This is a genomic window from Achromobacter piechaudii NBRC 102461 (assembly GCF_001571245.1).
GTDB classification, from domain to species: Bacteria; Pseudomonadota; Gammaproteobacteria; order Burkholderiales; family Burkholderiaceae_B; genus Achromobacter; species Achromobacter piechaudii.
In genome coordinates this window covers 56,820-277,241 of sequence record NZ_BCTK01000015.1, presented here as the reverse complement: position 1 = coordinate 277,241, position 220,422 = coordinate 56,820, and the positions used below count along the sequence as shown (strand labels likewise).

Annotated in this window: 215 protein-coding genes and 2 tRNA genes (1 of these 217 cut by a window edge); 103 read left to right on the top strand and 114 right to left on the bottom strand. The window is 65.3% G+C overall.

Annotation, left to right across the window (positions count from 1 at the left end; all coding sequences use genetic code 11):
• The 6 genes from API01S_RS27605 to API01S_RS27580 form a co-directional block, all read right to left on the bottom strand.
• A partial coding sequence (locus tag API01S_RS27605; RefSeq protein WP_084802513.1) for a retention module-containing protein occupies window positions 1-3,320 on the bottom strand: 3,320 nt, incomplete at its 3' end.
• 84 nt (window positions 3,321-3,404) lie between these two features.
• Window positions 3,405-4,061: a helix-turn-helix transcriptional regulator gene (locus API01S_RS27600; protein WP_006218692.1), complete on the bottom strand. Its 657-nt coding sequence runs from the start codon at window positions 4,059-4,061 to the stop codon at window positions 3,405-3,407.
• 19 nt (window positions 4,062-4,080) lie between these two features.
• A complete protein-coding gene (locus API01S_RS27595; protein WP_006218693.1) occupies window positions 4,081-5,502 on the bottom strand; it encodes an HlyD family type I secretion periplasmic adaptor subunit in 1,422 nt (473 codons plus the stop codon).
• A 7-nt stretch (window positions 5,503-5,509) separates the two neighbouring features.
• Complete coding sequence (locus API01S_RS27590; RefSeq protein WP_006218694.1) at window positions 5,510-7,675, bottom strand: type I secretion system permease/ATPase; 2,166 nt, start codon at window positions 7,673-7,675, stop codon at window positions 5,510-5,512.
• Window positions 7,659-7,871 carry a hypothetical protein gene (locus tag API01S_RS27585; protein ID WP_006218695.1) on the bottom strand — a complete coding sequence of 71 codons (213 nt, stop codon included), beginning with the start codon at window positions 7,869-7,871 and terminating at the stop codon, window positions 7,659-7,661. Before API01S_RS27585 ends, API01S_RS27590 begins: the two co-directional genes overlap by 17 nt.
• A 23-nt stretch (window positions 7,872-7,894) precedes the next feature.
• Window positions 7,895-9,397 (bottom strand): TolC family outer membrane protein, encoded by a 1,503-nt coding sequence (locus API01S_RS27580; RefSeq protein ID WP_061306637.1) that lies wholly within the window; start codon window positions 9,395-9,397, stop codon window positions 7,895-7,897.
• Between the two features lie 518 nt (window positions 9,398-9,915).
• On the opposite strand from API01S_RS27580, the gene leuC reads away from it, so the two are divergent.
• The 9 genes from leuC to API01S_RS27535 all read left to right on the top strand — a co-directional run bounded on the left by leuC (window position 9,916) and on the right by API01S_RS27535 (window position 19,692).
• On the top strand, window positions 9,916-11,319 hold the full coding sequence (gene leuC, locus API01S_RS27575) for a 3-isopropylmalate dehydratase large subunit (protein WP_061306636.1): 1,404 nt from the start codon (window positions 9,916-9,918) through the stop codon (window positions 11,317-11,319).
• A 26-nt stretch (window positions 11,320-11,345) separates the two neighbouring features.
• Complete coding sequence (gene leuD / locus API01S_RS27570; RefSeq protein WP_006218698.1) at window positions 11,346-11,996, top strand: 3-isopropylmalate dehydratase small subunit; 651 nt, start codon at window positions 11,346-11,348, stop codon at window positions 11,994-11,996.
• 29 nt (window positions 11,997-12,025) lie between these two features.
• On the top strand, window positions 12,026-13,102 hold the full coding sequence (gene leuB, locus API01S_RS27565; protein ID WP_006218699.1) for a 3-isopropylmalate dehydrogenase: 1,077 nt from the start codon (window positions 12,026-12,028) through the stop codon (window positions 13,100-13,102).
• Between the two features lie 233 nt (window positions 13,103-13,335).
• Window positions 13,336-14,466 carry an aspartate-semialdehyde dehydrogenase gene (gene asd / locus API01S_RS27560; protein ID WP_061306635.1) on the top strand — a complete coding sequence of 377 codons (1,131 nt, stop codon included), beginning with the start codon at window positions 13,336-13,338 and terminating at the stop codon, window positions 14,464-14,466.
• Between the two features lie 260 nt (window positions 14,467-14,726).
• Window positions 14,727-16,697, top strand: coding sequence for a FimV/HubP family polar landmark protein (locus API01S_RS27555; RefSeq protein ID WP_061306634.1), 1,971 nt, complete (start codon window positions 14,727-14,729; stop codon window positions 16,695-16,697).
• A gap of 3 nt (window positions 16,698-16,700) precedes the next feature.
• Window positions 16,701-17,510, top strand: a complete 810-nt coding sequence (gene truA, locus API01S_RS27550; RefSeq protein ID WP_039883109.1) for a tRNA pseudouridine(38-40) synthase TruA — start codon at window positions 16,701-16,703, stop codon at window positions 17,508-17,510.
• A gap of 76 nt (window positions 17,511-17,586) precedes the next feature.
• Window positions 17,587-18,681 carry a TRAP transporter substrate-binding protein gene (locus tag API01S_RS27545; RefSeq protein ID WP_050729245.1) on the top strand — a complete coding sequence of 365 codons (1,095 nt, stop codon included), beginning with the start codon at window positions 17,587-17,589 and terminating at the stop codon, window positions 18,679-18,681.
• Window positions 18,682-18,748: 67 nt separating this feature from the next.
• Window positions 18,749-19,414, top strand: a complete 666-nt coding sequence (locus API01S_RS27540; protein ID WP_061306633.1) for a phosphoribosylanthranilate isomerase — start codon at window positions 18,749-18,751, stop codon at window positions 19,412-19,414.
• A gap of 201 nt (window positions 19,415-19,615) precedes the next feature.
• A tRNA-Val gene (locus tag API01S_RS27535) sits at window positions 19,616-19,692 on the top strand.
• A gap of 185 nt (window positions 19,693-19,877) precedes the next feature.
• On the opposite strand, the gene API01S_RS29275 is transcribed toward API01S_RS27535, so the two are convergent.
• From API01S_RS29275 to API01S_RS27520, 4 genes are all read right to left on the bottom strand, one after another.
• The gene (locus tag API01S_RS29275) at window positions 19,878-20,051 is read right to left on the bottom strand and encodes a hypothetical protein (RefSeq protein WP_156487196.1); all 174 of its coding nucleotides are present in this window, start codon (window positions 20,049-20,051) and stop codon (window positions 19,878-19,880) included.
• Between the two features lie 204 nt (window positions 20,052-20,255).
• A complete protein-coding gene (locus API01S_RS29270) occupies window positions 20,256-20,654 on the bottom strand; it encodes a hypothetical protein (RefSeq protein ID WP_156487195.1) in 399 nt (132 codons plus the stop codon).
• On the bottom strand, window positions 20,651-20,905 hold the full coding sequence (locus tag API01S_RS27525) for a hypothetical protein (RefSeq protein WP_254598586.1): 255 nt from the start codon (window positions 20,903-20,905) through the stop codon (window positions 20,651-20,653). The genes API01S_RS29270 and API01S_RS27525 overlap by 4 nt, the downstream gene beginning before the upstream one ends.
• A 22-nt stretch (window positions 20,906-20,927) precedes the next feature.
• Window positions 20,928-21,521: a hypothetical protein gene (locus API01S_RS27520; protein WP_061306631.1), complete on the bottom strand. Its 594-nt coding sequence runs from the start codon at window positions 21,519-21,521 to the stop codon at window positions 20,928-20,930.
• A gap of 226 nt (window positions 21,522-21,747) precedes the next feature.
• On the opposite strand from API01S_RS27520, the gene API01S_RS27515 reads away from it, so the two are divergent.
• Window positions 21,748-22,191, top strand: coding sequence for a hypothetical protein (locus tag API01S_RS27515; protein WP_061306630.1), 444 nt, complete (start codon window positions 21,748-21,750; stop codon window positions 22,189-22,191).
• Here API01S_RS27515 and API01S_RS29030 read toward each other — a convergent pair.
• Complete coding sequence (locus tag API01S_RS29030) at window positions 22,159-22,971, bottom strand: methyltransferase domain-containing protein (RefSeq protein WP_167351747.1); 813 nt, start codon at window positions 22,969-22,971, stop codon at window positions 22,159-22,161. The two genes, API01S_RS27515 and API01S_RS29030, sit on opposite strands and share 33 nt — an antisense overlap.
• Before the next feature lie 276 nt (window positions 22,972-23,247).
• Between API01S_RS29030 and API01S_RS27510 the strand changes: the two genes are divergently transcribed.
• From API01S_RS27510 to API01S_RS27500, 3 genes are all read left to right on the top strand, one after another.
• The gene (locus tag API01S_RS27510; RefSeq protein ID WP_061306629.1) at window positions 23,248-23,658 is read left to right on the top strand and encodes a M15 family metallopeptidase; all 411 of its coding nucleotides are present in this window, start codon (window positions 23,248-23,250) and stop codon (window positions 23,656-23,658) included.
• Window positions 23,659-23,713: 55 nt separating this feature from the next.
• Complete coding sequence (locus API01S_RS29020; protein ID WP_254598585.1) at window positions 23,714-24,136, top strand: hypothetical protein; 423 nt, start codon at window positions 23,714-23,716, stop codon at window positions 24,134-24,136.
• Between the two features lie 406 nt (window positions 24,137-24,542).
• Entirely contained in the window at window positions 24,543-25,115 is a 573-nt protein-coding gene (locus API01S_RS27500; protein ID WP_156487193.1) for a hypothetical protein, read from the top strand.
• Between the two features lie 109 nt (window positions 25,116-25,224).
• Here the strand turns inward: API01S_RS27500 and API01S_RS27495 are convergent, their stop codons facing one another.
• Window positions 25,225-25,485 (bottom strand): hypothetical protein, encoded by a 261-nt coding sequence (locus tag API01S_RS27495; RefSeq protein ID WP_061306626.1) that lies wholly within the window; start codon window positions 25,483-25,485, stop codon window positions 25,225-25,227.
• 35 nt (window positions 25,486-25,520) lie between these two features.
• Window positions 25,521-25,799: a hypothetical protein gene (locus API01S_RS27490; RefSeq protein ID WP_061306625.1), complete on the bottom strand. Its 279-nt coding sequence runs from the start codon at window positions 25,797-25,799 to the stop codon at window positions 25,521-25,523.
• A 131-nt stretch (window positions 25,800-25,930) separates the two neighbouring features.
• Here API01S_RS27490 and API01S_RS27485 point away from each other — a divergent pair, with 131 nt between their 5' ends.
• Window positions 25,931-26,647 carry a tetratricopeptide repeat protein gene (locus API01S_RS27485; RefSeq protein WP_061306624.1) on the top strand — a complete coding sequence of 239 codons (717 nt, stop codon included), beginning with the start codon at window positions 25,931-25,933 and terminating at the stop codon, window positions 26,645-26,647.
• Window positions 26,648-26,710: 63 nt separating this feature from the next.
• A complete protein-coding gene (locus API01S_RS27480) occupies window positions 26,711-27,106 on the top strand; it encodes a YbaN family protein (protein ID WP_006218708.1) in 396 nt (131 codons plus the stop codon).
• Between the two features lie 28 nt (window positions 27,107-27,134).
• Here API01S_RS27480 and API01S_RS27475 read toward each other — a convergent pair whose 3' ends face one another.
• The 4 genes from API01S_RS27475 to API01S_RS27460 are packed head-to-tail and all read right to left on the bottom strand — an operon-like array spanning window position 27,135 to window position 31,882.
• Window positions 27,135-28,916, bottom strand: coding sequence for an IlvD/Edd family dehydratase (locus API01S_RS27475; RefSeq protein ID WP_050729233.1), 1,782 nt, complete (start codon window positions 28,914-28,916; stop codon window positions 27,135-27,137).
• Between the two features lie 43 nt (window positions 28,917-28,959).
• The gene (locus API01S_RS27470; protein WP_050729232.1) at window positions 28,960-29,976 is read right to left on the bottom strand and encodes a TRAP transporter substrate-binding protein; all 1,017 of its coding nucleotides are present in this window, start codon (window positions 29,974-29,976) and stop codon (window positions 28,960-28,962) included.
• A 27-nt stretch (window positions 29,977-30,003) separates the two neighbouring features.
• Complete coding sequence (locus API01S_RS27465; RefSeq protein WP_050729231.1) at window positions 30,004-31,284, bottom strand: TRAP transporter large permease; 1,281 nt, start codon at window positions 31,282-31,284, stop codon at window positions 30,004-30,006.
• 55 nt (window positions 31,285-31,339) lie between these two features.
• A complete protein-coding gene (locus tag API01S_RS27460; protein ID WP_006218712.1) occupies window positions 31,340-31,882 on the bottom strand; it encodes a TRAP transporter small permease in 543 nt (180 codons plus the stop codon).
• 133 nt (window positions 31,883-32,015) lie between these two features.
• On the opposite strand from API01S_RS27460, the gene gntR reads away from it, so the two are divergent.
• Entirely contained in the window at window positions 32,016-33,041 is a 1,026-nt protein-coding gene (gene gntR / locus API01S_RS27455) for an HTH-type transcriptional regulator GntR (RefSeq protein WP_061306623.1), read from the top strand.
• A gap of 9 nt (window positions 33,042-33,050) precedes the next feature.
• Here the strand turns inward: gntR and API01S_RS27450 are convergent, their stop codons facing one another.
• The 10 genes from API01S_RS27450 to API01S_RS27405 all read right to left on the bottom strand — a co-directional run bounded on the left by API01S_RS27450 (window position 33,051) and on the right by API01S_RS27405 (window position 43,251).
• A complete protein-coding gene (locus API01S_RS27450; RefSeq protein ID WP_061306622.1) occupies window positions 33,051-33,944 on the bottom strand; it encodes a DMT family transporter in 894 nt (297 codons plus the stop codon).
• Window positions 33,945-33,959: 15 nt separating this feature from the next.
• A complete protein-coding gene (locus tag API01S_RS27445) occupies window positions 33,960-35,024 on the bottom strand; it encodes a histone deacetylase family protein (RefSeq protein WP_006218715.1) in 1,065 nt (354 codons plus the stop codon).
• A gap of 19 nt (window positions 35,025-35,043) precedes the next feature.
• Window positions 35,044-35,334 carry a cupin domain-containing protein gene (locus tag API01S_RS27440; protein WP_039883112.1) on the bottom strand — a complete coding sequence of 97 codons (291 nt, stop codon included), beginning with the start codon at window positions 35,332-35,334 and terminating at the stop codon, window positions 35,044-35,046.
• A 45-nt stretch (window positions 35,335-35,379) separates the two neighbouring features.
• Window positions 35,380-37,011: an ABC transporter ATP-binding protein gene (locus API01S_RS27435; RefSeq protein WP_006218717.1), complete on the bottom strand. Its 1,632-nt coding sequence runs from the start codon at window positions 37,009-37,011 to the stop codon at window positions 35,380-35,382.
• Between the two features lie 9 nt (window positions 37,012-37,020).
• Window positions 37,021-37,860 (bottom strand): ABC transporter permease, encoded by an 840-nt coding sequence (locus API01S_RS27430; protein WP_006218718.1) that lies wholly within the window; start codon window positions 37,858-37,860, stop codon window positions 37,021-37,023.
• Window positions 37,857-38,864: an ABC transporter permease gene (locus API01S_RS27425; protein WP_006218719.1), complete on the bottom strand. Its 1,008-nt coding sequence runs from the start codon at window positions 38,862-38,864 to the stop codon at window positions 37,857-37,859. Before API01S_RS27425 ends, API01S_RS27430 begins: the two co-directional genes overlap by 4 nt.
• A gap of 102 nt (window positions 38,865-38,966) precedes the next feature.
• On the bottom strand, window positions 38,967-40,541 hold the full coding sequence (locus API01S_RS27420) for an ABC transporter substrate-binding protein (protein WP_006218720.1): 1,575 nt from the start codon (window positions 40,539-40,541) through the stop codon (window positions 38,967-38,969).
• Window positions 40,542-40,802: 261 nt separating this feature from the next.
• Complete coding sequence (locus API01S_RS27415) at window positions 40,803-42,047, bottom strand: Zn-dependent hydrolase (RefSeq protein WP_050729225.1); 1,245 nt, start codon at window positions 42,045-42,047, stop codon at window positions 40,803-40,805.
• On the bottom strand, window positions 42,044-42,787 hold the full coding sequence (locus API01S_RS27410; protein WP_006218722.1) for a FadR/GntR family transcriptional regulator: 744 nt from the start codon (window positions 42,785-42,787) through the stop codon (window positions 42,044-42,046). Before API01S_RS27410 ends, API01S_RS27415 begins: the two co-directional genes overlap by 4 nt.
• Before the next feature lie 218 nt (window positions 42,788-43,005).
• A complete protein-coding gene (locus API01S_RS27405) occupies window positions 43,006-43,251 on the bottom strand; it encodes a hypothetical protein (RefSeq protein WP_006218723.1) in 246 nt (81 codons plus the stop codon).
• Window positions 43,252-43,376: 125 nt separating this feature from the next.
• Here API01S_RS27405 and hemN point away from each other — a divergent pair, with 125 nt between their 5' ends.
• On the top strand, window positions 43,377-44,813 hold the full coding sequence (gene hemN / locus API01S_RS27400; protein WP_061306621.1) for an oxygen-independent coproporphyrinogen III oxidase: 1,437 nt from the start codon (window positions 43,377-43,379) through the stop codon (window positions 44,811-44,813).
• Between the two features lie 23 nt (window positions 44,814-44,836).
• On the opposite strand, the gene API01S_RS27395 is transcribed toward hemN, so the two are convergent.
• On the bottom strand, window positions 44,837-45,577 hold the full coding sequence (locus tag API01S_RS27395; protein WP_006218725.1) for a response regulator transcription factor: 741 nt from the start codon (window positions 45,575-45,577) through the stop codon (window positions 44,837-44,839).
• A gap of 556 nt (window positions 45,578-46,133) precedes the next feature.
• Here API01S_RS27395 and thrS point away from each other — a divergent pair.
• The 6 genes from thrS (at window position 46,134) to ptsP (ending at window position 52,409) form a co-directional block, all read left to right on the top strand.
• Window positions 46,134-48,086 (top strand): threonine--tRNA ligase, encoded by a 1,953-nt coding sequence (thrS, locus tag API01S_RS27390; protein WP_006218726.1) that lies wholly within the window; start codon window positions 46,134-46,136, stop codon window positions 48,084-48,086.
• A 20-nt stretch (window positions 48,087-48,106) separates the two neighbouring features.
• Window positions 48,107-48,661 carry a translation initiation factor IF-3 gene (infC, locus tag API01S_RS27385; protein WP_081451529.1) on the top strand — a complete coding sequence of 185 codons (555 nt, stop codon included), beginning with the start codon at window positions 48,107-48,109 and terminating at the stop codon, window positions 48,659-48,661.
• A 158-nt stretch (window positions 48,662-48,819) separates the two neighbouring features.
• Window positions 48,820-49,791, top strand: a complete 972-nt coding sequence (gene gshB, locus API01S_RS27380; protein ID WP_006218728.1) for a glutathione synthase — start codon at window positions 48,820-48,822, stop codon at window positions 49,789-49,791.
• Between the two features lie 17 nt (window positions 49,792-49,808).
• The gene (locus API01S_RS27375) at window positions 49,809-50,210 is read left to right on the top strand and encodes a PTS sugar transporter subunit IIA (RefSeq protein ID WP_006218729.1); all 402 of its coding nucleotides are present in this window, start codon (window positions 49,809-49,811) and stop codon (window positions 50,208-50,210) included.
• A 116-nt stretch (window positions 50,211-50,326) separates the two neighbouring features.
• Window positions 50,327-50,596, top strand: a complete 270-nt coding sequence (locus tag API01S_RS27370; protein WP_006218730.1) for an HPr family phosphocarrier protein — start codon at window positions 50,327-50,329, stop codon at window positions 50,594-50,596.
• Window positions 50,597-50,651: 55 nt separating this feature from the next.
• Window positions 50,652-52,409 carry a phosphoenolpyruvate--protein phosphotransferase gene (gene ptsP / locus API01S_RS27365; protein WP_081451601.1) on the top strand — a complete coding sequence of 586 codons (1,758 nt, stop codon included), beginning with the start codon at window positions 50,652-50,654 and terminating at the stop codon, window positions 52,407-52,409.
• A 169-nt stretch (window positions 52,410-52,578) separates the two neighbouring features.
• On the opposite strand, the gene amt is transcribed toward ptsP, so the two are convergent.
• A complete protein-coding gene (gene amt, locus API01S_RS27360; RefSeq protein ID WP_050729222.1) occupies window positions 52,579-53,817 on the bottom strand; it encodes an ammonium transporter in 1,239 nt (412 codons plus the stop codon).
• Between the two features lie 32 nt (window positions 53,818-53,849).
• Window positions 53,850-54,188, bottom strand: a complete 339-nt coding sequence (locus API01S_RS27355; RefSeq protein ID WP_006218735.1) for a P-II family nitrogen regulator — start codon at window positions 54,186-54,188, stop codon at window positions 53,850-53,852.
• A gap of 93 nt (window positions 54,189-54,281) precedes the next feature.
• Here API01S_RS27355 and API01S_RS29580 point away from each other — a divergent pair, with 93 nt between their 5' ends.
• From API01S_RS29580 to API01S_RS27305, 10 genes are all read left to right on the top strand, one after another.
• The gene (locus API01S_RS29580; protein WP_254598584.1) at window positions 54,282-55,115 is read left to right on the top strand and encodes a DUF5339 domain-containing protein; all 834 of its coding nucleotides are present in this window, start codon (window positions 54,282-54,284) and stop codon (window positions 55,113-55,115) included.
• A 169-nt stretch (window positions 55,116-55,284) separates the two neighbouring features.
• On the top strand, window positions 55,285-55,536 hold the full coding sequence (locus API01S_RS27345; RefSeq protein ID WP_006218738.1) for an accessory factor UbiK family protein: 252 nt from the start codon (window positions 55,285-55,287) through the stop codon (window positions 55,534-55,536).
• A gap of 163 nt (window positions 55,537-55,699) precedes the next feature.
• Window positions 55,700-57,232, top strand: a complete 1,533-nt coding sequence (locus API01S_RS27340; protein ID WP_061306620.1) for a YifB family Mg chelatase-like AAA ATPase — start codon at window positions 55,700-55,702, stop codon at window positions 57,230-57,232.
• A gap of 435 nt (window positions 57,233-57,667) precedes the next feature.
• Complete coding sequence (gene rpmI / locus API01S_RS27335) at window positions 57,668-57,865, top strand: 50S ribosomal protein L35 (protein WP_006218740.1); 198 nt, start codon at window positions 57,668-57,670, stop codon at window positions 57,863-57,865.
• 15 nt (window positions 57,866-57,880) lie between these two features.
• Window positions 57,881-58,240: a 50S ribosomal protein L20 gene (gene rplT, locus API01S_RS27330; RefSeq protein ID WP_006218741.1), complete on the top strand. Its 360-nt coding sequence runs from the start codon at window positions 57,881-57,883 to the stop codon at window positions 58,238-58,240.
• A 77-nt stretch (window positions 58,241-58,317) separates the two neighbouring features.
• Window positions 58,318-59,340, top strand: a complete 1,023-nt coding sequence (gene pheS / locus API01S_RS27325) for a phenylalanine--tRNA ligase subunit alpha (RefSeq protein WP_006218742.1) — start codon at window positions 58,318-58,320, stop codon at window positions 59,338-59,340.
• Window positions 59,341-59,353: 13 nt separating this feature from the next.
• Entirely contained in the window at window positions 59,354-61,771 is a 2,418-nt protein-coding gene (gene pheT / locus API01S_RS27320) for a phenylalanine--tRNA ligase subunit beta (RefSeq protein ID WP_050729220.1), read from the top strand.
• Between the two features lie 3 nt (window positions 61,772-61,774).
• The gene (locus tag API01S_RS27315) at window positions 61,775-62,116 is read left to right on the top strand and encodes an integration host factor subunit alpha (protein ID WP_006218744.1); all 342 of its coding nucleotides are present in this window, start codon (window positions 61,775-61,777) and stop codon (window positions 62,114-62,116) included.
• 58 nt (window positions 62,117-62,174) lie between these two features.
• On the top strand, window positions 62,175-62,612 hold the full coding sequence (locus tag API01S_RS27310; protein WP_006218745.1) for a MerR family transcriptional regulator: 438 nt from the start codon (window positions 62,175-62,177) through the stop codon (window positions 62,610-62,612).
• A gap of 231 nt (window positions 62,613-62,843) precedes the next feature.
• Window positions 62,844-62,920, top strand: a tRNA-Pro gene (locus tag API01S_RS27305).
• Window positions 62,921-62,965: 45 nt separating this feature from the next.
• On the opposite strand, the gene API01S_RS27300 is transcribed toward API01S_RS27305, so the two are convergent.
• Complete coding sequence (locus API01S_RS27300; RefSeq protein ID WP_050729219.1) at window positions 62,966-63,370, bottom strand: hypothetical protein; 405 nt, start codon at window positions 63,368-63,370, stop codon at window positions 62,966-62,968.
• A gap of 207 nt (window positions 63,371-63,577) precedes the next feature.
• Between API01S_RS27300 and API01S_RS27295 the strand changes: the two genes are divergently transcribed.
• A complete protein-coding gene (locus API01S_RS27295; protein ID WP_050729218.1) occupies window positions 63,578-64,324 on the top strand; it encodes a hypothetical protein in 747 nt (248 codons plus the stop codon).
• On the top strand, window positions 64,299-65,150 hold the full coding sequence (locus API01S_RS27290) for an alpha/beta fold hydrolase (protein ID WP_231689396.1): 852 nt from the start codon (window positions 64,299-64,301) through the stop codon (window positions 65,148-65,150). Before API01S_RS27295 ends, API01S_RS27290 begins: the two co-directional genes overlap by 26 nt.
• Window positions 65,151-65,184: 34 nt before the next feature.
• Here API01S_RS27290 and API01S_RS27285 read toward each other — a convergent pair whose 3' ends face one another.
• Entirely contained in the window at window positions 65,185-65,574 is a 390-nt protein-coding gene (locus tag API01S_RS27285) for a hypothetical protein (RefSeq protein ID WP_050729216.1), read from the bottom strand.
• Window positions 65,575-65,789: 215 nt separating this feature from the next.
• Here API01S_RS27285 and API01S_RS27280 point away from each other — a divergent pair, with 215 nt between their 5' ends.
• Together API01S_RS27280 and API01S_RS27275 are read left to right on the top strand one after the other, a co-directional pair.
• Window positions 65,790-66,704: a PhzF family phenazine biosynthesis protein gene (locus tag API01S_RS27280; RefSeq protein WP_050729215.1), complete on the top strand. Its 915-nt coding sequence runs from the start codon at window positions 65,790-65,792 to the stop codon at window positions 66,702-66,704.
• 269 nt (window positions 66,705-66,973) lie between these two features.
• The gene (locus tag API01S_RS27275; RefSeq protein ID WP_050729214.1) at window positions 66,974-67,408 is read left to right on the top strand and encodes a GNAT family acetyltransferase; all 435 of its coding nucleotides are present in this window, start codon (window positions 66,974-66,976) and stop codon (window positions 67,406-67,408) included.
• Between the two features lie 35 nt (window positions 67,409-67,443).
• Here the strand turns inward: API01S_RS27275 and API01S_RS27270 are convergent, their stop codons facing one another.
• Window positions 67,444-68,397 carry a M14 family metallopeptidase gene (locus API01S_RS27270; protein ID WP_050729213.1) on the bottom strand — a complete coding sequence of 318 codons (954 nt, stop codon included), beginning with the start codon at window positions 68,395-68,397 and terminating at the stop codon, window positions 67,444-67,446.
• Between the two features lie 254 nt (window positions 68,398-68,651).
• Between API01S_RS27270 and API01S_RS27265 the strand changes: the two genes are divergently transcribed.
• Together API01S_RS27265 and API01S_RS27260 are read left to right on the top strand one after the other, a co-directional pair.
• A complete protein-coding gene (locus API01S_RS27265; RefSeq protein WP_039883117.1) occupies window positions 68,652-68,909 on the top strand; it encodes a hypothetical protein in 258 nt (85 codons plus the stop codon).
• A gap of 227 nt (window positions 68,910-69,136) precedes the next feature.
• Window positions 69,137-69,727, top strand: a complete 591-nt coding sequence (locus API01S_RS27260; RefSeq protein ID WP_039883118.1) for a BPSL1445 family SYLF domain-containing lipoprotein — start codon at window positions 69,137-69,139, stop codon at window positions 69,725-69,727.
• 78 nt (window positions 69,728-69,805) lie between these two features.
• Here API01S_RS27260 and API01S_RS27255 read toward each other — a convergent pair whose 3' ends face one another.
• The gene (locus API01S_RS27255) at window positions 69,806-70,039 is read right to left on the bottom strand and encodes a hypothetical protein (RefSeq protein WP_006218754.1); all 234 of its coding nucleotides are present in this window, start codon (window positions 70,037-70,039) and stop codon (window positions 69,806-69,808) included.
• A gap of 115 nt (window positions 70,040-70,154) precedes the next feature.
• Entirely contained in the window at window positions 70,155-70,625 is a 471-nt protein-coding gene (locus API01S_RS27250) for an Lrp/AsnC family transcriptional regulator (protein ID WP_006218755.1), read from the bottom strand.
• A gap of 160 nt (window positions 70,626-70,785) precedes the next feature.
• Between API01S_RS27250 and API01S_RS27245 the strand changes: the two genes are divergently transcribed.
• From API01S_RS27245 to API01S_RS29620, 6 genes are all read left to right on the top strand, one after another.
• Window positions 70,786-71,697 carry a DMT family transporter gene (locus API01S_RS27245; protein WP_050729212.1) on the top strand — a complete coding sequence of 304 codons (912 nt, stop codon included), beginning with the start codon at window positions 70,786-70,788 and terminating at the stop codon, window positions 71,695-71,697.
• Between the two features lie 61 nt (window positions 71,698-71,758).
• Window positions 71,759-72,505: a sulfite exporter TauE/SafE family protein gene (locus tag API01S_RS27240; RefSeq protein ID WP_006218757.1), complete on the top strand. Its 747-nt coding sequence runs from the start codon at window positions 71,759-71,761 to the stop codon at window positions 72,503-72,505.
• Window positions 72,506-72,559: 54 nt separating this feature from the next.
• Entirely contained in the window at window positions 72,560-72,784 is a 225-nt protein-coding gene (locus API01S_RS27235) for a hypothetical protein (protein ID WP_006218758.1), read from the top strand.
• A 343-nt stretch (window positions 72,785-73,127) separates the two neighbouring features.
• Window positions 73,128-73,340 carry a hypothetical protein gene (locus API01S_RS27230; protein WP_006218759.1) on the top strand — a complete coding sequence of 71 codons (213 nt, stop codon included), beginning with the start codon at window positions 73,128-73,130 and terminating at the stop codon, window positions 73,338-73,340.
• 149 nt (window positions 73,341-73,489) lie between these two features.
• On the top strand, window positions 73,490-74,599 hold the full coding sequence (locus tag API01S_RS27225) for an AGE family epimerase/isomerase (protein ID WP_061306647.1): 1,110 nt from the start codon (window positions 73,490-73,492) through the stop codon (window positions 74,597-74,599).
• A gap of 102 nt (window positions 74,600-74,701) precedes the next feature.
• A complete protein-coding gene (locus API01S_RS29620; RefSeq protein ID WP_025135384.1) occupies window positions 74,702-74,917 on the top strand; it encodes a hypothetical protein in 216 nt (71 codons plus the stop codon).
• Between the two features lie 110 nt (window positions 74,918-75,027).
• On the opposite strand, the gene API01S_RS27220 is transcribed toward API01S_RS29620, so the two are convergent.
• The gene (locus tag API01S_RS27220) at window positions 75,028-75,963 is read right to left on the bottom strand and encodes a LysR substrate-binding domain-containing protein (protein WP_061306619.1); all 936 of its coding nucleotides are present in this window, start codon (window positions 75,961-75,963) and stop codon (window positions 75,028-75,030) included.
• A 115-nt stretch (window positions 75,964-76,078) separates the two neighbouring features.
• On the opposite strand from API01S_RS27220, the gene API01S_RS27215 reads away from it, so the two are divergent.
• The 3 genes from API01S_RS27215 to API01S_RS27205 all read left to right on the top strand — a co-directional run bounded on the left by API01S_RS27215 (window position 76,079) and on the right by API01S_RS27205 (window position 78,416).
• Window positions 76,079-77,071: a Bug family tripartite tricarboxylate transporter substrate binding protein gene (locus API01S_RS27215; RefSeq protein ID WP_050729209.1), complete on the top strand. Its 993-nt coding sequence runs from the start codon at window positions 76,079-76,081 to the stop codon at window positions 77,069-77,071.
• A 2-nt stretch (window positions 77,072-77,073) separates the two neighbouring features.
• Window positions 77,074-77,952 (top strand): N-formylglutamate amidohydrolase, encoded by an 879-nt coding sequence (locus API01S_RS27210; protein WP_050729208.1) that lies wholly within the window; start codon window positions 77,074-77,076, stop codon window positions 77,950-77,952.
• 149 nt (window positions 77,953-78,101) lie between these two features.
• Window positions 78,102-78,416, top strand: coding sequence for a hypothetical protein (locus API01S_RS27205; RefSeq protein ID WP_050729207.1), 315 nt, complete (start codon window positions 78,102-78,104; stop codon window positions 78,414-78,416).
• Between the two features lie 48 nt (window positions 78,417-78,464).
• On the opposite strand, the gene API01S_RS27200 is transcribed toward API01S_RS27205, so the two are convergent.
• Window positions 78,465-79,307 carry a LysR substrate-binding domain-containing protein gene (locus API01S_RS27200; RefSeq protein WP_006218767.1) on the bottom strand — a complete coding sequence of 281 codons (843 nt, stop codon included), beginning with the start codon at window positions 79,305-79,307 and terminating at the stop codon, window positions 78,465-78,467.
• Window positions 79,308-79,418: 111 nt separating this feature from the next.
• On the opposite strand from API01S_RS27200, the gene API01S_RS27195 reads away from it, so the two are divergent.
• Window positions 79,419-80,402, top strand: coding sequence for a bile acid:sodium symporter family protein (locus API01S_RS27195; RefSeq protein WP_061306618.1), 984 nt, complete (start codon window positions 79,419-79,421; stop codon window positions 80,400-80,402).
• Window positions 80,403-80,418: 16 nt separating this feature from the next.
• Here the strand turns inward: API01S_RS27195 and API01S_RS27190 are convergent, their stop codons facing one another.
• Both API01S_RS27190 and API01S_RS27185 read right to left on the bottom strand, forming a co-directional pair.
• Complete coding sequence (locus API01S_RS27190) at window positions 80,419-80,802, bottom strand: Rieske (2Fe-2S) protein (RefSeq protein ID WP_061306617.1); 384 nt, start codon at window positions 80,800-80,802, stop codon at window positions 80,419-80,421.
• 51 nt (window positions 80,803-80,853) lie between these two features.
• Window positions 80,854-82,677 carry an ABCB family ABC transporter ATP-binding protein/permease gene (locus API01S_RS27185; RefSeq protein WP_061306616.1) on the bottom strand — a complete coding sequence of 608 codons (1,824 nt, stop codon included), beginning with the start codon at window positions 82,675-82,677 and terminating at the stop codon, window positions 80,854-80,856.
• A 262-nt stretch (window positions 82,678-82,939) separates the two neighbouring features.
• On the opposite strand from API01S_RS27185, the gene API01S_RS27180 reads away from it, so the two are divergent.
• The gene (locus API01S_RS27180) at window positions 82,940-83,767 is read left to right on the top strand and encodes an aldo/keto reductase (protein WP_050729203.1); all 828 of its coding nucleotides are present in this window, start codon (window positions 82,940-82,942) and stop codon (window positions 83,765-83,767) included.
• 51 nt (window positions 83,768-83,818) lie between these two features.
• Here API01S_RS27180 and API01S_RS27175 read toward each other — a convergent pair whose 3' ends face one another.
• Together API01S_RS27175 and API01S_RS27170 are read right to left on the bottom strand one after the other, a co-directional pair.
• Window positions 83,819-84,022: a hypothetical protein gene (locus API01S_RS27175; protein WP_050729202.1), complete on the bottom strand. Its 204-nt coding sequence runs from the start codon at window positions 84,020-84,022 to the stop codon at window positions 83,819-83,821.
• Window positions 84,019-85,194: a PepSY-associated TM helix domain-containing protein gene (locus tag API01S_RS27170; RefSeq protein WP_006218773.1), complete on the bottom strand. Its 1,176-nt coding sequence runs from the start codon at window positions 85,192-85,194 to the stop codon at window positions 84,019-84,021. The genes API01S_RS27175 and API01S_RS27170 overlap by 4 nt, the downstream gene beginning before the upstream one ends.
• A 243-nt stretch (window positions 85,195-85,437) precedes the next feature.
• Here API01S_RS27170 and API01S_RS27165 point away from each other — a divergent pair, with 243 nt between their 5' ends.
• Window positions 85,438-86,151, top strand: coding sequence for a metallophosphoesterase (locus API01S_RS27165; protein ID WP_061306615.1), 714 nt, complete (start codon window positions 85,438-85,440; stop codon window positions 86,149-86,151).
• A 132-nt stretch (window positions 86,152-86,283) separates the two neighbouring features.
• Here API01S_RS27165 and API01S_RS27160 read toward each other — a convergent pair whose 3' ends face one another.
• Together API01S_RS27160 and API01S_RS27155 are read right to left on the bottom strand one after the other, a co-directional pair.
• Window positions 86,284-88,935 (bottom strand): penicillin-binding protein 1A, encoded by a 2,652-nt coding sequence (locus tag API01S_RS27160; protein WP_061306614.1) that lies wholly within the window; start codon window positions 88,933-88,935, stop codon window positions 86,284-86,286.
• A 226-nt stretch (window positions 88,936-89,161) separates the two neighbouring features.
• A complete protein-coding gene (locus tag API01S_RS27155; RefSeq protein ID WP_061306613.1) occupies window positions 89,162-89,980 on the bottom strand; it encodes an AraC family transcriptional regulator in 819 nt (272 codons plus the stop codon).
• 158 nt (window positions 89,981-90,138) lie between these two features.
• Here API01S_RS27155 and API01S_RS27150 point away from each other — a divergent pair, with 158 nt between their 5' ends.
• Entirely contained in the window at window positions 90,139-91,380 is a 1,242-nt protein-coding gene (locus API01S_RS27150) for an MFS transporter (protein ID WP_061306612.1), read from the top strand.
• A gap of 410 nt (window positions 91,381-91,790) precedes the next feature.
• Window positions 91,791-93,032 carry a GGDEF domain-containing protein gene (locus API01S_RS27145; protein WP_061306611.1) on the top strand — a complete coding sequence of 414 codons (1,242 nt, stop codon included), beginning with the start codon at window positions 91,791-91,793 and terminating at the stop codon, window positions 93,030-93,032.
• Here API01S_RS27145 and API01S_RS27140 read toward each other — a convergent pair.
• Complete coding sequence (locus API01S_RS27140) at window positions 93,029-94,936, bottom strand: S9 family peptidase (protein ID WP_409360621.1); 1,908 nt, start codon at window positions 94,934-94,936, stop codon at window positions 93,029-93,031. The genes API01S_RS27145 and API01S_RS27140 overlap by 4 nt on opposite strands.
• 137 nt (window positions 94,937-95,073) lie before the next feature.
• Here API01S_RS27140 and API01S_RS27135 point away from each other — a divergent pair, with 137 nt between their 5' ends.
• Window positions 95,074-95,529 (top strand): BPTD_2524 family lipoprotein, encoded by a 456-nt coding sequence (locus API01S_RS27135; RefSeq protein WP_050729195.1) that lies wholly within the window; start codon window positions 95,074-95,076, stop codon window positions 95,527-95,529.
• 14 nt (window positions 95,530-95,543) lie between these two features.
• On the opposite strand, the gene API01S_RS27130 is transcribed toward API01S_RS27135, so the two are convergent.
• Window positions 95,544-95,960 (bottom strand): PaaI family thioesterase, encoded by a 417-nt coding sequence (locus API01S_RS27130; RefSeq protein ID WP_006218781.1) that lies wholly within the window; start codon window positions 95,958-95,960, stop codon window positions 95,544-95,546.
• Window positions 95,961-96,062: 102 nt separating this feature from the next.
• Here API01S_RS27130 and dinB point away from each other — a divergent pair, with 102 nt between their 5' ends.
• A complete protein-coding gene (gene dinB, locus API01S_RS27125; protein ID WP_006218782.1) occupies window positions 96,063-97,145 on the top strand; it encodes a DNA polymerase IV in 1,083 nt (360 codons plus the stop codon).
• A gap of 14 nt (window positions 97,146-97,159) precedes the next feature.
• Here dinB and API01S_RS27120 read toward each other — a convergent pair whose 3' ends face one another.
• The 19 genes from API01S_RS27120 to API01S_RS27030 all read right to left on the bottom strand — a co-directional run bounded on the left by API01S_RS27120 (window position 97,160) and on the right by API01S_RS27030 (window position 113,056).
• The gene (locus API01S_RS27120) at window positions 97,160-97,621 is read right to left on the bottom strand and encodes a GatB/YqeY domain-containing protein (RefSeq protein WP_006218783.1); all 462 of its coding nucleotides are present in this window, start codon (window positions 97,619-97,621) and stop codon (window positions 97,160-97,162) included.
• Between the two features lie 50 nt (window positions 97,622-97,671).
• A complete protein-coding gene (locus tag API01S_RS27115) occupies window positions 97,672-98,112 on the bottom strand; it encodes a hypothetical protein (RefSeq protein WP_006218784.1) in 441 nt (146 codons plus the stop codon).
• A gap of 61 nt (window positions 98,113-98,173) precedes the next feature.
• Window positions 98,174-99,400 (bottom strand): beta-ketoacyl-ACP synthase, encoded by a 1,227-nt coding sequence (locus tag API01S_RS27110; RefSeq protein ID WP_061306610.1) that lies wholly within the window; start codon window positions 99,398-99,400, stop codon window positions 98,174-98,176.
• Window positions 99,400-100,131 (bottom strand): 3-oxoacyl-ACP reductase FabG, encoded by a 732-nt coding sequence (gene fabG, locus API01S_RS27105; protein WP_061306609.1) that lies wholly within the window; start codon window positions 100,129-100,131, stop codon window positions 99,400-99,402. The genes API01S_RS27110 and fabG overlap by 1 nt, the downstream gene beginning before the upstream one ends.
• Complete coding sequence (locus tag API01S_RS27100; RefSeq protein ID WP_061306608.1) at window positions 100,128-100,589, bottom strand: ApeP family dehydratase; 462 nt, start codon at window positions 100,587-100,589, stop codon at window positions 100,128-100,130. The genes fabG and API01S_RS27100 overlap by 4 nt, the downstream gene beginning before the upstream one ends.
• Complete coding sequence (locus API01S_RS27095) at window positions 100,586-101,785, bottom strand: beta-ketoacyl-ACP synthase (RefSeq protein WP_061306607.1); 1,200 nt, start codon at window positions 101,783-101,785, stop codon at window positions 100,586-100,588. Before API01S_RS27095 ends, API01S_RS27100 begins: the two co-directional genes overlap by 4 nt.
• Window positions 101,782-102,351 carry a DUF3261 domain-containing protein gene (locus tag API01S_RS27090; protein ID WP_061306606.1) on the bottom strand — a complete coding sequence of 190 codons (570 nt, stop codon included), beginning with the start codon at window positions 102,349-102,351 and terminating at the stop codon, window positions 101,782-101,784. Before API01S_RS27090 ends, API01S_RS27095 begins: the two co-directional genes overlap by 4 nt.
• A gap of 27 nt (window positions 102,352-102,378) precedes the next feature.
• Entirely contained in the window at window positions 102,379-103,626 is a 1,248-nt protein-coding gene (locus tag API01S_RS27085; RefSeq protein WP_156487192.1) for an NAD(P)/FAD-dependent oxidoreductase, read from the bottom strand.
• A 34-nt stretch (window positions 103,627-103,660) separates the two neighbouring features.
• A complete protein-coding gene (locus tag API01S_RS27080) occupies window positions 103,661-105,988 on the bottom strand; it encodes an MMPL family transporter (RefSeq protein ID WP_061306604.1) in 2,328 nt (775 codons plus the stop codon).
• Window positions 105,972-106,625, bottom strand: coding sequence for an outer membrane lipoprotein carrier protein LolA (locus API01S_RS27075; RefSeq protein ID WP_061306603.1), 654 nt, complete (start codon window positions 106,623-106,625; stop codon window positions 105,972-105,974). Before API01S_RS27075 ends, API01S_RS27080 begins: the two co-directional genes overlap by 17 nt.
• Window positions 106,622-107,065, bottom strand: a complete 444-nt coding sequence (locus API01S_RS27070) for an acyl-CoA thioesterase (RefSeq protein WP_006218794.1) — start codon at window positions 107,063-107,065, stop codon at window positions 106,622-106,624. The genes API01S_RS27075 and API01S_RS27070 overlap by 4 nt, the downstream gene beginning before the upstream one ends.
• Complete coding sequence (locus API01S_RS27065; protein WP_006218795.1) at window positions 107,058-107,972, bottom strand: LpxL/LpxP family acyltransferase; 915 nt, start codon at window positions 107,970-107,972, stop codon at window positions 107,058-107,060. The genes API01S_RS27070 and API01S_RS27065 overlap by 8 nt, the downstream gene beginning before the upstream one ends.
• Complete coding sequence (locus API01S_RS27060; protein WP_061306602.1) at window positions 107,969-108,721, bottom strand: glycosyltransferase family 2 protein; 753 nt, start codon at window positions 108,719-108,721, stop codon at window positions 107,969-107,971. The genes API01S_RS27065 and API01S_RS27060 overlap by 4 nt, the downstream gene beginning before the upstream one ends.
• A complete protein-coding gene (locus tag API01S_RS27055; protein ID WP_061306601.1) occupies window positions 108,708-110,405 on the bottom strand; it encodes an AMP-binding protein in 1,698 nt (565 codons plus the stop codon). Before API01S_RS27055 ends, API01S_RS27060 begins: the two co-directional genes overlap by 14 nt.
• 3 nt (window positions 110,406-110,408) lie before the next feature.
• Complete coding sequence (locus API01S_RS27050) at window positions 110,409-110,957, bottom strand: COG4648 family protein (RefSeq protein WP_061306600.1); 549 nt, start codon at window positions 110,955-110,957, stop codon at window positions 110,409-110,411.
• Window positions 110,954-111,208 carry an acyl carrier protein gene (locus API01S_RS27045; RefSeq protein ID WP_039883125.1) on the bottom strand — a complete coding sequence of 85 codons (255 nt, stop codon included), beginning with the start codon at window positions 111,206-111,208 and terminating at the stop codon, window positions 110,954-110,956. Before API01S_RS27045 ends, API01S_RS27050 begins: the two co-directional genes overlap by 4 nt.
• A gap of 17 nt (window positions 111,209-111,225) precedes the next feature.
• Window positions 111,226-111,486: a phosphopantetheine-binding protein gene (locus tag API01S_RS27040; RefSeq protein ID WP_050729184.1), complete on the bottom strand. Its 261-nt coding sequence runs from the start codon at window positions 111,484-111,486 to the stop codon at window positions 111,226-111,228.
• Between the two features lie 5 nt (window positions 111,487-111,491).
• A complete protein-coding gene (locus API01S_RS27035; protein WP_061306646.1) occupies window positions 111,492-112,331 on the bottom strand; it encodes a lysophospholipid acyltransferase family protein in 840 nt (279 codons plus the stop codon).
• Window positions 112,328-113,056, bottom strand: a complete 729-nt coding sequence (locus tag API01S_RS27030; RefSeq protein ID WP_061306599.1) for a beta-ketoacyl synthase chain length factor — start codon at window positions 113,054-113,056, stop codon at window positions 112,328-112,330. Before API01S_RS27030 ends, API01S_RS27035 begins: the two co-directional genes overlap by 4 nt.
• A gap of 135 nt (window positions 113,057-113,191) precedes the next feature.
• Between API01S_RS27030 and API01S_RS27025 the strand changes: the two genes are divergently transcribed.
• The 4 genes from API01S_RS27025 to API01S_RS27010 all read left to right on the top strand — a co-directional run bounded on the left by API01S_RS27025 (window position 113,192) and on the right by API01S_RS27010 (window position 116,987).
• Window positions 113,192-113,830 (top strand): 4'-phosphopantetheinyl transferase family protein, encoded by a 639-nt coding sequence (locus API01S_RS27025; RefSeq protein WP_254598583.1) that lies wholly within the window; start codon window positions 113,192-113,194, stop codon window positions 113,828-113,830.
• An 89-nt stretch (window positions 113,831-113,919) separates the two neighbouring features.
• Window positions 113,920-115,137 carry an NO-inducible flavohemoprotein gene (gene hmpA / locus API01S_RS27020; protein WP_061306597.1) on the top strand — a complete coding sequence of 406 codons (1,218 nt, stop codon included), beginning with the start codon at window positions 113,920-113,922 and terminating at the stop codon, window positions 115,135-115,137.
• A 58-nt stretch (window positions 115,138-115,195) separates the two neighbouring features.
• A complete protein-coding gene (locus API01S_RS27015) occupies window positions 115,196-115,633 on the top strand; it encodes an Rrf2 family transcriptional regulator (protein WP_061306596.1) in 438 nt (145 codons plus the stop codon).
• A 106-nt stretch (window positions 115,634-115,739) separates the two neighbouring features.
• On the top strand, window positions 115,740-116,987 hold the full coding sequence (locus tag API01S_RS27010; RefSeq protein ID WP_061306595.1) for a D-amino acid dehydrogenase: 1,248 nt from the start codon (window positions 115,740-115,742) through the stop codon (window positions 116,985-116,987).
• 37 nt (window positions 116,988-117,024) lie between these two features.
• Here the strand turns inward: API01S_RS27010 and API01S_RS27005 are convergent, their stop codons facing one another.
• Window positions 117,025-117,681 (bottom strand): flavodoxin family protein, encoded by a 657-nt coding sequence (locus API01S_RS27005; protein WP_061306594.1) that lies wholly within the window; start codon window positions 117,679-117,681, stop codon window positions 117,025-117,027.
• 108 nt (window positions 117,682-117,789) lie between these two features.
• Here API01S_RS27005 and API01S_RS27000 point away from each other — a divergent pair, with 108 nt between their 5' ends.
• Entirely contained in the window at window positions 117,790-118,686 is an 897-nt protein-coding gene (locus tag API01S_RS27000) for a LysR substrate-binding domain-containing protein (protein WP_061306593.1), read from the top strand.
• Here API01S_RS27000 and API01S_RS26995 read toward each other — a convergent pair.
• Entirely contained in the window at window positions 118,643-119,962 is a 1,320-nt protein-coding gene (locus API01S_RS26995) for an MFS transporter (RefSeq protein ID WP_061306592.1), read from the bottom strand. The two genes, API01S_RS27000 and API01S_RS26995, sit on opposite strands and share 44 nt — an antisense overlap.
• 110 nt (window positions 119,963-120,072) lie before the next feature.
• Here API01S_RS26995 and API01S_RS26990 point away from each other — a divergent pair, with 110 nt between their 5' ends.
• The 4 genes from API01S_RS26990 to API01S_RS26975 all read left to right on the top strand — a co-directional run bounded on the left by API01S_RS26990 (window position 120,073) and on the right by API01S_RS26975 (window position 123,644).
• Entirely contained in the window at window positions 120,073-120,996 is a 924-nt protein-coding gene (locus tag API01S_RS26990; RefSeq protein ID WP_061306591.1) for a LysR substrate-binding domain-containing protein, read from the top strand.
• A complete protein-coding gene (locus API01S_RS26985; protein WP_061306590.1) occupies window positions 120,993-121,898 on the top strand; it encodes a LysR family transcriptional regulator in 906 nt (301 codons plus the stop codon). Before API01S_RS26990 ends, API01S_RS26985 begins: the two co-directional genes overlap by 4 nt.
• Before the next feature lie 120 nt (window positions 121,899-122,018).
• A complete protein-coding gene (locus API01S_RS26980; protein ID WP_061306589.1) occupies window positions 122,019-122,648 on the top strand; it encodes a glutathione S-transferase family protein in 630 nt (209 codons plus the stop codon).
• A 33-nt stretch (window positions 122,649-122,681) separates the two neighbouring features.
• A complete protein-coding gene (locus tag API01S_RS26975) occupies window positions 122,682-123,644 on the top strand; it encodes a pyridoxamine 5'-phosphate oxidase family protein (protein WP_061306588.1) in 963 nt (320 codons plus the stop codon).
• On the opposite strand, the gene API01S_RS26970 is transcribed toward API01S_RS26975, so the two are convergent.
• Window positions 123,641-124,099 (bottom strand): winged helix-turn-helix transcriptional regulator, encoded by a 459-nt coding sequence (locus tag API01S_RS26970; RefSeq protein ID WP_050729172.1) that lies wholly within the window; start codon window positions 124,097-124,099, stop codon window positions 123,641-123,643. The two genes, API01S_RS26975 and API01S_RS26970, sit on opposite strands and share 4 nt — an antisense overlap.
• A 136-nt stretch (window positions 124,100-124,235) precedes the next feature.
• On the opposite strand from API01S_RS26970, the gene API01S_RS26965 reads away from it, so the two are divergent.
• Window positions 124,236-125,474 carry an MFS transporter gene (locus tag API01S_RS26965; protein ID WP_061306587.1) on the top strand — a complete coding sequence of 413 codons (1,239 nt, stop codon included), beginning with the start codon at window positions 124,236-124,238 and terminating at the stop codon, window positions 125,472-125,474.
• Here the strand turns inward: API01S_RS26965 and API01S_RS26960 are convergent.
• Both API01S_RS26960 and API01S_RS26955 read right to left on the bottom strand, forming a co-directional pair.
• Window positions 125,456-127,225 (bottom strand): acyl-CoA dehydrogenase, encoded by a 1,770-nt coding sequence (locus tag API01S_RS26960; RefSeq protein ID WP_061306586.1) that lies wholly within the window; start codon window positions 127,223-127,225, stop codon window positions 125,456-125,458. The genes API01S_RS26965 and API01S_RS26960 overlap by 19 nt on opposite strands.
• Window positions 127,226-127,267: 42 nt before the next feature.
• On the bottom strand, window positions 127,268-128,983 hold the full coding sequence (locus API01S_RS26955; protein WP_061306585.1) for an acyl-CoA synthetase: 1,716 nt from the start codon (window positions 128,981-128,983) through the stop codon (window positions 127,268-127,270).
• 179 nt (window positions 128,984-129,162) lie between these two features.
• On the opposite strand from API01S_RS26955, the gene API01S_RS26950 reads away from it, so the two are divergent.
• Complete coding sequence (locus API01S_RS26950) at window positions 129,163-129,873, top strand: Crp/Fnr family transcriptional regulator (RefSeq protein ID WP_061306584.1); 711 nt, start codon at window positions 129,163-129,165, stop codon at window positions 129,871-129,873.
• Between the two features lie 6 nt (window positions 129,874-129,879).
• On the opposite strand, the gene API01S_RS26945 is transcribed toward API01S_RS26950, so the two are convergent.
• Window positions 129,880-130,584 carry an aspartate/glutamate racemase family protein gene (locus API01S_RS26945; RefSeq protein WP_061306583.1) on the bottom strand — a complete coding sequence of 235 codons (705 nt, stop codon included), beginning with the start codon at window positions 130,582-130,584 and terminating at the stop codon, window positions 129,880-129,882.
• Window positions 130,585-130,704: 120 nt separating this feature from the next.
• Between API01S_RS26945 and gorA the strand changes: the two genes are divergently transcribed.
• Window positions 130,705-132,063, top strand: a complete 1,359-nt coding sequence (gorA, locus tag API01S_RS26940) for a glutathione-disulfide reductase (protein WP_061306582.1) — start codon at window positions 130,705-130,707, stop codon at window positions 132,061-132,063.
• 99 nt (window positions 132,064-132,162) lie between these two features.
• On the opposite strand, the gene API01S_RS26935 is transcribed toward gorA, so the two are convergent.
• Complete coding sequence (locus API01S_RS26935; protein ID WP_039884052.1) at window positions 132,163-132,987, bottom strand: DUF72 domain-containing protein; 825 nt, start codon at window positions 132,985-132,987, stop codon at window positions 132,163-132,165.
• Between the two features lie 227 nt (window positions 132,988-133,214).
• On the opposite strand from API01S_RS26935, the gene API01S_RS26930 reads away from it, so the two are divergent.
• On the top strand, window positions 133,215-133,847 hold the full coding sequence (locus API01S_RS26930) for a LysE family translocator (protein WP_006218825.1): 633 nt from the start codon (window positions 133,215-133,217) through the stop codon (window positions 133,845-133,847).
• Window positions 133,847-134,143, top strand: coding sequence for a hypothetical protein (locus API01S_RS26925; RefSeq protein ID WP_006218826.1), 297 nt, complete (start codon window positions 133,847-133,849; stop codon window positions 134,141-134,143). Before API01S_RS26930 ends, API01S_RS26925 begins: the two co-directional genes overlap by 1 nt.
• Here API01S_RS26925 and pdxR read toward each other — a convergent pair.
• The gene (gene pdxR / locus API01S_RS26920; RefSeq protein WP_084802514.1) at window positions 134,140-135,660 is read right to left on the bottom strand and encodes a MocR-like pyridoxine biosynthesis transcription factor PdxR; all 1,521 of its coding nucleotides are present in this window, start codon (window positions 135,658-135,660) and stop codon (window positions 134,140-134,142) included. The two genes, API01S_RS26925 and pdxR, sit on opposite strands and share 4 nt — an antisense overlap.
• A 138-nt stretch (window positions 135,661-135,798) precedes the next feature.
• On the opposite strand from pdxR, the gene API01S_RS26915 reads away from it, so the two are divergent.
• Window positions 135,799-136,527 (top strand): GNAT family N-acetyltransferase, encoded by a 729-nt coding sequence (locus API01S_RS26915; protein ID WP_061306581.1) that lies wholly within the window; start codon window positions 135,799-135,801, stop codon window positions 136,525-136,527.
• Window positions 136,518-137,402 carry a DMT family transporter gene (locus API01S_RS26910; protein WP_061306580.1) on the top strand — a complete coding sequence of 295 codons (885 nt, stop codon included), beginning with the start codon at window positions 136,518-136,520 and terminating at the stop codon, window positions 137,400-137,402. The genes API01S_RS26915 and API01S_RS26910 overlap by 10 nt, the downstream gene beginning before the upstream one ends.
• A gap of 13 nt (window positions 137,403-137,415) precedes the next feature.
• On the opposite strand, the gene API01S_RS26905 is transcribed toward API01S_RS26910, so the two are convergent.
• The 4 genes from API01S_RS26905 to API01S_RS26890 form a co-directional block, all read right to left on the bottom strand.
• Window positions 137,416-138,306 (bottom strand): DMT family transporter, encoded by an 891-nt coding sequence (locus API01S_RS26905; protein WP_061306644.1) that lies wholly within the window; start codon window positions 138,304-138,306, stop codon window positions 137,416-137,418.
• A gap of 56 nt (window positions 138,307-138,362) precedes the next feature.
• Entirely contained in the window at window positions 138,363-138,698 is a 336-nt protein-coding gene (locus API01S_RS26900; protein WP_039883134.1) for a thioredoxin family protein, read from the bottom strand.
• A gap of 87 nt (window positions 138,699-138,785) precedes the next feature.
• Window positions 138,786-140,069 (bottom strand): Zn-dependent hydrolase, encoded by a 1,284-nt coding sequence (locus tag API01S_RS26895; protein ID WP_050729161.1) that lies wholly within the window; start codon window positions 140,067-140,069, stop codon window positions 138,786-138,788.
• 55 nt (window positions 140,070-140,124) lie between these two features.
• Window positions 140,125-140,913: an enoyl-CoA hydratase/isomerase family protein gene (locus API01S_RS26890; RefSeq protein WP_061306643.1), complete on the bottom strand. Its 789-nt coding sequence runs from the start codon at window positions 140,911-140,913 to the stop codon at window positions 140,125-140,127.
• A 141-nt stretch (window positions 140,914-141,054) separates the two neighbouring features.
• Here API01S_RS26890 and API01S_RS26885 point away from each other — a divergent pair, with 141 nt between their 5' ends.
• Complete coding sequence (locus tag API01S_RS26885) at window positions 141,055-142,002, top strand: SDR family oxidoreductase (RefSeq protein ID WP_061306579.1); 948 nt, start codon at window positions 141,055-141,057, stop codon at window positions 142,000-142,002.
• Here API01S_RS26885 and API01S_RS26880 read toward each other — a convergent pair.
• A complete protein-coding gene (locus API01S_RS26880; protein WP_061306578.1) occupies window positions 141,930-142,691 on the bottom strand; it encodes a TetR/AcrR family transcriptional regulator in 762 nt (253 codons plus the stop codon). The genes API01S_RS26885 and API01S_RS26880 overlap by 73 nt on opposite strands.
• 101 nt (window positions 142,692-142,792) lie before the next feature.
• Here API01S_RS26880 and API01S_RS26875 point away from each other — a divergent pair, with 101 nt between their 5' ends.
• From API01S_RS26875 to API01S_RS26855, 5 genes are all read left to right on the top strand, one after another.
• A complete protein-coding gene (locus API01S_RS26875; protein ID WP_061306577.1) occupies window positions 142,793-144,415 on the top strand; it encodes an acyl-CoA synthetase in 1,623 nt (540 codons plus the stop codon).
• 142 nt (window positions 144,416-144,557) lie between these two features.
• Window positions 144,558-146,414 (top strand): phosphoenolpyruvate carboxykinase (GTP), encoded by a 1,857-nt coding sequence (locus tag API01S_RS26870; protein WP_039883136.1) that lies wholly within the window; start codon window positions 144,558-144,560, stop codon window positions 146,412-146,414.
• Window positions 146,415-146,512: 98 nt separating this feature from the next.
• Window positions 146,513-147,058 (top strand): PDDEXK nuclease domain-containing protein, encoded by a 546-nt coding sequence (locus tag API01S_RS26865; RefSeq protein WP_156487190.1) that lies wholly within the window; start codon window positions 146,513-146,515, stop codon window positions 147,056-147,058.
• Window positions 147,058-147,687 carry a class I SAM-dependent DNA methyltransferase gene (locus API01S_RS26860; protein WP_061306575.1) on the top strand — a complete coding sequence of 210 codons (630 nt, stop codon included), beginning with the start codon at window positions 147,058-147,060 and terminating at the stop codon, window positions 147,685-147,687. Before API01S_RS26865 ends, API01S_RS26860 begins: the two co-directional genes overlap by 1 nt.
• 238 nt (window positions 147,688-147,925) lie before the next feature.
• Window positions 147,926-148,525 carry a LysE family translocator gene (locus API01S_RS26855; protein ID WP_061306574.1) on the top strand — a complete coding sequence of 200 codons (600 nt, stop codon included), beginning with the start codon at window positions 147,926-147,928 and terminating at the stop codon, window positions 148,523-148,525.
• A gap of 249 nt (window positions 148,526-148,774) precedes the next feature.
• On the opposite strand, the gene API01S_RS26850 is transcribed toward API01S_RS26855, so the two are convergent.
• Window positions 148,775-149,638, bottom strand: coding sequence for a pirin family protein (locus tag API01S_RS26850; protein ID WP_050729154.1), 864 nt, complete (start codon window positions 149,636-149,638; stop codon window positions 148,775-148,777).
• A gap of 347 nt (window positions 149,639-149,985) precedes the next feature.
• Here API01S_RS26850 and API01S_RS29575 point away from each other — a divergent pair, with 347 nt between their 5' ends.
• The 5 genes from API01S_RS29575 (at window position 149,986) to API01S_RS26830 (ending at window position 156,052) form a co-directional block, all read left to right on the top strand.
• Window positions 149,986-150,114 carry a hypothetical protein gene (locus tag API01S_RS29575; protein WP_255221312.1) on the top strand — a complete coding sequence of 43 codons (129 nt, stop codon included), beginning with the start codon at window positions 149,986-149,988 and terminating at the stop codon, window positions 150,112-150,114.
• A 47-nt stretch (window positions 150,115-150,161) separates the two neighbouring features.
• Entirely contained in the window at window positions 150,162-150,683 is a 522-nt protein-coding gene (locus API01S_RS26845) for a DNA-deoxyinosine glycosylase (RefSeq protein ID WP_167351746.1), read from the top strand.
• Between the two features lie 320 nt (window positions 150,684-151,003).
• Entirely contained in the window at window positions 151,004-151,774 is a 771-nt protein-coding gene (gene dsrO / locus API01S_RS26840) for a sulfate reduction electron transfer complex DsrMKJOP subunit DsrO (RefSeq protein ID WP_050729153.1), read from the top strand.
• Window positions 151,775-151,793: 19 nt separating this feature from the next.
• Window positions 151,794-152,828: an NrfD/PsrC family molybdoenzyme membrane anchor subunit gene (gene nrfD / locus API01S_RS26835; protein WP_050729152.1), complete on the top strand. Its 1,035-nt coding sequence runs from the start codon at window positions 151,794-151,796 to the stop codon at window positions 152,826-152,828.
• Between the two features lie 20 nt (window positions 152,829-152,848).
• Complete coding sequence (locus API01S_RS26830) at window positions 152,849-156,052, top strand: tetrathionate reductase subunit A (protein ID WP_050729151.1); 3,204 nt, start codon at window positions 152,849-152,851, stop codon at window positions 156,050-156,052.
• Between the two features lie 72 nt (window positions 156,053-156,124).
• Here the strand turns inward: API01S_RS26830 and ccmI are convergent, their stop codons facing one another.
• The 16 genes from ccmI to API01S_RS26755 all read right to left on the bottom strand — a co-directional run bounded on the left by ccmI (window position 156,125) and on the right by API01S_RS26755 (window position 169,587).
• Window positions 156,125-157,558, bottom strand: coding sequence for a c-type cytochrome biogenesis protein CcmI (gene ccmI / locus API01S_RS26825; RefSeq protein ID WP_061306573.1), 1,434 nt, complete (start codon window positions 157,556-157,558; stop codon window positions 156,125-156,127).
• Entirely contained in the window at window positions 157,555-158,091 is a 537-nt protein-coding gene (locus tag API01S_RS26820) for a cytochrome c-type biogenesis protein (RefSeq protein WP_254598582.1), read from the bottom strand. Before API01S_RS26820 ends, ccmI begins: the two co-directional genes overlap by 4 nt.
• On the bottom strand, window positions 158,088-158,609 hold the full coding sequence (locus API01S_RS26815) for a DsbE family thiol:disulfide interchange protein (RefSeq protein ID WP_084802512.1): 522 nt from the start codon (window positions 158,607-158,609) through the stop codon (window positions 158,088-158,090). Before API01S_RS26815 ends, API01S_RS26820 begins: the two co-directional genes overlap by 4 nt.
• Window positions 158,606-160,630 (bottom strand): heme lyase CcmF/NrfE family subunit, encoded by a 2,025-nt coding sequence (locus API01S_RS26810; RefSeq protein ID WP_061306571.1) that lies wholly within the window; start codon window positions 160,628-160,630, stop codon window positions 158,606-158,608. Before API01S_RS26810 ends, API01S_RS26815 begins: the two co-directional genes overlap by 4 nt.
• The gene (gene ccmE / locus API01S_RS26805) at window positions 160,627-161,142 is read right to left on the bottom strand and encodes a cytochrome c maturation protein CcmE (RefSeq protein WP_061306570.1); all 516 of its coding nucleotides are present in this window, start codon (window positions 161,140-161,142) and stop codon (window positions 160,627-160,629) included. The genes API01S_RS26810 and ccmE overlap by 4 nt, the downstream gene beginning before the upstream one ends.
• The gene (ccmD, locus tag API01S_RS29010) at window positions 161,139-161,303 is read right to left on the bottom strand and encodes a heme exporter protein CcmD (RefSeq protein ID WP_084802511.1); all 165 of its coding nucleotides are present in this window, start codon (window positions 161,301-161,303) and stop codon (window positions 161,139-161,141) included. The genes ccmE and ccmD overlap by 4 nt, the downstream gene beginning before the upstream one ends.
• The gene (ccmC, locus tag API01S_RS26800; RefSeq protein ID WP_061306569.1) at window positions 161,300-162,085 is read right to left on the bottom strand and encodes a heme ABC transporter permease CcmC; all 786 of its coding nucleotides are present in this window, start codon (window positions 162,083-162,085) and stop codon (window positions 161,300-161,302) included. Before ccmC ends, ccmD begins: the two co-directional genes overlap by 4 nt.
• An 8-nt stretch (window positions 162,086-162,093) precedes the next feature.
• Window positions 162,094-162,759, bottom strand: a complete 666-nt coding sequence (gene ccmB / locus API01S_RS26795; RefSeq protein ID WP_006218854.1) for a heme exporter protein CcmB — start codon at window positions 162,757-162,759, stop codon at window positions 162,094-162,096.
• On the bottom strand, window positions 162,725-163,414 hold the full coding sequence (ccmA, locus tag API01S_RS26790; RefSeq protein WP_061306568.1) for a heme ABC exporter ATP-binding protein CcmA: 690 nt from the start codon (window positions 163,412-163,414) through the stop codon (window positions 162,725-162,727). The genes ccmB and ccmA overlap by 35 nt, the downstream gene beginning before the upstream one ends.
• Complete coding sequence (locus tag API01S_RS26785; RefSeq protein ID WP_061306567.1) at window positions 163,401-164,069, bottom strand: cytochrome c3 family protein; 669 nt, start codon at window positions 164,067-164,069, stop codon at window positions 163,401-163,403. The genes ccmA and API01S_RS26785 overlap by 14 nt, the downstream gene beginning before the upstream one ends.
• Window positions 164,070-164,082: 13 nt before the next feature.
• Complete coding sequence (locus API01S_RS26780) at window positions 164,083-164,568, bottom strand: nitrate reductase cytochrome c-type subunit (protein ID WP_050729142.1); 486 nt, start codon at window positions 164,566-164,568, stop codon at window positions 164,083-164,085.
• A gap of 19 nt (window positions 164,569-164,587) precedes the next feature.
• Window positions 164,588-167,083 (bottom strand): periplasmic nitrate reductase subunit alpha, encoded by a 2,496-nt coding sequence (gene napA / locus API01S_RS26775; protein WP_006218858.1) that lies wholly within the window; start codon window positions 167,081-167,083, stop codon window positions 164,588-164,590.
• Window positions 167,067-167,408, bottom strand: coding sequence for a chaperone NapD (locus API01S_RS26770; RefSeq protein ID WP_006218859.1), 342 nt, complete (start codon window positions 167,406-167,408; stop codon window positions 167,067-167,069). The genes napA and API01S_RS26770 overlap by 17 nt, the downstream gene beginning before the upstream one ends.
• Complete coding sequence (napE, locus tag API01S_RS26765) at window positions 167,408-167,566, bottom strand: periplasmic nitrate reductase, NapE protein (protein WP_006218860.1); 159 nt, start codon at window positions 167,564-167,566, stop codon at window positions 167,408-167,410. The genes API01S_RS26770 and napE overlap by 1 nt, the downstream gene beginning before the upstream one ends.
• 207 nt (window positions 167,567-167,773) lie before the next feature.
• Window positions 167,774-168,628, bottom strand: a complete 855-nt coding sequence (locus tag API01S_RS26760; protein ID WP_006218861.1) for a beta-keto acid cleavage family enzyme — start codon at window positions 168,626-168,628, stop codon at window positions 167,774-167,776.
• Window positions 168,625-169,587 carry a 3-hydroxyacyl-CoA dehydrogenase family protein gene (locus tag API01S_RS26755; protein WP_061306566.1) on the bottom strand — a complete coding sequence of 321 codons (963 nt, stop codon included), beginning with the start codon at window positions 169,585-169,587 and terminating at the stop codon, window positions 168,625-168,627. Before API01S_RS26755 ends, API01S_RS26760 begins: the two co-directional genes overlap by 4 nt.
• A gap of 121 nt (window positions 169,588-169,708) precedes the next feature.
• Between API01S_RS26755 and API01S_RS26750 the strand changes: the two genes are divergently transcribed.
• Window positions 169,709-170,617 carry a LysR family transcriptional regulator gene (locus API01S_RS26750; protein WP_061306642.1) on the top strand — a complete coding sequence of 303 codons (909 nt, stop codon included), beginning with the start codon at window positions 169,709-169,711 and terminating at the stop codon, window positions 170,615-170,617.
• Between the two features lie 139 nt (window positions 170,618-170,756).
• Complete coding sequence (locus API01S_RS26745; RefSeq protein ID WP_409360622.1) at window positions 170,757-171,224, top strand: MarR family winged helix-turn-helix transcriptional regulator; 468 nt, start codon at window positions 170,757-170,759, stop codon at window positions 171,222-171,224.
• A 31-nt stretch (window positions 171,225-171,255) separates the two neighbouring features.
• Here API01S_RS26745 and API01S_RS26740 read toward each other — a convergent pair whose 3' ends face one another.
• A complete protein-coding gene (locus API01S_RS26740; protein WP_061306565.1) occupies window positions 171,256-172,245 on the bottom strand; it encodes an XdhC family protein in 990 nt (329 codons plus the stop codon).
• A gap of 340 nt (window positions 172,246-172,585) precedes the next feature.
• On the opposite strand from API01S_RS26740, the gene API01S_RS26735 reads away from it, so the two are divergent.
• The 5 genes from API01S_RS26735 to API01S_RS26715 are packed head-to-tail and all read left to right on the top strand — an operon-like array spanning window position 172,586 to window position 176,875.
• Window positions 172,586-173,548 carry an amidohydrolase family protein gene (locus tag API01S_RS26735; RefSeq protein WP_061306564.1) on the top strand — a complete coding sequence of 321 codons (963 nt, stop codon included), beginning with the start codon at window positions 172,586-172,588 and terminating at the stop codon, window positions 173,546-173,548.
• Window positions 173,549-173,571: 23 nt separating this feature from the next.
• Window positions 173,572-174,324: a maleate cis-trans isomerase family protein gene (locus API01S_RS26730; protein ID WP_006218867.1), complete on the top strand. Its 753-nt coding sequence runs from the start codon at window positions 173,572-173,574 to the stop codon at window positions 174,322-174,324.
• 11 nt (window positions 174,325-174,335) lie between these two features.
• On the top strand, window positions 174,336-175,160 hold the full coding sequence (locus API01S_RS26725; RefSeq protein WP_061306563.1) for an alpha/beta fold hydrolase: 825 nt from the start codon (window positions 174,336-174,338) through the stop codon (window positions 175,158-175,160).
• Between the two features lie 31 nt (window positions 175,161-175,191).
• Window positions 175,192-176,262 (top strand): M29 family metallopeptidase, encoded by a 1,071-nt coding sequence (locus API01S_RS26720; protein WP_061306562.1) that lies wholly within the window; start codon window positions 175,192-175,194, stop codon window positions 176,260-176,262.
• On the top strand, window positions 176,255-176,875 hold the full coding sequence (locus API01S_RS26715; protein ID WP_061306561.1) for an N-carbamoylsarcosine amidohydrolase: 621 nt from the start codon (window positions 176,255-176,257) through the stop codon (window positions 176,873-176,875). Before API01S_RS26720 ends, API01S_RS26715 begins: the two co-directional genes overlap by 8 nt.
• A gap of 76 nt (window positions 176,876-176,951) precedes the next feature.
• Here API01S_RS26715 and API01S_RS26710 read toward each other — a convergent pair whose 3' ends face one another.
• The 4 genes from API01S_RS26710 to API01S_RS26695 are packed head-to-tail and all read right to left on the bottom strand — an operon-like array spanning window position 176,952 to window position 180,430.
• On the bottom strand, window positions 176,952-177,470 hold the full coding sequence (locus API01S_RS26710; protein WP_006218871.1) for an aromatic-ring-hydroxylating dioxygenase subunit beta: 519 nt from the start codon (window positions 177,468-177,470) through the stop codon (window positions 176,952-176,954).
• A 17-nt stretch (window positions 177,471-177,487) separates the two neighbouring features.
• Window positions 177,488-178,777, bottom strand: a complete 1,290-nt coding sequence (locus API01S_RS26705) for an aromatic ring-hydroxylating dioxygenase subunit alpha (protein ID WP_006218872.1) — start codon at window positions 178,775-178,777, stop codon at window positions 177,488-177,490.
• Between the two features lie 34 nt (window positions 178,778-178,811).
• Window positions 178,812-180,113 carry an NAD(P)/FAD-dependent oxidoreductase gene (locus tag API01S_RS26700; RefSeq protein WP_061306560.1) on the bottom strand — a complete coding sequence of 434 codons (1,302 nt, stop codon included), beginning with the start codon at window positions 180,111-180,113 and terminating at the stop codon, window positions 178,812-178,814.
• Between the two features lie 2 nt (window positions 180,114-180,115).
• Window positions 180,116-180,430 carry a non-heme iron oxygenase ferredoxin subunit gene (locus API01S_RS26695; RefSeq protein ID WP_006218874.1) on the bottom strand — a complete coding sequence of 105 codons (315 nt, stop codon included), beginning with the start codon at window positions 180,428-180,430 and terminating at the stop codon, window positions 180,116-180,118.
• 397 nt (window positions 180,431-180,827) lie between these two features.
• Here API01S_RS26695 and API01S_RS26690 point away from each other — a divergent pair, with 397 nt between their 5' ends.
• The 6 genes from API01S_RS26690 (at window position 180,828) to API01S_RS26665 (ending at window position 188,879) form a co-directional block, all read left to right on the top strand.
• Complete coding sequence (locus API01S_RS26690) at window positions 180,828-181,931, top strand: TRAP transporter substrate-binding protein (RefSeq protein WP_006218875.1); 1,104 nt, start codon at window positions 180,828-180,830, stop codon at window positions 181,929-181,931.
• 23 nt (window positions 181,932-181,954) lie between these two features.
• Window positions 181,955-184,372: a xanthine dehydrogenase family protein molybdopterin-binding subunit gene (locus API01S_RS26685; protein ID WP_061306559.1), complete on the top strand. Its 2,418-nt coding sequence runs from the start codon at window positions 181,955-181,957 to the stop codon at window positions 184,370-184,372.
• A complete protein-coding gene (locus API01S_RS26680; RefSeq protein WP_061306558.1) occupies window positions 184,369-185,196 on the top strand; it encodes an FAD binding domain-containing protein in 828 nt (275 codons plus the stop codon). The genes API01S_RS26685 and API01S_RS26680 overlap by 4 nt, the downstream gene beginning before the upstream one ends.
• Before the next feature lie 11 nt (window positions 185,197-185,207).
• Window positions 185,208-186,416 (top strand): xanthine dehydrogenase family Fe-S subunit, encoded by a 1,209-nt coding sequence (locus API01S_RS26675; RefSeq protein ID WP_061306557.1) that lies wholly within the window; start codon window positions 185,208-185,210, stop codon window positions 186,414-186,416.
• A gap of 184 nt (window positions 186,417-186,600) precedes the next feature.
• Entirely contained in the window at window positions 186,601-187,227 is a 627-nt protein-coding gene (locus tag API01S_RS26670) for a TRAP transporter small permease subunit (RefSeq protein ID WP_039883145.1), read from the top strand.
• A gap of 2 nt (window positions 187,228-187,229) precedes the next feature.
• The gene (locus API01S_RS26665) at window positions 187,230-188,879 is read left to right on the top strand and encodes a TRAP transporter large permease (protein ID WP_061306556.1); all 1,650 of its coding nucleotides are present in this window, start codon (window positions 187,230-187,232) and stop codon (window positions 188,877-188,879) included.
• A 24-nt stretch (window positions 188,880-188,903) separates the two neighbouring features.
• On the opposite strand, the gene API01S_RS26660 is transcribed toward API01S_RS26665, so the two are convergent.
• Both API01S_RS26660 and API01S_RS26655 read right to left on the bottom strand, forming a co-directional pair.
• Entirely contained in the window at window positions 188,904-189,587 is a 684-nt protein-coding gene (locus tag API01S_RS26660) for a GntR family transcriptional regulator (RefSeq protein WP_061306555.1), read from the bottom strand.
• Between the two features lie 39 nt (window positions 189,588-189,626).
• Window positions 189,627-191,402 carry an IlvD/Edd family dehydratase gene (locus API01S_RS26655; protein ID WP_061306554.1) on the bottom strand — a complete coding sequence of 592 codons (1,776 nt, stop codon included), beginning with the start codon at window positions 191,400-191,402 and terminating at the stop codon, window positions 189,627-189,629.
• Window positions 191,403-191,623: 221 nt separating this feature from the next.
• Between API01S_RS26655 and API01S_RS26650 the strand changes: the two genes are divergently transcribed.
• Window positions 191,624-192,619, top strand: coding sequence for a Bug family tripartite tricarboxylate transporter substrate binding protein (locus API01S_RS26650; RefSeq protein WP_006218883.1), 996 nt, complete (start codon window positions 191,624-191,626; stop codon window positions 192,617-192,619).
• Window positions 192,620-192,912: 293 nt separating this feature from the next.
• Window positions 192,913-194,910, top strand: a complete 1,998-nt coding sequence (pdeR, locus tag API01S_RS26645; RefSeq protein WP_050729129.1) for a cyclic di-GMP phosphodiesterase — start codon at window positions 192,913-192,915, stop codon at window positions 194,908-194,910.
• 27 nt (window positions 194,911-194,937) lie between these two features.
• Here pdeR and API01S_RS26640 read toward each other — a convergent pair whose 3' ends face one another.
• On the bottom strand, window positions 194,938-195,822 hold the full coding sequence (locus API01S_RS26640; RefSeq protein ID WP_061306553.1) for a crotonase/enoyl-CoA hydratase family protein: 885 nt from the start codon (window positions 195,820-195,822) through the stop codon (window positions 194,938-194,940).
• A 388-nt stretch (window positions 195,823-196,210) separates the two neighbouring features.
• On the opposite strand from API01S_RS26640, the gene API01S_RS26635 reads away from it, so the two are divergent.
• Window positions 196,211-198,310, top strand: coding sequence for a TonB-dependent receptor (locus tag API01S_RS26635; protein WP_061306641.1), 2,100 nt, complete (start codon window positions 196,211-196,213; stop codon window positions 198,308-198,310).
• A 40-nt stretch (window positions 198,311-198,350) separates the two neighbouring features.
• Here API01S_RS26635 and API01S_RS26630 read toward each other — a convergent pair whose 3' ends face one another.
• Window positions 198,351-199,109, bottom strand: a complete 759-nt coding sequence (locus tag API01S_RS26630; RefSeq protein ID WP_061306552.1) for an SDR family oxidoreductase — start codon at window positions 199,107-199,109, stop codon at window positions 198,351-198,353.
• A gap of 117 nt (window positions 199,110-199,226) precedes the next feature.
• Here API01S_RS26630 and API01S_RS26625 point away from each other — a divergent pair, with 117 nt between their 5' ends.
• Complete coding sequence (locus tag API01S_RS26625; protein WP_061306551.1) at window positions 199,227-200,138, top strand: LysR family transcriptional regulator; 912 nt, start codon at window positions 199,227-199,229, stop codon at window positions 200,136-200,138.
• Here API01S_RS26625 and API01S_RS26620 read toward each other — a convergent pair.
• From API01S_RS26620 to API01S_RS26595, 6 genes are all read right to left on the bottom strand, one after another.
• Window positions 200,117-201,511, bottom strand: a complete 1,395-nt coding sequence (locus API01S_RS26620; RefSeq protein WP_006218889.1) for a GntP family permease — start codon at window positions 201,509-201,511, stop codon at window positions 200,117-200,119. The two genes, API01S_RS26625 and API01S_RS26620, sit on opposite strands and share 22 nt — an antisense overlap.
• A gap of 112 nt (window positions 201,512-201,623) precedes the next feature.
• Window positions 201,624-202,055 (bottom strand): NUDIX hydrolase, encoded by a 432-nt coding sequence (locus tag API01S_RS26615; RefSeq protein ID WP_061306550.1) that lies wholly within the window; start codon window positions 202,053-202,055, stop codon window positions 201,624-201,626.
• A 10-nt stretch (window positions 202,056-202,065) separates the two neighbouring features.
• On the bottom strand, window positions 202,066-203,325 hold the full coding sequence (locus API01S_RS26610; protein WP_084802510.1) for an ABC transporter substrate-binding protein: 1,260 nt from the start codon (window positions 203,323-203,325) through the stop codon (window positions 202,066-202,068).
• Window positions 203,326-203,459: 134 nt separating this feature from the next.
• The gene (locus API01S_RS26605) at window positions 203,460-204,203 is read right to left on the bottom strand and encodes a GntR family transcriptional regulator (RefSeq protein WP_061306549.1); all 744 of its coding nucleotides are present in this window, start codon (window positions 204,201-204,203) and stop codon (window positions 203,460-203,462) included.
• A gap of 3 nt (window positions 204,204-204,206) precedes the next feature.
• Window positions 204,207-205,841 carry an AMP-binding protein gene (locus API01S_RS26600; protein ID WP_061306548.1) on the bottom strand — a complete coding sequence of 545 codons (1,635 nt, stop codon included), beginning with the start codon at window positions 205,839-205,841 and terminating at the stop codon, window positions 204,207-204,209.
• 3 nt (window positions 205,842-205,844) lie between these two features.
• Window positions 205,845-206,885: a cyclase family protein gene (locus tag API01S_RS26595; RefSeq protein WP_006218894.1), complete on the bottom strand. Its 1,041-nt coding sequence runs from the start codon at window positions 206,883-206,885 to the stop codon at window positions 205,845-205,847.
• A 118-nt stretch (window positions 206,886-207,003) separates the two neighbouring features.
• Here API01S_RS26595 and API01S_RS26590 point away from each other — a divergent pair, with 118 nt between their 5' ends.
• Entirely contained in the window at window positions 207,004-207,999 is a 996-nt protein-coding gene (locus API01S_RS26590) for a Bug family tripartite tricarboxylate transporter substrate binding protein (protein ID WP_061306547.1), read from the top strand.
• Entirely contained in the window at window positions 207,996-208,718 is a 723-nt protein-coding gene (locus API01S_RS26585) for an SDR family oxidoreductase (RefSeq protein ID WP_006218896.1), read from the top strand. Before API01S_RS26590 ends, API01S_RS26585 begins: the two co-directional genes overlap by 4 nt.
• Before the next feature lie 238 nt (window positions 208,719-208,956).
• Here the strand turns inward: API01S_RS26585 and API01S_RS26580 are convergent, their stop codons facing one another.
• Together API01S_RS26580 and API01S_RS26575 are read right to left on the bottom strand one after the other, a co-directional pair.
• Window positions 208,957-209,397: a hypothetical protein gene (locus API01S_RS26580; protein WP_061306546.1), complete on the bottom strand. Its 441-nt coding sequence runs from the start codon at window positions 209,395-209,397 to the stop codon at window positions 208,957-208,959.
• Window positions 209,394-210,281 (bottom strand): GlxA family transcriptional regulator, encoded by an 888-nt coding sequence (locus API01S_RS26575; protein ID WP_061306545.1) that lies wholly within the window; start codon window positions 210,279-210,281, stop codon window positions 209,394-209,396. Before API01S_RS26575 ends, API01S_RS26580 begins: the two co-directional genes overlap by 4 nt.
• A 90-nt stretch (window positions 210,282-210,371) precedes the next feature.
• Between API01S_RS26575 and API01S_RS26570 the strand changes: the two genes are divergently transcribed.
• Entirely contained in the window at window positions 210,372-211,046 is a 675-nt protein-coding gene (locus API01S_RS26570) for a DJ-1/PfpI family protein (protein ID WP_006218900.1), read from the top strand.
• Here API01S_RS26570 and API01S_RS26565 read toward each other — a convergent pair.
• Both API01S_RS26565 and API01S_RS26560 read right to left on the bottom strand, forming a co-directional pair.
• The gene (locus API01S_RS26565) at window positions 211,043-212,923 is read right to left on the bottom strand and encodes an ABC transporter ATP-binding protein (protein WP_061306544.1); all 1,881 of its coding nucleotides are present in this window, start codon (window positions 212,921-212,923) and stop codon (window positions 211,043-211,045) included. The genes API01S_RS26570 and API01S_RS26565 overlap by 4 nt on opposite strands.
• A 348-nt stretch (window positions 212,924-213,271) precedes the next feature.
• Window positions 213,272-214,204 (bottom strand): LysR family transcriptional regulator, encoded by a 933-nt coding sequence (locus tag API01S_RS26560; protein WP_061306543.1) that lies wholly within the window; start codon window positions 214,202-214,204, stop codon window positions 213,272-213,274.
• Window positions 214,205-214,356: 152 nt separating this feature from the next.
• On the opposite strand from API01S_RS26560, the gene API01S_RS26555 reads away from it, so the two are divergent.
• Window positions 214,357-216,942: a penicillin G acylase gene (locus API01S_RS26555; protein WP_061306542.1), complete on the top strand. Its 2,586-nt coding sequence runs from the start codon at window positions 214,357-214,359 to the stop codon at window positions 216,940-216,942.
• On the opposite strand, the gene API01S_RS26550 is transcribed toward API01S_RS26555, so the two are convergent.
• Window positions 216,914-220,422, bottom strand: the 3' portion of a protein-coding gene (locus tag API01S_RS26550) for an ABC transporter ATP-binding protein/permease (protein ID WP_061306541.1). 100 nt of this gene lie beyond the right edge of the window; the window shows 3,509 of its 3,609 coding nt (coding positions 101-3,609); its start codon lies beyond the right edge, outside the window; the stop codon is at window positions 216,914-216,916. The genes API01S_RS26555 and API01S_RS26550 overlap by 29 nt on opposite strands.

The following is a 220,422-nucleotide window of genomic DNA, read 5'->3' as shown; positions in this document are numbered from 1 at the left end:
CCGGTCTTCAAAGCTTGGGCAGCGTCATTGTCCAGCGTGTAAGTCCACTTGCCCGAAGCGTCCACGGCGAAGGAGCCGTAAGTGCCGGTGGCCGAGCCAATCACGGAGTAGGTGTGGGTGTCGGACGTGTCCACATCGGCGACTGTCAACTGACCGTTGGCCGTCTTGACGCCATCTTCCGTGACCGTACCGGTCAATTCACCGGACAACGTCGGATCGTCGTTGGTGCCATTGATCGTGACGACGATCTGGGCTTGCGTGCCATCCACCGTCGTGACAGTGAACGTCTCCGTCAACGTCTCGCCGACCGCCAAGGCTTGCACCTTGGGATCTTCGTTGTTCAGCGAGTACGTCCAGTTGCCGTTCGCATCGATAGAGAACGTGCCATGGTCGCCGCTCTTGTCGGTGACTTGATTAAACGAAGCTTCGCCCGCATCCGGATCGACCACATCCAGCTTGCCGCCGGTGGTGTAAGTCGTATCTTCCTTGACCGAGCCGGCATCGTCGCCCGGCTTGGACGGCGTAACAACCGCGCCATCATCCGTACCGTTGATCGTGACGGTGACATCCTTCGAGACCACGCCGCCGTTGCCGTCATCGACGGTGACGGTGAAGGTTTCGGTGATCGATTCACCGGACTTCAGGCCTTGGACATCCTTGTTGCCGTTGTCCAGGTTGTAGGTCCAGTTACCCGAACCGTCGACCGAGAACGAACCATACGTGCCCTTGCCGTCGTTGTTGACGGTCCAGGTGTGCGTGTCGGTGGTGTCGATGTCGGCGACGTTGAGCTTGCCGGTGGCGACCAGGCTGCCGTCTTCGGTGACCGCGCCGTCGGCCTTGCCGGTCAGCACGGGAACGTCGTTGGTGCCCACGATGGTGACGACGACCTGGCCGGTCGTGCCGTCAGCGGTGGTGACGGTAAACGTCTCCGTCAGCGTCTTGCCGGCGCCCAGGCCCTGAACGGCCGGGTCGCTGTTGGTCAGGTTGTAGGTCCAATTGCCATTGGCGTCGACCGAGAACGTGCCGTGCTGGCCGGCTGCGTTGGTCTGGGCCTGGAATACGGCTTGGCCGGCATCCGGGTCGGTGACGTCGAGCTTGCCGCCCACCGACAGCTTGCCGTCTTCGACGACTTCACCCTTGTCGCTTCCAGGCGTAGCCGGCGTGATGACCGCGCCATCATCCGTGCCGTTAATCGTGACCGTGACGTCCTTGGAGACCACGCCGCCGTTGCCGTCATCGACGGTGACGGTGAAGGTTTCGGTGATCGATTCACCGGACTTCAGGCCTTGGACATCCTTGTTGCCGTTGTCCAGGTTGAAGGTCCAGTTGCCCGAACCGTCGACCGAGAACGAACCATACGTGCCCTTGCCGTCATTGCTGACGGTCCAGGTGTGCGTGTCGGTGGTGTCGACGTCGGTGACGTCGAGCTTGCCGGTGGCGACCAGGCTGCCGTCTTCGGTGACCGCGCCGTCGGCCTTGCCGGTCAGCACGGGAACGTCGTTGGTGCCGACGATGGTGACCACGACCTGGCCGGTCGTGCCGTCAGCGGTGGTGACGGTGATGGTTTCCGTCAGGGTCTTGCCGGCGCCCAGGCCCTGGACGGCCGGGTCGTTGTTGGTCAGGTTGTAGGTCCAATTGCCATTGGCGTCGATCGAGAACGCGCCGTGGGCGGTGGGCGTGTTGGTCTGGACCTGGAACACGGCCTGGCCGGCGTCGGGGTCCGTGACTTCCAGCTTGCCGCCTACCGACAACTTGTCGTCTTCGACGACTTCGCCCTTGTCGCTGCCCGGTACGCCCGGGGTGATGACCGCGATGTCGTCGGTGCCGTTGATGGTGATCGTGACGGCTTGCGTCGTCACGCCGCCGTGGCCGTCATCGACCGTGACGGTGAACGTCTCGGTCAGCGACTGGCCCGTAGTCAGCGCTTGCACGGCGGGGTTGGCGTTGGCCAGGTTGTAGGTCCAGGTGCCGTCGGCGGCAATGGTCAGGGCGCCATATTGGCCGGCGCCATTGTTGTTGATCGACCAGGTGTGCGTGTCGGACGTGTCGACGTCGGCGACATCCAGCTTGCCGGTGGCGACCAGCGCCGTGTCTTCGGTTACCGCGCCAGCGGCCTGGCCGCTGAGGGTCGGGACGTCATTGGTGCCCTGGATGGTGACGGTGACCGTGCCGGTCGTGCCGTCCGCCGTGGTGACGGTGAACGTCTCGGTCAGGGTTTCGCCGACGGCCAGCGCTTGCACGCGGGCATCGTTGTTGTTCAGGTTGTAGACCCACGCGCCGCTGGCGTCGATCGAGAACGTGCCGTGTTGGCCGGCCTGGCCGGACTGCACGATGAAGCGGGCTTCGCCGTCGTCCACGTCCGTGACGTTCAACTTGCCATTGGCGGTGAAGGTGGTGTCTTCCTTGACCGTGCCGGCGTCATCGCCGGCGTTGGCCGGGGTGATCTGGGCGGGGTCGTTCACGCCGACGATCGTCACTTCGACGGTGGCGGTGGACGTGGCGCCGCTGGGATCCGTGACCGTGTAGGAAATCGTGCTGGTGGCGGTCTGGCCGGCCGGCAGGTTCTGGAAGCCGGTGCCGGGCGTGAAGACGTAGCTGCCGTCGGGCAGGACGGTGAATGTGCCGCCGTTCGAGCCGGTGACGGTGACGCCGCCCGCGGTCATGGGGCGGCCGCTGACCGAGACGATGGCCAGGGGATCGCCATCGGGATCGCTGTCGTTGGTCAGCAGGTTGCCGCGCTGGACGGCGTTCTGGTCGCCCGTGCTGGCGTCGTTCAGGGCGGACGGCGCGGTGTTGGTGGCGGCGGGGACGGCGGCGTCGGCATTGTCGCCGGTCGCGCCAGCGGCAGCTGCGCGGGGCAGGGTGTCGTCGCCACGGCCGGGGTTGGTGTAGGCCAGATCCAGCGGCGTGGTCGTTTCCAGGATGCGGGCCAGGCGCACGAAGCTGCTGCCGCCGGCATCGCCACCGCCCGCCACGATGGCGGCGGTGGGGTCCAATTCGTCAAACGGGTCGCGGCCGGCTTGCAGAGCGGCCAGCAGGCGGTCGGAGTCGGTGCCGGTGGGCGGCGCTACCGATGCTTCGCTGGGGTCGGCCAAGGGACCCGCGATGTCGCCATTGACGGCAACCTCGCGGCTTTCGCCGATGACGATCGGCATGCCGTTCTCAACCTGAAGCGAAACCGTGGCGCCCGAGGCAGTGACGATGTCGCTGCCTGCGGGGACTTTGCTGCCTTGATGCAGTTCGGTCAGTGAGCCGTCGCTGTTGCGTATCCAGGCGCGACCGGAGATTTCATTGACGACTGCAGGAGAGGTGTTGGCCATGTGGGTTCCGTTTCAGGGAGTTATCCAAGATGGCCAGATACTAAAGAGCGCCGCGCGGACGCGATATTGTCCTCAAGGACAGTATCAGGAAGTGATTTTGCTACGCGAGTCGGCCGGCGCCGAAATGCCGTGCACAAGCAGGGCGAGTTGGAGGCGGTCAGACACCCCGAGTTTCTCGAAAACGGCGGACAGGTGGGCCTTGACCGTGCGTTCGGTAATGCCAAGAGCCTCGGCAATCTGCGCGTTGGCCTGACCGCTGGCGGCGTACCGCGCGACGGTTATTTCCCGCTCGGTCAGTACCCCGTTGTCCCAGCTATGGGAATCCTGGGCGCGTTCGGTCACCAGCTTCAGTAGCCGCGCCACTAGCGAGCGGCCCATCCAGATCCCGCCGGAGAGAACCACTTCCAGGGCTTGCGACAAGGCGGCTGCAGGCGCGTAGCTGTGGCAGTAGCCGTGAGCCCCCGCGCCCAGGGCTTGCGTACCCTGTTCGTCATTGGGGCTGGGGCTGGCGACCACCAGGTGCAGGCCAGCCAAGGCCGGGCCCCACATGGGATCCTGCCAGGACGGCAAGCGAGGCAGATCCGTATCCAGCACAGCCAGGATACGGCCCTGCTCGCGCCAGCGTTGCAGGTCAGCCAGTCCGCGCCCGCGGGCAGCCAGCCAGCGCGTGGAATCCAGCGCGCGCCAGTGTTGCCAGAGCAGGTCGTCGTGCGTAATCAACAAGACGGGAACAGGTTTCATAAAGCCTTCCAGCTCTCCTTTAACGTTCGGTGAAGGCGTTCGCCTTGGCACGCAGAATCGGCTTGAGCAGGTACTGCAACACGGTGCGTTTACCCGTCAGGATATGAACCTCGGCCACCATCCCGGGGATGATGGGCAATAGCTTGTCGCCCACGGTGCTGCGGTCCGTGCGGACCCGCACCACGTAATAGGAATTGCCTTTCTCGTCGGTGACCGTGTCCGCGCCGATCTGCTCGACCTTGCCTTCCAGGCCGCCGTAGATGGAGAAGTCGTAGGCGGTGAACTTCACTTCCGCCTTCTGGTCCGCGTGCAGGAAGCCGATGTCGCGCGGCTGGATACGGACTTCCAGCAGCAGGGTGTCGTCCTTGGGCACGATCTCGATGATGTCTTTGCCCGGCTGCACCACGCCGCCGACGGTGTTGTTGAACAGCGTCTTGATGGTGCCGGCCAGCGGCGCGCGCACTTCGGCCAGCTTCACGCGGTCGGCCAGGGCCAGCTTGCCTTGGCGCAGGGTGGACAGCTTGGTGTTGGTTTCCGACAGTTCGCTGCGGGCCTGGTTGCGAATGTTGAGCTCGGATTCCTCAAGCTTGCTTTGCGCTTCCTTGATCGAGGCCTGGAAGCGGTCGATCTGCGCTTCCGCGCCTTTCTGTTCGCCGCAGTACCGCGCCACGTCGCGTTGCAGGCGCAACAAGTCCACTTCAGAGACCGCGCCGCTCTTGAGCAGCGGCCGGGTGACCTGCAATTCCCGCGAAGTCAGGCCGCAGCTGGCGGACGCCTGATCGCGCTTGGCGATGGTTTCGCGCAAATCTTCCTGGCGTTGCTTGAGCTGTTCGCGCGCCACGTTGATGGTGGCGTTCAGCTCGGTGTTGCGCGCCTGCCAGGCGTTGCGTTCCATTTCAACCAGGCCGGGCGCTTGTTTGAGCACTTCTTCCGGCGCCACGAAGGGCTCGCCGGTCGCCAATGCTTGCAGACGCGCGGACTTGGCCAGCAAGGACAGGTATTCCGCGTTGTTCTCGCCGAGCGAGGACGCGAAACGCGTGGAATCGATCTTGAGCAGGGTCTGGCCGGCCTCTACCTCCTGGCCGGGACGGACCAGGATTTCCTCGACGATGCCGCCATCCAGGCTCTGGATGATCTGCACCTGCCGAGAGGGCACGACCTTGCCTTCGCCGCGGACCACTTCGTCGATGCTGCCGGTGGCTGCCCAGATCAGCAGCAGGAAGGTCGCCAGCAATGCGACCCAAAGCAGCACGCGCGAGCTGCGGGCTTGCGACTCTTGGATCACCCATTCGGCATTGCCGACATAGTCCGAGCGCTTTTCCTGCTTGCCCTTTTCGGCGCCGTCCAGCAGCCGGTCAAAGAAGAATACGAAGACGTTGCGCAACTTGCGCCACAGGCCGCCGAACAAGCCGTTGCGGGTCTCTCCAGGATTTTTCTGCATGGCGCCCTTAACTCCCGCGTCCAACGCGTCCTTGACGCAGTGCTTCGACAACTTGCTCCTTGGGGCCGTCCGCGACGATATGACCGTTATCGATCACGATCAGGCGGTCCACCAGATCCAGCAGCGCGGTGCGGTGGGTGACCAGCAGGATCGTCTTGGTCGCGCTGGCCTCGCCCAGCCGCTTGCGCAATTGCGCTTCGCTCTGGTGGTCCATATTGCTGCTGGGTTCGTCCAGCAACAGGATGGGCGGGTCGTTGATCAGGGCGCGGGCCACCGCGACCGACTGGCGTTGGCCTCCGGACAGCGATTCACCGCGCTCGCCGATCACCATGTCGAAACCATTGGGATGCAGGTTGGCGAAGTCGGTGACGCCGGCCAGGTTGGCGGCGGCCAGGATGCTGGCGTCGTCGGCGTAGGGCGCGCCCATGGCCAGGTTGTGTTTCAGGCTGCCGTAGAACAGCGTCGGGTCTTGCGGCACATGGCCGATGGCGCGGCGCACGTCGGCGGGGTCGATCTGGCGCACGTCCACGCCATCGAGCAGCACGGCGCCTTCAGTGGGCTGGTACAGCGCCAACGCAAGTTTTTCCAGCGTGGTCTTGCCCGAACCGATGCGGCCGATGATGCCGACCTTTTCACCCGGCTTGAGCTTGAACGAGACCTTCTTGAGCACCGGCTGCGTGCTGCCGGGGTAGGCGAACGTGACGTCGCGGAATTCCAGGCCGCCGTGAAAGACCGGGCGATGCAGGAACTCGGCTTCGGCGGGGCGCTCGATCGGCAGCTTCATATAGTTGTCGATCGACCCTAGCGACGTGCGGGCGTTCTGGTATTGCATCAGCAGCCCGGCCACCTGGCCCAGCGGCGCAAGGCAGCGGCTGGCGATCATGGACGCCGCGATGATGCCGCCCATGGACATCGCCGATTCCTGGGCCTGATACACGCCGATGATGACGACGGCGATCGACACCAGTTGCTGGATGGCTTGCACGAAGCCGACGGTAGTCGACGAAATCAGTTTGAGCTTGCCACCGGTCTGCGCGATGAATTCGGTGGCGCGTTCCCAGTTGCGCTGGACCGAGCCTTGCGCGTTCAGCGTCTTGACGGCCTCCAGGCCGGTCAACGCTTCCACGAGAGTGGCGTTGCGTTGCGAGCTGGCCTGAAAGCTGGCCATCGTCAGGGCTTCCATGCGCGCCTGCGCAGCCAGCGACACCAGCAGGATCAGGACGATCGCGACCAGCGGCGGCAGGATCATCCAGGGCGAAATCCAGGCCAGCGCGGCCAGGAACAGCAGGATGAACGGCAGGTCGACCAGCGTCGTGATGGTGGCCGAGGCGATGAAATCCCGAATGGATTCGAACGAGCGCAGGTTGGCCGCGAACGAGCCCACCGACACCGGCCGCCCCTCCAGCCGCAGATCCAGCACGCGTTCCATGATCTGCGCGGACAGCCGCACGTCCACGCGCTTGCTTGCACTATCAACCACATGTGAACGGGCGGTCGATAGCACCATGTTGAAAATCACCACCAGGGTGATGCCGATAGCCAGCACCCACAGCGTTTCGACGGCGTTGTTGGGCACCACGCGGTCATACACGTTCATGGTGAACAGCGGCATCGCCATCGCGAAGATGTTGATCAGCAGCGCGGCGATCAGGGCGTCGCGGTACAGACGACGGTTTTCCATGATGGCGGCCCAGAACCAATGGCGCTCGCGCACCTTGGCCACTTCCGGGGAACGCGCATCAAAGCGGAATTGCGGCCGCACGAAGCACACCAGGCCGGTGTATTGCGCGGCCAGCGCTTCGGGCGTCATCTCGACAGAACTGCCGCCAAGCTCGGGATGGCTGACCACATACTTGCCGTCTTCTTTTTTCAGCAGCAGGCATGCGCGCTCGCCTTGCAGCAGCAGAATCGCGGGCAACAGGTCTTGGGAAATGCTGTCCAGCGTGCGTTTGACGACTCTTGCGGAAAGCTGCGCGCGCGCGGCGGCACGGGGAAGCAGGGCAGGGGTCAGGCGGTGCTCTTCCAGCGGCAGGCCGGCGGACAGCGCCTGCGCCGTGGCGGTCACGCCGTGCAGGCGGGTGATCTCGACCAGGCAGTCCAGCAGGGGATCGTCATGCGCGGCCCGGGCGTCGGCGCGCCATTCACGCGCCGCCTTTTCAGATAACTTGTCCATCTTCGTCATCCAAGAGGTCGAGGTGTTCCGAGAGGCGCGCGCGTTGCTGCTTGCGCTGGGAAAGCTTTTGCTGTGCCTGGATAGGCAGGTCCGTCATGCGCAAGGTGCCATTGGCGATCAAGGCGTCGATCAGGTCTTCCAGAACGCGGACAAAGTCCGCGTCCAGTTGCGAAAATTCGTTGCCCTGGGGGGTCATATGGCCTCCTTGCGCACACCGCCTCAAGGCTTGGCGTTGGGTGCGTTCATCGGCACGAGCGTGGGCGGCAGCGTGCCTTCGTTGTATTGAACGCGCACGGGAGCCAGGCGGGCAGAATCGGGGACCGTCGAATTACAAAGCTTGATCACTTCGTCGGTTACCTCCAGTTTGCCGTTTTCCTCGGGCATCTCGTTGCGCGCGGGTTGCAGCGACAGCGCCGGCAACAGTGCATGAGACAGCGCCAGCCAGCGATACTGCGCAAGCTTGAGGTCATACATGCCGTTGGTCAATGCGCGACGCGATTCAAAAAGTTCGTTTTCGGTGTCCAGCAAGTCAAGCAACGAGCGCTGGCCAATCTGGAACTGTTGGCGATAGGCATCACGTACCTTGGCGGTGGCCACTTCGTGGTCACGCAGGAAGGGCAGCTTCTGGCTCAGGCTGGTGATGTTGTTCCATGCCACGGCCAGGTCCTGCTGCACATTGCGGCAGGTGTAGTCGCGGATGTCGCGCGCGGCATAGGATTGCGCGGCCGTCTGGCGCACGCGCGCCGAGTCCGCGCCGCCGCGGTACAGGTTATAGCTCATCACGACCTGGACGCTGGAGCTCTGGATGTCGCGCGTTTGGGGCGTGGGGTCATTCTGGTCCCGGCCCGAGGACGCCACGAACTCAAACTTGGGCGAAAACGCGCCCTTGGACGAGGAGACTCCTGCCTGCGCGGCTTGCAGTCCGGCCTGCTTGGACAGGAAGCTGGGGTTGCGGCGCAGCGACTCATTGAAATCGCCCGGCTTGACCGGCAATTTGGCGGCGATGTCGGGCGGCGGCTGCATGGCTTCGGGCGGGAAAGCACCGGTCACGCGTTGAAAGCGTTGCTGCACGTCCAGCAGGTTTGCGGTTTCGGTCATCAGATTGGTCTGCGCCAGCGACAGACGGCCGCCGGCCTGTTCCAGGTCCACCCGGCGTCCCACGCCGGATTCCGTGCGTTCGCCGATCTGCTTGAGCGTTTCTTCGTGCAGCGAGTAATTCTGGCGGGCCAGCAATTCCATGTCGCGATAGCGTTGCAGGTCGATGTAAGCCTGTACCGCGGCGAATGCCGTGCTGTCGCTGGTGGCCAGCACGTCATAGAAGCGGGCCAGCTTGTCGAAGCCGGCCTGCTTGACGTCGTTGCTGGTGCGGAAGCCGTCAAAAATCAGCTGGCGCAATTCGAAGTTGTAGCCCGGGCGGTTCCAGCGCTGCGAACCCACGCCAGGGACGTTGTTGCGGTATTCCCGACCCACGTAGCCTTGGGCGTTCAGTTGCGGAAAGAACGCGGCGCGAGCCACGGCCTGGCCTTCCAGCGATGCCTGGAAGTCATGGTATTTGGCTTGGATTTCCGGGTTGCTCAGAAGGGTCTGCTCGACCACCTGATTCAGGGTCACCATCGACGCAACCGGGGCGGGCGCGGCGGGAGGGGTGGTCTGGGCGAACGCGGCGGGAACAAATGCCAATGCGAGAAGCGAAGTCGTGCGTTTGATCAAAAACGAAGCCATGGTGATTATTCGCGTGTCGGAGTGGGAATGAATGGCGGCCATATTGTATGTAAATGTCATATTTCCCTAGTCAAGATTTGTTAACTCTTTAAGGGGTGAATATGACCCGCCACAATGTTTCTTCGCGCAACATCACCTAATTGGACTGAATTTGCACGAACTTCACAGACTGAGAAAAATGTCGTCTTTATTAATACGGTTTATTTCGTATTATTTCGAAGGTGACGTGTCTGTAGTGAAACAGGATTATATCGTTCTGATAATTCTGTATCAGATTTATCCGAAGGAATTTTCGTTTTGTGATTAATTTTCCACAGTGCCTGATTACAAATTCCGAGGGACATCGGGGACAGATTCCGTAACCAACATGGTAGTGGTGGTACTAGTATCCATGGTGTGGTTGTACTAGGTTCAGAGCCTGGGCATAATTCCTCCATGCCGCAGTGGCCGGCGCGGGAGCGATTTGCTTTTCAACCGCGCGAGGCTCAAGCCGGATTGTCTATTTGCAGAGCGCATCCATGGCCCAAACCCTTTACGACAAACTCTGGGACGCCCACATCGTCCACCAGGAATCAGACGGCACCTGTCTGCTCTATATCGATCGCCACCTGGTGCATGAAGTCACCAGCCCGCAGGCGTTCGAAGGCCTGGCGATCGCCGGTCGCAAGCCGTGGCGCACTGGCGCCAACCTGGCGGTGGCCGACCACAACGTGCCGACGTTGAACCGCGCCCAGGGCATCGACGACCCGATTTCGCGGCTGCAAGTGGACACGCTGGACGCCAACTGCGAAAAATACGGCATCACCGAATTCCGCATGAACGACCTGCGCCAAGGCATCGTCCACGTGATCGGACCCGAGCAAGGCGCAACGCTGCCGGGCATGACGGTCGTCTGTGGCGACTCGCACACCAGCACGCACGGCGCGCTGGGCGCATTGGCCTTCGGCATCGGCACCTCTGAAGTCGAGCACGTCCTGGCGACACAGACGCTGCTGATGAAGAAAGCCAAAAGCATGCTGATCCAGGTCGAAGGCGACCTGCCTTTCGGCTGTACGGCCAAGGACGTCGTGCTGCACATCATCGGCATCATCGGCACGGCCGGCGGTACCGGCCACGCCATTGAATTTGCCGGCAGCACCATCCGCGCGCTGTCCGTCGAAGGTCGCATGACCGTGTGCAACATGGCCATCGAAGCCGGAGCCCGCTCCGGCATGGTCGCCGTCGACGACAAGACCATCGAATATTTCCGTGGCCGTCCGTTCGCGCCGTCGGGCGTGGTGTGGGACCAGGCGGTCAAGTACTGGCGCACGCTGCATACCGATGAAGGCGCCAAGTTCGACACCGTGGTGCAGGTCAGCGCCCGCGATATCAAGCCGCAGGTCACCTGGGGCACCTCGCCCGAAATGGTCTTGCCGGTGGATTCCCGCGTGCCGGACCCGGATCGTGAAAAAGACGATGTGCGCCGCAGCGGCATGGAGCGCGCGTTGCAATACATGGGCCTCAAGCCCAACACCCCTTTGACCGACATCCGCGTTGATCGCGTGTTCATCGGCTCTTGCACGAACTCGCGCATTGAAGACCTGCGCGCCGCCGCTGCCGTGGCGCGTGGCAAGCGCGTGGCTTCCAATGTGCGTCAGGCAATGATCGTGCCGGGTTCCGGCCTGGTCAAGCAGCAGGCCGAACGCGAAGGGCTGGACAAGATTTTCATCGAAGCGGGTTTTGAATGGCGTGAACCCGGCTGTTCGATGTGCCTGGCCATGAACGCCGACCGCCTCGAACCCGGCGAACGTTGCGCCTCGACGTCCAACCGCAATTTCGAAGGGCGCCAAGGGCAGGGCGGCCGCACGCACCTGGTCAGCCCCGCCATGGCGGCAGCCGCCGCCGTGGCCGGCCACTTCGTCGACGTCCGCACGTTCCGTTAAGCGATCACGCACCGAGTACCGACATCATGCAAGCATTTACCACTCACGAAGGCCTGGTGGCTCCGCTCGACCGTGAAAACGTCGACACGGACCTCATCATCCCCAAGCAGTTTCTCAAGTCGATCCAGCGCACCGGTTTCGGCCCCAACCTGTTCGACGAGCTGCGCTATCTGGACCACGGCGAACCCGGCATGGACAACAGCAAGCGTCCGCTGAACCCGGATTTCGTGCTGAACCAGCCGCGCTACCAAGGCGCGTCGATCCTGCTGGCGCGCAAGAATTTCGGCTGCGGCTCCAGCCGCGAGCACGCGCCCTGGGCCCTGACGCAATATGGCTTTCGCGCCATCATCGCGCCCTCGTACGCCGACATCTTCTTCAACAACAGCTTCAAGAACGGCCTGTTGCCGATCGTGCTGTCCGAGTTGGAAGTGGCGCGCCTGTTCGACGAAGTCAAAGCCTTCCCCAACTACAAGTTGCAGATCGACCTGGACCGCCAGGTGGTCATCGCCGCCGACGGCCGCGCGATGGGGTTCGATATCGAACCTTTCCGCAAGTACTGCCTGCTGAACGGCTTTGACGACATCGGCCTGACGTTGCGCCATTCCGACAAGATCCGCGCTTTCGAGGCCGAACGCCTGGCCCGCCATCCGTGGCTGGAAAGCCGCCCCATCGCCTGAACCCATTCTGATCACAGGATCGCTTTTAAATGACCCACAACATTGCAGTCTTGCCGGGTGACGGCATCGGACCGGAAATCGTCGAGCAGGCCGTGCGCGTGCTCAAGGCGCTGGACGTGTCTTTCGACATCAAGCAGGCTCCGGTGGGCGGCGCCGCGTTCGACCAGTTCGAACACCCGCTGCCTCCGGCCACGCTCAACCTGGCCAAGGAATCGGACGCCGTGCTGTTTGGCGCCGTCGGCGACTGGAAGTACGACAGCCTGCCGCGCGAATTCCGTCCCGAGCAGGCCATTCTGGGCCTGCGCAAGGCGCTGGGCCTGTTTGCCAACCTGCGTCCCGCCATCCTGTATCCCGAGCTGGCCAGCGCCTCGTCGCTCAAGCCCGAGATCGTGTCCGGACTGGACATCCTCATCATTCGTGAGCTGACCGGCGACATCTATTTCGGTACGCCGCGCGGCGTCCGTTCGTCGCCGGATGGCGTGTTCGCTGGCGAACGCGAAGGCTACGACACCATGCGCTATGCCGAATCCGAAGTGCGCCGCATTGCGCGCATCGGCTTTGAATCGGCGCAGAAGCGCAACAAGAAGCTGTGCAGCGTGGACAAGGCCAACGTGCTGGAAACCTCGCAGTTCTGGCGCGATATCGTCATCGAAGTGGCGCGCGAATATCCGGACGTCGAGCTGTCGCATATGTATGTCGACAATGCGGCGATGCAGCTGGTGCGCAACCCGCGCCAGTTCGACGTGATCGTCACGGGCAACCTGTTCGGCGACATTCTGTCGGACGAGGCGGCCATGCTCACGGGTTCCATCGGCATGCTGCCGTCGGCCTCGCTGAACGCGGGTGGTCAGGGCCTGTACGAACCCAGCCACGGTTCGGCTCCGGACATCGCGGGCAAGGGCATCGCCAACCCGTTGGCGACCATCCTGTCGGCCGCCATGCTGCTGCGCTACTCGCTGAACCTGGCCCCGCAGGCCGACCGTATCGAAGCCGCCGTGCGTCGTGTGCTGGCCGACGGCCTGCGCACTGCCGACATCTTCGAGCCGGGCACGACCAAGGTCAGCACGGCAGGCATGGGCGACGCGGTTCTCAAAGCCCTGGCCTGATCGCCATGCAGGGGCGCGCCCTTGCGGCGCTGCCCCGTGTTCGAAGGGGGCCGCCTTTGTAGCGGCCCTTTTTTTGCTCCTGTTGCGACGGCGCTGCGTCGGGCGGTGGACACGGTTCCGCCCCTAAATTTTTCTAGCTGCGCCGCAACATCCACCCGTGCATTCTGATAAATTGTTGAATTGCACGACTTTTTCTACCCGGACCTTGTCTCCACCTTTATAGAGCGATTGAAATGAATCAAGCAGTAGGCCTTGTCGGCTGGCGCGGAATGGTCGGCTCGGTGCTCATGCAACGCATGCGCGACGAGAACGACTTCGCACTGATCGAACCGGTGTTCTTTTCCACCAGCAATGCTGGCGGCGCCGCGCCCACGTGGGCCGAAGGCGCGGGCCCGTTGCAAAACGCCTACGATATTGATGCTCTGAAAAAACTGCCGATTATTGTGACGGCACAAGGCGGCGACTACACGTCCGAGGTCTATCCCAAGCTGCGCGGCGCGGGCTGGAACGGCATCTGGATCGATGCGGCCAGCACCTTGCGCATGGCCGACGACGCCATCATCGTCCTGGACCCGGTCAACCGCCCGGTCATCGACGCGGCGCTCAAGCGCGGTGTGCGCAACTTCATCGGCGGCAACTGCACGGTCAGCTGCATGCTGATGGGCCTGGCCGGCTTGTTCAACAATGACCTGGTCGAGTGGATGACGTCCATGACGTACCAGGCGGCCTCGGGCGGCGGCGCGCAGCACATGCGCGAACTGCTGACCCAGTTCGGCGAGATCAACCAGGCCGTCAAGCCGCTGCTGGATGACCCGGCCTCGGCCATCCTGGCCATCGACCGTGGCGTGCTGGCCAAGCAGAAAGATGATTCGCTGCCGCACGAACATTTCGGCGTGCCGCTGGGTGGCAACCTGATTCCCTGGATCGACAAGGATCTGGGCGATGGCATGTCCAAGGAAGAGTGGAAAGCCGAAGTCGAAACCAACAAGATCCTGGGTCGCGGCGCCGCATTTGGCACGGCCCCCACGCCGATCGACGGTCTGTGCGTGCGTATCGGCGCGATGCGCTGCCATAGCCAGGCCCTGACCATCAAGCTCAAGCGTGATGTGCCGCTCGATGAAATCGAAGCGCTGATCGCGCAGGGCACGCAGTGGGCCAAGGTTGTTCCCAATACCAAGGAAGCGACCGTTTCCGCGCTGACCCCGGTTGCCGTGACCGGCACGCTGGACATTCCGGTTGGCCGTCTGCGCAAGCTGTCGATGGGCTCGCAGTACCTGGGCGCGTTCACCGTGGGCGACCAACTGCTGTGGGGCGCCGCCGAACCGCTGCGCCGCATGCTGCGCATTGCGCTGGCCGAAGCCTGAAGCAGGGGTTGATGGGCCGATAAGAAACGTCTGATCGGCCTTGAAGACAATCAGGGGCACCTTCGGGTGCCCTTGACGTTTCGGCAATCGTAAAGAGGGTGTGGCGGATGTGCCCGAGAGCCAACGCCGAAGCGCCTTTCAGGTTTGTGAAACGGGCATCATCCATTACACTTTTCCCGTGAATTGAGGCCTGTTCCCGCTCATCTCGCGCGCGATCAGCGCTAACCCGTAATGCGACTACAAGAACGGAATTCCAGCTTATGACCCAGCGTTCGCGCCCTGTGAAGCATGCCCGCCGTTTGAAATCCCTTCAATGGGCGATCGCTTTGGCGATTGGGTCGAGCATGTGCAGTTCGGCGTTGGCCATGCGGGTCGGGCATTCCCGCGTGGTGTCCGGGCCGGGCGCGCCGTTGCAGGCGGTGGTGGGCTTGCAGGAATTGACGGCCGACGAAGTGTCGTCCCTGAAAGTGACGGTCGCGGACGAAGCCGCCTGGCAGCGCGCGGGACTGAAACCGCCGGTGCCGTTGGCCAGCATGGTGGTTCGTGTCGAAGACGGCATTGACAGTACGCGCAAGAATCTACGCGTGCGCGGTACGCAGCCTCCCACGAGCGGTGCGGTGGATCTGCTGCTGGATATCAGTTCAAGCTCTGGCCAGCGGCAGGTGCAGGTCAGCATTCTTGTTCCCCTGCGAGGCACGGGCGCTGATGTGACGCCGGCATCCGTTGGCGGCGCGGGGCGCGCGGGATCTGGCACCGCAACCGTCAATGTGAAGCAGGGCGACAACCTGTTTGGTATTGCGCAGCGCAATGCGGTGCCCAATGCCTCGGTCTATCAGATGCTGGTGGCGCTGTGGCGCGCCAATCCCGACGCCTTTATTCAGAACAACATGAACCTGGTTCGCGCCGGGCAGAAGTTGAAGATTCCCGATGCGGCGACGGTTCGGGCAATCGATCCGGCCGAAGCACGCCGCATTTTCAACGAGCACGCCGAGGCGTTTGCGAAATACCGCGCCCGCGTCGGCGCGGCCGCCGGGGCAAACCCCTCCGTGGTGAAGGGACAGGACGCTGCATCGGGCACGGTGGGCCAAACCGGCGACACCGGCGTCGCCACACCCGCACCCACACAGGACCGTGTGCGCTTGTCGACAGGGCAGGCCACGGGTAGCGCCGCCGAGCAGGCGGATGCCCAAGCCGACGCGAAGACTTCCAGCGAGCGCGCGCTCAAGGATGCCGAAGGGCGCGTCAACCAACTGCAAAGCAACGTCGACGAATTGAACAAGGCCGTCGCGCAGCAAGGCGCGGCGGGGTCGGGTGGCACGGGTGCTTCGGGAGCTTCGGCCGTTGCTGGCGCAGCGGCGGCATCGGGAGCCGCGGGTTCTCCTGGCACCGCAGGTGCTCCAGGCGCAGCGGGCACTCCGGGTGCGGCAGGCACACCGGGTGCAGCAGGCACTTCGGGTGCGGCAGGCACACCGGGTGCGGCAGGCACTTCGGGTGCGGCAGGCACACCGGATGCGGCCGGCAATTCGGGTGCAGCAGGCACTTCGGGCGCAGCAGGCACTTCGGGCGCAGCAGGCACTCCGGGCGCAGCAGGCACTCCGGGCGCAGCAGGGACTCCGGGCGCAGCAGGGACTCCGGGCGCAGCAGGCACTCCGGGCGCAGCAGGCACTCCGGGCGCAGCAGGCACTCCGGGCGCAGCAGGCACTCCGGGCGCAGCAGGCACTCCGGCCGCATCAGGCACTCCGGGCGCAGCAGGCACTCCGGGCACAGCAGGGACTCCGGGCGCAGCAGGTACTCCGGGCGCATCAGGCACTTCGGGCGCAGCAGGCACTCCGGGCGCAGCAGGCACTCCTGGCGCATCGGGCACTCCGGGCATCCCGGGCGCGACTGGCGCCCCAGGCGCAAGCAGCCCGGCCGGCGCCACCTCCACCGCGACGCCTCCTGTCGGCAAAACCGCCGACAACGCCAAGGACGTCACGAGCGGTATGCCCAGCTGGTTGGCCGACAACCTGCTTGTCATCGTCACCGCCTTGCTGGCGCTGATCGCCTTCGCCATTGCGTGGCTGCTGCGTCGTGCCGGCGCCCGGCGCGACGATGATGACGAAGATACCTACGCATTTAACGAGCCGGCGCTGGACACGGCAGCGCTGAACCGCAAGCTCGATACGATCAATCTCGACCTGGACGAACCGCCCACGGACGAACCGCGCCGAGTCAGCGGTCCACGGGTTTGAATGATGTCTAGAGTTGCATTGGGGCTGGCGTATGACGGCTCCGCTTGGCAGGGTTGGCAGACGCAGCCGCACCGGCAGACGGTACAGGACACGCTGGAGTCGGCCTTGGCAAGATTCTGCGGTGTGCAAGACCCGGTTCCCACGATATGCGCGGGCCGCACCGATACCGGCGTGCACGGCGCGATGCAGGTGGTGCACTTGGACACGTCGTTGGACCGGCGCATGGAGTCATGGGTGCGCGGCGTGAACGCCTTTCTTCCGCCCAGTGTGTCAGTGCAGTGGGCGCAGGAAGTGTCGGACGAATTTCATGCACGCTTTTCCGCGCGCGCCCGCACCTATGTGTATCTGCTGTGGCGTGGCCGCGTGCGGCCGGCGCTGTGGGCGGGTCGGGCGGGCTGGTGCTTCCAGACGCTGGACGTAGACGCCATGCGTGCCGCCGCGCAAGCCCTGGTTGGCGAACACGATTTTTCAAGCTTCCGTTCTTCGCAATGCCAGGCCAAGCATCCGGTGCGCCACATGCACCGGCTCGACATCGCCGAGCGCGGGCCGTTTCTGGTATTCACCTTGAAGGCCAATGCGTTTCTGCACCACATGGTGCGCAACATCATGGGTGCATTGCTGCAAGTGGGGCAGGGCAGGGAATCGGTGGACTGGATGGCGCAGTTGCTGTCCTTGCGCGACCGCACGCGGGGCGCACCGACGTTTGCGCCTGATGGGCTATACCTGTCCTCCATTGACTACCCGGCCGAATTTGGCCTGCAAGAACTGGATGGCGGGTCATCGTTGTTGTCGCCGTTTACGCAGTCCTATTAGGTACTACTGAAAATAGGCACTACTAAAAGCCGCCACCGCGGATCGCGCCTTACGCGCGCTTAAAGGGGGTATCGCCATGCAACGCCGCGCATTTCTAAAACAAGCCGCCTTGGGCGCGGCGGGTGGTGCCGCGCTGGCGGCGCCCGCCATCGCTCAAGAGGCCCCGACCGTCACATGGCGGCTGGCGTCCAGCTTTCCCAGCGAATCGCCCACCTTGTTCGCGGGGGCCGAGGACGTCGCGCGCTACGTGTCCGAGGTGACCGACGGGCACTTTGCCATCGAGATTTTTCCGGCGGGTGATCTCGTCCAGCCGGGCCAGGTTCTTGAAGCCGTACAGCATCGCGTGGTGGATTGCGGGCATACCGCATCAACGCGCTATTTCGATATCGACCCCGCGCTCAGTTTTGATGCGGGCGTGCCGTTCGGCCTGAACACTCGGCAGATGAACGCCTGGATGAGCCAGGGCGAAGGCCTGGCGCTGACGCGCGTGCTGTTCGACAAGTACAACATCATGAACTTCCCTTGCGGCTACACCGGCGCGCAGATGGGCGGATGGTTTCGCGGCGAGGTCAAGACGGTTGACGACCTGCGCGGCCTGAAGGTCAAAGCCAGCGGCTTCGCGCGACATGTGCTGTCACGGCTGGGCGCCACGCCCGTCGATGTGCCTGTGGCTGAAAGCTACGCGGCCCTGGAACAAGGCGCGGTCGACGCGGTGGCCTGGGTAGGTCCGTACGACGACGAAAGCCTCGCGCTGTACAAGGTGGCGCGCAATTACTACTTTCCGGGTTGGTGGGCCGGCACCTTGCAGCTTTCGCTATACGTGAACCAGGACGCCTACGACGAACTTCCGAAACCGTATCAGTCTGCGCTGGCATTGGCGTGCCGCATGGCAAGCGCCAACATGATCGCCAAGTACGACGCAGGTAATCCCGACGCGCTGCGCCGTCTCGTGTCGCGCGGCGCGCAGCTCAAGGCGTTTCCCAAACCCGTGCTGCAAGCCTGTTACGACGCCTCGCTCGCCGCCTACAAGGATCTGAGCGCCAAGGATCCAATGTTCAAGAAGCTGTACGACAGCATGGTGGCGTTTCGGGACAAGGAAGTGCCTTGGTTTCGCGTGGCTGAAGGCAGTTACGACGCCATGATCGCCACGTTGGGCCAACCTGGCGGCTGATCGCCGTCCATCGCGCGAGATATACTGATCAACCGCCTTTTTCATTGGGCGACAGGTACAGAACGTCATGCGCACACGCATCAAAATCTGCGGCTTGACCCGCGAACAAGACATCGAAGCCGCCGTCTCGGCAGGCGTCGACGCCATCGGCTTTGTGTTCTATCCGAAGAGCAAGCGTTGTCTTACGCCAGCACGCGCCGCGCAGTTGCGCCGTGCCGTGCCCGCGTTCGTCGATGTTGTCACGCTGTTCGTCAATCCGACGCCCGCCGAGGTGCAAGCAGTCATCGACGAGGTCCGTCCCGAATTGCTGCAATTTCACGGAGACGAAACGCCGCAGGACTGCGCCCGCTACGGCCACCGTTTCTTGCGAGCCTTCCGCGCCGGCGCGCCCGGTCTGGACACCGCCGAAAATCTGGCCTCGTACTGCCGCGCTTTCGGTGAAGCGGCGGGCTGGTTGTTCGACAGCTACAGCGCCGGCTATGGCGGCAGCGGGCACGGCTTTGACTATGCGTTGCTGAACGACGTGCGCGCAGATCCAGTGTCCCGACCCCTGATCTTGTCGGGTGGTTTGAACGGCGAGAATGTCGCCCAGGCGATCGAGCAGGTCCGGCCTTGGGGCGTGGATGTGAGCAGTGGCGTCGAGCTTGAGCAAGGAATAAAAAGTTCTGATAGAATCTCGTTCTTCGTTGATGCGGCACACGCCGCAGACGCGAAACTGAAGGGCAAAAAGTAGTGCGGTTGTGCAGTCGGTGACTTGTATAAGTCCGTTGATTCAGCCAGCGAAATTAGCATGCAGCAAACCGGCAAAAGCCGGGGCTAAATATGCGAATAAGCTGGCTCGAGTAAACCAAGACAAACGCAACGAACACAGCAAAAAATCTTTAAAGACGATTTGCACAGTTCAAAAAAGCACTATATAATTCTTCTTCTTTGCAGGCGGTTAGCTCAGTTGGTTAGAGCGCCACGTTGACATCGTGGAGGTCGTTGGTTCGAACCCAATACCGCCTACCAGATTCCTGCAAAGCAGTGCCAAGCACTGTTTAGCAATGCCTAGAAAGCCGCGTAAGTCTATGACTTCGCGGCTTTTTTGCATTCTGCGTCGCTCACCGCTACCAACTGCCGCCAAGGGGTGCCAGCAGATTTAAGGGTAGGAATAAGGGTATGGCCGAATCGGATAAGGGTAGGCCCCCAATTCCTCATTTACCCGCGTCGGACGCGCAGCTATCAAGATAATCCGACCACCACTGCATTAGCTGCCGGCGCCCATCCAGATACTCGGCGTGGTTATAGGCGCGGCGAACCATATTGCGCTCCTTGTACTCGAGCTGGCGTTCAATTACTTCTGCGCGTGCGCCGCTACGCTCATTCATACTGGTCGACGCCAGGCCGCGGAAGCCATGGCCCGTCTGTTCCCCTGAAACTCCAGGATCTTGAGAGCCTTGTTTATGGTCTCGCTGCTCATTGGTGTGTTGGCGGGGTCGCGCAGTCCGGGGAACAGCAGCCGATAGCGCCCTGTGTACGGCCGCAATTCTTCCAACAGCGCCAGCACCTGGCGCGATAGCGGGATGACGTGGTCAGCGCCTGTCTCTTTGGTGATCAACGTACCCTTCATCCGGCTCGCCGGAATTCGCCATAGCGCGTCTTCGATGTGGAACTCGCTCCACACCCGCAGTCCCCAAGGACGCGGTAAACGGCACGACGATTTCGATCAGATTGCGCACCCGTGGCGAACGCCGCGTCGGCGTGGCCAGGGTGGGTCGAGAATTTGAGCCGGCACCCGGCGTCGCTGGCGCCCGATCCATCGCGGCATGGCTCAACAGGCCGGCCTGGCGTGCATCGGTGTCCAACCGGTCGATGACGTGAAGGGCAATGCGGAGATCCTCACGCGACACGCGGCAGCTTTCTGAAGCTTCGCCGGGCACATGCGAATGCGTCGCCTTGCGCAGGCGCGCGATAGTTGTGTAAAAGCTCATGCCGCCAGTTCCCTCCTGGTGACAACGTTTCTTGTGGCTGTGGTCAGGTGCGGCTGCGCAGCGGCGGCGCGGGTAAGGGCTTCTCGCATGGCGAGGTCGTACTGCATCGGGCGCCAAACGACGGACCGATAGGGTGGCGGGGTGACGCCGGCGCGGCACTTGTCCAGGAACCGCTCAAGGAAAGCGAGGAGGTCGGCGGGTGCCGAGGCGGGCGCCGGCCATCCGGTGCGTTCGGCAATCATCGCGGCCATTTGCACACCGTGGTGGACGCTTTCACAGGCGCGCTGAGCTTGCGCAGATGCTCGGCCGTCTGTCGGCGCGCGATCTGCATTTCGAGGGATTGATGGCGCGGCGGGGCCATGCTGCCTCCTTGAGCTTGGCCTGGCCGACGTGGCCCTGTTCGATCCAATGAACCGTGAATGCATCGGAGGGCGCTGCCGGCGCGGCCTTGAGCGTGCCGAGCACCAGGACAGTGTCCCTGCGACCATCAGCCACCAAGGAGTCCACCAGGCCGAGAGCGTCGCTGCGGCCGGGCAGGTCCAGGCAGTCGAACCTATCCAAGATGAGGCAGCGCAGCCCGGAGATTTCGGCTAGGGCGGCGCTGACGAGAGCGTCTACACGCCAGCGCTCAGATTCCGACAAAAGGCGGTAGGCGCGGCCACCGAACGTGATGACCATGTCGGCACCGATTTCGGGCACGCGCCAGCCGCCGAGGTCGGTGAGGTCGGCCAGCTTGTCGTTCACCGGCTGCAGCGCCTCGGCCAAGATCTCGCCCGGGATACAGTCGCGCGACAGAGCGTCGCCGATGGCGGACCAGGCCAGTACTTCCTGGTGGTACAGCGCGGGGAGACGCTGACCGATATCCAACGTGCGGCGCGGTTCTTCTACCTTCAGCAGAACGCCGACGGCTTACTTCGTCGACGCCCGCGGCGTCAAACGGGTTTTCGTCTTCTGGGACGGGCCTTCTCGACGAGGGCCTTCACATGATCCAGCTTTATGGGTCCTTGAACGGAACCCAGGGAACATTGGGAATTGGTTGCTACGCAAAAATTCTGACGAGGGGTTAATGAGGGGGTTGAAGGCAATTGGGCCAATGTTTTATGCCGAATTAGTCGCCTATGGCGGTTTGGTCGGCAATCACTTTAGCTGGACGCCGGAAGGCGAACTATTATTTTTTGATGGGACGCCGGAGGCGGTCCGCGCGGGGGTGGAGGAAATCTATGCGGATCGCGATCCCGCAGTAAGGCCGCCCGTCACCGAGATCACCCCGAGAGAGTTTGCGAAGCGCTTTACGCCGGATGAACTCATGGCAATTCGGGCGGCGCAGTTTACTGACATGGAAGTTGGGTTGGTCTACGACGACTTCAATCGCGCCGAATTCATTTCTGTGCTTGACCCAGCTGTAGGAGCCGGCCTGGATCTCTACATCGCTAAAGGCTTGTTGGGCGCAACGCGCAAGGAGGAGTTGCTACGAAAAGATGGAGCAACCGTGGGCGAATCTGGTTCAGAGCTTCCTTCCAATGCAGAGGGACCCTGAGCAAAGCTCGAATTGAGATTCTGGCGGCAAGTTGCGAACGAATCCGAAATCCTCAGGGTTCGTTGCAATTGCGCCAATGTCGGAGATTTTCGTGTTGAGAAATGCGGCCTTGTCTTCTTCGGAAAGGCGCCATGTGTATTGGCGAGTGAACCATTCCAGTGCGTGGATAGGATGGTAATAGGTGGGTACGCTCTGCTCAATGATTTCACATTTCCCAGAAAAGAGATTCTTAATTCCCGAGTGGGTCATATTGTAGTAGTGGTGGGGGTACCCGTGGTATGGCTGCAAGAAGGGAACAGCGATCCAAAAGACGCCACCAGGCTTCAAAACGCGGACTATTTCCTCCGCACATTTGAAGGGGTTTCGAACGTGTTCAAGAACGGCATTGCTGTGCACGTAATCGAAGACGCCCGATTTAAAGGGCAGCGCCTCGGCCACTCCCAATACGTCCGTTGTGGGATATCGAACGATCTCCAAATTGACCACATTTGCGTGGTCGACGGGTCGATAGCCTGCTCCGACATCAAGGATCATCTTGTCTGGGTTGTCGAGGATAATCTCTTCAAATTTCGGGTCATACGAGTTTCTAGACACATTTTCTGTGTCTTCGACACCAGCCATTTTCGCCAGATCCGGGGTCAAACAGTTGTAGAGAGAACCCTCTCTTCGAAATCGATTTCTCCACTTCATCAACTTCGCAATTTGATCCAGTTTCCGGCGTTTAAACCACTCGGGCGTTGCGGGATGCGCTGGTACAGGGATTGCGGAATTTTTCGTCATTTTTGACTCGAAGAGGCTCCAGCGGATGATCACTAGGTTACTGGATACGTAGCGAATGATCCACGGACTAGATACTTTTTTGCTTTGCGACATCCCGCTTCGGCGGGATTTTTTTCGTCTTCAGGGGACGTTATGAATGATTGGGAAAGAACGCTTGCGTGGTTGGCCGGCGTCGATGCGTTGGTCGCAGTGGGCCGCGCGCTGACGAACAAGGAGGCGCTTTCATGGCGCGTGGTTGCGCCGGCTCATCGCGTTCAAGCTGCGAGGTGATGCGAAATGAGCCAATTCCAACTTTCGCAGCGGAGCCTGACACGCCTTATCGGCGTGCACCCCGATCTTGTCGAAATCGTCAAATTGGCAATTCAGCGCACCACCGTCGATTTCATTGTGGTTGAGGGCGTCCGGACTCTGGCGCAGCAGCGCGAGTATGTGACCAAGGGCGCCAGCCAGACGATGAACAGCTACCACCGTCCGCAGGCCGATGGCCTTGGCCACGCAGTCGACCTGGCGCCGCTGGTGCGCGGCGCGATTCCATGGAACGACTGGCAGGCCTTCGCCGATCTTGCGGGTGTAGTCAAGGCATGCGCCGTAGAGCTTGGCGGGCCTGTGGAGTGGGGCGGCGACTGGAAGTCGTTCAAGGACGGACCGCACTTCCAAATCCCACGCGACTGGATGGGACGAGCGTGAGCCCGCTACTGCGCGCCGCGCAGCGCTGCCCTACCTGATCGGCGCTGCCCTGGTGGTGGCTGTCGTGCTGGGCGTGCGCTGGTACGGCGCCAGCCAGTACCAGGCCGGCGCAGACGCCAAGCAAATCGAAATTGAAAAGCGCCAGGCCGCCATCGAGCGCGCATGGCAGGAGGAACGGGATCGTGCTGATGCCAAACACCGCGGCGCCGTACTGGCGCGAGAAGCTGCTGAAACGACTGTTGCTGCTCAGCGTGGCCGGATTGACGGGCTGCTCCGCCAGCTTGCCCAGCGGCGCACCGAGAATGCCGCAGACGGCGGCAGACTTGACGCAGCCAGCCCCGACTGGATCGGAATTATTGGGTCGTGTGACGGACGATATGCCCAACTGGGAAAAGATGCTGCTCGATGGGCTGACCAAGTGAACGGCCTGCAGGGCTACATTCGTGCGATAGGGGTCATGTCTGCATCAAAGCAGTGAAATCGCAAGGTTCACGACGCCAGCCATTCCAAACGTAGCGGAAGTCCAACCGGACCGCTCCGCAATTTCGAACCAATGAGTTGGTGTGAACAAAGCAGTGCCAAGCACTGTTTAGCAATGCGAAGAAAACCGCGTAAGTCTATGACTTCGCGGCTTTTTTGCATCTCCGCTGCCAATTATGGCAGCCCTGCCATTTCCCCGGTATAAGGCGGCATCAGCGTTTCGCGTTGACTGGGCCCACAACGCAGACCTGACAAAGAGTGTGGTCAAAACGCGCTGCTCCTTTGTTGTTGGGAGATTCCCCTGCTCGCGATACCGCAAGATGAGCGAAGGTAAATCGCCCCGGGATTTCAGCTCGTCTGTCTGCTGCCGTTAATCAACAGTAAACCACCATCGGGAGCTGGGCTTGTTGAAAAATAGCGAGAAAATGACCCCCATTGATTGGGCCATCTTAGGTCTGGCGCTTATCTTGCTGATACCGCCCGTGCTGGTCATTACCGTTCTCAACCAGACTAATGCCGCGCACTTCGTCACTTCCGCGACAGGGCGAGCCTATTTTTTATCGTATGCGTCGTTTTGGCTCGCCGCCATGGCGGGACTGACCGCTGGCCGTGGCGTGCTCAGGCATCAACGCGGTACACCGAAGGCAGAGTTGGCCGTCGCGTCGATTCAGGATTACATCGAAAGCGCCTTGTGTCTGGTCACCTCCGCATGCTCGCTTGCGCTTACAGCGCTCGATGAGCAGCAGTTGCACCATCGCGCTTTCTTATGGATGTTGACCGCGTATCCCATCGTCTATGCCGGATATCTATGCGCGTTGAAGAGATGGGAGAGCGCGCTCCGGAAGCGCAAAAGGGCTGTTTCGTTGGCTTCCGTCGGATTGCGCAATGCCCGACGTTTATTTTTAGCGGCCGCCACGGTTGTGGCTTCAGGCCTTTGGGCCATGGATTGGTTCTTTCTGCCGGCTTTGACGGGGTGAGTCGGCTTGGGTGAATTCGCCGGATTTCGTAGCAAGTTCGACCCGATGAAGGCCGCTAAGTCACTGACTTGGCGGCCTTTTCGTTTGATGGCTACGGTATCGATTCACCTCAAGGTATCGCATCAACCCGCCCCGCCTCGCGCTGGTTTTTCACCACCCCGCGAATATTCAACACCGCCAAACCCAGTTGCAGTGCAATCAACGCGAACGCGCCGTCATGGATTCCCCACGCGATCCATAATGCGTTGCTTAATAAAAATACCCAGAAACCCCATTTGCGTTTCGTTTTGCCTTGCGACGCCACCAGCCATGCGGCAGCCAGCGACGTCAGCATCGCTGGCCATTGAAGAAAATCCCATAGCGCGTCCATGTTGTGATCGGGTCCCTTGTTCCTGGCGGGCCTGATCAGCCCAATTTCTTCACGACGCGCGCAAGTTTTGCGATGCCGCCCGTGCCACTTGCGGCGCGGCCCATCAGCGCGGTGCCTATCGCCGTCAGGACGGTGCGCTTGAACATCGTGCGGCCTTTCATGCCCGCCACCATCAGCAGTGCGCCCACGCCGAACACGATCAGATGTTCACCGGGAAAATCGGGACGGCGCGCGTCCATGTCTTTCAAGTCCTGCACCCGCGAACGATCCTGCTGCGGCACGGGTTCCATATCAATAATGTCGTCAGATTGCATCGCGGTCCCCCAAGGATTGGAAATCGCACTTCTTCAGCAAGTGACATGCCAGCCCCTGACGTGTGCAGTGAGTCTCCGCGCAAGCGCGGCCTTATCTGATAAGGTCCCGCATATCTTTCAGCCTTTGAACCATGCACACCTACACCAAGGCAATACTGCTGCTTCCCTGCATTTGGCTTGCCGCCTGCGTCAACCGGCCGCCGCCCGCAGCGCAGGCGCAGCCGCGCATTGACGAATTGCCCATGTATGGCGGCATGGATCGATCGGCCGCCGCGCAATTGCAGGCCGGTGACCAGAAACTGAGGGCCGACGCGATCGGGGCGTTCGGGTCTGCCAGCAAGGCCTCGCAGGCCTGGGTGGCGCAGGGTTATCGGTTTTATCAAGCCGACCAATTGGGCATGGCGATGCGTCGGTTCAACCAAGCCTGGCTACTGAACCCGGACAATCCCGAGGCCTATACCGGCTTTGCGGCGGTGTTGCATGACCAGGGCAAGTTTTGCCAGGCGATGAGCATGATGGATCTGGCGATCAGCCATGATCCTCCGACCTTCCAGGGCATCTACGCCGACGCGGGCCGCATTGCCGCGCGCTGCGCGGCGGAAGACAAGACGCTGCCGCCCGAGGCGCGCGTGGCGGCCACCGCGCGTTCCGATGAGTGGTACCGCAAGGGCGAGGCGGTCGAACCCGACAAAGGCTATCTGTATTCCTCCTGGGCAACCGCCTACTACTGGCGCGGCCAATACGATCAAGCCTGGGCGATGGTGGTCAAGGCGCGCGAGGCGGGCGGATCGCCCAGCCCGAAATTCATGGAAATGCTGCGCAGCCAAATGCCGGAGCCTCGCAGTTAACCCTTTTATCGTCCCATCGATCGCGGCTGCTCTGCCGGCATTTGCGATATTCTGCTGACCATCATGATGAAAGCTCTATGGTTGGCGTTGGGCTGCGTGATGTTGGCATTGGGCGTCATCGGCGCATTTTTGCCGGTCATGCCGACGACGATTTTCCTGATCTTGGCGGTGGGCTGCTTCTCGCGCTCGTCTCCGCGCCTGGAAAAGTGGTTGTTGGACAGTCCGACTTACGGACCGCCCCTGCGCATCTGGCGTGACCAGAAGGCAGTGTCGCGCAAGGGGAAAACCTACGCGTGCCTGGGCATGGCGGTGGGGTACGGGCTGTTCTGGTGGAGCGCGCATCCGTCGTGGCCGCTGGCCGTGGGAGTCGGCCTGTTCTTCGTGGCCAGCGCGGCCTATGTCTTGAGCCGGCCGGCGCCCAGATCGTCGGACGCCGGCGGCGAACCCTTGCAACGATAGCGCGTCGCCGCGCATCGTTGCAGGGCGATCAATGCGAGTGGCGCGGGTCGCCTCGCGTTTCGATCACTTTCAGGTAAAGCGTCGCCGGTTCCAGGCAGCCACCGGTCGACAGTTGACCGACCATCTGCCGGTAGATCTCCTGCCACGGCGTCTGCGAAGCGGGCGCCTGGTAGGGCGGTTCCTGCTTGCGCCGTTCCATTTCCGCATCGTCGACCAAAGCCGTCACGCTGCGCTGATTCAAATCGACGCGGATCTTGTCGCCGGTACGCAGCAGCGCCAGTCCGCCGCCCACGGCGGCTTCGGGCGACATGTTCAGGATGGAGGGGCTGGCCGAGGTGCCGCTTTGCCGCCCGTCTCCCAGACAAGGCAACGAGTCTACGCCGCGCTTGATCAGGTGCGAGGGCGGGGCCATGTTCACCACTTCCGCGCTGCCCGGATAACCGACGGTGCCGGCGCCGCGTATCACCAGGATGCAGTGTTCGTCGATGTTCAGCGACGGGTCTTCGATGCGGGCGTGATAGTCCTCGGGGCCTTCGAAGACGATGGCGCGTGCTTCGAACGCGTTTTCTGAACCGGGCTCGGACAGATAGGTGCGGCGGAACGCTTCGCCCACCACCGACATCTTGATGATGGCGCTGTCAAAGAAGTTGCCGGACAGCACGATGAAGCCGGCCCGGTGCTTGAGCGGCGCGTCGCAGGGTCGGATGACGTCGGTGTCGCGGGTCTTGGATGCGGCGGCGATGTCGCCGATGCTGCGGCCCGACACGGTCGGGCAATCCGCGTGCAGTCGGCCGGCCACCAGCAATTCGTGCATCACGGCGGGCACGCCGCCCGCGCGGTGAAAGCCTTCGCCCAGGTGCTCGCCGGCCGGTACGCAATTGACCAGCAGCGGCACGTCTTCGCCCAGGCGTTGCCAGTCGTCCAGGCTCAGGTCGATGCCGGCATGGCGCGCCATGGCGATCAGGTGGGGCGGACAGTTGCTGGACGCGCCCAGCGCCGAGGCCACGACGATGGCGTTCTCGAACGCCTCGCGCGTCAGGATTTTCGATGGGCGCAGATCTTCGCGCACCATATCGCAGATACGCATGCCGGTGGCGTAGGCCATCTGTGCGCGTTCGCGGTAAGGCGCGGGAATGCTGGCGCAGGTGGGCAGCGACATGCCCAGCGCTTCGGCCAGCGAATTCATGGACAGCGCGGTGCCCATGGTGTTGCAGTGGCCCACCGATGGCGAGGACGCGGTGGCCAAGGTCATGAAGCCTTCGTAGTCCAGCTTGCCCGCCGCCATGAGGTTGCGCGCATGCCAGATGACCGTACCGGAGCCCACCCGCTGGCCGTCGTGCCAGCCGTCCAGCATCGGCCCGCCCGACAGCACGATGGCGGGCAGGTCGACGGTGGCGGCGGCCATCAGGCAGGCGGGCGTGGTCTTGTCGCAACCGGTGGTCAGCACCACGCCGTCCAGCGGATAGCCGTGCAGGATCTCGACCAGGCCCAGGTAGGCCAGGTTCCGGTCCAGTGCGGCGGTGGGCCGCCGGCCTTGCTCGGCCAGCGGATGCACCGGGAACTCCATCGGAATGCCACCCGCGTCGCGGATACCCGCCTTGATGCGCTCGGCCAGCGCCAGGTGATGCCGGTTGCAGGGCGCCAGGTCGCTGCCGGTCTGGGCGATGCCGATGATCGGCCGCCCGGATTGCAGCTCCTGACGCGTCAGGCCGTAGTTAAGGTAGCGCTCGACGTAGATCGCCGTCATATCGGCGTGCGAGGGGTCGTCGAACCATTTCTGGCTGCGCAATTTGCGGGGTATCTGAGACATGGTGAACTCGCTTTGCTTCGCGTGGGCGTCAGTGACGAAGGCGTCAGTTGCGCGCCTTCTGAATCTCATCGTTCAACTGCTTGATGAGGTCGGGGCCCAATTCCTGCGTGTATTTGTCGACCACCGGTTGCACCTTCTGGCGCATGCGGGCCACTTCTTCGGGGCTGACGGTGTTGATCTTCATGCCAGCCTGTTCAAGCGTGGTCATGGCCTTGGTGGAATCGGCGCGGCTATCCTTGCGCTCGAAATCGCGCGAGGCCTCGGCTGCCTGCCGCACCAGCTTCTGCTCGTCCGGCGACAGCGTGTCCCACCACTTCTTGGACGCCATCACGACCCACGGGGTGTAAACGTGGCGCGTGATCGTCAGGAAGGGCTGCACTTCGTAGAACTTGCTGCTTTGAATGGTGGTGATGGGGTTTTCCTGGCCATCGACCGTGCGCGTTTCCAGCGCGGTGAACAGTTCAGAGAACGGCATCGGCACGGCGTTGGCGCCCAGCGTGTTGAACACGCCCAGCGCGATCTGGTTCTGCATGACGCGCAGCTTGATGCCTTGCAGGTCTTCCGCACGCGCGATCGGGCGCTTGGAATTGGTCATGTTGCGAAAACCGTTTTCCCAATAGACCAGACCGACCAGGCCCTTGGCTTCCAGCTTCTTCAGCATATCCTGGCCCAACTGGCCGTCCAGCACCGCGTCCGCTTCCTTTTCGCTGTTGAACAGGAAGGGCAGGTCGAACACGCCGAATTCCTTGACCATGCCCGCCAGCGGCGCGGTCGATCCCACCATCATTTCCTGGGCGCCGCCAGCCAGCGCGCCTTGCATCTGCTCGTCCGAACCCAGGTTGGCGGAGCCGAAGGTCTTCATCTTCAATTTGCCGCCGCTGACTTTCTCCAGCTCTTGCGCCAGGTAGCGCGCGGCGCGGCCTTGGACGCTTTCTTCGTTCAGGCCGTAGCCGAAACGGATCAGGCGCGGCTTGACGTCGGCCGCGGCGGCCACGCCGGCAACGGCGCAGGACAGCGCGGTCGCCAACACGAGTAAACGGGTTTTGAATCGAATGGTCATGGTGCTCCTCCTTGGGGTTTTTTGCCGCTAGTGCATCCAGCGTGCGGGTACGGTGATCAGTTCGGGGAAGATCACCAGCAGAATCAGCAGGACCGTGTAGGCGACAACGTAGCGCCACACGCCCCTGCAGATGGTTTCCATATTGATGCGGGCGACGCCGCAGACCACGTTCAGCACGGTGCCTACGGGCGGGGTCAGCAAGCCCACGCAGCCGACCATCACGAACATGACGCCGAAGTACACGGGGTCGATGCCGGCCTTGGTCACCACGGGCATCAGCACCGGCGCCAGGATCAGGATGGTGGGGGTCAGGTCCATGACGGTGCCCACCAGGGTCAGCAGCACCAGCAAGGCGAACATCAGCAGCTTGGGCTGGTCCATGACCGGTTCCAGCAGCGCGATCAGGTCCTGCGGCATGTCCGCCAGCGTGATCATGTAGGACGACACCATCGCGGCGGCAACCAGGAACATCACCACGGCGGTCGTGCGCGCGGCGTTCACGAACAGGGGCAGGAGGTCGCGCAGGCCGATCTCGCGATAGACGAACAGGCTGACACCCAGGGCGTAGACCGCCGCCACCACGGCCGCTTCGGTCGGCGTGAACACCCCGCCGCGCAGCCCGCCGATGATGATGACCGGCAGCATCAGTGCCCATATCGATTCGCGCAGCGCCTTGATGCGATTGCGCCACGGCTCGCGCGGCGACGGCTTGATGCTGCCGTGCTTGCGCGCCACCCACGTCCATACCGCCACCAGGGTCAGGCCCATCATCAGGCCGGGCGCGATACCCGCGAAGAACAGCTTGGTGATGGAGACGTTGGTGGCCACGCCGAAGATGATGAATGAGATCGACGGCGGAATGATGGGCGCCACGATGCCGCCCGCTGCGATCAGGCCGGACGCCTGTCCCGCGTCATAGCCTTTTTCGCGCAGCATGGGGATCAGCAAGGAGCCCAGCGCAGCGGCATCGGCCACCGCGGAGCCGGACAGCGCGGCCAGCAGCACGCTGGCAAAAATCGCGACGTAGCCCAGCCCGCCTTGAACGTGACCGACGAACATGCTGGCCAGGCGCACGATGCGGCGCGAGATGCCGCCAGCGTTCATCAGCTCGCCGGCCAGCATGAACAGCGGCACGGCCATCAGCGTGAAGCTGTTGGCGCCCGTCAGCATGTTCTGCGCGAGGATTTGGGTGTCGTAGAAGTCCAGCTGGAACATCATGGCCAGGGCACTGAGCAGCAGCGCAAAGGCGATCGGCATGCCCAGGGCGATCAGCCCCAGCAGCACTAGCAGGAAGACGGTCAGGATCATTGCAGGATTCCGGGCGGGGAAGGGGGCGGGCGCGTGAGGGTGGGCAGAGCCCGGATCAGACGAGCGGGTCTTCGGGGCTGGATTCGGCGGGCAAGGGGCCGCCGGCCAGCACGCGCACGATGTCGATCAGGGTCAGGATGGCCATGGCCACCGACGCGTACAACGCCGCCGTGTTGAACACCGCCAGCCGCATGCCCGTGACGGGCAGCACGGTGTCCATGCCGATGACGGTCTGCACCCAGCTGCCTTGCGCCATCAGCCACAGCACCCACAGCACCAGCAACTGACAGAACAGATGCGAGATGCGGCGCGCACGCGGGCCGAAGCGCTCGACCAGCATCGTCACGCCGATGTGCTGGTGCTCGCGCAAGGCAATGACGGCGCCCAGGAAAATCAGCCAGACAAACGCCAGGCGAGACACCTCGTCGGACGCGTTGATGCCGGAATTGAAGAGGTAGCGCAGCGCCACGTTGCCAAACAGCAGCACGACCATGACGACCAGACAGGCGACCATCAGCCAGGTCTGCAACGCAAAACACCAATCGGCGGCGCGCGACAACGGCGAACCGCCGGGCCGCCCGGAAGGCAAGGCTTGCATGTTTGTCTCCTACCCCGGTTTTCCGGGGCCTTTTTCGTTTATGCTTTGGCGGATGTTAGCGCTAACATTTTGCTTTTGGCAAGCCCCAGTTTTTGCGTCAGACTACGCGCTGCCCACCCGATCCTGAAGGCCGATGTCCATCCGTAAACCTCGAAGTTCGCACGCAGGCCGCATCACCATGCAAGAGGTGGCGCGGCGCGCTGGCGTCAGCGCCATCACCGTATCGCGTGCGTTGCGCACGCCGGACAAGGTGGCCGAAGCGCTGCGCCTGCGCATTGCCCGCGTCTGCCAGGAATTGGGCTATGTGCCCAACCATGCCGCCAGCGCGCTGGCGTCGGCACGCTCGCAAACCATCGTGGTGCTGATTCCCTCTTTGAGCAACGTGGTGTTCGTGGACATCATCTCGGGGATCAAGGAAGTGCTGGATCAGCACGGCTATCACATGCTGATCGGCGTGACGGGGTATTCGCTGGACGCCGAAGAATCCCTGCTGCGCAAATACCTGCAGCATTCGCCGGACGGGTTGATCCTGACCGGCGTCGACCACAATCCCGGCACCTGGGCGTTGCTGCGGCGCCAGGGGATCGCCACCGTGCACACTATCGAAACGCTCACCGATGGCGAAGACATGAGCGTAGGCTTTTCCCAATTCGACTCGGGTTACGCGGCTTGCCGCCATCTGGTCGAGCGCGGACGGCGGCGCATCGGCATCATCGGGGCGCAATTGGATCCGCGTTCCTTGCGCCGCTGCGAAGGCGCGCGTCAGGCCTTGCGCGATGCGGGCTGCTACGACGCCACGCTGGAAATCATGACGCCGGAAAAATCATCGATCAGCCTGGGCGCCTCATTGCTGGAAACCCTGCGCCACCAGCATCCCGATTGCGATGCCGTCTTCTTTTGCAACGATGACTTGGCCCAAGGCGCGGTGTTCCAGTGCGGCAGGCTGGGCGTGCGCGTGCCCGAGCAGATGGCGCTGATTGGCTTTCATGACCTGGCCGGCACCGCCTGGACCACGCCGCCGTTGTCCACCATTGCCACGCCCCGTTATCAGATCGGCGTGTCGGCAGCCGGGCTGCTGATGCAGCATCTGGCGGGCGAGCCGGTGGCGCAGCGGCATGTGGATCTGGGTTTCACGCTGGTGCAGCGCGAAACCAGCTGAACGCCGGCCCTACGTGGCGCGGCGCATCGCCAGGAACACCCCCGAAGCCATGATCAGCGCCATGCCCGCCAGCGCGAGGCTGTCTGGAGGACGCTGGAACCAGAAGGTGCTGAACAGCACGGCCAGCAGCAGCTGGAAATAATTCAAGGGCGCCAGGGTGGCGGCCGAGACCCGTTGGAACGCGGCGATCAACAACACCTGCGCCAGCCCGCTGCATGCGCCCAGTGCGATGATGGCTGCCATGTCGGCCGGCGTCGGCCAGGGGTCGGGCAGAAAGAAGGGCGCTGGCAGCGCCGTGGCGACCAGGCAGATGATGGCCGTATAGGCGTACTGCACAGGGCCGGGCACCTTGCCCGACAGCTTGCGCGTCAGCACCTGGAAGATGGCGTAGCAGACGGCGGACACCGCCATCAGCAGCGTGCCCAGCAGCGGCAGATCCCCGCCGGGCCGGACGATCAGCAGCATGCCGGCAAAGCCCACCGCTACCGCCAGCCACTGCACGGGCCGCACCTGTTCGCCCAGCAGCCAGGGCGATAACGCCACCATGATGAGCGGCGAGGTGAAGTAGATGGCGGTGGCTTCGGACAGCGGCATCCAGGTCAGCGCGGTCATGAAGCAGGTAGCCACCGTGGCCAGCGCAACGCCACGCAGCACCAGCAGCGGCTTTTCGGGCGCGTCGCGCAGCCGCAGTCCGGGGCTGTGGCGCCACAGCATGTAGATCGCCAGCACGATGACCGCCAGGTATCGCATCACGTTCAGGAAGGGCGCGGGGTAGCGTTCCAGCATGTGCTTGGAACCCGCGTCGAACGTGGCGAAGGCCACCAGCGCGGCGAAGAACAGCAAGACGCCCGCGTTACGTGACGTGGCGGGCGTGGCGAGGACAGCGGAGGGAACGGAGGCCATGGAATGAGCCGCGCGTCAGGCGCTTGCGTGGCCGATGCCTTGCAGAAACGCGTCCAGGGCGGGGCCGATCGCCTGGACCATGTAGCCGCCTTCCTGCACGACGACGGTCGGCAGGCGCAGGCTGGCCACGCGCGCGCCGATGTCGCGGTAGGCGTCGATGTCCAGCTTGAGCACGCTGATCGGGTCGTCTTTATAGGTGTCGAACCCCAGCGCCAGCACCAGGGCCTCTGGTGCGTAGCCCGACAGCGCGGTCAGGGCCGTGTCCAGCGCGGCCAGGAACGGGTCGTTGCCCGAGCCATGGGCCAGCGGCAGGTTCAGGTTGCAGCCTTCGCCCGCGCCGTAGCCGCGTTCTTCCGCGTAGCCGGTATAGAAGGGGTAATAGGCGCCAGGGTCGGCGTGCAGCGACACGGTCATGACGTCCGCGCGCTGATAGAAGATGTTCTGCGTGCCATCGCCGTGGTGTGCATCCACATCCAGCACCGCCACCTTGGACCACGTTTGCAGCAGGCGGCTGGCCGCCGCGGCGCTGCTGTTCAGATAGCAGAACCCGCCCGCGCGGTCCCGATGCGCGTGGTGGCCGGACGGCCGGCACAACGCATAGGCCATGCCCGACGTGCTGGCGACATGGTCGGCAGCCGCCACCGCGCTGTGGGTGGAACGCAGCGCCGAGCGCCATGTCTGCGGCCCGATGGGGCACGACAGGTCGCTCAGGTAATAGCCCGCTTGCGCCACGATGGACGGAGACGGGCAGGGCCCGCGTCCGGCTTGTTCGACGCGGCCGTTGTAGTAAGGCGAAAGGTTGGGCAAGACCTCCGGCCCCGGGTCCACGCCGGGCGCCTTCAACGATTGCCAGCGCGTGTAGGCGGTTTCCAGGAAGTTCAGGTAGTCGGCGCTATGGATGGATTCAAGCGGCTTGCGACCGTAGTCCGAAGGCGCTTGAACGCGGATCCCTCGCGCGGCGAGGGCGCCTTGCAGGCTTTCCGCGCGGGACGGCAGATCGGTGGGGGCGCTTATCCGACCCAGCCGCATGAATTGCTGCGGAGTGTGCAGCAATTGTTCTTCCGAGAAAAACGCCTTCATGATGGTCCTCGCTGACGCGTCAAGCCTGCTTGATTTCGATTTCGACAAAAACGAATTCGGTGTCGCTGGGGTTGATGACGTTGTGTTCAACGCCAACGGGTCGATAGTAGGCGATGCCGGTCGTAAGCTGGCTCGTGATCTGGCCGTCGGGCGTATCCAGCAGCAAGGGGCCGGTGGTTTGCGGCACGACCACGTAGTTCATGCCATGGCGATGCCAGCCCGTTTCACCGCCAGGCGGAAAGCGCCATTCGGTGACGGTGACGCGGTCGTTGTCGATTTGCACGGTGGGGATGGCGGCGGGGCGTTGCACGGGGAAGTCTCCTGAACGAGTCATGGTGTGGATGAGGGCGTGGGATCAGGCCATTGTGGCCTGAGTGGGGTCCCAATGCTGGCCGGGCACGGCGGCGATCAATTGCCGCGTGTAGGCGTGTTGCGGCCTGTCGAAGATCTGGGAAGGCGAGCCATATTCGACCACCTTGCCACGGTGCATCACCAGCACCGAATTGCAGATCTGCGCGGCGACGCGCAGGTCGTGGGTGATGAAGACCAGCGCAATCCGCAGGCGTTGTTGCAGGTCGTGCAGCAGTTGCAGCACCTGGGCCTGCACCGATACGTCCAGCGCCGAAACGGATTCATCGGCGACCAGTACCTTGGGTTCCAGCGCCAGCGCCCGCGCGATGCCGATACGTTGGCGTTGGCCTCCCGAGAACTGATTGGGATAGCGGTCGAAGGCGGACGGGTCCAGCCCGACGAGCGACAGCAGTTCGCGCACGCGGGCTTCGGCCTGGGCGCGCGGCACGCCGTTGGCCACGGGGCCGTCGCTGATGATGCGGCCCACGGTGTGGCGCGGGTTGAGCGAGGCGAAGGGGTCCTGGAAGATCATCTGGATATCGTGGCGCAGCGGGCGAAAGCGCGCTTCCGACATGGCGGCGATGTCCTGGCCGTTGAAGATCAGTTGGCCGCCGTTGATGCCCACCAGCTTCAGCAGGCATTTGCCGATCGTCGATTTGCCCGATCCCGATTCCCCTACGATGCCCAGCGTTTCGCCGCGCCTGACGGCAAAGCTGACGCCGTCCACCGCATGCACTTCGCGTTTGCCGCCCAGCCAGCCGTGGCCGATCACATAGGTTTTCTTCAGGTCTTTCACTTCCAGCACGGGCGCATCGTCGGCGCTGGCCGCGCGTTCTTCGCCGCGCCGATGCGGCACTGCCGCGATCAGGCGCTGGGTGTACGGATGGCGCGGGCGGTTCAGCACCTCGTCGGCGGGGCCTTGTTCGACCAGCACGCCTTTTTCCATGACGGCGACGCGATGGGCAATTTCCGCCACCACGCCGAAATCATGCGTGACGAACATCACGCCCATTCCTTTTTCTTTCTGGATGCGGGCGATCAGGGCCAATATCTGCGCCTGCGTGGTGACGTCCAGCGCCGTGGTGGGCTCGTCCGCGATCAGCAGGGCGGGCTCAAGCGCCAGCGCCATGGCGATCATCACGCGTTGGCGTTGGCCGCCTGACAGCCGAAACGGGTAGACGTGATAGAGCGTTGCCGGGTCCGGCAGCCCCACGAAGTCCAGCAGTTCCAGCGTGCGTCTCATCCGCTCGGCGCCGGGGTAGGCGTCGTGCACACGCATGACTTCGCTGATCTGTTCACCCACGGTCATCAGCGGGTTCAGGGCCGACAAGGGCTCCTGGAAAATCATCGCCATGTCCTTGCCGCGCATGGCTTGCAAGGTGGCTTCATCCTGCCGCAGCAGGTCTTGGCCCCGGAACAGGATGCGGCCCTGCTGGGGCGTGAGGTAGTCGGGCAGCAGGCCCATGATGGCGTTGGCGCTCATGGATTTTCCCGACCCGGATTCGCCCACGATGCACAGGATTTCGCCCGCGCGTATGTCGTAGGACACGTCTTGCACGGCAAAGGGCCGGTCGCCGCCGCGAGGCAGCGCGATACTCAGGTTCTGTATGGACAGCAGAGGCGTGGCTTCGGTCATGGTGGCCTCCTATTCGCCGCGCTTGCGCAGTTGGGGGTTCAGGGCGTCGTTCAAGCCTTCGCCGATCAGGTTGATGGCCAGCACGGTCAGCAGGATGGCCACGCCGGGCCATACGCTCATCCACCAGGCTTCGCGGATCATCGTGCGCGCTGCGCCGATCATGAAACCCCAGCTCATCAGGTTGCGGTCGCCCAGGCCCAGGAAGGACAGGGACGATTCCGTCAGGATGGCGGTGGCCACCATGAACGAGGCCGACACGATGATGGGCGACATGGCGTTGGGCAGAATCTGCGTGCTGACGATGCGCGCGGGCGTCTGGCCGATGACGATGGCGGCCTGGACGAATTCGCGCTGCTTGAGCGTCATGAATTCCGAGCGCACCAGCCGCGCGGCGGGTGGCCAGGACACCACCGCGATGGCGCCCATGATGGAATAGACCGACGGGCTCAGGATGGCCACCAGCACGACGGCCATGGCCAGTTGCGGGATGGTCTGGAAGAACTCGGTAAAGCGCATCAGCGCGTCATCCACGCGGCCGCCGCAGTAGCCGGCCACCGATCCGACCAGGATGCCGAACAGCAACGCGACGGCGGTCGACAGCAGGCCGACCATCAACGAGACCCGCGCGCCCCACACGAGGCCGGCCGTGATGTCGCGCCCCAGCATGTCGGTGCCGAAGGGATAGTCGGCGTTGGTGAAGGGCGGAATCAGCGGGTCGGCCACCATCATCCATGGCGATTCTTGATATAGCAGCGGCGCGGCCAGCGCCACGATCACAACGATCAGCATGATGGCAAGACCTGCCACCGCGCCATAGTTGCGCATATAACGTTGGGCAAACGACTTCATGCAGCGGCTCCTTGCTGTGCGCCGGCGGCAATGCGCGGGTCGATCAGGCGGTACAGCACATCGGTCAACAGGTTGAACACCACCACCATGATGGACGTCACCAGGAAGATGCCCAGCAGCAACTGGTAGTCGCGCTGGAGCAGGGCGTCGAACATCAGGCGTCCGATGCCCGGCCACGCGAACACGGTTTCGGTCAACACTGCGCCGCCTGCCATCTGGCCCAGCTGGATGCCGGCGAAGGTGATGACGGGCAGCAGCGCATTGCGCAGCACGTGGACGCGGATCACACGGCTGGGGCTGACCCCTTTGGCGCGCGCCGTCTTCACGAAGTCCATGCCGATCACTTCCAGCATCGACGCCCGCGTCAGGCGCACGTACACGGCCATGAAGAAGCACCCCAGCGTGACGGTCGGCAGGATCAGGTGCTGGGCAATGTCGGCGGCGCGTGCCCAGCCGGTCAGGCTGGCGCCTACCGTCTCCATGCCGAACGCGGGCAGCCAGCCCAGCACCACGGAGAACAGCAGGATGCCCATCAAGGACAGCCAGAACAGCGGCGTGGCGTACAGCAGCAGCGCGCCGGTCATGACCGAGCTGTCGATCCAGCGGCGCTTGTTGCGGTAGCGGGCCTTGGCCGCGACCACGCCCAGGAACACGCCCAGCACGATGGAAAACAGGAAGGCGCACGACATCAGCAGGAAGGTGGCGGGCAGACGCTCGACGATCAGGTCCAGCACGGGGACGTGATTGCGGTACGAGAAACCCAGGTCGAGCTGGACCACGCCTTTGAGGTACAGCATCAGCTGCGTCAGAATTGGCTTGTCCAATCCGAAGGCCACGCGCAGCTGGTCGACATAGGCCGCATCGCCGGCGCCGGCCTGGCCCGCCAGCACGGCAGCGGGGTCGCCGGGCGCCAGGCGGATCAGGAAGAAATTGATGATCACCACGCCCAGCACGACCACCAGGGCCTTGCCGATGCGAGACAGGAAAAAGGAAAGGAATTTCATGCTTGGGGTCCTCTCGGGCTGGGCGCGGGCGGCCTTGGGGGCGTGCCCGCGCGCGGCCGGGATCCGCCGCCGCAAGGGCTTCGCGGCGGCGTCTTGCTGCGCTTACTTTTCGATGTAGACGTCGTCGAACGATTCGTTCAGCCCGATTGCGGTCTTGACCAGGTTCTTGACGTTGGCGCGATACAAGGTCGGGAATTCCATGTCCACGAGGAAGCCGTTGGCCACGTCGTTGACCAGCGTGGTCTGGAGCTTGGTATAGATTTCCTGGCGCTTGGCCGGGTCAACCTCGGAGGCGGCGGCTTCCCATTGCTTGTCGGTTTCGGGGTTGCTGTAGCCCTGCACGTTGGCAAACGGCGAACCCTTGACGATGTTCGACGAGATGTACAGGCGCTGCACGCCCAGCGCGGGGTCGCCGTACTGGTAGGTGAACGTGGTGGTCAGATCAAAGTCCCAGTTGCCCGTGCGGCTGGCCCAGCCGCCCGCGTCGGTGGATTCCACATTGACCTTGAAGCCCAGCTGCTCCAGCGCCTGCTTGGTGTATTCGCCCAGGCGGTCCCAGGTGGAACCATACGGAAAGCTCAGTTGGCGAATGGTGTAGTCCTCGGGCTTGATGCCCGATTCCTTGATCAGCGCGCGCGCCTTCTTCATGTCGAACGGCATGGCTGGCATGTTCTTGTCGTAGAACATTTCGGTGGTCACGAAGGGGCTGGTCGACACCTTGCCCAGGCCAAAGAAGATATTGTTGACCACCATATTGCGGTTCATCGCCGCCATGATGGCTTGACGCACCTTCAGATTGTCGAAGGGCGGTTTGCGCATGTTGAAGATCAGGTAGGCCTGCGGCGAGAACATTTCCCAGCCGGCCGTGGTGTATTCCACCTTGGGCAGCGCGCGCAGGCGCTTGATGTCGACGTTGTCCACGTCGCCGCCGCGCAGCACGTCCACGCTGCCACGTTCGAAGGCGACCGCGCGCGAGGCCGCGTCGGGAATCACGTTGAAGACCAGTTCGTCCAGGTACGGCTTGCCCGGTTTCCAGTAGTCAGGGTTGCGCGTCAGCTTGATGTATTCGCCACGCTTCCACTCCTTGAACATGAACGGACCGGTGCCCACGGGCTTCTGGTTGGCCGGGTTGGTCATGAAGTCCGTGCCTGCATACAGATGCTTGGGCATCATGGGCGCGAAGCCCGGTTCGAACATCAGCATGAAAGCCGGGAACGGCGTCTTCAGCTTGACCACGACGGTCTTTGCGTCGGGGGCGGTGACCGATTCGACGAACTTGTTCAGGATGACGCGGGCGCGCGCATGGGTCTTGGGCAACATCTCGGACAGCGAGAACACGACGTCTTCCGAGGTGAACGGCTTGCCGTCATGCCATTTGACGTTGTCTTGCAGGTGGAACGTGTAGGTCAGTCCATCCGCCGCTGCTTCCCAGGATTTGGCCAGGCCCGGCTGGGGCTTGAGGTCCGTGGAATAGGTCAACAGGCTTTCGTAGATCTTGCCCGCGACGAACTGCGTGGGCCCTTGCTGGTTGATCGCCGTGACGATCACGGGCGGTTCGGGCTGCACGATCATGTTCAGCGTGCCGCCTTTGGTCTGGGCCAAGGCTTGCGAGGCGGGTAGCGCGGCCGCAAGGACCAATGCGCCGATGCTTAGGGAGAACCATTTCTTCGATTTCACTGCGAGCCTCCGGGCTGGAAAGGGACTGACAGGTGACCGCCGCTGCGCGGCGGATGCCGTGCTTTGACAAGCAAACCTTGTGCCACCTGGGTTGATCAGGGGTACTACAGATAAAACCGCTACAGCCATGCTTCGTACAGGTGCTGGGTAAGGCAGGCCGCGCACCAATGCGGCGAAATCGGCGGTGCACGCGGGGCGCGCCAAACAGGCGTTGGCAGGGGCGCTCCGGCCGCGTGAGGGGCTGTTTGGTAACGGTTCCCGCTATGCGGCGGCGTTGGCCCGCGCCACCATGGCATCAAGCAAAACGTTGCAGCCGGCTTCCAGATGCTCGGGCTGCGCGTCTTCAATTTCGTTGTGGCTGATGCCATCCTTGCACGGCACGAAGATCATGGCGGTGGGCGCCACCGCGGCCATGTAGACGGCATCGTGGCCAGCGCCCGTGACGATGTTCATCGCGGGCAGGCCTCGGCTGGCCGCGCCACGCCGCACCTTGTCCACCAGATCCGGGTCGAAGGGCGTAGGGCGGAAATACTGCACGTCCTTCAATTCCACCTGCACGCCATGAGCGACCGCGATGTCATCGCAGGCGCGGCGCCATTGCTGGTCCATGCGCGTCAACGTGGCTTCGTCTTCGTGGCGCAGGTCGGCGGTAAAGCGCACCTGGCCGGGAATCACGTTGCGCGATCCGGGATGCGCGTGGATCTCGCCGACGGTGCCGCGTCCGTGCGGCTGATGCGCGTTGGCGATGTTGATCACGGTCTGCACCAGGAAGCTGGCGGCAAAGAGCGCGTCGCGACGGATTGGCATCGGGGTCGGGCCGGCGTGCATTTCCATGCCGGTCACGGTGATGTCGTACCAGCGCAGGCCGAGCGATCCCGTGACGACGCCGATGGTTTTTTCCTCGTGTTCAAGAATCGGGCCTTGCTCGATGTGCGCTTCGAAGTAGGCGTCGACGGGGCGTCCGCCCACGGGGTCCGTGCCCGCATAGCCGATGGCCGCCAATTCGTCTCGCACGCAAATGCCTTGCGCGTCGCGCGCCGACAGCGCCGTCTCAAGCGTGAACTTGCCCGCGAACACGCCGGATCCCATCATCACGGGAACGAAGCGCGAGCCTTCTTCGTTGGTCCAGATCGCCACTTCCAGCGGCGCTTCCGTCTGGATGCCGGCGTCATTCAGCGTGCGCATCACTTCCAGGCCGGCCAGCACGCCGTAGCAGCCGTCGAACTTGCCGCCGGTGGGCTGGGTGTCGATATGGCTGCCGGTCATGACCGGGGGCAGATCGTTGTTGCGGCCCGCGCGGCGCGCGAAGATGTTGCCCACCTGGTCCACCCGCACGGTCATGCCCGCCTCGCGCATCCAGCCGGTGACGAGGTCGCGGCCCTGGCCGTCCAGTTCGGTCAGCGCCAGGCGGCAGTTGCCGCCCTTGGGCGTGCTGCCGATACGCGCCAGATCCATCAGCGACTGCCAAAGACGTTGGCCATTGATGGACAGGGAAGACGTGGTCATGGATTGCCTCGATGGTCGGTGAGTGAGTCGAAGTCTTCGCGCAGCCGCGCCAGGATGCCCAGCAGATGCGTGTGCATGGCATGGCGCGCACGGATGGGATCGCGCGCGGTGATGGCGTTCAGAATGCGCTGGTGCTCGGCATGGGCGGCGGCCCACGCCTGCGTGGTGACGAAGTAGTCCTGCATGCGGCTGTAGAGCGAACTGGCCACGCTTAGATTCCACAGGTGCGCCAGGGCCGAGGCCAGCGCCGCGTTGCCGCACGCCGCGCCGATGGCGCTATGAAACGCGCGGTCGTGCAGGCCAGGTGAGTCGGTCAGCGACATGGCGGCGTGCGCGTCGCGGATGGCGGCGATCTGTGCGGGCGTGCCCTGATGCGCGGCCAGCGCGGCGCATTCGGGCTCGATCAGCATGCGGGCTTCAAGCAGGTCGAACGGCCCGATGTCGTCCTGTTGGGCCAAGGCGGGGGCGCCGTGCGGGGGCACCGCGGGAAAAGCGGCCCCGTCTGGCGAGATGGTGACGAACACACCGGTTCCCACCCGCACTTCCACATAGCCTTCGATTTCCAGGGCGATCAATGCTTCGCGGATGGAAGCCCGGCTGACTTGCAGTTGTTCGGCCAGTTCGCGTTCGGAGGGCAGGCGCGCGCCGCGAGCAAAATCGCCCGCGCGGATGCGACCGGCAATCTGGTCGGCAATCATGCGATACAGGCGGGTGGCGGCGACAGCCTGGAAGGTGCTCATCACGACGTGGCGGAAACTTGGCCTGGTGGTCAGGCCACCAATATAGGCACGTCGTTATTGAAATAGAAGGGGAAATTCGCCTTTTCAGGGAAAACGATCAGAGGGAATTCACGGCTTCCTATCTGGTGGTCAGGCCAGTTAGGCAATGGGAATTCGCGAGGACAAAGGCCCCCCGCGCGCGGCGGGGCAGGGCCGGCGCGAGGGGCCGGCCCGCTGGCTCAGGCTTCTTTGGTAAAGGCGCGCACCAGGCGCGCGATGCCGTCGAGTTCGTCCTGGGCGCCTTCGACCCATTCCGGCTTTTCGAACGGGCTGTCCGAGGGCGCGCTATCCATGCCCGCCTTCAGGTCATTGAGCAGTTCCAGCGCCATGTCGGTGGCTTGCGGGCTGCTGCGGGTAGAGAGGGCGATGGCAATTGCCACCGCCTGGCGCATGGCCAGCAGGCGGCCGTCCAGTTCAGTGCCCATGAGGCGTCCTTGTTGTGCAACGTGAAAGGCGCATTTTACGGGCGGGGTTGTGCGGGCGCTTGTGCCGGAGCGGGGTTTGCGCAAGATCAAGCTGTGGTGACCCGCAAGAGCGAATAATCCTGGGTATGCAAGCCACCCTGAGCCCCGTCCATTTCTCGCCCGCGCCCGCGCCCGCGGTCGCCGCCGAGCCATTTTTTCCGCCCCAATTGCTGGCAAGGCTGGACAAGAACGGACCCCGCTACACGTCCTATCCCACGGCCGATCGATATCACAGCGGTTTCGGCGAAGAGGACTACCGGGTGGCGCTGCGCAAGCGGCGCGCCGTCAGCCCGGTCGAGCCGCTCTCCTTGTACGTGCACATCCCATTCTGCGACTCGGTCTGCTATTACTGCGCCTGCAACAAGGTGGTCACGCGCCATCATGATCGCGCGGCGCGCTATCTGGATGCGCTGACCCGCGAAATCACAATGCATGTCGAGGAACTGGGGGCGGGCGTGCCCGTCTCGCAGTTGCATTTTGGCGGCGGTACGCCGACCTTTCTGTCTGACGCGGAACTGGCGCGATTGATGCAGGACCTGCGGGCAGGGTTCCGTTTTTCGGCTGACGCCGAAATTTCCATCGAGGTGGACCCGCGCACGGCCACGCCAGAGCGTCTGGCGCATCTTCGCCGACTGGGCTTTAACCGTCTGAGTTTCGGCGTTCAGGACTTTGACGAACGGGTGCAAAAGGCGGTCCACCGCGTGCAGTCTTTCGAGGACGTGCGCGCGCTGATGCAAAGCGCGCGCTCGCTGGGCTATGAGTCGGTCAATATGGACCTGATCTACGGCTTGCCCTTGCAGACCACGGAATCTTTCGCGCGCACGATCAAGCAGGTGGTGGCGCTGCGGCCCGACCGCATTGCGCTGTACGCCTACGCGCATCTGCCGGAACGCTTCAAGCCTCAACGTCGCATCCACGAAGCGGATCTGCCCAACCGCGAGACGCGGGTGGGCTTGCTCAGCGCTGCCATCGACGGGTTCCTGCAGCAGGGCTACACGTATATCGGCATGGACCATTTCGCGCTGAACACCGATGCGCTGGCGATTGCCAAGCAGCGCGGCGAGCTGCACCGGAATTTCCAGGGCTACAGCACGCAGCCCGACCGTGATCTGGTCGCGCTGGGCGTGTCGGCCATCGGCCGCATCGGCAATACGTACAGCCAGAACGCCAAGGTGCTGGATACGTATTACGCGGCGATCGAGTCCGGCCATTTCGCGGTGGAGCGTGGCCTCTGCTTGTCTTCCGATGACCTGGTGCGCCGGGAAGTCATCATGGACATCATGTGCCAGGGCCGGGTGGACTTCGCTGCCGTGGAAGCACGCCATGGGCTGCGCTTTGGCGACTATTTCAGCCGAGAGCTGTTGCAAATGGCCAACCTGGCCGAGCTGGGGCTGGTCAACCTGCGCGCCGGCCAGGTCCAGGTGACGGGACTGGGCTGGTACTTCGTGCGCGCCGTCGCCATGGCGTTTGACGGCTATCTGGGCAGCGCGAGTTCGGGCGCCAGTTATTCGCGCATCATCTGACGCCGGGCGGTGGGGCGCGGGGCTCATTCCGCGAATTTCTCGCGCAGGTATAGCGCCAGCGACAAATCATCTGCCAGTTGCAGCTTGCACATTGCGCGTCGCTTGTGGGTGCTGACGGTCTTCTTGCTTCGCGACAGGCGCTCCGCGATCTGAGTGACCGAAAGGCCCTGGCTGATGTGGCGCAGGATCTCGACTTCCGATGTGGTCAGCATCGCGTGCGGGTGGGTGGGCAGCAGCGGGCGGATCTTGCCGTCCTGCACGGAAAGAAACGCGTTCTTGCTGTTGAGGACGCCTCGGATGATTTCGGGCAACAGCATCATTCCCCATTGCTTGGCCAGATAGCCATTGGCGCCCGCTCGATAGGCCGCGTATTGCGTTTCCTGCCGATTGCCGGCCGAAAACGTGATGATCGCCAAGCCGGGATGGTAGCGCCGCAGGCGACGCAGGAAGTTGACGCCGTCCCACGGTTCCTGGGGTAGGTAGAAGTCGATCAGCGCGACGTCACAGGGCGTATGGCTCAGTTTCTCCATTAGGGCACGCGCCGAGGTTTCGCGGTGCAGAACCCGAAAGCCCGGGCGGCTTTCCAAATACGCGCCAACGCCAAGCGCAACGACCGGATGGTCGTCCAGTATTGCCACCTTGATGACCGAAGGCAGCCGCGACAGCAGCAGGTGCCGGCGACCGCCCGAGCGGACGCCTTCGCCGCAGCGGGGCAGGTTGGAAAGAGAGGCCGCTTTGGTCACACGGTTTGGGACAGCTTTCATCGATGCTCCACGGCCGGTAGCGAATGCAGTGTCGTTTGCACCCGGCCAGAGTTGAAGTCCGGAGCACGCTCCGCGCCTAGTCATAAATTTGCGATGGAAGGGTACGTTTTCGACAGCGTGTCCGGATCGGAATCACGCGAATATCAGACCGTTGCACCCCCAGATGCGCAATCAATCGGACAGAATCGGCCTCGCAGGCCTTGACGGCAATACGGAAAAGGCGCAAAGGGTGCTACAATCGGCAACGTTAATTGCGGTCTGATCGTGGATTCCTGGGGCTTGGCCCCGTCTGGTTTCCCGTCGATGTGGCCGCGCAACTTGCAACGCGCCTGATGGCGCGTTTGAACAGGCTCAGAATCATGTTTTTCCCGCTGGCACGAACTACGACCCGGAACTTTCGCCCTATGTCGCGTTAGTTTTTCGTGCGTCGGGTTTCACCGTGTCAGGTCAGCGGTAAGACTCAGCAAGACATCCAGAAAACGCGGCTCTCAGGCCGCGTTTTTCATTTCCGTTTATTGATTTTTTCTCGTTCCAAGAACCCCAGGAAGCACTCCCGATGGTACAGATCACATTGCCCGATGGTTCGCAACGCCAATATCCGGGGCCGGTCACGGTCGCCGAAGTGGCTCAGTCGATCGGTACGGGCCTGGCCAAGGCCGCCTTGGGCGGTCGCGTGACCTTTGAAGGCGCCGAGTCCAAGCTGGTCGACACCAGCTTTCGCATCGAAGGCGACGCGCGCCTGGCGATCGTCACCGCCAAGGATGCCGATGGCCTGGATCTGATCCGCCATTCGACCGCCCACCTGCTGGCCTATGCCGTCAAGGAATTGTTTCCGGACGCGCAGGTCACCATCGGTCCCGTGATCGACAACGGCTTCTACTACGACTTTTCGTACAAGCGTCCGTTCACGCCTGAAGATCTGGTCGCCATCGAAAAGAAGATGGCCGAGCTGGCCAAGAAAGACGAAGTCGTCACCCGCGAAGAGTGGTCGCGCGACGACGCCGTTGAATTCTTCAAGGGCATCGGCGAGAAGTACAAGGCCGAGATCATCGCTTCCATTCCTTCCAACGAGCCCCTGAGCCTGTATCGTGAAGGCGACTTCATCGACCTATGCCGCGGCCCCCACGTGCCGTCCACCGGCAAGCTGAAGGTGTTCAAGCTGATGAAGGTGGCAGGCGCCTATTGGCGCGGCGACAGCAAGAACGAGATGCTCCAGCGCATCTACGGCACGGCCTGGGCCACCAAGGAAGAGCAGGAGGCCTATCTGCACATGTTGGAAGAGGCCGAGCGTCGCGACCACCGCAAGATTGGCCGCGAACTTGATCTGTTCCACTTCCAGGACGAAGCCCCGGGCCTGATTTTCTGGCATCCCAAGGGCTGGGCGTTGTGGCAGCAGGTCGAGCAGTACATGCGCGCCATCTACAACAACAACGGCTACCAGGAAGTGAAGGCGCCGCAGATTCTCGACATCTCGTTGTGGAAGAAGACGGGCCACTGGGACAACTATCGTGAAAACATGTTCACGACCGAGTCCGAGAACCGGGTCTATGGCCTGAAGCCGATGAACTGCCCGGGCCACGTGCAGATCTTCAACGCCGGCCTGCATTCCTATCGCGAACTGCCGCTGCGCTATGGCGAATTTGGTCAATGCCATCGCAATGAACCGTCGGGTTCGCTGCACGGCATGATGCGCGTGCGCGGTTTCACGCAGGATGACGGCCACATCTTCTGTACCGAAGAACAGTTGCAGGACGAGTGCGCGGATTTCACGGCCCTGCTGCAAAAGGTCTACCGTGATTTCGGTTTCACCGAGGTGCTGTACAAGGTCGCTACGCGTCCCGAAAAGCGTATCGGCTCGGACGAAGTCTGGGATACGGCCGAGCAGGCGCTGATGGAAAGCCTGCGCCGCACGGGTTGCGAATTCGAGATTTCGCCCGGGGAAGGCGCGTTTTACGGTCCCAAGGTCGAATACACCTTGAAAGACGCCATCGGTCGCCACTGGCAATGCGGTACCATTCAGGTCGACTTCTCCATGCCCGTGCGCCTTGGCGCCGAGTATGTGGACCAAAACGACCAGCGTCGTCCGCCGGTCATGCTGCACCGTGCCATCCTCGGCTCGCTCGAGCGTTTCATCGGCATGTTGATCGAAAACCATGCCGGGGCGATGCCGCCTTGGTTGGCCCCGGTGCAAGCCGTTGTATGCTGCATTTCCGAACCTTCGGCCGATTATGCGGCTGAAATAACACAAAGCCTGAAAAAACAAGGCTTTAGAGTAGAGTCCGATTTGCGTGGTGAAAAAATCACTCGTAAAATCCGGGAGCACAGCCTGCAAAAGGTGCCGTACATTCTTGTCGTCGGCGACAAGGAAAAACAAAACGGCACCGTAGCCGTCCGCGGTCTGGGTGGATTGGACCTTGGCGCCATCGCATACGACGAATTCGTCGCGCGGTTGTCCGAGGATGTCTCCGCCCGTCGCGACGTCAATCAACCTGATAGCAGTGCTGCTTAACATTTCTAGGAGCTTTCAACATCGCCACTGAAAAAGCCAATCGCATCAACGGTGAAATCCGCGTCCCCGAGGTGCGCCTGATAGGTCTGGACGGAGAACAGCTGGGCATCGTCAAGATCGCCGACGCGTTCCGTCTTTCCGAGCAAAGCGACGTGGATCTGGTGGAAATCGCGCCGAACGCCGAACCGCCGGTCTGCCGTTTGATGGACTACGGTAAGTTCAAGTACCAAGAGCAGAAGCGCCAAGCCGAAGCTCGTTCCAAGCAGAAGGTCATCCAGGTCAAGGAAGTCAAATTCCGTCCGGCCACCGATGAGGGCGACTACCAAGTCAAGCTGCGCAACCTGCGCCGCTTCCTCGAGGAAGGCGACAAGGCCAAGGTGACGTTGCGTTTCCGTGGCCGTGAAATGGCTCACCAGGAACTTGGTATGCGCGTGCTTGAACGTGTGCGTGACGATCTGCTGGAACTTGCCCAGGTCGAAGCCATGCCGAAGCTCGAAGGCCGTCAGATGGTCATGGTGCTGGCGCCCAAGAAGAAGGCCGTGCCCGCTGCGGGCAAGCCTGAATCTGCCGCGTAAGTTCCAGCCATAGCCTTCTCTATGAAGGCTTGGCCGCTTCCCATCCGACCCGCCGTCCGTCACGTGGCCGGCGGGTTCGCTTATTGGGCGGCTCTGCGCTACGATGTCAAAAAGCCGCCTTCCCGCGAGGGAAGGCGGCGTACGTTCAGGGTGTCGCGATGCATGTTTTGTTCGTTTTGGATCCCTTGCCGCTCCTCAAGGCGTACAAGGACAGTTCGGTTGCCATGATGCGTGCCCTCGTGGCGCGCGGTCACACGCTCAGCGTGGCCATGCAGGGCGATCTCTACATCGAGGCCGGTTCGGTCAAGGCAGTCACCACGCCCATCGCGCTGGTGGCGGACGCCGACCTGCACGGTCACGATTGGTGGACCGAGTCCCCCGCTCAAGATCTGCCATTGGCGGATTTTGGCGCTGTCGTCATGCGTAAAGACCCGCCTTTCGATATGGAATATGTGTATTCGACGCACCTGCTCGAATATGCCGAGGCGCAGGGCGCGCGCGTGTTCAACAGCGGCGCGGCCATTCGCAACCATCCCGAAAAGCTGGCCATCACCGAAATCAGCGAGTTCACCGCCCCGACGCTGGTGACCCGCAACATGGCTCGCCTGAAGGCTTTTCACGACACGCACCACGACGTGATCGTCAAGCCGCTCGACGGCATGGGTGGCACGGGCGTGTTCCGCCTGCAACCCAAAGACCCCAACCTGAATGCCATCCTGGAAACGCTGACCGATAACGGCGCGCGCACCATCATGGCCCAGCGTTACATCCCTGACATCGTCAAGGGCGACAAGCGCATCTTGCTGATCGGCGGCGAACCGGTGCCGTATTCGCTGGCCCGCATCCCGCTGGCCGGCGAAACGCGCGGCAACCTGGCTGCCGGCGGCCGTGGCGTGGCGCAGGAATTGTCCCCGCGCGATCGCCAGATCGCCGAAGCCGTTGCGCCCAAGCTTGCTGCTCGCGGCCTGCTGCTGGTCGGCCTGGACGTCATTGGCGATTACGTCACCGAAGTCAACGTCACCAGCCCCACCTGTTTCGTAGAGATTGCCGAACAGACCGGCTTCGATGTCGCGGGCATGTTCGTCCAGGCGCTTGAAAAAGCCGTGGCGACCACTGCCCTGGCAGCCTGATCTTTCTGGATTCCGTCATGACCACGGGTATTGTTATCGTCGTGCACGCGCCTTTGGGCGCGGCGATGCGCGAATGCGCCAGCCACGTCATGGGAGACCTTGACGGCATGCTGGCCATTCACGACATCCTGCCCGAGGACCGGCCCGATGATCAGGCGCCGGCTGTCCTCAAAGACATCCTGGAACAGGATCACGGCGGTGGCGTGCTTGTGCTGACGGATCTGATCGGCGCAACGCCCGCCAATATCTCCAAGCGCGCCGTGGCCGACGCCCAGGCCCAGGGCATTCAATGCTGCGTTCTGGCCGGTCTGAACACCCCCATGCTGCTGCGCGCATTGACCTATCGCAATCTTCCGCTTGCCGATACGCGCGAAAAAGCCCTGGCGGGCGGAGTGCAGGGCGTCTTGCGTGTAGACTGACGGGCGGGAATTTGCCCTATTATGTCGGCTGGTATTTCAAGTCGAAAAGCGGTTGGCGGTTTGGCTCTTTGCTGCGATCAACACTGCGGCTTTAATCCGCGGTCATAATATTTCCTATGCCTACTAAAGACATCGTCATCAGCAATAAATTGGGTTTGCATGCGCGGGCCGCCGCCAAGCTGACGCAACTGGCCAGCAAGTTCTCAAGCGAAATCTTCATTTCGCGCGGCGCGCAACGAGTGAACGCCAAGAGCATCATGGGCGTCATGATGCTGGCGGCCGGGCTGGGCGTCACGGTCAAGCTGGAGGCTTCCGGCGGCGATGCCGAGCAGGCCCTTTCCGAAATCGAAACTCTGTTCGACAGCAAATTCGGTGAGCAGGAATAGAACAACCCCTGAATCCGCCAGCCTGGGCGTTGCCGAGGCTGGCCTGTCTTCGACCCTGAACAATGCCCACGACGGGGCTGGCGCTGCCAGTCCCGTCGTTTGCCTTTATGGCAAAGGGGTTGCCAAGGGATATGCCATCGGACGCGCGGTCGTCATGGGCGCCGCGGCGCTTGAAGTGGCGCACTATCGGATAGCGCCCGAGGACGTGCCGGCGGAAAGCAGCCGCCTGACCGAGGCGCTGGCCTCGGCCCAGCACGAGCTGCGCCTGTTGGCCGACACCTTGCCGGCTGACGCCCCGCGTGAGCTGGGCGCGATGCTGAACGTGCACAGCCTGCTGCTGGGTGATCCCCTTCTGGCCGAGCAGACGCTGGCTCTCATCGCCGAGCGTCACTACAACGCCGAGTGGGCCCTGACCACGCAAGGTCAGATGCTGGGACAGCAGTTCGACGCCATGGAAGACGAGTACCTGCGCGAGCGCGGGGCCGACGTACGCCAGGTCATCGAACGGGTGTTGCACGTGCTTGCCGGCACCTCCGCGATCCTGCCCGACATGTCTCACATGGGCGGCGACGATGCGCTGGTGGTGGTGGCGCACGATATCTCGCCCGCAGACATGCTGCGTCTGCGCGGCGGCCGCTTCGCCGCTTTCGTGACAGACCTGGGCGGCCCCACCTCCCATACCGCCATCGTGGCGCGCAGCATGGGCGTGCCGGCCGTGGTGGCCATGGGCAACGTGCGTGAGCTGGTGCGCGATGGTGACATGCTCATCATCGATGGCGCGGCCGGCGCCGTGGTGGTCAATCCGTCGGATCGCATCCTTCAGGAATACCGTCGCCGACAGGCCGTGTACGCCGACGAGCGCGCCGAATTGGGCCTGTTGCGCGATGAGCCTTCGGTCACGCTCGACGGCATCGACATCGTCCTGCACGCCAATATTGAATTGCCCGAAGAGGCTGCCTTGGCGCTGGCTTCGGGCGCGCATGGCATCGGCTTGTTCCGCAGCGAATTCCTGTTCATGGGCCGTCCCGACCTGCCTGGCGAGGAAGAGCAGTACGAAGCCTATTCCTCGGTGGTCAAGGTCATGGCGGGCAGGCCCGTCACGATCCGCACGCTGGACATCGGCTCGGACAAGACGCTGGACGGCGAAGCCACCGTGGCGACCAACCCCGCATTGGGCCAACGCGCCATCCGCTACTGCCTGGCGCGCCCCGAAATGTTCGCCACGCAGTTGCGCGCCATCTTGCGCGCGTCGGCGCACGGCCCGGTCCGGCTACTGATTCCCATGATTGCGCACATGCACGAAGTGGTGGCGACCAAGGCGGCAATCGAGTCCGCGCGCCGTGAGCTGGATGCGCGCGGGCAGGCCTACGCGCCGCACATGGAAGTGGGCGCCATGGTCGAGGTTCCCGCCATTGCCATCGCGATCGAGCCATTTGCACAGGCGCTGGATTTCCTGTCCATCGGCACCAACGACCTGATCCAGTACACGCTGGCCATCGACCGTGGCGACCACGACGTGGCGGCGCTGTACGACCCGCTGCATCCCGCCGTGCTGCGCTTGGTGGCCAACACCATCAACGCGGGCGAGCGCGCCGGCAAGCCGGTGGCTGTCTGCGGCGAAATGGCGGGCGATTCGCGCATGACGCGGCTGTTGCTGGGTCTGGGCCTGACCGAGTTTTCCATGCATCCGCAGCAACTGCTGGACGTCAAGCGCGAGGTTCGCCGCGCGCATTCGAACGCCTTGCGCATCAAGGTGGCCACGGCGCTCAATCGCGCACTGCCCGTCGATCTGGACGCGCTGGGACCGACTTGACCGCACCTTCGTTGATTCGGTCTGCCTGAATCGTCTTACGCCGAACGCCCCGAATCCGGGGCGTTTTTCTTGTCAGCTGGTTTCCCAATGAAAAACGGCGCCAGGGCAGGGCCCCGACGCCGTTCCTTGCAAGCCCCGCGCTGACGGCGCGAGGCTGCGATACCGCTTCTTAGCTGTGGTACGCCGATTCGCCGTGGCTGGTGACGTCCAGGCCTTCGCGCTCCTGGTCTTCCGGCACACGCAGGCCGCACAGGGCGTTGGCGATCTTGTAGGCAATCCATGCCACCACGCCGGACCAGACGATGGTGATCAGCACGCCTTCCAGCTGCACCCACAGTTGGTGGGCGATCATGCCAGGTTCGGCCAGGCCGGGGCCACCGAGAATCTGCGCATTGAACACGCCGGTCAGCAGGGCGCCGACGATACCGCCCACACCGTGCACGCCGAACACGTCCAGCGCGTCATCGGCACGCAGCAGACGCTTCAAGCCATTCACACCCCAGACGCAGACGACGCCGGCGATGACGCCGATGACCAGTGCGCCCACCGGGCCGACCAGGCCGGCTGCTGGGGTGATACCCACCAGGCCGGCAATCGCGCCGGACGCCGCGCCCAGCATCGACGGCTTACCCTTCACAGCCCATTCGGTGAACAACCAGGCCAGTACAGCGCCGGCGGTGGCGATCATGGTGTTGAAGAAGGCCAGCGTGGCGTTCTCGTTGGCAGCCAGGGCGGAACCCGCGTTGAAGCCGAACCAGCCCACCCACAGCAGGGCGGCACCCACGAAAGTCATGGGCAGGTTGTGCGGCTGCATCGCTTCGCGGCCGTAGCCCACGCGCTTGCCCACCACATAAGCACCGACCAGACCGGCCACGCCCGCATTGATGTGCACCACCGTGCCGCCGGCGAAGTCCAGCGCGCCCTTGGCGTTCAGCAGGCCGGGCGCCGTCTCGGACGCAAACCAGACCATGTGCGCAATCGGAATGTAGGCGAACGTGAACCAGATCACCGTGAACACCAGCACCGCCGAGAAGCGGGCGCGTTCGGCGAAGCTGCCCACGATCAGCGCGCAAGTGATGCCGGCGAACGTGGCCTGGAACGAGGCGAACAGCAGCTCGGTCAGGGTGTTCGACATGGCGTACTTGCCGTCAGCCGGCGTGAACATGCCAGAGAAGAAGGCGCGCGACAGGCCGCCGAAGAATGCGTTGCCTTCGGTGAAGGCAAGCGAATAACCGTAGATGAACCAGAGAACCAGGCCCAACACGAACGTGCACAACACTTGCAGCAACACAGACAGCACGTTCTTGCTGCGTACCAGGCCGCCATAGAACATCGCCAGACCGGGTACGGCCATCATCAATACGAGCAGGGTAGAGACGAGCAACCAGGAGATATCTGCTTTATCCATTTTCAGGCTCCAATGAGTCTTTCTTTATTTATTTACAGCGCAGCTTCGCCAGCTTCACCTGTGCGGATACGGATAACCTGTTCCAGCGGGGCGGCAAAGATCTTGCCGTCGCCGATCTTGCCGGTACGAGCGGCTTGCTCGATCGCTTCGATGACTTGGTCGACAAGGTGATCGGGCACGGCGGCTTCGACGCGCAGCTTGGGCAGAAAATCGACGGCGTATTCCGCGCCGCGATACAGCTCGGTATGGCCCTTTTGACGGCCAAAACCCTTTACTTCGGTGACAGTCAGTCCCTGGACGCCGATCCCGGATAGAGCCACCCGCACTTCGTCGAGCTTGAAGGGCTTGATGATGGCGATGATGAGTTTCATGGCATTTCCTCTCATGGTTGCACGTTGGCCTCGACTATCAAGCAATATCCATGCCATGTTTTGCAAGGCCGGTAACGCGGGCGGTGCGCGCGCATGTTGTGCCTGTTTGCACCAACATGGGGCGTTATGCACCACTTCTTCGCCTCAATGTGGTGCGACGTGCGCGCAGAAGGGGCGTGCAACCAAATATGTTTCAAAGCCGGTATTTGTAGCGAGTTGATGCTGCGGGCGTTGCCGTTTGTATTGGATTTTGCGTCCAGCCATACATGGGGCGCTACGGCCCGTGCGCCGCCAAGCGTTGCGACACAACGCTGCGCGCGGATCGACAATCCACAAGGGCTGCTTTTGGGCTGGGTTTCGCTGTCGCGAATCTGGCCTTCGCGTGATACCGGGGTTTACACGGAGCGGCTTGTTGGGAAGGGGCTGCTGAAGAAGAATCAAGACAGGTCATCCCGATGGATGAGCGTAGCTGCCCCGCTTTGCGGTGTCGGCGCCCCGGCTCTCCAGATAAAAAGCAAGAACGAAGAGGACACCATGAGGATCGATCGCAAGCTGATAAGTGCAGTCGCGCTGGCCGCTTCGGTAGGTGTCCTGGCCGGCTGCAAGAATGAAGAGAAGGTGGCTCCACCGGCCGCCTCTACGACTCCTGCTCCGACGTCACCCGCGGCGGCCGCACCAGCGGCCAGCCCGTCGGTCGCCAGCGCTTCGGCAACGTTGCCGGCCGAGTGCGAGGCGTATCTGACCAAGGTGAACGCGTGCATGGATAAATTAGGAAGCAGCAATCCGGCGGCGGTCAGCGTCAAGCAGCAGCTCGATGCGGCCAAGACGCAGTGGGCCGCTATTCCAGACAAGACGAATTTGGCCGCGCAGTGCAAGCAGTCAACTGATTTGTTTTCGCAATCGGCAAGCCAGATGGGTTGCCCGTAACGATGTTGGTAGGGGGTTGCCGCCATGGCAGCCCGGTTTTCTCCTGTGCTTTGGTGGGCGGTCACCGCATGCGGCCCGCCCTCTTTTTTTTGGCTTTCGGGTCCGCGGTCGGACTGCGCCGGCCAGCCAAAGCACTACACTTGAGGCGTCAAGAACATGAGAGGCCGCTATGAATAATCGCACCCAATGGATGGAAGACATCCAGAAAAATATCTCCGACCTGATCGCCCGCAGTCCGGCGGCGGATGTGGAACGCAACGTGCGCGCAATGATGACGCAGGCGTTCTCCAAACTGGATCTGGTCACGCGCGAAGAGTTCGACGTGCAAGCCGACCTGCTGGCCCGCACGCGTGCGCGTGTGGATCAACTGGCAGCGCAGGTGCAGCAGATGGAATCGCGTCTGTCCGCGCTGGACAAGTAACGCGGCGCTGGTCGACAGACCTGGCCTGAACCACAACGACCGCCTGACGCGGTCGTTGTGCTTTGGGGGTATGGGTGTCTGGATGCGCGACATAGTTGTCCCGGTCGGCGCGTCGCCCGTCTGCTGAATTGCCGATACTGGCAGTCTTCTTCAGGAGACTGTCTTGACGCTTGCTGTTCTTGCCAGCCGGGCCCTTAGCGGCCTGCATGCGCACGCCGTCCGGGTCGAGACCCATCTGGGCCCCGGGCTGCCCAGCTTCAATGTCGTGGGTCTTGCGGATACGGAGGTGCGCGAAAGCCGCGAACGCGTGCGCGCCGCGATATTGAACAGCGGATTTGATTTTCCGCCCGGGCGCATCACCGTCAATCTGTCGCCAGCGGACATTCCCAAGGAATCGGGGCGCTTTGACCTGCCCATCGCACTGGGTTTGCTGTTGGCCTCGGGGCAATTGGCCGCGCCGTCTGGCACCGAAGAGGCGGGCGAGCCACGTGCGACCGATCCGTCACTGGCTGATCTGGTGCTGGCGGGCGAGTTGTCGCTGACGGGCGCGTTGGTGCCCGTTGCGGCGCCCTTGGTCATTGCACTCAGCGTGGCCCGCGACACGCCCGGCGCCACGCTGATACTGCCGTCGGGCAGCGCGGAAGAGGCGGCGTGGGTGCCGGATCTGCGAGTGTTGTCGGCGCGTAGCCTTGCGGATGTGGCCGCGCACGCAGCGGGCGCGCATTTATTGCCCGATGCCGTTCCCAAGGCGTGGCCGCAAGCGCCGCCCGCGCCGTGCCTGTCGGACGTGCGAGGGCAGGCGGGCGCAAGGCGGGCATTGGAGGTGGCGGCGGCGGGTGGGCACAGCCTGCTGATGGTGGGGCCGCCGGGCGCGGGAAAAAGCATGCTTGCGGCGCGTTTGCCCGGCTTGCTGCCCCCGCTGGACCGGTCGCAGGCGCTGGAGGCGGCGGCCGTTGCGGCATTGGCGGGTTGCCCGCAGAGCTTGATGGGTCAGCCGCCGTTTCGGGCGCCGCACCACTCGGCGTCGGTGGCCGCGCTGGTCGGCGGCGGGAGCCGGCCGCGCCCGGGTGAAATCAGCCTGGCGCATAACGGGGTGCTGTTCCTGGATGAACTGCCGGAGTACAGCCGACGAACCCTTGAAGCCTTGCGCGAGCCGCTGGAGGCGGGCAGGGTGGTCATCTCCAGAGCCCTGCATGCCGCGCAGTTCCCGGCGCAGTTTCAGTTGGTCGCCGCGATGAACCCCTGTCCGTGCGGCTGGCGTGGGCATCCCGGACGGGCTTGCGGATGTACGCCGGACCAAGTCGCGCGCTATGTGGGAAAAATATCGGGGCCACTACTGGACCGGATCGACCTGCACGTGGCGCTGCCGCCGTCCGATCCGGAAGCGATGGCGGGTCCCTCGGGGGAGGCCTCCTGTCTGGTGCGGGAACGGGTACGGCAAAGTCGCCAGCGCCAGATCGAACGCCAGGGCAAGCTGAACGCTTTATTGAGCGGCCCCGAACTCGATCAGTACTGCGTGATGCAGGCCAATGCACAGGCGCTGCTGTTTCAGGCGATGCGCCGCCTGTCCGGGTCTGGGCGGGCCTTGCACCGGGCGTTGCGGGTAGCCCGCAGCATCGCTGACCTGGGTGGGGCAGACCTGATTGACGCCAGCCATGTGGCGCAAGCGGTTCAATACCGCCGGCCGGGTTTGTAGGGTTGCTTCGAACCCTGCCGGGCGTCCGACTCGGGTTTTTCCGCATTCCGGCTCGACAAGGGGCCAGAAATCACCATATAATCAAAGGCTTTCCCGGATCTGGGTCGCTTTTTTCCTGGTTCGGGGGAAGATGCCGGTTGCGCCCGGGCCATAACTTATGGCCTTAAGCGACGCTGGTAGAAAGAACGGGGGCTTGAAAAACGGGGGCTTGGCGCAGGCGGCAGTGTAGGGTTGGACGATAGTCCGGCACGATAGTGCGGCAGCGAGCAAATCCCCAGCAAGGCCTCAAGCAGTACCCCAGTGCAATACCCAAGAAGTGGCAACAGGTTTACAAGTTTTGCGTGGTGTCGGTACCAGCCCTTGGGCTGCCAGCCACCCGCGTCAAGCACCTGGCGTCATGTCAAATCAACTACGAGTTAAGTTTAGGGAATCATCATGCCCAAGATGAAAACCAAGAAAAGCGCCTCCAAGCGCTTTAAGGTTCGCGGCAGCGGCTCCATCAAGCGCGGTCAGGCGTTCAAGCGCCACATTCTGACCAAGAAGACCACCAAGGCCAAGCGTCAATTGCGCGGCTCGACGGCGGTTCATGAATCCAACGTGGCCTCCGTCAAGGCCATGATGCCTTTCGCTTGATAAGGGAGATCTAATATGCCTCGCGTCAAACGCGGCGTAACTGCCCGCGCACGTCACAAAAAAGTCATTGCCGCCGCCAAGGGTTACCGTGGCCGCCGCGGTAATGTGTTCCGTATTGCCAAGCAAGCAGTCATGCGCGCTGGCCAATACGCCTACCGCGACCGTCGTAACAAGAAGCGCACGTTCCGTGCTTTGTGGATCACGCGTATCAACGCTGCTGTCCGCGAACATGGCGTCAGCTACAGCGTGTTCATCGCTGGTCTGAAGAAGGCTTCGATCGAACTCGACCGTAAGGTCCTGGCCGATCTGGCCGTGCGCGACAAGGCCGGCTTTGCCGCCATCGTGCAGCAAGCCAAGGCTGCCTTGGCTGCCTGATCGCGCGCTTTAACTCATCGCGCATCGCTGCAAACGGGGCTGTAATAGCCCCGTTTGCGTTTTGAAGGCTGGATTTCATGACTCTATTGGTTGACGACCTGGTCTCCCAGGCGCAAGAACGGTTCGCCGCGGCTACGGATGCCGCCGCGCTTGAGAACGCAAAGGCTCGATTCCTGGGTAAGGAAGGCGCACTGACGGTGCTGCTCAAAGGCCTGGGCAAACTCGATCCCGAGCAAAAGCGCGAGATGGGCGCCCGGATCAATCAGGCCAAGCAACAAGTCGAAGAGCTCCTGAATTCGCGCCGCGCCGCATTGGCGCAGGCGGAACTGGACGCCCGACTGGCCTCCGAAACCATTGACGTCACCCTGCCTGGCCGCGGTCGCGCGCCGGGAGGCATCCATCCGGTGATCCGGACCTGGGAACGCGTGGAAGCCATCTTCCGTTCCATAGGCTTCGATGTGGCCGATGGCCCCGAAGTGGAAAACGACTGGACCAATTTCACCGCTTTGAACAACCCGCTGGACCATCCGGCGCGTTCCATGCAGGACACGTTCTACGTCGACATGAACGACGCCGACGGCCTGCCGCTGCTGCTGCGCACGCACACCAGCCCCATGCAGGTGCGTTACGCCCGCATGCACAAGCCGCCCATCAAGGTCATCGCGCCGGGGCGCACCTATCGCGTCGACAGCGACGCCACGCACTCGCCCATGTTCCACCAAGTGGAAGGGCTCTGGATCGCCGAGGACATCTCGTTCGCAGATCTGAAAGGCGTGTACACCGATTTCCTGCGTTGCTTCTTTGAAAGCGATGATCTCGTCGTGCGCTTCCGTCCGTCGTTCTTCCCGTTCACGGAACCGTCTGCCGAAATCGACATGATGTTCACCTCGGGCCCCAACCGTGGCCGCTGGCTGGAAATTTCCGGCTCGGGTCAGGTGCACCCCGAAGTGGTGCGCAACTTTGGCCTGGATCCCGAGCGCTACATCGGCTTTGCCTTTGGTTCCGGACTCGAGCGTCTGACGATGTTGCGCTACGGCGTCAACGACCTGCGCCAGTTCTACGAAGGCGATTTGCGCTTCTTGCGCCAGTTCAACGAATAACAGACGGCTGATCATGCAATTTCCCGAATCCTGGCTGCGTACGCTGGTCAACCCACCGATCGCAACCGATGAACTCGCGCACCGGCTCACCATGGCCGGCCTGGAAGTCGAAGACACCGCGCCCGCCGCACCGGCCTTCACCGGCGTGGTCGTGGCCCACATCGTCGATATCGCTCCGCATCCCGACGCCGACAAGCTGCGCGTCTGCCAAGTGGACGACGGCTCCGGCGAGCGCCTGCAAATCGTCTGCGGCGCGCCCAATGCGGCTGCCGGCCTGAAGGTGCCGCTGGCCCGCGTGGGCGCGGAACTGCCCGGCGGCATGAAGATCGGCGTGGCGAAGATGCGCGGCGTGCAATCGTCGGGCATGCTGTGCTCGGCACGCGAGCTGGGCTTGTCGCAAGACCACGCCGGCCTGCTGGAGCTGCCCGCCGACATGGTGCCTGGCCAGTCCATCCGCGAAGCGCTGGACCTGGACGACACGCTCTTCACGCTCAAGCTCACGCCCAACCGCGCCGACTGCCTGTCGATTCTCGGCGTGGCGCGCGAAGTGGCTGCGCTGACCGGCGCTCCGCTGTCCGTGCCGACCGCCGTGGCGGTCCCCGTGACGCTGGACGAGCGCCTGCCCGTCAAGATCGAAGCGCCGGAACTTTGCGGCCGTTTCGCCGGACGCGTCATTCGTGGTGTGAACGCTCGCGCCGCCACGCCCGAATGGATGAAGACGCGTCTTGAGCGCGCTGGCCAGCGTTCGTTGTCGGCGCTGATCGACATCTCGAACTACGTCATGCTTGAACTTGGCCGGCCGTCGCACGTGTTCGACCTGGACAAGATCGGCGGCGACATTTCCGTGCGTTGGGCCCGCGAAGGCGAGACGCTGGAACTGTTGAATGGCCAGACCGTCGCGCTGGATCCGAAGGTGGGTGTGGTCGTGGCCGGTGAGCAGGTCGAAAGCCTGGCCGGCATCATGGGCGGCGAAGCCACGTCCGTGACGCTGGACACGCAGAACATCTATCTGGAAGCCGCTTTCTGGTGGCCGCAGGCCATCGCCGGCCGCGCGCGTCGCTACAAGTTCAGCTCGGAAGCCAGCCATCGCTTCGAGCGTGGCGTGGACTACGCCAGCATTCCCGAACACATTGAATTCATCACGCGCCTGATCGTCGACATCTGCGGTGGCCAGGTCGGCCCGGTGGACGATCAAGTCGTCAACCTGCCGACGCGCGCTCCGGTGCGCATGCGTCTGGCGCGCTGCCATCGCGTGCTGGGCGTGCCCGTCACGCAAGAGCAGGTCGCCAAGATTTTCGCCAGCCTGGGTCTGGAATTCACGGTCGAAGGCGATGACTTCATCGTCATCCCGCCGTCGTACCGATTCGATCTTGAGATCGAAGAAGACCTGATCGAGGAAGTGGCGCGCATCTATGGCTTCGAAAGCATTCCCGATGTGCCGCCGATGGCGCGCGCCAAGATGTTCTCGCAGCCTGAAGTGCATCGCGGCGCGCACGCGCTGCGTCGCCTGACCGCCGCGCAGGACTATCAGGAAGTCGTGAACTACAGCTTCGTCGAAGCCGATTGGGAACGCGACTACGCAGGCAACGATACGCCGGTGCGCCTGGTCAATCCGATCGCAAGCCATTTGTCGGTCATGCGTTCCAGCCTGATCGGTGGCCTGATCGCCAACATCCGCCACAACGCCAACCGCAAGCAGTCGCGCGTTCGCGTGTTCGAACTGGGTCGCGTCTTCATGCGCGACGCCAGTGCGCAAGATGGTCCGCTGGAAGTCGCGGGCGTGCGTCAACCGATGCGTCTGTCGGGCGCCGCGTGGGGCCCGGCCGTTGAAGAGCAGTGGGGCATCGCCACGCGCCAAGTCGATTTCTTCGACGTGAAGATGGACGTCGAGGCGCTGTTCGGCGCACGCGGCCGTCGCTTGCGTTTCGAAGCCGCCGCACATCCCGCGCTGCATCCGGGCCGCAGCGCCCGCATCGAACTGGACGGCAAGCAAGTGGGCTGGATCGGCGAACTGCACCCGCGTTGGGCGCAGCAGGCAGATCTGGCGCACGCGCCTGTCGTGTTCGAACTGGACGTGCAAGCCTTGTCCGAAGGCGAGCTGCCGCAAGTGCGCGAGCTCTCGCGTCAGCCCGTCGTGGTGCGCGATCTGGCGTTGTGGGTGGATGCCGGCGTGTCGACGCAATCGATGCTGGACACGGTGTTCGCGGCGGTCAAGGCCGATGCGCAATTGGCCGTCGTGCAGGACGCGCGCGTGTTTGACGTGTGGCGCGAGAAGGCCCATGGCAGCGAGCCCGTCACCGAGAAAAGCCTTGCTTTCCGTTTCTGGCTACAGGACACTGAGGTCACCCTGGACGAAGCCCGTGTGGCGGATTGCCTGTCCCGCATCAAGGATGCATTGGTCAGTGCCCACGGCGCGCGCCAGCGTACATGAACCATGGGGAACAGTATGCTTGCTGCCGAGCCGCGCACCTTGACCAAGGCTGAGCTGGCCGAACTGCTCTTCGAGCGGGTAGGCCTGAACAAACGCGAAGCCAAGGACATTGTCGATACCTTCTTCGAAGAAATCCGCGACGCCTTGGCGCGCGGAGATTCCGTGAAGCTCTCGGGTTTCGGCAATTTCCAGGTGCGCGACAAACCCCCGCGTCCTGGCCGCAATCCTAAAACCGGCGAGACCATTCCCATCGCCGCACGCCGCGTGGTCACGTTCCACGCGAGTCAGAAACTCAAGAGCGTGGTGGAGCAGGCAACCCCTGCTGCACCCGACGCCGCGGAGTGATACGCTTTGTCGGTAATTGTTATCGGCACCCGGCTTACTCGCGGCATAAAATTCGCTTATGACACGTACTGAACCCACCGTTACCCTGCCGCCCATTCCCGCCAAGCGTTACTTCACCATCGGTGAAGTCAGCGAGCTGTGTGGCGTCAAGCCTCACGTCCTGCGGTACTGGGAACAGGAATTCACCCAGCTCAAGCCGGTCAAGCGGCGCGGCAACCGCCGCTACTATCAACATCACGAAGTGCTGTTGATCCGCCGCATCCGCTCCTTGCTGTACGAACAAGGCTTCACCATCAGCGGTGCTCGCAATCGCCTCGGCGACGCGCGCGACATGCCGCATGATCAAGACGCAGCGGTCCGCTTGTCGGGCGCTGAAATGCAAGGCTTGCGCAACGAACTCTCCAGCGTCTCGACGATGCTGGCCGATGCGTTGGGTCTGCCTGCAAACGTGGCTGCCAGCGCAAGCAACGGCAACGTCAGCAGCACCGTGGCGTAAGCCAGTTGATGCCATTGGCATCAACGATCATTCTGTAGAAATCGGTATCCGCCGCGCGCGTCGCTGACCGCTACGCGCGCGGCAAGAAGCAGTTCCCTGCGCTTCGTGCGTCGTCTTGCATGTGGTTGATGCAAGCGACGAACATGAAGCGCAAATTTTTTGAGTATTCAGTGCATTTTTTTGCACCAATGCGTGCAAACTTATTTTTGTTCTGCTATACTCTTTTTCTTTCGGGGCGTAGCGCAGCCTGGTAGCGCACTTGCATGGGGTGCAAGGGGTCGCGAGTTCGAATCCCGCCGTCCCGACCAGCAATACCCTAGGGGGTTAGTGATGAAAATCACTAACCCCCTTTCTCATTGGTGCGCCGGATTTTCTGCCGAATCGTTAGACGCATCGCGCGGTTTTACTTTCACAACGTGACCACCAAACACCACGCTGAGTGATTCTTCAGCCGTGCGGACAAACGTTACGTCGGCGCGAGGTTGCGCAAGCGTTGTGGCGGCATGCAGCATCGTCGACGCGATACCGATGATCGGGAGCGACGCCAACATGCTGTGGTGCAGCGTGGCGCCAGGGTTCGACGGCCGGTCCAATATGCGACTCGTCAAACCGTCCCTCTCCAGCAATGCCAGCGCCCGCCGCAACGTACCCTGCATGTCTTCCACGTTTTCAAGATAGAAATCACGCCGTTCCGAAAGCAGTTGCGCGAACTGCGCGTCGCTGGTCTTGTTCATGTAGTACGTGCGGGCAAAGGTCACGGCGGCTTTCCCTTTCAGACGATGCGATCACGGCGTCTCGCTTGCGAGTCGTTGATCTCTGGCGTTCACTACCTTATCCGAAACGTCCGGGTCGGCGCCAATCCTCGTCATCTTCTTTAGCAACAGGCTGGTATAACGTAGCGTCCTGATTCTGTCTGCATAGGTATCCCCGTGGCCAACAAAATTGCCGGAAGCCGTCTTGTCGGCATGACCTGCACCGCTATCCGCCAACACGCCCGCAAGATGGTGGCATCGGCGCCGTGGTCCTTGTGCCTGTTTATTCTGACGTTGCCGTTTGCCTTCCTGGCGTTCAAGTCCGTTGGCACGATCCAGTACGTGTTCCTGATGCTGGCCCTGGTCAATCTACTTGCGCTGGCGCGCATGACCTTTGCATGGACCGGCGTGATCGCCGAGGCTGATCCGACCGGTAAGCAGCCCGTGCGGACGGGCAATGCCGAAGCGAGGCACCTGGCGCTTGTGATGCTGTTTGTTGTCGTGGCGGGCGCGCTGTTGCGCGCCTCCGCTGATATTCCGCTGCTGTTGTACTTCGCGATGAACGGCGTCGGCGATTCCAAATTCTTTGCCATTCTGTTCACGGTGCTTGGTTTGCTGTGGATACCGACGGCATACGCAGGCGCGCTGTGCTTGCCAAGCTTGGCGCGAGCTGCATCGGTGGGCGAATACGGGTTCGGCGCGATGCGCCGCGCCATGCGGTTCAGGCGTTGGCCGCTGGCGGTGGCGTTGTTCGCGCTGATCGTATTCGCAGGGTTTACCAAGACGATGGTTGCCGAGGTGGCGCGCCGCATGACGTGGTCCGGCGTGGCGTATGGTTTGACGGGCGCGCTGATATGCGTCGCCTTGATCGTGATCGTCACCGTGATGGCCGCCATTGCCTATCGTGAGTCCTCGCGCCACAACGCGGGATCAGGTGGCGACGCTGCCGTCGTGGGGTGAGTCAATGCGCAAACCGCACTACGTCGCCAGTGGCCGTGCATCGCTCTTTGTCGAGACGATGGGTAGCGGCGATCCGGTCGTGTTCTTGCATGCGGCCATCTGCGATCGCACGATGTGGAGCGCGCAGATGGCGGCCGTCGCCGTCACGAATACCGCTATCGCTTATGACCGTCGGGGGCATGGGAATACACGTGCCGACGTCGAGCATTATTCAGCGGTGGCGGACCTGATTGCGGTGCTCGATGCCTTGGCTGATGGCAAGCGGGTGATATTGGTCGGGTGCTCGCAAGGGGCCCGCGTCGCGCTGGATGCGACCTTGCTGCATCCTTCGCGTGTAAGCGGGCTGGTGTTGATTGCGCCCACGGTGCCGGGTGCAGGCGCGCCGGATTATTCGCCTGCGATTGGCGCACTGATGGCGCAACTGCAAGAGGCAGAGATGCAAGGTCAACAAGACCGCATCAACGACTTGAAGGCGCGATTGTTTCTGGATGGGCCCGGCGCGGCGGCAGGGCGGGTTTCGGGCCTTGCGCGCCAGCAGTTTCTGAAGATGAATGGCGCGATATTGCGCTCGCCTTATGGCGGGACCAGCACCGATGACCTGGCTACGTTCCAGCGTCTGGGTGAGATTCAAGTTCCGGCGCTGGTGATGTGGGGCGCCTACGATTTTCCACACATCCAGGCGCGCAGCCGCCAGGTTGCGACGTTGCTTGCCGATGGCATCGGTGAAGAATTGGCCGGCACCGCCCACTTGCCAAGCCTGGACAATCCGGCCGAATTGGCGGCGCGCCTGATCGCTTTCATCGCGCGCGTCGGCGCTGGAAAATAATGCCCGCCCGGGTTGGGCGGGCATTTGACTCGCCTTAGCGCTTCTTGCCCGCAGCGCGTGGCATGGGCGGCAAGGGGTTGCCGACGTGCGTCGCGAGCCAATGTTCGATTTTGTCGTCGCGGCGGGCGGCCCAATCCTTGCCCAGTTCAAGCACCAGCATATTGCGGGTGTCACCCAGGTCCTGGCCCGCATCCTTCTGGAACATGGCGCGCCAGATTTCCGAGGCGACCATGTCAGTGGTCAGCAGCACGCCGATGCCTTTGGCGTCGATCCAAAGAGGAGCTGCGCGGTCATCGACATACTTCTTCAGGTTTTCAAGCTGCTTTTGCGCAAGCGAGGCATTGTCTTTCGAAGCCGCGATCAACACCAGATACTGTCGGTGGCCAACTGCGGGTTCTTCGGCATCGCCAAAGGGATTTTCCATGATGCATTCCTTGCTGAATTGAGCGCGCCTGGGCCGCGAAGGCGGGCCAGCAATACAGGGTACTCGACTGGCGGCAGTTGCGATGCGGGTTGTGGCGCGCCGTCCGACGTTTCCGCGTTGCGCTGTTATGGGAAAAGTCATGCCATTCTGTGCCTGTCGCGATCTGGCGGTCGGCGCGCATACTCAGGACCTGCCATCAACAACGAGAAGCCCGCATGCGCTACCGCTACGTCACCGCCGATGTCTTTACCGGTCAAACCTATTGTGGCAACCCTTTGGCGGTTGTGCTGGACGCGCAAGGGCTTGATGACGCGCAGATGCAGCGCATTGCCCGGGAATTCAACTATTCGGAAACCAGCTTCGTACTGCCGCCGAAAGACCCCCGCAATACGGCCTGGGTGCGCATTTTCACGCCTGATCGCGAGGTGCCGTTCGCCGGTCATCCCAACGTGGGCACCGCCGTGGTTCTGGCGCGTGAAATGGTGGCGGCGGGACGCCCGACGCCGGACGCCTTTGTGTTCGAAGAAGCGGCGGGCCTGGTGCGCATCGCGTTGCGGTCCGGAGCCTCGGGCGTCGAACGCGCGGAGCTGCTGGCCCCACAACCCTTGTCGCGCGCCAGCGAAGTCTCGGCCGCGCAATTGGCGCGCGCGCTGAAACTGGAGCCGGCCGATGTCGACACGTCGGAACATGCGCCGCAAGTGGTGTCGGTGGGGTTGATCTTCCTGGTTGCGCAATTGGCCAACCGTGACGCCTTGCGCCGCGCGTCGCCGGATTCGCACGGCTACGCCGCCTTGCTGCCGCTGGATGGCGCGAAGTCCATCTATGTCTACACCACCGATACCGGCAGCGACACGATTGACGCGCCGACCGACATCCAGGCGCGGATGTTTACGGGGCGGATGACGGAAGATCCGGCGACAGGTAGCGCGACGGCGGCGGTTACGGCTTTGCGCGCGGCGCTGCGCGGCAAGGGGAAACTGGCGTTGCGCGTGGGGCAGGGCGTGGATATGGGCAGGCCCAGCTTGTTGCTGGCGCATGCGGAGCCGCGCGAGGATGGGGTATGGGCCGGTGTGGCCGGGCATGCCGTGGTGGTCATGGAAGGCTCGCTGCCAGCGCCGCTGGTCACTTGAATTCGGTTGATCGCGGCGCGAGCCCTCGTGTAAGCTTGCCCGCATGAATACACCGAATTTCTCTGCCGCATGCCGGGCAGACAACCGACGAGCCACTCGACGTTCACGTTGAGTGGCAAGTCACGTACAGGCGCCGAGTGTTCGGCGCTGTCCCTTGAAGGCCACGATACCCCTCGTGGCCTTTTTGTTTTTGCGGCAAGAGCCTTGCCGCAGTGTTGCTTCCGAGGCGTGTCGCCGGGCCTTCGTTTCCCTGACTGAAGGAACGAAGCATGACTCATGAAACCCTGACCATCCGGCCCTACCAGGCCGCCGACGAAGCCGCCCTGATCCAGCTGTGGCGCGATTGCGGTCTTACACGTCCCTGGAATGATCCGGTCAAGGACATTGCCCGCAAGCTGACGGTGCAACCCGAGCTGTTCCTGGTGGGGCAGATCAAGGATGAGATCGTCGGAACGCTGATGGGCGGCTACGACGGGCACCGCGGCTGGATCAACTACCTGGCCGTCGCGCCCGCGCACCAGCGGCGGGGCTACGCCACCTTGCTGATGCGCGCCGTCGAAAGCCAGCTCTTGATCAAAGGATGTCCGAAGATCAACCTGCTGATTCGATCCGGCAATCTGGCCGTGCAGGGTTTCTACAAGAGCCTGGGCTTTCAGCTGGATGAAGTGGTCAGCCTGGGCAAGCGTCTGATTCCCGACATGTAAGCCGGTCTGGCAGACGCAGCCTGGCTGCGTGCGGCTTAGATCGCCACGGTGAGGTAGACGGCTTCGCGGCCCACGATCGGCATGCGGGTAGGCATGAAGATCGTGCAGTGGTCGCACGGTGACCGGATTTCTTCGGCGCCGTCCGTGGCGATCAGTTCGCCCTTGTCGAAGGTTTCAAAACCGATGACGGGGCGGCTGAAGCGGAAATCCGCGGACTTGACCATGTGCACTTCCAGCAAGCGAAAGCGCTGCGGCACCGGCGGCGGCGGGGCGTTCAACGGAGCGTCGATCAGGCCGGTGTGGGCCAGAAAACGCATCGTCACGTCCGTTGCCAGCTCTGCGGCGGATCGGGCGAAATGCTGGCCGCATTCCACGACAAGCGAACCTTGGCTGTTGGACGAGGGATCGCCGTGGTGGCCATAACCCATGACTCCCGTGCCGGGAAACTTGTGTTGCGGCATCACCAGATGCACTGCGGGCGCGCCAACGGCAGCGGCCAATGCGGTGTTGCGGTCCATCTCGTTGTAGACCCAGAAGGGCTGTACCGGCGCGCGGGTTGAGTGGATGTCCAGCACGAAGTCGGCGGCATCCAGCACCGGACGCAGTTCGCGCGCGCGGCGCAGTTCGGGGCTGTCTTCGGCGCCATCAAGCATGGCCGCCGACCAGATGCGGTTCAGGTTATGAACCAACTGGCGGTTTTCGTAGGGATTGTCGATGTCGAAGGCTTCATAGGCTTCGACGTGGGCGAAGCTGACCGTCAGCGTGCCGATCTTGGGCCGCACGCCGTTGTCCAGCAAATGCGTGGCGGCGACCATGCCACAGATCTCATTGCCATGCGTGATGGCGTTGATCAGAACGTGAGGGCCGGGCACGCCGGATTCAAACCGGTGAACGTACGGGATGCCGGTATTGCCTTCGCGGTAAGCCGAAAGGTCGCGCGGCAAAACTTCCAGGGGGGCGGTGTCGGGTTCGAAAGCAGATGTTTGCATGGATCGATAGGCCTCTTGTCGAACGTTGGAATATACCCCCGGGCCGCAAGGCGGCAAATGCCCGTCGCCTTTGCACGATTAAAAAAATGGACGCGATGGGAGTCAAAAGTTGAAGTTTCAGGTGCATTCGAGCATTTACAAGATGCCTCAGCACTAGACGATCTAGTGCGGCGTGACCCGCTAAAAACACTTCTTTTCAGCACGATATTTTTTTGGCATATTGCGCGCGAATGATTGATTTCAGGAGCACAAGAATGGGGGCGGGACCGCAACGCCATATCGATGGTTTTCAAGTGGGTTGTGAGATCGTGAATCTGGATGCCGGCGTGATGGCCATCGAGATTGTCGTGAGCCGGACCGGAAGCAACGGTGCGCAGCCGCAGCGCTGGTCCTTGCCGCGTTTCGTGACCTTTGCCGACGCCGATGTCGCGCGTCGTCATGCCGAGTTGGTGCTGTCCGGCATCGTGTCGGTGGATGCGTCCACGGGCGAACCCAGATACGGCATTTTGTAGTGATGCAGGCTCGCCAGGCATGACAGGCGCGCCGGGCAGGCTCTACTAAATGTTGCAGCGCCAAAGCGGGCGATTCGGCCCGCGCAGGCGCATGAGCGCTGGGTCCGACCCGTCTGGCCGCGCAAGGCACCAGGTAGGTTTTGTTTCGTTTATCACAATCGTGTGCCTTGCTCCGGCGATTTTGATCGGTACAGTGGTACCCGCTGACAACAATAAAGGAGAGTTCCATGCTTGACACTTTTCCTGTTCTGCGTCGTGTAGGTATTGCCGCGACGATTGGTGTGGCCGGTGTGCTGTTTGCTGGCTGTACTACGACCACCCCGAAATCGTCGGCTACCTCAACCGAGAAGCGCGATTCGATGAATAGCGCGGCCAACGCAACGCTGACCAAGTTGTACGAAGCGTCGCCGCAATCCAAGGAATTGGTGGCGCGCGCCAAGGGTGTGTTGGTGTTCCCTGACGTATTGAGCGGCAGCTTCATCGTGGGCGCCGAGCATGGCAAGGGCGTGCTGCGGGTAGGCGGCGCCAATGCCGGGTACTACAGCACGACGGCTGGCTCGATCGGGTTCCAGGCCGGCGCGCAATCCAAGGCCATGGTGTTGTTGTTCATGACGGATGACGCCCTGAACAAATTCCGCAACAGCAGCGGCTGGACCGTCGGCGCGGACGCCACGGTTGCCGTGGTGAACATTGGTGCCAACGGCCGCATCGATACCAACACGGCGCAACAGCCGATCGTGGGTTTCGTGATGAACAACGGTGGCTTGATGGCCGGTGTTTCGTTGGCTGGCACCAAGATCTCCAAGCTTGATTGGTAAGCCTCTGGCGATAAGATCTTTATCCATGAAAAACGCCGCGGATTTCGGTCCGCGGCGTTTTTGTTTTGGGGCAAGGGATCAGCCCAGCAAGGCGTCGCCGTTATTGCGCAGGGCGCTTTCACGCTGGATTTCGGCTTCTTCGATGTCGGGATCCAGGCCGCGCCACCGCAGGATGCGTCCACGCTCGGCTTCGGGTTCCCAACCCAGCATGCCGTAGCGCGTGATTTCGGTTTCGCCTGTGTCGAATTCCACTTCAAAGTAACCCTGACGATCGGGTAGCGTGCCGCCGGGTGACCATTCTGTTTCGGGCATGGTTGCTCCTTGCTAAGCGATGGGAGGGAAGCCGGCGCGAATGCCGCGCCGACGCAATCATTGTGCGGGCGGCCGGGTGATCCCGCAAGTTTCGGAACGCGTCGCGTCGTATCTGTCAGGCAAGCGGAACGGCGGTGGTGTACAGCACCTGTTTGAGCGCGAAGCTCGAACGTATGCTGGCTACGCCCGGGATGCGCGTGATGTGCTCCACGATCAGTCGTTCAAGCGCGTCCACATCGGGCACCAATGCGCGGATCAGGTAATCGGCATCGCCCGACATCAAATAGCACTCCATGATCTCGGGCAGCACTGCGATCTCGCGTTCGAAGACGTCCAGCGCGGCCTTGCGCTGCTTGTCCAGCGAGATCTGGATGAAGACGTTGACCTTCAAGCCCAGTTTGCGCGCATTGAGCAGCGTGACACGGCGATCGATCAGACCGTCGGTTTCCAGGCGTCGTACGCGGGCCAGGCAGGGCGAAGCAGACAGATTCACGCGCGCGGCCAGTTCGACATTGGTCAGGCGCGCGTCGCGTTGCAGTTCGTTCAGGATTCGGATGTCGGTCGCATCCAGGTTGATTTCCGGCATAAGTCACCTAGGTATCGTTGCTTTGCAGTTCGTTCGTGCTGGGGATGCAGTGTATCGGAGCAAATTGAGGTGAAATATGCTGGGGTTTACCCTATAGACTATTTCTTTCTTCGGCAAACTGGCCGAAGCACGGAATATTCAAGCGGTAGACCCTGTAGTGATGAGTCAGCAAAGTACGTTGCGCAAGTTCCTGCCCCTGATGGGCGCGGTGATGGTGTGGGGGGGGAACTGGCCCGTCATGAAAATGGGGTTGGCGCACATGAGCCCGTTGTGGCTGGCCGCCTGCCGGTTTGGATCGGCGGCCCTGGTCAGCGTGCTGGTGCTGGCGGCCGTGGGTCGGCTGCGCTTTCCAACGCGGCAGGAATGGCCGCTGGTGGCCGGCGTCGCGCTCTTGCAGATGGGGGCCTTCACCGCGCTGGCCTTGTGGGCGTTGCAGTACGTGGCGCCCGGCCGCGCGTCCGTCGTTGCCTACGCTACGTCGATATGGGTGATTCCGTTATCGGCGCTGATCCTGAAAGAGCGGCTGAATGCGGGGCAGTGGCTGGCGACGGCGCTGAGTTACGCGGGTATCGGGGTGATCGTGGCGCCGGCGTTCAGCCCATGGCAGGCGCATACCGTGGTGGGCCTCATCATGCTGCTTGGCGCGTCGTTCGCGTGGGCGTGCAATATCATCCAGTTGCGAGGCCATCGCCATGTGCGCCTGGGCGCCGACATGATTCCCTGGCAAACGGCGCTGGCCACCGTGCCGCTCGCCGCGCTGGCCTGGTTGCGCGACGGCGCGCCTGGCTTTCTGGCCGTGCCCGACGCATGGCCGATCATCCTGTACACGGGGCCGTTGGCGACGGCGCTGACGTTCATCGTGGTGCTGGGCATGACGCAGAAGATGCCGCCCGTTGCCACCTCGATCGCCATGTTGTGCGTGCCGGTGATCGGGCTGATCGTGTCATCCGTGGTGTTCCATGAACGCATCTCGGCAGATCTGGCGTTGGGCCTGGCGCTTATCGGCCTGAGCGTCGTGGCCTCGGCGGTCGCTGCGCGGATGAAGCGTCCGCTTGCGCTGCGGCCCTTGTAGAACGCACTAGAATGTCGTGCGCCGGCTGGGGCCGGGCACTATTCGTGGATGCGCGGCAGAAATGGATTCGCTATATGTGCTGGTCGTCCTGGGTGCGGTGGCTGCGGGATTCGTACAGGGGCTGTCGGGATTTGGCTTCGGAATGGTGGCCATGTCGTTCTGGGCCTGGACCATAGACCCCAGACTGGCCGCTGCGATGACCGTGTTCGGCGCGCTCACCGGCCAGTTGCTGGCTGCCTTCACCGTGCGCCGGGGGTTCTCATGGGCGCAACTGCTGCCCTTCGTGTTGGGCGGGCTGGTGGGCATACCCATAGGCGTTCGGCTCCTGCCCCATCTGGACCCGCTGATCTTCAAGGCGTTCATTGGCGCCTTGCTTGCAATCTGGTGCCCCATCATGCTTTTTGCGACGCGCTTGCCGCGTATAAGCGCCGGGGGCAAGGTGGCGGACGGAGTCGTTGGCGCGATGGGTGGCGTCATGGGCGGCATCGGCGGCTTCACCGGCGTCATTCCGACGCTCTGGTGCACCTTGCGGGGCTTCGAGCGCGATGTGCAACGTTCGGTGATCCAGAACTTCAACCTGTCGATGTTGGCGGTCACGATGGCCGGATACGTGATGACGGGCGTGGTGACGCGGGACATGCTGCCGCTGTTTGCCCTCATCGTGCCGGCCATGCTGGTGCCCACGTTGTTGGGCGCGCGAGTCTATGTGGGCATCAGCGATATGACGTTTCGGCGCATCGTGCTGGGCCTGCTGACCCTGTCCGGCATTGCACTGCTGGTTGCGTCGGTACCCAAGCTTCTGGCGTAGCGAGGCGGGCTTGACGAGCATGCTATCGTTAGTCGATTGAAGAGAGAATTACGCATGGCATTGCATCGTTTCCAAAAAGGCGAACTGGGTCATTGGCTGCGCATCGTGGCCGATAACTCCGAACCCGGCGCCGCACAAGCCGAAGTGCCTGTCGAAATTTCGCAGGCGCTTCAGACGTTGCGCTGCATCCAGCCCGGTGAAGATGGCCGTTGGCTGATCACCGAAAAGGGCAAGCTTGCCCTGCGCATGGAAGAACCCAGCGCGATCCACGTGCGCTGATCATCGCCACGCGCGGGCGTTTGTCCGCGCGCTTGCTTGCATCACATTCCTGCCTACCTCCCGCGTTGCTCTTGCTGCCTCTTGAAGCAAGATGCACCGAAATGCCGCATATTTTGCGAATGTTTTCGCCATATGTCGCATCGCAGGGGGTATTTATAGGGCAGTACGGGAATCTCCTGAGACGGAATGTGTGATTTCGCATCTTCCGGACGTATCGCGCTTGTTTCGTCGCCGTTAAGATGAACTTGCGTGACGCTTTCAGGTCTATTCACTTACGCGAGATTTCGGTCTCGCAACGTCACGCGTGGTTCACGCGTTTAGGTAACCGACTGGGAGGTAGCACATGCAGCATCGTGACCAGGAAGTACTGATCGACGTTTCCACAGCGGCCATGGATACCGGCGGATATGGCGTCTTGCTGACGGTAACGGCCGAGGGCGGCACCGAAGTGGATGCCGCGTTTTCCCACTTGGGCAACTGCGCTTCGTTGGACGAAGCACGAGACCGCGCGGAGATATTCGCGCAGAACTGGGTCGAGGAAAACATCTTCCGATAGGGCGTTTTTGCCCTGGACGGAGCTGATCGGTTGAACCGGTCTGTGTGTGCATGAGGCTGCGGAAAACACTCCAGGAATTGCGACGATTTTTTCGGTTATCGTTGCTGCTCAAAAACCTGGGGCCCGTTTCGGGTACGCGTCGTTCCAAGATGATTGCCGCACAGACCAATCCTTCTCTCGCGGAGCATGTCCGCGCCATGCGCGCACATTTCGACTCCGTCATCCTGCCGCTTTGTATGGGGCCGGGCTTCAATGGCGCATTGGGCCTGCCCTACGAATCACTGGATGCCACAACGGGCAAGCCGTTGCCGCCCACGAGGTATCGGGCGATGGCATGTGCGCGGCAACTCTATGTGTTTGCGCAAGCGAATGGCGATGCGGCGGCCACGCACGCGGACAGGCTGTTCGAATCGATGTGCCGCGTGTTTCGAGACGAGCGCGGCGGCTGGGTTTACAGCGTTGACGTCGATGCACGTCCTTTGGACGAATCCCAGGATCTCTACACTCACGCATTCATCGTGCTGGCCTGCGCCGCTTACTTTCAGCGCAGCCGCAATGCGCAGGCGCGCAAGCTGATGTTGGCGACGGCTTCGGCAATCGAGTCGCGCTTCAAGACGCATGACGGGCTCTATCACGCGGCGCTCAGTCCCGATTGGCAGACGCCGCTGCGCCCGCCCGCGCAAAATCCGATGATGCATTTGACGGAAGCGTATCTGGCGGCGGCGCAGGTGGCCGAGCCCGCGCTCTTCGCCCAGCATCTGCGCAGCCTTGCACAAGGCGTGTCCCAGTTTTTCGTGCACGGGCCCACGCAATGTATTTCGGAGGCTCTGCAAGGTACTCCCGGGAACAGGCTGGAGCCTGGCCACCAGTTCGAATGGCTGTCGCTGGTGCATGGGGCCGCGCAGGTGTTCGAAGGGCTGGAACTTGTGGAAACCTTGCCCCGCGCGGTGCGCTGGTCTCGCAAGCACGGCGTCGACGTGCAAGGCCCTGGCGTGCTGGCGTCGCTGGACGAGTCGGGAGCAATCGTTGATGAGACGCGGCGCATCTGGGCGCAGACCGAATATCTGCGCGCGCTAGCCGTGTTGGGCGAATTGCCCGCGTTGGAGTCCGGGCTGGCCAGTTTCCGCGCCCATTTCCTGCACGAGGCGGGCTGGTACGAGTGTCTGGACGGGCAGGGCGCCGTGGTCCGTGCAGACATGCCGTCGACCTCTCCGTACCATCTGGCGACGTGTCTGGCTGCTTTGCCGAACGTTGTTTAATCGCTTCGTTAACAATTATTGTCGTTCAATTGTTATAAAACGATAGAAAAATATTGGTGAAATCCCTTACAATTTGCTAACACTGTTTGTGGGGAAGCATCAATGAGCGTTATGTGCTTGGCTTGCCAACGCATTAACCCGGGCCTTGCTGGCGTCGCGCCGCATTCGCACCTGGGACATCAAGGGTTCACCAATCCCACGCAAAAAGGGCGCGAAGAGAGTCGCGAAGATCACTTCCGTTGCCTGAGTTGCGGGGCGAAATGGTTGCGTGAAACCGATAAGTGGGGCGTGGATCTTGGATTCAAGCTGGCGCCTTGAGCGTCACGCCGCCGTACTTGAACCGGGCCTCTGTATAGAGGCCCGTTTTATTTCGTTTCATATGTTCGATTACCGATGAAACAGAACATATCAGCGCTTGTCGCTGACAGTCAGATAGCGCCACCCGCCGCCCTGACGTCCGGATCGGCTTGCGCCGTTTCCAGCAACCATTGCCGGAAGCATTCCAGGGCGTAATGGTCGCGGCGCTGCGCGGGGGCGCATAAGTAATACCCCCTCGTCAGGCGTATGGGCAGATCTGGAAAGGGCGCGGCGACACGGCCGGATTGAAGTTCGTCGCGGACCAGGCAACGCTGAAGCACGGCGACGCCCATATCCGCCATGACCGCGCGTATCAGGATCGACACCTGGTCGAAACCCTTGGACAGCATCACGGCGTGGCGCGGTACGCCTGCCGCGTTGAACCACTGCGCCCAATTGTCCCGACCGTTGGTGTGATAGAGCAGCGGCTCGCCCAGCAAGCCCTGCGGCGTACTCCACAGCCCCTGTTCCTGGCGCGCCGCCAGCCTGTCGGGGTGACAGATGACGACCACTTCGCGCCCGATCACGTAGTCAGCCTGCCAGCCTGGCCACTGCTCGGGCGTGCCCGACAGGATGCTGGCGTCCGGGGTGGCGCCGGAAAAGTCTTCACTGCGCCGATAGGCCGCGAAATTGAGCTGGATATCGGGATGCCGCCGATGAAAGTCGGGCAAGTGCGGTACCAGCCAGGCGCTGGCCAAGGTCGGCACGGTGGACAGGGTCAAGCGCAAGCGCCGGTCATCGGCACGCAGTTCAGCACTGAGCGCTTCGATAGCCGATAGCGGCGAATGCGCGCCGTCGTACAGTTTCTGGCCCAGCTCGGTCAGGGTCAACCCATGCGCATTGCGATGCATCAGCGGCTGGCCAAAATGCTGCTCAAGACGCGAAATGGCGCGGCTGATGGCGCCCTGGGTGACGCACAGCGTCTGCGCCGCCTGCGTGAAACTGCCCAGGCGGGCCGCCGCGACGAAGGCGTGCAGCTCGGACATGGACGGCGAATGGAGCCGCATCTAGCATGACCTTTGGTAATGAAGGAGTGCAATATAGTCGTTTGAAAGGAAACCGTAAAGTTCGGACACTGGCGGCCTGTCTGAAACCCCTTACGTTCCTATTCGGAGTCGATCCATGTCTCGCCGCCTGCTTGGCCGGTCCGCGCGCTTTGCGCTTGCCGGCATGTTCGCCACGCTGTCGTTTGCCGGCATTGTCCAAGCCGCCGACTATCCCTCGCGTCCTATCAAACTGGTGGTGCCGTTCGCCGCAGGCGGTTCGACCGATATCGTTGCCCGCCTGGTGGCCGAATATGCCGGGCGCGACCTCAAGCAGACCATCGTGGTCGAGAACAAGGCTGGCGCGGGCGGCTCGATGGGCATGGAGCAGGTGGCGCGGTCCACCCCCGACGGCTACACGATCGGCATGGCCACGATGAGCACGCATGGTTCGAACCCGGCGGTCTATCGCAAGATGAACTACGACCCGATCAAAGATTTCGCGCCGGTGGCGAACGTGCTGGCGGTGCCCAGCATCCTGGCCATCAACCCCAACCTGCCTGCGCAGAACATGGCGGAATTCGTGGCGTTGGCAAAGAAGGCGCCCGCCGATCGTTATAGCTTCGCTTCGCCGGGCGTCGGGTCGCTAGGCCATGTGAACATCGAGAACTTCATGATGCTGTCCGGCATCAAGCTGCTGCATGTTCCGTACCGGGGCGCGGGCCCCGCGCTGAACGACGTGATGGGCGGCCAGGTGGATGCGATTACCGACAACCTGTCGTCGACGCTGCCGCAGGTGAAGGGCGGCAAGCTGCGCGCGCTGGCCGTGCTGGGCGCGCAGCGTTCGCCGCTGCTGCCCGACGTGCCGACGTACATCGAACTGGGTTATCCCGACATGGGCACGGGCGGATGGTTCGGCTTAGTCGCGCCGGCCGGCACCCCGAAGGACGTGATCGATCGCCTGAACCAGGCCGTGCGGGCGGCGATGCAGGACCCCGAGTTCCGCAAGAAGGCCGAGGACGTGGGTGGTACGCTGATGCCCACTAGCCCCCAAGAGTTCCAGGTCCAGATCGAACAGGCCCTGGCCCGCTACGCCAAGGTGGCCAAGGCCGCCAACATTCAGGCTGACTGACGATGACACTCGCCGATTTCAACGTGGTTTCCGTGCATGAACCTCAAGGGCCGGCGCTGCCGCTGGTCTGTGATTCGCCGCATAGCGGTGAACACTATCCCGATGATTTCGGGGCGGTTGCAACGCTTGCGCAACTGCGCCAGGGTGAAGATACGCACGTGGACGCGTTGTGGTCGGCGGCGCCCGCGCTGGGGGCGACCTTGATCGCCGCCCACTTTCCGCGCGTGTACATCGATCCGAACCGTACATTGCAGGACCTGGACCCCGAGCTGTTGGCCGAACCGTGGCCCGAGACGCTTTCCCCTGGCGAGAAGACGCGCCTGGGCAAGGGGCTGATCTGGCGCCGCATGGACAAGGCCACGCCGATCTACGATCGCAAACTGAGCCTGGCCGAAGTGCGGCATCGCATTCAGGCTTATTACGAGCCCTACCATGCGGCCTTGTCGCGGGCGATCAAGCAGGCCGAGCAGCGCTTTGGCGCGGTCTGGCATCTGAACCTGCATTCGATGCCCAACGATGCCTATGAGCGCCTTGGCCGGCAAAGCGAACATCCGCTGGCCGACTTCGTGCTGGGCGATCGCGACGGCACCACCTGCGAACCGGAGTTCATTGCGCTGATCGAAAAATCCCTGCGCGACCTGGGCTATACCGTGGCGCGCAACGACCCCTACAAGGGCGTGCAGCTGATTGCCCAGATCGGTCAGCCGGCGCTGAACCGCCATAGCCTGCAAGTGGAGATCCGCCGCCCGTTGTATATGGACGAGGTCACCCGCGAGCGCAACGCCGGCTTCGATTTGCTGCGCGGGCATTTGAGTTCGGTGCTGGAGCAGGTGGCCGACTATGTGCGCGTGCGCATGGAGGCGGTTGCGTCGACAAAATAAAGTCGATTGTCGGGCCACGCCCATCCCCAAAGCCGGTGTTGATGCTGATCAACGCCGGCTTTTTGCATGAGGCTTAAGTTTTGGTTCGCCGCGCCGTTCTCGCTAGAGACAAGCTGCGCCGCCTGTGGCCGCGGCGCGAGGGAACCGCAATGCTAGAGAAGAAGATCAACGGATTTTCGGTGGTGGCGTACGCGACGCAACCCGAAGGCCGCACGCCCGCCCGGGCATTCCTGGAGACGCGGCGTCTTGCGCCCAAGCTCAAGGAAGGCGATGTGCCTGCGCCGCCAGCAGGGGACGAGGAGGGGGCCGAGCCCGCCGCCGCGCCGCCCGACGGCCAGCCATTCGAGATTTTTGTCAGCCGCCGCTTTCGCAGCGCAATCGAAGCGATGTCGGCCGCCCGCAATGCGCTGGACCGCGTGACCAGCGTGGACGAAGACGGCGTGCCGGATCCGCTGCCGGAGTAGGGCGCGGACAGGAGGCGGCCGGACCCAGCCAGCCGACGCAACGACGCGTCAGGTGAGCGTGCTGCGCATCAGGATTTCGGTCAACGCCCGAGTGGGTTTGTTGGGCGCTGGCGCCGCGATGACGATGAACTCCACCTGCGGCAAGGCCGGCAACTGAGTCGCGCCACCGGGCGCGGCCAGTCCGGCCGTGGACAGATGCGAGGGCTGCACCGTGATGCCCAGGCCGGCGCGCGCCGCCGCCTGGCATCCCGCATAACTGGTGCTGGTGCAGACAATCTGCCAACTGCGGCCCGCGCGGGCCAGCGCGTCCAGCGTCAGCGTGCGCGTCACGCTGGGCTCGCGCAGCAGGATCAAGGGCAGCGGCTCATCGGGCGCGAAGCGCAGGCCCTCCTTGGCGCGCCACAGCAGCGCTTCCTTGTGCAGCGTCTGGCCCCGGCGATCTCCCCGACGGCGCTTGCCGATCATGACGTCCAGGCCATTGTCGTCCAGCAGTTTGTAGAGCTCGCTGGTGACGCCGATGGTCAGGTCCAGTTCGACCTCGGGATGGGCCAGGCGGAACGCCGCCAGCACATCGGGCAGCGGCCCCATAGCCAGATCATCCGACGTGCCCAGTCGCACGCGGCCACGCAGGCGGGGCGCATCGAACAGGCGTTCGGCGCGTTCGTGCGCGTCCAGGATGATTTCGGCGTGCACCAGCAGGCTGCGGCCATCGCTGGTCAAGGTCAGTGAATGCGTGTCGCGCAGGAACAGGCGGCGGTTCACGGACTGCTCCAGTTGCCGGATGTGTTCGCTGACGGTGGGTTGCGTCAGGCCCAGCCGGCGCGCGGCTTCGGTGAAGCTGGGCGCGCTGGCGGCGGCGGTGAAGGTCTTGAGCCACAAGGGATTGAGCATGTCCGGCCGATACGGTTATAGAAATTTCCGATGACAGTCAAAGTAATCAATGGCCTTCACGATGGCAAGCGGCGCGCCTATAGTTTTCCGTAATTTCCAGGAAACCTAGCCATGCGCCGCTTTCTACCCGACCAATTCACCCTCATCCTGATCGCCACCGTCGCGTTCGCCAGCTTCTTTCCCGCCGTGGGCAAGGGGGCTTCGTTCATGATGGTGGCCAGCAACGTGGCCATTTCGCTGCTGTTCTTCCTGCACGGCGCGCGCCTGTCCACGGACGCGATCGTCGCGGGTGTGAAGGATGTGCGCCTCCACGCGCTGATCCTGGCCTGCACGTTCATCCTGTTTCCCGCCTTGGGACTGGGACTGCGCGCGATGTTCCCCGGGCTGCTGACGCCGTCGCTGTGGCTGGGCGTGTTGTTCGTGTGCACGCTGTCGTCCACCGTACAGTCTTCGATCGCCTTCACGTCGATGGCGCGCGGCAATGTGCCGGGCGCCATTTGCGCGGCGACCGCCTCGAACCTGCTGGGCACGGTCCTGACGCCGCTGTTGGTTGCCGTGCTGCTGCATCGCCAGGGCGGCGGGCATGGGCTGGCCGATGCCGGCCGTATCCTGTTGCAGCTGTTGCTGCCATTCGCGGTGGGCAGCCTGCTGCGGCCGTGGATCGGCGCGTGGGCGCAGCGCAACAGCCGCACCTTGTCCAAGGTGGATCGCAGTTCGATCCTGCTGGCGGTCTATACGGCTTTCAGCGAGGCCGTGGCGCAGGGCATCTGGCATGCGTTTCCCGCCATCGACCTGGCCTCGATGGTGCTGGTGAACGCCTTGTTGCTGGGAACGGTGCTGGTCATCACGACCTGGGGCAGCCGCAAGCTGGGCCTGTCCAAAGAGAATGAAATCACCTTGGTGTTCTGCGGGTCGAAGAAGTCGCTTGCGTCCGGCATCCCGCTGGCGACCGTGTTGTTCGGCACCTCGCAGATGGGCGTGGTGGTGCTGCCCTTGATGATCTTTCATCAGATGCAGCTGATGGTGTGCGCCGTGCTGGCGCGGCGCTATGCGGATCGGCAGGAGCCGACGCAGGTCGCCGTGGCACAGGCCTAGTTTTCAGGCCAGGCTTTCAGGCATCTTCGCGCGGCACGATCTTGCCGGTTGGTTGCCAGTAGACGACGCCGTCGCGCTCGGTCACGGTCAGCGCGGTCAGCCGGCCATTCTTGCAGGGCCCGCCCACGCAAAGCCCGGTGTCCGGCTGGTAGGTCGCGCCGTGGCGCGCGCACATGAGGAGGTCGCCCGCGCGGGTGAAGAAGCTGCCTTCCCAGTCCAGCTCGACGCCCACGTGGGCGCAGCGGTTCAGGTAAGCATGCACGCGGTCCTGATAGCGCACGAAAAAGGCGGTGGTCTGGCCCGCGCCGTCCAGCACGGGCACTTTGACGCCCAGGCCGCCGTTGGCCAGGTCGGATGCCGCACAGACGCGGACTTCGGGGACGAGGGTGGGATCCTGCATGGCGGGCCTTGGAAGATAAGGGGGCGATGTTCGGTCAGGGGGCCAGGCTTGTCAATCGGCGGGCGCGGAGTCGGTGGCGTCCTGCGTGTGCGCGCTGTTCTGCTGGCGGGCCCACATGCTGGCATACACACCCTGTCGGGCCAGCAGTTGCGGATGCCGGCCGCGTTCAATGATGCGGCCTTCGGACAGCACGATGATCTCGTCGGCGTCGGCCACGGTGGACAGGCGGTGGGCGATGATCAATGTGCTGCGGCCCTGGCTGACTTCGCGCAGGTTTGCCTGGATCTCGCGTTCAGTGTGCGTGTCCAGCGCGCTGGTGGCCTCGTCGAACAAAAAGATGGCGGGATTCTTCAGGATGGTGCGGGCGATGGCCACGCGCTGTTTTTCTCCGCCTGACAATTTCAGGCCGCGTTCGCCCACCATGGTCTGGTAGCCGTCGGGCATGATCATGATCAGCTCGTGGATGTGCGCCAGCCGCGCGGCCGCTTCGATCTCGGCATCGGTGGCGCCGGGGCGGCCATAGCCGATGTTGTAGTGGATGGTGTCGTTGAACAGCACCGTGTCTTGCGGCACCACGCCGATGGCGGCGCGCAGGCTGGCCTGGGTGACGTTGCGCACGTCCTGGCCGTCTACCAGGATCGCGCCGCTGTCGGCGTCGTAGAAGCGGAACAGCAGCCGCGCGATGGTGGATTTGCCGGCGCCCGACGTACCCACGACCGCGACGGTCTTGCCCGCCTCGATGGTGAAGCTGACCCCCTTCAATATGGGGCGGCGCGCATCATAGCCAAAATACACGTCACGGAATTCGACCTGGCCGCCCGCCACGCGCAGCGGCTGGGCGTCGGGGCGGTCGGCCACTTCGCGGTCCTGGCCCAGCAGTTCGAACATGCGTTCCATGTCGATCATGGCCTGCTTGATTTCGCGGTAGATGAAGCCGAAGAAGCTCAATGGCTGATACAGCTGGAGCAGATAGGTGTTGACCAGCACGAAGTCTCCCAGCGTGTAGCGGCCCTCGGCGATGCCGGTGGCGGCCATCCACATCACCAGCGTCAGGCCCACCGAGATGATGGCGGCCTGTCCCACGTTCAGGATGGACAGGCTGACCTGGCTGCGCACGGCGGCGCGCTCGTAGCGGGTCAGCGATGCATCGTAGCGTCGCGCCTCGTGTTCTTCGTTGCCGAAGTACTTGACCGTCTCGTAGTTCAACAGGCTTTCGATGGCCTTGGTGTTGGCTTCGGAATCGGTTTCGTTCATCTGCCGTCGGAACTTGGTGCGCCATTCCGTCACGGCCAGCGTGTAGCCCATGTAAAGGATGACGGTCGCGCCGGTGGCCGCCGCCAGCCAGATGTCGAACATCTTCCACAGCACGATACAGACCAGCCCGATCTCGAAAAACGTGGGCAGGATGTTGAACAGCAGGAAGGACAGCAGCGTCTGGATGCCCTTGGTGCCGCGTTCGATGGCGCGGGTCAGGCCACCCGTCTGGCGCGACAGGTGAAAGCGCAGCGCCAAGGCATGCAGATGGCGGAAGATCTGTAGCCCCACCGAGCGGATCGCGTGCTGGCCGACGCGGGCGAAGATGGCGTCGCGCAGTTCCGAAAACAGCAGCGACATGACGCGCGCGGTGCCATAAGCCAGGATCAGGCCCAGCGGCACGGTCACCGCGCCGGGCGCGCCTTTGCCCAGTTCGTCGATGGCGTGCTTGTAGATCATCGGCACGTAAACCGTGGCCGCCTTGGCTGCGAACAGGCACAGCAACGCCGCGACGACGCGTACTTTCAGCCCCGTCTTGCCCGGAGGCCACAGGTAGGGAAAGAGGGTGCGCAAGGTCGAAAAGCCGCCGCGATTCTTGGGCGGCGCGTCAGGGGAATTCATGGCGGGGCAGGGGGCTGAAAGCCTGGGGCTGGGGCGGTGAGAAGGGCATTATCGGGCACCAGCGCTATTATTTGGGTGATAACCCCTGGTATTTCCGGACCATTGCCAGGGGATGTCGGTCCGGTATCGCAATGCGGGTGCAGCTCGGCAAGCCCGCTTTTTTATCTCTTCAATCCGGGGTTGGCCGGGCTGTGCCCCTGGATTGCGCGACCTGGCGCGTATTCGCCGCGCGAGCGTTGCGTCGCATGCTTTGGAGGGTCTTATGGCGAAGGTACCCGCAGTGAAATTGAACGACGGCAACATCATCCCGCAACTGGGGCTGGGCGTTTGGCAGGTGCCCGATGACCAGGCCGCCGCGAGCGTCAAGGAAGCCTTGGCGGCCGGTTACCGGTCGGTGGACACCGCGGCCATCTACGGCAATGAAGCAGGCGTGGGCACGGGCCTGCGTGCGTCGGGCGTGGCGCGCAAGGACCTGTTCATCACCACCAAGCTGTGGAACGACAAGCACGGCTACGACGATGCCCACAAAGCCATGGACGAAAGCCTGGAAATGCTGGGCCTGGCGTATGTGGACCTGTATCTGATCCACTGGCCGGTGGCGGGCAGCACCAAGTTCCTGGACGCCTGGCGCGCGATGATCGAAATGAAGGAAGACGGCCGGGCGCGTTCGATCGGTGTGTCCAATTTCACGCAAGCCAATTTGCAGCAGTTGATCGAGGCGTCCAAGGTGGCGCCTGCGGTGAACCAGATCGAGCTGCATCCCGGTTTCGCCCAGCGCGAGCTGCGCGCGTTCCATGAGAAGCACGGCATTGCGACCGAGTCATGGAGCCCGCTGGCCCAGGGTGGCGTCACCAAGGAAAAGGTCATCGTGGAGCTGGCCGCCAAGCATGGCAAGTCGCCCGCGCAGATCACGCTGCGCTGGCACGTGCAGAGCGGTTTGATCGTGATCCCGAAGTCGGTAACGCCCGCCCGAATCCGCGAGAACATCGACATCTTCGACTTTGAATTGTCGGGACAGGAGATGGCCGCCATCGACGGCATCCAGGACGGCGCGCGGCTGGGGCCCGATCCGGAGAAGTTCGGCAAATAGTCAGCCGGGCAAAACGCGCGGGTAATGGGGCAGCGGGGCCCCGTGCCCGAGCTAGTGTTTCAGCGGGAAGACCCAGTAGCGCACGATGACCACCAGCAGGATGGTCAAGGTGATCCACGAAGCCCAGTGCCAGGCGCCCGTGCCCAGCAGCGCGGCCAGCAGGCCAAAGACGCTGAGCACGCCCAGCAGAACGGGCGCGCCCCAGACGAACATGAAGCCGCGGCCGCCGCGGCTTTTGGCGTGACGTGCGCTCATGCGGGAGTCCTTTGCGGGGCGGCGGCGGCCTGGTGCTTTTTCACGAGTTCGTTGATGCGGGCCTCGGTGGCGCGGCGCCGCGCAATCCAAAGATAGAGTCCGCTGACCAGCACCACGATGGTGATGAGGTCCAGCAAAGCCCAGATGATTTTCAGCGGCAGGCCCGCGTAATCGCCAAAGTGCAGCGGGCGCGACACCTCGAGCGCAGTCAGGTACCAGGGCATCTTGGCCACGGTGGTAAGTTCGCCGCTGCGGCCGTCCACCAGCACGGGCGTGTTCAGCTTGGAGGTCAAGGGCGTGTCGCCGCGCATCCAGGCAATGTAGTGATGCGGGCTGCCGAAGGCGTTGCCGGGGAAGGCAATGAAAGAGACCTCGTTGCCCGGCATCGCCTTCTTGGCCGTGTCCGCCGCCGATTGCGCCGAGGCCAGTTCGGTGGGCACTGTCTGGCCCTTGTAGGGTTCCAGGATGCGGACCAATTCCGTGGACTGCCACAGGCGGAACAGCGGCGTCGACAGCTCGTTGATGACGCCGGTGAATCCCACCACGAAGGCCCACACCAGCGTCACGATGCCCAGCAGGTTGTGCAGGTCCAGCCATTTCAGGCGCGTGGACCGCGTGGCGCGCACCGTGCCGAATTCCAGCTTCTTCATGAAGGGGCCGTACAACACCACGCCGGACACGATGGCCACGCAGAACAGCAGCCCCATGAAGCCCAGGAACAGCTCGCCCGGCAAGCCGGCGAACAGGTCCACGTGCAACGCCAGCATGATGCCCATGAACGAGAATTTATCTTCGGTGTAGAGCGGGCCGTCGAGCAGCACGTCGCCGGTGCGGGCGTCCATCCGCACGGCATGCCCGGATGCCTGACCGTCGCCCGGCTTCTTGGCCATGCCGACATACACCTGGGGTTCATCGGGATCGAAGAACAGGTAATCAACCACCTCACCGGGATACATGGTCAGGGCGCTGGCCACCAGCTTGTCCAGATTGGCGGGCGGCGTGTCGGCGGGCACCTCGGACAGCGGTTTGGCGTCATCCAGCCAGTGTTCGATTTCGTGGTGAAAGACCAGCGGCAAGCCGGTCAAACAGATGATGAGCAGGAAGATGGTGCAAACAAGGCTGGTCCACTTGTGGATCCAGTACCAGGTTTTGATGGTGGACGCGGCTGTCATGGCGGCAGAAGGGCCGCGCGCGCGGCCCCTTTTTTTGAGCGTGGGTGGGGAAGGATGGAACAGTATCACGAATAATAGCGATTCTCGTAACGGAATATTGACCGCCATACGCCGAAGGGTGCAAGGATGGCGTCAACCAAAGCGGGTTAAAAAGACAGGTCGGGAAGCACCGGGCGCGAGCCGCTCGCGGTGTGTTTCAAGGGACGGGTCTTGCCCGCCCGCAACCGGCAGTCGAGAAACATCATGGAGCAGCGATTTCTGAAAGTCCCCCGTAACGAGCAGGGCCGCGACTTTGCGGTGGGCGACGTGCACGGGCATTTTTCGCGTTTGCAGGACAGCCTGGACCGGCTCGGTTTCGACCCGGCGCGTGACCGGCTGTTTTCCGTGGGCGATCTGGTCGATCGCGGACCCGAAAGCGAGGCGGCGCTGGAGTGGCTGGCCCGTCCGTGGTTCTACGCGGTGCAAGGCAACCACGAAGACTATGCGATCCGGCACGTGCGCACGGGCGAGGTGGACGTGATGAATTGGCGCGGTTATGGCGGCGGCTGGTTTCTGGATCTGCCGGCCGAGCAACAAGAGGTCTATGCCGAAGCGTTCGCCAAGCTGCCGATCGCCATCGAAGTCGAAACGACGGCGGGCGCCGTGGGCCTGCTGCACGCTGATTGCCCGGTGCTGTTCTGGCCGCGCCTGGAATTCGCGCTGCAAGACCGCTACAAGCGCACCAGCGCGGCCTGCCAATGGTCGCGTGACCGGCTGCGGCAGATGAACCGCACCGGCATCCAGGGAGTGCGGGCGGTGGTGGCGGGGCATACGCCCGTGACCGCGCCGCTGGCGCTGGGCAATGTCTATCACATCGATACCGAGGGGTGGCGGTCGGGCTACTTCACGTTCCTGGACCTGGAATCCTTGTCGGCCTGGCCATGCGACGTGGTGACCGAACTGGCGGTGGAAGAATAGGCCGACGCGTGTGCCGAACAGTCAGAGCCAAAAATAACGGGTGCCGCAGGGCACCCGTTATCGTTTTGCGCTTTGCCCGCTTGGGGCTGCTGGATTCCTGGCGGGCGTCGCAAGCGCCCGTCGCGCATACGGTCAGAGAGGCCGGGCGACGACGGAACTGGACGTCGTGACCGCGCTGGCGCGAGCGGCGGCATCTTCGGCGCTGCCGGCCGCGGGTATGCCCGCAGTTGGAACAGCGGCAGCCGGTACGCCCGCAGCCGGTACGCCTGCCCCCGTCATACCCGGCAGCGTATTGCTGGCGGCGGGCATGGGGATGGGCTGCAAGGGAGCTTGGACGGCGCTGTTGTTCGAATCTTGCGGCAGCATCGCGCCCGGGGTCGGCAGCGGTTTGACGGACGTGTCCACGCCGTCGGTGCTGCGGTTGTTGTTCAGGAAGTCGGTCAGCGCATCGCCCGATGACAGATCCAGCGACGCCACGGCCTGGCCCGGCGGGAACTCGGCGAAATAGTATTCGCCGTTGTCCACCAGCAGCCCGTCGGGGCGCGGCGGCTGCTTTGCTTCGGGCATGCCCTTCAACACGGGCTGCATGTAGTCCAGCCACGTGGACAAGGCCAGGCCGCTGCCGAATTCGTTGGTGCCCAGCGACTTGGGCTGGTCAAAGCCCATCCAGACGGTGGTGGCCAGGTCGGGCGTGAAGCCCGAGAACCAGACGTCCACGGCGTCGTTGGTGGTGCCGGTCTTGCCGCCGACGTCGTTGCGCTTAAGGACCTGGTGCGCGCGTGCCGCCGTGCCGCTGGTGGCGACGCCACGCAGGATGTCGTCCATGACCCACGCGGTGCGCGGGTCGATGGCGCGGGCGGCTTCGTCGCCCGCCTTGACGGGTTGCGCCTGCATCAGCACCTTGCCCGAACGATCCGTGACGTGGTCCACCAGATACGGGGTGACGCGATAGCCCCCGTTGGCAAAGACGCCATATCCGTTGACCACTTGCAGCGGCGTGGCGCCACCCGCGCCCAGTGCCAGCGGCAACACGGCCGGCCAGCGCGATTTGTCGAAGCCGAAGCGAGTCAGGTAGTCCTGCGCGTACTGCGGCGAAATGGCTTGCAGGATGCGGATCGACACCATGTTCTTGGACTTGTACAGGCCCTGACGCAGCGTCAGCATGGGTTCGTACTTGTTGCCGTCGTTCTTGGGCTGCCAGTCCTTGGAGCCCGTCTGCGCGGCCGTCAGCATGAAGGGCTGGTCGGAAATCTGCGTGGCGGGCGTGAAGCCGCGTTCCAATGCCGCTGCGTAGACGAAGGGCTTGATGTTCGAACCGGGTTGGCGCCATGCCTGCGTCACGCGGTTGAAGGTGCCCCGGTTGTAGTCGAAGCCGCCGATCATGGCGCGGATGGCCCCGTCTTGCGGCGCCATCGACACCAACGCCGCTTGCAGCGCTGGCATGTTGATGATTTCCCAGGAGCCGTCGTCCTTGCCGCCCGTCTTGTGGATGTAGACGACCGAGCCGCGACGGATGCGCTGGCTGTCGCTGGCTTTCGGGTTCAAGGCGCGCGCCACGACGGCCAATGCCTTCTTGTCCGTAATGGTGATGATGTCGCGCGCGCTGCGCGCCACTTTCACTTCGGTGGGGCTGGCCGACAGCACGACGGCGGCCAGCAGGTCTTCGCTGTCGGGCGTCTTGTCCTGCACGCCGTCCAGGATTTCGTCCAGCGCCTGTCCGTCGCTTTCGACGCCATCGGGCAGGTCGATCTGGTCTTCCGGGCCGGGATAGACGGCGCGGCGGGTGTAGTCCATGACGCCATCGCGCACGGCGCGGTAAGCGGCCTCTTGGGACTTCGAATCGATGGTGGTGTAGACGTCGATGCCCTTGGAATACGTTTCTTCCTGGAACACGCCATACATGAGCTGGCGCGCCAGTTCGGCCGGGTAATCGCCATGCACGGCGAAGCCGCGCGCGCTGGCGCCGTCGGCACCACGGATGGTCAGACGCTGCTTGAGCGCTTCATCGGCCTGCTCGGGCGTGATGTAGCCCAGCGTCTTCATGCGGCCCAGCACATAGTGCTGGCGAATTTCCGCGCGGGGGAAATTGGTGATGGGGTTGAAGCGAGAGGGGGCTTTGGGAATGCCGGCCAGCATCGCGGCTTCGGCCGGCGTCACTTCCGACAGCGGTTTGCCGAAGTAGGTGCGCGACGCGGCCGCAAAGCCGTAGGCGCGATGACCCAGATAGATCTGGTTCATATAGAGCTCAAGAATCTGGTCCTTGGTCAGCTCGTTTTCGATCTTGAACGTCAGCAGCAGTTCGTAGAACTTGCGCGAATAGGTCTTTTCCGACGACAGGTAGAAGTTACGCGCCACCTGCATCGTGATCGTGCTGCCGCCTTGCGACTTCGAGCCCTTGACCACGTTGGTCAGCACGGCCCGCGCCACGCCCATCCAGTCGACGCCGCCATGGCTGTAGAAGCGATCATCTTCGGCCGCCAGCACGGCCTGGCGCATCACGGGCGGAATCTCGTCAAAGCGCAGGACGTTGCGGTGTTCTTCGCCGTACTCGCCGATCAGAACCTTGTCAGCGGTGTAGATGCGCAGCGGCACGCGCGGCCGGTAGTCGGTCATGGCGTGCAGGTCGGGCAGGCTGGGCCAGGCCAAGGCCAGCGCCAGTCCAAGCACGATTGCGCCGCACGCGGCGGCGCCGGCCGCGACGATGCCGGTCTTGACCAGGATGCGTTTCCAGGGGAGGCCCGATTTACCGCCCGGGGTGGCGGAGGATTGCTGGGGGGTGCTCATTGCAGGCGATTCTAGGACAGAACGCTATAGACCGGCCACGGCGCAATAAGGTTTCGGTAACCAAAATTGCCGGGACCGGAAGGAAAGCGCGTGCCGCTTTATATAGAGGGACGGGGTCTAGCATACGCTGCGCGCGGCTTGCGGGCGCGAGCGATGGGAATTGCGCTCTGAAATGTATTGCGCGCGGTGACAAACAGCAAGGCCGGTTGCATGCGGATGTCGTGATTCAGCTTGCAGTAAGGCGCGCCGCGTCCTGTTGATAGCGCTGCGGGGGTACGCCCAGCGCGCGGTGGAACATGGCGCTGAAGGCGCTGGCGCTGCGGTATCCGAGGTCGGACGCAATACGCGCCACGGGCACGCCCACGGACAGCCGGCACACCGCGTCCGCCAGCCGCACCTGCTGCACCCATTGCCGGTAGTTCAAGCCCAGCTCGGCCTGGAACAGCCGGATCAAAGTGCGAGCGCTGGCGCCGACCTCGCTGCCCCAGGCCTCGATGCCGCGTTGCAGACCGGGCTGGTCCAGAATGGCGGCGCAGATGGTTTGCAAGCGGCGGTCGCGTGGCCAGGGTATCTGGATGGGCAGCACGCGGGCGGCCGCCAGTTCGGACAGGATCAACGCGGCGATCTGGTCGGCCCGGCCGCCCAGCGGATAGTCGATGGGCTCTGCGGTCAGCGCCAGGATCAGTTCGCGCAGCAGCCCGCTGACTTCCACCACCTGGCACTGCGGCCAGTAGCGGGCGGCGGCGTCGGCCTGGATGTAGAGCGAACGCATCGATACCGCACCCACCATATCGACCCCATGCGGCACGCCTGCTGGCACCCACAAGGCGCGCAGCGGCGGCAGCGCCCAGAAGCCGCTGGGCGTGGTGACGCGCATGACGCCCTCGGCGGCGTAGATCAGCTGCGCGCGGGGGTGCGAGTGCGCGCCGGTCTGCGCGCCCGCGCGAAACTCCTTGGCCAGCGCGGTGACCACGCGCGGGCGGTCCTGGTAGTCCTGCGCATTGATGCTGCGGGCGGGGTCGGGCGGAGCAAGGCGGGCGGGCATGATGTCACTTCCGACAAAAGGATGAGGGGGCAGCCGCAAGCGGACTGCCGCCATTTTGTCACTTGGCCGACGAAAATTGGCAGATTTCAGCGGCGCCCGCTTTCTACACTGATGGCTGGTATCCGGCTGCCGGCCGGACATGACTCATCAAGCTACCCATGACTCCTGCCCAGAATCCCGTTGCTGGCATCTCTGATGCCAACGTGCCGCCCGTCGCACCGGCCACTGCCGCCCCATCGACCGCCTTCAAGGTGCTGGGCGCGATCAGCGTGGCGCATCTGATGAACGACATGATCCAGTCGATCCTGTTGGCCATCTATCCCATGTTGAAGGATTCGTTCAGCCTGTCGTTCGCGCAGATCGGGATGATCACGCTGGTGTATCAGCTGGCCGCCTCGCTGCTGCAGCCGTTCATCGGCCTGTATACCGACAAGCATCCGAAGCCGTATTCGTTGCCGGTGGGCATGAGCTTCACGCTGGCAGGATTGCTGCTGCTGTCGGTGGCGCCGTCGTTTGGCTGGCTGCTGGTGGCGGCGGTGCTGGTGGGTACGGGCTCGTCGGTGTTCCATCCCGAATCGTCGCGCGTGGCGCGCATGGCCTCGGGCGGCCGGCATGGGCTGGCGCAGTCCCTGTTTCAGGTCGGGGGCAACGTGGGGTCGGCGCTGGGACCTTTGCTGGCGGCGCTTTTCATCATTCCGCATGGCCAGCGCAGCGTGGCCTGGTTTGCCTTCGCGGCGCTGTTCGGCATCGTGGTGCTGACGGGCATCGGCCGTTGGTACAGCGCCAACCGCGTCACGCTGAAACCGCGTGCGCGGGCGGTGGGCGCGGGCAATGGCCTGTCGCGCAAGCAGGTGATCGGTGCGTTGGCGGTGCTGGGCGTGCTGGTGTTCTCCAAGTACTTCTACCTGGCCAGCCTGAACAGCTATTTCACCTTCTACCTGATCGATAAATTCGGCCTGTCGGTACGCGAGGCGCAGCTCTACCTGTTCCTGTTCCTGGCCGCGGTGGCGGTGGGCACGGTCGTGGGCGGGCCGGTGGGCGATCGCATCGGCCGCAAGATCGTGATCTGGGTGTCGATCCTGGGCGTCGCGCCTTTTACCTTGCTGCTACCCCATGCCAACCTGTTCTGGACGGCGGCGCTGGTGGTGATCATCGGCATGGTGCTGGCGTCGGCCTTTTCCGCCATCGTGGTGTATGCGCAGGAATTGGTGCCCGGCAAGGTCGGCATGATCGCCGGCCTGTTCTTCGGTTTTGCGTTCGGCATGGGCGGGGTCGGGGCGGCCGCGCTGGGCAAGTTGGCGGACGCCACCAGCATCGGCTACGTGTACCAGGTGTGCGCCTATCTGCCACTGTTGGGCGTGGTGGCGATCCTGTTGCCCAAAGTCGACAAGGCGCGTTGAGCAAACCTGCTACTAAACCACGAATTTGGGCGCCGCGCGCTCGCGCTTTTGGATGACTGGCAAAGGCAAGCCACAATAATTAATCTAAGCCTTGCCCGTCCTCCATTGCGCTTGTCGGCAACCTGAAAGTTTTAAACGTCAAATACTGCAAACGATGGTCCGGGCGCGCCTGGCTTGGCGTATTCTTCCGGACATACCGCGCAATCGTTTCGGCGCGGCTGGTAAAGGTTCAGGACAAGTCGCGCCCTTGGCATGACGGATAGCCGTCTTGTGGGGGCGCGACCTTTTGTCCTTCTGGTAACAAAAAGCATCAAGCATGCTGACGTGTAACGCGTAATCCACCCTTGAACCCAGTGCAATAGCAGGTCTGAAGCGACGGCGTTCGCCCATCAGGGGCTGCCGGCAAAAACATGACGACTTCCTTGTTCTTCTTGATGTGGGGGCTGGCCACGGCCTTGGCGCTACCGCTGCTGCTGCCGTTCCAGTCGCGCGGGGTGAAGGGCATCCGTGCGTTCATCGCCGCCAATATGTTGGCCGTGCTGTCATTGCTGGCCTTCGCCGCGTCGGAACTCATCCCGCCGGGGGCGTATGTCATGGTCTCGAATGCGTCGTGGGTGTGCGCCATCAGCCTCGTCTACGTGGGCGTGCGCCAGTTCTTCGGCCTGCGCCCGCACGTCGCGCGCACGGCCGGCATCAGCGCGGTCTGTGTCCTGGCGTTCGCAATATTGCTGTATGGCGCTGACCATATGCCGGAGCGCATGCTGCTGTATTCCGCCTTTACCTGTGCCAGCGCGCTGATGACCGGGCGGGTGATCTATCAGCAGCGCTGGCGTATTCGCACGCCGGGTGTGGCGCTCTATCTGATGCTGGCGATATTCGGCCTGGCGGCCCTGCATGCGATGCGGGTGCTGGTGTATGGCTCGGGTTGGGCCGAGCCGGTGTCCTTGCTGCAACCGTCGGCGTGGGGGCTGTTCTTTATCGTGTGCGGATCGGTCACGGTGCCGGCGTTGTTTCTGGCGCTGCTGTTGCTGGTGCAGACGTGGCTATCCGAGCAGATGCAGGCGGCCTTGACCTTCGACAGCCTGACGCATGCCTATTCCCGCCGCAGCATCCTTGATGAACTGGAACGCGAGCTGCTGCGTTGCGCCCGTTCGGGCAGCCCGCTTGCCGTGCTGGTGCTGGACATCGACCATTTCAAGTCCATCAATGACCGCTACGGCCATGCGGCGGGCGACACGGCGCTGCGCCATTTTTCCAAGGTGGCGCAGAACGCGGTGCGCGCTTCCGACCGCTTTGGCCGCCTGGGCGGCGAGGAATTCGTGTTGCTGATGGTGGACTGCGACCCCGCGCGGGCGCTTGTGCACGCGCAACGCGTCTGCGATGCGCTGCGTGACACGCCGCTTTATCTGCAAGGGATGGAAGTGCCCCTGACGGCCAGCGGCGGGCTGGCCACGTATCAGCCGGGCGATAGCGCCGACGTGATCCTGGCGCGCGCCGACGTGGCGTTATACCGCGCCAAGGAGCAGGGTCGGGACCGCGTGGAATCGGCGTTCGTGGCGCGTGGCGCCAGCCGTGCGCAGGGCGAGGGAAGGGCTGCGATGGCGCCAGCGGCAAACGCGCCGCTGGCTACCCAGGAAGTGGCGGGGCACTAGGGCTTGAGGTGTTCCTTCAGGAACTTCTCCATGGCCTCGTAGAACTCGAACTTGTTTTCGTCGTTGTGAAAACCATGGCCTTCGTTGTCCTTGACCATGTATTCCACGTCAACGCCGCGCGCCTTCAACGCCGCCACCATCTGGTCGCTTTCGTCCTTGTTCACGCGCGGGTCCTTGGCGCCCTGTGCGATGAACAGCGGCGTCTTGATCTTGTCCGCGTGCAGCGCGGGTGACGTGGCCGCCAGCCGGTCCTTGTCGCGCTCGGGGTGGCCGACCATGTCCTGCATCTTGTCCAGCATCGGCTTCCAGTAAGGCGGAATCGACTTCATGAACGTGAACAGGTTGGACACGCCCACGTAGTCCACGGCCGCCGCATACAGGTCAGGGGTGAAGGTCACGCCCGCCAGCGTGGCGTAGCCGCCGTAGCTCGCGCCATAAATGCCGATGCGCTTGGGGTCGGCGATGCCCTGCTTGATCAGCCATTGGACGCCATCGGTGATGTCGTCCTGCATTTTCAGGCCCCATTCGCCGAAGCTGGCTTCCCAGAATGCGCGCCCATAGCCGGTCGAGCCCCGGAAGTTCATTTGCAGCACGCAGAAACCCCGGTTGGCGAGGAATTGCGTTTCGGGGTTGTAGCCCCAGCCGTCGCGCGCCCACGGGCCGCCGTGAGGGTTGACGATGCAAGGCAGGTTCTTGGGATCGCGGCCGGCGGGCAGGGTCAGGTAGCCGTGGATGGTCAGGCCGTCGCGGCTTTGGTAGCTGATGGGGCGCACCTCTGACATGTCGGCTTCCGGGATGGCCGGATTGATGTCGGCCAGCTTGGTCAGCGTGTCGGCGTTGGCGTCGTACAGATAACGCGAGCCGGGCGTGCGGTCGTTGTAGGCCGCAACGATGAACACGCTTTCGTCGCGGTTGGAGCCTTGCAGCGCGATGTCGTAGCCCTTGAGCTTGTCGCGCAGCGTGTTGAACAGCTTTTCCGACTGCGCATCGAAGAACTTGTATTGCGGCTTGTCGGTTTGATACGCCGCCAGAGTCAGCACGCGGCGCTTGCGCGAATAGCCCGCGCCGTCCAGGTCGACCGTGTCCGGCGTGAAGATCTCTTCCTCGGCGTCAGGGCTCGCGGGGTCGATGACCACCAGCGACAGCTTGTCGCGGCCACGGTTGCTCAGGGCGTAGATCTTCTTGTCGTCGAACGTGAAGAAGGACGGGCTGACGTTGGTGCGGTAATCGGTGGTGATGATCGGACGGAACTCGGAGGCTTCGTCGTCGCGGTAGAGCAGGGTGGTGTTCAGGCCGTCGCTGGTGACGGCGGCGCGGACCTTGCCCGCGTGGTCCGTCTGCCAGCCGACGATGTTGCCGGGGTTCTGCGCCACCAGCACGGCCGCGCCGGTGTGGACGTTGACGCGGTAGACGTCGAAGACTTCGGGGTTGCGCTGGTTGTGGCTGATGAGGACGTGGTCGGGATCGTCTTCAAGATCGTCTTCGATGCTGGCGCGCGCGCCTTCATAGGGCGTCAGGTCGGTGATCTTGCCGGTCTTGGCGTTGACCGCCAGCACGTGGTAGTTCTCGTCGCCGCCGAAGTCCTTCTGAAACAGCACTACGTCGGCGCCCTTCCAGAAGTAGTTGGAGATGTCGCGGGCGGTTTCGCTGGTGAGCTGGCGGGGCTCGCCCACCAGTTGGCTGCCTTGCAAGGGCTGCACGTAGATGTTCATGCGCGCCGGGTGGCCGTCCACGCTGGTGGGCTGCATGAAAGCAAGCGTGCGGCCGTCGTCGGCCAGGCGGAAGAAGCCGCGTTCCGGGTTGCGGAAAAAATCCTTCAGGGGATAGGCGCGGGGCGGGGGCTGGGTGGCGCATGCGCCCAGCGAGGCGCCGACGATGCTGGCGGCCAGGACGGTGCGCGTCATGAATGAAAACAAGGCAGAACCTCCGCGATTTCGATGCGATCGATAATGCCATAGTCGCGCGGACGGTGTCGAACCGGCCCCACTTATGCCGCCGTGCCGTTTGCGGGATAATCGCGGCAATTCATCTGGAGAATTACATGTACAGGAATCTGGTCGCGGCATCGGCGCTGGCGCTGGGCCTGGCGGGTTGCTCGCTGGGCATCTCGCAGGACAGCGCATCCCCGCACAGCGAATTCAAGGCGCCGGTCGCGTTCAAGGACGCCTACGCCACCGTGATCCGGCAGTCGAACAACTGCCTGCGCAGCACCGACAACGCCTATCGGGTGGTGTCCGACCTGAACGAGGCCGCGCAAACCGGCGTGGTGCGCGTGCTGGCTCCGTATACCGACAACGAAATGTCGCGGGTCGACCTGAAGGCAGCCGGCCCCGCCAGCACCGACGTGCGGATCGTGATGTGGGGCAAGGGCACCTGGGACGCCGCCGCGATGCGCGCCATGCAGGACGCCATCTACTACAGCATCACCTCATGCAGCACCTACATGCCGCTGGACCCGCGTCCGCCCGTCAAGCCGTCGCGCGACCTGCCCCGGTAAGGGGCAAACGCCGCTCAGTCGCCGCCCGGGCGGCGGCGGATGATCTTGAACGTCGCGGTGGCGCGCGCCACCAGTTCGCCATCGGCGCGCCGCACGTCGCCTTCGCAAAAGGCGATCGAAGCGCCCCGGCGCAGGCAGCGCGCTTCGATCACCAGATCGCCCGTGCCGGGCGACAGGAACGTGGTGTTCATGTCGATGGTGGCCATGCCTTCGGTGGCGTCGGCGGAACCGCGCGCCGCCGCGCTCAGGGTGAAGTCCAGAATGCTCATGAGCGTGCCGCCGTGCACGTCGCCGCGGCTGTTGGTCAGGTCCTGGCGCCAGGGCAGGGTGGTGCGGGCATAGGCCGGCGCGATGCTTTCGGGCACCAGGCCGATGAAGTGCATGAAGGGTATCGTCAGGCCGAAATAGTCAGTCGTAGCGGTTGCGGTCATGAGCGGTAAGCAAGATGGGTAAGTGGATAGAGCCGGTCATAATAGTTTTTTTTGCAGTGCCCGCCAGCGTCTCGCGGCGGCGGGCGCGTCGTCGTCACTGGAATGTCTGAACTCTTGCGCAAGATCGTGCATGTGGACATGGATGCGTTCTACGCGTCCGTGGAGCAGCGCGACAATCCCGAGCTGCGCGGCAAGCCCGTCGTGGTGGCCTGGACCGGGCCGCGCTCGGTCGTGTGCGCCGCGTCCTACGAGGCCCGGCGCTTCGGCATCCATTCGGCCATGTCCGCGATGCGCGCCGAGCGCCTGTGTCCGGACGCCATCTACGTGCCGCCGGACTTCAACCGTTACCGCGAGGTGTCGCGCCAGATCCGCCAGATCTTCGCCCGCCATACCGACCTGATCGAACCGCTGTCGCTGGACGAAGCCTATCTGGACGTGACGCACAACAAGGGCGGGCTGCCGTCCGCTACCGAGGTCGCGCAGGTCATCCGCCACCAGATCCGCGAAGAAACCGGGCTGACCGCATCGGCGGGCATCGCGCCCAATAAATTCCTGGCCAAGATCGCGTCCGACTGGAACAAGCCGGACGGACAATTCGTCATCCGTCCCACGAAGGTGCTGGAATTTTTGCAACCGCTGCCGGTGCGCAAGGTGCCGGGGGTCGGCAAGGTGACGCAGGCGCGCCTGGAACAGCTGGGTATCCATACGGTGGGCGACCTGGCCACGCATAGCCTGGAAGAGCTGGCCCACTATTTCGGGCGCTACGGACGGCGTCTGTATGAGTTGGCGCGCGGCATCGACGAACGCGAAGTGCAGACGGACCAGCCGCTCCAGCAGGTGTCGGCCGAGACCACGTTTTCGGAAGATATCCGCCTGGACGCGCTGGGCGAGGCCATCGACCGGATGGCCGGCAAGGTGTGGGATCAGGCCTTGAAGAAAGGCGCGCTGGGACGCACGGTGGTCCTCAAGCTCAAGACTGATCGCTTCCGCATTCTGACGCGCAGCCAGACCAGCTTGAATCCGCCCGGTTCGGCGGCCGAGCTGGCGGCGGTGGCCAGGCTGCTGTGCGAACGGGTGGAGCTGCCGCCGGAAACGCTGTACCGGCTGGCAGGGGTGGGGATGAGCAATTTTGCCGATCCCGCCGAGCAGTCGCGCCAGCCGGATCTGTTCGGCGGCGCGTTCTGACTGCCCGGCGTGGCTCAGGCCAGGCGGGCCTTGACCTGTTGCGACAGGGCCGTCATGTCGGCACGGCCGGCCAGCGCCTGCTTGAGCAGGGCCATGACCTTGCCCATGGCGGGCGCGCCCGTCACGCCTTGCGCGGCCACTTCGGCCAGCGCGGCGTCGATGGCGGCGGCCACTTCTTCCGGCGTGGCGGCTTGCGGCAGGAATTCTTGCAGCACAAGCAGTTCGGCCTTTTCCTGCTCGGCCGTTTCCGTGCGGCCAGCCTGTTCAAACGCGGCGATGGACTCGCGCCGTTGCTTGACCTGCTTTTCGATGATGGCGGTGATTTCGGCGTCGTTCAGGTCGCGGCGTTCGTCCACTTCCTTCTGCTTGACGGCGGCCAGCAGGAAACGCAGCGTCGTCAGGCGTTCGGAAGCCTTGGCGCGCATCGCGTCCTTGACGGCATCAGAGAGGCGGGTCTTGAGCGTAGCAGTGCTCATAAGTGAACCTTTTGGGTGGTGTTGCGGCAATCCGCAAGTGTAAACCGGGCTTACTTCACCCGGGCCAGATCGCCGCGCAGCGCCACGCCCGCCACCATGGCGCCCGCATGGCACTCGTAGTCGGTCTTGCTGCTGTATTCGTTTTTGCGATAGTAGCTGACGATATTCGTCACGGCGTTCGCGCCGGCCTTCTTGGCGGCTTCATGCAGCGCGATCACGGCGGACTGCGCCACCCACAGGCAGGCTTCCGGGTCTTTCTTGGCGAAGGCGTTGGTCTTGCGGTTGGTGACGACGCCGGCTTCCAGCACCTGGCCCTTGGGGCCCGTGCCCGCCAGATAGAACTTGACGCTGCCGTCGATCTTGCCGGCGGCCTGCGCAGCCTCGATGGCCGGTTGCAGGGGCAGGAAGACGGTGCGATCGGCCGCCAGCACTTGGGTCGAGCAGGCCAGCGACAGGGACAGGGCGCCAAACAACTTGCAGGTGATCTTCATGACGTGTGTTTTCCGTATATGAAAGAGGCGAAACAAAAAGGGAAACGAGGATCCGCGCGGCTCAGGACCAGCGCCGGAAAATCAGGGACGTGTTGATGCCCCCGAACGCGAAGTTGTTGTTCATGACGTATTCGTGGCTCATGCGGCGGCCTTCGCCTTGCAGGTAGTCGAGCTTGCCGCAACGCGGATCGATGTTGCGCAGGTTCAGCGTGGGCGCGTACCAGTCGCGGTTCATCATTTCGATGCAGAACCAGGACTCCAGCACCCCGCAGGCCCCAAGCGTGTGGCCCAGATAGCTTTTCTGCGAGCTGATCGGCATGCGGCTGCCAAAGAGCGCGTGCGTGGCCTGGGTTTCGGCGATGTCGCCCTGTTCGGTCGCGGTGCCGTGTCCATTGACGTAGCCGATCGCCTCGGGGGGCAGGCCCGCATCCGTCAAGGCCATCTGCATCGCCACGCGCATCGTGGCCGCTTCGGGCCGCGTGATGTGCGTGCCGTCCGAATTGCTGCCGAAGCCGACGATTTCCGCGTGGATGCGCGCGCCGCGCGCCAGCGCATGGTCCAGCGATTCCAGCACCAGCATGCCGCCGCCTTCGCCGATGACCAGCCCGTCGCGGTCGCGGTCGTAGGGGCGCGGCGTCAGCTCTGGCGTGTCGTTCTGCTGGCTGGTGGCGTACAGCGCGTCGAATACCAGCGCCTCGCTGGCGCACAGTTCTTCCGAGCCGCCGGCCAGCATCATGTCCTGGCGGCCATAGCGGATGGCTTCGTAGGCGTAGCCGATGCCCTGGCTGCCCGAGGTGCACGCGCTGGACGTCGGAATGATGCGGCCCTTCAGTTCGAAGAAGATGCCGACGTTGGCCGCCGTCGTGTGCGGCATCATGCGCACATAGGAATTGGCGTTCAGGTCATCGGTGACGCCGTTGAGCAGCATGTTGCCGAAGGCGCGGATTTCAGCCGTGCTGCCCACCGACGAGCCGCAGGCGACGCCCATGCGCCCGTCGGTGATGCTGGGTTCGCCCAGCAGCGAGGCATCGGCCAGCGCCAGCTCGGCGGCGCGCACGGCCAATTGCGACACGCGGCCCATGCTGCGCAACTGCTTGCGGGTCCAGTGCGCCGGCACCTTGAAATCTTCAACCGGCCCGGCCAGCCGGGTGTTCAGTTCGGCAAAGCGCGACCAATCCGGCATGTAGCGGATGGCGCTGCGCCCCGATTCAAATGCCTGCTGCACGCTGGTCCAGTCCGAACCCAGCGCGCTGATGCCGGCCATGCCGGTGACAACGACGCGTTTCATCAGCACAAGCCTCCGTTGACGGCGATCACCTGGCGCGTGATGTAGGCCGCGCCGGGCGACATCAGGAAGGCCACCGTGGCGGCGACTTCTTCCGGCTTGCCCATGCGCTGCGCGGGCACCGCCTTCAGGATTTCTTCGACGGGCACGTGCTCGTCGATCATGTCGGTATCGATCAGGCCCGGCGCCACGCAGTTCACCGTGATCTGGCGTTTGGCCAGCTCGACGGCCAGCGCCTTGGCCGCGCCGATCAGGCCGGCTTTGGACGCGCTGTAGTTCACCTGCCCACGGTTGCCCACCATCCCGGACACCGAGGCCATGCAGACCACGCGGCCCGGCGCGCGCCGCCGGATCATGGGCATGGCCAGCGGGCTCAACACGTTGTAGAAACCGTCCAGGTTGGTGCGCATCACCTGGTCCCAGTCGTCGGCCGTCAGGGCCGGGAACGCGCCATCGCGGGTGAGGCCGGCATTGAGCACCACGCCGTAATACGCGCCGTGCGCCTCGACATCTGCTTGCAGGACGGCCGCGCATTGCGCGCGGTCGGATACGTCGAATTGCAGGACGCGGGCCTGCCGGCCGCGTGCGATGACTTCAGCCTGCACGGCTTCGGCCTGTTCGCGCTGCTGGCGGCAATGCAGGACGAGGTCATGGCCAGCGTCGGCCAGGGCCAGCGCGATGGCGCGGCCGATGCCACGGCTCGAACCGGTTACTAGGATGGGGGCTGCGCTCATGTCAGAGGGGCTTCCTGGGTGAATTCGTTGGGGTCCGTGGGCTGATAGACATTCAGCCGGGCCTCGGCCAACAAGCGGGCTTCGTCGCGCAATTCGCATTCGAAGACGCTCATGCCGCTGGCGTCGATCAGGCCACGCTGGACGTGGATGGACAGGGCCGCGCCGGCCGGCAGGCTGTCGGCTTTGCATTCATAGCGCCGCGTGCCAAGCAGGAATCCCAGCTTGACGGGCACGCCCGTCGCGCGCGCGTGGCAGCCGGCCCAGGCGCCTACCGCTTGCGCCATCAGCTCCATGCCCAGCCAGGGCGGCAGCGAGCCGTCCGGCAGGGAGTACGGGCCGGGCTTGATGACGGCGGTGGCGGTCAGGCTGTCGACGTCATAGGTTTGCACGGCGTCGATCAGGATCATGTTGCCGGCGTGCGGCAACAGGCTGGCGACGGGCCAGGGGCAGGCGGTCATGGCTGCGCTCCGAAAATCAGGCTGGCGTTGTTGCCGCCGAACGCAAAGGAATTGCTCATGGCGATGCGGGGGCGGCCGTGGGCGTAGCGATGCCTGGCGGTGCTGAAATCCAGCGCGGGCAGCGCCGGATCGGGCTGGCCGTCCCAGCAGTGCGGCATCAGGCGGCCATCGGCATTCGCCGACGACAGCGTGATCCACGCCAGCGCGGCTTCCAGCGCGCCCGCCGCGCCCAGCGTGTGGCCGGTCAATGCCTTGGTGGACGCGCACGCCACTCCGTCAGGAAACACGGCATGCATCGCGTGGCTTTCCATGGCGTCGTTGTGCGCGGTGCCGGTGCCGTGCAGGTTGACCCAGCCGATGTCGGCGGGCGCCACGCGCGCGTCCTGCAACGCGGCCAACATGGCCTGGCGCGCGCCCGCACCCGAGGGCTCCGGGGCCGACATGTGCCACGCGTCGGAACTGGCGCCACCGCCCAGCAGGGCCACGGCGTCGTCATCGGAAGCCTTGCGCTGCATCACGAATAGCACGCCGGCTTCGCCGATGTTGATGCCGCGCCGGTTGGCCGAGAACGGCAGGCAAGGCCCGTCGTCCACGGCTTCCAGCGTGGCGAAGCCATTGATGGTCAGGCGGCAAAGCGTGTCGGCCCCGCCGCATACCACCGCATCGCACAGGCCCAGCGCCAGCAGCCGGCGCGCGGACAGCAGCGCGCGGGCGCTGGACGTGCAGGCGGTTGACAGCGTGTAGGCCGGACCGGTCACGCCCAGATGCGCCGCCAGGAAAGCGGCGGGCGAAGACAGGGCCTGGCGGCGGTAGTCGTAGTCAGCGGGCCAAGCGCCTTGCGTGGCCAACTCGCGGAACGCCGGCGCGTTGTCGTTGACGCCCGAGGTGCTGGTGCCCAGCACCACCGCGATGCGGGACGGGCCGTATCGGGCGATGGCGCGTTGCAGCTGGGGAGCGATCTGTTCGGCGCAGGCCAGCAGCAGCTGGTTGTTGCGGCTGTGCAGATGAGCAGGAAGGGCAGCGGGGATGGACGGCAATGCGCCGTCATAAGCGCCCAGCGTCAGGCTGCGGTCGCGGACCCAGCCGGCTTGCGCGCGCATGCCGCTCGTGTCGCCATTGAAGGCGGCGTGCGCGACGGTGTCCACGCCCGCGCCCAATGCGCAGACGATGCCGGGGGTGCCTAGCCAGCTGTTCACGGCTGTTCCTTGAGCGGCGCGATGCGCCAGGTGACGCCAGCGGCGTCGGTGATCGAGAAAACCTCCGGCTGCGACGGCTGTGGCCAGCGCACCGTCCATCGGACCGCGCCGCGTACGTGCAGGCTGCGCTGCGCGCCGCCATCGTCCAGCTGCCGGGCCTGCCATGCGCCACGGCCGTACGCGGCGTCCAGGTCGGCCAGCGGCGTCCACGCGAACATGAGCGCGGCGAACAGATCGCGCGCCTGCGCGTTGGGCCGCAGAAAGCCGTCGTTGCGCCAGTGGCCGTCTTCCAGCATCTGCCGCGCTTGCGGCACGCCCATCGGGTCGAACAGCGACCAGCGCAACGCCGCGCCTTCGCGCTGCACTACCAGCATCGTGTCCAGCTGAGGTTGGCCCGCGGCCAGTTGCACCACATGCAGTTGGCGCGGCACGGCAAAACGGGCGTCGCGCGCAGGCAGGGGCGGCGCGCTCGCGCAGCCGGCCAGGGCGGCAAGCAACAGCGCCGTAGCCGCCGCGCGGCGGGCGCGAACGGGGAGGGGCAGGCGTGGGGAGGCGGCGCGCATCATGAGTTTTGGATGGATTTCAGCAGGGTCTCAAGCGGGTTCGGCCTGCGCGGACGCACCCCGGCACAGCTCGCTCAACATGCGCAGCCGGCGTTGCGGGCTGGCGACGAAGGGGTTGGCGGTGTCCCAGGCATAGCCCGCCAGGATGGAGCTGATCATCCGGCGGATTTCGGGCTGCGGACTCTTGTGGAACACCACGTCCTGGAATTCGCCGGTGTACCAACCCTGCACATAGGCGCGGAAGGTTTCCACGCCCAGCATCAAGGGATCGGCGAAATCGGCCTGCCAGTCGACGATCTCGCCGCGCAGTTGGCGGTGCAGGGCGTCGGTGGCCAGCTTGGAGGATCGCAGCGCGATGGTGACGCCCGACGAGAACACCGGGTCCAGGAATTCGGCCGCGTTGCCCAGCAGCGCGTAGCCGGGGCCGTACAGCCGGGTGACGCTGGCGGAATAGCCGCCGATGGTGTTGGCGGGCGTGTCCCACACCGCATTGGCCAGCACGCGCTTGAGGTTCGGCGCGGCGGCGGCCATGTTGCGCAAGGTGGTCATCAGGTCTTCGTCGGGGCCGCCGAACAGGTCCTGTCCGCCCACCACGCCAAACGAGCAGCGCCCGTTCGAAAAGGGAATCAGCCAGTACCAGATGCCCGGCTGCTCCGGATGCACGCTGATGAGGATCTTCTCGCGGTCGAAGCCGGGGTCGTCGATGCGGTCTTCGATGTGCGTGAAGATCGCCTTGCGCGGCGGCATCGACGACGGACGCTCCAGGTCCAGCAAACGCGCCAGCACGCGGCCGTAGCCGCTGGCGTCCAGCACGAAGTGGCTTTGGATCTGATAGCTGGCGCCGTCTGCGCCGCGCACGGTCAGCAGCGGCCGGTCGCCGCTGAAATCGGCGGCCGTGACTTCCTGCAGGTAGCGCACGTCCACGCCCTGGCGCGCGGCGTCATCGGCCAGCACCTTGTCGAACTGCGCGCGCTGCACCTGGAACGTCGTGCCGGGGCCCGCCGTGAACTTGTCGCGGAAGTCGAAGTACGCGTACTCGTCGCCGCGCGCGAAGGCCGCGCCGTTCTTGACCTGAAACCCCGCTGCGTTGACGGCGGGCATCATGCCGGCTTCTTCCACGAATTCCAGGCAGTGCGCCAGCAGGCTTTCGCCGATCGAGAAGCGCGGGAACTGCTGGCGTTCCAGCATCAGCACATCATGGCCTTGCCGCTTGAGCAGCGCGGCCGCAACCGCGCCGGCCGGACCTGCTCCGATGACGACGACTTCACGATGTTCCATGCGAGGTGATTCCATGTGGGAAAGACGGATAGGTTCAGCCGCCCTGGGGTGCACGCACCCAGGGAGACCACAGTAAGGAGAACGCGACGCCGAGGGCGACCGCCATGCCGAAGTTGGCGATGGCGGGCGTCTGGCTGACGGCCAGCAGGCCGAATGACAACAAGGTGGTGACCGCGCCCAGCAGGATGCCGACCAGGCTGGCCGCCGCGCCCGCAACGCGCTCGTACATGAAGATGGCGTAGTCCACGCCGATGGCGGATACCAGCAGCAGTCCGAACAAACTGAACAACGTCAGGGGCTGGCCCAGGTAGCCCAACGCGGCCAGCGCGCAGGCGGTCGCGGCAAGCGGCACCGCCAGGATGCGCCAGGTGGCCGCGCGGCCCAGCGTCAGCAGCAGCAACGCCGCCGCCACCCCGTAGGAAAGCAGCTTGAGTTCGGCGGCTTCGACGCGGGTGGAGGCGAACATGCGGTTCAGGTCGCCGCTGCGGTCTACAAGCTCGACGCCCGGCAGGTCCTGCGCGATGCCGTCCAGCGCCGTGGCGCTGCGCAAGCCCAGCAGCGTGACCATGCCCGCGGCCTGCCCATCTTGCACGCCCAGCCACTGCGCGCGCCAGCGTTCGGCCAGCGGGCCTTGCAAGGCGGCGTCGATGGTCAGCGCGGGCTGCTTGGCGTAAGACTGCAATTCCTGTTGCAGGGCCTCGTAGGGGATGCCCAGATCGGTCAAGGGCTTCCACACCTGCGGCTGCCCGGCCAGCGCCGCCAGCCGCTGTCCCAGGGCCTGCTGGCTTTGCACGGGGGACATTAGCTGATTCAGCGAGTTGTAGGCGGCCAGGTCGCCGCGCTGGATCAGCGCGTCCAGCTTGCGCGCCACCTGGGCCTGGCGGCGCAGCAGCTCGTCGGCATCGGGCGCGCGTACCAGGAAGAACTGGCTGGTCGGCGTAAAGCCGGTGATGTCGCCGATCTGCCGCGCCTGTTGCAGCAGCGGCGCGGGCAGGCTCAACCATTGGCGCAGATCGTCCTGGATGACCAGCCGGTTGATGCCGCCAGCCATGATGGCGGCCAGGCCCAATGCGCCGACGGCCAACAGCAGGCGTCGGCGCGCCACGCGGTCGCGCAGGCGCATCGCCGCCTCGGCCGCGCGTAACAGCGGCGGCCAGGGACGCGGGCGCCAGCCGTTCATCCAGGCCGGCAGTTGGCACACGGTGCAGGCGTAGGCCCCAAGCAGCCCCGCTGCTGAAAAAACGGCGGTCTGCGTCAAGGCCGGGAAGGGCGTGAAGGCCAAGGCCACGTAGCCGACGAGGCTGGCTGCCAGGCTGATCGTCAGGCCCGGCAAGACGCGGCGCAGCGCGGGCCAGGCCTGCCAGTCGGGCATGCCGTAGCTCTTGCCCAGCCAGTGCATCGGAAAGTCCACCGCGACGCCGATCAGGCTGGCGCCGATCACCAGCGTCAAAACGTGGATCGAACCGAACACCGCGACGCAGGCCACCGCGCCGGTCAACAGGCCGACCGCCACGGGAATGAACGCCAGCAGCGCACGCGCGCGTCGCAGGGCCAGCAACAGCACGATGACGATGCCCGCCAGGGCGATGGATCCGATCCACCCGCTTTCCTTCACGGCCTGGGCGCGACCGGCCGCCGCGAACAACGGGCCCCCGGTGATCAGCAGTTCTGCGCCCTCGGCGTGCAGCGCCTGACGGGCATCGTCGATGCGCGCCGCCAGGTCTTGGGGCGCGTCGGTGTCGAACGCGTCGGCGCGCGTTTCGGCGCGCACCAGCACCCAGTGCTTGCCGCCTTGTTCGGCTTGCAGCGTGCCGCTGCCCATGTCGTACTGCACCGCGCCGCCGGGGCGCAGCGCCTGTTCGGCGCGCCGCGTCAGGCCCAGCCAGTCCTGGTCCACGGGCACCAGCCCGGACGAAGAGAACGGGTCGGTCAGCTCGCGCGCGCGGCGCTGGGCGTAGGCGGCGGGGTCGGCAGTCAGTTGCTCGCGGTCGGCCTGGGGCAGCATGGCAAGCCGCCCGGCCAGCAACTGCGCGCGCAGCGCCGCCACGTCCACATTCAATTCCAGCTGCACGGATGCGAACAGGCCGCTGTCCTGCAAGCGTTGCGCCAGCACCCGCGCAGGCGCGACCGGGTCCGCGCCGGGACGCGCCGCGACCAGCGCCAGCAACTGGCGCGACAGCGGTTCCTGGATGCGCGCTTCGGCCAGGCGCCGCGTGGCGTCGGCCTTGGCGTGCGGCACCAGATCCATCAGGTTGGCCGACACCGGCCAGCCATGGCGGCATTGCCACGCGCCCGCGCACAGGACCAGCAGCAGCCCCAGCTTGAACAGCCGGGGCAGCCAGCGCTCAATGGGAAAACGCACGTTGCTCCTCGGCGTTCAACGCGTCGGCGGCCACCGCGTCGGTCATTTGCAGCACGCTGCGGTCGCCCTGCGTTTCACGCAGTTCGATGCGGTCGACCAGCTTGCCGCCGTTGATCTGGATGTTGTCGAAGATCTGCCGCAACAAGGCGGAGCGCGGCGTCAACATCAGTTGCCAGGCGTTGGCTTCGCCCGTCAGCGCCAGGTCGAAATTCTCTTGCAGGCCCTGGGTGTCGCCCGCCAGCACCGACAGGAACAACCGGTTCTCGCGGCCCGACCCGGTCTGTTGCGGCAGGGCTTGCCACGCGCCGGATTCGTCACGCCGCGAAATGCCGTTTGCGTCGATGCGCAGATCCTGCGCGATGGGGGTGCGCAGCCGCCACAACAAGCCTTTGCCGGCCGCCAGCGTGAAGTCGCCGCGGCTGGTCAGCGGCTGGGGCAGCGAGCGCAGGAATTTCTGCTGCACGAACTGGCCTCGCACGACAGGTGTGGCGCGCAACTGCGCTTCCAATTCAGCCAGGCCGAAGGCGCGCGCGGTCCAGGGCAGGGCGGTCAGCAACAGCAGCAACGCCGCGCGCCAGGCCCATGCGGACGCGCTCCGTGCGCCGGTTGCGATGCGCGTGGAAGTGAGTGCGTTCATGCCGAAGCCTCCAGAGCCTGTAGCTTGCGCTGCACGGCGTCGACGAAGACCGGGGGCGACACCAATTGCATTTCGCGGGTCTCGATGCTTACCGCGACCTGTTCCGACGACCCCCGGGTCAGCCGCTTGCCGCTTGCCGTATCCAGGATCAGGTAATTGATCTTCAAGCGGTTTTCCCATTCCACGAGTTCGGCACGCACCGTCAGGCGCTGGCCAAATTCAGCGGGCTGGGCATAGCGCAGATGCAGGTCGATCACCGGCCAGGCGTAGCCGCTGGCGCGCATGGCGTCATAGTTGTGGCCCAGTTGGTCCAGCAGCTCGCAACGCGCCTGCTCCAGGTATTTCACATAGTGGCCATGCCACACGACATTGAGCGAGTCGATGTCGAAGAAGGGCACCCGGATCTCGACTTGAGCGCTGATCGCGCCGCGTTTACGCATCGTCTTTCCAGAAAGGGTAGAAGTTGAACCATTGCAGCGGCGCCAGTCGGCAATGCGCGGCAAGGCGGTCGGCGTAGCGCTGCGCCCAGTGGGCGATGCGCGCCTGACGGGTGGCGCGCGTCCATTCGATGCCGTCGGACAGCCGTTCCATCGCCACGCGATAGCGGTCGCCATGGCGCGTGCAGAACAGCACATTGACGGGGCAGCGCAGCAGGCCGGCCAGCAGCCAGGGGCCTTGCGGCAGCGCGGCGCTCGCGCCCAGGAAATCGACCGGCGTGGTGCGGTCGCCTTGCAGCGGCACGCGGTCGCCGGCAATCGCCAGCCATTCGCCGCGATCCAGGCGCTGCGCCAGATCCAGCATGGTGGGCGCATCCAGCTCGCTGACCTGGATCATGCGCAGGCCGCCGCCCGCCTCATCCAGCAAGCGATTGAAATGGACGGCGTGCTTGCTGTGCACCAGCACGTTCAGGCGCAGCGCGCCGGATCGTTCGGCCAGCGCGCGGCAGATTTCGATATTGCCCAGATGCGATCCCACCAGGATCTGGCCACGGCCCGCGCCCATTTGCGCATGCAGGCCATCGGGGTCCGCGATGTCCAGATCCGACAGCGTGATCTTGCCTTGCCATACATCGAGTTTGTCGAGCATGGCTTGGGCAAAAGCCAGGTACTGGCGGTATACGGGCAAGGTGCGGGGCACGGGCGTGCCCGTTTGCGCCAGGCGCCGCTGGTACTGGGCAATGGCGCGGCGGGCGCGGCCGCCGAAGGTGTAGAAGTACAGCACCACCAGCCAGACCACGGGCGCGACAACGCGACGGCCCAGCCGGCGAGCGGCCCAGGCGGTCAGGCGCATCAGCACGGGGCTGCCGCGTTCGGCCTGGTGGGCCCAGTGCGGATCGGCGGCGGTCACGGGCGCGTCCTGGGCGCGAGACGGCGCCACAGCAGGGCAGGCGAGCGGCCCAGCATGCCGAAGAACAGCCGCGCGTGCATGCGGCTGATCAGCAGGTTGTCGCGCAAGCCCTTGAAGTGCGACACGCCGCCTTCGGGATAGGTCACGCGCGTGGGATGCCAGGCCATCGGCACGCCGCGCCAATGCAGCCGCACCAGAATGGCGATATCGAAGTCCATGCGGCGGCCGACGCTGACGCCGTCGATGACCGGCAGCACGCGATCCAGCGGGTAGACGCGAAAGCCGCACATGGCGTCGGGGATATCGAGCGACAGCGTGTTGATCCACACCCAGATGCGCGTCAGCCAGCGGCCATACAGGCGGCTGCGCGGCACGTCGTCGCCATAGACGGGCGCGCCGCAGATCACGGCTTGGGGCTGGGCGCGCGAGGCGTCGGCCATGGCGAGGGCGTCGCGCAGCGCATGCTGGCCGTCGGCGTCCACCTGCAAGGCGTGCGTGTAGCCCAAAGCGGCGGCCGCGCGCAGGCCGTCCTGCACCGCCGCGCCCTTGCCGCCATTGGCGGCGCGGCGCAGCAGGTGCGTGCGCGGCTGCGCGGCCAGCGCGTCCAGCACGGCGGCGCAGCCCGGCTCGGAGCCATCGTCGACCAGCACGCAGGGCAGGCCCTGCGCGACCATTTGCGCATGCACGGACGCAACCGTGGCGCCGTGGTTGTAGACGGGGATGACGGCGCAGAGCTTATGTTGCGGCATGGCCGGCCTGATGAATGATGCGGCCCGACGAGCAGGGCGCGCCTTGCACGGTGCAGGTGAAATACAGCTTCTGCTTCGCCTCGTCCCAACGCAGTGCCATCTCGGCCTGGTCGCCCGGACGCAGCAGCCGCTGGAATTTCAACGCTTCCATGCCGCCAAAGTGCAGCGCCGGGCAAAGGCCTTGTTTGGCCAGCGACATGGCCCAACTGATCTGCGCCACGCCGGGCACCACGGGCACGGACGGAAAATGGCCGCTGAAATAGACCATGTCGTAAGGGATGTCCAGCGTGTAGCGGCGTTCGTTGGCGGGCTGGCCCGGCAGTTCCACCGCCTGCGGTTCGGTCGGACGCGGGCCGGCCGCCACGTCGAACAGGGCTTGCGGCAGCTTGCCTTGCGCGTTGCTGGGCAGGTGCCGGAAGAAGCGCCAACTGCGCGCAATGGCCAGCGATTCGAAACCGCCGGCCAGATGCGCGCGCAGCGCTTCCACGAGCGTCTTGCGGCCTTGGTTGCGCAGCACATGCAGGCCCGTGGCCGACAGCGCGATCAGCGCCGTCAGGCGCGGCGCGCCAGCCGTGCTGCCCAGGCGCGCATCGGCTACATAGGCATGGCGCATCAGCGCCTGCTCCAGCATCGGCAGCGACACGCGCTTTTCCTCGATCTTGACGATGCGGTCCAGGCGGCCCAGCAGTTCGAATCCGTTGACCGTGAGGCGCGCGCCGTCCGCGGTCTGCTCGTCGGCGGCGTTCACCCACGGCGATTGCACGCGCAGCGCGCCGTCGGGATTCACGTTGATGGCAACGCCGGGCAGCGCCTGCCAGTCCGAGGCGCCCGTCCGCCAGGCGACGGCGCCGGTTTCCGAGCTGCCGTAGATTTCGGTGGGGCGCAGGCCCAGTTCACGTTCGATATCGTCGGACACCTGGGGCGGCAGAGCTCCGCCCGACGAATGGATGCGCAGCAGCCGGCCGCGCAGTTTCGCCCAGTCCAGGCGCTGGCCCAGCCGCCGCAGCATGGCGGGGCTGGTGACCCACGTGAACGTGGGATAGCGCAGGCTGGCCTGCTGCAATTCTTCGGGATAGTGCCGCTGGCGGCGGTCGATCAGCCGGCCCGCGCATAGCGGCCACAACACGCGGAATGGCAAGCCGTACATGTGTTGGGCCGACACGCTGCCCAGCACGGGCGCATCGGGCGCGGGCCATTGCCGTTGCAGTGCGTGGACCTCGGCCGACAACTGCCGCCATTGCTTGTGCAACGGCTTGGGCGTGCCGCTGGAGCCTGACGTGCATAGCACCAGCGTGTGCGACGGGTCCAACGCGATGGGCGCGAGCGGCGCATGGTCTTGCAGGGCGTCCAGCCGCCATTGCCTGGCGCTTGGCACGGGCAGGTCGGCGTCGGTAAGCCAGGCGTCGATGTCGGCGTCCAGGCTGGCGCAGGTGCCCGGCTGCGCATCGCCGGGCAGGATGGCGACGACGTCGGCGCGCCAGCACGCCAATAGCGCGATGGCCAGCGACGCGGCGTCGTCGAACCACAATGCGACCCGGCGCGCCGAACGCGTCCGCAGCGCGCCGGCCACGCGCAGGCTGGCGTGCGCAAAGGCGGCGCGGGTCAGCGGCGGATCGTCGGCAAGCAGGACGTTGTTCGCGTCAGCGTCGGGCAGCAACAGATGTTCAAGCGGTATCCAGCGCATGCGTCAGACCGCCTTCGCGGCTGCCGGGCGCAGCAGCCATTCGCCCAGCATCAGCATTGCCATCAGGCCGTAGCTGATCGCGCCGTTATAGGCGACCCACCAGCTCCACGGCGCCCAGGCGGCCAGCGCCGCCGCGACCGCGCCGTTGCCGGCGAAAAACGCGCACCAGACGCGTGTCACGTTGCGGGTATAGCGCACGCCCTCGGGCGGCAGATCGGGGTGCCGCAACCGCGCCAGCCGTTCCACGACCGGGCGGCCGACGCGCAGGCTGGCGCCGAAAATGGCCAGCATCATCGCGTTGACCATCACGGGATACCAGCGCAGCCAGGCTTCGGAATTGCAGATGGCCAGAACGACGCAGAAGCCCACCGCTACGGCGGGCAGCAAGCGCGCGCCCGGCTGCCCGGCGCGCGCGGTCAGGCCGCGCAGCAACCACAGCAACGCCAGCGGCAAGGCCAGCCACGCGGGACTGAGCCGCCCCAGCGTGGCGTGCACCACGAAGGGATACGCCACGCCAGCAGCGGCCAGACCGGCCGCAACGCCGCGTCTCATGCGTCGGGAGCCTGCTTTTGCCACATGGCCTGGACCACGTCCTCGACGGTGCGAACCGTGCGGAAGTCGTTCGCATCCAGCTTGCGGCCGGTCTGGCGGCGCACGTGGTCGATCAGGTCGATCGCGTCGATGCTGTCGATTTCCAGATCGGTATATAGATTGGCTTGCGGCGTGACGCGTTCGGGTTCGATCTCGAACAATTCGACCAGCGCATCGCGCAACGTGTTGAAGATGTCCTCGCGGGTATGCATGGTGGACTCCATTCTTGTCAGGCGCGCCGCTGCGCGGTGACGAAGGCCGCTAGGGTGCTGATGCTGGTGAAATGCTCGCGCATGTTGCGCGTTTCCGGGTCGATGGCGATGCTGTAGCGCTTTTGCAGCGCCAGGCCCAGCTCCAGCGCATCCACCGAATCCAGCCCAAGTCCGTCGCCAAAGAGCGGCGCGTCGGACGCGATGTCGTCGGGGGTGATGTCTTCCAGCCCCAGCGATTCGATGACGAGCGTCTTGAGCTCAAGTTCCAATTGATTCATCCCGCTTAGACTCCGTTGCCACCGATCGGGGTGGCGTGTTCGTTCATGACAGCGCCGGCCGGCGCGGAGCGCGCCAGTTCGGCTTCGAAATAGGCATGCAGCCAGGCATTCATCTTGCGGCCGGCGGCGGGCAGCGGGTGCGCGCTGCTCCAGACGGTGGGGTCGATGTCCTCGCCCACCTGGATCACATAACGCATGCGGCGCGCCGGAATGCGATACCACGGTTCGCCTTTGGTCAGGCTGCGCGGATTCATCTGTATGACTACGGGCGTGACGATGCGCGCGCCGCGCAACGCGATGGCGCAAGCCCCGCGATGGAACTGCGGCAAGGCGTCGGGCGGGGTGCGCGTGCCCTCGGGAAAGACGATCAGCGTTTCGCCGTTGCGCAGCACGTCGGCGGCGCGGTCGAACATGTCGAAGCTCTCGTCGTTCGTGATGTAGCCCGCGTTGGCGACGGGGCCGCGCGTGAACGGGTTGGTCGCCAGGCCGTGCTTGACGATGCAGTTGGCGTTCTTGACATGTCCCACCAGGAACACGACGTCGAGCAGCGACGGGTGATTGGCCAGGATCATCTGCCCCGGTTTGCCCAGCCGTTCGGCGCCCTTGAATTCGACGGTCAGGATGCCGACCCGCACCATGAACCGGATGAACAGCCGAAACGTGCCGTTCAATGCCCAGCGCGCGCGCCGCTGCCGTTCGATCCGGCCGCCCGGCAGCAGGCGCTGCGGCGGAAAGACCAGCACGCGCAGCAGCACGCCGCCCAGGCCGAACATCGTGAAAGCCATGCCGGTGGCGACGAGGCGCCATAGCCAGAAATCCTGGCGGGGTTGCGTCGTGCTTGTCATGCGTTGCGGGTCCAGGTCCAGCGGCGGGCGCCGTTGCCGTGCGCCCACGAGGGCGTGCGCAGCGCCAGGTGTCGCATCAGGTTCAAGGGGTTGGGCCAGACCGGTTCGTTGCTGGCCTCAGCGGCTGGCGCGGCGCTCGACATGGACAGCGACCAGTCCGAGCCAGCGCGCAGATGAAACGCGGCGGCGTAGGTGTAGGGCACGTCGTCGATCCAGGGGGAGTAGGGCGCGGGAGGACGTTCTTCGGCCAGCACGACCAGCACGTCGTCATGGCCCTGGTCCAGCAGCAGCGCGCCTTCGATAAAGGCGTGTTCCAGGCCGTCGTCGTCGACCGATAGCGCGATGGATTCGGTGGTCTCGCGGCGTATGATCGACCACTGCGCGGCAATGCCGTTGTGCACCGACAGGCCGAATGCAGTGGGCGACAGGGGTTCGTCCGCCGCCAAGGCTTGCAGCAGACCGAAGTTGCGGGTGGTTTCGCCATGCCGGGAGGCAAACACGAACGGCATCGCCGGACGCTCGGCCGCCAGCGGCCACGCGCACTCGAATACGGCGCGGGCCAGCGGGCTGAGCCGGCGGCGTTGCATCGGAGGCAGGAAATCCAGGCGAGGCGCGCGCGAGGCGTCAAGCGGACAATAAGGGTGTTGCGCCCAATAAAACCAGTCCTCGGGCGACTCCATTCCTTGCGTCCAACCTTGCCATTGCGCGATTGAGAACGTCAACATAGCGCGCGATTCTACTATGTCGAAGTCCGTGGAATTTGTTTTTAGTAGTAACTTTGTGTCCGCCCGGGCACAGTGAATGAGTCGCTTACTAAGTGTAATTGGTTACTTGTTGCCGTGGAAATTCAGGAACTATTCATGTATTGGGCGCACAAAGGCGCAGCCGCTCGTTATCAGGTGAATGATCTGTCCGCCGATGACGCGATACGCGCAGCGGCGCGATCCGGCCCCAAGGCGCAGCAGGACTTCCAGGTCAGCCGCGCCTTGCTTCACGACGTGCGTCAATCCACGTCGCCGGGTGGGGTGACGTCCCTGAGCCACAGCGGCGGCCACGCCATCTGCGCCCGTGCGCCCGCCGGCTGGGGCCTGGGTGCCGACCTTGAACGCATGCGCCCTCGCGACTACGCGGCGCTGGCGGCCTGGGTGTGTTCCTCGGAAGAGGCTGCCGCGCTTGCTGCGCTGAACGGCCCCGCCCAGGCCCGGCACTTCTATCTGTTGTGGACATTGAAAGAGGCCTTCATCAAGGCCGCCGCATTGGATTTCCCTGCGGATATGGCGAAGGTCGGCCTGCATGCGGACGAGGATGGCCAGTGGCAGCTACGCGCGCCGCCCGGCCGGTGGCGCGCGTGCAGTTGGCAAGTGGGGGACGCATGGATGGCGTCCATGGTCTGGCAAGCCCCCTTGCGCGACACAACGTATCCAAGATGGCGGGGCGGTGCGGGATGCGCCTTGCCAGCGCTCACACTTGTTGGCGAATGGCTACGCGATATCGATTGAATCGGACGTGAATTGAGACCTTCGCAGTTAAAGATGTATTATCCATACATGTTTAAAGCGAGCACGATCGCAATTGAAGGAGCAGCAAGATGTTGAGCCCCGAAGTCCGCGCGCTGGTCAAAGCCACGGCCCCTGTCCTGAAAACCCATGGCGTGGCGTTGACGCGCCATTTCTATGCGCGCATGTTCGAACACAATCCCGAACTCAAGCACGTCTTCAACCAGGGCCATCAGGCCGGCGGGCAGCAGCAGCACGCGCTGGCGGGCGCGGTGACGGCGTATGCGGAACACATCGACGACCCGTCGGTGCTGGCCCCCGTGGTGACGCGCATCGTGCACAAGCATGTCAGCCTGGGCATCCGCGCCGAGCATTACGCCATCGTGGGCAAGCATTTGCTGGCTTCCATCCGCGAAGTGCTGGGTGAGGCCGCGACCGACGAGCTGGTGGATGCGTGGGCGGCGGCTTATGGGCAACTGGCCGACCTGTTGATTGCCGAAGAATCGCGCCTGTACGCGGAATCGGCGGCCAAGCCGGGCGGCTGGACGGGATGGCGCACGTTCCGCGTTGTGGGCAAGCAGGCGGAAAGCGCGGAAATCACGTCGTTCTATCTGGCGCCTTCCGATGGTGGCGCAGTGCCCGAGTACCGGCCGGGTCAATACCTGTCCGTGCGGGTCTACGTGCCCGAACTGGGCCTGATGCAACCGCGCCAATACAGCTTGTCGGACGCGCCCGGCCAGGATCGCCTGCGTATTTCGGTCAAGCGTGAACTCGCGGGCGACCAGACGCCGGCCGGCCGCGTGTCCAACACCTTGCACGACCGCCTGCAAGAGGGCGACGTGTTGGACGTGGCGCCGCCGCAGGGCGACTTCTATCTGAATGAAGATAGCGACGCGCCGGTGGTGTTGCTGAGTGGCGGCGTGGGCCTGACGCCGATGGTGTCCATGCTGAACCATCTGGTGCGCACCGATGACAAGCGCCAGATCCGCTTCGTGCATGGCTGTCGCAACCGTTCGGTGCACGCCATGCGCGACCATGTGAACCGCATCGCGGCCGAGCGCGGCAACGTGCGCAAGGCGGTCTTCTATGAAGAGGTCGGCCACGCCGACAAGGCCGGCGAAGACTACGACCACCGTGGCCGCGTGGACTTGCGCGCCATTTCGGACGAGGCCATCGTGCCGGATGCCGACTACTACCTGTGCGGCCCCGCGCCTTTCATGGCTGCGCAACGCGCGGCCTTGCTGGAGCTGGGCGTTGCGCCCGCGCGTATCCACGCGGAAGCCTTTGGCACCGGCGGCGCGCCCGCCTGAGCGGTGTATCCTGGCGGCCTGAACTTGCCGGGCCGCCCGGTCACCCTCCCACCCCGCCATGCAACTGACCCGATTCACCGACTTCGGCTTGCGCGTCCTGATGTACCTGACGCAATGCCGCGACCGGCCCAGCCCCGTGACCATCCCGGAAATCGCCGGGCGCTTCGAGGTGTCGCGCAATCATTTGGTCAAAGTGGTGCACTTCATGTCGCAACGCGGCTGGATCAGCACCGTGCGGGGCAAGGGTGGCGGCTTGCGGCTTGCGCGTGACGCCTGCGCGTATCGCGTCGGCGACCTGATCCGCGAACTCGAACAGCAAGGTCCGTTGATCGATTGCCACGAACCGCCCTGTGCGCTGGACGGCGCCTGCCGGCTGGCGGGCGTGCTGGCCCAGACCTTGAACGCCTTCTATGACGCGCTCAACGGCTACACGCTGGCCGACCTGGTGCGCGACCCCACCGCCGCCGCGATCATCAAGCTGCATCGCGCCGCCTGAACCCAAACCATGATGTTTGGTTATGGATGCTGCGGCGTTTGGCATTTGCCGCGTCGCCCGCCCGCGTTCCAGAATGGGGAAGTTTCCTGTTCTATTGGATGAAGGCATGCGCGTTTGCGTAATCGGTGCGGGCGTGGTCGGCGTGACGTCCGCCTATTTCCTGGCGCGCCAGGGTCATGATGTGGTGCTGGTGGATAGCCAGGCCCGGCCCGCGGAGGTGTCCAGCTACGCCAACGGCGGGCAACTGAGCTACAGCTATGTTGCGCCGCTGGCGGGCCCGGGCGTCTTGCCCAGCGTGCCCGGCTGGTTGTTGCGCCAGGACTCTCCGCTGCGCTTTCGGCCCCGGCTCGATCCTCATCAATGGCGTTGGTGCCTGCAATTTGCGCTGGCTTGCCGCGCGTCGGTGGCCAAGGCCTCGACCGCGCAGTTGCTGGGCCTGTCCTACCTGAGCCGTGACGTCATGCACACGCTGCTGGATCAGGAAAACCTGGATTTCGGCCATCTGAAAAATGGCAAGCTGATCGCCTATCGCAGTGCGGCCTTGCTGGACAAGGCGCGTGCGCTGGTGGCTTACCAGGCGGGCCATGGCGCCGAGCAGCAGGTGCTGGACGCCGCCCAGACGCTGGCGATGGAGCCGGCGCTGGCCGCCATGGGCAGCAATCTTGCCGGCGCGATCTACACCCCCAGCGAAGAGGCCGGCGACTGCCGCCAGTTCACCGAAGGGCTGTTCGACCGCCTGCAAGCGCTGGGCAATGTGGAATGCTCGATGTCCAATCCCGTGACCGGGTTGCAGCGGGAAGGCCGCCGCATCGTCGCGGTGAACACGCGCCATGGCGACGTCGGGGCCGATGCCGTGGTGCTGGCGACCGGCATCGGCACGCGCGCGCTGCTCCAGCCGCTGGGCCATGACGTGCCGCTGTACCCGCTCAAGGGGTACAGCCTGAGCGTGCCCTTGGCGGACGACGACCGCGTTGCCCCGCGCATCAGTGTGACGGATTACGAGCGGCGCATCGTGTATGCGCGCGTGGGCAAGGTGCTGCGCATTGCCGCCATGGTCGATATCGGCAGCGCCAACGCCGACATCGATCCGGCGCGCGTGGCCTTGCTCAAGCGCCAGGTGCGCGAGGCGTTTCCGGCGCTGGATCTGACGCAGGCCATTCCGTGGGCCGGCTTGCGGCCGGCCACGCCTACCGGCAAACCGCTGATCGGGCAGAGCCACGCCGCCGACAACCTGTGGCTGAACATCGGCCAGGGCGCGCTGGGCTTCACGCTGGCTTGCGGCAGCGCGGCGTTGTTGACGGCGCAGATGGCCGGTCTGGAATTGCCGCTGGACCCTGCGCCGTTCCGGCCTTGATCAGGCCTCCGCGGCGTTGCCTCCAAGGCTCGCCGCTTCACGCAGGCGCGTCGCTGCCGGCTGCTGCCCAGACGTTATGGGAGCGCGGCGTTTCGATGCGGTAGTCGGAATACTTCCGCGTAAAGAACGACGCGCCCAGCTGCTCGGCGGCGCGTAGCGGTTGGCGCGGGTCCTGCGCGATTTCCCCGCGCTGGTTGCCTGCGCCATGCACATAGCCCACGAAATCCGAGTGCGTGTAGCGCGCAAATTCCTGCACCTGATGCACGATGCCCAGCGCCGCGCCGGGGTAGGTTTCCTCGGACGCCACGGCAAGGCCCAGGCGCTTGCCCGTCATGCACGCCTTGACGCGTTCGGGCTCCGGCCCGGCGCCGGCATAGTGGCTGAACGAACGGTCAAAGAACGCCTTGGTCTGCGCCGACATGCCGTACCAGTAAATCGGCGTGCAGATCAGCACGCCGTCCGCTGGCAGGAAGTGTTCCAGAAATAGCTCTGAATAGCGGTCATCGGGCGCGGGCTTGGTACGCAGGTCGGACAGGAAGCCCTGGATGTAGTCGTCCAGGAACAGCAGCTTGGTGGACAGCCCGGCAGCGTCTGCGCCGCGTTGCGCGGCTGCGCCCAAAGCTGCGCTGTTGCCATCGCGGCGGGGGCTGCCCACCAGGATCAGCAGGTGTTGAGATGAGTGATTTTGATTCATGACGGCTCCAAGGGTTGGTGTCGTCAATATAGAAATTCACTATCTGGCGGACAAATGATGAATGCTGCTCTAAGATGAATTCATTTCATCCATATAGCGCTGGAATCCATGTTCGCCACCTTGCCGGTCACCGCCTTGCGCACCTTCGAGGCCGCCGCCCGCCTGCGCAGTTTCAAACTGGCCGCAGCCGAATTGGCGGTGACGCCTACGGCGGTGTCTCACCAGATCAAGGCGCTTGAACGGCACGTGGGATTTGCGCTGTTCGAGCGCGCCCCGCGCAGCGTGCGCCTGACCGACAAGGGCGCGCGCCTTTTCATCAGCGTGCATGGCGCGTTGCTGGACGTCGCGCAGACGCTGGACGGCCTGCGCCCCGAGCCCGCCTCGGGCGCGTTAACGCTGTCCACCACGCATTCCTTCGCCGCGTTATGGCTGGTGCCGCGCCTGGGTCATTTCCGAGTAGCGTTTCCGCAATATCAGCTGAACCTGCAAACCAGCGCCGAGCCCGTCGACCTGTTGCAGGACGCCAGCGTCGACGTGGCGGTGCGCTACAGCCGGCTGGACTATCCCGTCTTGCACACGGCGTGCACCTTGCCCGAGTGGTTTGGCGTCTATGGCGCGCCGGCCTTCGTCGCGCAGTTGGAAAAGGACGCCAGCAAGCAAGCGCCCGCGCTGGTGACCGTGCGCTGGCGCGATTCCGATCTGTATGAGCAGGGTTGGCTGGCCTGGTGCCAGGCGGCGGGCCTGCCCGGCTGGCGCGAACCGTCGGCGGTGCACGCCTACGCCGAAGAGCACTACGCCCTTCAGGCCGCCATCGCGGGGCAGGGCGTGGTGCTGGCCAGTTCCGTCATGGTGTCCGATAGCGTGCGGGCCGGTACCCTGGCCGCGTATTTGCCAACGGTGCGCGTGCCGGGCGCGGCCTATACGGCGCTGTGCGCGCCCGGCCGCGAACGGCATCCCCCGGTCAAGGCTTTCCTGGCGTGGCTGACGCGGGAATTCCAGGTGTAGCAATGCCTGCCGGCCGACCCGCTGCGCGCGGCAACAAGGGCAACGCGGCCAGCATCGCGAGGCCTGCCAGCAGCCAGGCGATGGACCACGAGCTGGCCCCGACCACGTGCGGCAGCGCGACGGGTGTGAGGAACAGGCCCAGATAGACGCAGCTGTTCGCCATGCCCAGCGCCGTGCCCGCGCGGTTGGCGCCGGCAAGTGTCGCCAATTCGGTGTACGCCACGCCATGCCAGGCCGAGGCGCAAATGCCCGCCGCCGCCAGCAGGACCGCGGTGGCCAGGACGGCGCCCATCGTCGTCGGCGCGCCGCCGACCTGCCATGCGGTCAAGGCAAGCGCCGCGAACATCCCGGCACTGAGCTGCGCGCAGCGGCGCAGGAAGACGCGCCGATTGCCGTGGCGATCGGTCCATCTGCCGCTGGCGATGCGCGCCACCATCGCGCCCAGTTGCACCGTCACCATCACGGCGGTCAAGACGCCGATGCCGGCCTGGCTGAAATCGTGCAGGAATACCGTGGCGAAGGTCAGCACCGCGAATTGCGGGCAGCACATCAACCCGATGGCCGCCGCCGCGCGCCACACCCGTGCGTCGCGCAAGGGGCCGGCCGTGGCGGGGCGGGTCCGAGCCGGCTCGGGTGCGCGCGGCCGGGCGGGGTCGCGTAGCCAGCAGATGGCAAGCAGCGCCGCTGCCGCGCACATCCCGGCCAGCACGCCGAAAACGGCCACAAACCCCGCCCGCGCCGCCAGCCAGGGCAGCAGCAGCGCGCCCAGTCCCCCGCCCAGCGGCACGGCGGTCTGGCGGATACTCATCGCCAAGCCGCGCTCGCTGTCGTCGAACCAGGCCATCACGGCCCGGCCGCTGGCGCCGTTGACGCTGCCGCCCAGCACGCCCACCAGTACCAGACCGGCCGCCAACAACCACAGGCTGGGCACGACGCTGCCGGCCGGCGAGGCGAAGGCCGCCAGCCAGGCCAGCGCGGCGGCGGTCGCGCCCAAACCGGTCAGCAACACGGGACGCTCGCCCCAGCGGTCGGTCAGGATGCCCCAGGGCAATTCAAACAAGGCCACGCCCAGGCCCATCAGGCCCAGCGCCAGCCCCAACTGATCGTTGTCCAGGCGGTAGCCCGCTCGCAGGTACACCGCCGTGGTGGGCAGGCCGGCGGCCGCGGCGGAAAACGCGGCGTTGGCGGCGACGCCCACCGCCAGGACCTTCCAGCGATGGGCGGGCGCTTCGGCCATCGTCGGGATCGGGGTGGGGGAGGAGGAAAGGTCGGACATGCAGGACTCCAGCGCGATGCAAATAAAACGACCCGGCCAGTTTGCGCGCCTGCTATTGTTCTGAAAATCAGAAAATATTGGCTCAACAGTTTTGAAAAACTGGACGATTCATGCGACCCATCACCTTTGACCTGGACGTCCTGCGCAGCTTTGTTGCCGGCGTCGACCTGGGAAGTTTCGGCCGCGCGGCCGATCGCCTGGGCCGTTCAACCTCAGCCACCAGCGCGCAGATGAAAAAGCTGGAAGAGCTGGCCGGCGTGCCGCTGCTGCGCAAAGCGGGGCGCGGGCTGGCGCTGACCGAGGCGGGCGAGACCATGCTGGCCTATGGACGCCGCCTGCTGGAGCTGAACGATCAGGCGGCTCGCGCCGTGCAAGGCGGCGAGCTGTCCGGCCAGGTGCGCCTGGGCATGCAGGAAGATTTTGGCGAAAGCGTGTTGCCGCAGGTGCTGGGCCAATTCGCCCGCGCGCATCCCAATGTGCGGATCGAAGCGCGGGTTGCGCGCAACGGTGAATTGCTGGAACGCATGGCGCTGGGGCAGCTGGATCTGGCGCTGGCCTGGGGGCATGAGGCGCGTCTGCCGCACGCGCAGCACCTGCTGGATCTGCCCATGCGCTGGATCGGTCCGGCCCGGCTGGCCTGCCCGGCCACGGATGACGGCAACGTGCCGTTGGTGGCGTTCGAGGCGCCGTGCCTGTTTCGCAGCTCGGCGACTGACGCGCTGGATCGCGCCGGGCTGAGGTGGCGGGCGGCGTTCACCAGCCCCAGCCTGGCCGGCTTGTGGGCGGCCGTGTCGGCAGGCCTGGGTCTGGCCGTGCGCACGCCTTTGGGCTTGCCCGCAAGCGTGCGCGCGCTGGCGCCGGGCGAACAGGACCTCCCCGCTTTGCCGTCGATCGCGCTGTCGCTGTATCGTGCCCAGGCGCAACCCGATCCGGTCGCCGCCGCGCTGGCCGATATCGTGTGCGAGTGCATTCAGGACGGCGCCGCCGCCTGGACGTCTCCCTCCGCTTCCTTTGTCGCCACGGTCCCCGCATGAATCGATTCCACGAAATGTCGGTATTCCTGGCGGTCGCCGAATCGCAAAGCTTTGCGGCTGCCGCGCGGCGGCTTGCCATGTCCGCGCCCACCGTCACGCGCAGCATTGCAGCGCTTGAGCGGCGGTTGGGCGCGCTGCTGCTGGTGCGCACCACTCGCAGCTTGCGCCTGACCGAAGCGGGCCAGCGCTACGCCGCCGACTGCCGGCGCATTCTGGAAGAGGTCGAGCAGGCCGATGACGCCGCCGCTGGCGCGATGGCCATGCCGCGCGGCGCGCTGCACATCACCGCGCCCGCCTTCTTTGGCGAACTGCATGTCATGCCGGTGGTGCTGGGATATCTGCGCGGCCACCGTGAAGTGTCGGTGCGCACGCTGCTGGTGGACCGCGTCGTGAACCTGCTGGATGAAGGCGTGGACGTCGCCGTGCGCATCGGCGCGCTGCCCGATTCCACCTTGACGGCGGTGCCGGTCGGCCACGTGCGCCGCGTGGTCTGCGCCGCGCCCGCCTTTCTGCGCGAACACGGCGCGCCCGAGGATCCCGACGCGCTCCAGCGTTTTTGCACGATCACGGCGGCAATGGAAGGGCGGGGCGCGCAATGGCGTTTCATGCAGGCGGGCGAGCCGCGCCGCATGAACGTGGAATCGCAGCTGACCGTCACGTCGTTCCAGGCCGCCGTGCTGGCCGCCTGCGAAGGCTGGGGGCTGACGCAGGTGGTGTCCTACCAGGTGGCGCGGCACCTGAAGAGCGGCGCGTTGCAGGTGGTGCTGCGCGACTTCGAATTGCCGCCAATGCCCGTGCACGTGGTCTACCCCGAGGGCCGGCGAAGTTCTGCCAAGGTGCGCAGCTTCGTTGAATTCTGCGTGGATGCGCTGCGCCGCGACCTGGCCGAACTGCCCGTCTGACCCCGCGCGCGGCATCGGTCCTTTCAATTTCGACAATAGTGTCTTGTCGCCGCCGGCCATTCACGCGGCGGGCACATGGGGCCAAGATGGAGGCATCGCTCACCCACCTTGGAATTTCCCATGTCCGCTACCCCCTTGACCTTCTATGGCTTCCCGCTGTCCGGCCACGCGCACCGCGTCGCGCTGATGCTGTCGCTGCTGAACGTGCCGCACCGCCGCGTCGACGTGGACCTGCCCGGCGGCGAGCACAAGCGTCCGGAATTCCTGGCGCTCAACGCGTTCGGCCAGGTGCCGGTGATCGATGACAACGGCACGGTGGTGGCGGACTCGAATGCGATCCTGGTTTATCTGGCCATGCGCTACGGCGGCCAGGCCTGGCTGCCCAGCGATCCGGCTGGCGCGGCGGCGGTGCAGCGCTGGCTGTCGGTCGCCGCGGGGCCTCTGGCAAGCGGTCCGGCGACGGCGCGGCTGATCACTGTGTTCGGCGCGCCGTATGACGCGGACACAACCGTGGCCCGCTCGCATGCCTTGCTGGGCGTGATGAATGCCGAACTTGCCCAGCGCGACTATCTGGCGGGCGCCCATCCCAGCATCGCGGACGTGGCGTGCTACGCCTACGTGTCGCACGCGCCGGAAGGCAATGTGTCGCTGGCCGACTACCCCCATGTGCGCGCCTGGCTGGACCGCATCGAACACCTGCCCGGCTTCGTGCCGATGGCGCGCACGGCGGCTGGTCTACAGGCCGTTTGAACCCGTAGCGGCTGCAACGACAAGGAATGCACCATGACCCTCGCTGACTCGACCCCGGAAAAGACTTCGCCCTGGCATGCGGGCGAACGCATGTTGCAGACGCATGTTGGCGTGGCCGATCGCATGGCGCAGATCGGCCCCAAGATCATCCGCGATTTCATGCCGGACCAGCACCGCGATTTTTTCGCGCAATTGCCGTTTCTGGTGCTGGGCGCGGTGGACGCGCAGGGCGATCCCTGGGCCGGCGTGCTGGAAGGCGAGCCGGGTTTTGCCTCGTCACCCGATGCGCACACCTTGCGCGTTGCGGCCATGCCGGACGAGTCGGATCCGCTGCGCGCGGGCATGGGCCCCGGTCAGGCGGTGGGGCTGTTGGGCATCGAATTGCACACGCGCCGGCGCAATCGCATGAATGGCCGCATCGCCGCGTGGAACGGCAAGCGCTTTGATGTGGCGGTCGCGCAGTCGTTCGGCAATTGCCCACAATACATCCAGTCGCGCGATTTCTATTTCTCGCGCTCGCCAGCCTTGCACTTCGCCGACGCGCGCCCCGAAACCGAGCGCCTGGATGAAGCGGCGCGGGCGATGATCCGGGCGGCCGACACGTTCTTTGTGGCCTCGTATGTAGGCGATGCCGACGCCCGGGCGGTGGATGTGTCGCACCGGGGCGGCAAGCCGGGATTCGTGCGGGTGGATGGCGACGTGCTGACCATTCCCGATTTCTCCGGCAATCGTTTTTTCAATACCTTGGGCAACCTGACGGCCAACCCGCGCGCCGGATTGGTCTTCATCGACTTCGAGCGCGGCGACGTGTTGCAGGTCTCGGGTCGGGCCGAGGTCATTTTGGACAGCCCCGAGATCCAGGACTTTGCAGGCGCGGAGCGGCTCTGGCGTGTGCATGTGCGCCGCGTGTTGCGGCGGCCCGGCGCCTTGGCGCTGCGCTGGCGCTTCGGCGACTATTCGCCGACCGCGCTGGCCACGGGGCAGTGGCCGGGCTAGACGGGCGCGGGCGTGGTCTTTTGCACCACCGTGTCATCGGGCGCAAGAACGCGCCCGTCCTGAGCGCGGATTTCAAGCCGGCGCACAGGCTGGCCGCGCTTGCGGTCGATCAGCGTCGAGTGCGCTTCGGTCGGGCCGTAGTAATGGTCTTCCCCCCATTGGCGCAGGCCGACGATGACCGGAAACAGCGCGCGGCCTTTGTCGGTCAGCACGTATTCCTGATAGGCGCTGCCATCCGAGGCCGGGGCAACGGCCAGGATGTCGTGCGCGACCAGGGTGCGCAGCCGGTCGCTGAGGATGTTCTTGGCCACGCCCAGGCTCTTCTGGAATTCGCCAAAGCGGCGCACGCCGTCGAACGCATCGCGCACGATCAGCAACGACCACCAATCGCCGATGGCGTCCAACGAGCGCGCCACCGGACAGGCGGCGCCTTCAAGACTGGTGCGTTTGACCATGTCTGGCCCTTAAAGCAATGGTTGACGGGGAGGGAGCTTCAGGCGGTGTGGCGAGCAAATTACGGACGTAATGGTTGCATTATAAAACCTTGGGGTCTAGCATTCTGGTTTCGTAATAAAACCACAAGGAAACGCGATGCCCGATCCCTCCCAACCCCCAACCGATCCTTCGGCCCGGCCGCTGCCCACCTCGCTGGTCATGTTGCTGGCCGTGGCTTGTGCCCTGAGCGTGGCCAACGTGTATTACGCGCAGCCCTTGCTGGATGCGATCGGGCGTGAGTTCGCGCTGAATGAGGGGGCGGTGGGCGTGGTGGTCACGGCGACGCAGCTGGGCTGCGCGGTGGCGCTGCTGTTTGTCGTGCCGCTTGGCGATCTGCTGGACCGGCGCCGGCTGATGCTGGCCCAACTGGGCCTGTTGGTGCTGGCGCTGGCGGCGGTTGCACTGTCGGCCAATACGCCGTGGTTGCTGGCGGGCATGGTCGCGCTGGGTCTGCTGGGCACGGCGATGACGCAAGGGCTGCTGGCGCTGTCCGCCGCGCTGGCCGCGCCCGCCGAACGCGGCCGGGTGGTGGGCGCGGCCCAGGGCGGCGTGGTGATCGGCTTGCTGCTGGCGCGCACGGTGGCGGGCGTGGTGGCCGATGCCTGGGGCTGGCGCGCCGTCTATCTGGTGTCCGCCGCGTTGGCGGCCGTGCTGGCGGTGGTGCTGATGCGCCGCCTTCCGCAACGCCGCCTGCCCACGGCGACGCTGTCGTACTGGGCCTTGTTGCGGTCCATGGCGACGCTGCTTGCCACCGAACCCGTGCTGCGCGTGCGCGGCATGATCGCGCTGCTGATGTTTGCGGCCATCAGCGTGTTCTGGACGGCGCTGGTGCTGCCCTTGAGCGCGCCACCGCATTCCTTGTCGTACGCGGCGGTGGGTGCGTTCGGCCTGGTGGGCGTGCTGGGTGTGCTGATGGCTGCCCGAGCCGGGCGCTGGGCGGACCGCGGGCTGGGCCAGCGGACCACCGGGGCGGGCCTCGTCCTGCTATGCCTGGCGTGGGCGCCCATTGCGCTGCTGGATCACAGTTTGTGGGCCTTGGCGCTGGGCGTGCTGGTGCTGGATGTGGCGTTGCAAGCGCTGCATGTCACGAACCAGACGATGATCTTCAGCATCGGCGCCCAGGCGCATAGCCGCCTGGTGGGCGGCTACATGATGTTCTACGCGGTGGGCAGCGGCCTGGGCGGCATCGCGTCCACGGGGGTGTACGCGCGCGCCGGCTGGGCGGGCGTGTGCGTCCTGGGTGCGGCGATCAGCGTGTCGGCATTGCTGTTCTGGCTGGCGACGCTGCCGCGCAAGGCAGCGTCACCACCGTCGCGTCAGGGCTGTACCGCGTAGTCCCTGGACCCCAGCACCACGGCGGCCAGGCCCGGCGCCTGCGTCAGCTTGTGCAGCGCGTAAGTCTGCGCCGTGGCGATCTTGGCCTGATGGAACTCGGGGTCTTCATCCCGATGATCCAGGCTGGCCAGCAGCGCGCGCGCCATCTGCCAGCCCGCCAGCGTCGTGCCCGCCAGCAGCAGGTAAGGCACGGCCGACCCGAACACGGCGTTCGGCGCGCTAGCCGCGTTGGCCAGCACGAAGTCCACCACGTTGGCCAGAGCCAGCCGCGCCTGGCGCAGCGGCTTGAGCATCAGGTTGGCAGCGGGTTCGCTGCGCGCTTCCAGTTCGGTTTCGGTCTGGCGGATGGCGTCCAGCAGGCCCTGGGCCACCGCGCCGCCGTCGCGCAGCGTCTTGCGGCCGATCAGGTCGTTGGCCTGGATGGCGGTCGTGCCTTCGTAGATGGTCAGGATGCGGGCGTCGCGGTAGTACTGCGCCGCGCCGGTTTCCTCGATGAAGCCCATGCCGCCGTGCACCTGCACGCCCAGGCTGGCGACGTCGATGGACATCTCGGTGCACCAGCCCTTGACGATGGGCACCAGGAATTCCTGGATGGCCAAATGGCGCTTGCGTTCGTCGGCGTCCGGGCTGGCGTGGGCCAGGTCGGCGTGGCCGGCGGTGACGTAGGCCAGCGCGCGGCCCGCCTCGGTCAAGGCGCGCATCGTGCCCAGCATGCGGCGTACGTCGGGGTGATGGATGATGGTGACGGCATCCCGCGAGGACCCGTCCACCGGGCGGCTCTGCACGCGCTCGGCGGCATAGGCCAGCGCGTGCTGGTAGGCGCGGTCGGCAATGGCGATGCCCTGCACGCCCACGGCATAGCGCGCGGCATTCATCATGATGAACATCGCGTCCAGCCCACGATTTTCCTGGCCCACCAGATAGCCCAGCGCGCCGCCCGCATCGCCAAACTGCAAGGTGGCCGTGGGGCTGGCCTTGATGCCCAGCTTGTGTTCGATGGATACGCAGGTGACGTCGTTGCGTGCGCCCAGCGAGCCATCTTCATTGACCAGGAACTTGGGCACCAGGAACAGCGAAATGCCCTTCACGCCGTCGGGGGCGTCGGGCAGGCGGGCCAGCACCAGGTGCAGGATGTTCTCGGTCAGGTCGTGATCGCCATAGGTGATGAAGATCTTGGTGCCCGACAGGCGGTACGTGCCGTCGCCCACCGGCTGCGCGCGCGTGCGGATCATGGCCAGGTCCGAGCCGGCTTGCGGTTCGGTCAGGTTCATGGTGCCGGTCCATTGGCCGGAGATCATCGGGCCGATGAAGCGCTTTTTCAATTCCGGCGATCCGGCCGTCAGCAGGGCCTCGATGGCGCCATTGGTCAGCAACGGGCACAGCGCGAACGACAGATTCGCGGCGTTCAGCATTTCGGAACACGGCGATCCGATCAGGCCGGGCAGCCCCTGGCCGCCGTACTCGACTGGGTGCGACATGCCTTGCCAGCCGGCTTCGGTGTACTGGGCAAACGCCTGCTTGAAGCCGGGCGCGGTGGTGACCACGCCGTCGCGCCAGCTGCTGGGTTCGCGGTCGGCCGGGTGGTTCAGCGGGGCCAACACCTCGGCGGCGAACGTGGCGGACTCTTCCAGCACCGCTTGCGCGGTGTCGGGCGTGGCCTCCTCGAAACCGGGCAGGGCGGCGACTTGCCGCAGGCCGGCCAGATGGTTCAACACAAACAACATGTCTTTCACGGGGGCGTGGTACGTCATGGCCGAAAAACTCCTGTGATGAAAGGGCAGGGGGCGCCGGCGTCAGGCGGCTTTGTTGGGGCTGTCGGCGGGGGTATCCGTGGCCGGCTCGTCCGAAGAAGAGGCGGGCGCGGTGGACGGGCCCGCCAGGTCGATGGCCTTTGTCGCGCCGACCGCGGCGCGCAATTCGAATTTCTGGATCTTGCCGGTGGATGTCTTGGGCAATTCGCCAAAGCGCACCGCGCGCGGCACCTTGAAGCCGGGCAGCAGCAGCTTGCAGTGCGCGATGATTTCCTCGGCGGTGGCGCTGGCGCCGGCTTTCAGTTCGACAAAGGCGCACGGCGTCTCGCCCCACTTGGGATCGGGCATGGCCACGACCGCCACCGCCGCCACGGCCGGGTGCCGGTAAAGCGCGTCCTCGACTTCGATGCTGGAGATGTTCTCGCCGCCCGAAATGATGATGTCCTTGCTGCGGTCCTTGATACGCACGTACCCGTCCGGCGTCATCACGCCCAGGTCGCCCGTGTGGAACCAGCCGCCCGCGAAGGCCTCGTCGGTGGCGCGTTCGTTCTTCAGATAGCCCTTCATGCAGATGTTGCCGCGGAACATGATTTCGCCCACGGTCTGTTCGTCGGCGGGCACTTGCTGCATGGTTTCGGGGTTGCGCACCGATACGCCGGCCTGCAAGTGGTAGCGCACGCCCTGGCGCGCGGTCAGCTGGGCGCGGCGCTCGTCGTCCAGCGCGTCCCACGATTCCTGGCGGGCGCAGACGGCGGCAGGTCCATACACCTCGGTCAGCCCGTACACGTGCGTGAGTTCGAAACCGATCTCGCGCATCTTGGCGATGACGGCGGGCGCGGGTGCGGCCCCGGCCACCATGGTGCGCACCGTGTGCGTGATGCCCGCGCGCATGTCGGCTGGCGCGTTGGCCAGCGCGCTTTGCACGATGGGCGCGCCGCAGTAATGGGTGACGCCTTCGGCGCGGATCAGGTCGAAGACGGTCTGCGGATCGAACTTGCGCAGGCACACGTTCACGCCCGCTCGCGCGGCGACGGTCCAGGGAAAGCACCAGCCATTGCAATGGAACATTGGCAGGGTCCAGAGATAGACCGCGTGCTTGGGCATGTCCCATTCAAGAATGTTGCTGACCGCGTTCAGGTACGCGCCGCGATAGTGATAGACCACGCCCTTGGGGTCGCCGGTAGTGCCCGAGGTGTAGTTCAGCGCAATCGCGTCCCATTCGTCGGCGGGCGGCTGCCACGCGTAATGGGGCGAGGCGTCGGCCAGGAAGGCTTCGTAATCGACGGCCCCCGGCAAGGTGGCGGGGGCGCTGTCCAGGTCGTGGACCGAAATGATGCGCAAGTGCGGGAATTCGGCGCGGGCGCGTTGGGCGATATCGGCGAATTCGGTGTCGACGATCAGCGCGCGGGCTTCGCCGTGGCCCAGCATGAACAGCACGCTGGGCGCATCCAGCCGGGTGTTCAGCGTGTTGAGCACCGCGCCCAGCATGGGCACGCCGAAGTGCGCTTCGACCATGGCGGGTATGTTGGGCAGCATGACGGCGACGGTGTCGCCGCGGTGGATGCCCGCCTGTTCCAGTGCATTGGCCAGCCGCTGCGCGCGTTCGTAGGTCTGGCCCCACGTGCGGCGCACCTTGCCATGCACCACCGCCAAACGCTGGCCATACACTTCGGCCGCGCGGGCGATGAAGTCCACCGGGGTCAGGGCGGTGTAGTTGGCGTCGCGGCGCGCCAGGCCATGGTCGAACATGCTGCTCATGCGTAGTCTCCGAGTGGGGCGCGCGGGCGGCCCCTGTCTTGTTCGAGGTTTGCTGATCGCGGAAAGTTTGATTCCCGTCGCTTGCGTGAGCTTAGGGGCGGGCCGAAAATGCTGTCTGTCGCCTGCATGACAGACCGCCGGCCGACCCTGCAAACTGCCAGTTTTACACGGTTCCGCCCATGTCCGATGTTTCAAACATTGTTTCCGCCGCCGCCCTGGCCGAGCTGTTTCGCGCCTGTTCCTGGTTTGGCGCGCTGCAAGCCAGCCACCAGGATCTGGTGCTGGCGACCTCGCGCGCGGAACACGTGGCCAATGGGGCCTGGATTGCGCGGCGCAATGCGCCCTCGGACTACTGGCTGGGCGTGCATACCGGCCTGCTCAAGCTGGCCATCTATAACGAATCGGGACGCAGTTGCACGTTTTCGGGAGTGCCCCGGGGCGGCTGGTTCGGCGAAGGCAGCGTCATCAAGCGCGAGCTGCGCAAATACGATGTGGTGGCGATCCAGCCCTCGCTGGTGATGGCGGTGCCGGCTGCGACGTTCCACGCGCTGCTGGCCGCCAGCCTGCCGTTTTCGCATTTCGTCATCGGCCAGTTGAATGACCGCATGGGCGAATTCATCGCATCCATCCAGAACCATCGCCTGCTGGACGCCGATGCGCGCGTGGCGCAGTCGCTGGCGCAACTGTTCAATCCGCAGCTGTATCCGTCCACCGACCTGACGCTGGCCATTTCGCAGGAAGAACTCGGCTATTTGACGGGCTTGTCGCGCCAGCGCGTGAACCAGGCTTTGCAGACCCTGGCCGACGCCGGCATCCTGGCGCTGGCGTATCACCAGATCAAGGTGCTGGACCTGGCCCGTTTGCGGCAGTTCGGCCTGGACCAGATCTAGCCGCGATCAGCGCGGCGCCAGGGCCCGCGCCAACGCGGCGCGCGCCAGGATGCGGGTGGAGTCCAGCGTGGGCAGCACGCAGTTGCCGTCGTTCAGCACCAGCGGCAGTTCGGTGCAGCCCAGCACCACCGCGTCGCAGCCCGCGTCGCGTAAACGCTGGACGATGGCTTGCAGGCGCACCACCGAGACCGGCTGGAAGTCGCCATAGACGAGTTCATCCATGATGATGCGGCCCAGCTCGGCGCGGTCTGCCTTGTCGGGACGGACGAAGTCCAAGCCTTGCGCGCCCAGCTTCTCGGGGTAGACCTCGCTATCGACCAGCCATCGCGTGCCCAGGATGCCCAGGCGACGGAACCCGCGCGCATGGGCCTGGCGGGCGACTTCCTCGGCGATGTGCAGCCAGGGCAGCGGCGAGCGTGGCAGCACATGGCCCATCGCCTGATGGATAGTGTTGTCGGGGCAGATCAGGAAATCGGCCCCGGCGCGCGCCACCTTGTCGGCGGAAGACAGCATCAGCGCGCCGACGCCGGCCAGGTCGTCCTTATCCAGGCACGCGACGTAATCCGCCAAGGAATGGGTGTGCAGGGAAATTTCGGGGTGCGCATGCGGCCCCATGCGCTGCGCGCCTTCCGCGCACAGCGTGCGATAGCACAGCGCTGCGCCTTCGGCCGAGCAGGCAACGATGCCGATATGCAAAGGGACGGTGTTCATGGCGTGGGTTCCCGGTTCAAGTCGCTGGTCCCGTATTTTCCACGTCTTGCGCCGGTGGTGTTAAATACGCTTTTCCCGGACAGTGAACGCGGGCCCACGGGCTTTAGCGAAGGAAACAACATGGCATTCGATTTTGATCTGTTTGTGATCGGCGCGGGCTCTGGCGGCGTGCGCGCGGCCCGTTTCGCAGCGGGCTTCGGCGCGCGCGTGGCCGTGGCGGAAAGCCGCTACCTGGGCGGCACCTGCGTCAACGTGGGCTGCGTGCCCAAGAAGCTGCTGGTCTACGGCGCCCACTACAGCGAAGACTTCGAACAGGCCCATGGCTTTGGCTGGAGCGCAGGCAAGCCGTCTTTTGACTGGGCCACGCTGATCGCCAACAAGAACCGCGAAATCGAACGCCTGAACGGCATCTACCGCAATCTGCTGGTCAATAGCGGCGTGACGCTGCTGGAAGGCCACGCCCGCATCGTCGACCCCCATACCGTCGAAATCAACGGCCAGCGCCACACCGCCGCCAACATCCTGGTCGCCACGGGCGGCTGGCCGAGCGTGCCGGACATTCCCGGCAAGGAACACGCCATCACCTCGAACGAGGCGTTCTTCCTGCCGGAATTGCCGCGACGCGTGCTGGTGGTGGGCGGCGGCTACATCGCCGTCGAATTCGCCTCTATTTTCAATGGCTTGGGCGCGCAGACCGTGCAGGCCTACCGTGGCCCCCTGTTCCTGCGCGGCTTTGATCAGGGCGTGCGCGAACACCTGCGCGACGAGCTGTCGAAAAAGGGCGTAGACCTGCGCTTTTTCACCGACCTGGCCCGTATCGACAAGCAGCCCGATGGCTCGCTGGCCGCCACGCTGAAAGACGGTTCGGTCATCGAGACCGATTGCGTCTTCTACGCCACGGGTCGCCGTCCGATGCTGGACAACCTGGGCTTGGAGAACACCGGCGTCAAGCTGCGCGAAGACGGCTTCATCGAGGTCGACGACGAATACCGCACGGCCGAGCCGTCCATCCTGGCGATTGGCGATGTGATCGGCCGCGTGCCGCTCACGCCCGTGGCGCTGGCTGAAGGCATGGCCGTGGCGCGCCGCCTGTTCCGCCCCGAGGAATACCGCAAGGTGGACTACAAGCTGATTCCGACCGCCGTGTTCAGCCTGCCCAATATCGGCACGGTGGGCATGACGACTGAAGAGGCGCGCGAAGCTGGCTACGAGCTCAAGATCTTCGAAAGCCGCTTCCGGCCGATGAAGCTGACGCTGACGGAGTCGCAGGAAAAGACGCTGATGAAGCTGATCGTGGACGCCAAGACGGACCGCGTGCTGGGCGTGCACATGGTCGGCCCCGATGCGGGCGAGATCGTGCAGGGCATCGCCGTGGCGCTCAAGGCGGGCGCGACCAAGCAGGTGTTTGACGACACCATCGGCATCCACCCGACGGCCGCCGAAGAATTCGTCACGCTGCGCACGCCGGTTGCGCAGTAAGAGGCGGTTCTTCACGGCGCCATGAGCGGTCGCGCGGCAAGAGGCTTGCCCCGCCGCGCGCCGATCTCGCAGTAAGCAGCCAGCCGCCGCCCGCGCTCGCTACAGGCGTTCGATCATCGCGCGCGCGGCGGCGGGGGCGCGCTCCTTGGCGCCGTTGATGAAAAATGCGTAGACGTCCTGTGCACGGTGTGGCGTCGAGGGCGTCGAGCCGACGCGGGGCAGGTCGGCCGGATCGGCGCCGCGCGCCCAGTCGCGCAGCCTGTCGGCCCACGCGTCCAGCACCTTGGGCGCGTAGCCTGCCTTGAAGGCAGTGCTGGCGCGCATCAGCCGCGCATAGACAAAATCGGCGGTGCGGTCGGCGATGGACGGAAAGTCCTCGCTGTCGGTATAGACCGTGGCGGCCTGGTGGCGGCGGGCCAACTCCAGGTATTCCTCGCAGGCAAAGCTGGCATGGCGCACGTCCAGCACGTGGCGCAGCGGCAGGCCGTCGACCTTGTCGGGCAGCAGCGCCAGGAATTCGCCGAAGTCGTCGGCGTTGAAGGTCTTGGTCGGCGCGAATTGCCACACCACGGGTCCCAGCTTGGGGCCAAGTTCCGCAATGCCGCTATGGATGAAGCGATGTATGGAATCGCCCGCGCCGGCAAGCTCGCGCCGGTTGGTCGCGTAGCGCGAGGCCTTGAGCGAAAAGACGAAACCTTCCGGCGTTTCGTCGCGCCACTTGGCGAACGTGGCGGGCTTTTGCGTGCTGTAGTAGGTGCCGTTGATCTCAATCGCGGTGAGCTGCTGGCTGGCGTATTCCAATTCACGCGCGTGCGGCAAGCCTTCGGGATAAAACGTGCCGCGCCAGGGCGCGTAGGTCCAGCCACCGATACCGACGCGAATTGTGGGCGGGCGTTCCACCACGGACGGATGACGTTTCGGCATGTCCAGGTGCTCCATGCAGTCCAACGAATCGGTCCACTGTATCGCCAGCCGCGTGGGCTCGTAAAGCAGCCAGCGCCAATCGGCATGCGGCTTCTGGGGCAGTGTGGCGTTGGCGACACGTCCGCGTGGCGGCGGTCGCGCGTTCAAAAAAAAACCTGTTCCGATACAGTTTTGCGATAACGTGTGCGAATCCCATTTCGACATCCTCCGGCGCGCGCCGGTTCATCATGCCCGACCTGACTCATCTTCTGACGTTCGCCCTGGTGGCCCTGGGCATGGTGCTGACCCCCGGCCCCAACATGATCTATCTGGTGTCGCGATCCATCTCGCAAGGGGCGCGCGCCGGGCTGATATCGCTGGGCGGCGTGGCGGTCGGCTTCATCTTCTATGTCTGTTGCGCGGCCTTTGGCATCACCGCCTTGCTGCTGACGGTGCCGCTGGCCTATGACGCGCTGCGCATCGGCGGCGCGATGTACCTCTTGTATATGGCCTGGCAGGCGATCCGCCCGGGTGGCCGCTCGCCGTTCCAGGTGCGCGAACTGCCCCGCAGCAGCCCGCGCACCCTGTTCACGATGGGGCTGGTGACCAATCTGCTCAACCCCAAGATTGCAGTGATGTATGTGTCGCTGCTGCCGCAATTCATCCAGCCCGACCACGGCAGCGTGTTCACGCAGTCGCTGGCGCTGGGCATGACGCAGGTGGTCATCAGCCTGTCGGTCAACGCCGTCATCGCCATCACAGCCGGGTCCATCGCGGGCTTTCTGGCGGGCCGGCCCTTGTGGATGGTGATCCAGCGCTGGCTGATGGGTACCGTGCTGGCCGGGCTGGCCGTGCGCATGCTGATGGACGCGCGCCGCTGATGCCGCAGGACGACGGATTTTTCGGCTCGCTCGGCGTCATGCTGGGCGAAGCGCTGCGCGCGGTGGTGGGCGGCATCAAGTGGCTGCTGGGCGGTTTGGGCGGCGCGCTGGGAGACTTCTACGGCGGGCTGTCCAAGGCGATGGGCATGAACCCGTCGATCTTCAACTTCGTCCTGCTGGTGCTGGGGCTGATGTTCCTGTGGGCGGCCGTCAAGGCGCTGCTGCGCCGCTCGGTGATCGGGTTTCTGTTCTGGCTGGTGTTGGCGGTGCTGGTCCTGGGCGGCCTCGTCCACTAACGCCGCACCTGATCGGCCAGTTCACCCAGGCGGCTGACCAGTGCGGGAAAGCGGTCGGCGCTGGTGTTGCCATAGCCGATCACCAGCCCGTTGTCTTCGGCGCGCGGCGCCATCGCGAAGGTCGATAGCGCGCTGGGGTTCATGCCCACCTGACGCGCCAGCGCCACGATGGCCTGATCGGGAAATTCCGGCGGCAGGCGCACCGTCAGATGCAGGCCGCTGTGCCCGCCCAAAACCTCGTGATCCACGCGCAAATGCGCGGCCAGCGCGTCGCGCAACGCCGCCTGCCGTTCGCGGTACAGGCGGCGCATGCGGCCCAGATGGCGCGAGAATTGCCCGTTGTCGATGAAGGCGGCCAGCGTCAGTTGTTCCAGCCGATGGCCGCCGCGCAGCATTTCAACGACCGAGGGCAGGGCGCTTTGGGCCAGCGCCTCGGGCAACACCAGGAAACCCAGGCGCAGCGCGGGAAACAGCGTCTTGCTGAACGTGCCTACGTACAGCACGGGCGCATCGGGCAGCAGCCCCTGCATGGCCGCGATGGGATCGCCCTGGTGCCGGAATTCGCTGTCGTAGTCGTCTTCGATGATCCACGCGCCGGCGCGCCGCGCGCGTTCCAGCAAGTCCAGCCGGCGCGCCACCGACAGTACGGCGCCGGTGGGATATTGGTGCGTGGGCGTGGTCTGGATCAGGCGCGGCGGGTGGGTCCGCCAGGCCTCTTCCGGAATGACGATGCCGTCCGCGTCCACCCGCATGGCCACCACGTTCAGGTCGCCGCCATGAAAGGCGGACTTGGCCCCGCGATAGCCGGGCTCTTCGAGCCAGGCGGTGTCGCCGGGGTTGGTCAGCAACTGCACGCACAGCGCCAGCGCGCCCTGGGCCCCTTCGGTGATGACGATGCGGGAGGCGTCGCAGTGCACGCCGCGCGACACCCGCAGATACTGCGCGATGGCTTCGCGCAGCGCGGGTTCGCCTATCGGATGGCCATAGCCCAGCGTGGCGGCGGGCGCGGCTTGCAGCGCGCGGTCTTGCGCGCGCCGCCAGGCGTTCAGGGGAAACTGTGTCAGCGCCGGCGTGCCGGGCGTCATCGGCAACGAGCTGTCGGCGGGCGCGCGCGTGGCGACGATGCGCGACAGCCGTGTGGCGGTGGCGGGAGCGGCCGGAGCGGGCGGGCCAGATGGCTGCGTCCGCGCCGCCCGGCCCGCCTGCGCAAGCGGGGCGGCCGATAGCGGCGCGACGCGCGTGCCCTGGCGGTCGGCGATGACATAGCCTTCGGCCGTCAATTGTTCGTAGGCGATCAGCACCGTGTTGCGTGAAATTGCCAGATCTTCCGACAAGGCGCGCGAGGACGGCAGCTTGCCGCCCGCCGGCAATTGGCCTGCCAGGATGGCTTGCTTCAAGCGCTGGATCAGTTGCCGCTGACGCGGTGGCGCGCCGGGGCCGCGCGCAAGCGGGCTCGATAGCAGGGCGGCGTCGGCGGGGGAGTGCTGGCTGGGTGTGTTCATGGTCCGACGGTGCATGGCGCGATGGCTCATGGCCCCATTAAATTCAAGAATCGTGGTGCTTTTTATGATGCCACGATTCCGATATCGTGAGGCCCTGCGTGTTGCGTCCGCCACGGCCGGCGGCGCGCGCTTAACTGGATGAGGCTCCGTCGCATGCAACCCCGCGTCAATGCATTTCAACAACCTATCGGCCCCGACGTACCCGGCTGGAGCGCCCGCGCGCGGCCGCCGCTGACGCCGGCCATCGGCCGTTACTGCCGGCTGGAACCCTTGTCGGCGGGCCGGCACGCGGCGGATCTGTACGACGCGTTCAGCCGGGCGCCGGACGATAGCGACTGGACCTACATGGGCATCGGCCCCTTCAAGGACGCCGCCGCGTACCGGGCGTTTGCCGACGCGGCCCAGGCGGGCAGCGACCCGCTGCACCACGCCATCATCGACCTGGCGACGGGGCGGGCCGTCGGCACGCTGGCGTTGATGCGCATCGACCCGGCCAACGGCGCCATCGAGGTCGGCTTCGTGTCGTACTCGCGCCAACTCAAGCGCACCCGCATCGCTACCGAGGCGCAATTCCTGCTGATGCGCCGCGCCTTCGATGAGCTGGGCTACCGCCGCTATGAATGGAAGTGCGACAGCCTGAACGCGCCGTCGCGCCAGGCGGCGGCGCGGCTGGGCTTCCAGTTCGAAGGCATCTTCCGCCAGGCCACGATCTACAAGGGCCGCAGCCGCGACACCGCATGGTTCTCGATCATCGATGGCGAATGGCCGGCGCTGCGCACCGCCTACGAGCGTTGGCTGGACCCCGAGAACTTCGACGCGCAAGGCATGCAGCGCCACGGCCTGTCTGATCTGATCGCCCAGGAACGCGCCGCGTGCGCCTGATTCCGGTGGCGTTGGCCCTGTTCTGGGGGCTGAACTGGCCGGCGGTGAAGATCATCCTTTCAATCTTCCCGCCGTTCACCCTGCGCGTGCTGGGCCTGGGCAGCGGCGCGGTGCTGCTGTTGCTGCTGGCGCGCGCCAAGCGGCTGGCGCTGTTGCCGCCGCGCGCTGCGTGGCCGGGCATCGTCGTGGGCGGCGTGCTGGCCGTGGCCGTCTTCAATCTGGCGGTGGCCTGGGCGCAACTGAGCACCAGCACGTCGCGCGCGGCGGTGCTGACTTTCACCATGCCGATGATGTCGGCGCTGCTGGCGTGGCTGGTGCTGGGCGAACGCCTGGACCGGCGGCGCGCGCTGGCGCTGACGCTGGGCGCGGCAGGCGTGGCGATCCTGGCCTGGCCGGTGCTGCGCGCGGTGTTCGCCCAGCACGATCTGGCCGCGACAAAGGGGCTGGTGTTTCCGCTGGTGGCCGCGTTCGGCTGGGCGGCCGGCACGGTGTATCTCAAGCGCTGGCCCGTGGCGGGCCATCGCATCGTGGTCACGGCGTGGCAGTTGGCGGTGGGCGCGGCCTGCGCGCTGGCCGGCGTGCTGATCGCGGGTGAGTCGTTTCCCACCCAGGGCTGGAACGGCCGCATCGTGGTGGCGCTGTCGTTCCACATCATCCTGGGAACGGCGGTGGCCTATTGGTTGTGGTTCGTATTGAGCGAGCGCGTCAGCGCCACGGTGGCCGCGCTGACAACGCTGATGGTGCCGGTGGTAGGCGTGCTCGGGGCGATGGCCCTGGTGGGCGACCGGCCGGCCGCCGCCGACTGGTGGGGCTTTGCCTTCGTGCTGGCGGGCGCGGCGCTGATCGTGCTGAACCTGGGGCGCTCGCGGGGATAGCCCATCCGTCCGATCAGATCCGCCGATGGCGCAACCACTGCTTCACCAGTTCGCCGCCGCTGACCAGCGTGATGCCCAGCAGCACCAGCACCGCGCCAATCGCAAAGCCCGCATCCAGGGGCTCGTCCAGGATCAGCACGCCGAAGCTCACACCGAACAAGGGCGTCATGAAAGACAGGATCGACAGGCGCGAGGCCAGGTAGCGGCGCAGCAGCCAGAACCACGCCAGGTAGCTGGACAGCGCCACCACCACAGCCTGGAACGCCACGCTGGCCAGGGCCGACGGCGTGGGCTGGATGGCATGCTGGCCGGTGGCCACGGCATAGGCCAACAGGCCGACGGCCGCCACGGCCATCTGATACAGCAGGGTTTTGGACGGGGCGGCCTCGGACAGCGAGGTTGCGCGGATGGCGACCGTGGTGGCGCCCCACAACAGCCCGGCCGCCAGGCCCATGGCGTCGCCCAGCAGCATGTTGGCGGCGCCGGCGGCTTCGCGCGGCGCGCCGCCCTTGAACAGAAAGGCCACGGCGATGCCGCCGAAAGCCACCGCCACGCCCAGCCATTGCAGCGGTTGCATGCGTTCTTCCGGCTGCAGCCAATGCAAGCCCAGGGCGGCGAAGATCGGCGCGGTATATAAGAACACCGACATGTGCGAGGCCGTGGTGTACAGCAGCCCCTGGGCCACGAACAGGAATTCCGCGCCGAACAGCAGCCCGACGAGCAGGCCCGGCAGCGCCGTGCCGTCGCGCACGGCGCGCAAGCCTTCAGCGCGCCACACCACCACCAACAACACCAGCGCGGCGAAGCTGGAGCGCAACGCGATCTGCATGATGGGGGCGATGTCGGCGGCAACCAGCTTGATGGCGATCTGCTGGAAACCCCAGCACACGCACAGGATCAGCATGCCGCTCGTGGCCAGCGCGTCCAGCGGCAGGCGCAGCGGCTTGGTGGCGGGGGCCGTCACGGCAATTCGGCGGGGTAGCTGTCCAGCGCCAGGCCGATCTGCTGGCGCAAGTCCCATTCGGCCAGCGTGGATTGCACCGGACCGAAAAAGGCGCCGTCGCGCGTGACGAACATGGCGGGCAGGTGAAAGACTTCGTAGCGTTCGACCAGGCCGCGGTTATCGCCCGCATCGACCCAGCAGATCCGTTCCACCGGCAGCTCCAGCGCGGGCAATTGTTCGCGCGCGATGCGGCAGGTGCCGCAGGTGCGGCTATGGAAGACCAGCAGCGACAAGCCGGGCGCGTCCAGCAGGAAACGGTCGGCGGTGCTGTCGTTCAGTTCTATCTGTTCCATGGGGTTCATCCGGGGCAAGGCAGCCATTATGGCAGCGCGCCGCCCCGTGGCCGGCGATAACCGTGGGGGCGGAGGGGGTGTGACGGCTCAGGCGCCGCGCAGCACGCGATCCAGTTCCAGGACCGACTGATACAGCACGCGCGTGCCGTCCAGCAGTTGCGCCGGTTCGATCCATTCTTCCGGGCAATGGCTGCGGCCATTCAGGCAGGGGATGAAGATCATGCCGATGGGGCCGGTGGGCGCCATGTAGACGGCATCGTGGCCCGCGCCGCTGGGCAAACGCATCGACGCATAACCCAGCTGGTCGGCCGCGGCCTTCACGGCGTCCATCACCAGCGGCGAACAGTCGGTCGGCTGCGCGCGGCTCAGGGGCGAGAAGCCGGCCGTCAAGCGCAGCGCCTTCAGATCGTCGGCCACGCCCGCCATCAGCGTTTCGGGAAAGCTGTCCAGCACGGCATTGCTGTCGCTGCGCATTTCCAAGGTCAGTTCGACGCGCCCGGGCACGGCGTTGGCGGCGTTGGGCGTCATCGACAGCCGGCCCACCGTGGCCACCACGTAATGCGGGTTGCCGCTGGCGGCGCTGGCCTGGCGGCTGGCCGCGTCGATGATGCGCGCGGCGCCCACCAGGGCGTCGCGGCGGATGTCCATGGGCGTGGTGCCGGCGTGATCGGGCTGGCCTTGCACCACGATCAGCACGCGGCGGATGCCGACGATGTTGGTCACGACGCCAATCGGCAGGTTGCGGCTTTCCAGCACCGGGCCCTGTTCGATGTGCAGCTCGACAAAGGCCGCCGTGCCGTCCGGGCCGCGCAGCGGCGCATTCAGCGCGGCGGGGTTGCCGCCGATGCGCGCAATGCCCTGGGCCAGCGATTCGCCCTCGGGATTGCAGGCGGCCAGCATGTCGGCCGTGAGCTGGCCGCTCAAAGCGCGGCTGCCCACGCACGAGATGCCGTAGTCGCTGGGTTCTTCGGACAAGAAGTCGATGACTTCAAACGGGTGGTCCAGCGTGATGCCGTGCTCGTTGAGCGTGTGCGCGACTTCGATGCCCGCCAACACGCCGATGATGCCGTCAAAGCGGCCGCCGGCCATCACCGTGTCGCAATGCGAACCGGTGGCAATCGGCTTGCGCGACGGGTCGCGGCCCGCACGCGTACCGATCAGGTTGCCGCCCGCATCCAGCCGCGTCGCCAGTCCGGCCTCTTCGAACTGGCCGCGCAACCAGGCGCGCGCGTCGTCGAACAGCGGGGAAAACGCGCGCCGCGTCCAGGGGACATCGGGCAACGTGAATCGGGACAAGGCTTCAACGCGGGACCACAGGCGCTCGGCGTTGAGCGGCGGAAAAACGGGGGAGGGGGAAGTCGGGTGCGGCATGAAAATTCCTGAAGATGCGCCAGGGATTATGTCATGGCGGGCCGACGCTCCCGCTTCAGGAAAGCGGCCGCCAGGACGGCTCGCGCTTTTCCAGGAAGGCGGCGACGCCTTCGCGCGCCTCGTCGGTGGCGCGGCACGCGGCGATGCGCTCGACGGTGTCGGCGATCAGCGCCGCGTCGATGGGCTTGCCCGCGAAATCGCGCACCAGCCGCTTGCTGGCCTTGACCGCGTCCGGGCCATTGGCGCACAGCGTGCGGCAGAGCGCGTCGGCCGCTTGTTGCAATCCGTCGGCGGGCACCACGTCGTGCACCAGGCCCAGGCTTTTCGCGGTCGCCGCGTCAAAGCGTTCGGCCGTCAGGAAATAGCGATTGGCGGCGCGTTCGCCCATGGCGCGGATGACGTAAGGGCTGATCGTTGCCGGCAACAAGCCCACGCGCGTTTCCGACAGGCAGAAGTGCGCGCCGTCGGCGGCGATGGCGATGTCGCAGGCCGCCACCAGGCCCATGCCGCCCGCGTAGGCGTCGCCGTTCACGCTGGCGACCACCGGCTTGGGGCAGGCCCAGATGGCGTGCAGCATGTCCGCCAGGCGCGAGGCGTCCTCGCGGTTGTCCGCCTGGGTATGCGTGGCCATTTTGCGCATCCAGTTCAGGTCGCCGCCCGCGCAGAACGCCTTGCCCGCCCCGGTCAGCAACAGCACCCGCACGTCAGGATCCTGCGCCGCCTGGCGGACGGCGTCGGTCAGCGCGGCGATGAGCGTTTCATCGAAGGCGTTGCGCATGTCGGGCCGGTTCAGCGTCAGACGGGCAATGGCGCCGTCGCGCACGACATCCAACGGGGCGTTCATGGGCATGGGGGTCTCCTTGGTGTTGATTCTGGCTCAATAAATTGTGGGGATATGGAAGACGATTCTAGGAGCAAACTTCGCTATCAGCGGTAGGTGGCGGAAAAATATTGAGTTATCCTCAAAAAAATAATGGAGCGAGACATGGATTCCCAATCGGCCGCACAAGCCGCAGACGCACGCTACGCGTCGGTGTTCAGACCCGGGCTGTTCGAGGGCAAGACCATCGTGGTGACTGGGGGCGGCAGCGGCCTGGGGCGCTGCACTGCGCACGAGCTTGCGTCGCTGGGGGCGAACCTGGCGCTGGTGGGGCGCAAGCCGGACAAGCTGGAAGCGGCCGGCGCGGAGATCGCGCGCGTCTATCCCGAGGCCGCGGGCCGCCTCAGCCTGCATGCCTGCGACATTCGCGATGAAGCCGGCGTGCGTGCTGCGGTCACCGACGTGCTGGCGCGCCACGGCGCCATCGACGGCCTGTTCAATTGCGCGGGCGGGCAGTTTCCCGCGCCGCTGGACCGCATCAGCCTGAACGGCTGGAACGCCGTGGTGCAGAACAATCTGCACGGCACCTTCCTGATGGCGCGCGAGGTCTACACCCAGCACATGCGCCAGCATGGCGGGGCCATCGTGAACATGCTGGCCGACATCTGGGGCGGCATGCCCGGCATGGGGCATTCGGGCGCGGCGCGCGCCGGCGTATGGAACCTGACCGAAACGGCGGCCTGCGAATGGGCGCATGCGGGCGTCCGCGTCAATGCGGTGGCGCCGGGCTGGATTGCCTCCAGCGGCATGGACAGCTACGACGAGTCCTACCGCGCGGTGCTGCGCGAATTGAAGACCCGCGTGCCGCTGCAACGATTCGGCACCGAGGCCGAGCTGGCGGCGGCCGTGGTGTTCCTGCTGTCGCCGGCGGCCGCGTTCATCAACGGCACGGTCATCCGCGTGGATGGCGGGGTGCCGAACGCACGCCATTCCTGGACCTTGCAGCCGGCCGACCGCGGCGAGGTCTACAACGGCTTTCCTCAGTACGTGGCGCCGTCCTTGTTTTCCGATCCGGCCGACGCCTCGGGGCCGGTCGCTTCCTCGGACGCATGAAGCCGATCCAGGGCGTCGCGCACCTCGCTGCGGAACTGGGCCAGCGCCAGCGCGTGCCGCTGCGGCGGTTGCAGCGCCTGCCACAGGAATCCGACGAGCTGGTCGGCCGTGGCGGCCACGTCCACCCGCGCGCCGCGCAGGATCGCGTCCCAAAGCACGTGCTCCATCGGGCCGTAGACGGTCGAACGCAAGAGGCGCAGCGGCATGTCGCGCCGGATATCGCCATCGGCCTGCCCTTGCGCCAGGATGCGCATCAGCGGCGCGGTGTAGCGGCGTTGCAGGCCCGCGTAGACCTCGCCGAAATCGTCATTGCGCGCGCGCCCCTCGGACAGGATGAAGGCGCACAGCCCGGGCCCCTCGGCCAGCAGGTGGCGCAGATGGGTATGCACCAGATAGTGCAGCTGCGCGCGCGCGCCGTGCACGTGCGGCAGGTTGTCTTCCACCTTGGCGATGATTTCGTCATACCAATCACCGATCACCCGCACGCACAATTCACGCTTGCCGCCGAAGTACGTGAAGATCGTGGCTTCGGACACGCCCAGCCGCTGGGCGATCTCGGTGGTCGTGGCGGCCTGGAACCCGGCTTCGGAAAACACCTGGCGGGCCATGTGCAGGATGTCGCGGATGCGCTGTTCGGACTTGGCGCTGGCCGGCGGGCGGCGGATCGGAACGACGGGGGTTTTTTCCATGCGGACGGCAGAAGGGCGGTGGGGCGAGGCTTAATATTGAGCCAGGGTCAAGCAAGTTCAGCAAGCCCTGGGTGATCCATAACAACATCAGAGACAAAACCATGCTGTCCCGAAAGGAATCCTACAAGCAGCTTGTGTCCGAATTCCAATGGCAGGTGCCGGATACCTACAACATTGGCGTGGACGCCTGCGATAAATGGGCCGACGGCAGCGGCCGGCTGGCGCTGATCTTCGAAAAAAGCGACGGCGCGCAAACGCGCTATTCGTTCGATGACATCAAGACGCAGTCGAACCGGCTGGCGCACAGCCTGACGCGCCACGGCGTACGGCGCGGCGACCGCGTGGCGGTCTATCTGCCGCAAGCGCCCGAGACGGCGGTGACGCATATCGCCGTCTACAAGATGGGCGCGGTGGCGGTGCCGCTGTTCACGCTGTTCGGCGTGGACGCCATCCAATACCGGTTGGCCAACAGCGGCGCGGCGGCGCTGGTCACCGACACCGAGGGTTGCCGCAAGCTGCGCGAGATACGCGCCAGCCTGCCAGACTTGAAAGTCATCTATTGCATCGATGGCGATGGCGACGGCGAGGCCGTGCCGTTTCACCCCGCGCTGGCCTTGGAACCGGACCATTTCGAGCCGGTCGCCACGCGCGCCGACGACCCCGCCGTGATCATCTACACGTCGGGCACGACGGGCAAGCCCAAGGGCGCGCTGCACGCGCATCGCGTCCTGCTGGGGCACCTGCCCGGCGTCGAGATGTCGCACGAGTTCTTCCCCGAAAACGCCGCCCTGATGTGGACGCCCGCCGACTGGGCCTGGATTGGCGGGCTGCTGGACGTGTTGCTGCCGTCCTGGCACCACGGCGTGCCCGTGCTGGCCCGCCGTTTCGAGAAATTCGACGGCACGGCCGCGCTGGAACTGATGGCGCGCCACGGCGTCACGCATACCTTCCTGCCGCCGACCGCGCTGAAGATGATGCGAGGGTCCGCGTATCCGGACGCCGCCGGCCCGCTGGCGCTGCGCTCGGTCGCCAGCGGCGGCGAATCGCTGGGCGCCGAACTGATCGACTGGGGCCGCCGCGTGCTGGGCGTGACCATCAACGAGTTCTACGGCCAGACCGAATGCAACATGCTGGTGTCGTCATGCTCATCCCTGTTCGATCCGGAAATCGGCGCGATCGGGCGCGCCGCGCCGGGTCACCGGGTGGCTATTGTGGATGACCGGGGCGTTGAAGTGGCCGATGGACAGGAAGGCAACATCGGCGTATTGCGGCCGGACCCCGTCATGTTCCTGGGCTATTGGAACAACCCCGAGGCCACCGCCGACAAGTTCGTCGGCGACTACCTGTTGACGGGCGACCTGGGCGTGCGCGACGCGCAAGGCTTCATCCGTTTCGTGGGGCGCAACGACGACGTCATCACCAGCGCCGGCTACCGCATCGGGCCGGCGCCCATCGAAGATTGCCTGATCGGCCACCCCGCCGTGCGCATGGCGGCGGTGGTTGGCGTGCCGGATGCCCAACGCACGGAAATCGTCATGGCGTATGTGGTGCTGAACGACGGGGTCACGGGCGACGACGCGCTGGTGCGCGATTTGCAGGCGCATGTACGCACACGGCTGGCCGCGCATGAGTATCCGCGCGTCATCCGCTTTGTAACCAGTTTGCCCACGACGGCCACCGGCAAGATCATCCGTCGCGAGTTGCGCGACGGGAAGTACCGTTGAGTCCGTCTCAACCCGTGACAATCTCGTCCATGTGGATGGGTTGACGGGTTGCCCCGCGCTGCAAGTATGATGGCGCAAATTACATACGGCCCCACGCAATTGGGGCCGTATCACCATTCGTCTAAGCATGGAGATAGCCCCAATGAATAAGCCATTGGATGGGGGTTTGGCTGCGTTGAACGTGCCTGCCTACGTCAAGCACCGCGGCCTGATTGACTGGGTAGCCAGTTTTGTAGCACTGGCCAAGCCCGATCGCGTGGTCTGGTGCGACGGTTCTCAGGAAGAATACGACCGCTTGTGCGAACAAATGGTCCAGGCCGGCACGATGCGCAGGCTCAACCCCGCCAAGCGGCCCAATTCCTTCCTGGCGTGCTCGGACCCCTCCGATGTGGCGCGCGTGGAAGACCGCACCTTCATCTGTTCCGACCGCGCTGAAGACGCCGGCCCCACCAACAACTGGGCCGACCCGGCTGAAATGCGCGACACGTTGAACGGCCTGTTCGACGGCGCCATGCGCGGCCGCACGCTGTACGTCGTGCCGTTCTCGATGGGCCCCCTGGGTTCGGACATCGCCCACATCGGCGTCGAATTGTCCGACAGCCCCTACGTGGTCGTGAACATGCGCATCATGACGCGCATGGGCAAGGCGGTCTATGACGTGCTGGGCACGGACGGCGACTTCGTGCCCTGCGTGCATTCCGTGGGCAAGCCGCTGGCGGCAGGCGAAGCCGACGTGCCGTGGCCGTGCAACCCCACCAAGTACATCGTGCATTTCCCCAAGAGCCGCGAAATCTGGAGCTACGGTTCGGGCTATGGCGGCAACGCGCTGCTGGGCAAGAAGTGCTTCGCCTTGCGCATTGCCTCCACCATGGGCCGCGATCAGGGCTGGCTGGCCGAACACATGCTGATCCTGGGCGTCACCTCGCCCAAGGGCCGCAAGTACCACGTGGCGGCGGCATTCCCGTCGGCCTGCGGCAAGACCAACTTCGCCATGCTGATCCCGCCGCAAGGCATGGACGGCTGGAAGGTCACCACCATCGGCGACGACATCGCCTGGATCAAGCCGGGCCCCGATGGCCGCCTGCACGCCATCAACCCGGAAGCGGGCTATTTCGGCGTGGCGCCGGGCACCAGCGAGCAGACCAACTTCAACGCCATGGCCACGCTCAAGGCCAACGTGATCTTCACCAACGTGGCGCTGACCGATGATGGCGACGTGTGGTGGGAAGGCATGACCGACACGCCGCCCGCGCACCTGATCGACTGGCAGGGCCAGGACTGGACGCCCGCCATCGCGCGCGAAACCGGCCGCAAGGCGGCGCACCCGAATGCGCGCTTCACCGCGCCGGCCGCGCAATGCCCGTCCATCGACCCCGAATGGGAAAACCCCAAGGGCGTGGTCATCGACGCGTTCATCTTCGGCGGCCGCCGCTCGACCACCGTGCCGCTCGTCACCGAAGCGCGCAACTGGGTCGAAGGCGTGTACATGGCCGCCACCATGGGCTCGGAAACCACCGCCGCCGCCGTCGGGCAGCAGGGCGTGGTGCGCCGCGACCCCTTCGCCATGCTGCCGTTCTGCGGCTACAACATGAGCGATTACTTCAACCACTGGTTGAAACTGGGCAAGCAGCTGGAAGCCGCTGGCGCCACCTTGCCGCGCATTTACTGCGTCAACTGGTTCCGCAAGGGACCCGACGGCAAGTTCGTCTGGCCGGGCTTTGGCGAAAACATGCGCGTGCTGCGTTGGATGCTGGGCCGCATCGATGGCGAATCCAAGGGCGTGGACCAGGTGTTTGGCGTATCGCCCAGCTACCAGGACATCGACTGGACCGGCCTGGAGTTCACGCCGGACAAGTTCGAACAGGTCATGTCGGTGGACGCGGCTGCGTGGCGCGATGAACTGGCGCTGCACCATGAATTGTTCGGCCAGCTGTCGCAGGGCTTGCCTGAAGATCTGCCCGCCACCAAGACGAAGATCGAAGGGCGTCTGGTCGCCTGACCTGGGACTTGGTCCTATAAGCCCGCGTGCCCTGTAGGCGCGCGGGCTTTTCTATTTCATGATGGCCGCTTCTTTCAGGTATCTGAGGAGGTGTGGTCGTGGCGAAGTGGAAAATGAACGAGTCCGGCAACAGGGCAGGGCTGCCGGTGCAGGCCGACGCATGGCCCGCGCTGGCGCATGAGCTGCAAGCGGCCGTCGTGGGCGATATGGAGTCTTTTGTGATGGGTCTGGATGTCGGCTTTGCGTTCGTGGGCCGGCAAAAGGTCATCAAGGTCGATGACGCCAGCCACACGCTGGACCTGCTGCTGTTTCATCGCAAGCTGCGCCGCCTGGTGGCCATTTCGGTGCTGCTGGACGAATCGCGGCCGATAAGCGAAGACCAGATGGAAGCCTGCCTGCGCTGGCTGGACAAGTTCGAACGCCGGTCCCACGAAGGCACGCCGCTGGGCATGATCGTCTGCGCGGCCATGCAAGCCGAATATATCCAGCTGCTGGAGCTTGCCGACACCGGCGTGCAGGCGGCCCCATACCCCACCGACCTGCCGCCGCGCGCGGTGCTGGCGCAGCGTCTGCAACAGGCTTCGCGCCGTGCGAGGGCGCGAATTGCGCAACGCGCGCCGCACGATCCAGGCACAATGCCGTGATGAAACTCGACCCGCAAGACCTGGCCAAGATCACCGCGCTGACCTTGGCGAACTACGAAGAGAACGCCGAGGCGTTCGAGGCCGGCACACGCGAGCACGACGTCAGCCAGAACATCGCCGCGCTGCTGCGCCATATTCGCGGCGAGCCGCCGTACGACATCCTCGATCTGGGCTGCGGCCCCGGCCGGGACCTGAAAACCTTCGTCGCGCTGGGCCATCGGCCCGTCGGTCTGGACGGCACGCAAAGCTTCGTGGAAATGGCGCGCGCCGCTTCGGGCTGCGAAGTGTGGCGCCAGGACTTCCTGCAACTGGCGCTGCCCTCCGAACGCTTTGACGGCATCTTCGCCAACGCGGTCCTGTTCCATGTGCCCGGGCAGGAATTGCCGCGCGTGCTGCGCGAGCTGCGAACGGCGCTGCGCCCTGGCGGCGTGCTCTTTTGTTCCAACCCTCGCGGCGGCAACCAGGAAGGCTGGAATCGCGGCCGCTACGGCGCGTATCACGACCTGGAGGGCTGGCGGGCCTTGCTGCTGGACGCCGGCTTCGAAGAGCTTGAACACTATTACCGGCCCGACGGCTTGCCGCGTGAACAGCAGCCGTGGCTGGCCAGCGTCTGGCGGCGGGTCGGGTAGGGCGGGGCGCTTGCGGGCTTGAGACAGGCGCGGCCACGCGCATGCTAATGGTCCGATTTCACGAAGCCGCCGCAGCCTGCGGACAGCGATTGCAGGGTGCGGCTGGCGGTGGCTGCTCCTGCGCTGCGCAATACAACCCGTCGTATGTCAGCTCAGTGTTACAACACCCCGCGACAATTGCCCGCCGCTTTGTGGCCGTGATACAAGACGGCCTCTTTTTCCGACGGCCTTCGTTCACATGTTCACTGCTACCTCCTTGGGATGGTTCATCGCAGGTGTCGCCTTCATCCTGGCGATGCCCGGTCCCACCAACACGTTGCTGGCTGCGGCCGGTCTGCGCCAAGGGTTTGGGCCGTCCGCGCGGCTGACCGGGGCGGAGCTGGCGGGCTACGTCATCTCCATTACCGTCTGGGGCCGCTTTCTTGAGCAGGCCTCGCATGCCGTGCCCTGGCTGCCCGTCGTCGTCCGCGTGTCAGCCAGCGCGTATATCGCTTATCTGGCGATCCGCATGTGGCGGGCCGCCAGCGCCGTGCCGTCGGCCGCCCAGCGGATGATCGGCATGCGCGCGCTGTTCGTGGCGACGCTGCTCAATCCCAAGGGCATACTTTTCGCCAGCGCGATTTTTCCGTCCGCCGCGTTCCTGAGCGTGCCGGATTACCTCGCCGCCATGGCGATCTTCGCGGCGTTGTTGTTGCCCGTCGGATTGCTGTGGGTCGCCTTCGGTGCGTCGCTGGGCAGCCGGAAAATGCGCTGGATCAACCCGGCGCAGGTGCAGCGCGGGGCGTCGTTGCTGCTGGGCGTGTTCTCCTTGAGCCTGGCCTGGGCGGCTTTCCGGTAGGGCGCTACCGGGTCTGCTCAGTTCAGCATGGACCGGGTGCATGGACGCCCCGGCGCCGCCTCATCGGCCCGTTGGCCGCCGGATCGGCATGTCGCCATCGCCCGCCTCGACACCGCCGCTGTCGCATCTTTTGGGCGCCATCCCTGCTACGCACTCACTCGCCGGCACGGTTGCAGTTTTGACCGGACAGTAAAAAGCCGCGGGAGCAACCTCGCGGCTTTTTGCGCGTGCAAGAACACCGGGGCGGCGTCAATGCATCTTGCCGTAGCGCCCCGCATTGAAGTCCTGGATGGCTTCGACGATCTGCGCTTGCGTGTTCATCACGAAGGGGCCGTAGCCCACCACCGGTTCGTCTATCGGTTCGCCGCTCAACACCAGGAACACGGCGTCGTTGTTGGCCTCGACGGTGATGTCTTCGCCTTCCTGCGAGAACAGCGCCAACTGCGCGTCGCGCGCGACCGATTCGCCGTTGATCAGCAACGTGCCGCGCAGCACCACCAGCATGCTGTTGCGGCCGGCTGCCACCGGGAAGGTCGCGGACTTGCCCGCGTTCAGGCGCACGTCCCACACGTCCATCGGCGTGAAGGTGTGCGCCGGGCCGGCATGGCCCGCGAAGTTTCCGGCGATCACGCGCACGCTGCCCGCCTCGTCGGGCAAGGCTGCTACCGGAATGTCCGCGTTCAGAATGCCCTGATAGCCCGCCGCCGCGCCTTTGTCCTTGGCCGGCAGGTTGACCCACAACTGCACCATTTCCAATTCGCCGCCCGTACGCGTGAACGCGGGGGAATGAAACTCTTCATGCAGGATGCCCGAGGCCGCCGTCATCCATTGCACGTCGCCGGGGCCGATGACGCCGCCGTTGCCGGTGGAGTCCCGATGTTCGACTTCGCCCTGGTAGACGATGGTGACGGTTTCGAAGCCGCGATGGGGGTGCTGGCCCACGCCGCGCGGGTGCTCGGCCGGCTCGAACGTGGCCGGACCCGCGTAATCGAGCAGCAGGAAGGGGCTGACGTTCTTGCCCTTGTCGTTGTACGAGAACATCGAGCGCACGGGAAATCCGTCTCCCACCCAATGTGGGCGAGGTGCGGCGTGCAGGCCGAGGATCTTCTTCATGGTGTCTATTCCTATAGCGCGGCCCCCCCGGGGCCGTTCGTCATGGGGCTAAAGATTAGGGCGGAACAGCGGTTTTTGTAGTGACGGCTTTTGATATGGACTGTTCCATGAATCGGACGATTGCCGGCTTTCCCCGAGGCGTTTTTGATTAATGGCGGCTCATCCGTTGCGCCATCAGCCAGAAGGACGAGGCGCTGTTTTTTAAGAATAATCCGATTTTGAGGGCGTGGTGGGCTCCCTATCGTGTCGTTGTTTCTTCATTTCTTCTTTCCTTCCTTTCTTCCTTGCCGCCAGCCGGACGTTGTTCGGTCTCTGGCCCGAGCCCTGACCTTGCCCGCCCGACCACCATGCCCATGATCTCTTCCGCGTTTTCCCGATTCCGCCCGCGCGCCTCCGTCCTGAGCGTCGCCGCCCTCGTCATGGCCGTGGGCCTCCTGCTGGGCAAGCTCTGGATGCTATGGCCGACGCTGTCCTAGCAAGCCTGCGCGCCATCGGGCTGTATGCTGCTGCCATGGAACCACACATGACTGCCGCGCCACCAGAGCGCCCGGACCAGATTTGGGGCTTTGCCCCCGTCTCCGCGCCCGACGCCCGGGTGCTGGTGCTCGGTTCCATGCCGGGCGTCGCTTCGCTCAGGCAGGCGCGCTACTACGCGCATCCGCGCAATACCTTCTGGCCGATCGCCGGGCAGGTGCTGGGTTTCGACCCGGCGCTGGACTATCCCGCCCGACTGGCGGCGCTACAGGCGGCCCGCGTAGCGCTATGGGATGTGCTGCATGCGTGCGAACGGCCCGGCAGCCTGGACGCCGACATCCGTCGCGACACGCTCGTGCCCAACGACTTCGCCGCTTTCCTGGCGGCGCATCCGGCCATCACGCGCATTTGCTTCAACGGCGCGAAGGCCGCAGCGCTGTACCGCCGGCACGTGCTGCCCACGCTGCCGCGCGCGCTGGATTACGTGGATCTGCCGTCCACCAGCCCCGCCCATGCGGCCGCGTCCTTCGAATCGAAGCTGGCCGCCTGGCGGCGTGCGCTGACGTTCTGACGTACCGATCCGGCTAGACGAGACTCCGCCCAATCCGGCACCGCCCGGTTCAACCCAGCCCGATCCGGCGCGATCCGACCAGCCCGATCCAGCCCGATCCGATCCGGCCCGATCCGATCCGATTCGATCCGATCCGATCCGACCCGACCCAGCCCGACCCGACCGACCCGACACTCCCGCGCAACGAAGCCTGGCCGCGTGCGCACCTTTGCCTCTCGATCGCGCTTCTCTGTCCCCGATTTGATGCATATCAACTTTCTATATAACTCCCGGTGATAAGGTAATAACAACAAGAAGTTACCAGCCCGGAGAAGTACGCAATGCCCCCATCCCCCGCTCCAGCAGAGCCCCCTCTACGCGGTAAACGCGGTTTTCTGAAAGGGCTGCTTGGCCTAGGCGCCGCAGCCACCGTCATCCCCATCCACGCCGAAGCCACTGGCCTGAACAGCCAGCCCCCGCGCCGCCCGGGCATGGCCGGCAAGCGTTACGGCATGGTTGTCGATATGCGCAAATGCATCGGCTGCCAGTCCTGTACGGTCAGCTGTTCGTTGGAGAACCTGCCTCCGATCGGGCAGTTCCGCACCACCGTCCTGCAATACGAAGTCACGCCCGACGATGGCAGCCCCTGCGCCATGGTGATGTTGCCGCGCCTGTGCAACCACTGCGACAACCCACCTTGCGTGCCGGTCTGTCCGGTGCAGGCCACCTTTCAACGCGAAGACGGCATCGTGCTGGTCGACAACGAACGCTGTGTCGGATGCGCCTACTGCGTGCAGGCCTGTCCCTACGACGCCCGCTTCATCAACCACGACACGCAGACGGCCGACAAGTGCACGTTCTGCGAACACCGCCTGGAAGCGGGGCTGTTGCCGGCCTGCGTGGAAAGCTGCGTGGGCGGCGCGCGCGTCATCGGCGACATGAATGACCCAAACAGCGCCATCTCGAAGCTGCTGGTCGAGCACAAGGCCGACGTCAAGGTCCTCAAACCCGAGATGAAGACCGACCCCCACGTTTATTACATCGGCTTGCCCGACGCGTTTGTCCACCAGGTCGACGGCCAGGCCGGCGTGCGCCTGGCGGGCGGACATTGAGCCATCGAAGGGGACTTTCATGCAGATCTCGGAATTGCTCACGCCGGTCTATGACGCCGCCTGGTTGCCATGGGCCGTGCAGTATTTCTTTCTTATCGGCATCGCGGCCACGACGGCGTTGACGGCAGCGGTTGCGGCGTTCGGCCATGCCGGCTCGCCGGTGCGCCGCCTGCTGCCTGCCGCCGTCGCCGTGCTGCTGGTCAGCGCCATCGCAGCGCCTGTATCGCTACTGGCCGACCTGCATCAACCCGGCCGATTCTGGCACTTCTACGCGCACCTGACGCCGTGGTCGTGGATGTGGCTGGGCGCGGTGCTGCTGCCGGTTTTCATCGGCCTGTCGATGCTGTTCTGCGCGGCGTGGTGGTGGGGGCGCATCGGCTGGCTGCGCCTGCTGGCCGTGGCCTTGGCGCTGTCGGCCGCTTCCATCCTGGTCTACACCGGCGCGGAAGTCATGGTGCTGCGCTCGCGGCCGTTGTGGCACACGGCGTTCCTGCCCGTGAACTTCGGCTTGACGGCATGGTTGGGCGCATTGGGCGCGATGTTCCTGGTGGGCCGTTGGTTGCCGGGCGGCATGAAGGCCCTGCCGGTCGAGACCCTGCGCGGCCTGAGCCTGACCGCCGTGACGTTGCTGGCAATCAGCGCCAGCGCCTGGGCGGGGCTGGGCCTGTTGGGCGCAGATCCCTCGTTTGACGCAGCGTTGCGGCTGTTCGCGGAATTTCCCATCTGGCGCATCAGCCTGGCGGGCGCGGTCATCACCGGCTTCTGCATGATCGCCCTGTTGCAACGGCCCGCGCGTGCGCTGGCCGCGCCGCTGCCCTCGGCCGCGTTGGCGCTGACCATGTTGGGCGCGGCGTGGATCTTTCGCTGGGTGGTTTTCATGAGCGTGCAGGGCGTGCCCAAGTTTGGCGCCGGCCTGTATTTGTACGACATGCCGTGGGGCAGCGATGGGCTGCTGGGCATGGTCGGGGTGCTGGGGCTGTGCGTGGCGTTGGTCACCGCGGTCACCTGGGCACTGGAAAGCTTCCCGGCGCGTGAACGCGGCCTGGCAGGCTGACAGCAATGGAATTCAAAGCAATGGACAAGCAACACGAAGACGACAAGCCCGGCGCTCCTGCGCCGGATGACGCGGCCGACACGCCGCAAGACGCCGCGCGGCGCAAGCTGATGGTGCGGGGCGGCATGGTCGCGGGCGGCATGGCTGCCTTTGCGGCGGGCTACGGCGAAACCGTGGCGCGGGCCGTCAAGGGCCTGGCCCAAGGCTCGGCCGGCGTGCCCACCGCCCACGCCGTGCGCGGCAATTCGCTGACGCCCGAATTCCGTATCGACCCGCTGACCGGCGTGTTGAGCGCGCAGCCCGGGCAGACGGTCAGCCCGTCCAGCTGCCTGGGATGCTGGACGCAATGCGGCGTGCGGCTGCGCGTCGATACCGCGCAGAACCGCATCCTGCGCGTGGCGGGCAACCCGTACCACCCGCTGGCCACGACGCGGCCCGCGGCCATGGAAATGCCGGTGCGCGAGGTCTATGCGCAACTGGGTGGCGACAACGGCCTGGAAGGGCGCGCCACCTCGTGTGCGCGCGGCTCGGCCATGCTGGAACAAATGGACAGCCCGTACCGGGTACTGCAACCGCTCAAGCGGGTCGGCGCGCGCGGCGAGGGCAAGTGGCAGAGCATCACGTTCGAGCAACTGGTGCAGGAAGTGTGCGAAGGCGGCGACCTGTTCGGCGAAGGCCACGTCGAGGGGATGCGCGCCATCTTCGATCGCGACACGCTGCTGGATCCGGCAAACCCCGAGTATGGTCCCCGCGTCAATCAGTTCCTGTTCACGGACGCCTCCAATGAAGGCCGCACGCCGCTGATCCAGCGCTTTGCCGCGCAGTCCTTCGGCACGGTCAATGTCAGCAATCACGGTTCGTACTGCGGGCAGAGCTTTCGCGTGGGCGCGGGTGCGGCGCTGGGTGATCTCAAGGGCATGCCGCACGGCAAGCCCGATTGGGACAATGCGCGCTTCGGTCTGTTCATCGGCGCCGCGCCCGCGCAGGCCGGCAACCCGTTCCAGCGCCAGGCCCGTCAATTGGCCGAAGCCCGCGTGCGGCCCGAGGCCGACAGCTTCACCTACGTAGTCGTGTCGCCCGTGCTGCCGGCCTCGTCCAGTCTGTCGGCCGGGTCGGGTAATGAATGGGTGCCGGTGAATCCGGCCAGCGATCTGGCGCTGGCCATGGGCTTGATCCGCTGGATCCTGGATAACGAACGCTTCGATGCCCAGGCCTTGTCGCAGCCGGGCCCGCAGGCCATGAAGGCAGCGGGCGAAGCGGCCTGGACCAACGCCACCCACCTGGTCGTGACGGAGCCGGGCCACCCGCGCCTGGGCACCTTCTTGCGCGGCGCGGACCTGGGCTGGCCGCGTCCGGCCGACGCGGACGATAAATGGGAAGACGTGTACGTTGTGCGCCTTGGCGATGGCACGCTGGCGCCGCACACGGTGGCGACGCCCGCCACGCTGTTCGTCGACGAGCCCATCGCGGCGGCCGGCATGGCCGGTGCGCCGCAATCGCTGCGCGTCGCATCGTCGCTGGCGTTGTTGCGCCAGGAAGCGCAGCGCAAGACGCTGGACGAATACGCTGCCTTGTGCGGCGTGCCGGCGGACAAGATCGCCGAGCTGGCCCGGCGCTTCACCAGCCATGGCAAGCGCGCCGTGGCCGACGCGCACGGCGGCACCATGAGCGGCGCGGGCTTCTACACCGCCTACGCCATCGCCATGCTCAACACGCTGGTCGGCAACCTGAACGCGGACGGCGGCCTGGTGCTGGACGCCGGCCCGTTCCCGCCTTACGGTCCGGGCCCGCGCTACAACATCGCCGGCTTCGCCAATCGCGCCACGCCCAAGGGCGTCGCGCTGTCGCGCAACCGCTTTCCCTACGAAAAATCCAGCGAGTTCTCGCGCAAGAAGGCGGCGGGGCAGCCCGCGTATCCGGCGTCCGCGCCGTGGTATCCGGCCACGGGCGGTCTCAGTTCGGAAATGCTGGCGTCGGCGCTGGCGGGCTATCCGTATCGCGCCAAGGTGTGGTTCAACCACATGAGCAATCCGGTGTACGGGATCGCCGGCTTCAAGTCTGTGTTGGCGGACAAGCTGAAGGACCCGCGCATCCTGCCGCTGTCGGTGTCGATCAACCCCTTCATCAACGAGACCAACGCGCTGGCCGATTACATCGTGCCCGACACGGTCACCTATGAAAGCTGGGGCGTGTCGGCGCCCTGGGCCGACGTGGTCGCCAAGGCGTCCACGGTGCGCTGGCCCGCCGTGCAGCCGCGCGTGGCCCGCACGGCGACGAACGAGCCGGTCTGCCTGGAAACCTTCCTGATCGCCTGCGCCAAGCGCCTGGGCATGCCGGGGTTTGGCGCCAACGCCATCACCGACAAGGATGGCGGCAAGCATGCGCTGGACACGCCCGAAGACTTCTTCTTGCGCGGCATGGCCAATATCGCGTTCGCGGGTGGCCGCGTGGTGCCCGAGGCGACCGACGAAGACATGGCGTTGACGGGCGTGGACCGCTATCGCACGCTGCTGGAACACAAGCTGAAACCGGGCGAGTGGCGGCAGGTGGCGATGCTGATGAGCCGGGGCGGACGTTTCGACAAGATGGACGAGGCCTGGGTGCAGAACGGGCAAGCGCGCCAGACGCGCCTGGCCTACGCCAAGCCTTTGCATATCTATAGCGAGGACCTGGCCAAGTTCCGCCATGCCATGACGGGCGAGCGCTATAGCGGCTGTCCGACGTGGTATCCGGCGCGCCTGGCCGATGGCCGCGACGTGCGCGCCGAGTATCCCGCGCAGGATTGGCCATTCCTGCTCAGTTCGTTCAAGTCGAACCTGATGAGCTCGATGTCCATCGGCGTGAATCGGCTGCGGCAGGTGCATCCGCACAATCCGGTGTCGATCAACCGCCAGGACGGCGAACGTCTGGGCATCCGCAATGGCGACGCCGTGCGCATCGTGACGCCGGGCGGCGCGGTGACGGGGCTGGCGCTGCTGCGCGACGGCATTCAACCGGGCGCGGTCGGCATCGAACATGGTTACGGCCATACCGAGCTGGGCGCGCGCGCCCACGTGGTCGACGGCAAGCCCATGCCGCACGACGCCACGCTGGCGGCGGGGGTGAACCTGAACGACCTGGGTTTTGCCGACCTGACGCGCGGTGAACACGCCAACGTCTGGATCGACTGGGTATCCGGCGCGGCGGTGCGCCAGGGCCTGCCGGCGCGGATCGAGCGCGCCTGACGGTGCGGGGCGCGGCGCCCTGGCCGAGATCCCAGGGCCACCGGCGTGTCAGCGCCACGCCCACGGCGCGCGTCAGCGCACCAGGGTGTCAGCCACCAGATCCAGGTCGCCCGCGCGAACGTCCACGTCGGGCAGCACGCCTTGCAGGTCGCCCGGCTGGGCGGCGGCGGCGCCCGACCGGCTGATGCGGATCTCGACCCGCACGCGGCTTGCGCCGGAGAGCGTGGCCTGCGGCGACATGGCGCTGCTGTCATCCAGCACGAAGGCGCGCGGCAGGTCAGACACGCGCCACCGCGAGATCGCCAGCGGCATGCGCGAGCCCGAAACCGGACGCGCCAGGATGAAGACGGTGTCGTCCGGCTTGACCCGGTCGGCGAGCGAATCGGCGATGCGCGCGTGGCCGGAAATGCGGGCGGGGGCCGTCGCGGGGTTCGTGGTGGTGTTGGTGGCGGGGCGCGCGGTGGTGGAAGGTGATGCGGTGGTCGACGCAGTGGTCGACGCAGTGGCCGCGTCGGGCGCGGCATACGCCAAACTGTTTGGCGACGTCTTGCCCGAAGGGTTCGGCGTGGCGGTGGCCGAGTTATTACTCAAGTCATTGTCGGCGCCACCTGCCGGCGCACCCCTCGCCATCGCGCGAGCCTGGCTGATGTTCGACTGGATCTGCCGCGCCGCTTCGGAGTCCGCCGGCAGCAGGGCTTGCAGCCGTTCCCAATGGCCCAGCGCTTCGGCCGCATCGCCCCGGCGCAGCGCCATCATGCCGGCCAGCGCCAGCGCCTTGGGCTGATCCGGGTCATTGGCCAGCGCTTGCGCCACCGCCGCGATGGCGTCGGCGTCCGGCTTGCCCTGGTTGTTCGACAGCAGCGCGTCGGCCAGATCGGCCAACACGACCGGCTGGCCCGGCACCAGCCGCAGCACCTGCCGATAGGCCGCCACGGCATCCGCGTAGCGTCCCAGCGTTTCATAAGAGCGCGCCAGCGTGTACCAGCCGTCGGCATCGTCCGGCGCGCCGCGCAAGCGCTGCGCCAAGGCATTGATCGCCAAGGCCATGTCATCGCGCGCACCATCGCCGGCCGCGTTCTGGGCGTCGCTACCAGAAGGGCTGGCGTGCGCGGGGGCCGTGCTCGCCAGCGTCATGTCCGCCGCCGCGCGCGGGTTGCCCAGCTTGCCGTACAACAGCACGGCGGCCACGGGAACCAGCACGCTTAACAGGCAGGCGGCGGCCACGCCCGCCCGTTGGCCGCCCAGCGGTCCGACCCGGGTCTGGCGCGCGGCCAGGTCTTGCAGCAGTTCGCGCTGCATTTCTTCTTCCGCGCGCAGCTTGGCCTCGGGGCTGAGGCTGCCGGCCCGCAGGTCGCGCTGCAATTGCTCGCGGCGCGCGAGGTAGAAGGCGCGCAGGCTATCTTCAGCCCCGGGCGCGGTGGGCGGCGCGCGGCGCAGCAGCGGAGGAATCAGGCAGAGCAAGGTCGCCAGCAAGAGCAGCACGACGACGATCCAGAGCGGGGTCATGGGCCGGTATCCAGAAAGCGGGCGGCGCGGGCGCGCTCGTCGGCCGTCAGCGGCGCGCGCGCCACCGCGCGGCGCTTGAGCGTGCGCACCAGCACCCAGAACCCCAATGCCAGCAAGGCGAACGGCCCCAGCCAGAGCAGCCAGGTGATGGGTTTGAAGGGCGGGTCATAGCGCACGAAGTCGCCGTAGCGCTCTTCAAAGAACAGCATGATCTGCGCGTCGCTGCGGCCCTCGGCCAGTTGCGCATGGATCAGGTTGCGCATGTCGTGGGCGAGCGGGGCGTTGGATTCGGCCAGCGTCTGGTTCTGGCAGACCAGGCAGCGCAGGCCATGCGCCAGCTTGTCGGCGCGCTGCTGGTCAGCGGGAGAGAGCGCGGGCAGGGCGGGAGCGGGTTGGGTCGCCTGCGCGTGCGCCGCGCCCACGGCCAGCATCAACGTCAGCAATATCAACATCGACAGCGGCGCCAGCCACCGCCGCATTGCGGCGGGCAGCGCCATCGTCGCGCTGCGCGAGGTCTGCCACCGCGCGCTCATTTCAGCGCCTCGATGATGGGCAGGATCCGGGCCTTGAAGATCTCGGGCGTGATCAGGCCCAGTTGCTTGTGGCGGATGCGGCCGGCGCCGTCGATGACGAAGGTTTCCGGCACGCCGTAGACGCCGTACTCGATGCCTACGCGGCCATCCGTGTCGCTGGCCGAGGCCACGTAGGGGTTGCCATTGCGCGCCAGCCAGGCGGCGGCGTCCTCGGGCTTGTCCTTGTAGTTCAAGCCGTACAGCGGGATGGCGTGGCGCTGGGCCGCCTCGCGCAGCACCGGCAGTTCGTCTTTGCACGGGCCGCACCACGACGCCCACACGTTCAGCAGCCACACCTTGCCGCGCAGCGACTCCACGTCCAGCCGCTCGCCCGGCGACAGCAGCACGGGCAGGTTGATGGGCGGCGCGGGCTTGTCGATCATCGCGGACGGCACCGCGCGCGGGTCGCGCGACAGGCCCATCGCCAGGAACACGGCCATCGCCATGAAGACGGCCAGCGGCAGCAGGAAGCGCATCAATAGCCCTCCCGTGGCTGGTGCTGGCGCGGCTCCAGACCGGGCCGGACATCGCGTGCCGCCGCTTCCTGCGCGCGGCGATAACGCTTGTCGCCCGCGGCCAGCAGGCCGCCCAGCGCCATCAGCAGGCAACCCGCCCAGATCCACGTCATGAAGGGTTTGACCTGGATGCGTACCGTCCACGCGACGCTGCCCCCCGCATCGCCTACCGGTTCGCCCAGCGCCACGAACAGATCGCGCGTGGCGCTGCTGTCTATGTCGGCCTGGCTCAAGGCCATGTCCTGCACGGTGTACAAGCGCTTTTCGGGATACAGCGTCACCACCGGCTTGCCGTTCCGGGTGACGGGGAACACGGCGCGCTCGGCGCTGTAGTTCGGGCCGGTGGCGGGCGCGATGCTGGCAAAGGTGAATTGATAGCCCCCGGCTTCCTGCGTGGCGCCTACGTCCATCCGGATCTCGTGCTTGACCTCGTAGCCGTTGGCCAGCGTGACGCCCGCGATGAATATGCCGATGCCCGCATGCGCCAGCAGCATGCCGTACCAGGAACGCGGCTGGCGGCCAAGGCGGCGCAGCCATCCGCCCTGCGCGCCGTCATTGAGCCGCTGCCAGGCGTGCGCGGCGGCGCTGGCCACCGACCACGCGGCCAGCCACAGTCCCAACATGACCATGGGCGAGCCCAGGCGCAGCGGCCCCGGCATGGCCAGCGGCAGCAGCACGGCGGTCAGCACGCTGATCACGAAGGCGGTGCGCAGCCTGCGCGCCAGGTCGGGCACTTCGGCCTGCTTCCAGCGTGCGACCGGCCCCACGCCCATCAGGAAGATCGCGGGCGTCATCAAGGGCACGAACACCGCTTCGAAGTAGGGCGGGCCGATGGAGATCTTGCCCCAGTCCAGCACGTCGAGCACGACCGGATACAAGGTGCCCAACAGCACCGAGCCGGCCGCCACCGTCAACACCACATTGTTGGACAGCAACAGCGATTCGCGCGACAGCAACGAAAAGCCGCCGCCCAGGCCCACCGTGGGCGCGCGCCATGCGTACAGCGCCAGTGAGCCGCCGACGATCACGGTCATGAACGCCAGGATGTACAGGCCGCGCCCCGGATCCACCGCGAACGCATGCACCGACGTCAGCACGCCGGAACGGACCAGGAACGTGCCCAGGATACTGAGCGAAAACGTGCAGATGGCCAGCAGCACCGTCCAGCTGCGGAACGCGCCCCGGCGCTCGGTGACGATCAGCGAATGGATCAGCGCGGTGCCGGCCAGCCAAGGCATGAACGAGGCGTTTTCGACCGGATCCCAGAACCACCAGCCGCCCCAGCCCAGCACGTAATAGGCCCATGCGCTGCCCAGCAGGATGCCCACGGTCAGGAAGGTCCACGCGGCCAGCGTCCACGGCCGCACCCAGCGCGCCCACAGCGCATCCAGCTCGCCCGATAGCAGCGCGGCGATGGCAAAGGCGAAGGCGACGGAAAAGCCCACGTAACCCATGTACAGCATGGGCGGATGCACGATCATGCCGGGGTCTTGCAGCAGCGGGTTCAGGTCGCGGCCGGCCATGGCGGGCGGCATCAGCCGTTCGAACGGGTTGGACAAAAACAGCATGAACAGCAGAAAGCCCACGCTGATCCAGCCCATGACCGCCAGCACGCGCCCCGCGAATGGCAGGGGCAGCCCACGGCTGAAGAGGGCGACGGCCAGCGTCCAGGCGGTCAGCAGATACAGCCACAGCAGCAATGACCCCTCATGCCCGCCCCATACGGCCGCAAAGCGATAGGCGGCGGGCAGGTCGGCGTGCGAGTTGCCCGCCACGTACAGCACCGAAAAATCGTTGTCCAGGAACGACCAGGCCAGGCAGCCGAACGCCAGCGTCGTCAGGCAGAACTGCCCCACGGCGGCCGGGCGCGCGACCCGCAGGCCCGCCTGCCAGCCGGTGGCCGCGCCGATCAACGGCAGCGTGGCCTGGGCCAACGCCACCAGCAACGCAAGGATCAGGCTGAACAGGCCAATCTCGGGAATCATCGGGTCTCCGTGCGCGGGCGGTTGGCGGCGGCGACCTCGCCCGAGGCGAAGCTGTTGGGCGCTGCGCCCGCGCGGCCCGTCGTGGCAACGTTGCCCGCCCGCTTGATCGCATCGGCCGCTTCCGGCGGCATGTAGTTTTCGTCGTGCTTGGCCAGTACCTGCGTGGCGCGAAACACGCCGTCCGCGTCCAGCTTGCCCGCCACCACCACGCCCTTGCCTTCGCGGAACAGGTCGGGCAGCAGGCCCTGGTAGCTCACCGGCACGGTGTGCGCGGTGTCGGTCACGAGGAAGCGCAAGGTCACGCCGTCGGCCTCGCGCCGCACCGAGCCCTGTTCGACCAGGCCGCCTACGCGAAAGCTGCCATGCCGGGGCGCTTCATGGGCGACGACCTGGCTGGGGCTGAAGAAGAACACCAGGTTCGATTGCAGCGCGTTCAACACCAGCGCCGTGGCCAGGGCCAGCAGCGCCAGCCCGCCCGCGATTGCCCAGGCGCGACGTTTGCGCGGGCTCATCGATGCCTCGGCCCGGCGTCAGAAGGACGTGGATCTGCGCGCTTGCGCGCGCGCCGCCATAGCGTCCAGACTTCCAGCGCCATCAAGGCCGCCGTGACGCCGTAGGCGCCCAGGATGTAAGGCCCATGGCCGTCCAGCGTGAACAGGGTGTTCCAAGTCATGCGGCCTCCCGGGCGGCAGGGGCACGGGCACGGACCGCGCCGGGTTCGCGTTGCGCGATCAGGCCGCGCACCCGCGCCAACGCCACCGCCGCGCTGTACAGCCAGAACGCGGCCACCATCAGCAGCATGGCCGTCACCATGATGCGCGCCATGCTGGGCGCGGTGGTCAGGCTGATGGATGCGCCCTGATGCAGGGTGCTCCACCACTGCACCGAAAAATAGATGATGGGCACGTTGACCACGCCAGCCAGCAGCAGGATCGCGCCGCTGCGGTCCGCGCGCCGGTCGTCGTCGGTGGCCGCTTGCAAGGCGATGAAGCCCAGGTATAGGAACAGCAGGATCAGTTCCGAGGTCAGCCGCGCGTCCCAGACCCACCAGGCTCCCCACGTGGGCTTGCCCCACAGCGCGCCGGTCCACAAGGTCAGGAAGGTGAACAGCGCGCCGGTAGGCGCCAAGGCGCGCATCATCATGAACGACAAGCGCGTGTTGTAGATCAGGCCCAGCGCGGCATAGGCCGCCATCACCAGATACAGGAACATCGACATCCATGCCGCTGCTACGTGGATGAACAGAATGCGGTAGACCTCGCCCTGCTGGCTGTCGGTCGGCGCGACCACCAGGCCCACGTACAGGCCGGCGGCGGCAAAGAGGGCGGCGGCCAGCGCCAGCCATGGGATCAGGCGGCCGGCCAGCGGATAGAAGAGCGCGGGCGCGGCGTAGCGCATCCAGCTTGCGGCCGGCGCGGCGGGGCAGGGGGGATTGAACCCGGTTTGCTCAGGCATGGCTCATCTCATTCCAGCGCCACGCGCAGCGCTGCCGACGCGCTCCAGGGGCACAGCAGGATCGCCAGGCACAGGCATGCGCCCAGCAGCGACAGTTGCGGCGCCGCGCCCAGCCCGGCGTGCGTGGCCGACACCGCGCCCGCGCCGAAGATCAGCACCGGCACATACAGCGGAAGTACCAGCAACGGCAACAACGCGCCGCCGCGCAGCCCCAGCGTCAGCGCCGCGCCCAGGCCGCCCACCAGGGCCAGCGTAGGCGTGCCCAGCAGCAAGGACAGGACCAGCACGCCGATGGCATGCGGTGGCAGATCGAACTGCAAGGCCAGGATGGGGCTCGCCAGGATCAGCGGCACGCAGCCGCTGAACCAGTGCGCGGCCAGCTTCACGCCCACCAGCAGCGGCAGCGGATGGGGAGACACCACCAGTTGTTCCAGCGCCCCATTGTCGTGGTCCTGCGCGAAGGGGCGGTGCAGGCTCAACAGAATGCCCAACAGCGCGCACACCCACAGCACGCCCGGGCCGATGGCGCGCAGCAGCGCCGGGTCGGGGCCGACCGCCAACGGAAACAGCGTGCCGGCCACCACGAAGAACAGGGTGGCCCCCAGCGTGTCGGCGGGTCGCCGCCAGGCCAGCCGGATGTCACGCAGCGCCAACTGAGACAGCGTAGTCAGCATCCGCGTAGTCATCCATGTTCAGGGTTAGCAGGCGGTCGGCGGCGGTGGCCGGTCGCCGATGGCAGGCCACCACGGCCGCGCCGCCGCGATCCAGGTGCGCGTCCAGCATGGCCCACAACTGCACCAGGCTGGCGGCGTCCAGCCCCGCGTCGGGTTCGTCCAGCAGCCATAGCGGCTTGCCGCTCAGCATGACGGCGGCCAGCGCCACGCGCCGGGCCTGGCCTTGCGACAGGCGGCCAGCCGGGGTGTGCAGGCAGGAGTGCAGGCCCCAGGTGTTGAGCCCGGCCGCGATGGCCGCATCACTTTGCGGCGCGCCGGACACATGCAGCGCATAGCGCAGGTTCTCCAGCGCGCTCAGGTCGGCGCTCAGGCCGTTGGCGTGGCCCAGATACGCCACGCGCCCGAAATAGGACGCGGGGTCGAGCGCCACCTCGCGTCCCTGCGCGCGCAGCGTGCCGGCTACTGGCCGCAGCAGTCCGGCCAGCATGCGCAGCACGCTGGTTTTGCCGCTGCCGTTGGCGCCATGCAGATGCAGCAACTGGCCGGCGTGCAAATCGAAGTCCAAGGGACCCACGCCTTGCCCTTGCGCGCCGCCGCGAGGGCAGCACAGGCCGCTGGCGGCCAGCAGGGGCAGTGGCGCGTCAGCGGGCCGCATTGGCGGGCTCCACCTTGGCCGGCTCCACCTGGGCGACGCTCTTGGCCGCGCCGGCGGCGGGGCCTGCGTCCGACACCGACTCAGGCGGAATGTTGGGCAGCTTGTGCGCGATGCCCTTGTGGCAATCGATGCAGGTCTTGGACTTGTCGGCCAGGTACTTCGAGTGCATGTTCTGCGCGCGCACGCTCTGGCGCGTGAAGTCCATGTATTCGTAGTTGTGGCAGTTGCGGCATTCCAGCGAATCGTTGGCCTTGAACCGCGCCCACTCGTGCTTGGCCAGCTCCAGGCGCTTTTCCTCGAATTTCTCGCGCGTGTCGATGGTGCCGAAGATCTTGCCCCACACTTCCTTGGACGCCTGCATCTTGCGCGCGATCTTGTCCGTCCAGTTGTGCGGAACGTGGCAGTCCGAACACAGGGCGCGCACGCCCGAGCGGTTGGTGAAGTGGATGGTGCCCTTGAGTTCCGCGTACACGTTGTCGCGCATTTCGTGGCAGCCCGTGCAGAATTTCTCGGTGTTGGTCAGTTCCATGGCGGTGTTGAACGCGCCCCAGAACAGGATGCCGCCGATGAAGCCGCCGACTGTCAGAAAGCCCAGGCTGAAATGCACGCTGGGGCGGCGAATGATGTTCCAGTAGCGCTTTAGGAGCTTGACCATGGCGGCGTCTCCGTTACTTCTTGTCTGTCGCCGGGGCGGTCAGGCGCTTGAGGATCACGTCGATGTCCTGGTAGGTGTTGGACACCAGCGGCTTGGCCTCGGCTTGCGGCACATGGCATTGCACGCAGAAATAGCGGCGCGGCGACACCTCGGCCAGCACGTTGCTGTCGCGATCCATGTAGTGCGTGACGCTCAACGGCGGCGCTTGGGATTCCTCGGTGTTCACGCGCGCATGGCAGGCCAGGCAACGGTTGTAGTTCTTGTCGATCTGGTAGCCGTCGATCTTGTGCGGAATGGTCGGCGGCTGCATCGAATACGTCCGCATCCGCTTAATGTCCTTGTTCTCGATGGGACTGATCAGCGGCGGGTTGGTCTCTTCGGGAATGGGCGTGGCGCCCCGCATGGGGTCTTCGACCTCCAGCGGCGGGGCGGCCGATGCCGAACCGAACAGGAAGCCCGCGGCAAGTGCGAGGGCGATGGCGGCGGCGCGGTGGTTCATGGCTGTCTCCCCGAGGTCTTCAGACCTTGTTGATCCTGACCGCGCATTTCTTGAAGTCGGTCTGGAACGAGATCGGGTCGGTGGCGTCCAGCGTGACCTTGTTGATTAGCTGTCCGGCGTCGAACCAGGGCACGAATATCAGGCCGCGCGGCGGCTTGTCGCGTCCTCGCGTTTCCAGGCGCGTGCGCATCTTGCCGCGCCGCGATTCGATTTCGACTTCGACGCCGCGCCGCAAGCCCATCGCCTGGGCGTCGTCCGGGTGCATGAAACAGACCGCGTTGGGAAAGGCGCGGTACAGCTCGGGCACGCGGCGCGTCATCGATCCCGAATGCCAGTGTTCCAGGATGCGGCCGGTAGACAGCCAGAACGGGTATTCCTGGTCGGGTGTTTCCGGGGGCGGCTCGTAGGGGACGGCGTAGATCTTCGCGCGGCCGTCCGGGTTGCCGTAGAACTCGAAGCCCGCGCCCGCCTTGACGTAGGGGTCGCTGCCTTCGCGGTAGCGCCACAACGTTTCCTTGCCCTTGACGACCGGCCAGCGCAGGCCGCGCACCTCGTGATAGGTGTCAAAGGGCGCAAGATCGTGGCCGTGCCCGCGGCCGAACTCCGCGTATTCCTCGAACAGGCCCTTCTGCGCATAGAAGCCGAACGCCTTCGCTTCCTGGTTTTCGTATTCGGGATCCAGCTCGCTATTGGGGAATTTATTGACCTTGCCGTTGGCGAACAGGATGTCGAACAGCGTCTTGTCGCGGTACTCCGGCTTCTTGGCCAGCAGGTCGGCCGGCCACACTTCTTCCACCTTGAAGCGCTTGGAAAATTCCATCAGCTGCCACAGGTCCGAACGCGCGTCGGCGGGCGCGTTCACCAGCTGATGCCAGAATTGCGTGCGCCGTTCGGCGTTGCCATAGGCGCCTTCCTTTTCCACCCACATGGCGGTGGGCAGGATCAGGTCGGCCGAGATGGTCGTGACCGTGGGGTAGGCGTCGGACACGACGATGAAGTTGGCCGGGTTGCGATAGCCGGGCAGCCCCTCGTTCATCAGGTTGGCGGCCGCCTGCATGTTGTTGTTGACCATCACCCAGTAGGCGTTGATCTTGCCGTCCTTGAGCATGCGGTTCTGCAACACCGCGTGCGCGCCGACCTTGTCGGGAATGGTGCCGTCGGGCAGTTGCCAGATTTCTTCCGCGTGCGCGCGATGCTTGGGGTTGGTCACCACCAGGTCGGCGGGCAGGCGATGCGAGAACGTGCCTACTTCGCGCGCGGTGCCACAGGCCGAGGGCTGGCCGGTCAGCGAGAACGGGCTGTTGCCCGGCGTCGAGATCTTGCCTGTCAGCAGGTGGATGTTGTAGGCCATGTTGTTGGCCCACACGCCACGCGTGTGCTGGTTGAATCCCATCGTCCAGAACGAGGTCACGCGGATCTTCGGGTCGGCATAGAGCTCGGCCAGATCGCGCAACTGCTTTTGCGGAACCCCCGTCAGCCGCGACGTGTATTCCAAGTCGTAGGTCGAGACGAACTTGGCGAAGTCGTCAAAGGTGATGGGCTTGGAACCGCCGGGGTCGTCCGCGTTCTTGGCAGCCTTCTGCAAAGGGTGTTCCGGACGCAGGCCATAGCCGATGTCGGTGTTGCCCAGATGGAAGGTCGTGTGCTTGTCGACGAAGTCCCGATTCACCCGCTTGGTCTGGATGATGTGATTGGCGATGTAGTTGAGGATGGCCAGATCCGTCTGCGGCGTGAAGGTCAGCGTCAGGTCGGCCAGCTCGTAAGAGCGGTGTTCGAAGGTGGACAGCACCACCACGCGCGTCTTGGGCGCGGACAGGCGGCGGTCGGTCACGCGCGTCCACAGGATGGGGTGCATTTCCGCCATGTTCGAACCCCACAGCACGAAGGCGTCGGCGTTCTCGATGTCGTCATAGCAGCCCATGGGCTCGTCCGCGCCGAAGGTGCGCATGAAGCCCACGGCCGCCGAGGCCATGCAGTGGCGCGCGTTCGGGTCCAGGTTGTTGGTCCGAAAGCCCGCCTTCATCAGCTTGAGCGCGGCGTAGCCTTCCCAGATGGTCCATTGGCCCGAGCCGAACATGCCGACGGCGGTCGGGCCCTTGTCGCGCAGGACGCGCTTGAACTGTTCGGCCATCACGTCAAAGGCCTGGTCCCAGGACACCGGCGCGAACTCGCCGTCCTTGGCGTACTTGCCGTCCTTCATGCGCAAGAGGGGCGTGGTCAGCCGGTCATTGCCATACATGATCTTCGACAGGAAATAGCCTTTGACGCAGTTCAGCCCCTTGTTCACCTCGGCATTGAAATCGCCGTGCGTGGCCACGACCTGGTTGTCCTTGACCGCGACGTTCACGCCGCAACCGGTCCCGCAGAACCTACAGGGCGCCTTGGACCATTTCAGCTTGGCGGCTTCGGACTCGGTCACGATGTTCTGCGTGACGCCGACTATCGGTATGCCCGCCACGGTGGCGGCGGCTGCGGCGGCGGACTGCTTGATGAAATCTCTACGAGCCATGGACATCGCCAATCTCCTCGTTCATCGCGGCCAGCGTGTCGGCGTGCTGATAGACCAGCGCCGAAGCCAGTACGCCATCCAGGCGCTGGATCTCGGAGATCCGCGCCATCATGTCGTCGGTGGTGGGCGCTTCCAGCGTGACGACCAGCTTGCCGGTGTCGGAGGCGCCATGGATGTCCGAGCCCGCTATCGCCGAAATGGCGGCGCGGACGTCGGGCAGGCGGTGGGGCAGGGCATGCACGACCAGGCTTGCGATGTGCAGCTCGGGGGGCGCCGGGGCGGGCGCGGCAGGTGCAGGCACTGCCAGGGAAGCGGATTCGTCGTGTTTCATCAGCTGCCCGGAGGGCCTGCGATGAGCTGGTAGAACCAGACTGCGAAACCGTAGCCCGCCACGATGATGACCGTAAGCACGGGCGCCATGACCGCCGTCAGGAACAGGAAACTTCGAAGTTCCTGAGGCTTGGTGTAGCCATCAGACTCGTTTTGCACACACCACCTCACTTTGACAGTTGGGGTATTGCATCGAACGTGCGGATATCGAGGTTTTTAGCAGTGCTTTTATATCGCGTCAATGTTGCATATCGGCGAAATAATTTTGCGGCGGCGCAATAAAAAGCGTGCCCGACACGGCTGCCGGTTCAGTCCGGCAGCGCGTCGGGCACGCGAATGGCAAGCGCGGTCGCTGCGTGTTCAGGATCAGGCAATCGCGCCGTAGATGCGCCGCGCGTCAGCCGCCGTGGCCAGGGGTCGGCCCAGCGCGCGTGCGCCGTCCGCGGCCTGACGAACCAGCGCGGCATTGTCCGGCGCGATGCTGCCGTCGCGCAGCTTCAGGTTGTTCTCGAAGCCCACGCGCATGTGGCCCCCAAAAGCCGCCGCCGTGGTGACGCACGCGTTTTCCTCGGGACCGAACGCGCACACCGCCCAGGGCAAGGACTGATCGTAGGCGGACAGGAAGGGCAGCAGGTCATAGGCGGACGAGGTCTGGCCCGCGCTGTAGCGGCCCAGCACGAACAGCACCGACCATGCGCCCGGTGGCACCAGGCCCCGTGCACGCAGCGACAGCCAGCGGCGCACGTCGCCTTCGTCGTACAGGATGATCTGCGTCATGATGCGGCGCTCGGCCAGCCAGGCCAGGAACGACGCCAGTTCCGCTTCGGCGATATCGGGCACGGCGATTTCGCGCAGGCCGATCGACACGGCTTCCGGTTGCAGTTCGCGCACCAGCGCAATCTGCTCGGCCGCCTTGTACACGCCGGCCGCTTCGCTGGTGACCTGCACCAGCAATTCGCGGCCAACGGCGCGTTCCACGGCGGCCAGTGCGTCGCGGTAGGCCTGCGCATCCAGCAGATGGCTGCCGTCGGGCTTGCGCACGTGCATGTGCATCATGCCGGCGCCGGCGTCCAGGCAGGCGCGGGCTTCGCGCGCCAGGTCGTCGGCCGTCAGCGGCACGGCAGGATGGTCGGCGGCCTTCTTGTAGGCGCCATTGGGCGCCACGGTGATGATGACGGGCGAGTCGGCCAGCGCGGCGCGCGGCAGGGCAGGGGCGTTCAAGGTTGGATCTCCGGCAATTCCGGGTTGATGAGGTCCAGGCCGGCGCGCAGCAGGCGGTCGTAGCGGGCGCGCTCGGCGGCGATGGTTTCGGGCGTCCAGGAATAGAACCCTTCACCTGCCTTCATGCCGTAGCGGCCATCGGCCGCGCGTTCGGTGAGGCAGCGCGCGGGGTGGTCCGAGTTGCAGAAGGTCGGGTACATGGTCGCGCCGGCGGCGGCGTGCACGTCGATGCCGGCGTGGTCGCGCTGCATGACGGGGCCCGCGGCCAGGAAGCGGAAGCCGAAGCCGAAGCGCACGGCCGCGTCCACGTCTTCCGGCGATGCGATGCCGCGGTCGATCAGGTCGAAGGCCTCGCGCGACAGCGCATGCTGCAAGCGGTTGGCCAGGAAGCCGGGCAGGTCCTGCTTGACCTTGACCGGCACGCTGCCGCAACGGCGCATGAAGGCGATCAGGGAATCGGCGCAGGCATTGTCGCTGGCTTCGCCCAGCACCACTTCCACCAGCGGCACCAGATGCGCGGGCATGAAGAAGTGCAGGCCCAGCATGCGGCCGCGCGTGTCCAGGCCCTGGCCGATGGCGCTGATCGGAAAGCTGGAACTGTTGCTGGCCAGGATGGCGTCCGGGCGGGCGCGTCGTACCAGATCCGCGAACAGCGCCTGCTTGATGTCCAGGCGTTCGGGAATGCACTCGATCACCAGGTCCACCGTGGCCCAGTCCACGTCGTCCAGGCTGGCGGCCGTGGCCAGCAGCGCGGCGTTGGCGTCGCGCCCGATGGTCTTCAGGTTTTCAGCCACGCGCGCGGGCAGGCCCGCCGCGCGTTCGGCGTTCGATTCGATCACGGTCGTGCGGCAGGCGGCGCGCGTCAACACCACCGCCACATCCGCGCCCATCGTGCCGCCGCCCACCACTACTGCATGCGCCGCGCCCGGATTGGGCAGCGCGGTTGCGTCCGTCTGCATGTTTGCTCCTGTCATTGCATCGTCGTTGGGGGCGAGTGTAGAGAAGCCGGTTTGATAGATGAATCAGATTTTTTGGATAGAATGATCGACAAAATAGATCAATGAAAAGCCGGTGGAGACCATGCAGATCAATCTTTCGATGCGCGATATCGACACCACGCTGGTGTTGGGCCGGACCTTGAATTTCCGGCAGGCGGCGGCGCAGCTGCACTTGTCGCAATCGGCCTTGTCCACGCAGATACAGCGGATCGAAGAAGCGCTGGCGGTAAAGCTGTTTGATCGCACCACTCGCACCGTGCGGCTGACCGCCGCCGGCGAGGTCTTCATGCAGCAGGCCGCCGGCTTGCAGGTTGCGTTCCGCGACGCCATCGCCGCCGTCAGCAGCATCACCAGCGCCGAGCAGGGCCAGGTGTCGGTCGCCGCCTTGCCCTCGCTTGCTGCCCGGCTGCTGCCGCGCGTGTTGATGACCTACCGCCAGGCGCATCCGCACGTGGCGTTGAAGGTGCGCGATACGCTGTCCGGTCCCGCGTTCGACCTGGTGCGCGCGGGCGAGGTCGATTTCGCCTTGACCGCCGCCGACCCGCAGCACGCCGACCTGCACTACGTGCCGTTGATGTCCGACAGCTTTCTGCTGTTGATTCCCGAGGGCCACGCGCTGGCCAAGGCGCGCGGGCCGCTGCGCTGGGCCGACACGGCCAGCGCCGAGCACGTGTCGATGGTGCAGCCCAGCAGCGTGCGGCAATACACCGAATGGGCCTTCCTGCAAAACCGCATCCGCTTCACGCCGGCATTCGAAGCTGAACATCTGACGACCATCGTGGCCATGGTCGAATGCGGTTTCGGCGTGGCGGCCTTGCCCGAGATCGCGGCGGGCGCGGTCGCGCAGACCGCGATCGTGCAACGGCCGTTGACGGGGCCGGTGGCGGAACGGTCGATCGGATTGGTGACATCCAGGAATCGCAGTTTGTCGCCTGCGGCGGCGGCGCTGGTGCAGACGTTGAAGACCTATCTGGCGGCGCATCCGCGCTAGGATCTGCACCGCTCGACAGCGGGTCGCCGATGGTATTATTCTCAGTACACTAACTAATCGGAGCTGCCTCAACGTGCCGGATGTACAGAAAAAGACGACGTCCCGAAAGCGCGTCGCACCGCAGAAGACAGACAGCAATATTTTCGATCCGGCCAAGCAGGTGCTGTGGTCGCGCCCCGGCTATCTGGTGCGACGCCTGAACCAGATCCACTACGCCATGTTCTACGAAGAGTGCAAGACGCAGAACGTGACGCCCGTTCAGTACGGCGTGCTGACGGCGCTATCGCTCAGTCCCTGGCTGGACCAGACCGCCATTGGCATGGAACTGGGGCTGGACCGCACCACTACCGCGGATGTGGTCAAGCGGCTTCAAGAGCGCGGCCTGGTCGAGCGCCGCGTCAATCCTACCGACAAGCGTTCGCGTCAGGCGGTGATCACGCCGGAAGGATTGCGCATCATGGGGCTGTTGCAGCAAGGCATGGCCCGGGCGCAGCAGCGCTTGCTTGAGCCCCTGTCCGCGCGCAACCAGGAAATCTTCATGAAGCTGCTTTCCACGCTGGTCGAAGCCAATAACCAGTACAGCCGCACAACGCTCAAACCGATGTAAGGCGAGGGGGCCGCCTACGGCGTGCCCCTATTCAATCCTTGATGGCATTCACGCGGGGTTCGCAGCGTGCCGCCTGACCGTCTCCCAACGTGTTTCGCACCCAGATCAATTCGGCCGCAACCGCCACGGCGATCTCCGCTGGCGTCTTGCTGGCGATGCGCAGGCCCACCGGGCCGTGCAAGCGATTTATCTGGTGCTCTTCCAGGTCGAACAGGCGCAAGCGCTCACGACGCTTCTGCTGATTGGCGCGCGATCCCAGCGCGCCGACATAGAATGCGGGCGACTTCAAGGCTTCCAGCAGCGCCATATCGTCAAGCTTGGGATCATGGGTCACGGCCACGATCGCGGTACGTTCGTCGGTGCCGATTTCCAGCACGGCATCGTCGGGCATGCTGGTCAGCAGCGTCGCGTGGGGCGCGTTCCAACCGTTGAAGAATTCTTCGCGCGGATCGCAGACCGTCACCTGGAATTCCAGCGTGGCGGCGATGTCGGCCAGCACGCGGGCGGTCTGGTTGGCGCCGATGATGAGCAGCCGCCATCGCGGCCCGTAAACGCTGCGGAAAATGCGGCCATCGAAGTCGGGACCGTCGGCGGGGCCGGCGGGCGAAATCGAAGTATGGCCATCGATCAGGTCCACCGTGCGCTGTATCAGCCGATGTTCGCGGATCGACGCCAGCACAGCGTCCAGCCAGGCGGTGTCGTGCAGCGGTTCGCTGATCAGGCGCAGCGTGCCGCCGCAGGGCAGGCCGAAGCGCGCCGCTTCGTCGCGCGTGACGCCGTAGGTCAGGCGGGCAGGGGCATCCTCAAGTTCGCCGGCGCGGGCGCGGGCAATCAGATCGTCTTCGATGCAGCCGCCCGATACCGAACCGATCACCTGCCCATCGTCGCGCACGGCCAACATGGCGCCGGCCTGCCGGGGCGCCGAGCCCCAGGTTTGCACAACGGTCACCACGTGCACGCGCCGGCCCGCGGCGACCCAGTCGCGGGCTTGTTGCAATACGTCCAGATCCAAAGCGTTCATGGGCTACTCACACAGGAAAGGCCTTGGCGACGAAGGGGCGTCGACATGGCCTATATGTTCACTGTACTGATGATTGGCGGGCGTGTCTCTAGTGTCTATCCCTAGCTGGACGACCGTATTTCCGACGCGGCGCTCGCCCCGGGATTTCCCTAATTGGTCAGTACGCTGACTATAAAGTCAGTATACTGATCTAAATTCGGAAGCTGCGACGGCCGGGTTCCCATAGGGGAGCGTGCCGTCCGGCGTTCCGGTTGTTCCAATCTAATAGTCAGTGTACTGATAAAGATACTGACATGCCGTGGCCGGGCAGGTGTCGCGCCATCACACTGGGAGCAGGGGAATGAGCAAAGTGCGCAAGATCGCATTCGAGGAGCACTACACAGGGGTCGGATTCAAGGACTATTCCAAGAGCTTTGCGCAGCACATCGATCCGGTCGTGCTGGCCGATCTGGCGGCGCGGCTGGTGGATTTCGATGAAGTCCGGCTGGGCGAAATGGACCGCGCGGGCATCGATTACGTGATCCTGTCGCAGACAGGGCCCGGCGTGCAGGCCGAACCCGACGCCGCCGTGGCGCTTTCCCGCGCCAAGGAGAACAACGACTTTCTGGTCAGTCAGATCGCCCGCCATCCGACCCGGTACGGCGGCTTCGCCACCTTGCCAATGCACGACCCGCGCGTCGCCGCCGTCGAGCTTGAGCGCTGCGTCAAGCAGCTGGGCTTCAAAGGCGCGCTGATCAACGGCCACACCAACGGCGTCTACTACGACGGCCGCGACTACGACCCGTTCTGGGAACGCGTGCAGGAACTGGATGTGCCGATCTATCTGCATCCGAGCGATCCCTACGTGGTGCCGCAGGCCTACTCGGGCCACCCCGAGCTGGTGGGCGCGTCCTGGGGGTGGGGCGTGGAGACCGCGACGCATGCGCTGCGCCTGCTGTTCGGCGGTGTGTTCGACCGATATCCCGGCGTCAAGCTGATCCTGGGACACATGGGCGAGGGCCTGCCGTTCCAGCGCTGGCGCTTCGACAGCCGCTTCGCGGTCTATTCGCACGGCATCAAGCTGGCGCGCGCGCCGTCGGAATACCTGGGCAGCAACATCGTCATCACGACGTCCGGCGTTTGTTCGCCGCCGACGCTCGTGGCGGCCATCGCCGAAATGGGCCGCGAGGCGGTGATGTTCTCGGTGGACTACCCCTATGAATCGACCGCGCTGGCCGCCGAATTCATCGAGCAGACGCCGATGGACGATGACACCCGCAACCTGATCTGCCACGGCAACGCGCGGCGGCTGTTCAAACTCTGAATCTCCCGGACCAAGGAGCAACCATGCAGAAACCCTTTCGTATCGGCCAGATCGTGCCTAGCTCGAACACCACGATGGAAACCGAAATTCCCGCGATGCTGCTGGCGCGCCAGCAGATCCGGCCGGAGCGTTTCACGTTCCATTCCAGCCGCATGCGCATGAAGAAGGTGGTCAAGGAAGAGCTGGCGGCGATGGACGGCGAATCCGATCGATGCGCGGTCGAACTGAGCGACGCGCGCGTGGACGTGCTGGGCTATGCCTGCCTGGTGGCGATCATGGCGATGGGCCATGGCTATCACCGGGTATCGGAAAAGCGCTTGCAGGCGCACACGGCCGCCAATGGCGCGGATGCGCCGGTCATCACCAGCGCGGGCGCGTTGGTGGACGCGCTGAAAGTGATCGGCGCCCGCCGCATCGTAGTCGTGGCCCCCTATATGAAGCCCTTGACCGAGCTGGTGGTGGACTACATCCGCAACGAAGGCTTTGAAGTGGTCGATTACCGGGCGCTGGAGATTCCGGACAATCTGGACGTGGGGCGCCACGATCCGTCGCGCCTGCCGGAGATCGTGGCGCAGATGGATACGCGGGATGTCGATGCCATCGTGCTGTCGGCCTGCGTGCAGATGCCGTCCTTGCCGGCCATCGCCAAGGTCGAGGCCCAGACGGGCAAGCCCGTGATCACCGCCGCTGTCGCCACCACCTACGCCATCCTGAAGTCGCTGAACCTGGAGCCGGTCGTGCCCGGCGCGGGCGCGCTGCTGTCGGGCGCGTATTGAGGAGAACGGCGTTGAGCACCTATCTCTATGGGGCGAATGTCCACGCCAACGGCATCCGCCAGCACTATCTGCGCTACGGCGGCGCAAACACGGCGGGCCGGGACGCGGTCGTGATCGTGCCGGGCATCACCAGCCCGGCCGTGACCTGGGGTTTCGTGGGCGAACGGTTCGGCAAGACCTTCGACACCTACGTCCTGGACGTGCGTGGACGCGGCCTGTCGGAAGCCGGCCCGGCGCTGGATTACAGCCTGGACGCGCAAGCGGCGGACGTGCTGGCGTTCGCAGAGGCGCTTGGACTTGAGAACTACAGCCTGGTCGGGCATTCGATGGGCGGACGCATCGGCGTGCGCGCCGCTCGCACCCGGCCCCAGGGCCTGCGGCGGCTGGTGCTGGTCGACCCGCCGGTGTCCGGCCCGGGCCGTCGGCCTTATCCGGCCAAGCTGCCCTGGTACGTCGATTCCATGGCGCAGGCCCGCCACGGCATGGACGCGGACGCCATGCGTGCGTTCTGCCCGACGTGGACCGACGCGCAGCGCCAGTTGCGCGCCGAATGGCTGCACACCTGCGACGAACGCGCCATCGTCCAAAGCTTCGAAGCCTTCCAGACCGACGACATCCATGCCGACCTGCCGCGCGTCAGCGTGCCTGTCCTGTTGATCACGGCGGAAAAAGGCGATGTGGTGCTGGACGACGACGTAGCGGAAATCACGCAGTTGGCGCCCGCCACGCAGCACCACCGCGTGCCCGGCGCCGGCCACATGATTCCCTGGGACAACGAGGAAGGCTTCTACGCCGCCTTCGGCGATTTCCTGGGCGCGCCGCTGGCGCGGGCCTGAGCCGGCGGTCTTTCACGAGAAGGAGGCATCCATGCCTGTAAGCGACTATGAACTGGTGAAGGCCTGGCAGCAGGTGCTGACCTTGTCCAAGCTGCAAGCCGGTCAGTCCGTGACGGTGCTGACCAGTGCGGCGACGCACCCGCAGACGCTGTCGACGGCGCTGATCGCGGCGCAATCGATGGGGGCGGTGGTCAATCGGCTGGACCTGCCGCCCGTCAATGGCGACAAGGCCCTGAGCCGCGATTCGCTGGCGTACCTGGGCACCACGCCACTGACCGGAAACAAGCCCGCCATCGCGGCCTTGAAGGAAAGCGATCTGGTGCTGGACCTGATGACGCTGCTGTTCTCGCCCGAGCAGCACGAAATCCTGGCCACCGGCACCCGGATCCTGCTGGCCGTGGAGCCGCCCGAGGTGTTGGCGCGGCTGGTGCCCACCGAGGCGGACCGCGCGCGCGTGAAGGCGGCCGCCGCGCGCATCGGCAAGGCGCGCGAGATGAGCGTGGTGTCGGCGGCAGGCACCGACCTGCGTTGTCGGCTGGGCGAATTCCCGGCGATCAGCGAATACGGCTTCGTCGACGAACCGGGCCGATGGGACCATTGGCCCAGCGGCTTTGTGCTGACCTGGCCGAACGAGGGCGGCGCCAACGGCAAGATCGTGATCGACGTGGGCGACATCCTGCTGCCGCAGAAACTCTACGTGCGCTCGGCCATCGAACTGACCGTCGAGAACGGCTTCGCCACGCGGATCGAAGGCGGCGTCGATGCGGAACTGCTGCGCGAATACGTGGCGTCGTTCCAGGACCCCGAGGCCTACGCGATCTCGCACATCGGTTGGGGCCTGCAACCGCGCGCGCACTGGACCACGCTGGGCCTGTACGACCGCGAGGCTACCATCGGCATGGACGCGCGCGCCTACGAAGGCAATTTCCTGTTCTCGCTGGGACCGAACAACGAGGCGGGCGGCCATCGCACCACCACCTGCCACATCGACATCCCGCTGCGCGCCTGCACGGTGCGTCTGGATGGCGAAGACGTGGTGCGCCAGGGCAAGGTGCTGGACGGCGCGGCCGGGCAATCGATCAAGGAACCCAATCATGAATGACGATATCTCCGCCTACGCCCGCCAGGGCTTCGGCGCTTCGATGGCTCCCAAGCCGCCCTACGGCCTGCTGATCGTGGACCTGGTCAACGGGTTCGCCGATCCCGCGGTGTTTGGCGGCGGCAACATCGCCTCGGCCATCGAGCAGACGACGCATCTGCTGGCGCACGCGCGCAGCCAGGGCTGGCCGGTGGCGCACAGCCGCATCGTGTTCGCGGACGACGATGCTGACCAAAACATCTTCACGTTGAAGGTGCCCGGCATGCTGACGCTCAAGGAAAACCACCCCAACAGCGCAATCGTTCCCCAGCTTGCGCCGGCCCCGGGCGAACTCGTGGTGCGCAAAACGGTGCCGTCGGCCTTCTTCGGCACCGGCCTGTCGGCGTGGTTGTCGCAGCGCGGCGTGCAGACGCTGGTGGTGGCGGGCGCCGTCACCAGCGGCTGCGTGCGGGCAAGCGTGGTGGATGCGATGCAGTACGGCTTTCGGCCCCTGGTGGTGTCGGACTGCGTGGGGGACCGCGCCATCGGCCCGCACGACGCCAACCTCTTCGACATGCGCCAGAAGTACGCCACCGTGCTGACCCGCGAGGAAACGGTGCACGCGACTCGGCGCTGAACGCATCCCTGGCCGGGAATGAAAAAGGGGTTGCGCCGCGAGGCGCAACCCCTTTTCCTATTGATGCGCCGTCTGCCTACACGGGGTACACCAGGTCGTTGGCCAGGATGGTGGTGTCATACACGACCTGGCGTTCTTTCAGCATCAGCCGCCCGTCCTGTTTCGTGTAGCGGTCGTAGTAGGTGCCGGCCAGGTGCAGCGTCGTGGGGCCTTCCACCAGGGTCTGCATCAGCATGAACGCGGCCTGCGCCTGGATGTCGCCGTCAGGCGATTCGCTGATGACGCGGGTGTTGCTGACCAGATGCAGCATGTAGCGCGGCGCGAACATCTGCGTGCGAGAGATGGCCACGGCCCGGTCGTGCATCATGGCGCGGCCCTCGGCATAGACCAGCCCCACGGGCAGGCCCAGCTCGGCGTTCTCGCGCGCCGTCACGCGGTACAGCCCGTCCTCGGTAAAGAAGTCGGGCCAGGCCTCGATCTGGCCGGCGTCCAGCGTCGCGCAATACTCGGCGTGGAATTCCTCGATTTCCTGGCGCAGCGCGATGGCGCGGGCCGGGTCGATGTTGCGGGGGGAAAATTCGAATCGGGTTCTCATTGGTTTCGGTTCCTGCCTCAGAAGCCCATCACGCCACGGTAGTAGCTGTACATCGAGCGGATCGCGGCTTCCGAGATCAGCGTGTTGGAGGTGCCTTGCTTGCCGGAATCCAGCTTCAGCACGTTGACGTCCGTGCTGGCGCGCCGCACGCCTTCCTGCACGAACTTCATCGCTTCGTTGTCTTCCAGGCCCAGAAAGCCCGCCGGCCCCATCAGGTTGCCCTGGCGCAGGCGATGGCGCTCCATCTCCGGCGTATCGTCCTCGTAGCCGAACATGGTCCACTGCATGATCATGCTGTCGGGCCCGTTGGGCACGATCTGACGCACGCCCAGCGTGTTCATCTCGCGCTGAACGATCAGGTTGGGCCACACCGTCTGCATGGTGACCGACCACGGAGAATCGAATTCCTTGACGAACTCCAGGAAGCGGTCGTCCTGCAAGTGCAGGCCGTCATGGAACGAGCGCATTTCCTTTTTGTTCTCTTCGCTGACGGTGGCGTATTTGTCTTCGCTCTTGGCGGACGCCATGGTGCCGTGGCGTCCATGGACGGAGTCGACCAGCATCGCCGACTTGTTGCCCGCCACCAGCAGCCCGAACACAACCAGGAACGAGTGCAGCAGCGTCGCGTGGTAGGGATCCTTCAGGTTCTCGTGATACATCTTCCAGTTGCACGGCAGCTCGTTGCGGTAGTAGCCGTGGATCTTGAGCTTCTTGCCCGGGAAGACCGTATCGAAATCCGCCAGGATCTCGGGCGTCAGGTACTCCTCGATGGGTTCCACATCGGCGCTGTAGGACGCGAAGATGACGCCGTTGCGCGTCGTCACGTGCAGCTTGCGCAGGCCGTGCTCTTCGTTCTTGAAGTCCTTGGGCATGCCGCCTTCGCGGTTCACGCCGCGCTTGAAGGGGATGCCTTGCAGATTGCCCTTCAGGTCGTAGGACCACTGATGGTAAGGGCAGACGAATTCCTTGGCGTTGCCCTGGCTGTTGCGGCAGAATTCCGCGCCGCGATGCGCGCAGCGGTTCTCGAACACGTTGACTGAACCGTCCTCGGCGCGAGACACCACCACGGGCGTCGGCCCGACATAAGAGCGTTTGTAGTCGCCGGGGTTGGGCAGCTCGGCTTCCAGCGCCACGTAGTTCCAGGTCTTGCCGTGGAAGATCTTTTCGATTTCGCTGTCGTACACGGCCTTGCTGGTGTAGACCCAGTCGGGGATATAGTGCAGCGCGTCTTCCGGCCAGACACAGTCGGCCAGCGCAGCATCCTTGGACGCTGCCGTGATGCCGATAACGGTTTGTGATTGATACATGTAAAGCTCCTGTCGAGGCGGGGCAACAATGGATTCAGGACGCGGCGGCCACGCTCTGCTGGCAGGCTTTCACCAGCGGCTTGAGCGCCACGGTTTCGTCGGCGTAGCGCTGCGGATCGATGCGCAGGCCCTGTTCGAACAGCACGCGCAATTGGCGCAGGTCGCCGCCCGCGTTGATGGCGATGGCGTGTACAGGGATGCCGTCGCGATGGCCCAGCCAGATGAATTTGGGCGCGTCGGCCTGACTGAGGGGCACGCCTCGGCAGGCATAGGCCAAGCCCGGTTGCGGCAGGCCCAGCATCTGGACGTTGCAGCCGAATTGATCCGTCCAGAACCAGGGGTAGGGCTCGCCGGGCGTGGGCAGGCCCAGCATGCCGGCGGCGGCGGCGCGCGCTTGTTCATTGGCGTTCTGCCATGACTCCAGCCGCAACGCGGTATTCAGATAGCGGCGGTGCTGGCTGGCGCAATCGCCAGCGGCGTAGATGGCGGCATCGCTGCTGCGGCAGTTGGCATCGACCACGATGCCGCCGTTGACGGCATCGAGCGCCAGCCCCGCCTGTTCGGCCAGAGATACTTCGGGCGCGAGGCCGATGGCGACCACCACCACGTCGGCCTCGATCACGGTGGCGTCCTGAAGTTCCAGGGTGAAGCGCGCGTGGTGCCGGACCGCTGCGTCTGGATGCGGCTGCGCGCGGCTGCGTGCAATGCGCGCGTCCAGGCGCAACGTCACGCCGGCATGGCGGACGCGGTCGGCCAGCCAGTCCGACAGCGCCGCAGGCAGGACGCGTTCAAGCAGGCGGGGCGCGCTTTCTAATACCGTGACGTCCGCGCCCAGGCTGCGCGCGGTGGACGCCACTTCCAGGCCCAGAAAGCCTCCGCCGATGACCACGACGCGCGCCTGCGGCGTGAGGCCGGCGCGCAGCGCGGCCGCGTCATCGAGCGTTCTGATGTAGTGCACGCCAGCCGTGCCGCGCGGCAGCGAAGGAAGTTCGCGCGCGCGTCCGCCCGTGGCGAGCAGGCAGCGGCTGTATTCCAGGCGGCGGCCGTTGGACAGATGAACGAGATGGGCGGAAGGATCCAGCCGCAGCGCTTCCGCCCCGGTCAGCAGGGTGATGCGCCGCTGCTCATAGAAGTCGCCGGGATGAACGGCCGTCTGCGCGTGCGCCTCGGCCGATTGCAGCACGGCCTTGGACAGCGGCGGTCGTTCGTACGGAGCATGCGCCTCGCGGCCGATCAGCGTGATTGGGCCTGCGTGGCCCAGGTCGCGTAGGGTGGCGGCGGCCACCGCGCCCGACTGGCCTGCGCCGATGATGAGGATCGAGTCGGCTTCGGTCATGATCAAGCCTGCACGTCCGCGTAGATGTCCTGGCCTTCGACCTTGACGGGGTACACGCGGATGCCGGTCGTCGCGGGCGCGCACATGGCTTGGCCGGTGCGGATATCGAACCTGGCCTGATGCAGGGGGCATTCGATGCAGCCGTCTTCCAGATACCCGTCGGACAGCAGCGCATAGGCGTGCGTACAGACATTGTCCGAGGCGAAGAATTCGCCTTCGCTGCGATACAGCGCCAGTTGTTTTTCGCCGGCCGCGACGGGGATGACTTCATCGTCGTCGGTCAACTGGTCGGTGGAGGCAATGCGGATCCAGTTCATATCGTCTCTAGTCAGTATGCTGAGTAATGTGGTCAGTGTACTGCGCAAAAAAACATGTCAGGAGCTAGGGATTTCCCCGACGAGACGATCTTTGTCGGACTGCGGCGCGCGCCTATTATGCACGCCACGCGAAGCAGGGCCACACCCTTTCGCTCTATATGGAAGGAACGCCTGAAAACACCTTCCGAGCCGTCTTTCCATGAGCACAAAACCGGCCGCAAACCTAGGGTTTATGCGGCTTTAGCAGTGGGGATTAACCTTGTTGACACTCAAAATTACTGTCAGTATGCTGATCAACAATTCAGTGTGCTAACGTTTTTTCTGGTGTATTCAAGCGGCGTTGGCATGGGTTGAGGCGAGTCCAAGGGGACTCAATCGAATAGATCGGGAGCAATACATGCAACGACGCCGTTTCCTCGCACAAGCCGCTGGCGCTGCCGGCGCTGGCCTTGCCACCGTGGGCATGCCCGCCATCGCGCAATCCGCGCCCGCGGTGCGCTGGCGCATGTCGACCAGCTGGCCCAAAAGCCTGGACACCATCTATGGTTCGGCAGAAGACCTATGCAAGCGCGTCGCGCAATTGACGGACGGCAAGTTCGAGATCCGCGCCTTCCCTGGCGGCGAACTGGTGCCGGCGGCGCAGAACATGGATGCGGTCAGCAACGGCACCGTCGAATGCAACCACGTGCTTAGCACCGCCTATATCGGCAAGAACACCGCGCTGACGTTCGACACCGGCCTGTCCTTCGGCTTGAGCGCGCGCCAGCACAACGCCTGGGTGCATTCGGGCGGCGGCTTGAAGATGCTGCGTGCGCTCTATAAGAAATACAACATCGTGAACCACGTCTGTGGCAACGTCGGCGTGCAGATGGGTGGCTGGTACCGCAAGGAAATCAAATCGCTGGCCGACCTGAAAGGCTTGAACATGCGGATCGGCGGCATCGGCGGCATGGTGCTGTCCAAGCTGGGCGCCGTGCCGCAGCAGATTCCGCCTGGCGATATTTATCCCGCGCTGGAAAAGGGCACCATCGACGCCGCCGAATGGATCGGACCTTACGACGACGAGAAGCTGGGCTTCAACAAGGTCGCGCCTTTCTACTATTCACCCGGTTGGTTCGAAGGCAGCGCCTCGATCACAAGCATGGTGCATGACAAGGCCTGGGAGGCCTTGCCCCCGGCCTATCAGGCCGCGTTCGAAGCGGCTGCCGGCGAGCAGACCATGCGCATGCTGGCCAACTACGACGCGCGCAATCCGCTGGCGCTGCGCAAGCTGATCGCGGGCGGCGCGAAAGTCAGCTTCTTCCCCAAGGAAGTGATGGACGCGGCCTACAACGCATCGCAGGAACTCTGGGTCGAGCTGTCGGCCAAGAACCCCGACTTTGCCGCGATCTACCCCGACTGGAAGAAGTTCCAGGTTGATCAGGTGGGCTGGTTCCGCGTGGCCGAAAGCCCGCTGGATAACTACACCTTCGCCGCCGTGGCGAAGGCCCAGGCCAAATAAGACGCAGGAGACAAGGGGTAGTCATGACGACAGAACACGCCAGTACGCACGGCCGGCCGGGTAAGCCGCAAGGAGTGGGCGCGCGGGTGCCGCGCAAGGAGGACGCGCGCCATCTGCACGGCAAGGGCAATTTCGTGGCCGATATGGCCATGCCCGGCTTGAGCGAGGTCGCGTTTCTGCGCAGCCCGCTGGCGCACGCACGCATCACGGCGGTGCGCGTGGCCGACCAGATCGCCGGCAATGTGTTCTTGCGTCAGGCGATGCCCGATGCGCGCGACATCGTGGCCGATTCCACGCTGCCCACGTATCAGGCATCGGCCCAGCCGCCGCTGGCCTCGGGCAAGGTGCGCTTCGTAGGCGAACCCGTCGCCATGGTGTTCGCGCCCACTCGTGCCGAAGCCGAGGACTACGCCGAGCTGATCGAAGTCGACTACGACGACCTGCCCGTGTATGCCGATGTCGATAGCGCGCAGGCCGCCCAGGGTGACCTGCTGCACGAGCAGTGGCGCGACAACGTCTTCGTCACGCTCAACGCCGACAAGCAATTCGACGAGCACGCGGCGCAGGCCGAGGTGGTCGTGCGCCGCAAAATCGACCTGGCGCGTCAATGCATGGTGCCGATGGAAGGCAAGGCGGTGCTGGCGTATTGGGATCATCAGGCCGATCAACTGGTGGTGGTCAGCGCTACCCAGGTGCCGCACATGATCCGCAGCGTGTTGGCGCAGTGCCTGGATCTGGAGCAGGGCCGCGTGCGCGTGGTGTCGCCGGATGTGGGCGGAGCCTTCGGCTACAAGTGCGTGTTGCAGCAGGAAGAGTTGTGTGTGGCCTGGTTGGCCAAGACCTTCAAGCGGCCGTTCCGCTTCATCGAAGACCGCCGCGAACACCTGACGGCGGGCGCCAATTCGCGTGAGCACCATTATGAGATGGTGGCCTACGCCGACCGCCGGGGCAGGCTGCTGGCGCTGGACGCCAAGATCACCATCGATGGCGGCGCCTATTCGGTATGGCCGTTCACTATCGGCCTGGAGCCGGGCCAGGCCATCGGCAACCTGCCGGGGCCCTACGCCTTCAAGGGCTATCGCTGCGTCACGCGAGCGGTGGCCACCAACAAGCCGGGTTTCGTGCCGTATCGCGGCGTGGCCCGCACCGGCGTGTGCTTCGCCATGGAACTGACGATGGACGCCATCGCGCGCGAAGTCGGGCGCGAGCCTTGGGAAGTCCGACTGGAAAATCTGGTGCAGGGCGAGCAGATGCCGTTCGTGAACGTTACCGGCAAACATCTGGACAGCGGCGACTATCCGGCCAGCCTGCAGCAGGCCATGGACATGATCGATGTGGCCGCGGTGCGCGAGCGCCAGCGCCAGGGTGAAGCCGATGGCCGGCTGATCGGCGTGGGTCTGGCGACCTATACCGAGCAGGCCGCCCATGGCACGTCCGTGTTCGCGGCGTGGGGCACTCCGGTCATTCCGGGCTTCGACCAGGCTACCGCCCGGGTCACGCCGGACGGCGGGTTGGAGCTGCGCGTTGGCGTCCACTCGCACGGGCAGGGCATGGAGACCACATTCGCGCAGATCGCCAATGAAATCCTTGGCGTCGACGTGGGCAGCATCAAGCTGCTGCACGGCGACACCGGACAGACCCCGTTTTCCACCGGCACCTACGCGTCGCGCTCGCTGGTGATGTCGGGTGGCGCCGTGTCGCAAGCCTGCAAGCGGCTGCTGCCTCGGCTGACCCATATCGGCGCGCATCTGTTGCAGGCCGATCCCGCCAGCGTGGTGTGGAATCAGGACCGCCTGGAAGCGGGCGGCAAGTCGGTATCCGTCAAGGACGTGGCCGACGCCTGGTATCTGCGTCCGCAACTGCTGCCGCCCGATGTAGATCCTGCCGGCCTGGAGGTCACGGTGGGCTACAAGCCCAAGGTCGACACGGGCTGCTTCACCTACGCGACCCACGCGGCCGTGGTCGCGGTCGATCCGGGTACCGGCGGCGTCGAGATTCTGGACTATGTGGTGGTGGAGGATTGCGGAACGATGATCAACCCCATGGTCGTCGAAGGCCAGACCATCGGCGGCGTGGCCCAGGGCATCGGCACCGCTTTCTATGAAGAGACGCCTTACGACGAGAACGGCCAGCCGCTGGCCTCGACCCTGGCGGACTACATGCTTCCCGGCGCCACCGAAGTGCCCAACATGCGCCTGCACCATTTCGAGACCCCGTCGCCGCATACGGAATTCGGCGCGAAGGGCATGGGCGAGGGGGGCGCCATCGCGCCACCTGCCGTGCTGTTCAATGCCGTCAACGACGCGCTGCGGCCCTTGGGCGCAGCCGAGCTGCTGCGCACGCCCTTGTCTCCGACGCGTGTATTGGCCGCCATCGCACAAGGCGTCGCCGCGCAAGCCAAGCCGTCGGTTCAGCCCGCCACCGCGCAGGTGATGGCATGAAGGCCGCTGCATTCGAATACTCCCGTCCCGGCTCCTTGCAGGACGCGCTGCGGGCGTTGCGTGAACACGGCGGACGCGCCAAGTTGATTGCGGGCGGTCAGTCGCTGGGACCGATGCTGAACTTGCGCCTGGCGCGTCCGCCCGTCGTCATCGACATTTCCGGCTTGCCGGAATTGCGCACCGTCACCCGGCACGACGGCATGCTGCGCGTGGGCGCGGGCGTGACCCACGCCGAAATCGAAGACGGCGTGCATGAATTGCTGCGCGGCACGCCCTTGCAGCAAGTGGCCCCGGGCATCGCCTATCGCGCCATCCGCAACCGGGGCACGCTGGGCGGCAGCCTGGCGCATGCCGATCCGGCCGCCGACTGGGTGCTGACCGTGGTCGGGCTGGGCGCGACGCTGGAAATCGCCGGGCCCGACGGCGTGCGCATGGCGCCGGCCGACGGCTACATGCAGGGCGCCTACACCACGGGCCTGCTGGACGACGAATTGATCGCCGCCGTGCACATCCCCGTTCCCAGCGCGCAGGCGCGTTGGGGCTATTACAAGTTCTGCCGCAAGACCGGCGAGTTCGCCGAGGCCAGTTGCGCCGCCTGGTTCGATCCCGCTGCCGGCACGGCGCGCATCGCGGTGGGGGCGCTGGACGGCGCGCCCAGGCTGCTTCCGCAGTTGGCCGCGCGCCTGGCGCAGCAAGGGCTGGCCGGCATGGACGAGTCGCTGCTGGCTACGGAACTGGCCGGCGTCATGCAGGACAAGGATGAACACCACCGCAAGCTGCACGCGACTGCGGTCACGCGCTGCGTGGCGCAGGCATTGGGTTGACAGGAAAAACCATGGTTCAGGTGACATTGGAAGTAAACGGCAAGCGCGTGTCGCACGAAGCGCCCGCGCGCATGCATCTGGGGGATTTCCTGCGGGATCAGGCGCGCCTGACCGGCACCCACCTCGGTTGCGAGCATGGCGTGTGCGGCGCATGTACCGTGCTGGTCGACGGCGCTCCGGTGCGGTCCTGTATCTCGTTCGCGGTGGCATGCGAAGGCCGGCAGGTGACGACCATCGAAGGCTACGACGCCGATCCCGTGATGCAGCGGCTGCGCGCCGCCTTCACCAAGCATCATGCGTTGCAATGCGGCTATTGCACGCCGGGCATGCTGGCGACTTCGCGCGATATCGTCCTGCGCCTGCCCGATGCCGATGAAAGCCGGGTGCGGGTGGAATTGTCCGGCAATCTTTGCCGATGCACGGGCTACATGGGCATTGTGGCCGCGGTGATGTCGGTGTTGGCCGACCTGCGCGCACAGCCGGACGACGCGGTTCAGGCGCTGCGCGCCGCGCAATTGCAAGGCCACGGTGCAGCCCCGGTGATGGAAAAGCCGGTGGTCTTTGCAGGCTTCACGCCGACGATGGCGGCCCCCGCCGCTGAGGGCGCGCCCGTCGCAGCGGCCCCTGAGGCGGCTGCGGCTCCAGCGGGCAAGAAAGAGGGCCGAGGCAGCCAGATCGACGGCGGTTTCCAGGTGCCGTTCCCGGCCGACCAGGTCTGGGCCTTCATGGTGGACCTGCCGGCGCTTGCCAGTTGCCTGCCGGGCGCGTCGATCGAATCGCACGAGGGCGACCGCGTCAAGGGCAAGGTCGCCATCAAGTTCGGCCCCATGGCGGCCGCCTTCAACGGCGCGGCGCGACTGGAACGGGACGACGCCGCCATGCGCGCGGTGTTTCGTGGCGCGGGGCAGGACTCCCTGAGCCAGTCGCGCGCCAATGGCGACATCACCTATCAGCTTGAGGCGCTATCGCCCACCGAAACGCGCGTCAACGTCAACCTGCTGTATTCGCTGCAAGGGCCGCTGGCGCAGTTCTCGCGTTCGGGGTTGGTGCAGGATTTCGTGCGCCGCATGATCGCCGACTTCGGCAACAACGTGACGGCCCGGCTGCGTCAGCCGGCAGGGCAGGGCGAACCGCTGGCCCAGGCCAGCTTCAATCCCACGGCCATGTTCTTCAGCGTGTTGTGGGCGCGTATCAAGCGGTGGTTCCGGCGCGGCGACTGAGCGCGAGCCAGGCACGTTCGACAGGGTGAGGGTGTTTTGCGCGATCGTCGTGCTGGCGCCGTGCACCCTGTTGGCGTGGTTGCGCCAGCGGCGCGACAACATCTGAGCAGGTTCCGCGCCCGTGGCGACAGACCGCGGCGTCGGGTTTGGGCAACGTGTGATCAAAAAATTCTGGGGAAAACAGATGCAAGCACTACTCGCCTTGTCGCGCGGCATAGACGCGATCAACCTGCGCATGGGCCGGGCGGTGTCCTGGGTGACGCTGCTGGTCGTCCTGGTCAGCGCCGGCAACGCCCTCGTGCGCAAGTTCTTCCACATCAGCTCCAACGCCTGGCTGGAGATGCAGTGGTACATGTTCGGCGCAATGTTCCTCTTGACCGCCGGCTACACGCTCTTGAAGAACGACCACGTGCGCGTGGACATCATCGCGTCGCGCCTGTCGCGGCGCGCCCAGGTGTGGATCGAAATCTTCGGCCTGCTGTTTTTCCTGATGCCCGCCTGCCTCTTGATCATGTATCTGTCCTGGCCGGTCTTCATGGATTCCTACCTGAGCAACGAGCATTCCTCCAATTCAGGCGGGCTGATCCGCTGGCCGGTCAAGCTGTTGATCCCCGTGGGCTTTGCGCTGCTGGTGTTGGCCGGCCTGTCGCACCTGATCAAGTGCGCCGGCTTTCTGCTGGGGCGTTGCCGCGATCCGCGCGAACGCGAGGGCGCCAAGAGCGCGGAAGAGGAACTGGCCGAAGAAATCGCCCGTGAAGCGCAAGCGCGCGAAGCCGTGGCTGTGCGTGAACCGGATAACAAGGGTCGCTGATCATGGAGTTCCTCATTGCCAATCTGGCGCCGATCATGTTCGCGACGCTGATCATCTTCCTGTTGCTGGGCTTTCCCGTCGCGTTCGCTCTGGCGGCCAACGGCATCCTGTTTGGCTTGGTCGGGATGGAGCTGGGACTGCTGAATTCGTCGCTGTTCCAGGCCTTGCCGCAGCGCGTGTTCGGCATCATTTCCAACGACACGCTGCTGGCCGTGCCGTTCTTTACGCTGATGGGGCTGGTGCTTGAGCGCTCCGGCATGGCCGAAGACCTGCTCGAAACGATCGGCCAGCTGTTCGGCTCGATTCGCGGCGGGCTGGCCATCGCCGTGGTGTTCGTCGGCGCGATGCTGGCCGCGACCACGGGCGTGGTGTCGGCGTCCGTCATTTCGATGGGACTGATATCGTTGCCGATCATGCTGCGCAACGGCTACGACCGCAAGCTGGCCGCGGGCGTGATCGCCGCGTCGGGCACGCTGTCGCAGATCATCCCGCCGTCGCTGGTGCTCATCATCCTGGCCGACCAGCTTGGGCGCTCCATCGGCGACATCTACCGGGCTGCGATGGTGCCGGGCTTCCTGCTGGCCGGCACGTACATCCTGTATGTCGTCATCATGAGCGTGTTCAAACCGGCCTCGGCGCCCGCGCTGCCCGAAGAGGCGCGCCGGTTCCAGGAGCCCAACGGCACGCGCGGCGGGCGCTCGCTGCTGGTCCTGATGGTGATCGCGGCCGTGTCCGCCTACTTCCTGGGACTCTGGGTCGAGAACAACACTGCGCCGATCGACGAACGCATCGTGGTTGCGTTGCTGTTCTGGGGCGCCACCGCCTTCGTCATTGCGCTGATCAACAAGGTGCTGGGGCTGGGCTTGCTGTCCGCGCTGGCCGAACGGGTGACGTTCGTCATGATTCCGCCGCTGGCGCTGATCTTCCTGGTGCTGGGCACCATCTTCATCGGCGTGGCCACGCCGACCGAAGGCGGCGCAATGGGTGCGGTGGGCGCCATCCTCATGGCGGTGATCCGCCGCCGCCTGTCGCTGGACCTGCTCAAGCAGGCGATGGACACGACGACCAAGCTGTCCTGCTTCGTCGTGTTCATCCTGGTGGGGTCCACCGTGTTCGGCCTGACGTTCCGCGCCGTCAATGGCGATCTCTGGGTCGAACATCTGCTGACCGGATTGCCGGGCGGGCAATGGGGCTTCCTGATCGTCGTCAGCGTCCTGACCTTCGTGCTGGCCTTCTTCCTGGACTTCTTCGAGCTGGCGTTCATCATCGTGCCCTTGCTCGGACCGGTCGCCGACAAGCTGGGCATCGACCTGATCTGGTTCGGCGTGATCCTGGCGGTCAACATGCAGACATCGTTCATGCATCCGCCATTCGGCTTCGCGCTCTTCTACCTGCGATCCGTGGCACCGCGCGACCGCTACAAGGACCGGGTCACGGGGAAAATGATCGAGCCCGTGACCACGGGGCAGATCTATTGGGGCTCGGTGCCGTTCATCGTGATCCAGCTGCTGATGGTCGCCGCCGTCATGGCCTTTCCCGGCATGGTGATGCACTACAAGAGCGATGCCCCGACGGTCGACCCCGGTTCGGTGTCGCTGGAGGTCGGCGGGGGTGGGGGCTCGTATGGGGCGGATTCGAATCCGTTCAAATAGGCCGCGGGAAGGAGGGGGCGTGGCTCACGCCCTCAGTCGCACCTGCTCCGACGCCAAGTACGCGTCGCGCGACGGCAGTAGATGCTCGCGGCACACCGTCATCAACGCCGCGCGGTCGCCGTCGCGCAGGGCCTTGATCATGGCCCAGTGTTCCTGGCGGGCGCGTTCGCGCGGGCCGGCCGCAACCAGCGTGCCGAAGCGGATCGGGTGGGTGCGGCGGGCGTATTCCTCGATGGCCTGGCCCAGCACGGCGTTGTCCAGCAGGCCGAAGAACTCGCGGTGGAAACGTTGATTGCTGCGCAATACGCGGCGCGCGTCGCCATCGGCGACTGCCGCGTCGTGCTCGCGCTGCACCATCACCAGCGCCGCCAGCCGTGCTTCGGGAACGGGCAGCGGTATCTGGCTGGCGGCGTGCACTTCCAGCACCTCGCGTAGTGCGTACAGCTCCATCACTTCGCGCGCGGAAAACGCCCGCACGACCGCGCCCACGTTGCGCTTTTTTTCCACCACGCCCAGCAGTTCCAGCTCGGCCAGCACCTGCCGCACGGCATGGCGCTTCATGGAAAAGCGCGCCATCAGCTCATCTTCGGTCAGGCGTTCGCGCGGATGCAGCCGGCCGAAGACGATGTCTTCTTCCAGCGCGGCTACCGCGGATTGCGTGGCGTCGGGGGCCTCGGCTTGCAGGGCGTCGGGCGTGATGGCGTTCATGTTGGCAGAGCTCAGGTCAAAGGGCGCGGCGGCGGGGGCTCACTTCTTGGGCACCGTGTCGTGCGTGACGCCGGCGCGCAGGAAGTCGAAATCCACGCCCTGGTCGGCCTGCGTGACGGTTTGCAGGAACAGCTTGCGGTAGCCGCGCTTGGCCGTGGGGCGGGTGATCGGGTTGGCGGCCATGCGGCGCGCCAGTTCGGCATCGTCGACCAGCAACGCGATTTCGCGGTTGGCCACCGATAGCCGGATGCGGTCGCCATTTTGCACGTAAGCCAGCGGACCGCCAATCGCGGACTCGGGCGTGACGTGCAGCACGATGGTGCCGGCCGCCGTGCCGCTCATGCGGCCGTCCGAAATGCGGACCATGTCTTTCACGCCGGCGCGCGCCAGCTTCTTGGGAATGGGCATGTAGCCGGCTTCGGGCATGCCCGGCGCGCCGGTGGGCCCGATGCGCTTGAGCACCAGAATGTCGTCGGCGGTGACGTCCAGAGCGTCGTCGTCGATGCGGCGCGCCATGTCCTCGGCGTCCTCGAACACGACGGCGCGGCCTTCGTGTTCCATCAGCTTGGGGTTGGCGGCCGACTGCTTGATGATGGCGCCGCCCGGCGCCAGGTTGCCGCGCAGCACCGCCAGGCCGCCCACCGGATAGATGGGCGAGGCGGCGGTGCGGATCACATCCTGCTTGAACGGGGCAGGCGCGTCGTCCAGTTCCTGGCCCAGCGTGCGGCCAGACACGGTCATCACGTCCAGATGCAGGTAAGGGCGCAGTTCACGCAACAGCGCCAGCATGCCGCCCGCGTCGTGGAAGTCTTCCATATAGTGCTGGCCCGACGGCTTCAGGTCGACCAGCACCGGCGTTTCGCGGCTGATGCGGTCCAGGCCGGCCAGGTCGATATCGATGCCCAGGCGGCCGGCGATGGCGGTCAGGTGGACGATGCCGTTGGTGGATCCGCCGATCGACAGCAGCACGCGCAAGGCGTTTTCGATGGACTTGCCGTTGATGATCTGGTCGGGCGTCAGGCGGGAGGCGGCCATCGCCACGGCGGTCGCGCCCGTGCGCTCGGCCACACGCACGCGGTCGGCGGTGACGGCCGGGGCCGATGCGCCGCCTGCGACCATCATGCCCAGCGCTTCGGTAATGCAGGCCATCGTGCTGGCCGTGCCCATCACGGAACAGGTGCCCACGCTGGCGACCAGCTGGTTGTTCACGTCGGCGATTTCCGGCGCGTCGATCTCGTCGGCGCGGTAGCGGCCCCAGTAGCGGCGGCAGTCGGTGCAGGCGCCCACGCGCTCGCCGCGATGCGAGCCGGTCAGCATCGAGCCCGTTACGAGCTGGATGGCGGGCACGCCGGCCGAGGCCGCGCCCATCAATTGCGCGGGCACGGTCTTGTCGCAGCCGCCGATCAGCACCACGGCGTCCATGGGCTGCGCGCGGATCATTTCCTCGGTGTCCATGGACATCAGGTTGCGCAGGTACATGCTGGTGGGCTGCGAGAAGCTTTCGTGCACCGAGATGGTCGGGAAATCCATCGGCAGGCCGCCGGCCAGCATGACGCCGCGCTTGACGGCTTCGATCAGCTGGGGCGCGTTGCCATGGCAGGGGTTGTAGCTGCTGCCGGTGTTGACGATGCCGATGATGGGACGCGCCAGTGCGTCATCGGACAGGCCCGCGCCCTTGATGAACGCCTTGCGCAGGAACAACGAGAAGCCCTTGTCGCCGTAGTTCGTCAGCCCGCGCGCCACGCCTTGCGCGGTGGCGCTGTCGCTGTCAAAAGGGCCCATTGCGGGCTTGTCGCCCTTGGTCTCGTCCGTCATTTTCAGTCCCGATAATATTATTGATAATCCTGGGCCAAGATCATATCCAGCCTTTGAAAGTCGCCGCAAGCGGTTTCTGATCGGGTGCAGATTGATCGTAGTAGCAGATCAGTCGATAGAAAAATTCTGATTCTTCTATCAACTTCCGGCTCCTACACTGGCGCGGTTGACGAGCCGGGCGTCCGTCCATTCCTATACTCATCCCGGCTGGAGAGACCTACATGTCAGACCTGCGTCTGCGGCCGCGCCGTGCCGTCCTGTTTTCCCTGCTGGCCCTGTGCGCCGGCGTGTCCGCCCCGGCCCTGTCCGCCGATGCCTACCCGGACAAGCCCATCCGCCTGATCGTGCCGTATCCCCCCGGAGGCGCCACCGACGTGATCGGCCGCGTGCTGGCGCAGGAGCTCACGGGCGCGCTGGGCCAAACGGTGGTCGTGGAAAACCGCGCGGGCGCGGCGGGCAACATCGGCGCGGACCAGGTCGCCAAGGCGCAGCCCGACGGCTACACCCTGCTGATGGGCGCGCTGACCAGCCATTCCATCAACGCCGCGCTGTATCGCGGCCGCGTGACGTACGACGTCGAAAAAAGCTTTGCGCCGGTCTCCATCGTGGGCACCGTGCCGCTGGTGTTCGTCGTGAACCCGTCGGTGCAGGCCAAGACGCTGTCCGAACTCATTGCGCTGGCCAAGTCCAAACCGGGCTACATGACGATGGCGTCGGCCGGCAATGGCTCGCCGCAGCATCTGGCTGGCGAAATGTTCAAGCGCACGGCGGGCGTCGATATCCTGCACGTACCGTACAAGGGCAGCGGCCCGGCCATGACCGACCTGATGGGCGGCCAGGTGTTGAGCATGATCGAAACCGTGCCGGCCGCGCAGGCCAACATCAAGGCGGGCAAGCTGCGCGCGCTGGCGGTGACCTCGCCCAAGCGCGTGGACGCATTGCCCGACGTGCCCACTGCCGCCGAGGCGGGGCTGAAGGACTTTGAAGTCAGCTCCATGTTCGGCATCGTGGCGCCGGCCGGTACGCCGGCCCCGGTGATCGATCGCCTCAATGGCGAGCTCAAGAAGATCCTGGCCAAGCCGCAGGTGCAGGCCTCGCTGCTGAACCAGGGCGCCATCGCCACCTGGACCACGCCGGCCGAGGCCAGCGCTCGCGTCTCGGCCGAGCTGGCCCGTTGGACCAAGGTGATCGACGAGGCGGGCGTCAAGGGGGATTGATCCCGCCTGGATGATCTACGCCTTGCCGGATTGATCGCACGCCGAAGATTCTCGCGAATCTTCGGCGAAATTTATTGTGCGCCGCCATAGGCGCCACGCAACAACGCGTTCGCATTGCTACCAATCCCGGCGTGAATGCGGCTTGTCTCGTTCCCCTTGCGACAGAGCATGCGAAAAGCCGATGCAATAATCCGCAATACAGCGATTGTGCGCCGCACACGGGTATTGACCCTGTTCGGACTAGGCCGTAATGTTCTCTGCGGTCCAGCCTAGGACAGTGGGGGGATACCACGATGTCAGAGAATCAAGACGAAAAGTCGATCCTGTACACGCACTTCGGTACGCACAGCCCTTATTGGCGGCTGTCGGCCGATAGCGATGCCATTGAATTGGCCGCCATCAAGGGGGCGACGAATGTCGCGGTGGCGCTCAAGCCTGCTCAGGCCGACATCATTCGCGCGCTGACGGGGATCACCTCCAGCGTGCGTATCGACATTTCGCTGCACGGCGATCTGCTGCGCCTGCATCTGGTGGGCCGCAAGATCAATCCGAACGAATGGGCCGGCACGGCGTCTGCCCACTCCGATACCGAATCGGTCGCCAAGGATCTGGTCGAAGGCCTGTCGTTCGCCGAAACTGTGGTGTCCGAAGCCAATTCCGTGATTGTCATCGTGGACCAGAACGGCCGCGTGCAACGCTTCAACAAGCTCAGCGAGGAATACACCGGCAAGCGCGAGCAGGACATCGTCGGACGCAGCGTGTTCGAAATGTTCATGACGCGCGAAGAAGCCATCGCCTCGCGCCGCAATATCGCCGAGTTCTACAAGCGCGGGCAGTCGTATGAAGTCGAGCGCACGATCAACACGGTCAAGGGCCGGCGGCTGTTCCTGTTCCGCAACAAGTTCGTCACCAGCGGCAGCGGCGAAAAGCGGGTCTACCTGATCTGTTCGGGCACCGACATCACCGAAGAACGCCAGGCGCAGGAGCGCCTGCGCGTGCTGGCCAACACCGACATGCTGACCAACCTGCCCAACCGCCACGCGATCACGGCGCGCTTGAAGGCGGCGTTGGAAGGGGGGCAGGAAGGGCGCGGCGGCGTGTTGTTCCTGGACCTGGACAACTTCAAGCGCATCAACGACCACTACGGCCATGGCTTCGGCGACCGCCTGCTCAAGGCGGTGTCGGTGGCCATCTCGACCTGCCTGTCGCCGGGGCAGACGCTGGCCCGCCTGGGCGGCGACGAATTCATCGTCTTGCAGGAACAGGCGCAGGCCTGGGAACTTGAAGCGACGGCCGAACGCATCATCGAACGGCTGCGCGAGCCGTTCCGTCAGGGCCTGATCGAGGTCTACACCAGCTGTTCGATCGGCATCGCCATGTATCCCGACCACGGCGCCGACCTGGACAGCGTGGTGCGCAGCGCCGACATCGCCATGTACGTGGCCAAGGAAGCGGGGCGCCACACCTATCGCGTATTCCAGCCCGACATGGACCGTCGCAACGCCGACTACGTGTGGCTGGACACCAATCTGCGCAAGGCGCTGGCCGAGAACCACCTGATGCTGTACTACCAGCCCAAGCTGGTCGGACGCACCGGCGAAGTGCACAGCGTCGAAGCGCTGCTGCGCTGGCGCTCGCCCGAGCGCGGCATGGTCTGCCCCGGCACCTTCATTCCCTACGCCGAGGAATCGGGCCTGATCTCGCCGCTGGGGGTGTGGGTGATGCGCGAAGCCGCGCGCCAGGCCGCGGCCTGGAAGCGCGATGGGCTCAACATCCGCATTGCCGTCAACATGTCGGCGCGCCAGCTTGATGACAAGGGCGTGGTCAGCGATTTCATGCGCGCCATCGGCGACGCCGGGCTGGACCCTTGCATGGTGGACATCGAGCTTACCGAAAGCTGCCTGATCGAAGACGAAGGCGCTGCCATCGACCTGATCAAGCAGTTCCGCCAACTGGGCGCGCGTGTGCATCTTGACGACTTCGGCACGGGCTATTCGTCGCTGTCGCAACTGGCGCGCATTCCGCTTGACGCCATCAAGCTGGACGCCAGCTTCGTGCGTGGCGTGAACGAGAACCCGGTGTCGCAGGCCTTGGCGCGCGCCATCGTGGCCGTGGCGCGCACGCTGGAATTGAAGGTGATCGCCGAAGGCGTGGAAACCGTCGAGGAAGCCGGCTTCCTGGACACGCTGGGCGTGGACGCCAAGCAAGGCTATCTGTACGCCAAGCCCATGCCGGCGGCCGAATTCGTCACCTGGCTGGCCCAACGGCGCCGGCTGCATCTGATCGCTTGATGCCGCCCGCGCCGCTCATGGGCGTGCTCAGTGCATGGTGGCTTCCTGCGCGGCGTCGCTGCTGACTGCGCTGCGACGGTTCTGCGCCAGCACCAGGCGTTCCATATACGCGCGGTCCTTGGGGTCGATCGAGAACGCGGCCTCGACCCAGTCTTCGGTAATGTCCATCAGTTCAGAACGCGACAGGTTCAGCACGCGCTGGCGCGCGCGCAGCATGGCGCGCATGCCGTTCAGCTTGGGCCGCATCACGTCGATGAAGGTGCGCGTGGCGCGATAGGCCTCGCCCGGTTCGAACAAGGCGTCCACCAGCCCCTTGCCGTGGAACCATTCGGCCGTGTGCGACTCGCCCGTGCTGATCAGGTCTTCGGCCAGCTTCATGCCCGAGCGGCGCGCCACCAGCGAATAGCCGCCCATGCCGGGGAACAGGTTGAACGCCATCTCCGGAAAGCCCATGCGCGCATTGTTCTGCGCCAGCACGAAATGGTGCGCCAGCGCGGCTTCAAAGCCGCCGCCCAGCGCCGTGCCCTCGATCATGGCCAGCGAGATCGCGCCCGTGTCAAAGCCGCGCGAGGCCGCGTGCACGCAGTCTACGCAGGCACGGGCATAGGCGCGCAGCGCTTCGCGCTTGCCGGTGCGGATGGCTTCGGCGAAGAAATTCAGGTCGCCGCCCACGTTGTAGATCTGAGGCACCAGCGAACCGGTGACCCAGAAGTCGATCGGCAGGCCCGAGTCCTTGGCGGCGCGCGCCAGGGTCATGATTTCGTCGATGAGTTCGTGGTTGAAGCACGGCCGCGGTTGTGCGCGCAGCATCATCCACATGACTCGGCGTCCCTCCTCATAAAAGGCGGATATCTGCTTCATGTTTCCCGCGGCGGTGAAGGGGTGGCAGTCTGTATGAATGAGTTGATTCATTTGCTTTCGTCCAATCGATCAAGGTGAGTCGGAGTACTGCCGGGTCAGCCTAAACCAGAGCTTCCGGGTGCCGTCTCATGCAAATCTCGTCCGGCTGGCCAGAGTTGGCCGTAGGTCGAAATCCCGAGTGATGAATGCAAAAGTCAAGGTGCGCGGCGGCGCGTCTCGGCCTCACGGGCGAGGGCGCGCATCGCCGCAATGGATGAGCAATGTCGCAAATTCAAGAGTTTCCGGGCAGTGCGCCTGCGCATCGCGCCGTCGCTTTGCGTCATGCGTACGGATGATCTTGTTGCTGGGCGGTAACACAAAATAATTCTCATTTGTAAATAGAATCGATTCTCGATAGCATCGCGGCTTTCATAAACCTGAATTGATCGAAGGCTTTGCGATGTCTCCGCCGTTTGTCCTCCACCGTCTTTCCTGGGCCATTGCGCTCGCCCTGTCATCCGTTTTGCCGCAGGCCATGGCCCAGACGGCGCAGCTGCCCGCGATCAGCGTTGAAGGCGCTAGCGCCGACGACCCCCGCGTGCCCGACGTCACCACCGCCACGCGCACCCAGACGCCGGCCCGCTATGTCCCGCAGACCATCGACACCGTGAAGGTCGAGAACGTCCAGAACTACGGCGTCTCGACACTGGGCGAGGCGCTGTCCGGCATGCCCAACGTGTCCAGCGCCCAGGACACGCGTTTCGATTCCGTGCGCATCCGGGGCTTTGACGCCAGCAACGACTTCTATCTGGACGGCATCCGCGACGACAGCCAATACGTGCGCGACTTGCACAACATCGAACGCATCGAAGTGTTGAAAGGCCCGGCTGCCGTGCTCTACGGGCGCGGCAGCCAGGGCGGCATCGTCAACCGGGTCAGCAAGGCGCCGCAGCCGGGCCGCGAATCCAGCATCGAGGCACAGACGGGCAGTTGGGACCTGCGCAGCGTGTATGGCGACCTGAGCGCCGATCCGTCCGACAACGTCAGCGTGCGCCTGAACGTGGGCCAGGAAGAGAGCAACAGCTTTCGCCACAAGATCGGCGGCACGCGCCAACTGGTGGCGCCGGCCATCAACTGGCGCATCACGCCCGACCTGGACTGGCTGGTGCAGTACGAATACAGCCGCTACGACCGCGCGCCGGATCGCGGCATCCCCAGCGTGAACGGCCGGCCGGCCGACGTGGGCCGCAGCACGGTTTACGGCGACCCCGACCGCGACTACATCGATGACCGTGCGCAGTCGTTCCGTTCGCGGCTGGCCTACACGCTGGCGCCGGACTGGCAGCTGCGCTATACGCTGGGCGTCTTCAAGCTGGACAGCGAGTTCGACAACACCTACCTGACGGGCTACAACGCCACGACCCGCAAAGTCACGCGCACGCGCTGGCAGCAGGACCTGAGCGCGCGCAACATCACCAACAACCTGGAAACCGAGGGCCTGTTCCGCACCGGCGGCATCGAGCATCGTGTGTTGTTTGGCGTGGAGCTGTCCCATCAGGACCGCTCACCCACCTTGTATTCCGCGGCCACCAGTGGCCCGGGCGCGCAGCCTGTGCCGGCGCTGGACCTGTACGATCCCGACCTGTCCCGGCAGCACACTGGCCGCATGGCGGTCAGCAGCGACGCGCGCCACAAGGTCAAGAGCCAGGGTTATTACGTGCAGGACCAGATCCGCTTGAACGACCAATGGCAGGTGCTGGCGGGCGTGCGCATGGACCGTTTCAGCATCGATTCCACCAACCGCTTGCTGGGCGCTTCGGCCTCGCACGACAGCAGCGGTGTCAGCCCCCGCGTCGGGCTGGTGTGGACGCCGCTACGCGACCATTCTTTCTATGCTTCGTACAGCAAGACGTTTTCGCCCACGGGCGGCGGCACGATCGGCATCACGCCCAACGCGCGCGGCAACACCAACGAGCTGGACCCGGAACACACGCGCCAGACGGAAGTGGGGGTCAAGAGCGATTGGCTGGACGGGCAGTTGAGCACGACGCTGGCGCTGTATCAGCTTGAGCTCTACAACCGCCGCACCACCGACCCCAACGATCCGACGCTGGTGTTGCTGACCGGCAAGCAGCGTTCACGCGGCATCGAATTGACCGCAGCTGGCCGGCTGACGGGCAACTGGTATCTGCGCGGCGGTATCGGCTTGCAGAATGCGTCCATCGTCGAGGACAACAATGGCATGGCGGGCAACCGCGTCAGCAACGTGGCGCGGCGCAACGGCAGCGTGTTCCTGACCTACAAGCCGGCCGAAGGCCTGTACGGCGAAACCGGCCTGACCTTTGTAGGCGAGCGTTACGCCGACAACACCAACCTGACGTCGCTGCCCGGCTACGCGCGTTGGGACGCGCTGCTGGGCTACCGCGTCGGCAAATGGGACTGGCGCCTGGCGGTGCGCAACCTTACCGACAAGACCTACTACGCCTCGGCCACCAGCGCTGGCCAGATCCAGGCAGGCGAGCCGCGCACCGTGGTCGCCACGGCGCAATACCGCTTCTAAGAAGGGGGCGATGCGAGCGTGGCTTGGCGGCGCGCGGTCTTCAGGCCAAGCCGCCGTTGGCGCGCAGCACCTGTCCATTGATCCAGCCGCTGTCGGGGCCGGCCAGGAATGACACGATGCCCGAGATGTCCTCGGGCTCGCCCAGCCGTTCCAGCGGTGGCATCTTGGCGAAGTGTTCGATCAGCTCGGGGCTCTTGCCCTTCAGGAACAGCTCGGTGGCGACGGGGCCGGGGGCCACCGCGTTGACCGTGATGCGGCGGCCGCGCAGCTCCTTGGAGAACACGCGAGTCAGGCTTTCGACCGCCGCCTTGCTGGCGATGTAGATGGCGTAGCCCGGCAGGTTCGTGGCTACGGTCGTGCTGGACACATTGACGATGCAGCCGCCGTCCGCCAACCGCGTGGCGGCCTCGCGCAGCGTATTGAAGGTGCCGCGCGTGTTGATATCGAAGGTCTGGTCGTAGGCCTCGTCCGAGGTTTCCGCCAGCGGCTGCACGCTGAGCACCCCGGCGCAATTCACCAGCGCATGCAGCTGGCCCAGCTCGGCCTGGACCTTGTCGAACATGGCGCGAACCTGATCGGCGCGGGCCACGTCGGCCTGCACCGCCAGTGCGCGGCCACCGGCTTGCTGGATCTCCTGCACCAAGGCGTCGGCGTGCGTGGCGCTGGACGCATAGTTGATGGCGACGGCATAGCCGTCCTGGGCCAGGCGGCGCGCGATGGCTGCGCCGATCCCGCGCGAGCCGCCCGTCACCAGGGCCACGCGGGGCGTTGCGCGTTCGGGGGTTTGAGTGGGGTACATGCCAGTTCTCCGTTCAGATCAAAGGGGTGAGGCGAATCATGAACTATTCCAATAAGAAAATAATTACCCTATATTCGCTAACATAATTTCATCTGCATTAATAATCCCAGACCGCTCATGGACCGCTTTCAAGAAATGCAGGTGTTCGTTCGCATCGCTGAACGGCGCAGTTTTTCGCAGGCCGCCGAGGACCTGCGCATTCCGCGCGCCACCGTCACCAACCTGGTCAAGCGCATGGAAAAGCGGCTGGGCGCGCGGCTGCTGGAACGCACCACGCGGCAGGTCCGGCTGACCCATGACGGCGAGACCTACTACCAGCGCTGCGTGCGCTTGCTGGCGGATCTGGAAGAAGCCGACGGCGCGTTCCTGAACACCGCGCCCAAAGGCTTGTTGCGCGTCAACGCGCAAGGCACCTTGGCCAAGTACTTCGTGATGCCCGGCTTGCCCGGTTTTCTGGAACGTTATCCCGACATCGTCCTGCACCTGGGTGAAGACGACCGGCTGGTCGATCTGGTGCGCGAGGGCGTGGACTGCGTGCTGCGCTCGGGCGCCTTGCAGGATTCATCCTTGGCGGGGCGGCAGATAGCGCTGATGCCGCAGGTCACGGTGGCCAGCCCCGCGTATCTGGCGCGCTTCGGCGTGCCTGCCAGCCTGGACGATCTGGCTGCCCATCGCGCCGTGGACTATATCTCCAGCGCGACGGGCCGCGCCTTGCCGCTGGACTTCATGGTGGACGGGCGCAACGTCACGGCGCGGCCGGCCTCGGTGGTCAGCGTGTCGGGCGCGGAGCTCTACACCAGCGCCGCGCTGGCCGGCCTGGGGTTGGCGCAGGTGCCGCGTTATCGCGTCGAACGCGAACTGGCGGCCGGTCATCTGCGTATTGTGTTGCCCGCCATGCCGCCCGCGCCCATGCCGGTATCGGTGCTGTATCCGCAGAACCGGCAGGTGTCGGCGCGGGTGCGCGTGTTCACGCAGTGGCTGGCCCAGGTGTTCGCCACCGCGTTCGATCAGACGATGCCGGTCAGGTAGTACACCGCGATCACCACGAACACCGACATCGTCGAAATCAACGTGATGGCGAAGATGTCGCCATAGGATTGACGATGCGTCAGGCCGGTCACCGCCAGCAGCGTGATGACCGCGCCATTGTGGGGCAGGGTGTCCATGCCGCCGCTGGCCATGGCGGCGACGCGATGCAGCACCTCCATCGGGATGCCCGCCGCCACCGCGCCGTCGATGAAGGTCTGCGCCATCGCGGCCAGCGCAATGCTCATGCCGCCTGATGCCGACCCGGTGATGCCGGCCAGCGAGGTCACCGCGACGGCTTCACCCACCAGCGGATCGGGAATGGCCTTGAGCGCATCGGCCACCAGCAAAAAGCCCGGCAGCGCGGCGATGACGCCGCCAAAGCCGTATTCGGCCGCCGTGTTCATGGACGCCAGCAGCGCGCCGGATACGGCGCTCTTGCTGCCCTCGGCGAAATGCGCCTTGATGGCCGAGAACGAGAACAGCAGGATGGTCACGATGCCGGCGATCAGCGCGCCCATCACCGCCCACAACGCGACCTGGTCGGCGGCGTTCACGGGCATGGGTTGGGCCAGGCCGGGCAGCGTCACTTCGGACCCGTCCGGATACCAGCCCGGAATCCAGCGCGTCAAGAGGAAGTTGACCACGCCCACGACCACCAGCGGCAGCAGGGCGATCAGCGGATGATGATCGCGTTCGCTTGCCGGGGTGGTCGGTTCGTTGCGCAGTTCCGTGCCATAGGTTTCGCCGGCAGCGGCCGCGCGCTTGCGCCGCCATTCCAGGTACGTGACGCCCACGGTCAGCGTGAACGCCGCGCCGATCAAGCCCAGCCAGGGCGCGGCCCAGGTGGTGGTTTCAAAGAAGGTGGTGGGAATGATGTTCTGAATCTGCGGCGTACCCGGCAGCGCGGTCATCGTGAAGGTGAATGCGCCCAGCGCGATCGCGCCCGGCATCAGCCGCTTCGGGATGCCGCCCTGACGGAACATTTCTGCGGCGAACGGATACACGGCGAACACCACGACAAACAGCGATACGCCGCCGTAGGTCAGTACCGAGCAGACCAGCACGATGGCCACGATGGCGCGTTCGGCGCCGATCATGCGCAGCACCGCCTGGACGATGGCGCGCGAAAAGCCCGATAGCTCGATCAGTTTGCCGAACACTGCGCCCAGCAGGAAGACGGGGAAGTACAGCTTGGCGAAGCCGGCCATGCGCTCCATGAAGATGCCGGAGAACACAGGGGCCAGCGCCGATGGGTCGGTCAACAGCACCGCGCCCATGGCCGCAATGGGCGCGCACAGGATGACGCTATAGCCTCGATACGCCGCCAGCATCAGGAACGCCAGCGCCGCCACCACGATAAACAATCCGGTCATTCACGACTCCAGGAATGAAGAGATAAGGGGTGCAGGGGCTACACCTTACCCGATCATGCCGGCCGCGATGTGACGCGACGCAATTTCGTTGCGTGAAGCTATTGGGGCCTGTTCAGGACGCCGCCATCAGCGCGGCCGCCTTGTGCGCCAGCCTGGCCACGCCGAAGCTCGTCGCCAGTTCGTGCCCGTCCAGGTCCGACAGGGGCACCCAGCGCGCGTCGCGCGCATCGTCGCCGGCCACCGGCTCGCCGGACCGCCAGCGGCACAGCATGGCGATCAGGATGAAATGGCGGCGCAGCACGCCGGCCTCGTCGCGGTCGAAGACGTCGACAGCGTCGAACACGTGCAGGGGTTGGGCGACCACGCCGGTTTCTTCGAGCAGTTCGCGCGCGGTCGCTGCGGCGAGGGTTTCGCCTGCATTGATCTTGCCGCCCGGGAAGGCCCAGCGGCCTTCATCGGGCGGATTTGCCCGGCGCACCAACAACACGTGGCCATCGCGGATGACGGCGGCGATGGTCGCGGCGATGGGGCCGGGCGCGGGCATGTGGAGCTCCTTACTTCTTGACTAGCGGGCAGGTGGATTTGGACAGGGGCATGAACGCCTGATCACCCGGCAGTGTAGCGACCAGCTTGTAATAGTCCCACGGCCGCTTGGATTCGGACGGCTGCTTGACCTCGAACAGGTACATGTCGTGCACCATGCGGCCGTCCTCGCGGATGCGGCCATTGGTGGCGAAGAAGTCGTTGATGGGCATGGACTTCATCTGCTTCATCACGGCTTCCGGCGCATCGGTGCCGGCCGCTTGCACCGCCTTCAGGTAGTGCATGACCGACGAATAGGTGCCCGCCTGGCTCATGTTGGGCATTTTCTTGAGCTTGTCGTAATAGCGCTGTGACCACGCGCGCGTCTGGTCGTTCATGTCCCAGTAGAACGCTTCGGTCAGCGTCAGCCCGGCAGCCGCCTCCAGGCCGATGGCGTGGATGTCGTTGATGTACAGCAGCAGCCCGGCCATTTTCTGGCCGCCTTTGATCAGGCCGAATTCGCTGGCGGCCTTGATCGCGTTGACCGTGTCGCCGCCCGCGTTCGCCAGGCCGACCACTTGCGCCTTGCTGGCCTGCGCCTGCAACAGGTAGGACGCGAAGTCGCTGGAGCCCAGGGGATGGCGCGCCGCGCCCAGCACCGTGCCGCCGTTGGCCTTGACCACCTCGGTGGCGGACGCTTGCAGCGTGTGCCCGAAGGCGTAGTCGGCGGTCAGGAAGTACCAGCTCTTGCCGCCCTTTTCGACGGTGGCGCGCGCCGTGGTGTTGGCCAGCGACCAGGTGTCATAGGTGTAGTGAACCGAGTAGGGAGAACAAAGATCATTGGTGATGCGTTCGGTGCCGGGGCCGCTGAACACGACGATCTTCTTCTTTTGGCGCGCCACTTCCAGCACGGCCAGCGCGGGGGCCGAGCCGGCCACGTCCATGATGGCGTCCACCTTCTGCGTGTCGTACCACTCGCGCGCCTTGGCGGCGGCGATGTCGGCCTTGTTCTGGTGATCCACCACCAGCAGGTCGATCTTCTTGCCCAGCACCGTGCCGCCAAAATCGGCGATGGCCATCTCGGCGGCCGTGGCGCTGCCTTTGCCGGTCACGTCGGCATAGACGCCGCTCATGTCCAGGATCAAGCCGAGCCTGACGATGTCGTCAGAGACGGCGGCCGGTTGCGCCCAGGCCGGCGTGGAGGCTGCGGCCGCCAGTGCGGAGGCGGCGAACAAACGGGTAATCGTGCTGCGGTACTGCATGCAAATCCGGGGCGTGTTGGCGTAGGCCATGGTTGTCTCCTCTGATGCCGGATCGTTTTGAGGCGTGCTGGCGCCTGGCTGGCGCTCTGGTATTGGTGCTGGCGGCGTCGTTGGCGTGGACGGTGGTTGAGGCTCCTTGGACGGTGGGGCGCAGGCTTGGACGTTCAGCGCTGCGCCAGCAGGTCGAATTCCATCCGCACTTTGCGAAACGGAAATTCCAGCCGCGCGAAATACACCACGCGGTGATCGATGCAGGCGTAGCGGCGCAGTTCCGCCACGGGGGAAGACACGGGAATCTGCAAGGATTCGGCCGACTCCTGGCCCGCCTCGATTACATTCAGGACCTGGCGCGCCTCGGTGATGCGCGTGCCGTAGAACTGATCCAGCACGGGGGCCACCGTGCTTTTCTGGATGCGGGTGCGATGTTTGCGAAACAGCCCGCTATCCAGAAACACTTCGCTGTAGCAGAAGGGGCCGGCCTCGGTGGTGTGTACGCGCCGCAGATACTGGAACAGGCCGCTACGGTCCGCCGAGCAAGGCATGCCGAGCGTGTCGGGCAAGGGGGAATCGGCGCTGGATTCCACCAGCGACACGGTGCCCAGCTGGTTGCTCAGTTCCACGGTTTCGGCCCAGGTCTTGGGGATCAGCAGCGTGGGCGTTTCGGGCAATTCCGCATTCACGAAGGTGCCCGACCCGCGCGAACGCCGGATCAGCCCGTCTTGTTCCAGCAGGCCGAATGCCTGCCGGATGGTCGCCCGCGAGATGCCATAGGTTTCCATCAAGGACTCCAGCGGCGGGATCTGCTGCCCCGGCCGCCAGGTGCGATTCTGGATATTGCTGCGAAACAGCGCCGCCGCTTGCAGGTAAAGCGGCTGGGGGCTGCGCGAAAAAAGCTTGCGGGCGGGCATGGATCAGGGCGGCGGGGGTGAGGAAGGATCCGAGAGCATAGCGTTTGCCATGTCGCGCAGCCGGTGTTTCTGGATCTTGACCGAATTGGCGCTTTCCACCGATGGAAACGCATCCAGCACCGTGAAGCGCACCGGCGCCTTGAAGCTAGCCATCTGCGCCTTGCACGCAGCCAGCCAACCGGCCGGATCGGCCGTGGCGCCGTCGCGCAGCAGCACGAAGGCGTAGGGCACGATCTTGCCGTCGCGCGTGGCGCCCACCACCTGGCAGGCGCGCACGCCATGCAGGGTCTCGACCATCTGCTCGATTTCAACCGGGTTCACCAGAAAGCCCGACAGCCGCAACGAATCGCCCATGCGGGTCTGGAAGACGAACTGGCGCTCGGTCAAGGTGTAGCCCAGGTCGCCCGTCTTGAAGTAGCCGTCGGCGGTGACGGCGGCCTGGCTGGCCTCGGGGTTGTCCAGATAGCCTTGCATGAGGCTGGGCGACAGGATTTCGATTTCGCCCGATTCGCCGTGAGGCAGCACGCGGCCGCTCTCGGGGTCGCGGGTCCGCACGCGCGCGTCGGGGTAGATCAGCGTGCCGCCGGGTTGATGCCGGGCGGACACGTCGCCGTCGGCGTCCTCGCGCGGCTGGCCCGCCACCAGCGCGATCAATTCGCTGGAGCCGTACAGGCCCGTCAAGGGCACGCCTGTCTGCCGGGCAAGATCCAGCATGTTGTCCAGCGCTGGCGTGAAGCTGGCGAAGCCGAACAGCCGCGCCGAGCGGAAGGCGCTGGCCGGGGCCGCCTGCATCATGCCCACCAGCGCTTCGTTATTGGCATAGGTGTGCGTGACCGCATGGCGCGCGATGGCCTGGGCCGATTCGGCGGCGTTGAACACGGGGGCGCAGACGACCGGCACGCCGCGCGCCAGGCCGCCCACCAGCGTTGCAAAGCCGAACGCCCCGCAGAACGGCGCGCTGGCCAACACGCAACTGTCCTCGTCATAGCCGAAAGCCTGCGCGACGGTGGCGCCGTGCCGCAGCAGGGTCTGCTGGTCATGCAAGACGAACTTGGGTTTGGAGGTGGTGCCGGAAGTGGTGAAGCACAGAACCCCGGCATTGCGCTCAGCCGGGGGAGGCGCGGACTGCGTGGCCAGCAGGTCGGCATAGCGATGCGCCGGCATGCCGTTCCCGGCCGCATCCGCATCCGCATCTGCATCTGCATCTGCATCCGGTTCCGCAATCGCGATCACGCCTTGCAGCCGCGTCTGCGCCTCGGCGGGGACGGCGGCCAGGATGCCTGCGAAGTCGATGCCCTTGAAACCCGGCCAGTAGATCAACCAATCGGCCTTGCCGCGCCCCAGGATGTCGGCCACTTCCAGCGCCCGAAAGCGCGTGTTGACGGCCAGCACCAGCGCGCCCAGATGCGCGCAGGCCAGAAACGATTCCACCCAGGCGGCGCAATTGGGCAGCCATACCGCCACGCGATGGCCGGGGCGCACGCCGATTTGCGCCAGTCCGGCCGCCAGCGCGCGGCTCTGGTCGCGCAGGCGCCGCGCGCTGATGGGCTGATCCTGGTCGATCAGCAGCGTGGCGTCGGGGCGGCGGTCCGCCAGCGCGTCCAGATGCGCGGCGAAGGTCGAGGCAGGCAGGCTCATGGCTTACACCGTCGCAATCGGCGTCACGGGCGAACCGACCGCGCCGGGCATGCGCAGCGGCGGCGCGGTCAGCAGGAAGCGGTTGCGGCCGTTGGCGTGCAGCCAATCGGCCAGATCCTTCAAATACCAGAGTTCGGCCAGCGGCACGCCCAGCTTGAACAGGCAGTGGTGATGCAGCGGCAGGATCGAATGGCCGGGGCCGGACGTGCGGGCCGGATAGGATTCCACCGCGTAGTTGTCGGCGCAGATGGCGGCGACGCCGCTCTGGCTGATCCAGTCGAGCAGGGCGCTGTCGGCGCCGTCGAGCACCGCGCCGGTCTGTTCCAGTTCGTGCGGATCGGGCTGGCCATTCATCGCGACCACGCGTTCGGCGAAACCGGTACGCAGCACCAGCATGTCGCCCGTCTCGACCACCGCGTTCTGCTCGCGCATGGCCGCTTGCAATTGTTCGTGCCCGACCAGCGTGCGGCCCGGCCCGAACGCGCGCGCCAGATCTACCAGCACGCCGCGTCCCTGCATGCCTTTTTCGGCATAACGGCTGACGCTGAGTTTGCGCGCAAACGAGCCACCGGGCGGGCAGCAGGCCGCGTCCGAGGTGTCCGGGTCCGCGCCGCCAAATACGTCCACGCCCGCGGCATAGCCGTTGTAGTAGACGCGGCGCGCCTGCCCGTCGCCCTGGATGTCGAAGAGGGCGCCCACGTGGCACAGGCCGTCCCACTGCGTGGAATATTGCATCGACAAGGTGACCTGGTCGTCCGACAGCACGTCCACCGCTTCGGGCTGCACTTGCGACATCGCAAAGTTCAGATAGGGCGTGCCTTCCCGAAACGTGGGTTTGAGCGTGGGCGCGTGACGGCGCGGATTCAGGACATTGCCGCCGGGCAGGTCCAGCGGCAGCGACAGGCAGAACACCTTGCCCGCGCGCACCTCGCGCACCGCCTGCAAGACCTTTTCCTCGGTCAGCAGGTTCAGCCGGCCCAGCTCGTCGTCCGGGCCGAAGTCGCCCCAGGTGGATCCTTCGGGGCGTTGCGTCCAGCGTTTCATTGCTTGTCTCCTATCCGATTTCTATGTTTTTATAACTATAGTACGTATTTACGTACTTTGAGCAGACGTCCATTTCAAAAGAAATCCGCACGCAGCGGATTCGACAGGAGACACGTTCATGACCCAGTCCGTACACCCGCGCGCCGGGCGGCGCAGGCTTGCCCTGGCCGCCCTGGCCCTGTTGGCGCTACCCGCCGCCCATGCGGCGGGATATCCCGATCACCCCGTCACCGTGGTGGTGCCGTACCCGCCCGGTGGCGGCGCCGACATCTTCGGCCGCGCCATCGCCAATGCGCTGCAATCCGGGCTAAAGCAAACCGTGCTGGTGGAAAACAAGCCGGGCGCGGGCGGCAACATCGGCATGGCCTACGTGGCGCGCGCCAAGGCGGACGGGTACACGCTGGGTCTGGGCACCATCGGCACGCAGACCATCAACCAGTTCCTGTACAGCAACATGACGTTCGACCCCGAACGCGACCTGGTGCCGATCGCGCTGGTGTCCACCACGCCGAACGTCATCGCCGTCAGCGCCAAGTCGCCCTACAAGACGGTGGCGGACGTCATCCGCGCGGCCAAGCAGTCGCCGGACAAGAAGCTGACTTATGCCTCGCCCGGCATCGGCTCGTCGGTGCACCTGACCGGCGCGTATTTCGAGGCGATGGCGGGCGTGACGATGCTGCACGTGCCGTTCAAGGGCACGTCCGCGTCGCTGCCGGCCGTGGCGGGCGGGCAGGTGGATCTGCTGTTCGACAACCTGCCGGGCGCGCTGGCGCAGATCAAGGACGGCAATCTGGTGCGCGGCGTGGCGGTCACCTCGGCGGCGCGCGATGCGTCCGTGCCCAACCTGCCGACCGTCGCCGAATCCGGCTTGCCCGGCTTTGACGTGACGGCCTGGTTCGCCCTGTATGCGCCACGCGACACGCCGGCGCCCGTGGTCAAGCAACTGATCGAGGCGGCGCGCAGCGGCTTGCAAAGCCAGGCGCTGGCGACCAATTTCGCCACCATGGGCGCCAAGCCCGGTACGCTCTTCGGTCCCGACCTGGCCGCCTTCGAACGCGCCGAGCGCAAGAAGTGGGGCGGGCTCATCAAAGACCAAGGAATCACTGCGCAATGAACACGCCCATCGCACTTGTCACCGGCGGAAGCCGGGGCATCGGCCGCGCCATCGTGGCCCGTCTGCTCAACGACGGCTATGAGGTCGTCAACTTCAGTCGACGGCCGCCCGACGCGGTGCTGCCCGGCGAAACCTTCCGCTCGGTCGACCTGGGCGACGCCGCCGCCACGCGGGAGGCCGCGCGCGAATTGGCGGCCGAGCGCCGTGTCCTGCATCTGGTGAACAACGCCGGGATGATCCAGGTGGCCAATATCGAGGACGTGACCGAGGCCGAACTGCAACGCACGCTGGCGTTGAACCTGACCGCGCCCGTGCTGCTGCTCCAGGCGCTGTTGCCCGGCATGCGGCAGGCCGGGTATGGACGCGTGGTCAATATCGGCAGCCGCGCGGCGCTGGGCAAGGGCGGGCGCACGGTCTACGGCGCATCCAAGGCCGGCCTGGCCGGCATGACCCGCACGTGGGCGCTGGAGCTGGCGGCGGACGGCATCACCGTCAACACCGTGGCGCCGGGCCCGATCGCCACCGAGCTGTTCAACCAGTCCAACCCGCCCGGCCAGCCCAAGACGCTGGCCTTGGAAGCATCCATTCCGGTGCGCCGCGTCGGGCAGCCGGAGGAGGTCGCGCACAGCGTGGCCATGTTCCTGGACAGGCAGGCGGGCTTCATCACCGGCCAGTTGCTGTATGTCTGCGGCGGGATGTCGGTAGGCTTGGCGGGCTGACGGGCGGCTTGGCGGATGTGGGTGAGGCTGGCGGGCTTGGGCGTGTCTTGGCGGATGCCGGTGCGGCGGGCGGGCTTGGGCCTGACTTGGCGGAGGCCGGTGAGGAAGGCGGGCTTAGGCGTGTCTTCTTGGCGGATGTCGGTGTGGCTCGCGGGCAGTCGCGCATCTGGTGTCGGTGGAATGGGCGGGCCGAGGCGTGCCTCGGCCTGAGGCAATAGGCGGTCCTCGCGCCGGCCGCCTATTGCTCCTTCCAGTCGCGTCCGTTCGTCGAGCGGAAGCGGCCCCCGGTGGCGCAGCATCCGCCCGCGCCCATCGCCATTTCGCCGATGATGGCTTCGACCGTCTTGCCCTGGCGGCTCAACGACTGCCGCTGGCAATCCATGAACGAGGGATAGAACTCGGGCTCCAGCACCTTGGTCCAGCGGCGCGCGCCGGACGTGGATTCGGGATCGGCCTCGTTCAGGTAGACCTTGCAGTCATGCACCACCAGGTGGACGGGCTGGCCGTTGAGATCTCCCTTGAATTCCCGGTTTGGCGTCAGATCCTGCAACAGCCGCTGTTCCAGCGTGGGCTTGGCCGGGTCGGGCTTATCGTCGCAACCGGCCAGCAAGGGCAGGGCCAGCAGCGCGAGGGCGGCGGCGCGGCGCCACGTCGGGCGGTGGTCATCGAATCGGGTCATGGGTTGGGCCTGTTGTGCTTGGGTCCAACGTGCTGCCGGACCGCTTTTTTCGATATCTTGCCCGAGGCCTGCAACGCGTCGGCGCGTTCCTGGCGCAGCCGCCTCAGCACCTCGGTGGGCGCCACGCCGAAGTGCGCGGCGAATTTACGCTGGAAGGTGCGGCGCGACATATGGCAGGCATCGGCCATGTCGTCCACCGTCCAGCGCGCCGACAGCCGCGCTTCGATCTTTTCGACCAGGTCCCGAAACGGCGCGGCCACGCGGTCTTGCAGTCGCAGGGTCTGGCTGTATTGGCGCTGGTCGCCATCGCGCCGCATGAAGACGACAAGTCGGCGCGCCACCTGCTGCGACAGAGCCGCGCCAAAGTCGCGTTCGATCAACGCCAGCGCCAGGTCGATGCCCGCCGTCACGCCCGCCGACGTCCAGTATTTGCCGCTTTCGATGAAGATGCGGTCGTCCTGCACGCGCAGGGCAGGGTACTTCTGCCGAAGCCGATCAGCGGACCGCCAGTGCGTGGTGACGGCGCGTCCATCGAGCAGGCCGGCGGCGGCCAGCACGAAGGCGCCCGTGCACACGCTGCACGTGCGCGGCGTGACCACGTCGCGGCGGCGCAGCCACGCCATCGTCTCGGCATGAGCGCTGGCCCGGTCCACGCCCGGGCCGCCCGGCACGAACAGCATATCGATGGGGGAGTCGCCGTCGTGTTCGAAGGTGCCATCCACCTGCATCCGCAGCCCCTGTTCCCAGGTCGCCACCACCGGCGCCGCCGCGATGGTGCGCAGTTGGTACAGCGGCTTGCCGGCCTCTTCGTTAGCAGAGCTGAAGGCCTGCCAGGGGCCGGCCAAGTCCAGCGGCTGAAAGCCGTCGTACAGCACGAAGAGCACCCGAAGTGGCGCAATTTCATCCCATTCTGGCGCACCGGCGCGGGCGCGTCCGCCTATGCTGGACGCTGGCGTTTCTGAGGGAGCATCGTCATGCATGTGAATTTTCTCTTGTTCGAAGGGCTGACCCAGCTGGATATGACCGGCCCCTACGAGGTCTTGGCGAACGCGCCGGGTTTCACCGTGGATTTTGTCGCAAAAACGCGCGATCCGGTGCGTTGCGATCGCGGTCTGCAATTCGTGCCCACGCAGACGCTGGCGTCCGCCCGGCAATGCGACCTGCTGGTCGTGCCTGGCGGACCGGGCACGGACGATGCCATCGTCGACCCGCAGTGGGTGGCGTTCACGCGCCAGCAGGGGCTGGCCGCCCGCTATCTGTTCGGTATCTGCACGGGCTCGCTGCTGCTCGGCGCGGCGGGCCTGCTGCGGGGCAAGCGCGCGTCCAGCCACTGGCGCGCGCGTGAATTGTTGTCGCGGTTTGGCGCGATCCCCAGCGAAGAACGTCTCTGCGTGGACGGCAATATCTACACGGCTGGCGGGGTGACCTCGGGCATCGACATGGGCTTGAAGGTCGTGGCGGCCTTGTGCGGCGACGACGTCGCCAAGCTGATCCAGTTGCAGATCGAATACGACCCCAAGCCGCCGTTTCCCGGGGGCACGCCCGCCACGTCCGAGCGCGCCGTGGTGGACCGTTACCTGGCGCAGTCGCAAGCGCGTTTCGAGCGGCGCGCGGCGGCGGTGGACCGCGCCGCCGCGGCCATGCCCTAGACGGCGTAGGCGTCTTCGTCCATGTCCTGCTCCTTGGCGGGCGGGGGCGTCGCACCGTCTTGCAGCATCTCGGCCGCCGTCATGCCCTTGGTCAGTTCCAGGGCCTGGCGTTCGAACAAGCGCCGGTACAGCCCGCCCTTCAAGCGGATCAGCTGGTCGTGGCTGCCTTCTTCGATGACGCGGCCATGGTCCATGACCAGCAGGCGATCCAGCGCGCGCACGGTCGACAGTCGGTGCGCCACCACCAGCGTGGTGCGGCCCACCATCAGGCGGTCCATGGCCTGCTGGATCAGCACTTCGCTTTCGCTGTCCAGGCTGGACGTGGCTTCGTCCAGGATCAGGATGGGCGAATCCGCCAGGAAGGCGCGCGCGATGGCCACGCGCTGGCGTTCGCCGCCCGACAGCTTCACGCCGCGCTCGCCCACCAGCGTGTCGTAGCCCTTGGGCAGCGACACGATGAAGTCATGCGCGCTGGCCAGGCGGGCCGCCTGTTCGATCTCGGCCTGCGTGGCGCCGGGCCGGGCGTAGGCGATGTTTTCGGCCAAGGTGCGGTGAAACAGCACGGGGTCCTGCTGCACGATCGCGATCTGGCTGCGCAGCGACGCCTGTTTGACCTGCGCGATATCCTGCCCGTCAATCGTGATGCGGCCATCGTTCACGTCATACAGCCGCTGGATCAGCTTGATGAACGTGGTCTTGCCCGAACCCGAATGACCGACCAGCCCGACGCGTTCTCCGGGCGCGATGCGCGCCGAGAACTTGTCATACAGCGGCGTGTTGTGCGCGCCATAGCGGAACGTCACGTTCTCGAAACGGATCTCGCCCGCTTTGACCTGGATGGCGCCCGCGCCCGGCCGGTCGGCCACGCCCAGGGGCTGGCGTTCCATCGCGACGAGTTCTTCCATGTCGTTGACCGAGCGTTGCAGGTTGCGGATGTGCATGCCTACGTCGCGCAGATAGCCTTGCAGCACGAAGAACATCGTCAAGGTGAAGGTGATGTCGCCCACGCTGGCCTGGTTACGCGACCACAGCATCAGCGACACGCCCAGGATGGCCGCCTGCATCGCCACCAGCATCGCGCCCTGGATGCCGCCGTTCACGGTGCCGCGCACCCAGGTGCGGCGCGTGCGGTTGCGCCACTTGTTCACCACGCGGTCCAGCCGCACCTCTTCGCGCGCTTCCGCGCCGAATGCCTTGACCACGGCATTGCAGCTGACGGCATCCGCCAACGCGCCGCCCATGCGCGTATCCCAGGCGTTGCCCAGGCGCGCGGCGGGCGCTACATAGCGCAGCGACAGCGTGACCGTGACGGCGATGTACAGCACCGAACCCAGGCCGACCACCAGCCCCATGACCGGCCAGTGCGCGCCCAGCAAGGCCGTCGCGCCCACCAGCATGACGACCGACGGCAGCAACGCGATCAGCAGCGTGTCGTTCAGGGTGTCCACGGCCCACATGCCGCGCGTGATCTTGCGTACCGTTGAACCGGCGAAGCTGTTGGCGTGCCAATCGGTCGAAAATCGCTGCACCCGGTAGAAGGCGCTCGACACGATGCCGTTCATCATCTTGAGCGTGAACGTGATGATGTTCTGGTACACCGCCTGGCGCAGCAGCGTGCCGCCGATACCCAGCGCCACCAGCAGCCAGAAGGCGGTGATGGCGGCGCTCCAGGCCAGTTCGCTGCCGCTGGAACCGGAGGCCACGGCGTCGACCAGGCGGCCGGCGTACATCGGCGTCAGGATGTCGGCCACGGCCGACGACAAGGCCAGCAGCACGATGACCAGCGTGCGCCACGGCTGCATCGCCCAATGCCGGAACGTGAAGCCCAGGACTTCCTTGAAGGTCTGTCCTCGTAAGTCGATTTTTTTTCTAGCCATAACAATGGCCTGGCGCACAAGGGACGCCAGGCTGTCCTTGTGATGAAAGAGGGATGACGAGCCAGGCGCGTAGGCGCTGGCGACTGCGTTTATGTGTTGGGGCCAGGCACGGAGGACCAGTCGCCAGATAAAAATCTAGCGATGGGTCCGCGCGGGCGACGACTTAATGGCGTCGCGGGGACACGCGCGGGACGGCGTACGGCATGGGGTGAATCATCATGCGGCCTCCCTGGCGGTAGGTGAAGTGGAAAAAAGAAATGGGCAAACGCCCGTATTGCTGATTCTATAGATATGAGTTATGGGAATCAACGGGGTGCAGCGCGCGCCGGCCTTCGATGTGGGTTTTTTTCAACGCACGCGGCCGCGCGGATTGAAGGCCGCGAAGCCGGCCCAGCATTGCTGCGTGAAGTCGTAAAGCGCGTCTTGCGCCGTCAGCGGCGTGCGCCCGGCCAGGCGCGCCAATACGTAATGGCCCTGGCGCTGGGGATCGGGCGGCAGCGGCACTTCAATCAGTCGACCTTCCTGTTGTTCGCGCCGCGTCACGCAGATCACGCCGAGCAGCAGCGTGTCGGTATGCAGCGCCAGATCCACCAGCGGGTCCAGGTTTTCGCAGCGCAGCGTGACCATCTGATCGGGCGCGCCGCCCGGGCCCAGTGTTTCGGCCAGGCGCAGCGACACCTCCGGACTGAGCGTGCTCGAAGCCACGGGATATTGGCGCACCTCGTGGATGCTGACGTGCCGGTGCGCCAGGATGGGGTGGTCGCGGCGGCACACCATGCCGGCGCGCAGCGGCGCGAGCGGGCGCGTTTCGATGTCAGCGGCCTCGTACAGCATGCGCGCGTCGCAGACCATGGCGTCGATCCGTTCGGCGCGCAGCATGTCCAGCAACACGGCCGTGGCGCCCAGCTCGACGCCGACACGGACTTGAGGGCGGTTGGCGGCCATGTGCGCCAGAAAGGGCGACAGCAGCAGCGCGGCCGGCGTCGGGCTCAGGCCGATGGTCAACGTGCCGGACTCACCGCTGTGCAGGGTCTTGAGCTCGCGTTGCAGCTCGGCTTCTTCGAAGCGCATGCGCCGGGCGCGTTCGGCTACGCAGGCGCCATAGGGCGTCAGCCGGACCTGGCGCGTGCCCCGATCCAGCAGCGGCAAGCCCAGCTCCGCCTCCAGCGCCTGGATGCTGCGGCTTAACGCGGGTTGTGACAGGTTCACCTTTTGCGCTGCCAGCGAAAAGGTGCCGTATTCGACCACCGCCAGCAGATGCTTGAGCTTTTGAAAATCCATAACGTCAGTGCATCAAATCCATGAAATAAATGCATTGGCATTATAAGTGTGGCGTTCTTATCATGGTCCCCGACGACGCCCGCAGAGGCGTTGCGACCCGCGCCCCAGAACTCGCACGACCGGCGCGGCTTATCAATTCGGAGACAGATTCAATGAAGCAGCATTTGTTGTCGGCCGCCATTCTGGCGGCCTGCGCCGGCGTAGCCATGCCCGCCGCCCAAGCCCAGAACGCCAAGCCCACCCAAGCCGCCTCGCCAGCCGTCAGCGGCCCGGCGGCTCGCGCCGCGTCCAACGCCGTCACCATCCGCCGCGATGGCTACGGCATGCCTCATGTCTATGCCGATACGGTCTATGGCATCTTCTATGGCTATGGCTACGCAGTGGCGCAAGACCGTCTGTTCCAGATGGAAATGGCCCGCCGCAGCACCCAGGGCAAGGTCGCCGAGGTGCTGGGCGAAAAGATGTTGGCGTTCGACAAATCCATACGCGGCAATTTCTCGCCCGAACGCATCCAGCGCCAATTGGCCGCGCTGCCCGAGTCGGAACGCCAGATCCTGGACGGCTACGCGGCCGGCATGAACGCGTGGATCGCGCGCGTGCGCGCCCAGCCCGACACGCTGATGCCCAAGGAATTCAACGACCTGCATTTCCAGCCCTCGGACTGGACGGGTTATGACGTGGCGATGGTGTTCGTGGGCACGATGGCCAACCGCTTCTCGGACGCCAACAGCGAAATCGACAACCTGGCGCTGCTGACCGCCTTGAAGGACAAGCACGGCGATGCGCGCGCGATGCAGATATTCAACCAGTTGCGTTGGATGACCGACAGCCGCGCGCCCACCACCGTGCCGGAAGAAGAGGGCGTGTACCAGCCTGGCGCGGCGCCCGCGCCCGCCAAACTGTCCTACGCCTTGCCGCGCTACGACGGCACCCCGCCCATGCTTGAGCGCGTGGCGCGCGACCCGCAAACGCGCGGCGTGCTGCCCACTCCGGCCGCCGATGCACCCGCCCGGATGCTGGCGCAGTTCGCCGAATCGGGCCAGCCCGGCATCGCCGGCTTTCCGACCACCAGCAATATGTGGATCGTGGGCCGCCAGCACGCCAAGGACGCGCAATCCATCCTGTTGAACGGCCCGCAATTCGGCTGGTGGAACCCGGCCTACACCTACGGCATCGGCCTGCACGGCGCGGGCTTCGACGTGGTGGGCAACACCCCGTTCGCCTATCCCAGCATCCTGTTCGGCCACAACGCGCACGTGACGTGGGGCTCCACGGCCGGCTTTGGCGACGACGTGGACATCTACGCCGAAAAGCTTGACCCCGCCGACCGCACGCGCTATTTCCACGACGGTCAGTGGAAGACGATGGAAAAGCGCACCGAGCTCATCCAGGTCAAGGACGGCCAGCCGGTCTGGATGGACGTCTATCGCACGGTGCACGGCATCGTCACGAAGTTCGACGACAAGCAGCACGTGGCCTACGCCAAGGCGCGCGCCTGGGAAGGCTACGAGCTGCAATCGCTGATGGCCTGGACGCACAAGGCGCAGTCGCGCAACTGGGCCGAATGGAAGCAGCAGGCCGCGCGCCACGCGCTGACCATCAACTGGTACTACGCCGACGATCGCGGCAACATCGGTTATGCCCACACGGGCTTCTACCCCAAGCGCAAACCCGGCCACGACCCGCGCCTGCCCGTGCCCGGCACCGGTGAAATGGATTGGGACGGCATGCTGCCCTTCGCCACCAATCCGCAGGTCTACAACCCACGCCAGGGCTTCATCGCCAACTGGAACAACCAGCCCATGCGCGGCTATCCGTCCACCGATCTGTTCGCCATCGTGTGGGGCCAGGCCGACCGCTACGCCGAAATCGAAACGCGCTTGAAGGCCATGACGGCCAACGGCGGCAAGGTCAGCGCGCAGCAGATGTGGGACCTGATCCGCACCACCAGCTACGCGGACGTGAACCGCCGCCATTTCCTGCCGTTCCTGCAACGCGCCGTGGCGGGCTTGCCGCCCACCGACGCCCGCGCCCAACTGGTGGCGGGGCTGACCGCCTGGGACGGCATGAGCGCCAGCGACAAGCAGCCGGGCTACTACGACAACGTCGGCCCCGCCGTGATGGACGCGTGGCTGCGCGCCATGCTGCGCGCGACGCTGGCCGACGAGATGCCGGCGGATTTCTTCAAGTGGTACAGCGCCACGGGCTATCCCACGCCCGCCACGCCAGCGGTCGGCTCGCTCAACCTGACGGTGGGCGTGAAGGTGCTGTTCAACGCCTTGGCCGGGCCCGATGCCGGCGTGCCGCAGTCCTATGACTTCTTCAACGGCAAGCGCCCCGAGGCCGTCACCTTGGCCGCGCTGGACGAGGCCCTGGCCACCTTGCAGAAGTCCTATGGCCAGGATCCCGCCCAATGGCGCATCCCCGATGCGCCCATGGTGTTCGCGCCGAAGAACTTCCTGGGCGTGCCGCAGGCGGACGACAAGGCGGTGCTGAGTTTCCCGTCCACGCAAAACCGGGGCACCGAGAACAACATGACGGTGTTCGACGCCAAGGGCGTGCGCGCGGTGGACGTGGTGGCGCCGGGGCAAAGCGGCTTTGTCGCCCCGGACGGCACCCCGTCCGTCCACACGCGCGACCAGTTCGACATGTACCGCGACTTCGGCAGCAAGCGCGTGTGGTTCACGCCCGCCGAGGTGCGCGCCAACGCTAAGTCGGTAGAGACCTTGCGCTACTGACGGCATAGCCGCCCTGGTGGCTGGCCAGGCGCGCATAGGCCCCTTGCCTGGCAAGCAATTGGTCATGCGTGCCGGCCTCGGCCAGGGTGCCCTTGTCCAGCACCAGGATCAGGTCGGCGTTGCGGATGGTGGACAGGCGGTGCGCGATCACCAGGGTCGTGCGGTGCTGCATCAACGCGTCCAGCGCGCCGCGCACCTGCATTTCCGACAAGGTATCCAGGTGCGAGGTCGCCTCGTCCAGGATCAGCACGGGCGCATTCTTCAAGAACGCCCGCGCAATCGAGATGCGCTGGCGCTGGCCGCCCGACAACTGCATGCCGCGTTCGCCCACCCGCGTCGCCAGGCCGTCCGGCAATTGCTTGACGAAGTCGGTCAGCGCGGCCTGGTCCAGCGCGCGCGCCAGGTCGTCGGGCGTGGCTTCGGGGCGCGCCAGCCGGATGTTCGCCTCCAGCGTGTCGTTGAACAGGTACGTGTCTTGCGTGACCAGCGCCACGCGTTCGCGCAAGCCATCCAGTTCCAGCTGGCGCACGTCCATGCCGCCCAGCCGGACCACGCCCTGGCGCGGGTCCCAGAATCGCAGCAGCAGGCTGGCCACCGTGCTCTTGCCTGCACCCGACGCGCCCACGATGGCGACCGTGGCGCCGGCAGGCGCGGTGAAGCTTAAGTCCTTCAGCGTGTCCTCCGCCTTGCCGGGATAGGCGAAGTGGACGTGTTCGAACGCCAGCGACAAGCCGTGCGTGGCCACCGGCGCGGCCAGCGGGCCGTCGGTCACGGGTTCGGGTTCGTTGCTGACCACGTGCAGCCGGCGCGTGGCGGCGATGGTGTCCGCCAACTGCCGGCTGACCTGGGAAATTTCAGACACCGGTAGAAAGGTCGCCATGGCGATCAGCACCAGCAGCGGCAGCATGCTGGCCGACAACGCGCCCGCCGATACCTGCCAGGCGCCCACCACCGCCACGGCCAGGCCGCCCAGGCCCATCGCCACTTCAAACCATGCCGTCTGCCGCGACAGGTCGCGCAGGATGGCAAGGCGCCGGACTCGGTACTGATCCGCTACTTTCAGGAATTCGGCGCGGCGGCGGCCGGTTGCCTGAAAGGCGGTCAGGTCGGCCAGACCCTGGATGGTGTCGGTGGCGTGCGCGCTCATCTCGCCCAGCGCGAGTCGCGCCTTGTCGCCCAGCGCGTCGATATTGCGGCGGCCGCGCACGGGCGAGACCAGCGCGTAGGCCAGGAAGGGCAGCAGCGCCAGCGCCACCGGCCAGCTGTAAAAGCCCAGGAAGCCCAGCACCGACACCGGCACCAGCACCGACACGATGGCCGGCGCGATGGTGTGGGCGTAGAAATACTCCACCATTTCAACGTCCTGCGTGGCCAGCGCGACCAGATCGCCCGAACGGCGCTGCAACAGGTAGGCGGGCGCCAGCCGTTCCAGCTTGTCGTAGAGCTTGACCCGCATGTCGGCCAACAGCTGATACGCCATCGCGTGCGCCAGCCAGGATTCCAGCCAATGGAACAGGGCGGCCAGCGGCGCGCAGACGAGCAGGCCCAGCACCAGGCCCGAGATCTCGCGGCCATCGCGGATGGCTGCCACGATCAACGCGCTGAATACGCCCACGCCGATAAAGGCCGCCACCCGCGCCACACCCAGCAGGATGGTGGCAGTGAGGGTGCCGCGCCACGGCTTGACCACCGACAGCAAGGTGCCTAGCGTTTCGCGCCAGCCCACCTGTTCGGCGTCCGCGTCCAGCGGGCGCAGCGCCGGGCCGGGGCCGCCGTCCTTGCCGTCCTGGTTTGTGGGGGCGGCGGTCGCCAGCGGACGCGATGCCGATGCGGCCGTGCCCGCCGAGGGGTTCTCGTGCGCCTCGGCCTGCTCGTGCATCAGCCGGTAATACAGCCCGCGCCGTTGCATCAACTGCGCATGCGGGCCGGCTTCGACGATGCGGCCGTGGTCCAGCACCAGGCTGCGATCCGCGCCGATCACGCTGGCAAGCCGGTGCGCCAGGATCAGCGTCGTGCGGCCGGCCATCAGACGGTCCAGCGCCTGTTGGATCAAGGATTCGTTTTCAGTGTCCACCGACGACAGCGCTTCATCCAGGATCAGGATGGGCGCGTCGCGCAGCAGCGCCCGCGCAATGGCTACGCGCTGGCGTTGGCCGCCCGACAATTGCAGGCCGCGTTCGCCGATGCGCGTGGCGTAGCCGGCGGGCAGCGCCATGATGAAGTCGTCGATATTCGCGGCGCGGGCGGCGGCGCGCACCTGCTCGTGCGTGGCGTCCGGCCTGCCCAGCCGCAGGTTGTCGTCGATGCTGCCGTGAAACAGCGTGATGTCCTGGCTGACCAGCGCGATCTGCGACAGCAGCGTCTGCGTGTCCAGCGTGTTCACGTCCTGGCCGCCCACCCGGATCGCACCGGCCTGCGGCACGCATTCGCGCAGCAGCAGTCGCACGATGGTGGACTTGCCCGCGCCGCTGGGGCCCACGACGCCGACGCGTTCGCCCGCCGCGATGCTGAACGTCAGCCCTTGATGGGCGGGGCGCTCGGGCGTGTAGGAAAACGCGACCTGGTCGAACTCGATGGTGGGGGCAAGCTTGCCAGCCGGGCGGCTCGCCACGATGGGGGCGGGGGTCAGCGCCTGCGCGTCCATCAGCGCATGGATGCTGACCGCGGCCGACTGCCCCAGCATGCCGCGATGCAATACCGAACGCAGGTCGCGCAGCGGCCGGAAGATTTCGGTGCCGGCCATCAGCACGATCAGCAGCGCCTCGACGCTCATGTCGCCAGCCGCCACGCGCCAAGCGCCCAGCGTCAGCGCCAGCGCGGCGCCCAGCGCCACGCCCAGGTCGCTGATGCCGCGCGTCAGCAGGCTGACCGATAGCACCCAGAACGTGTTGTCCGACAGGCTGCGCGCGCGTGCCGCCAGACGCCGGCCCCAGGTCTTGCCCTGGCCATAGGACTTCAAGGTGGGCAGGCCCTGCACCGCGTCCAGGAAGTCTTCGCCGAATTCGTTCAGCGCACGCGTGCGCGCCTGGCTGGCGCGGCGGTCCAGCATGTGCACGGCCATGGGGCCGAACAGCGCGAACAGCGCCGCCGCCAGGAACACCAGCGCCGTGGGCACGTCCCAGAACGCGATCACGGCAAAGATGGCGAACGGCGCGGCCGCCGCGATGGCGACTTGCGGCAGGTACTGGCCGAAGAACGTCTGCAACTGCTCGACGCCGTCCACCACCGTCAGCATGATGCCGCCTGTGCGCTGGTTGGCGAACCAGGCCGGCCCCAACGCCACGATGCGGTCGTACAGTTTGCCGCGCAGCGTCTGCTGAATCTGCGCGGACGTCTGATTGGCCTGCACCGTGCGCCAATGGTCGAACAGCGCGCGCAGCAGCACCATCGCGCCCGCGCACAAGGCCGGCGTGATCCAGTCCTGCCACGGCGCACCGTTGAAGACGCGGGCCAGCAACTGGCCCAGAAAGACATAACGGG

Excerpts from the sequence above, each read along its gene's own strand:
- API01S_RS27600 (WP_006218692.1), bottom strand. The coding sequence starts at position 4,061 with ATGAAACCTGTTCCCGTCTTGTTGATTACGCACGACGACCTGCTCTGG.
- API01S_RS27595 (WP_006218693.1), bottom strand. The coding sequence starts at position 5,502 with ATGCAGAAAAATCCTGGAGAGACCCGCAACGGCTTGTTCGGCGGCCTG.
- API01S_RS27590 (WP_006218694.1), bottom strand. The coding sequence starts at position 7,675 with ATGGACAAGTTATCTGAAAAGGCGGCGCGTGAATGGCGCGCCGACGCC.
- API01S_RS27585 (WP_006218695.1), bottom strand. The coding sequence starts at position 7,871 with ATGACCCCCCAGGGCAACGAATTTTCGCAACTGGACGCGGACTTTGTC.
- API01S_RS27580 (WP_061306637.1), bottom strand. The coding sequence starts at position 9,397 with ATGGCTTCGTTTTTGATCAAACGCACGACTTCGCTTCTCGCATTGGCA.
- leuC (WP_061306636.1), top strand. The coding sequence starts at position 9,916 with ATGGCCCAAACCCTTTACGACAAACTCTGGGACGCCCACATCGTCCAC.
- leuD (WP_006218698.1), top strand. The coding sequence starts at position 11,346 with ATGCAAGCATTTACCACTCACGAAGGCCTGGTGGCTCCGCTCGACCGT.
- leuB (WP_006218699.1), top strand. The coding sequence starts at position 12,026 with ATGACCCACAACATTGCAGTCTTGCCGGGTGACGGCATCGGACCGGAA.
- asd (WP_061306635.1), top strand. The coding sequence starts at position 13,336 with ATGAATCAAGCAGTAGGCCTTGTCGGCTGGCGCGGAATGGTCGGCTCG.
- API01S_RS27555 (WP_061306634.1), top strand. The coding sequence starts at position 14,727 with ATGACCCAGCGTTCGCGCCCTGTGAAGCATGCCCGCCGTTTGAAATCC.
- truA (WP_039883109.1), top strand. The coding sequence starts at position 16,701 with ATGTCTAGAGTTGCATTGGGGCTGGCGTATGACGGCTCCGCTTGGCAG.
- API01S_RS27545 (WP_050729245.1), top strand. The coding sequence starts at position 17,587 with ATGCAACGCCGCGCATTTCTAAAACAAGCCGCCTTGGGCGCGGCGGGT.
- API01S_RS27540 (WP_061306633.1), top strand. The coding sequence starts at position 18,749 with ATGCGCACACGCATCAAAATCTGCGGCTTGACCCGCGAACAAGACATC.
- API01S_RS29275 (WP_156487196.1), bottom strand. The coding sequence starts at position 20,051 with ATGAATGAGCGTAGCGGCGCACGCGCAGAAGTAATTGAACGCCAGCTC.
- API01S_RS29270 (WP_156487195.1), bottom strand. The coding sequence starts at position 20,654 with ATGAGCTTTTACACAACTATCGCGCGCCTGCGCAAGGCGACGCATTCG.
- API01S_RS27525 (WP_254598586.1), bottom strand. The coding sequence starts at position 20,905 with ATGGCCGCGATGATTGCCGAACGCACCGGATGGCCGGCGCCCGCCTCG.
- API01S_RS27515 (WP_061306630.1), top strand. The coding sequence starts at position 21,748 with ATGTTTTATGCCGAATTAGTCGCCTATGGCGGTTTGGTCGGCAATCAC.
- API01S_RS29030 (WP_167351747.1), bottom strand. The coding sequence starts at position 22,971 with ATGACGAAAAATTCCGCAATCCCTGTACCAGCGCATCCCGCAACGCCC.
- API01S_RS27510 (WP_061306629.1), top strand. The coding sequence starts at position 23,248 with ATGAGCCAATTCCAACTTTCGCAGCGGAGCCTGACACGCCTTATCGGC.
- API01S_RS27495 (WP_061306626.1), bottom strand. The coding sequence starts at position 25,485 with ATGGACGCGCTATGGGATTTTCTTCAATGGCCAGCGATGCTGACGTCG.
- API01S_RS27490 (WP_061306625.1), bottom strand. The coding sequence starts at position 25,799 with ATGCAATCTGACGACATTATTGATATGGAACCCGTGCCGCAGCAGGAT.
- API01S_RS27485 (WP_061306624.1), top strand. The coding sequence starts at position 25,931 with ATGCACACCTACACCAAGGCAATACTGCTGCTTCCCTGCATTTGGCTT.
- API01S_RS27480 (WP_006218708.1), top strand. The coding sequence starts at position 26,711 with ATGATGAAAGCTCTATGGTTGGCGTTGGGCTGCGTGATGTTGGCATTG.
- API01S_RS27475 (WP_050729233.1), bottom strand. The coding sequence starts at position 28,916 with ATGTCTCAGATACCCCGCAAATTGCGCAGCCAGAAATGGTTCGACGAC.
- API01S_RS27470 (WP_050729232.1), bottom strand. The coding sequence starts at position 29,976 with ATGACCATTCGATTCAAAACCCGTTTACTCGTGTTGGCGACCGCGCTG.
- API01S_RS27465 (WP_050729231.1), bottom strand. The coding sequence starts at position 31,284 with ATGATCCTGACCGTCTTCCTGCTAGTGCTGCTGGGGCTGATCGCCCTG.
- API01S_RS27460 (WP_006218712.1), bottom strand. The coding sequence starts at position 31,882 with ATGCAAGCCTTGCCTTCCGGGCGGCCCGGCGGTTCGCCGTTGTCGCGC.
- gntR (WP_061306623.1), top strand. The coding sequence starts at position 32,016 with ATGTCCATCCGTAAACCTCGAAGTTCGCACGCAGGCCGCATCACCATG.
- API01S_RS27450 (WP_061306622.1), bottom strand. The coding sequence starts at position 33,944 with ATGGCCTCCGTTCCCTCCGCTGTCCTCGCCACGCCCGCCACGTCACGT.
- API01S_RS27445 (WP_006218715.1), bottom strand. The coding sequence starts at position 35,024 with ATGAAGGCGTTTTTCTCGGAAGAACAATTGCTGCACACTCCGCAGCAA.
- API01S_RS27435 (WP_006218717.1), bottom strand. The coding sequence starts at position 37,011 with ATGACCGAAGCCACGCCTCTGCTGTCCATACAGAACCTGAGTATCGCG.
- API01S_RS27430 (WP_006218718.1), bottom strand. The coding sequence starts at position 37,860 with ATGAAGTCGTTTGCCCAACGTTATATGCGCAACTATGGCGCGGTGGCA.
- API01S_RS27425 (WP_006218719.1), bottom strand. The coding sequence starts at position 38,864 with ATGAAATTCCTTTCCTTTTTCCTGTCTCGCATCGGCAAGGCCCTGGTG.
- API01S_RS27415 (WP_050729225.1), bottom strand. The coding sequence starts at position 42,047 with ATGACCACGTCTTCCCTGTCCATCAATGGCCAACGTCTTTGGCAGTCG.
- API01S_RS27410 (WP_006218722.1), bottom strand. The coding sequence starts at position 42,787 with ATGAGCACCTTCCAGGCTGTCGCCGCCACCCGCCTGTATCGCATGATT.
- API01S_RS27405 (WP_006218723.1), bottom strand. The coding sequence starts at position 43,251 with ATGGGCACTGAACTGGACGGCCGCCTGCTGGCCATGCGCCAGGCGGTG.
- hemN (WP_061306621.1), top strand. The coding sequence starts at position 43,377 with ATGCAAGCCACCCTGAGCCCCGTCCATTTCTCGCCCGCGCCCGCGCCC.
- API01S_RS27395 (WP_006218725.1), bottom strand. The coding sequence starts at position 45,577 with ATGAAAGCTGTCCCAAACCGTGTGACCAAAGCGGCCTCTCTTTCCAAC.
- thrS (WP_006218726.1), top strand. The coding sequence starts at position 46,134 with ATGGTACAGATCACATTGCCCGATGGTTCGCAACGCCAATATCCGGGG.
- gshB (WP_006218728.1), top strand. The coding sequence starts at position 48,820 with ATGCATGTTTTGTTCGTTTTGGATCCCTTGCCGCTCCTCAAGGCGTAC.
- API01S_RS27375 (WP_006218729.1), top strand. The coding sequence starts at position 49,809 with ATGACCACGGGTATTGTTATCGTCGTGCACGCGCCTTTGGGCGCGGCG.
- API01S_RS27370 (WP_006218730.1), top strand. The coding sequence starts at position 50,327 with ATGCCTACTAAAGACATCGTCATCAGCAATAAATTGGGTTTGCATGCG.
- amt (WP_050729222.1), bottom strand. The coding sequence starts at position 53,817 with ATGGATAAAGCAGATATCTCCTGGTTGCTCGTCTCTACCCTGCTCGTA.
- API01S_RS27355 (WP_006218735.1), bottom strand. The coding sequence starts at position 54,188 with ATGAAACTCATCATCGCCATCATCAAGCCCTTCAAGCTCGACGAAGTG.
- API01S_RS29580 (WP_254598584.1), top strand. The coding sequence starts at position 54,282 with ATGTTGTGCCTGTTTGCACCAACATGGGGCGTTATGCACCACTTCTTC.
- API01S_RS27345 (WP_006218738.1), top strand. The coding sequence starts at position 55,285 with ATGAATAATCGCACCCAATGGATGGAAGACATCCAGAAAAATATCTCC.
- rpmI (WP_006218740.1), top strand. The coding sequence starts at position 57,668 with ATGCCCAAGATGAAAACCAAGAAAAGCGCCTCCAAGCGCTTTAAGGTT.
- rplT (WP_006218741.1), top strand. The coding sequence starts at position 57,881 with ATGCCTCGCGTCAAACGCGGCGTAACTGCCCGCGCACGTCACAAAAAA.
- pheS (WP_006218742.1), top strand. The coding sequence starts at position 58,318 with ATGACTCTATTGGTTGACGACCTGGTCTCCCAGGCGCAAGAACGGTTC.
- pheT (WP_050729220.1), top strand. The coding sequence starts at position 59,354 with ATGCAATTTCCCGAATCCTGGCTGCGTACGCTGGTCAACCCACCGATC.
- API01S_RS27315 (WP_006218744.1), top strand. The coding sequence starts at position 61,775 with ATGGGGAACAGTATGCTTGCTGCCGAGCCGCGCACCTTGACCAAGGCT.
- API01S_RS27310 (WP_006218745.1), top strand. The coding sequence starts at position 62,175 with ATGACACGTACTGAACCCACCGTTACCCTGCCGCCCATTCCCGCCAAG.
- API01S_RS27295 (WP_050729218.1), top strand. The coding sequence starts at position 63,578 with ATGACCTGCACCGCTATCCGCCAACACGCCCGCAAGATGGTGGCATCG.
- API01S_RS27285 (WP_050729216.1), bottom strand. The coding sequence starts at position 65,574 with ATGGAAAATCCCTTTGGCGATGCCGAAGAACCCGCAGTTGGCCACCGA.
- API01S_RS27280 (WP_050729215.1), top strand. The coding sequence starts at position 65,790 with ATGCGCTACCGCTACGTCACCGCCGATGTCTTTACCGGTCAAACCTAT.
- API01S_RS27275 (WP_050729214.1), top strand. The coding sequence starts at position 66,974 with ATGACTCATGAAACCCTGACCATCCGGCCCTACCAGGCCGCCGACGAA.
- API01S_RS27270 (WP_050729213.1), bottom strand. The coding sequence starts at position 68,397 with ATGCAAACATCTGCTTTCGAACCCGACACCGCCCCCCTGGAAGTTTTG.
- API01S_RS27265 (WP_039883117.1), top strand. The coding sequence starts at position 68,652 with ATGGGGGCGGGACCGCAACGCCATATCGATGGTTTTCAAGTGGGTTGT.
- API01S_RS27260 (WP_039883118.1), top strand. The coding sequence starts at position 69,137 with ATGCTTGACACTTTTCCTGTTCTGCGTCGTGTAGGTATTGCCGCGACG.
- API01S_RS27255 (WP_006218754.1), bottom strand. The coding sequence starts at position 70,039 with ATGCCCGAAACAGAATGGTCACCCGGCGGCACGCTACCCGATCGTCAG.
- API01S_RS27250 (WP_006218755.1), bottom strand. The coding sequence starts at position 70,625 with ATGCCGGAAATCAACCTGGATGCGACCGACATCCGAATCCTGAACGAA.
- API01S_RS27245 (WP_050729212.1), top strand. The coding sequence starts at position 70,786 with ATGAGTCAGCAAAGTACGTTGCGCAAGTTCCTGCCCCTGATGGGCGCG.
- API01S_RS27240 (WP_006218757.1), top strand. The coding sequence starts at position 71,759 with ATGGATTCGCTATATGTGCTGGTCGTCCTGGGTGCGGTGGCTGCGGGA.
- API01S_RS27235 (WP_006218758.1), top strand. The coding sequence starts at position 72,560 with ATGGCATTGCATCGTTTCCAAAAAGGCGAACTGGGTCATTGGCTGCGC.
- API01S_RS27230 (WP_006218759.1), top strand. The coding sequence starts at position 73,128 with ATGCAGCATCGTGACCAGGAAGTACTGATCGACGTTTCCACAGCGGCC.
- API01S_RS27225 (WP_061306647.1), top strand. The coding sequence starts at position 73,490 with ATGATTGCCGCACAGACCAATCCTTCTCTCGCGGAGCATGTCCGCGCC.
- API01S_RS29620 (WP_025135384.1), top strand. The coding sequence starts at position 74,702 with ATGAGCGTTATGTGCTTGGCTTGCCAACGCATTAACCCGGGCCTTGCT.
- API01S_RS27220 (WP_061306619.1), bottom strand. The coding sequence starts at position 75,963 with ATGCGGCTCCATTCGCCGTCCATGTCCGAGCTGCACGCCTTCGTCGCG.
- API01S_RS27215 (WP_050729209.1), top strand. The coding sequence starts at position 76,079 with ATGTCTCGCCGCCTGCTTGGCCGGTCCGCGCGCTTTGCGCTTGCCGGC.
- API01S_RS27210 (WP_050729208.1), top strand. The coding sequence starts at position 77,074 with ATGACACTCGCCGATTTCAACGTGGTTTCCGTGCATGAACCTCAAGGG.
- API01S_RS27205 (WP_050729207.1), top strand. The coding sequence starts at position 78,102 with ATGCTAGAGAAGAAGATCAACGGATTTTCGGTGGTGGCGTACGCGACG.
- API01S_RS27200 (WP_006218767.1), bottom strand. The coding sequence starts at position 79,307 with ATGCTCAATCCCTTGTGGCTCAAGACCTTCACCGCCGCCGCCAGCGCG.
- API01S_RS27195 (WP_061306618.1), top strand. The coding sequence starts at position 79,419 with ATGCGCCGCTTTCTACCCGACCAATTCACCCTCATCCTGATCGCCACC.
- API01S_RS27190 (WP_061306617.1), bottom strand. The coding sequence starts at position 80,802 with ATGCAGGATCCCACCCTCGTCCCCGAAGTCCGCGTCTGTGCGGCATCC.
- API01S_RS27185 (WP_061306616.1), bottom strand. The coding sequence starts at position 82,677 with ATGAATTCCCCTGACGCGCCGCCCAAGAATCGCGGCGGCTTTTCGACC.
- API01S_RS27180 (WP_050729203.1), top strand. The coding sequence starts at position 82,940 with ATGGCGAAGGTACCCGCAGTGAAATTGAACGACGGCAACATCATCCCG.
- API01S_RS27175 (WP_050729202.1), bottom strand. The coding sequence starts at position 84,022 with ATGAGCGCACGTCACGCCAAAAGCCGCGGCGGCCGCGGCTTCATGTTC.
- API01S_RS27170 (WP_006218773.1), bottom strand. The coding sequence starts at position 85,194 with ATGACAGCCGCGTCCACCATCAAAACCTGGTACTGGATCCACAAGTGG.
- API01S_RS27165 (WP_061306615.1), top strand. The coding sequence starts at position 85,438 with ATGGAGCAGCGATTTCTGAAAGTCCCCCGTAACGAGCAGGGCCGCGAC.
- API01S_RS27160 (WP_061306614.1), bottom strand. The coding sequence starts at position 88,935 with ATGAGCACCCCCCAGCAATCCTCCGCCACCCCGGGCGGTAAATCGGGC.
- API01S_RS27155 (WP_061306613.1), bottom strand. The coding sequence starts at position 89,980 with ATGCCCGCCCGCCTTGCTCCGCCCGACCCCGCCCGCAGCATCAATGCG.
- API01S_RS27150 (WP_061306612.1), top strand. The coding sequence starts at position 90,139 with ATGACTCCTGCCCAGAATCCCGTTGCTGGCATCTCTGATGCCAACGTG.
- API01S_RS27145 (WP_061306611.1), top strand. The coding sequence starts at position 91,791 with ATGACGACTTCCTTGTTCTTCTTGATGTGGGGGCTGGCCACGGCCTTG.
- API01S_RS27140 (WP_409360621.1), bottom strand. The coding sequence starts at position 94,936 with ATGACGCGCACCGTCCTGGCCGCCAGCATCGTCGGCGCCTCGCTGGGC.
- API01S_RS27135 (WP_050729195.1), top strand. The coding sequence starts at position 95,074 with ATGTACAGGAATCTGGTCGCGGCATCGGCGCTGGCGCTGGGCCTGGCG.
- API01S_RS27130 (WP_006218781.1), bottom strand. The coding sequence starts at position 95,960 with ATGACCGCAACCGCTACGACTGACTATTTCGGCCTGACGATACCCTTC.
- dinB (WP_006218782.1), top strand. The coding sequence starts at position 96,063 with ATGTCTGAACTCTTGCGCAAGATCGTGCATGTGGACATGGATGCGTTC.
- API01S_RS27120 (WP_006218783.1), bottom strand. The coding sequence starts at position 97,621 with ATGAGCACTGCTACGCTCAAGACCCGCCTCTCTGATGCCGTCAAGGAC.
- API01S_RS27115 (WP_006218784.1), bottom strand. The coding sequence starts at position 98,112 with ATGAAGATCACCTGCAAGTTGTTTGGCGCCCTGTCCCTGTCGCTGGCC.
- API01S_RS27110 (WP_061306610.1), bottom strand. The coding sequence starts at position 99,400 with ATGAAACGCGTCGTTGTCACCGGCATGGCCGGCATCAGCGCGCTGGGT.
- fabG (WP_061306609.1), bottom strand. The coding sequence starts at position 100,131 with ATGAGCGCAGCCCCCATCCTAGTAACCGGTTCGAGCCGTGGCATCGGC.
- API01S_RS27100 (WP_061306608.1), bottom strand. The coding sequence starts at position 100,589 with ATGACCGCCTGCCCCTGGCCCGTCGCCAGCCTGTTGCCGCACGCCGGC.
- API01S_RS27090 (WP_061306606.1), bottom strand. The coding sequence starts at position 102,351 with ATGATGCGCGCCGCCTCCCCACGCCTGCCCCTCCCCGTTCGCGCCCGC.
- API01S_RS27085 (WP_156487192.1), bottom strand. The coding sequence starts at position 103,626 with ATGGAACATCGTGAAGTCGTCGTCATCGGAGCAGGTCCGGCCGGCGCG.
- API01S_RS27075 (WP_061306603.1), bottom strand. The coding sequence starts at position 106,625 with ATGAACGCACTCACTTCCACGCGCATCGCAACCGGCGCACGGAGCGCG.
- API01S_RS27070 (WP_006218794.1), bottom strand. The coding sequence starts at position 107,065 with ATGCGTAAACGCGGCGCGATCAGCGCTCAAGTCGAGATCCGGGTGCCC.
- API01S_RS27060 (WP_061306602.1), bottom strand. The coding sequence starts at position 108,721 with ATGCCGCAACATAAGCTCTGCGCCGTCATCCCCGTCTACAACCACGGC.
- API01S_RS27055 (WP_061306601.1), bottom strand. The coding sequence starts at position 110,405 with ATGCGCTGGATACCGCTTGAACATCTGTTGCTGCCCGACGCTGACGCG.
- API01S_RS27050 (WP_061306600.1), bottom strand. The coding sequence starts at position 110,957 with ATGAGACGCGGCGTTGCGGCCGGTCTGGCCGCTGCTGGCGTGGCGTAT.
- API01S_RS27045 (WP_039883125.1), bottom strand. The coding sequence starts at position 111,208 with ATGCATACCCGCGAGGACATCTTCAACACGTTGCGCGATGCGCTGGTC.
- API01S_RS27040 (WP_050729184.1), bottom strand. The coding sequence starts at position 111,486 with ATGAATCAATTGGAACTTGAGCTCAAGACGCTCGTCATCGAATCGCTG.
- API01S_RS27035 (WP_061306646.1), bottom strand. The coding sequence starts at position 112,331 with ATGACAAGCACGACGCAACCCCGCCAGGATTTCTGGCTATGGCGCCTC.
- API01S_RS27030 (WP_061306599.1), bottom strand. The coding sequence starts at position 113,056 with ATGTTGACGTTCTCAATCGCGCAATGGCAAGGTTGGACGCAAGGAATG.
- API01S_RS27025 (WP_254598583.1), top strand. The coding sequence starts at position 113,192 with ATGTATTGGGCGCACAAAGGCGCAGCCGCTCGTTATCAGGTGAATGAT.
- hmpA (WP_061306597.1), top strand. The coding sequence starts at position 113,920 with ATGTTGAGCCCCGAAGTCCGCGCGCTGGTCAAAGCCACGGCCCCTGTC.
- API01S_RS27015 (WP_061306596.1), top strand. The coding sequence starts at position 115,196 with ATGCAACTGACCCGATTCACCGACTTCGGCTTGCGCGTCCTGATGTAC.
- API01S_RS27010 (WP_061306595.1), top strand. The coding sequence starts at position 115,740 with ATGCGCGTTTGCGTAATCGGTGCGGGCGTGGTCGGCGTGACGTCCGCC.
- API01S_RS27005 (WP_061306594.1), bottom strand. The coding sequence starts at position 117,681 with ATGAATCAAAATCACTCATCTCAACACCTGCTGATCCTGGTGGGCAGC.
- API01S_RS27000 (WP_061306593.1), top strand. The coding sequence starts at position 117,790 with ATGTTCGCCACCTTGCCGGTCACCGCCTTGCGCACCTTCGAGGCCGCC.
- API01S_RS26995 (WP_061306592.1), bottom strand. The coding sequence starts at position 119,962 with ATGTCCGACCTTTCCTCCTCCCCCACCCCGATCCCGACGATGGCCGAA.
- API01S_RS26990 (WP_061306591.1), top strand. The coding sequence starts at position 120,073 with ATGCGACCCATCACCTTTGACCTGGACGTCCTGCGCAGCTTTGTTGCC.
- API01S_RS26985 (WP_061306590.1), top strand. The coding sequence starts at position 120,993 with ATGAATCGATTCCACGAAATGTCGGTATTCCTGGCGGTCGCCGAATCG.
- API01S_RS26980 (WP_061306589.1), top strand. The coding sequence starts at position 122,019 with ATGTCCGCTACCCCCTTGACCTTCTATGGCTTCCCGCTGTCCGGCCAC.
- API01S_RS26975 (WP_061306588.1), top strand. The coding sequence starts at position 122,682 with ATGACCCTCGCTGACTCGACCCCGGAAAAGACTTCGCCCTGGCATGCG.
- API01S_RS26970 (WP_050729172.1), bottom strand. The coding sequence starts at position 124,099 with ATGGTCAAACGCACCAGTCTTGAAGGCGCCGCCTGTCCGGTGGCGCGC.
- API01S_RS26965 (WP_061306587.1), top strand. The coding sequence starts at position 124,236 with ATGCCCGATCCCTCCCAACCCCCAACCGATCCTTCGGCCCGGCCGCTG.
- API01S_RS26960 (WP_061306586.1), bottom strand. The coding sequence starts at position 127,225 with ATGACGTACCACGCCCCCGTGAAAGACATGTTGTTTGTGTTGAACCAT.
- API01S_RS26955 (WP_061306585.1), bottom strand. The coding sequence starts at position 128,983 with ATGAGCAGCATGTTCGACCATGGCCTGGCGCGCCGCGACGCCAACTAC.
- API01S_RS26950 (WP_061306584.1), top strand. The coding sequence starts at position 129,163 with ATGTCCGATGTTTCAAACATTGTTTCCGCCGCCGCCCTGGCCGAGCTG.
- API01S_RS26945 (WP_061306583.1), bottom strand. The coding sequence starts at position 130,584 with ATGAACACCGTCCCTTTGCATATCGGCATCGTTGCCTGCTCGGCCGAA.
- gorA (WP_061306582.1), top strand. The coding sequence starts at position 130,705 with ATGGCATTCGATTTTGATCTGTTTGTGATCGGCGCGGGCTCTGGCGGC.
- API01S_RS26935 (WP_039884052.1), bottom strand. The coding sequence starts at position 132,987 with ATGCCGAAACGTCATCCGTCCGTGGTGGAACGCCCGCCCACAATTCGC.
- API01S_RS26930 (WP_006218825.1), top strand. The coding sequence starts at position 133,215 with ATGCCCGACCTGACTCATCTTCTGACGTTCGCCCTGGTGGCCCTGGGC.
- API01S_RS26925 (WP_006218826.1), top strand. The coding sequence starts at position 133,847 with ATGCCGCAGGACGACGGATTTTTCGGCTCGCTCGGCGTCATGCTGGGC.
- pdxR (WP_084802514.1), bottom strand. The coding sequence starts at position 135,660 with ATGCACCGTCGGACCATGAACACACCCAGCCAGCACTCCCCCGCCGAC.
- API01S_RS26915 (WP_061306581.1), top strand. The coding sequence starts at position 135,799 with ATGCAACCCCGCGTCAATGCATTTCAACAACCTATCGGCCCCGACGTA.
- API01S_RS26905 (WP_061306644.1), bottom strand. The coding sequence starts at position 138,306 with ATGCTGATCCTGTGCGTGTGCTGGGGTTTCCAGCAGATCGCCATCAAG.
- API01S_RS26900 (WP_039883134.1), bottom strand. The coding sequence starts at position 138,698 with ATGGAACAGATAGAACTGAACGACAGCACCGCCGACCGTTTCCTGCTG.
- API01S_RS26895 (WP_050729161.1), bottom strand. The coding sequence starts at position 140,069 with ATGCCGCACCCGACTTCCCCCTCCCCCGTTTTTCCGCCGCTCAACGCC.
- API01S_RS26890 (WP_061306643.1), bottom strand. The coding sequence starts at position 140,913 with ATGAACGCCCCGTTGGATGTCGTGCGCGACGGCGCCATTGCCCGTCTG.
- API01S_RS26885 (WP_061306579.1), top strand. The coding sequence starts at position 141,055 with ATGGATTCCCAATCGGCCGCACAAGCCGCAGACGCACGCTACGCGTCG.
- API01S_RS26880 (WP_061306578.1), bottom strand. The coding sequence starts at position 142,691 with ATGGAAAAAACCCCCGTCGTTCCGATCCGCCGCCCGCCGGCCAGCGCC.
- API01S_RS26875 (WP_061306577.1), top strand. The coding sequence starts at position 142,793 with ATGCTGTCCCGAAAGGAATCCTACAAGCAGCTTGTGTCCGAATTCCAA.
- API01S_RS26870 (WP_039883136.1), top strand. The coding sequence starts at position 144,558 with ATGAATAAGCCATTGGATGGGGGTTTGGCTGCGTTGAACGTGCCTGCC.
- API01S_RS26860 (WP_061306575.1), top strand. The coding sequence starts at position 147,058 with ATGAAACTCGACCCGCAAGACCTGGCCAAGATCACCGCGCTGACCTTG.
- API01S_RS26855 (WP_061306574.1), top strand. The coding sequence starts at position 147,926 with ATGTTCACTGCTACCTCCTTGGGATGGTTCATCGCAGGTGTCGCCTTC.
- API01S_RS26850 (WP_050729154.1), bottom strand. The coding sequence starts at position 149,638 with ATGAAGAAGATCCTCGGCCTGCACGCCGCACCTCGCCCACATTGGGTG.
- API01S_RS29575 (WP_255221312.1), top strand. The coding sequence starts at position 149,986 with ATGCCCATGATCTCTTCCGCGTTTTCCCGATTCCGCCCGCGCGCCTCC.
- API01S_RS26845 (WP_167351746.1), top strand. The coding sequence starts at position 150,162 with ATGACTGCCGCGCCACCAGAGCGCCCGGACCAGATTTGGGGCTTTGCC.
- dsrO (WP_050729153.1), top strand. The coding sequence starts at position 151,004 with ATGCCCCCATCCCCCGCTCCAGCAGAGCCCCCTCTACGCGGTAAACGC.
- nrfD (WP_050729152.1), top strand. The coding sequence starts at position 151,794 with ATGCAGATCTCGGAATTGCTCACGCCGGTCTATGACGCCGCCTGGTTG.
- API01S_RS26830 (WP_050729151.1), top strand. The coding sequence starts at position 152,849 with ATGGACAAGCAACACGAAGACGACAAGCCCGGCGCTCCTGCGCCGGAT.
- ccmI (WP_061306573.1), bottom strand. The coding sequence starts at position 157,558 with ATGACCCCGCTCTGGATCGTCGTCGTGCTGCTCTTGCTGGCGACCTTG.
- API01S_RS26820 (WP_254598582.1), bottom strand. The coding sequence starts at position 158,091 with ATGAGCGCGCGGTGGCAGACCTCGCGCAGCGCGACGATGGCGCTGCCC.
- API01S_RS26810 (WP_061306571.1), bottom strand. The coding sequence starts at position 160,630 with ATGATTCCCGAGATTGGCCTGTTCAGCCTGATCCTTGCGTTGCTGGTG.
- ccmE (WP_061306570.1), bottom strand. The coding sequence starts at position 161,142 with ATGAGCCCGCGCAAACGTCGCGCCTGGGCAATCGCGGGCGGGCTGGCG.
- ccmD (WP_084802511.1), bottom strand. The coding sequence starts at position 161,303 with ATGACTTGGAACACCCTGTTCACGCTGGACGGCCATGGGCCTTACATC.
- ccmC (WP_061306569.1), bottom strand. The coding sequence starts at position 162,085 with ATGCCTGAGCAAACCGGGTTCAATCCCCCCTGCCCCGCCGCGCCGGCC.
- ccmB (WP_006218854.1), bottom strand. The coding sequence starts at position 162,759 with ATGCTGACTACGCTGTCTCAGTTGGCGCTGCGTGACATCCGGCTGGCC.
- ccmA (WP_061306568.1), bottom strand. The coding sequence starts at position 163,414 with ATGCGGCCCGCTGACGCGCCACTGCCCCTGCTGGCCGCCAGCGGCCTG.
- API01S_RS26785 (WP_061306567.1), bottom strand. The coding sequence starts at position 164,069 with ATGGTCAAGCTCCTAAAGCGCTACTGGAACATCATTCGCCGCCCCAGC.
- API01S_RS26780 (WP_050729142.1), bottom strand. The coding sequence starts at position 164,568 with ATGAACCACCGCGCCGCCGCCATCGCCCTCGCACTTGCCGCGGGCTTC.
- napA (WP_006218858.1), bottom strand. The coding sequence starts at position 167,083 with ATGTCCATGGCTCGTAGAGATTTCATCAAGCAGTCCGCCGCCGCAGCC.
- API01S_RS26770 (WP_006218859.1), bottom strand. The coding sequence starts at position 167,408 with ATGAAACACGACGAATCCGCTTCCCTGGCAGTGCCTGCACCTGCCGCG.
- API01S_RS26755 (WP_061306566.1), bottom strand. The coding sequence starts at position 169,587 with ATGCAGACGGACGCAACCGCGCTGCCCAATCCGGGCGCGGCGCATGCA.
- API01S_RS26750 (WP_061306642.1), top strand. The coding sequence starts at position 169,709 with ATGCAGATCAATCTTTCGATGCGCGATATCGACACCACGCTGGTGTTG.
- API01S_RS26740 (WP_061306565.1), bottom strand. The coding sequence starts at position 172,245 with ATGAACGCTTTGGATCTGGACGTATTGCAACAAGCCCGCGACTGGGTC.
- API01S_RS26735 (WP_061306564.1), top strand. The coding sequence starts at position 172,586 with ATGAGCAAAGTGCGCAAGATCGCATTCGAGGAGCACTACACAGGGGTC.
- API01S_RS26730 (WP_006218867.1), top strand. The coding sequence starts at position 173,572 with ATGCAGAAACCCTTTCGTATCGGCCAGATCGTGCCTAGCTCGAACACC.
- API01S_RS26720 (WP_061306562.1), top strand. The coding sequence starts at position 175,192 with ATGCCTGTAAGCGACTATGAACTGGTGAAGGCCTGGCAGCAGGTGCTG.
- API01S_RS26715 (WP_061306561.1), top strand. The coding sequence starts at position 176,255 with ATGAATGACGATATCTCCGCCTACGCCCGCCAGGGCTTCGGCGCTTCG.
- API01S_RS26710 (WP_006218871.1), bottom strand. The coding sequence starts at position 177,470 with ATGAGAACCCGATTCGAATTTTCCCCCCGCAACATCGACCCGGCCCGC.
- API01S_RS26705 (WP_006218872.1), bottom strand. The coding sequence starts at position 178,777 with ATGTATCAATCACAAACCGTTATCGGCATCACGGCAGCGTCCAAGGAT.
- API01S_RS26700 (WP_061306560.1), bottom strand. The coding sequence starts at position 180,113 with ATGACCGAAGCCGACTCGATCCTCATCATCGGCGCAGGCCAGTCGGGC.
- API01S_RS26695 (WP_006218874.1), bottom strand. The coding sequence starts at position 180,430 with ATGAACTGGATCCGCATTGCCTCCACCGACCAGTTGACCGACGACGAT.
- API01S_RS26690 (WP_006218875.1), top strand. The coding sequence starts at position 180,828 with ATGCAACGACGCCGTTTCCTCGCACAAGCCGCTGGCGCTGCCGGCGCT.
- API01S_RS26685 (WP_061306559.1), top strand. The coding sequence starts at position 181,955 with ATGACGACAGAACACGCCAGTACGCACGGCCGGCCGGGTAAGCCGCAA.
- API01S_RS26680 (WP_061306558.1), top strand. The coding sequence starts at position 184,369 with ATGAAGGCCGCTGCATTCGAATACTCCCGTCCCGGCTCCTTGCAGGAC.
- API01S_RS26675 (WP_061306557.1), top strand. The coding sequence starts at position 185,208 with ATGGTTCAGGTGACATTGGAAGTAAACGGCAAGCGCGTGTCGCACGAA.
- API01S_RS26670 (WP_039883145.1), top strand. The coding sequence starts at position 186,601 with ATGCAAGCACTACTCGCCTTGTCGCGCGGCATAGACGCGATCAACCTG.
- API01S_RS26665 (WP_061306556.1), top strand. The coding sequence starts at position 187,230 with ATGGAGTTCCTCATTGCCAATCTGGCGCCGATCATGTTCGCGACGCTG.
- API01S_RS26660 (WP_061306555.1), bottom strand. The coding sequence starts at position 189,587 with ATGAACGCCATCACGCCCGACGCCCTGCAAGCCGAGGCCCCCGACGCC.
- API01S_RS26655 (WP_061306554.1), bottom strand. The coding sequence starts at position 191,402 with ATGACGGACGAGACCAAGGGCGACAAGCCCGCAATGGGCCCTTTTGAC.
- API01S_RS26650 (WP_006218883.1), top strand. The coding sequence starts at position 191,624 with ATGTCAGACCTGCGTCTGCGGCCGCGCCGTGCCGTCCTGTTTTCCCTG.
- pdeR (WP_050729129.1), top strand. The coding sequence starts at position 192,913 with ATGTCAGAGAATCAAGACGAAAAGTCGATCCTGTACACGCACTTCGGT.
- API01S_RS26640 (WP_061306553.1), bottom strand. The coding sequence starts at position 195,822 with ATGAATCAACTCATTCATACAGACTGCCACCCCTTCACCGCCGCGGGA.
- API01S_RS26635 (WP_061306641.1), top strand. The coding sequence starts at position 196,211 with ATGTCTCCGCCGTTTGTCCTCCACCGTCTTTCCTGGGCCATTGCGCTC.
- API01S_RS26630 (WP_061306552.1), bottom strand. The coding sequence starts at position 199,109 with ATGTACCCCACTCAAACCCCCGAACGCGCAACGCCCCGCGTGGCCCTG.
- API01S_RS26625 (WP_061306551.1), top strand. The coding sequence starts at position 199,227 with ATGGACCGCTTTCAAGAAATGCAGGTGTTCGTTCGCATCGCTGAACGG.
- API01S_RS26620 (WP_006218889.1), bottom strand. The coding sequence starts at position 201,511 with ATGACCGGATTGTTTATCGTGGTGGCGGCGCTGGCGTTCCTGATGCTG.
- API01S_RS26615 (WP_061306550.1), bottom strand. The coding sequence starts at position 202,055 with ATGCCCGCGCCCGGCCCCATCGCCGCGACCATCGCCGCCGTCATCCGC.
- API01S_RS26610 (WP_084802510.1), bottom strand. The coding sequence starts at position 203,325 with ATGGCCTACGCCAACACGCCCCGGATTTGCATGCAGTACCGCAGCACG.
- API01S_RS26605 (WP_061306549.1), bottom strand. The coding sequence starts at position 204,203 with ATGCCCGCCCGCAAGCTTTTTTCGCGCAGCCCCCAGCCGCTTTACCTG.
- API01S_RS26600 (WP_061306548.1), bottom strand. The coding sequence starts at position 205,841 with ATGAGCCTGCCTGCCTCGACCTTCGCCGCGCATCTGGACGCGCTGGCG.
- API01S_RS26595 (WP_006218894.1), bottom strand. The coding sequence starts at position 206,885 with ATGAAACGCTGGACGCAACGCCCCGAAGGATCCACCTGGGGCGACTTC.
- API01S_RS26590 (WP_061306547.1), top strand. The coding sequence starts at position 207,004 with ATGACCCAGTCCGTACACCCGCGCGCCGGGCGGCGCAGGCTTGCCCTG.
- API01S_RS26585 (WP_006218896.1), top strand. The coding sequence starts at position 207,996 with ATGAACACGCCCATCGCACTTGTCACCGGCGGAAGCCGGGGCATCGGC.
- API01S_RS26580 (WP_061306546.1), bottom strand. The coding sequence starts at position 209,397 with ATGACCCGATTCGATGACCACCGCCCGACGTGGCGCCGCGCCGCCGCC.
- API01S_RS26570 (WP_006218900.1), top strand. The coding sequence starts at position 210,372 with ATGCATGTGAATTTTCTCTTGTTCGAAGGGCTGACCCAGCTGGATATG.
- API01S_RS26565 (WP_061306544.1), bottom strand. The coding sequence starts at position 212,923 with ATGGCTAGAAAAAAAATCGACTTACGAGGACAGACCTTCAAGGAAGTC.
- API01S_RS26560 (WP_061306543.1), bottom strand. The coding sequence starts at position 214,204 with ATGGATTTTCAAAAGCTCAAGCATCTGCTGGCGGTGGTCGAATACGGC.
- API01S_RS26555 (WP_061306542.1), top strand. The coding sequence starts at position 214,357 with ATGAAGCAGCATTTGTTGTCGGCCGCCATTCTGGCGGCCTGCGCCGGC.